This window comes from Ruegeria sp. K5 (genome assembly GCF_056531805.1).
Genome location: NZ_JBQFML010000001.1, coordinates 1,119,440 through 1,348,419, shown reverse-complemented (window position 1 = coordinate 1,348,419; position 228,980 = coordinate 1,119,440). Strand labels below are relative to the sequence as shown.

General features: G+C 60.0%; 203 protein-coding genes and 1 tRNA gene (2 of these 204 running past the window's edge). 129 read left to right on the top strand and 75 right to left on the bottom strand.

What is annotated here, in order from left to right; all coding sequences use genetic code 11:
* The 4 genes from ACR0MO_RS06680 to ACR0MO_RS06665 form a co-directional block, all read left to right on the top strand.
* Positions 1 to 22: the 3' end of an NAD(P)(+) transhydrogenase (Re/Si-specific) subunit beta gene (locus ACR0MO_RS06680; protein ID WP_170452005.1), read on the top strand. It extends 1,433 nt beyond the left edge of the window; the window shows 22 of its 1,455 coding nt (coding positions 1,434-1,455); its start codon lies off the left edge, out of view; its stop codon occupies positions 20 to 22.
* A 159-nt stretch (positions 23 to 181) separates the two neighbouring features.
* Entirely contained in the window at positions 182 to 538 is a 357-nt protein-coding gene (locus ACR0MO_RS06675) for a VOC family protein (RefSeq protein ID WP_170452003.1), read from the top strand.
* 107 nt (positions 539 to 645) lie between these two features.
* Complete coding sequence (locus ACR0MO_RS06670; protein WP_480890269.1) at positions 646 to 1,923, top strand: DUF3422 family protein; 1,278 nt, start codon at positions 646 to 648, stop codon at positions 1,921 to 1,923.
* Between the two features lie 67 nt (positions 1,924 to 1,990).
* The gene (locus ACR0MO_RS06665; RefSeq protein WP_170451999.1) at positions 1,991 to 3,127 is read left to right on the top strand and encodes an MFS transporter; all 1,137 of its coding nucleotides are present in this window, start codon (positions 1,991 to 1,993) and stop codon (positions 3,125 to 3,127) included.
* Between the two features lie 6 nt (positions 3,128 to 3,133).
* Here the strand turns inward: ACR0MO_RS06665 and ACR0MO_RS06660 are convergent, their stop codons facing one another.
* The 3 genes from ACR0MO_RS06660 to ACR0MO_RS06650 all read right to left on the bottom strand — a co-directional run bounded on the left by ACR0MO_RS06660 (position 3,134) and on the right by ACR0MO_RS06650 (position 6,915).
* Entirely contained in the window at positions 3,134 to 4,114 is a 981-nt protein-coding gene (locus tag ACR0MO_RS06660) for an ABC transporter permease (RefSeq protein ID WP_170451997.1), read from the bottom strand.
* Entirely contained in the window at positions 4,107 to 5,114 is a 1,008-nt protein-coding gene (locus ACR0MO_RS06655) for an ABC transporter permease (RefSeq protein ID WP_170451995.1), read from the bottom strand. Before ACR0MO_RS06655 ends, ACR0MO_RS06660 begins: the two co-directional genes overlap by 8 nt.
* Before the next feature lie 94 nt (positions 5,115 to 5,208).
* Positions 5,209 to 6,915, bottom strand: a complete 1,707-nt coding sequence (locus ACR0MO_RS06650; protein ID WP_480890265.1) for a peptide ABC transporter substrate-binding protein — start codon at positions 6,913 to 6,915, stop codon at positions 5,209 to 5,211.
* A 285-nt stretch (positions 6,916 to 7,200) separates the two neighbouring features.
* Here ACR0MO_RS06650 and ACR0MO_RS06645 point away from each other — a divergent pair, with 285 nt between their 5' ends.
* Genes ACR0MO_RS06645 through ACR0MO_RS06625 form a run of 5 tightly spaced genes read left to right on the top strand, consistent with a single transcriptional unit; the run spans position 7,201 to position 13,739 of the window.
* A complete protein-coding gene (locus ACR0MO_RS06645; protein ID WP_170451991.1) occupies positions 7,201 to 9,021 on the top strand; it encodes an ABC transporter ATP-binding protein in 1,821 nt (606 codons plus the stop codon).
* Between the two features lie 5 nt (positions 9,022 to 9,026).
* Positions 9,027 to 10,193 (top strand): acetylornithine deacetylase, encoded by a 1,167-nt coding sequence (gene argE / locus ACR0MO_RS06640; protein ID WP_480890262.1) that lies wholly within the window; start codon positions 9,027 to 9,029, stop codon positions 10,191 to 10,193.
* Between the two features lie 20 nt (positions 10,194 to 10,213).
* On the top strand, positions 10,214 to 11,380 hold the full coding sequence (locus tag ACR0MO_RS06635; RefSeq protein ID WP_170523496.1) for a M20 aminoacylase family protein: 1,167 nt from the start codon (positions 10,214 to 10,216) through the stop codon (positions 11,378 to 11,380).
* Positions 11,381 to 11,394: 14 nt separating this feature from the next.
* Positions 11,395 to 12,558 carry a M20 aminoacylase family protein gene (locus tag ACR0MO_RS06630; RefSeq protein ID WP_170523499.1) on the top strand — a complete coding sequence of 388 codons (1,164 nt, stop codon included), beginning with the start codon at positions 11,395 to 11,397 and terminating at the stop codon, positions 12,556 to 12,558.
* 17 nt (positions 12,559 to 12,575) lie between these two features.
* Positions 12,576 to 13,739, top strand: coding sequence for a M20 aminoacylase family protein (locus ACR0MO_RS06625; RefSeq protein WP_170523502.1), 1,164 nt, complete (start codon positions 12,576 to 12,578; stop codon positions 13,737 to 13,739).
* A 69-nt stretch (positions 13,740 to 13,808) separates the two neighbouring features.
* Here ACR0MO_RS06625 and ACR0MO_RS06620 read toward each other — a convergent pair whose 3' ends face one another.
* Together ACR0MO_RS06620 and moaA are read right to left on the bottom strand one after the other, a co-directional pair.
* Positions 13,809 to 15,101 (bottom strand): 3-deoxy-D-manno-octulosonic acid transferase, encoded by a 1,293-nt coding sequence (locus ACR0MO_RS06620; protein ID WP_170451981.1) that lies wholly within the window; start codon positions 15,099 to 15,101, stop codon positions 13,809 to 13,811.
* Between the two features lies 1 nt (position 15,102).
* Positions 15,103 to 16,110, bottom strand: a complete 1,008-nt coding sequence (gene moaA / locus ACR0MO_RS06615) for a GTP 3',8-cyclase MoaA (RefSeq protein ID WP_480890259.1) — start codon at positions 16,108 to 16,110, stop codon at positions 15,103 to 15,105.
* 90 nt (positions 16,111 to 16,200) lie between these two features.
* Here moaA and ACR0MO_RS06610 point away from each other — a divergent pair, with 90 nt between their 5' ends.
* The gene (locus ACR0MO_RS06610) at positions 16,201 to 16,614 is read left to right on the top strand and encodes a hypothetical protein (protein ID WP_480890256.1); all 414 of its coding nucleotides are present in this window, start codon (positions 16,201 to 16,203) and stop codon (positions 16,612 to 16,614) included.
* Here ACR0MO_RS06610 and ACR0MO_RS06605 read toward each other — a convergent pair.
* The 4 genes from ACR0MO_RS06605 to glmU are packed head-to-tail and all read right to left on the bottom strand — an operon-like array spanning position 16,602 to position 21,034.
* Positions 16,602 to 17,291: a DNA alkylation repair protein gene (locus tag ACR0MO_RS06605; protein ID WP_480890254.1), complete on the bottom strand. Its 690-nt coding sequence runs from the start codon at positions 17,289 to 17,291 to the stop codon at positions 16,602 to 16,604. The genes ACR0MO_RS06610 and ACR0MO_RS06605 overlap by 13 nt on opposite strands.
* Entirely contained in the window at positions 17,288 to 17,857 is a 570-nt protein-coding gene (locus ACR0MO_RS06600) for a GNAT family N-acetyltransferase (protein WP_480890252.1), read from the bottom strand. The genes ACR0MO_RS06605 and ACR0MO_RS06600 overlap by 4 nt, the downstream gene beginning before the upstream one ends.
* Positions 17,854 to 19,677, bottom strand: a complete 1,824-nt coding sequence (glmS, locus tag ACR0MO_RS06595; protein ID WP_170451970.1) for a glutamine--fructose-6-phosphate transaminase (isomerizing) — start codon at positions 19,675 to 19,677, stop codon at positions 17,854 to 17,856. The genes ACR0MO_RS06600 and glmS overlap by 4 nt, the downstream gene beginning before the upstream one ends.
* Positions 19,678 to 19,681: 4 nt before the next feature.
* Positions 19,682 to 21,034, bottom strand: coding sequence for a bifunctional UDP-N-acetylglucosamine diphosphorylase/glucosamine-1-phosphate N-acetyltransferase GlmU (glmU, locus tag ACR0MO_RS06590; protein WP_170451968.1), 1,353 nt, complete (start codon positions 21,032 to 21,034; stop codon positions 19,682 to 19,684).
* 134 nt (positions 21,035 to 21,168) lie between these two features.
* On the opposite strand from glmU, the gene ACR0MO_RS06585 reads away from it, so the two are divergent.
* From ACR0MO_RS06585 to ACR0MO_RS06575, 3 genes are all read left to right on the top strand, one after another.
* On the top strand, positions 21,169 to 21,840 hold the full coding sequence (locus ACR0MO_RS06585) for an HAD-IA family hydrolase (protein WP_480890249.1): 672 nt from the start codon (positions 21,169 to 21,171) through the stop codon (positions 21,838 to 21,840).
* Positions 21,841 to 21,879: 39 nt separating this feature from the next.
* Positions 21,880 to 23,070 (top strand): aminotransferase class I/II-fold pyridoxal phosphate-dependent enzyme, encoded by a 1,191-nt coding sequence (locus tag ACR0MO_RS06580; protein ID WP_170621361.1) that lies wholly within the window; start codon positions 21,880 to 21,882, stop codon positions 23,068 to 23,070.
* Between the two features lie 170 nt (positions 23,071 to 23,240).
* The gene (locus ACR0MO_RS06575) at positions 23,241 to 24,404 is read left to right on the top strand and encodes an isovaleryl-CoA dehydrogenase (RefSeq protein ID WP_170451963.1); all 1,164 of its coding nucleotides are present in this window, start codon (positions 23,241 to 23,243) and stop codon (positions 24,402 to 24,404) included.
* 44 nt (positions 24,405 to 24,448) lie between these two features.
* On the opposite strand, the gene ACR0MO_RS06570 is transcribed toward ACR0MO_RS06575, so the two are convergent.
* Positions 24,449 to 25,054, bottom strand: coding sequence for an OmpW family outer membrane protein (locus ACR0MO_RS06570; RefSeq protein ID WP_170451961.1), 606 nt, complete (start codon positions 25,052 to 25,054; stop codon positions 24,449 to 24,451).
* 136 nt (positions 25,055 to 25,190) lie between these two features.
* On the opposite strand from ACR0MO_RS06570, the gene ACR0MO_RS06565 reads away from it, so the two are divergent.
* From ACR0MO_RS06565 to ACR0MO_RS06405, 33 genes are all read left to right on the top strand, one after another.
* Positions 25,191 to 26,717, top strand: coding sequence for an AMP-binding protein (locus ACR0MO_RS06565; RefSeq protein ID WP_480890246.1), 1,527 nt, complete (start codon positions 25,191 to 25,193; stop codon positions 26,715 to 26,717).
* Positions 26,714 to 27,190 (top strand): hypothetical protein, encoded by a 477-nt coding sequence (locus tag ACR0MO_RS06560; protein WP_480890244.1) that lies wholly within the window; start codon positions 26,714 to 26,716, stop codon positions 27,188 to 27,190. Before ACR0MO_RS06565 ends, ACR0MO_RS06560 begins: the two co-directional genes overlap by 4 nt.
* A complete protein-coding gene (locus ACR0MO_RS06555; RefSeq protein ID WP_480890241.1) occupies positions 27,187 to 28,794 on the top strand; it encodes a carboxyl transferase domain-containing protein in 1,608 nt (535 codons plus the stop codon). The genes ACR0MO_RS06560 and ACR0MO_RS06555 overlap by 4 nt, the downstream gene beginning before the upstream one ends.
* A 5-nt stretch (positions 28,795 to 28,799) precedes the next feature.
* Positions 28,800 to 29,468, top strand: a complete 669-nt coding sequence (locus ACR0MO_RS06550) for a hypothetical protein (RefSeq protein ID WP_480890239.1) — start codon at positions 28,800 to 28,802, stop codon at positions 29,466 to 29,468.
* 10 nt (positions 29,469 to 29,478) lie between these two features.
* Positions 29,479 to 31,410 (top strand): acetyl/propionyl/methylcrotonyl-CoA carboxylase subunit alpha, encoded by a 1,932-nt coding sequence (locus ACR0MO_RS06545; protein ID WP_480890237.1) that lies wholly within the window; start codon positions 29,479 to 29,481, stop codon positions 31,408 to 31,410.
* A 78-nt stretch (positions 31,411 to 31,488) separates the two neighbouring features.
* Positions 31,489 to 32,340: a hydroxymethylglutaryl-CoA lyase gene (locus ACR0MO_RS06540; protein ID WP_170523546.1), complete on the top strand. Its 852-nt coding sequence runs from the start codon at positions 31,489 to 31,491 to the stop codon at positions 32,338 to 32,340.
* Position 32,341: 1 nt separating this feature from the next.
* On the top strand, positions 32,342 to 33,130 hold the full coding sequence (locus ACR0MO_RS06535) for a crotonase/enoyl-CoA hydratase family protein (protein ID WP_170451949.1): 789 nt from the start codon (positions 32,342 to 32,344) through the stop codon (positions 33,128 to 33,130).
* Positions 33,131 to 33,315: 185 nt separating this feature from the next.
* The gene (locus ACR0MO_RS06530; protein ID WP_170451948.1) at positions 33,316 to 33,681 is read left to right on the top strand and encodes an NADH-quinone oxidoreductase subunit A; all 366 of its coding nucleotides are present in this window, start codon (positions 33,316 to 33,318) and stop codon (positions 33,679 to 33,681) included.
* Positions 33,672 to 34,205, top strand: a complete 534-nt coding sequence (locus ACR0MO_RS06525; RefSeq protein WP_037307875.1) for a NuoB/complex I 20 kDa subunit family protein — start codon at positions 33,672 to 33,674, stop codon at positions 34,203 to 34,205. The genes ACR0MO_RS06530 and ACR0MO_RS06525 overlap by 10 nt, the downstream gene beginning before the upstream one ends.
* A 12-nt stretch (positions 34,206 to 34,217) precedes the next feature.
* Entirely contained in the window at positions 34,218 to 34,823 is a 606-nt protein-coding gene (locus ACR0MO_RS06520) for an NADH-quinone oxidoreductase subunit C (protein ID WP_170451946.1), read from the top strand.
* Entirely contained in the window at positions 34,823 to 34,996 is a 174-nt protein-coding gene (locus ACR0MO_RS06515; RefSeq protein ID WP_170451944.1) for a hypothetical protein, read from the top strand. The genes ACR0MO_RS06520 and ACR0MO_RS06515 overlap by 1 nt, the downstream gene beginning before the upstream one ends.
* A 1-nt stretch (position 34,997) precedes the next feature.
* Complete coding sequence (locus ACR0MO_RS06510) at positions 34,998 to 35,126, top strand: hypothetical protein (protein ID WP_480582129.1); 129 nt, start codon at positions 34,998 to 35,000, stop codon at positions 35,124 to 35,126.
* The gene (locus ACR0MO_RS06505; protein ID WP_170352614.1) at positions 35,126 to 36,349 is read left to right on the top strand and encodes an NADH-quinone oxidoreductase subunit D; all 1,224 of its coding nucleotides are present in this window, start codon (positions 35,126 to 35,128) and stop codon (positions 36,347 to 36,349) included. Before ACR0MO_RS06510 ends, ACR0MO_RS06505 begins: the two co-directional genes overlap by 1 nt.
* Positions 36,346 to 36,657 carry a hypothetical protein gene (locus tag ACR0MO_RS06500; protein WP_480890233.1) on the top strand — a complete coding sequence of 104 codons (312 nt, stop codon included), beginning with the start codon at positions 36,346 to 36,348 and terminating at the stop codon, positions 36,655 to 36,657. Before ACR0MO_RS06505 ends, ACR0MO_RS06500 begins: the two co-directional genes overlap by 4 nt.
* 10 nt (positions 36,658 to 36,667) lie before the next feature.
* Positions 36,668 to 37,801, top strand: a complete 1,134-nt coding sequence (gene nuoE, locus ACR0MO_RS06495) for an NADH-quinone oxidoreductase subunit NuoE (protein ID WP_480890231.1) — start codon at positions 36,668 to 36,670, stop codon at positions 37,799 to 37,801.
* A 33-nt stretch (positions 37,802 to 37,834) separates the two neighbouring features.
* Positions 37,835 to 38,062: a DUF5337 domain-containing protein gene (locus tag ACR0MO_RS06490; RefSeq protein WP_170451938.1), complete on the top strand. Its 228-nt coding sequence runs from the start codon at positions 37,835 to 37,837 to the stop codon at positions 38,060 to 38,062.
* 6 nt (positions 38,063 to 38,068) lie between these two features.
* Complete coding sequence (nuoF, locus tag ACR0MO_RS06485) at positions 38,069 to 39,367, top strand: NADH-quinone oxidoreductase subunit NuoF (protein WP_170451936.1); 1,299 nt, start codon at positions 38,069 to 38,071, stop codon at positions 39,365 to 39,367.
* Between the two features lie 5 nt (positions 39,368 to 39,372).
* The gene (locus ACR0MO_RS06480; RefSeq protein ID WP_480890229.1) at positions 39,373 to 39,789 is read left to right on the top strand and encodes an MAPEG family protein; all 417 of its coding nucleotides are present in this window, start codon (positions 39,373 to 39,375) and stop codon (positions 39,787 to 39,789) included.
* A gap of 5 nt (positions 39,790 to 39,794) precedes the next feature.
* Complete coding sequence (locus ACR0MO_RS06475) at positions 39,795 to 40,178, top strand: hypothetical protein (protein WP_480890226.1); 384 nt, start codon at positions 39,795 to 39,797, stop codon at positions 40,176 to 40,178.
* A 98-nt stretch (positions 40,179 to 40,276) separates the two neighbouring features.
* Complete coding sequence (locus ACR0MO_RS06470) at positions 40,277 to 40,681, top strand: DUF5333 domain-containing protein (protein ID WP_170451932.1); 405 nt, start codon at positions 40,277 to 40,279, stop codon at positions 40,679 to 40,681.
* A 3-nt stretch (positions 40,682 to 40,684) separates the two neighbouring features.
* A complete protein-coding gene (gene nuoG / locus ACR0MO_RS06465; protein ID WP_480890224.1) occupies positions 40,685 to 42,703 on the top strand; it encodes an NADH-quinone oxidoreductase subunit NuoG in 2,019 nt (672 codons plus the stop codon).
* Between the two features lie 195 nt (positions 42,704 to 42,898).
* A complete protein-coding gene (nuoH, locus tag ACR0MO_RS06460) occupies positions 42,899 to 43,936 on the top strand; it encodes an NADH-quinone oxidoreductase subunit NuoH (RefSeq protein WP_480890222.1) in 1,038 nt (345 codons plus the stop codon).
* 1 nt (position 43,937) lies between these two features.
* Entirely contained in the window at positions 43,938 to 44,432 is a 495-nt protein-coding gene (gene nuoI / locus ACR0MO_RS06455; protein ID WP_068347504.1) for an NADH-quinone oxidoreductase subunit NuoI, read from the top strand.
* Positions 44,429 to 44,839, top strand: coding sequence for a carboxymuconolactone decarboxylase family protein (locus tag ACR0MO_RS06450; RefSeq protein ID WP_480707942.1), 411 nt, complete (start codon positions 44,429 to 44,431; stop codon positions 44,837 to 44,839). Before nuoI ends, ACR0MO_RS06450 begins: the two co-directional genes overlap by 4 nt.
* Positions 44,836 to 45,438 carry an NADH-quinone oxidoreductase subunit J gene (locus ACR0MO_RS06445; protein WP_039534292.1) on the top strand — a complete coding sequence of 201 codons (603 nt, stop codon included), beginning with the start codon at positions 44,836 to 44,838 and terminating at the stop codon, positions 45,436 to 45,438. The genes ACR0MO_RS06450 and ACR0MO_RS06445 overlap by 4 nt, the downstream gene beginning before the upstream one ends.
* Complete coding sequence (locus ACR0MO_RS06440; RefSeq protein ID WP_170451921.1) at positions 45,438 to 45,977, top strand: hypothetical protein; 540 nt, start codon at positions 45,438 to 45,440, stop codon at positions 45,975 to 45,977. The genes ACR0MO_RS06445 and ACR0MO_RS06440 overlap by 1 nt, the downstream gene beginning before the upstream one ends.
* The gene (nuoK, locus tag ACR0MO_RS06435) at positions 45,974 to 46,279 is read left to right on the top strand and encodes an NADH-quinone oxidoreductase subunit NuoK (RefSeq protein WP_005984024.1); all 306 of its coding nucleotides are present in this window, start codon (positions 45,974 to 45,976) and stop codon (positions 46,277 to 46,279) included. The genes ACR0MO_RS06440 and nuoK overlap by 4 nt, the downstream gene beginning before the upstream one ends.
* 7 nt (positions 46,280 to 46,286) lie before the next feature.
* Positions 46,287 to 48,464, top strand: coding sequence for an NADH-quinone oxidoreductase subunit L (nuoL, locus tag ACR0MO_RS06430; protein WP_480890219.1), 2,178 nt, complete (start codon positions 46,287 to 46,289; stop codon positions 48,462 to 48,464).
* Positions 48,464 to 50,008, top strand: coding sequence for an NADH-quinone oxidoreductase subunit M (locus tag ACR0MO_RS06425; protein WP_170451917.1), 1,545 nt, complete (start codon positions 48,464 to 48,466; stop codon positions 50,006 to 50,008). Before nuoL ends, ACR0MO_RS06425 begins: the two co-directional genes overlap by 1 nt.
* A 15-nt stretch (positions 50,009 to 50,023) precedes the next feature.
* Entirely contained in the window at positions 50,024 to 51,466 is a 1,443-nt protein-coding gene (nuoN, locus tag ACR0MO_RS06420; protein ID WP_480780341.1) for an NADH-quinone oxidoreductase subunit NuoN, read from the top strand.
* Between the two features lie 54 nt (positions 51,467 to 51,520).
* On the top strand, positions 51,521 to 52,270 hold the full coding sequence (locus tag ACR0MO_RS06415; protein ID WP_170451912.1) for a biotin--[acetyl-CoA-carboxylase] ligase: 750 nt from the start codon (positions 51,521 to 51,523) through the stop codon (positions 52,268 to 52,270).
* Positions 52,271 to 52,281: 11 nt separating this feature from the next.
* Complete coding sequence (locus ACR0MO_RS06410) at positions 52,282 to 53,061, top strand: type III pantothenate kinase (protein ID WP_170451910.1); 780 nt, start codon at positions 52,282 to 52,284, stop codon at positions 53,059 to 53,061.
* Positions 53,058 to 54,725, top strand: a complete 1,668-nt coding sequence (locus ACR0MO_RS06405) for a ribonuclease J (protein WP_480890217.1) — start codon at positions 53,058 to 53,060, stop codon at positions 54,723 to 54,725. Before ACR0MO_RS06410 ends, ACR0MO_RS06405 begins: the two co-directional genes overlap by 4 nt.
* Positions 54,726 to 54,733: 8 nt before the next feature.
* Here ACR0MO_RS06405 and ACR0MO_RS06400 read toward each other — a convergent pair whose 3' ends face one another.
* Both ACR0MO_RS06400 and ACR0MO_RS06395 read right to left on the bottom strand, forming a co-directional pair.
* A complete protein-coding gene (locus tag ACR0MO_RS06400) occupies positions 54,734 to 55,435 on the bottom strand; it encodes an NUDIX hydrolase (RefSeq protein WP_170451906.1) in 702 nt (233 codons plus the stop codon).
* A 25-nt stretch (positions 55,436 to 55,460) separates the two neighbouring features.
* Entirely contained in the window at positions 55,461 to 55,868 is a 408-nt protein-coding gene (locus tag ACR0MO_RS06395; protein ID WP_480582104.1) for a DUF983 domain-containing protein, read from the bottom strand.
* Between the two features lie 199 nt (positions 55,869 to 56,067).
* On the opposite strand from ACR0MO_RS06395, the gene ACR0MO_RS06390 reads away from it, so the two are divergent.
* From ACR0MO_RS06390 to ACR0MO_RS06375, 4 genes are read left to right on the top strand one after another with little or no spacing between them, the layout of a single operon-like run.
* Complete coding sequence (locus ACR0MO_RS06390) at positions 56,068 to 56,535, top strand: EF-hand domain-containing protein (protein ID WP_170451904.1); 468 nt, start codon at positions 56,068 to 56,070, stop codon at positions 56,533 to 56,535.
* Between the two features lie 6 nt (positions 56,536 to 56,541).
* On the top strand, positions 56,542 to 57,156 hold the full coding sequence (locus ACR0MO_RS06385; RefSeq protein WP_480890215.1) for an RNA polymerase sigma factor: 615 nt from the start codon (positions 56,542 to 56,544) through the stop codon (positions 57,154 to 57,156).
* Positions 57,149 to 57,502: a hypothetical protein gene (locus ACR0MO_RS06380; protein ID WP_170621394.1), complete on the top strand. Its 354-nt coding sequence runs from the start codon at positions 57,149 to 57,151 to the stop codon at positions 57,500 to 57,502. The genes ACR0MO_RS06385 and ACR0MO_RS06380 overlap by 8 nt, the downstream gene beginning before the upstream one ends.
* Positions 57,499 to 57,972: a periplasmic heavy metal sensor gene (locus ACR0MO_RS06375; RefSeq protein WP_170621396.1), complete on the top strand. Its 474-nt coding sequence runs from the start codon at positions 57,499 to 57,501 to the stop codon at positions 57,970 to 57,972. The genes ACR0MO_RS06380 and ACR0MO_RS06375 overlap by 4 nt, the downstream gene beginning before the upstream one ends.
* Before the next feature lies 1 nt (position 57,973).
* On the opposite strand, the gene ACR0MO_RS06370 is transcribed toward ACR0MO_RS06375, so the two are convergent.
* Positions 57,974 to 59,374, bottom strand: a complete 1,401-nt coding sequence (locus ACR0MO_RS06370; protein WP_480890212.1) for a diguanylate cyclase — start codon at positions 59,372 to 59,374, stop codon at positions 57,974 to 57,976.
* An 88-nt stretch (positions 59,375 to 59,462) separates the two neighbouring features.
* Here ACR0MO_RS06370 and ACR0MO_RS06365 point away from each other — a divergent pair, with 88 nt between their 5' ends.
* The 5 genes from ACR0MO_RS06365 (at position 59,463) to ACR0MO_RS06345 (ending at position 63,821) form a co-directional block, all read left to right on the top strand.
* Complete coding sequence (locus tag ACR0MO_RS06365; protein WP_170451886.1) at positions 59,463 to 59,744, top strand: DUF3572 domain-containing protein; 282 nt, start codon at positions 59,463 to 59,465, stop codon at positions 59,742 to 59,744.
* Positions 59,745 to 59,767: 23 nt separating this feature from the next.
* Entirely contained in the window at positions 59,768 to 60,460 is a 693-nt protein-coding gene (locus tag ACR0MO_RS06360; protein ID WP_170451884.1) for an HAD family hydrolase, read from the top strand.
* Between the two features lie 118 nt (positions 60,461 to 60,578).
* Positions 60,579 to 62,138: a trimethylamine methyltransferase family protein gene (locus ACR0MO_RS06355; protein WP_170451882.1), complete on the top strand. Its 1,560-nt coding sequence runs from the start codon at positions 60,579 to 60,581 to the stop codon at positions 62,136 to 62,138.
* Between the two features lie 106 nt (positions 62,139 to 62,244).
* Complete coding sequence (locus ACR0MO_RS06350; RefSeq protein ID WP_170734391.1) at positions 62,245 to 62,832, top strand: heme NO-binding domain-containing protein; 588 nt, start codon at positions 62,245 to 62,247, stop codon at positions 62,830 to 62,832.
* Positions 62,829 to 63,821 (top strand): diguanylate cyclase domain-containing protein, encoded by a 993-nt coding sequence (locus ACR0MO_RS06345; RefSeq protein ID WP_170451877.1) that lies wholly within the window; start codon positions 62,829 to 62,831, stop codon positions 63,819 to 63,821. Before ACR0MO_RS06350 ends, ACR0MO_RS06345 begins: the two co-directional genes overlap by 4 nt.
* Positions 63,822 to 63,832: 11 nt before the next feature.
* On the opposite strand, the gene ACR0MO_RS06340 is transcribed toward ACR0MO_RS06345, so the two are convergent.
* From ACR0MO_RS06340 to ACR0MO_RS06305, 8 genes are read right to left on the bottom strand one after another with little or no spacing between them, the layout of a single operon-like run.
* Positions 63,833 to 64,531 (bottom strand): CbiX/SirB N-terminal domain-containing protein, encoded by a 699-nt coding sequence (locus tag ACR0MO_RS06340; RefSeq protein WP_170451868.1) that lies wholly within the window; start codon positions 64,529 to 64,531, stop codon positions 63,833 to 63,835.
* Between the two features lie 59 nt (positions 64,532 to 64,590).
* Entirely contained in the window at positions 64,591 to 65,523 is a 933-nt protein-coding gene (locus tag ACR0MO_RS06335; RefSeq protein WP_170451866.1) for an AEC family transporter, read from the bottom strand.
* A 45-nt stretch (positions 65,524 to 65,568) separates the two neighbouring features.
* The gene (locus ACR0MO_RS06330) at positions 65,569 to 66,366 is read right to left on the bottom strand and encodes an MBL fold metallo-hydrolase (protein WP_170451864.1); all 798 of its coding nucleotides are present in this window, start codon (positions 66,364 to 66,366) and stop codon (positions 65,569 to 65,571) included.
* Complete coding sequence (locus tag ACR0MO_RS06325) at positions 66,363 to 67,169, bottom strand: TatD family hydrolase (protein ID WP_480890208.1); 807 nt, start codon at positions 67,167 to 67,169, stop codon at positions 66,363 to 66,365. Before ACR0MO_RS06325 ends, ACR0MO_RS06330 begins: the two co-directional genes overlap by 4 nt.
* The gene (locus ACR0MO_RS06320; protein ID WP_480890205.1) at positions 67,166 to 68,287 is read right to left on the bottom strand and encodes a DNA polymerase III subunit delta'; all 1,122 of its coding nucleotides are present in this window, start codon (positions 68,285 to 68,287) and stop codon (positions 67,166 to 67,168) included. Before ACR0MO_RS06320 ends, ACR0MO_RS06325 begins: the two co-directional genes overlap by 4 nt.
* 3 nt (positions 68,288 to 68,290) lie before the next feature.
* Entirely contained in the window at positions 68,291 to 68,917 is a 627-nt protein-coding gene (gene tmk / locus ACR0MO_RS06315; RefSeq protein ID WP_170451857.1) for a dTMP kinase, read from the bottom strand.
* Positions 68,914 to 70,080 carry a D-alanyl-D-alanine carboxypeptidase family protein gene (locus tag ACR0MO_RS06310; RefSeq protein WP_480890202.1) on the bottom strand — a complete coding sequence of 389 codons (1,167 nt, stop codon included), beginning with the start codon at positions 70,078 to 70,080 and terminating at the stop codon, positions 68,914 to 68,916. Before ACR0MO_RS06310 ends, tmk begins: the two co-directional genes overlap by 4 nt.
* A 16-nt stretch (positions 70,081 to 70,096) precedes the next feature.
* On the bottom strand, positions 70,097 to 71,248 hold the full coding sequence (locus ACR0MO_RS06305; RefSeq protein WP_170523634.1) for an SPOR domain-containing protein: 1,152 nt from the start codon (positions 71,246 to 71,248) through the stop codon (positions 70,097 to 70,099).
* A gap of 200 nt (positions 71,249 to 71,448) precedes the next feature.
* On the opposite strand from ACR0MO_RS06305, the gene ACR0MO_RS06300 reads away from it, so the two are divergent.
* Positions 71,449 to 71,538: transfer RNA gene (locus ACR0MO_RS06300), tRNA-Ser, on the top strand.
* A gap of 241 nt (positions 71,539 to 71,779) precedes the next feature.
* Positions 71,780 to 73,246 (top strand): nucleobase:cation symporter-2 family protein, encoded by a 1,467-nt coding sequence (locus ACR0MO_RS06295; RefSeq protein WP_170621419.1) that lies wholly within the window; start codon positions 71,780 to 71,782, stop codon positions 73,244 to 73,246.
* A 95-nt stretch (positions 73,247 to 73,341) separates the two neighbouring features.
* On the opposite strand, the gene ACR0MO_RS06290 is transcribed toward ACR0MO_RS06295, so the two are convergent.
* From ACR0MO_RS06290 to ACR0MO_RS06280, 3 genes are all read right to left on the bottom strand, one after another.
* On the bottom strand, positions 73,342 to 74,406 hold the full coding sequence (locus ACR0MO_RS06290) for a hypothetical protein (RefSeq protein ID WP_480890199.1): 1,065 nt from the start codon (positions 74,404 to 74,406) through the stop codon (positions 73,342 to 73,344).
* 64 nt (positions 74,407 to 74,470) lie between these two features.
* Positions 74,471 to 74,779 carry a MocE family 2Fe-2S type ferredoxin gene (locus ACR0MO_RS06285; protein WP_170451846.1) on the bottom strand — a complete coding sequence of 103 codons (309 nt, stop codon included), beginning with the start codon at positions 74,777 to 74,779 and terminating at the stop codon, positions 74,471 to 74,473.
* A 17-nt stretch (positions 74,780 to 74,796) separates the two neighbouring features.
* On the bottom strand, positions 74,797 to 75,933 hold the full coding sequence (locus ACR0MO_RS06280) for a fatty acid desaturase family protein (protein WP_480890196.1): 1,137 nt from the start codon (positions 75,931 to 75,933) through the stop codon (positions 74,797 to 74,799).
* A gap of 289 nt (positions 75,934 to 76,222) precedes the next feature.
* Here ACR0MO_RS06280 and ACR0MO_RS06275 point away from each other — a divergent pair, with 289 nt between their 5' ends.
* Positions 76,223 to 77,260, top strand: a complete 1,038-nt coding sequence (locus tag ACR0MO_RS06275) for a LacI family DNA-binding transcriptional regulator (RefSeq protein WP_170517394.1) — start codon at positions 76,223 to 76,225, stop codon at positions 77,258 to 77,260.
* A complete protein-coding gene (locus ACR0MO_RS06270) occupies positions 77,257 to 78,036 on the top strand; it encodes an oxidoreductase (RefSeq protein WP_480890193.1) in 780 nt (259 codons plus the stop codon). The genes ACR0MO_RS06275 and ACR0MO_RS06270 overlap by 4 nt, the downstream gene beginning before the upstream one ends.
* 1 nt (position 78,037) lies before the next feature.
* Here the strand turns inward: ACR0MO_RS06270 and ACR0MO_RS06265 are convergent, their stop codons facing one another.
* Positions 78,038 to 79,072 (bottom strand): LacI family DNA-binding transcriptional regulator, encoded by a 1,035-nt coding sequence (locus tag ACR0MO_RS06265; RefSeq protein WP_170621428.1) that lies wholly within the window; start codon positions 79,070 to 79,072, stop codon positions 78,038 to 78,040.
* Between the two features lie 195 nt (positions 79,073 to 79,267).
* Between ACR0MO_RS06265 and ACR0MO_RS06260 the strand changes: the two genes are divergently transcribed.
* From ACR0MO_RS06260 to ACR0MO_RS06220, 9 genes are all read left to right on the top strand, one after another.
* On the top strand, positions 79,268 to 79,996 hold the full coding sequence (locus ACR0MO_RS06260; RefSeq protein ID WP_170621430.1) for an SDR family oxidoreductase: 729 nt from the start codon (positions 79,268 to 79,270) through the stop codon (positions 79,994 to 79,996).
* A gap of 11 nt (positions 79,997 to 80,007) precedes the next feature.
* Positions 80,008 to 81,162 carry a Gfo/Idh/MocA family protein gene (locus ACR0MO_RS06255; RefSeq protein WP_480890191.1) on the top strand — a complete coding sequence of 385 codons (1,155 nt, stop codon included), beginning with the start codon at positions 80,008 to 80,010 and terminating at the stop codon, positions 81,160 to 81,162.
* 10 nt (positions 81,163 to 81,172) lie between these two features.
* The gene (locus ACR0MO_RS06250) at positions 81,173 to 82,087 is read left to right on the top strand and encodes a sugar phosphate isomerase/epimerase family protein (RefSeq protein ID WP_480890188.1); all 915 of its coding nucleotides are present in this window, start codon (positions 81,173 to 81,175) and stop codon (positions 82,085 to 82,087) included.
* Between the two features lie 53 nt (positions 82,088 to 82,140).
* Positions 82,141 to 83,169 (top strand): ABC transporter substrate-binding protein, encoded by a 1,029-nt coding sequence (locus ACR0MO_RS06245; RefSeq protein ID WP_170630429.1) that lies wholly within the window; start codon positions 82,141 to 82,143, stop codon positions 83,167 to 83,169.
* Between the two features lie 75 nt (positions 83,170 to 83,244).
* The gene (locus ACR0MO_RS06240; RefSeq protein WP_170451828.1) at positions 83,245 to 84,729 is read left to right on the top strand and encodes a sugar ABC transporter ATP-binding protein; all 1,485 of its coding nucleotides are present in this window, start codon (positions 83,245 to 83,247) and stop codon (positions 84,727 to 84,729) included.
* Positions 84,726 to 85,664 carry an ABC transporter permease gene (locus tag ACR0MO_RS06235; RefSeq protein ID WP_170451826.1) on the top strand — a complete coding sequence of 313 codons (939 nt, stop codon included), beginning with the start codon at positions 84,726 to 84,728 and terminating at the stop codon, positions 85,662 to 85,664. Before ACR0MO_RS06240 ends, ACR0MO_RS06235 begins: the two co-directional genes overlap by 4 nt.
* Positions 85,661 to 86,668 carry an ABC transporter permease gene (locus tag ACR0MO_RS06230; protein ID WP_170451824.1) on the top strand — a complete coding sequence of 336 codons (1,008 nt, stop codon included), beginning with the start codon at positions 85,661 to 85,663 and terminating at the stop codon, positions 86,666 to 86,668. The genes ACR0MO_RS06235 and ACR0MO_RS06230 overlap by 4 nt, the downstream gene beginning before the upstream one ends.
* Positions 86,669 to 86,682: 14 nt before the next feature.
* Complete coding sequence (locus tag ACR0MO_RS06225) at positions 86,683 to 87,753, top strand: Gfo/Idh/MocA family protein (RefSeq protein ID WP_170517436.1); 1,071 nt, start codon at positions 86,683 to 86,685, stop codon at positions 87,751 to 87,753.
* The gene (locus tag ACR0MO_RS06220) at positions 87,750 to 88,853 is read left to right on the top strand and encodes a Gfo/Idh/MocA family protein (RefSeq protein WP_170517439.1); all 1,104 of its coding nucleotides are present in this window, start codon (positions 87,750 to 87,752) and stop codon (positions 88,851 to 88,853) included. The genes ACR0MO_RS06225 and ACR0MO_RS06220 overlap by 4 nt, the downstream gene beginning before the upstream one ends.
* 46 nt (positions 88,854 to 88,899) lie before the next feature.
* Here the strand turns inward: ACR0MO_RS06220 and ACR0MO_RS06215 are convergent, their stop codons facing one another.
* Positions 88,900 to 89,781 carry a LysR family transcriptional regulator gene (locus tag ACR0MO_RS06215; RefSeq protein ID WP_480890184.1) on the bottom strand — a complete coding sequence of 294 codons (882 nt, stop codon included), beginning with the start codon at positions 89,779 to 89,781 and terminating at the stop codon, positions 88,900 to 88,902.
* Between the two features lie 113 nt (positions 89,782 to 89,894).
* Between ACR0MO_RS06215 and acdA the strand changes: the two genes are divergently transcribed.
* Positions 89,895 to 91,115, top strand: a complete 1,221-nt coding sequence (gene acdA / locus ACR0MO_RS06210; protein ID WP_480890181.1) for a 3-sulfinopropanoyl-CoA desulfinase — start codon at positions 89,895 to 89,897, stop codon at positions 91,113 to 91,115.
* A 46-nt stretch (positions 91,116 to 91,161) separates the two neighbouring features.
* On the opposite strand, the gene ACR0MO_RS06205 is transcribed toward acdA, so the two are convergent.
* The 6 genes from ACR0MO_RS06205 to ACR0MO_RS06180 all read right to left on the bottom strand — a co-directional run bounded on the left by ACR0MO_RS06205 (position 91,162) and on the right by ACR0MO_RS06180 (position 98,347).
* Complete coding sequence (locus ACR0MO_RS06205; RefSeq protein ID WP_480890178.1) at positions 91,162 to 92,133, bottom strand: D-cysteine desulfhydrase family protein; 972 nt, start codon at positions 92,131 to 92,133, stop codon at positions 91,162 to 91,164.
* Positions 92,134 to 92,194: 61 nt separating this feature from the next.
* Positions 92,195 to 92,932, bottom strand: coding sequence for a TSUP family transporter (locus ACR0MO_RS06200; RefSeq protein WP_170451811.1), 738 nt, complete (start codon positions 92,930 to 92,932; stop codon positions 92,195 to 92,197).
* An 85-nt stretch (positions 92,933 to 93,017) separates the two neighbouring features.
* Positions 93,018 to 93,758: an aspartate/glutamate racemase family protein gene (locus tag ACR0MO_RS06195; RefSeq protein WP_170451809.1), complete on the bottom strand. Its 741-nt coding sequence runs from the start codon at positions 93,756 to 93,758 to the stop codon at positions 93,018 to 93,020.
* Between the two features lie 43 nt (positions 93,759 to 93,801).
* A complete protein-coding gene (locus tag ACR0MO_RS06190) occupies positions 93,802 to 95,040 on the bottom strand; it encodes an FAD-dependent oxidoreductase (protein WP_170451807.1) in 1,239 nt (412 codons plus the stop codon).
* A 4-nt stretch (positions 95,041 to 95,044) separates the two neighbouring features.
* Positions 95,045 to 97,258, bottom strand: a complete 2,214-nt coding sequence (locus ACR0MO_RS06185; RefSeq protein ID WP_480890175.1) for a TRAP transporter permease — start codon at positions 97,256 to 97,258, stop codon at positions 95,045 to 95,047.
* 81 nt (positions 97,259 to 97,339) lie between these two features.
* Positions 97,340 to 98,347 (bottom strand): TAXI family TRAP transporter solute-binding subunit, encoded by a 1,008-nt coding sequence (locus ACR0MO_RS06180; protein WP_170451802.1) that lies wholly within the window; start codon positions 98,345 to 98,347, stop codon positions 97,340 to 97,342.
* 128 nt (positions 98,348 to 98,475) lie between these two features.
* On the opposite strand from ACR0MO_RS06180, the gene ACR0MO_RS06175 reads away from it, so the two are divergent.
* On the top strand, positions 98,476 to 99,438 hold the full coding sequence (locus tag ACR0MO_RS06175; protein ID WP_170451800.1) for a LysR family transcriptional regulator: 963 nt from the start codon (positions 98,476 to 98,478) through the stop codon (positions 99,436 to 99,438).
* A gap of 19 nt (positions 99,439 to 99,457) precedes the next feature.
* On the opposite strand, the gene ACR0MO_RS06170 is transcribed toward ACR0MO_RS06175, so the two are convergent.
* The 6 genes from ACR0MO_RS06170 to cuyA all read right to left on the bottom strand — a co-directional run bounded on the left by ACR0MO_RS06170 (position 99,458) and on the right by cuyA (position 106,883).
* Positions 99,458 to 101,341, bottom strand: coding sequence for an SLC13 family permease (locus ACR0MO_RS06170; RefSeq protein WP_480625770.1), 1,884 nt, complete (start codon positions 101,339 to 101,341; stop codon positions 99,458 to 99,460).
* A gap of 138 nt (positions 101,342 to 101,479) precedes the next feature.
* A complete protein-coding gene (locus tag ACR0MO_RS06165; protein ID WP_170451798.1) occupies positions 101,480 to 102,205 on the bottom strand; it encodes an alpha/beta fold hydrolase in 726 nt (241 codons plus the stop codon).
* On the bottom strand, positions 102,202 to 103,743 hold the full coding sequence (locus ACR0MO_RS06160; RefSeq protein ID WP_170451796.1) for an ABC transporter permease subunit: 1,542 nt from the start codon (positions 103,741 to 103,743) through the stop codon (positions 102,202 to 102,204). The genes ACR0MO_RS06165 and ACR0MO_RS06160 overlap by 4 nt, the downstream gene beginning before the upstream one ends.
* Positions 103,740 to 104,795 carry a betaine/proline/choline family ABC transporter ATP-binding protein gene (locus ACR0MO_RS06155; protein ID WP_170451794.1) on the bottom strand — a complete coding sequence of 352 codons (1,056 nt, stop codon included), beginning with the start codon at positions 104,793 to 104,795 and terminating at the stop codon, positions 103,740 to 103,742. The genes ACR0MO_RS06160 and ACR0MO_RS06155 overlap by 4 nt, the downstream gene beginning before the upstream one ends.
* Before the next feature lie 71 nt (positions 104,796 to 104,866).
* Complete coding sequence (locus tag ACR0MO_RS06150; protein ID WP_170451792.1) at positions 104,867 to 105,826, bottom strand: ABC transporter substrate-binding protein; 960 nt, start codon at positions 105,824 to 105,826, stop codon at positions 104,867 to 104,869.
* A 43-nt stretch (positions 105,827 to 105,869) separates the two neighbouring features.
* Complete coding sequence (gene cuyA / locus ACR0MO_RS06145; protein ID WP_480626264.1) at positions 105,870 to 106,883, bottom strand: D-cysteate sulfo-lyase; 1,014 nt, start codon at positions 106,881 to 106,883, stop codon at positions 105,870 to 105,872.
* Positions 106,884 to 107,079: 196 nt separating this feature from the next.
* Here cuyA and ACR0MO_RS06140 point away from each other — a divergent pair, with 196 nt between their 5' ends.
* The 7 genes from ACR0MO_RS06140 (at position 107,080) to ACR0MO_RS06110 (ending at position 115,179) form a co-directional block, all read left to right on the top strand.
* Positions 107,080 to 107,988, top strand: coding sequence for a LysR family transcriptional regulator (locus ACR0MO_RS06140; RefSeq protein ID WP_480625773.1), 909 nt, complete (start codon positions 107,080 to 107,082; stop codon positions 107,986 to 107,988).
* 201 nt (positions 107,989 to 108,189) lie between these two features.
* The gene (locus ACR0MO_RS06135; RefSeq protein ID WP_480625774.1) at positions 108,190 to 109,929 is read left to right on the top strand and encodes a peroxidase family protein; all 1,740 of its coding nucleotides are present in this window, start codon (positions 108,190 to 108,192) and stop codon (positions 109,927 to 109,929) included.
* A 3-nt stretch (positions 109,930 to 109,932) separates the two neighbouring features.
* Positions 109,933 to 110,805 carry a hypothetical protein gene (locus ACR0MO_RS06130; RefSeq protein WP_480625775.1) on the top strand — a complete coding sequence of 291 codons (873 nt, stop codon included), beginning with the start codon at positions 109,933 to 109,935 and terminating at the stop codon, positions 110,803 to 110,805.
* Positions 110,802 to 112,154, top strand: a complete 1,353-nt coding sequence (locus ACR0MO_RS06125) for an NADH:flavin oxidoreductase (RefSeq protein WP_170734422.1) — start codon at positions 110,802 to 110,804, stop codon at positions 112,152 to 112,154. Before ACR0MO_RS06130 ends, ACR0MO_RS06125 begins: the two co-directional genes overlap by 4 nt.
* Positions 112,151 to 113,686 (top strand): c-type cytochrome, encoded by a 1,536-nt coding sequence (locus ACR0MO_RS06120; protein WP_480780360.1) that lies wholly within the window; start codon positions 112,151 to 112,153, stop codon positions 113,684 to 113,686. Before ACR0MO_RS06125 ends, ACR0MO_RS06120 begins: the two co-directional genes overlap by 4 nt.
* 17 nt (positions 113,687 to 113,703) lie before the next feature.
* Positions 113,704 to 114,126 (top strand): hypothetical protein, encoded by a 423-nt coding sequence (locus ACR0MO_RS06115; RefSeq protein ID WP_170451779.1) that lies wholly within the window; start codon positions 113,704 to 113,706, stop codon positions 114,124 to 114,126.
* A 39-nt stretch (positions 114,127 to 114,165) separates the two neighbouring features.
* Positions 114,166 to 115,179, top strand: coding sequence for a hypothetical protein (locus tag ACR0MO_RS06110; RefSeq protein ID WP_480890171.1), 1,014 nt, complete (start codon positions 114,166 to 114,168; stop codon positions 115,177 to 115,179).
* Positions 115,180 to 115,273: 94 nt separating this feature from the next.
* On the opposite strand, the gene ACR0MO_RS06105 is transcribed toward ACR0MO_RS06110, so the two are convergent.
* The 10 genes from ACR0MO_RS06105 to ACR0MO_RS06060 form a co-directional block, all read right to left on the bottom strand.
* Positions 115,274 to 118,735: a hypothetical protein gene (locus ACR0MO_RS06105; RefSeq protein WP_480890170.1), complete on the bottom strand. Its 3,462-nt coding sequence runs from the start codon at positions 118,733 to 118,735 to the stop codon at positions 115,274 to 115,276.
* Positions 118,735 to 122,577, bottom strand: coding sequence for a hypothetical protein (locus ACR0MO_RS06100; protein ID WP_480890168.1), 3,843 nt, complete (start codon positions 122,575 to 122,577; stop codon positions 118,735 to 118,737). Before ACR0MO_RS06100 ends, ACR0MO_RS06105 begins: the two co-directional genes overlap by 1 nt.
* A gap of 3 nt (positions 122,578 to 122,580) precedes the next feature.
* Positions 122,581 to 123,627 (bottom strand): hypothetical protein, encoded by a 1,047-nt coding sequence (locus ACR0MO_RS06095; RefSeq protein WP_170517500.1) that lies wholly within the window; start codon positions 123,625 to 123,627, stop codon positions 122,581 to 122,583.
* Positions 123,624 to 125,726 (bottom strand): hypothetical protein, encoded by a 2,103-nt coding sequence (locus ACR0MO_RS06090; RefSeq protein WP_480890167.1) that lies wholly within the window; start codon positions 125,724 to 125,726, stop codon positions 123,624 to 123,626. Before ACR0MO_RS06090 ends, ACR0MO_RS06095 begins: the two co-directional genes overlap by 4 nt.
* A 2-nt stretch (positions 125,727 to 125,728) precedes the next feature.
* Positions 125,729 to 135,499 carry a DUF6603 domain-containing protein gene (locus ACR0MO_RS06085; RefSeq protein WP_480890164.1) on the bottom strand — a complete coding sequence of 3,257 codons (9,771 nt, stop codon included), beginning with the start codon at positions 135,497 to 135,499 and terminating at the stop codon, positions 125,729 to 125,731.
* Positions 135,496 to 136,641, bottom strand: a complete 1,146-nt coding sequence (locus ACR0MO_RS06080; RefSeq protein WP_480890161.1) for a hypothetical protein — start codon at positions 136,639 to 136,641, stop codon at positions 135,496 to 135,498. Before ACR0MO_RS06080 ends, ACR0MO_RS06085 begins: the two co-directional genes overlap by 4 nt.
* Before the next feature lie 92 nt (positions 136,642 to 136,733).
* Entirely contained in the window at positions 136,734 to 136,928 is a 195-nt protein-coding gene (locus tag ACR0MO_RS06075; protein ID WP_170451767.1) for a hypothetical protein, read from the bottom strand.
* A 238-nt stretch (positions 136,929 to 137,166) separates the two neighbouring features.
* Positions 137,167 to 138,204 (bottom strand): TRAP transporter substrate-binding protein, encoded by a 1,038-nt coding sequence (locus tag ACR0MO_RS06070; protein ID WP_170517512.1) that lies wholly within the window; start codon positions 138,202 to 138,204, stop codon positions 137,167 to 137,169.
* Between the two features lie 67 nt (positions 138,205 to 138,271).
* Positions 138,272 to 139,600 carry a TRAP transporter large permease gene (locus ACR0MO_RS06065; RefSeq protein ID WP_480890159.1) on the bottom strand — a complete coding sequence of 443 codons (1,329 nt, stop codon included), beginning with the start codon at positions 139,598 to 139,600 and terminating at the stop codon, positions 138,272 to 138,274.
* Positions 139,597 to 140,169, bottom strand: coding sequence for a TRAP transporter small permease subunit (locus ACR0MO_RS06060; protein WP_480625786.1), 573 nt, complete (start codon positions 140,167 to 140,169; stop codon positions 139,597 to 139,599). The genes ACR0MO_RS06065 and ACR0MO_RS06060 overlap by 4 nt, the downstream gene beginning before the upstream one ends.
* A gap of 358 nt (positions 140,170 to 140,527) precedes the next feature.
* Between ACR0MO_RS06060 and ACR0MO_RS06055 the strand changes: the two genes are divergently transcribed.
* The 4 genes from ACR0MO_RS06055 to ACR0MO_RS06040 all read left to right on the top strand — a co-directional run bounded on the left by ACR0MO_RS06055 (position 140,528) and on the right by ACR0MO_RS06040 (position 146,082).
* The gene (locus ACR0MO_RS06055; protein WP_170451763.1) at positions 140,528 to 141,781 is read left to right on the top strand and encodes an MFS transporter; all 1,254 of its coding nucleotides are present in this window, start codon (positions 140,528 to 140,530) and stop codon (positions 141,779 to 141,781) included.
* Between the two features lie 30 nt (positions 141,782 to 141,811).
* Positions 141,812 to 142,450 (top strand): HD domain-containing protein, encoded by a 639-nt coding sequence (locus tag ACR0MO_RS06050; protein WP_480890156.1) that lies wholly within the window; start codon positions 141,812 to 141,814, stop codon positions 142,448 to 142,450.
* A gap of 10 nt (positions 142,451 to 142,460) precedes the next feature.
* Positions 142,461 to 143,528, top strand: coding sequence for an aromatic ring-hydroxylating oxygenase subunit alpha (locus ACR0MO_RS06045; protein WP_480890154.1), 1,068 nt, complete (start codon positions 142,461 to 142,463; stop codon positions 143,526 to 143,528).
* A 70-nt stretch (positions 143,529 to 143,598) separates the two neighbouring features.
* A complete protein-coding gene (locus ACR0MO_RS06040; protein ID WP_480890151.1) occupies positions 143,599 to 146,082 on the top strand; it encodes a CoA transferase in 2,484 nt (827 codons plus the stop codon).
* An 82-nt stretch (positions 146,083 to 146,164) separates the two neighbouring features.
* On the opposite strand, the gene ACR0MO_RS06035 is transcribed toward ACR0MO_RS06040, so the two are convergent.
* From ACR0MO_RS06035 to ACR0MO_RS06025, 3 genes are all read right to left on the bottom strand, one after another.
* A complete protein-coding gene (locus tag ACR0MO_RS06035) occupies positions 146,165 to 146,986 on the bottom strand; it encodes an enoyl-CoA hydratase/isomerase family protein (RefSeq protein ID WP_170621486.1) in 822 nt (273 codons plus the stop codon).
* A gap of 3 nt (positions 146,987 to 146,989) precedes the next feature.
* Positions 146,990 to 149,044, bottom strand: a complete 2,055-nt coding sequence (locus tag ACR0MO_RS06030) for an acetate--CoA ligase family protein (RefSeq protein ID WP_480890148.1) — start codon at positions 149,042 to 149,044, stop codon at positions 146,990 to 146,992.
* 94 nt (positions 149,045 to 149,138) lie between these two features.
* On the bottom strand, positions 149,139 to 150,314 hold the full coding sequence (locus tag ACR0MO_RS06025; protein ID WP_170451751.1) for a TauD/TfdA family dioxygenase: 1,176 nt from the start codon (positions 150,312 to 150,314) through the stop codon (positions 149,139 to 149,141).
* Positions 150,315 to 150,417: 103 nt separating this feature from the next.
* Between ACR0MO_RS06025 and ACR0MO_RS06020 the strand changes: the two genes are divergently transcribed.
* The 6 genes from ACR0MO_RS06020 (at position 150,418) to ACR0MO_RS05995 (ending at position 155,122) form a co-directional block, all read left to right on the top strand.
* Positions 150,418 to 151,371, top strand: a complete 954-nt coding sequence (locus ACR0MO_RS06020) for a GlxA family transcriptional regulator (protein ID WP_480890145.1) — start codon at positions 150,418 to 150,420, stop codon at positions 151,369 to 151,371.
* A gap of 196 nt (positions 151,372 to 151,567) precedes the next feature.
* On the top strand, positions 151,568 to 151,825 hold the full coding sequence (locus tag ACR0MO_RS06015) for a YjhX family toxin (RefSeq protein WP_480890143.1): 258 nt from the start codon (positions 151,568 to 151,570) through the stop codon (positions 151,823 to 151,825).
* 9 nt (positions 151,826 to 151,834) lie between these two features.
* Positions 151,835 to 152,356, top strand: a complete 522-nt coding sequence (locus ACR0MO_RS06010; RefSeq protein ID WP_480581842.1) for a GNAT family N-acetyltransferase — start codon at positions 151,835 to 151,837, stop codon at positions 152,354 to 152,356.
* A gap of 58 nt (positions 152,357 to 152,414) precedes the next feature.
* The gene (locus ACR0MO_RS06005) at positions 152,415 to 152,879 is read left to right on the top strand and encodes a GNAT family N-acetyltransferase (RefSeq protein ID WP_480581839.1); all 465 of its coding nucleotides are present in this window, start codon (positions 152,415 to 152,417) and stop codon (positions 152,877 to 152,879) included.
* Positions 152,880 to 153,041: 162 nt separating this feature from the next.
* Positions 153,042 to 153,974, top strand: coding sequence for a DMT family transporter (locus tag ACR0MO_RS06000; protein WP_480625791.1), 933 nt, complete (start codon positions 153,042 to 153,044; stop codon positions 153,972 to 153,974).
* Between the two features lie 11 nt (positions 153,975 to 153,985).
* Complete coding sequence (locus ACR0MO_RS05995) at positions 153,986 to 155,122, top strand: aromatic ring-hydroxylating oxygenase subunit alpha (protein WP_480890140.1); 1,137 nt, start codon at positions 153,986 to 153,988, stop codon at positions 155,120 to 155,122.
* Positions 155,123 to 155,152: 30 nt separating this feature from the next.
* Here the strand turns inward: ACR0MO_RS05995 and ACR0MO_RS05990 are convergent, their stop codons facing one another.
* Together ACR0MO_RS05990 and ACR0MO_RS05985 are read right to left on the bottom strand one after the other, a co-directional pair.
* Positions 155,153 to 156,427 carry a Tm-1-like ATP-binding domain-containing protein gene (locus ACR0MO_RS05990; protein WP_480890137.1) on the bottom strand — a complete coding sequence of 425 codons (1,275 nt, stop codon included), beginning with the start codon at positions 156,425 to 156,427 and terminating at the stop codon, positions 155,153 to 155,155.
* An 18-nt stretch (positions 156,428 to 156,445) separates the two neighbouring features.
* Entirely contained in the window at positions 156,446 to 157,930 is a 1,485-nt protein-coding gene (locus ACR0MO_RS05985; protein WP_480890135.1) for an aldehyde dehydrogenase family protein, read from the bottom strand.
* A gap of 161 nt (positions 157,931 to 158,091) precedes the next feature.
* Here ACR0MO_RS05985 and ACR0MO_RS05980 point away from each other — a divergent pair, with 161 nt between their 5' ends.
* Both ACR0MO_RS05980 and ACR0MO_RS05975 read left to right on the top strand, forming a co-directional pair.
* A complete protein-coding gene (locus ACR0MO_RS05980; protein WP_170621502.1) occupies positions 158,092 to 158,904 on the top strand; it encodes an IclR family transcriptional regulator in 813 nt (270 codons plus the stop codon).
* Positions 158,904 to 160,256 (top strand): aminotransferase class III-fold pyridoxal phosphate-dependent enzyme, encoded by a 1,353-nt coding sequence (locus tag ACR0MO_RS05975; RefSeq protein ID WP_480780374.1) that lies wholly within the window; start codon positions 158,904 to 158,906, stop codon positions 160,254 to 160,256. The genes ACR0MO_RS05980 and ACR0MO_RS05975 overlap by 1 nt, the downstream gene beginning before the upstream one ends.
* 12 nt (positions 160,257 to 160,268) lie before the next feature.
* Here the strand turns inward: ACR0MO_RS05975 and hpaR are convergent, their stop codons facing one another.
* Positions 160,269 to 160,745: a homoprotocatechuate degradation operon regulator HpaR gene (hpaR, locus tag ACR0MO_RS05970; protein WP_480780375.1), complete on the bottom strand. Its 477-nt coding sequence runs from the start codon at positions 160,743 to 160,745 to the stop codon at positions 160,269 to 160,271.
* Between the two features lie 109 nt (positions 160,746 to 160,854).
* Here hpaR and ACR0MO_RS05965 point away from each other — a divergent pair, with 109 nt between their 5' ends.
* From ACR0MO_RS05965 to ACR0MO_RS05935, 7 genes are read left to right on the top strand one after another with little or no spacing between them, the layout of a single operon-like run.
* Positions 160,855 to 161,244: a 5-carboxymethyl-2-hydroxymuconate isomerase gene (locus ACR0MO_RS05965; RefSeq protein WP_170621506.1), complete on the top strand. Its 390-nt coding sequence runs from the start codon at positions 160,855 to 160,857 to the stop codon at positions 161,242 to 161,244.
* The gene (hpaE, locus tag ACR0MO_RS05960) at positions 161,241 to 162,749 is read left to right on the top strand and encodes a 5-carboxymethyl-2-hydroxymuconate semialdehyde dehydrogenase (protein WP_480625797.1); all 1,509 of its coding nucleotides are present in this window, start codon (positions 161,241 to 161,243) and stop codon (positions 162,747 to 162,749) included. The genes ACR0MO_RS05965 and hpaE overlap by 4 nt, the downstream gene beginning before the upstream one ends.
* Before the next feature lie 41 nt (positions 162,750 to 162,790).
* Positions 162,791 to 163,774 carry a 3,4-dihydroxyphenylacetate 2,3-dioxygenase gene (hpaD, locus tag ACR0MO_RS05955; protein WP_480890130.1) on the top strand — a complete coding sequence of 328 codons (984 nt, stop codon included), beginning with the start codon at positions 162,791 to 162,793 and terminating at the stop codon, positions 163,772 to 163,774.
* A gap of 10 nt (positions 163,775 to 163,784) precedes the next feature.
* On the top strand, positions 163,785 to 165,182 hold the full coding sequence (locus ACR0MO_RS05950) for a pyridoxal phosphate-dependent decarboxylase family protein (protein ID WP_480780376.1): 1,398 nt from the start codon (positions 163,785 to 163,787) through the stop codon (positions 165,180 to 165,182).
* A complete protein-coding gene (locus ACR0MO_RS05945) occupies positions 165,179 to 166,033 on the top strand; it encodes a fumarylacetoacetate hydrolase family protein (RefSeq protein ID WP_480780377.1) in 855 nt (284 codons plus the stop codon). The genes ACR0MO_RS05950 and ACR0MO_RS05945 overlap by 4 nt, the downstream gene beginning before the upstream one ends.
* Complete coding sequence (gene hpaH, locus ACR0MO_RS05940; protein WP_480780378.1) at positions 166,030 to 166,830, top strand: 2-oxo-hept-4-ene-1,7-dioate hydratase; 801 nt, start codon at positions 166,030 to 166,032, stop codon at positions 166,828 to 166,830. Before ACR0MO_RS05945 ends, hpaH begins: the two co-directional genes overlap by 4 nt.
* A gap of 14 nt (positions 166,831 to 166,844) precedes the next feature.
* The gene (locus tag ACR0MO_RS05935; RefSeq protein WP_480625802.1) at positions 166,845 to 167,573 is read left to right on the top strand and encodes a metallophosphoesterase family protein; all 729 of its coding nucleotides are present in this window, start codon (positions 166,845 to 166,847) and stop codon (positions 167,571 to 167,573) included.
* Positions 167,574 to 167,609: 36 nt separating this feature from the next.
* On the opposite strand, the gene ACR0MO_RS05930 is transcribed toward ACR0MO_RS05935, so the two are convergent.
* From ACR0MO_RS05930 to ACR0MO_RS05920, 3 genes are read right to left on the bottom strand one after another with little or no spacing between them, the layout of a single operon-like run.
* Positions 167,610 to 167,792, bottom strand: a complete 183-nt coding sequence (locus ACR0MO_RS05930; RefSeq protein ID WP_480625803.1) for a DUF2783 domain-containing protein — start codon at positions 167,790 to 167,792, stop codon at positions 167,610 to 167,612.
* 3 nt (positions 167,793 to 167,795) lie between these two features.
* Complete coding sequence (locus tag ACR0MO_RS05925) at positions 167,796 to 169,409, bottom strand: FAD-dependent oxidoreductase (protein ID WP_480890126.1); 1,614 nt, start codon at positions 169,407 to 169,409, stop codon at positions 167,796 to 167,798.
* Between the two features lie 37 nt (positions 169,410 to 169,446).
* The gene (locus ACR0MO_RS05920) at positions 169,447 to 170,397 is read right to left on the bottom strand and encodes an MBL fold metallo-hydrolase (RefSeq protein WP_170517586.1); all 951 of its coding nucleotides are present in this window, start codon (positions 170,395 to 170,397) and stop codon (positions 169,447 to 169,449) included.
* A 166-nt stretch (positions 170,398 to 170,563) separates the two neighbouring features.
* Between ACR0MO_RS05920 and ACR0MO_RS05915 the strand changes: the two genes are divergently transcribed.
* Both ACR0MO_RS05915 and ACR0MO_RS05910 read left to right on the top strand, forming a co-directional pair.
* Positions 170,564 to 170,998, top strand: coding sequence for a MarR family transcriptional regulator (locus ACR0MO_RS05915; RefSeq protein ID WP_170517589.1), 435 nt, complete (start codon positions 170,564 to 170,566; stop codon positions 170,996 to 170,998).
* A 155-nt stretch (positions 170,999 to 171,153) separates the two neighbouring features.
* A complete protein-coding gene (locus ACR0MO_RS05910) occupies positions 171,154 to 172,494 on the top strand; it encodes a serine hydrolase domain-containing protein (protein WP_480890122.1) in 1,341 nt (446 codons plus the stop codon).
* On the opposite strand, the gene ACR0MO_RS05905 is transcribed toward ACR0MO_RS05910, so the two are convergent.
* The gene (locus tag ACR0MO_RS05905; RefSeq protein ID WP_480890120.1) at positions 172,491 to 173,171 is read right to left on the bottom strand and encodes a TetR/AcrR family transcriptional regulator; all 681 of its coding nucleotides are present in this window, start codon (positions 173,169 to 173,171) and stop codon (positions 172,491 to 172,493) included. The genes ACR0MO_RS05910 and ACR0MO_RS05905 overlap by 4 nt on opposite strands.
* 47 nt (positions 173,172 to 173,218) lie before the next feature.
* Between ACR0MO_RS05905 and ACR0MO_RS05900 the strand changes: the two genes are divergently transcribed.
* The 4 genes from ACR0MO_RS05900 to ACR0MO_RS05885 are packed head-to-tail and all read left to right on the top strand — an operon-like array spanning position 173,219 to position 177,196.
* Positions 173,219 to 174,595: a flavin-containing monooxygenase gene (locus ACR0MO_RS05900; RefSeq protein WP_480890117.1), complete on the top strand. Its 1,377-nt coding sequence runs from the start codon at positions 173,219 to 173,221 to the stop codon at positions 174,593 to 174,595.
* Entirely contained in the window at positions 174,592 to 175,494 is a 903-nt protein-coding gene (locus tag ACR0MO_RS05895) for a bile acid:sodium symporter family protein (protein WP_170451699.1), read from the top strand. Before ACR0MO_RS05900 ends, ACR0MO_RS05895 begins: the two co-directional genes overlap by 4 nt.
* Positions 175,491 to 176,429 carry an SDR family oxidoreductase gene (locus ACR0MO_RS05890; RefSeq protein WP_480890115.1) on the top strand — a complete coding sequence of 313 codons (939 nt, stop codon included), beginning with the start codon at positions 175,491 to 175,493 and terminating at the stop codon, positions 176,427 to 176,429. Before ACR0MO_RS05895 ends, ACR0MO_RS05890 begins: the two co-directional genes overlap by 4 nt.
* On the top strand, positions 176,426 to 177,196 hold the full coding sequence (locus ACR0MO_RS05885; protein WP_170621534.1) for an SDR family NAD(P)-dependent oxidoreductase: 771 nt from the start codon (positions 176,426 to 176,428) through the stop codon (positions 177,194 to 177,196). Before ACR0MO_RS05890 ends, ACR0MO_RS05885 begins: the two co-directional genes overlap by 4 nt.
* 23 nt (positions 177,197 to 177,219) lie before the next feature.
* On the opposite strand, the gene ACR0MO_RS05880 is transcribed toward ACR0MO_RS05885, so the two are convergent.
* On the bottom strand, positions 177,220 to 177,861 hold the full coding sequence (locus ACR0MO_RS05880) for a TetR/AcrR family transcriptional regulator (RefSeq protein ID WP_480871712.1): 642 nt from the start codon (positions 177,859 to 177,861) through the stop codon (positions 177,220 to 177,222).
* A gap of 87 nt (positions 177,862 to 177,948) precedes the next feature.
* Between ACR0MO_RS05880 and ACR0MO_RS05875 the strand changes: the two genes are divergently transcribed.
* Both ACR0MO_RS05875 and ACR0MO_RS05870 read left to right on the top strand, forming a co-directional pair.
* Positions 177,949 to 179,109 carry an efflux RND transporter periplasmic adaptor subunit gene (locus tag ACR0MO_RS05875; RefSeq protein WP_480890112.1) on the top strand — a complete coding sequence of 387 codons (1,161 nt, stop codon included), beginning with the start codon at positions 177,949 to 177,951 and terminating at the stop codon, positions 179,107 to 179,109.
* Positions 179,110 to 179,121: 12 nt separating this feature from the next.
* Positions 179,122 to 182,265, top strand: a complete 3,144-nt coding sequence (locus tag ACR0MO_RS05870; protein ID WP_480890109.1) for an efflux RND transporter permease subunit — start codon at positions 179,122 to 179,124, stop codon at positions 182,263 to 182,265.
* A gap of 101 nt (positions 182,266 to 182,366) precedes the next feature.
* Here the strand turns inward: ACR0MO_RS05870 and ACR0MO_RS05865 are convergent, their stop codons facing one another.
* Both ACR0MO_RS05865 and ACR0MO_RS05860 read right to left on the bottom strand, forming a co-directional pair.
* Entirely contained in the window at positions 182,367 to 183,443 is a 1,077-nt protein-coding gene (locus tag ACR0MO_RS05865) for a pyridoxal-phosphate dependent enzyme (protein WP_170621542.1), read from the bottom strand.
* An 81-nt stretch (positions 183,444 to 183,524) separates the two neighbouring features.
* Positions 183,525 to 184,544 carry a hypothetical protein gene (locus ACR0MO_RS05860; RefSeq protein WP_480780386.1) on the bottom strand — a complete coding sequence of 340 codons (1,020 nt, stop codon included), beginning with the start codon at positions 184,542 to 184,544 and terminating at the stop codon, positions 183,525 to 183,527.
* Positions 184,545 to 184,711: 167 nt separating this feature from the next.
* Between ACR0MO_RS05860 and ACR0MO_RS05855 the strand changes: the two genes are divergently transcribed.
* Together ACR0MO_RS05855 and ACR0MO_RS05850 are read left to right on the top strand one after the other, a co-directional pair.
* On the top strand, positions 184,712 to 185,836 hold the full coding sequence (locus ACR0MO_RS05855; RefSeq protein ID WP_170621546.1) for a radical SAM protein: 1,125 nt from the start codon (positions 184,712 to 184,714) through the stop codon (positions 185,834 to 185,836).
* 39 nt (positions 185,837 to 185,875) lie between these two features.
* Positions 185,876 to 186,682 carry a hypothetical protein gene (locus tag ACR0MO_RS05850; protein ID WP_480890106.1) on the top strand — a complete coding sequence of 269 codons (807 nt, stop codon included), beginning with the start codon at positions 185,876 to 185,878 and terminating at the stop codon, positions 186,680 to 186,682.
* On the opposite strand, the gene ACR0MO_RS05845 is transcribed toward ACR0MO_RS05850, so the two are convergent.
* The gene (locus ACR0MO_RS05845; RefSeq protein WP_480890103.1) at positions 186,675 to 191,960 is read right to left on the bottom strand and encodes a beta-ketoacyl synthase N-terminal-like domain-containing protein; all 5,286 of its coding nucleotides are present in this window, start codon (positions 191,958 to 191,960) and stop codon (positions 186,675 to 186,677) included. The two genes, ACR0MO_RS05850 and ACR0MO_RS05845, sit on opposite strands and share 8 nt — an antisense overlap.
* The gene (locus tag ACR0MO_RS05840) at positions 191,926 to 192,708 is read right to left on the bottom strand and encodes a thioesterase II family protein (protein WP_480890100.1); all 783 of its coding nucleotides are present in this window, start codon (positions 192,706 to 192,708) and stop codon (positions 191,926 to 191,928) included. The genes ACR0MO_RS05845 and ACR0MO_RS05840 overlap by 35 nt, the downstream gene beginning before the upstream one ends.
* Before the next feature lie 230 nt (positions 192,709 to 192,938).
* On the opposite strand from ACR0MO_RS05840, the gene ACR0MO_RS05835 reads away from it, so the two are divergent.
* From ACR0MO_RS05835 to ACR0MO_RS05805, 7 genes are all read left to right on the top strand, one after another.
* A complete protein-coding gene (locus tag ACR0MO_RS05835) occupies positions 192,939 to 193,499 on the top strand; it encodes a hypothetical protein (RefSeq protein WP_170451674.1) in 561 nt (186 codons plus the stop codon).
* A 9-nt stretch (positions 193,500 to 193,508) separates the two neighbouring features.
* Positions 193,509 to 194,291 carry a hypothetical protein gene (locus ACR0MO_RS05830; protein ID WP_170621550.1) on the top strand — a complete coding sequence of 261 codons (783 nt, stop codon included), beginning with the start codon at positions 193,509 to 193,511 and terminating at the stop codon, positions 194,289 to 194,291.
* Positions 194,292 to 194,321: 30 nt separating this feature from the next.
* Positions 194,322 to 195,035 (top strand): hypothetical protein, encoded by a 714-nt coding sequence (locus ACR0MO_RS05825; protein WP_170451671.1) that lies wholly within the window; start codon positions 194,322 to 194,324, stop codon positions 195,033 to 195,035.
* A 372-nt stretch (positions 195,036 to 195,407) separates the two neighbouring features.
* Complete coding sequence (locus tag ACR0MO_RS05820) at positions 195,408 to 196,358, top strand: ABC transporter substrate-binding protein (protein ID WP_170451667.1); 951 nt, start codon at positions 195,408 to 195,410, stop codon at positions 196,356 to 196,358.
* Positions 196,359 to 196,442: 84 nt separating this feature from the next.
* A complete protein-coding gene (locus ACR0MO_RS05815) occupies positions 196,443 to 197,480 on the top strand; it encodes a glycine betaine/L-proline ABC transporter ATP-binding protein (RefSeq protein ID WP_170517636.1) in 1,038 nt (345 codons plus the stop codon).
* Positions 197,473 to 199,062, top strand: a complete 1,590-nt coding sequence (locus ACR0MO_RS05810; protein ID WP_170517639.1) for an ABC transporter permease subunit — start codon at positions 197,473 to 197,475, stop codon at positions 199,060 to 199,062. Before ACR0MO_RS05815 ends, ACR0MO_RS05810 begins: the two co-directional genes overlap by 8 nt.
* 53 nt (positions 199,063 to 199,115) lie before the next feature.
* On the top strand, positions 199,116 to 200,090 hold the full coding sequence (locus ACR0MO_RS05805) for an arginase family protein (RefSeq protein ID WP_480890096.1): 975 nt from the start codon (positions 199,116 to 199,118) through the stop codon (positions 200,088 to 200,090).
* Here the strand turns inward: ACR0MO_RS05805 and speB are convergent.
* Positions 200,087 to 201,055 carry an agmatinase gene (speB, locus tag ACR0MO_RS05800; RefSeq protein WP_480871702.1) on the bottom strand — a complete coding sequence of 323 codons (969 nt, stop codon included), beginning with the start codon at positions 201,053 to 201,055 and terminating at the stop codon, positions 200,087 to 200,089. The genes ACR0MO_RS05805 and speB overlap by 4 nt on opposite strands.
* A gap of 69 nt (positions 201,056 to 201,124) precedes the next feature.
* The gene (locus ACR0MO_RS05795) at positions 201,125 to 202,645 is read right to left on the bottom strand and encodes a trimethylamine methyltransferase family protein (protein WP_480890093.1); all 1,521 of its coding nucleotides are present in this window, start codon (positions 202,643 to 202,645) and stop codon (positions 201,125 to 201,127) included.
* Between the two features lie 185 nt (positions 202,646 to 202,830).
* Between ACR0MO_RS05795 and ACR0MO_RS05790 the strand changes: the two genes are divergently transcribed.
* The 3 genes from ACR0MO_RS05790 (at position 202,831) to ACR0MO_RS05780 (ending at position 207,430) form a co-directional block, all read left to right on the top strand.
* Positions 202,831 to 205,266 (top strand): GcvT family protein, encoded by a 2,436-nt coding sequence (locus ACR0MO_RS05790; protein WP_170621553.1) that lies wholly within the window; start codon positions 202,831 to 202,833, stop codon positions 205,264 to 205,266.
* A gap of 127 nt (positions 205,267 to 205,393) precedes the next feature.
* On the top strand, positions 205,394 to 206,368 hold the full coding sequence (locus ACR0MO_RS05785) for a LysR family transcriptional regulator (RefSeq protein ID WP_170451653.1): 975 nt from the start codon (positions 205,394 to 205,396) through the stop codon (positions 206,366 to 206,368).
* A gap of 81 nt (positions 206,369 to 206,449) precedes the next feature.
* Positions 206,450 to 207,430, top strand: a complete 981-nt coding sequence (locus ACR0MO_RS05780; protein ID WP_480625823.1) for a sterol desaturase family protein — start codon at positions 206,450 to 206,452, stop codon at positions 207,428 to 207,430.
* Here the strand turns inward: ACR0MO_RS05780 and ACR0MO_RS05775 are convergent.
* Positions 207,417 to 208,448, bottom strand: a complete 1,032-nt coding sequence (locus ACR0MO_RS05775) for a LacI family DNA-binding transcriptional regulator (protein ID WP_480625824.1) — start codon at positions 208,446 to 208,448, stop codon at positions 207,417 to 207,419. The two genes, ACR0MO_RS05780 and ACR0MO_RS05775, sit on opposite strands and share 14 nt — an antisense overlap.
* A gap of 135 nt (positions 208,449 to 208,583) precedes the next feature.
* Between ACR0MO_RS05775 and ACR0MO_RS05770 the strand changes: the two genes are divergently transcribed.
* The 11 genes from ACR0MO_RS05770 (at position 208,584) to ACR0MO_RS05720 (ending at position 217,592) form a co-directional block, all read left to right on the top strand.
* A complete protein-coding gene (locus ACR0MO_RS05770; RefSeq protein WP_170451648.1) occupies positions 208,584 to 208,769 on the top strand; it encodes a hypothetical protein in 186 nt (61 codons plus the stop codon).
* 24 nt (positions 208,770 to 208,793) lie between these two features.
* Positions 208,794 to 209,939 carry a TRAP transporter substrate-binding protein gene (locus tag ACR0MO_RS05765; protein ID WP_170451646.1) on the top strand — a complete coding sequence of 382 codons (1,146 nt, stop codon included), beginning with the start codon at positions 208,794 to 208,796 and terminating at the stop codon, positions 209,937 to 209,939.
* A gap of 111 nt (positions 209,940 to 210,050) precedes the next feature.
* Entirely contained in the window at positions 210,051 to 210,563 is a 513-nt protein-coding gene (locus ACR0MO_RS05760; RefSeq protein ID WP_480882671.1) for a TRAP transporter small permease, read from the top strand.
* 11 nt (positions 210,564 to 210,574) lie between these two features.
* Positions 210,575 to 211,903: a TRAP transporter large permease gene (locus tag ACR0MO_RS05755; protein WP_170451642.1), complete on the top strand. Its 1,329-nt coding sequence runs from the start codon at positions 210,575 to 210,577 to the stop codon at positions 211,901 to 211,903.
* A gap of 12 nt (positions 211,904 to 211,915) precedes the next feature.
* Positions 211,916 to 213,223, top strand: a complete 1,308-nt coding sequence (gene hisD / locus ACR0MO_RS05750; RefSeq protein ID WP_480780395.1) for a histidinol dehydrogenase — start codon at positions 211,916 to 211,918, stop codon at positions 213,221 to 213,223.
* The gene (locus tag ACR0MO_RS05745; protein ID WP_480882669.1) at positions 213,216 to 213,977 is read left to right on the top strand and encodes an SDR family NAD(P)-dependent oxidoreductase; all 762 of its coding nucleotides are present in this window, start codon (positions 213,216 to 213,218) and stop codon (positions 213,975 to 213,977) included. The genes hisD and ACR0MO_RS05745 overlap by 8 nt, the downstream gene beginning before the upstream one ends.
* Positions 213,974 to 214,951, top strand: a complete 978-nt coding sequence (locus ACR0MO_RS05740; RefSeq protein WP_480882668.1) for an alcohol dehydrogenase catalytic domain-containing protein — start codon at positions 213,974 to 213,976, stop codon at positions 214,949 to 214,951. The genes ACR0MO_RS05745 and ACR0MO_RS05740 overlap by 4 nt, the downstream gene beginning before the upstream one ends.
* A gap of 23 nt (positions 214,952 to 214,974) precedes the next feature.
* Positions 214,975 to 215,385 (top strand): universal stress protein, encoded by a 411-nt coding sequence (locus ACR0MO_RS05735; protein ID WP_170517663.1) that lies wholly within the window; start codon positions 214,975 to 214,977, stop codon positions 215,383 to 215,385.
* Positions 215,386 to 215,434: 49 nt separating this feature from the next.
* The gene (gene comD, locus ACR0MO_RS05730) at positions 215,435 to 215,941 is read left to right on the top strand and encodes a sulfopyruvate decarboxylase subunit alpha (protein WP_170451631.1); all 507 of its coding nucleotides are present in this window, start codon (positions 215,435 to 215,437) and stop codon (positions 215,939 to 215,941) included.
* On the top strand, positions 215,938 to 216,492 hold the full coding sequence (gene comE, locus ACR0MO_RS05725; protein WP_170630348.1) for a sulfopyruvate decarboxylase subunit beta: 555 nt from the start codon (positions 215,938 to 215,940) through the stop codon (positions 216,490 to 216,492). The genes comD and comE overlap by 4 nt, the downstream gene beginning before the upstream one ends.
* The gene (locus tag ACR0MO_RS05720; RefSeq protein ID WP_480890087.1) at positions 216,492 to 217,592 is read left to right on the top strand and encodes an alpha-hydroxy acid oxidase; all 1,101 of its coding nucleotides are present in this window, start codon (positions 216,492 to 216,494) and stop codon (positions 217,590 to 217,592) included. Before comE ends, ACR0MO_RS05720 begins: the two co-directional genes overlap by 1 nt.
* A gap of 11 nt (positions 217,593 to 217,603) precedes the next feature.
* On the opposite strand, the gene ACR0MO_RS05715 is transcribed toward ACR0MO_RS05720, so the two are convergent.
* Positions 217,604 to 218,704, bottom strand: a complete 1,101-nt coding sequence (locus ACR0MO_RS05715; protein WP_480890084.1) for a Hint domain-containing protein — start codon at positions 218,702 to 218,704, stop codon at positions 217,604 to 217,606.
* A gap of 317 nt (positions 218,705 to 219,021) precedes the next feature.
* Between ACR0MO_RS05715 and ACR0MO_RS05710 the strand changes: the two genes are divergently transcribed.
* The gene (locus tag ACR0MO_RS05710; protein ID WP_480890082.1) at positions 219,022 to 220,425 is read left to right on the top strand and encodes an MATE family efflux transporter; all 1,404 of its coding nucleotides are present in this window, start codon (positions 219,022 to 219,024) and stop codon (positions 220,423 to 220,425) included.
* A 5-nt stretch (positions 220,426 to 220,430) separates the two neighbouring features.
* Here the strand turns inward: ACR0MO_RS05710 and ACR0MO_RS05705 are convergent, their stop codons facing one another.
* The 8 genes from ACR0MO_RS05705 to ACR0MO_RS05670 form a co-directional block, all read right to left on the bottom strand.
* Positions 220,431 to 221,528 (bottom strand): M56 family metallopeptidase, encoded by a 1,098-nt coding sequence (locus tag ACR0MO_RS05705; RefSeq protein WP_480625832.1) that lies wholly within the window; start codon positions 221,526 to 221,528, stop codon positions 220,431 to 220,433.
* Positions 221,515 to 221,910, bottom strand: coding sequence for a BlaI/MecI/CopY family transcriptional regulator (locus ACR0MO_RS05700; protein ID WP_170451622.1), 396 nt, complete (start codon positions 221,908 to 221,910; stop codon positions 221,515 to 221,517). Before ACR0MO_RS05700 ends, ACR0MO_RS05705 begins: the two co-directional genes overlap by 14 nt.
* 65 nt (positions 221,911 to 221,975) lie before the next feature.
* Positions 221,976 to 222,245, bottom strand: a complete 270-nt coding sequence (locus tag ACR0MO_RS05695; RefSeq protein WP_480626265.1) for a DUF2160 domain-containing protein — start codon at positions 222,243 to 222,245, stop codon at positions 221,976 to 221,978.
* A gap of 140 nt (positions 222,246 to 222,385) precedes the next feature.
* The gene (locus ACR0MO_RS05690; protein WP_058280831.1) at positions 222,386 to 223,183 is read right to left on the bottom strand and encodes a carbohydrate ABC transporter permease; all 798 of its coding nucleotides are present in this window, start codon (positions 223,181 to 223,183) and stop codon (positions 222,386 to 222,388) included.
* Positions 223,180 to 224,043: a carbohydrate ABC transporter permease gene (locus tag ACR0MO_RS05685; protein WP_058280832.1), complete on the bottom strand. Its 864-nt coding sequence runs from the start codon at positions 224,041 to 224,043 to the stop codon at positions 223,180 to 223,182. The genes ACR0MO_RS05690 and ACR0MO_RS05685 overlap by 4 nt, the downstream gene beginning before the upstream one ends.
* Positions 224,040 to 225,116 carry an ABC transporter ATP-binding protein gene (locus ACR0MO_RS05680; protein WP_170451619.1) on the bottom strand — a complete coding sequence of 359 codons (1,077 nt, stop codon included), beginning with the start codon at positions 225,114 to 225,116 and terminating at the stop codon, positions 224,040 to 224,042. The genes ACR0MO_RS05685 and ACR0MO_RS05680 overlap by 4 nt, the downstream gene beginning before the upstream one ends.
* A 1-nt stretch (position 225,117) precedes the next feature.
* On the bottom strand, positions 225,118 to 226,167 hold the full coding sequence (locus tag ACR0MO_RS05675; protein ID WP_170451617.1) for an ABC transporter ATP-binding protein: 1,050 nt from the start codon (positions 226,165 to 226,167) through the stop codon (positions 225,118 to 225,120).
* A 61-nt stretch (positions 226,168 to 226,228) separates the two neighbouring features.
* Positions 226,229 to 227,968 (bottom strand): ABC transporter substrate-binding protein, encoded by a 1,740-nt coding sequence (locus ACR0MO_RS05670; protein ID WP_170451615.1) that lies wholly within the window; start codon positions 227,966 to 227,968, stop codon positions 226,229 to 226,231.
* Positions 227,969 to 228,509: 541 nt separating this feature from the next.
* Here ACR0MO_RS05670 and ACR0MO_RS05665 point away from each other — a divergent pair.
* On the top strand, positions 228,510 to 228,980 hold the 5' portion of the coding sequence (locus tag ACR0MO_RS05665; RefSeq protein ID WP_480890079.1) for a DeoR/GlpR family DNA-binding transcription regulator. 309 nt of this gene lie beyond the right edge of the window; only the first 471 of its 780 coding nucleotides appear in the window; its start codon is at positions 228,510 to 228,512; its stop codon lies off the right edge, out of view.

Below are 228,980 nucleotides of genomic sequence, written 5' to 3'. Positions count from 1 at the left end.
GCTGCTGCCCATGATCGACTGATCAAACGGGTCGTAATCAAAACGCAAAGGGCGCCAATGGGCGCCCTTTTTTGCGTTTGAATGGGGGCTTTGCCCCCAAAACCCCAGGATATTTGTGGCCAGATGAAGCGGGCGGAATGTGGTAATCTGGGTCGGAACCAAACTATGCAGGAGGTCGGAGATGGAAAAGGTGAATGGTATCGGTGGCGTGTTCTTCCGCGCGCGCGACCCAAAAGCGCTGAGCGCCTGGTACGAGACACATCTGGGCGTCAACCACTATGACCCTGCCCCCTGGAAGCAGCGCGAAGGCTACACGGTATTTGCTCCGTTTGCTGAGGACACCGAGTATTTCGGCAGGGCCGTGCAGCAATGGATGATCAACTTTCGGGTCGATGATCTTGCAGCCCTGACTGAACAACTTCAGGCGGCGGGGATCGCTGTGGAAACCAACCCGGACTGGGACAGCGAGGTGGGCAAGTTCGCCCGAATTCACGACCCTGAAGGCAATCCGATTGAACTGTGGCAACCAAATCAATGAGATAGCGGATTTGTATGCCGTTGCATTCATGTAAGTATATGAAATAAAAAGAGAATTGATGTATTTGCTGGATCGCATATAGTCCGTGGCACGGTACGGAGCGATCTATGACACCCATTCAGGACCACCCATTGCGCTATGCGCTGGCCAATGAGCTGCATGCGCGGCCCTTTCCGGTTGCTCAGGTGCCCTGCACGGTTGCCTTCCTTGCGATCAAAATGCCGGTTGATGCAGCCGGTCGGGACAAGAGCGACGATATCGCTCATTTAACGGATCTTCTGGATCGTCACGGGGCACCGCATCCGCAGCCCGCAGCAACGCATTACGCGGGCCAGATCGGTCGCCATTGGTTGAAATGGGAACAGCACACCGAGTTTGTCACCTACACGGCCATTACGCCAAACGTGAGCGACCGGGCGTTCAATCCCGCCGATTTTGAGGTCTTTCCGCCTGATTGGCTGATGTCCAGCCCGGGCCAAAGGGTGACCTCAATTCTGATGCGCGTTGTATCGCGCCCGGACGACGCGCAGATCAGGGCCCATCTGCTGGATTGGTTCGAACCCGAGAGTCTGGCCGTTGCCGGTGTTCTGGATGGCGCGGCCATCTGCGCCAGTGATTTTCGCATCGATCCGGCCGGGCATATGCGCTTTGCCCTGTTTGTCTCGGACGGAACCGGCAACAGGCGCACCGGGCGGGTCATCCAGCGCCTGTGCGAAATCGAGACCTACAAGGCCATGTCGATGCTTGGCTTTGCGCGGGTTAAAACCCTGATGCCGCGCATTGGTGAGTTGGACAAACGGTTGTCCGAGCTGATGGTCGAGATGACCGACGGCGGCAAACATCCCGACGATCTGCTGCCCGATCTTCTGACAACTTCAACCGAGTTGGAGACATTGTCGGCCCGCTGTGCCTTTCGCTTTGGGGCCACCGGTGCCTATGAAGCCATCGTAAACCAGCGGATCGAGGTGCTGCGGGAAGAACGGTTTCAGGGTGGGCAGAGCTTTGCGGACTTCATGATGCGCCGATACGATCCGGCCATTCGAACCGTAAAATCCACCGAAAAGCGGCTGCAGACCTTGTCGGACAGGGCAATCCGGGCGGGCGATCTGCTGCGAACACGGGTGGATGTAGAGCGCAGCGCGCAGAATCAGGCATTGCTGGAAAGCATGGATCGCCGCGCTGATCTGGCCTTGCGTTTGCAGCACACGGTCGAGGGGCTGTCGGTTGTTGCGATCAGCTATTATGCGGTCTCGCTGGTCAGTTACCTGTTGTACCCGCTGACGTCCGCGGGGTTGAGCAAGGGCACAATGACCGCGCTGATAACCTTGCCTGTCATTCTGGCAGTGTGGTTCGCGGTGCGCCGGATTCGCAAGCGGTTGGAGTGAACGACGCTTGCGCGAGCCCTTAGGCTTTGTAGTAGTGGCCGGGCAGAAAGCCAATCGGAGCGTTCAAATGATCAGTGTTGTGTCGGCATGGCGGGCTGTGACCGCGATGTTCATTCTGAACGGTGCCCTGTTTGGCATTTGGGCGTCCCGTATTCCTGCCGTCCGTGACCATCTGCAACTCAGCCACGAAGACTTGGGCTATGGTCTGCTGTTCATGGCGGCGGGGGCGGTGTGTTCCTTTCCCATCACCGGGCGGCTGACCGACCGGTTCGGGGCGGTCGCGATCACTCGGATCATAGCCGTCCTTTATACCGGGTCCCTGATCCTGTTGGCGATGGCGGACAGTTTCACCATGTTGGCCGCCTTTCTGTTTCTGTTTGGGGCCTTCCACGGGTCGATGGACGTGGCCATGAATGCCTGGGCGGCTGAGGTCGAGCAGGCCTATGACAAACCGCTCATGTCCTCATTCCACGCGATGTGGAGCCTTGGGGCAGGGCTGGGGGCCATAAGCGGATATGCCGCAGTTCAGTTGCAGATGAGTGTGTTGCAGCACTTTCTTGTCGCTGGGGCTGTTGTCGTGGCTTTGGCCCTGGCGCTGTCCTGGGTACAGTGGACGTCTCGCCGGGCGGAGCAATCGCATGGCGCGGTTTTTGCCTTCCCGTCCGGCGTGTTGATCCTTGTTGGCTTCACGGCGCTTTGCGGCGCATTGGGCGAAGGCGCAGTCGCCGATTGGAGCGCCTTGTTCCTGCGCGATGTCACCGGAGCGGCTGAGAGCGTTGCGGCGTTGGGCTATGCGGTCTTCTCGGTCGCGATGGTGGTGTGCAGGCTGGCCGGAGGCTTCCTAATTGCGCGGGTCGGGCCGGTTGCGGCGGCGCGCGGCGGTGGCGTCTTTGCGGCGGTGGGTGTGTTCTGCGTGGTCTCGGCAGGGGCAGCGCCTTTGGCGCTGGTGGGCTTTACTTTGATGGGTGTGGGCTATGCGGTGATCATGCCATTGGCGTTCAGCCGGGCGGCCAATGATCCGCAGATACCGCCGGGGCAGGCCATCGCCAGTGTTGCTACGCTTGGTTATGGGGGGCTGTTGATCGGGCCGCCGCTGATCGGGTTTCTGGCCGAGTTGCTGACGCTGCGGATGGCGTTTGCCGTATTGCTGCCGCTTGCCGTTCTGATCGTGGTGTGTGCCGGCGCGCTAAGGCGCGCCGACTGAGTTCGCTTAACGCCCGCGAATACGCGGATCCAGCGCGTCGCGCAGGCCGTCGCCCAGGTAGTTGACGCTGAGCACGGTGAGCGAGATCGCAAGGCCGGGCCAGAACACACGTTCGGGGTATTGCTGCAGGTAATCGACACCATCAAACAGCAGGCGGCCCCAGGTCGGGAAGTCGGGCGGGAAGCCCAGCCCAAGGAAGGACAACGCGCTTTCGGTGATGATCGCGGTTGCAATGCCCAAAGTGGCCGACACCATGATCGGGGACAGCACATTGGGCAGGATATGCCGCGTGATGATCTGCGTGTTGCTGGTGCCTATAGAACGCGCGGCCAGAACGAATTCACGTTCCTTGATCGCCAACACGTCGCCCCGCACGATCCGTGCGGTGGGCATCCATGAGGTGATGCCGATGGCGCAGACGATCAGGATGAAGATCCCACGCTCCAGCCCGAAGGCCGCCGACAAGGGCTCGCGGAACAGCAGCATCATGACCAGCAGCAGGGGCAGCAGGGGCAGGGCCAGGAACAGATCGGTCAGGCGCATCAGCGGTCCGTCGAGCCGTTTGAAGAACCCGGCGACCACGCCGATGAACGAGCCCAGGAACAGCGCCAGCAACATCGCGGTGATACCCACCGAGACCGAGGTTTGCCCGCCGGACATCATCCGCGCCAGAATATCTCGGCCCAGTTGGTCAGTGCCAAACGGGTGCGCCCAGCTTGGCCCTTGATTGCGCGCCCGGATGTCGATCTGCGTCGGATCGATGGTCCAGACATAGGGGCCAAGGTAGACGGCAGCGACGATGAAAATGAACAGCATCGCCCCGATCATCGCGCCCTTGTGGGTCTTGAACTGATCCCACACGTCGCGCCACTGACTGCGCGGCGGGGTGGTCAGGTCGTCCATCACGCCTGCAGTTGGCAGGGCGGTAGACGCGGGTGCAATGCCTTCATCCGGGACCAGCGTATCGGTACGATCATGATCAGTCATAGCGAATCCTCGGGTCCAGAATGCCGTACAGCACGTCGGCGATCAGGTTGAACAGCACGATCAGCACGGCAAAGATGAAGGTCAGGGTTTGCACCATCGGCAGGTCGTTGGCCTGAATGGCTCCGATCAGCAACTGGCCGATGCCGTTCACCTTGAACACCTGCTCGGTGATGATGGCGCCGCCGAAGATGGCCGGGATACCCAGCGCGATCACGGTGACCACGGGGATCATCGAGTTGCGCAGGACATGCACCATGACGACCGTGTATTCGCTTAGGCCTTTGGCGCGGGCGGTGCGGACGTAGTCCTGATTGAGGTTGTCCAGCATCGAGGCGCGCATGAAGCGTGATAGCTGTGCCGTGATCTGCAGCGCCAGAACCATGACGGGCATGATCATCTGTTTCAGCTGAACGACAAAGCTGTCCCAACTGTTGACCGCGTGGGTGGTGTCATAGATCGACGGGAACCAGCCCAGTTGGACCGAGAAGATCACAATCACCAGCACACCCGAGAAGAAGGGTGGGACCGAGAAGCCGACCATCGACACGAAGGTGCCCATCTGGTCGAACCAGGAATACTGGCGATAAGCGGAATAGATGCCGATGGGCAGGGCGATCAGGATGGCGACGACATAGGCGGTGCCAACAACCCACAGGGTCTGCGGGATGCGCTGAACGACGATGTCCATGACGGGCGAGCGGGTCTGCCACGAAATCACACGCAGGTCACCTTCGGAAAAGGTGGTGCCGAACATGTGGTCGATCAGAACCTGTGGTTCGATCCAGAAGAACTGCACGATCCATTTCCAGAACCGGATATGCATCGGCTGGCCCAGGCCAAGCGCCTCGCGCATCTTCTCTTTGACTTCGGGGGGAACGGTGAGCGGAACCTGTGCCATCGGGTCGCCGGGTGCGAGTTCGAGGAGCAGGAAGATGACGAGGCTGATGAACAGCAGCGTGGGAACGGCCAGAACCAGTCGTCTGATGGTAAAGTTGAGCATTAAGAGGCGCCTTTATATGCGTCTTCTTGTTGGGATGGTGTGCAAATGACCGCGCCCCGATACGGGTCGGGGCGCGGCTTTGCAAGATTAACGCTTAGGAACCGGTCTTGCGGTACCAGTCCGCAATGTTCCACAGCTCGCTGTCCCAAACGTTCAGGACAACACCACCCAGCGTGTTTGCGTGCGCCGACAGACGACCACGGTGCACCAGCGGGATCATGCCGCCGTTCTGAACCATGATATCGTTCAGCTGCTTCGCGATCTCGGCACGAGCCTCCAGACCGGCGGTTTCGGCCAGCTGACCATGCAGCTTGTCGAACTCTTCGTTGCAGAAGCGGCTGATGTTCTCACCCTGCCACTGCGTGTCCGGACGCGGAGCTTTGTCGCACAGGCCGTTGCCCAGATAGGACTGCGGGTCGGTGCCGTTGAAGGTGTTGGCGTACATTTCAACGTCGGCGTAGAACTTCTGGAACGTGTCGGGCGAACCCGGATCACCACCGAAGAAGACCGATGCGTTGATGTTGCGCAGTTCGGTTTCAACACCGATCTGGCTCCACCATTCCTTGATCAGCGCCTGGAAGTCCTGACGGACGGCGTTGGTCGAGGTCTGATAGACGATTTTCAGCGGAACGCCGTCTTTTTCACGAACGCCATCGCCGTCGCTGTCCACGATACCGGCATCATCCAGCAGCTTCTTCGCGCCTTCAATGTCCTGCGTGTCGCAGCTCATCGAGGTCGAATTGAACGCAGCGGGGGCCGGAACCCAGTTACAGGTCACTTTACCCGCCTGACCGTAGCCGATCTCAACCAGCAGCGGCCGGTCGATTGCCATGGACAGCGCCTTGTAGACGGCCGGGTCCTGCAGGAACGGGTGCGGATGCGCAGCCGTCGAACGCTCACCTTCGGGCAGGTCGGGTGACGGGTTGGTCTGGTTCAGCATGATACGCTCGACCAGCGGGCCAAAGCCTGCGACCGGGGTGCCCTTGCCGCCTTCTTGCATCTGCGCGATCACTTCGGGCGCAAGCTGCAGGTTCCAGGCGTAATCGAACTCGCCGGTTTCCATGACCGCACGACCGGCAGCCGTTGCATCGCCGCCGCCCTTGAAGGTCACGGTCGCGAAGGCCGGTTTCGCCGGGTCACGATAGTTGTCATTGGCTGCGAATGTGATCACGTCGTTCGGCTTGAACTCGGTGACGACAAACGGGCCGGTTCCGATCGGGTTAAAGTTCTGGTCGGTGCATTCCGGGGCCTTCGCACCCAGGCAGTCTGCGAACTGAGCGGCCTGAATGATCGGGCTTTCACCGCCCACGAACGGGCCGTAAGGGAAGGGGGTCGGTTTGTCGAAAGTGACTTTGACGGTCAGATCATCCACCGCTTCGACCGAGGTGACGCCCTCGAACTTGGTGACCTGAGCACAACCGCCTTCCGGGTGCATGCAGTAGTCAGCAGTGAATTTCACGTCTGCCGAAGTGAACGGAGTGCCGTCCGACCAGGTGATTCCCGCTGCGATCTTCCATGTGATCGAGGTCAGATCCTCGCTGACACCACCATTTTCGACGGTCGGAATTTCCGATGCCAGGAAGGGCACCATGTTGCCGTCCTGGTCGTAGCGCGCCAGCGGTTCGATCACCAGCGAAGCTGATTCCACATCCTTGGTACCGCCCGACAGGAACGGGTTCAGGATCGAGGGTGCTTGCCAATAGATGATGCTTACATTGCCGTCCGAGCCGCGCTCGGCAAAGGCCATTGGGGCCATCGCCGTGCTTGCGATCGCACCAAGCAAAAGGGCTTTGATTTTCATCATACACTCCATGTTGGACACTTGCGTGTCTCGATTTTCTCCGCAAGGCCTGCGGATTAGGCGTTGCCGCAATGGGGGTAAGACGCTGATTTCATATCGCAAAATCAGTTCGCATTTTTGTGATGCCGTATTCTCCCCAACACGGTTACGCGAGGTATCGAAACAGAACTTTGGAAAAAAGCAAGGGTTGCCGTCGGGAAAAATTGCGACGGGTTTGACTTTTCCCGCCTCAGCGCCTTAGCGTCGGGCATTCGAACAAATCAGCCTGCCAAGGGGAGTGCGCACGTGCTGGACCAACCTATTGCCCAGATAAAAAAACTTCGGGTCGAGTTCCAAACCAAGGATGGCCCCGTGGTGGGCGTCGAGGATGTCTCGTTCGAGGTGAAGCCCGGCGAAACCGTTTGTATCGTTGGCGAATCCGGGTCCGGCAAGTCCGTTTCCTCGCTGTCTTTGATGCGGCTGGTCGAGTTTGGCGGCGGCGAAATCGCGGGCGGAGAATTGCTGTTTGATCGCCGCGACGGGGACGAAATGGACCTGTCCAAAGCCGATCAGGATCTGATGAAACAGATTCGCGGCAACGAGATCGGAATGATCTTTCAGGAGCCGATGACAGCCCTGAATCCGGTTTTCACCGTGGGCCGACAACTGACCGAAGGTCTGCGCATCCACAAGAATATGTCCAAGACTCAGGCCGAAGAACGCGCCCTTGAACTGCTGCGTCAGGTGAGGATTCCCGAGCCGGAACGCCGTTTGAAGCAATATCCGCATGAACTGTCCGGCGGAATGCGGCAGCGCGTTGTGATTGCGATGGCAATGGCGTGCGAGCCCCGGCTTTTGATCGCGGACGAGCCGACCACGGCGCTGGATGTGACCATTCAGGCCGAGATTCTGGCCCTGATGGACCGGTTGAAGCGGGAAACCGGCACGGCGGTGATGTTTATCACCCATGACATGGCTGTGGTGGCACAGATGGCCGACCGCGTGGTGGTTATGTTCCGTGGCAACAAGGTCGAGGAAGGCACCGTCAAGGAAATCTTCGAAAACCCGCAGCATGATTACACCAAGGCGCTGTTGGCTGCGGTGCCCAAGCTCGGGGAAATGCAGGGGAAATCCGCGCCCGAGCCGATGAAATTGCTGGGGGTAGAAGGCCAGACCATCGCCCCGATTCCCGGCACCGAAGAGGTTTTGCTGACGGTCAAAAACCTGACTACACGCTTCCCCGTCAAAGGCGGGTTGCTGCGCCGCACGATTTCGAACGTTCACGCGGTCGAGGATGTGTCCTTTACGTTGAATCGCGGTCAAACGCTAAGCCTTGTGGGCGAATCAGGCTGTGGTAAGTCCTCGGCCGGGCGGTCGATCCTGCGTCTGGTCGAGCCAATGGCGGGCGAGATCGATCTGGATGGCGTCGATATCATGAAGCTGGATCCCGGCGGCCTGCGCAAGGCGCGGCTGGACATGCAGATGATCTTTCAGGACCCGTTCGCCTCGCTGAACCCGCAGATGCAACTGGTTGATCAGGTGGCCGAACCGATGCGCAACTATGGCGTCGCGACCGGGTCGGAACTACAGGACCGCGTGGCGCAATTGTTCGACAAGGTACAACTGCCGCGCAGCTTCATGCGCCGCTTCCCGCACGAGATGTCGGGCGGTCAGCGTCAGCGGATCGCGATTGCCCGCGCACTGGCCCTGAACCCCAAGCTGATCATCGCGGATGAGGCGGTCTCGGCGCTGGACGTGTCGGTGCAGGCGCAGGTTCTGAACCTGATGATGGAACTGCAATCCGAACTCAGCCTGTCATACCTGTTCATCAGCCACGACATGGCCGTGGTCGAGCGGGTCAGCCACCATGTCGGCGTTATGTATCTGGGCCGGATCGTCGAGCTTGGGCCGCGCGCGCGGGTGTTCGAGAACCCTCAGCACCCCTATACACAGGCGCTGATGAAGGCGGTTCCGATTGCCGATCCGAACCAGCGGAAATCGGAAAAAGACCTGAATTTCAAACCGATCCCGTCGCCAATTCATCCAATCGACTACACGCCTGAACCCTCGGTCTATCATGAGGTCGAACCGGGCCATTTCATCCTGACGACGGATAGCGGGTACTAAATTCCATGGCACAGCGCCTGACGCCGCTTGAGATCATGACCAAGCTGATCTGGTTCCCGACCGTAAGCCGTGACACCAACCTGCCGCTGGTTGATTGGGTCGAAAGCTATCTGCGGGAACATGGGATTGAACCGCATCGCTGGCCCGACCCGGACCAGCCGCACAAGGCGGCGGTATTTGCCCATGTCGGCCCGTGGGAAGAAGGCGCGGTAGTCCTGTCCGGCCACACGGATGTGGTGCCGGTGGACGGGCAACCGTGGGACACTGATCCCTTCACCGTTGTCGAAAAAGACGGCAAATATTTCGGGCGTGGCACCTGCGATATGAAGGGGTTTGATGCGCTGGCCATCTGGGCCTTGGTCGAAGGCCATTACGCAAACCTCCAACGCCCGCTGCAACTGGCGCTGAGTTTCGACGAAGAGATCGGCTGCACCGGCGCGCCGCCCATGATCAAGGCGATGCAGGGTGTTCTGCCCAAAGGCTCTGCCGTGATTGTGGGTGAGCCTTCGACAATGCAGGCGGTCACAGGGCACAAGGGCAGCTTTGGCTATGACACGCATATGGTGGGGTTCGAGGTCCACAGCTCGATCATGCACACCGGTGTCAATGCGATCATGCAGGCGGCGCCGCTGATCGATTGGGCAAATGATCAGAATGCACGTAATCAGGCGGCAAGGCCCAGCGATACCGCTGCGGTGTTCAACCCACCATGGTCGACCCTGCATGTGGGCATGATCGAAGGCGGTACGGCGCATAACATTACCGCCAAGGATTGCCGGTTCATGATGGACTTCCGCATTGTCCCGGACGAACGAAAAGCCGATTGGCGCGACGCGTATTTTCAGCAGGTGCGCGAGGTCGAGGCGCGGATGCAGGCGGTGCACCCCGAGGCACGGATCGACCTGTCCGAGAACTTCTCGATTCCCGGTCTGGCGCCGGAAGAGGATGGGGAGGCCGAGGCCCTGGTCCGCGCCCTGACCGGCGATAATGCCAGCCACGTGGTCAGCTATGGCACCGAGGCGGGCCAGTTTCAGGAGGCAGGCTATTCCGCCGTCATCTGCGGCCCCGGCGACATCGCGCAGGCGCATCAGCCGAACGAGTTTATCTCGGTCGCGCAGTTCGAAGCGGGCCGCGCATTCATGAAACGGTTGCTGGAAAAGCTGACGGGCTAACCCGCCAAAGGAGGCACGACATGCCGGTAAAAAACAGACTTGCCGAGATGCATGGTGAAATCACCAAATGGCGTCGTCACCTGCATGCGCATCCCGAACTCATGTATGACGTCCACGAAACCGCGGCTTTTGTTGTTGAACGGTTGAAGGAATTCGGCGTCGATGAAATCACGCCCGGTATAGGCAAAACCGGCGTCGTGGCAGTGATCAAGGGCCGTACAGATACCAAGGGTCGCGTGATCGGGCTGCGCGCCGATATGGACGCCCTGCCGATCGAAGAGGCGACGGGGCTGGACTATGCCTCGACCGTTTCCGGCAAGATGCACGCCTGCGGCCATGACGGGCATACCTCGATGCTGCTGGGGGCTGCGCAATATCTGGCCGAGACGCGGAATTTCGATGGCACCGTGGTGCTGATCTTTCAACCGGCCGAGGAAGGCGGGGCCGGGGGCTTGGCCATGTGTCAGGACGGGCTGATGGACCGCTGGGGCATTCACGAGGTCTACGGGATGCACAACATGCCCGGCCTTCCGGTGGGCGAGTTTGCCATCCGGCCCGGCGCTTTGCTGGCGTCATCGGATGAGTTCGAGATCGTTGTGACCGGCAAGGGCGGCCATGCAGCGGCCCCTCATGACGCGGTGGATACGACGCTGGTTGCGTCACATATTGTTGTGTCTTTGCAATCGGTTGTTTCGCGCACGGTGGACCCGATCAAATCGGTTGTTCTGACCGTCGGCACTTTTGAAACAGACAGTTCCGCGTCGAACGTGATTGCGCATACCGTCCGGCTGAAAGGCACCGTCAGAACGCTGGATCCGGAATACCGTACCATTGCCGAAGACCGCGTGCGCCGGATTGCCGAGGATACGGCCTCGGCCTTTGACGCATCCGCGCAGGTGACGTGGAACCCCGGCTATCCGGTGACTGTGAATTCCGAGGCGGAAACCACCTATGCCGCCGAAGCCGCCGCAGCCGTTGCGGGTAAGGTGAATGACAGCACCGATCCCATCATGCCATCGGAAGATTTCGCCTACATGCTTGAAGAACGGCCCGGAGCCTACATCTTTGTTGGAAACGGGGACACGGCCATGTGCCACCACCCGGAATACAATTTCGATGACGACGCGATTCCCGCCGGCTGCAGCTGGTTTGCCGAGATTGTGGAACGACGATTGCCCATCGCCTGATAAGGGAGAATGACATGCCGATCAGAAACCGCCTTGCAGAACTGCACGATGAGATTACCGGCTGGCGGCGCGACATTCACGAACACCCCGAGATCCTGTACGACACCCACCGCACCAGCGCCCTGGTGGCCGAAAAGCTGAAAGAGTTCGGCTGTGATGAGGTTGTCACAGGCATCGGCCGTACCGGCGTGGTCGGGATCATCCGGGGCAAGACAGATACACAGGGCCGTGCGATTGGGTTGCGGGCGGATATGGATGCGCTGCCCATGCAAGAACAGACCGGGCTGGATTATGCCTCGAAAACCGCCGACGCGATGCATGCCTGCGGCCATGATGGTCATACGGCGATGGTTCTGGGCGCTGCAAAATACCTGGCCGAGACGCGCAACTTCGATGGTACGGCAGTTGTGATCTTTCAGCCCGCGGAAGAGGGCGGCAACGGGGCCGAGGCCATGTGTCAGGACGGTTTGATGGACCGGTTTGGCATTCAGGAAGTCTATGCCATGCATAACGTGCCGGGTCTGGCTACGGGCCAATTCGCCATCCGCTCGGGGCCATTGCTGGCGGCGGCGGACGAGTTCGACATCCATTTGGAAGGTCATGGCGGGCATGCGGCCAAACCGCAGGAAACGGTGGACACCACGGTGATGCTGTCTCAGCTAATCGTGGCCCTGCAAACGGTTGTGTCGCGCAATGCCGATCCGATCCAGCAGGGAGTGCTGTCTGTGACCTCGGTCGAGACGTCATCGAAAGCGTTCAACGTGATCCCGCAATCGGCTCGCGTTCGGGGCACGGTACGCACGCATTCCAACGAAATGCGCGAGATGATCGAAAAGCGGCTGAGCGAAGTTGCGACCGGCGTCGCCGCCACGATGGGCGGCACAGCGACCGTGACCTACAACAAAGGCGTTCCGGTCACGATCAACGCCGAAGAACAAACCGTCTATGCCGAAGAGGCTGCGATTGCTGTTGGTGGAAGCTGCGGTGAGGCACCTATGGTGATGGGGGGCGAGGATTTTTCCTTCATGCTGGAAGAACGCCCCGGCGCCTTCATCATTCTGGGCAACGGCGACAGCGCTGGGCTGCACCACCCCGAATATAATTTCAACGACGAGATCATCCCAATCGGATGCTCGTGGTTTGCCGAAATGGTCGAGCGCCGAATGCCGGCGGCTTGAAGTAGGAGAGAGAAAGAATGCCAGTTAAGAACCGCTTTGCCGAATTGCAGAACGAAATCACCGAATGGCGACGCGATCTGCATGAGAACCCCGAGATTTTGTTCGAAACGCATCGCACCAGCGCAGTAGTGGCCGAGAAACTCAAGGAGTTCGGTTGCGACGAGGTCGTCACCGGTATCGGCCGCACTGGCGTTGTCGGCGTGATCAAGGGCAAGTCCGACAGCAACGGCAAGGTCATCGGTCTACGCGCCGACATGGACGCGCTGCCGATCCATGAGGCGACGGGGCTGGACTATGCCTCGAAAACGCCGGGGGCGATGCATGCCTGCGGGCATGACGGCCATACGGCGATGTTGCTGGGGGCTGCGAAGTACCTTTCGGAAACGCGGAGCTTCGACGGCACCGTTGTCGTAATCTTCCAGCCTGCCGAAGAAGGCGGCGGCGGTGGGCGCGAGATGTGCGAAGACGGTATGATGGATCGCTGGAACATTCAGGAGGTCTACGGGATGCACAACTGGCCCGGTAAGCCGGTTGGCAGTTTCTCGATTCGACCGGGCTCGTTCTTTGCGGCGACCGATCAGTTCGACATCACCTTTGAAGGGCGCGGCGGCCATGCGGCGAAACCGCAGGAGACGGTGGATACGACTGTCATGACGGCGCAGGCGGTGCTGGCATTGCAGACCATTGCATCGCGCAATGCGGACCCGATTGATCAGGTGGTGGTGTCGGTGACCTCGTTCGAGACGTCATCCAAGGCGTTTAACGTGATCCCGCAAACGGTACAGATCAAAGGCACTGTGCGCACGATGAGCAAGGAGATGCGCGATCTGGCCGAAAAGCGGATCAATGAGATTTGCAATGGCGTGGCGGCGACGTTCGGCGGCACCGCGGACGTGACCTATATCCGCGGCTACCCGGTCATGGTAAACAGCGATGAGCAGACCGCGTTTGCCGCAGACGTGGCCCGGTCTGTGTCCGGCGATTGCGAGGATGCGCCTTTGGTGATGGGCGGCGAGGATTTCGCGTTCATGCTCGAAGAACGTCCGGGGGCGTATATTCTGGTTGGCAATGGCGACACGGCCATGGTGCACCACCCGGAATATAATTTTAACGACGAGGCCATTCCCGCCGGGTGCAGCTGGTGGGCTGAGATTGTCGAGCAGCGGATGCCGGCGGCCTGATTGAAAGGGTGGGGGCTCTGCCCCCACACCCCCGAGATATTTTTAGCCAGATGAAGAGGGATCCTGCGCCTATTGGGCGAGGGTCAGATGGGTGCAGAGCGTTTCAACGACTGCATCCAGCGCGTCCTTTTGGGTAAAGACGCAGGTTTGGGCTGCCGCGCGCGCGCGGGTCAGGGCGGTGTCATCTGCCAGCCAGGTTTCGACGGCATCGGACAGGTCTTTGGCGGTCTGGACCTCGATTGCGCCTTTGGCCTCGACCAGTGGGGCGAAAGTTTCGGCGAAGTTGAAGTAGCGCGGTCCGGTGATGACTGCGGCCCCGGCCTGGGCGGGTTCGAAGGGGTTGTGGCCCCCGATCTCTTTGAGTGATCCGCCAAGAAAGACTATAGGGCCAATAGCGTACCAAGTTCCGGTTTCGCCGAGCGTGTCGGCGACGTAGACTTGGGTTTGGGCGGTGATCGGCTCGCCAGCGGCGCGGAAGGCGGCGGGTAGGTTGGATTGACGCAGAAGGGTGGCAACGTCGCCTCGGCGCTCGGGGTGACGGGGGATCAGCAGCAGCAGAAGGTTCGGCCAGCGTTCCAGCAAAGCCTTGTGCGCCGCAAGTACCGTTTCCTCTTCGCCGTCATGAGTGGAACTGGCGATCCAGACGGGGCGATCTGCAATTTGCGCGCGTATCTCGTTCAAGGTTGCGCTGTCCACGGGCAGCGGGTCGGACATGGCCTTGAGGTTGGTGCCGGGTTTCACCCGGTCGGCTTGCGCGCCCATGGCAATCAGGTTGTTGGCCGTCTTTTCGTTCTGGGTCAGAAACAGCCGGAATTTATCCAGAAGGAAGCCCGCCGTTTTGGGGCGCTTTTTCCAGCCTTTGACGGACTTCTCGGACAGGCGCGCGTTGAGCAGGGCCAGCGGCACGCCCCGCCGTGCGCTTTCGACGATCAGGCGCGGCCATATTTCGCTTTCGACAAAGATCCCGGCGTCGGGTGTCCAATGGTCCAGGAAGCGTTTAACCGGGCCGGCTGTGTCCAGCGGCGGGTATTGGTGGCGCGCGCGGGCCGGCAGGCGCTTTTCGATCAGAGCGGCAGAGGTCGGGGTGCCCGAGGTTATCAGGAACTCGGCATCGGGCAGACGTTCGCCCAGCTTCTTGATCAGGCTCAGAACCGACAGGCTTTCACCGACGCTGGCCGCGTGAAACCAGATCAGGCGGCCTTGTGGGCGGGTCAGGCTGGCGTGGCCGAGCCGTTCCTGTTGACGCTGTGGGGGGACGTCAGCAGCCTGCAGTTTTCGGCGCACCGCGCGCCAGACCAGAGGTGCCGCAATCGTCGTCAGGCCGCAATACAGCCGGTACAGCAGCGTTGGGTGGCCGGGCATGTCAGCCGCCCGTGTGGCTCATGTGGCGGCTCATCTGGCCATCGACGGCCTGACGGGAATAGTCGAAATCATGCCCCTTGGGCTTTAGGGTGATGGCGGCGCGGATCGCGTCTTCAAGCTGTGCTTCGCTGCCGGGGTGGTCGCGCAGCGGGGCGCGCAGATCGGCCATATCCTCTTGTCCGAGGCACATATACAGCTCACCCGTGCAGGTCAGGCGCACGCGGTTGCAGCTTTCGCAGAAATTATGTGACAGGGGCGTGATGAAGCCGATCTTTTGGCCTGTTTCCTCTAGCCGCACATAGCGCGCCGGGCCGCCGGTGCGCTCGGCCAGATCGGTGACGGCATAGTGGTTTTCGTATTCCTTGCGCACGTCTTTCAGCGACCAGTACTGATCCAGCCGATCCTCGTTGCCGATGTCGCCCATTGGCATGACCTCGATCCAGGTCAGGTCCATGTCACGCTCTGCGCACCATTCGGTGATGCGGGGCAGTTCCGGCTCGTTGAAGCCTTTCAGGGCCACCGCGTTGATCTTGACCCGCAACCCGGCCTTTTGCGCCGCGTCGATGCCGTTCAGCACCTGTTTCAGACGCCCCCATCGGGTGACTTTGGCGAATTTGTCATCATCCAGCGTATCAAGCGAGACATTCACCCGCCGTACACCCGCCGCATAGAGATCGTCGGCAAAGCGGTGAAGCTGTGAGCCGTTTGTGGTCAGCGTCAGCTCTTTCAACGCACCGCTGTCCAGATGCCGGGTCATGGCATTGAAAAACGTCATGATATTGCGGCGCACAAGGGGTTCGCCGCCGGTGATACGCAGCTTTTCGACGCCCATCTTCACAAAGGTGGAACACATCCGGTCCAGCTCTTCCAGCGTCAGAAGGTCTTTCTTGGGCAGAAAGGTCATGTTTTCGGACATGCAGTACACGCAGCGAAAATCGCATCGGTCGGTTACCGAGACGCGCAGATAGGTGATGGCACGGGCGAAGGGATCAATCAGCGGAGCAGTCATGCGCTATAGGTAGATGTGGAACCGGTCCACGACAAGAGCGAACTGCGCTTTGGGCTGGAACAGATGGGTGTTGGGCTGTAGGTAAGACGGATGAGGTATTTTCTTGTTTTCCTGTGCGTTCTGGTCACCGGTTGCGATGCGGTTCGATCAACAACGGATCGCGTTTTTGGCCGGAACGAAGCAGCGCCAGAGGTGGAAGCCGAAACTACGGAAGCCACACCCGAGCCTGAGCCGGTTGCCGCCCGCGCCGATTGGGTGGGCCCCAGAACGACCATTGCAGGATTGGGCGATCCGACGACGCCAGGCCGCTGGATGCAGACGCCGCTTGTGGACACCGAGGTAACCGCACGTGTGGTGGTGCCTAGAACCGGTGCGCAGGCTTACATCACCTTGGTGCCGTTGCGCGGGCCGGAAGGCGGCGGCAGCCAGCTTTCATTGGATGCGATGCGCGCATTGCTGGTTCCACTGGACGCGCTGGTCGAGGTCGAAGTCTACGCCAACTGATCTTTCAGGTATTTCCCGGCTTCACGCCGGGCAAAGGGTTTCATGGCATCCCCATGTTGATCCAGAAAGGCCAGAACGCGCGGGGCGTCGTGTTTGGACAGCTCGCGCAGCCACCAAGCAATGGCTTTCTGGATGAACCAGTCCCGATCCGGGACATAGGTGGCGGCCCAGCCAAGGATACGATCCCGGCGGGCCAGATCATCCGGTTTCGGGTGGTTCTGCTTGGTCCAGGGCAGGGTGGCAACCAGCGCCGCGCGGCGTGTCCACATAAGGTCCGAGGTCGTCCAGCCCTCGACTTGATCCAGACGCGTCGGGTCGGCGGATAGCCGTTTTTGCATCGCCATACAGGCGTGATCGGCAACGGCCCAGGCATCGAAATCCGGCAGCCAGCTTTCCAGCAACGCCCACGCCGCGCCGTCCGGTCGGATGCGCGCCTGTGTCAGCAGCTTGGCAGCGGCCAGACGGGCTTCGTGCACATTGGTCTGCCACAGCGCATCCGCCAAATGGACGCGCGTGGGCACGTCCAGTTCTTGTCGCCACGCTTTGGTAAGGTCGTTCAGAACCGGGTTGGCGACGCCCAGATAGGGGCGGTCCGCCTTGTGGTACGCCGCCATCTGCACGGCCTTTTCTGCGTCGGCATGGGCCTTTATCGCGGCAAGGGCGTCGTCCAGTGTCATCGGTCCAGCTTATGCAGAAGATGTGCGCGCACCGTAGGCCATTCCGGTGCGGTGATTGAATAGACGGCCGTGTCGCGCAGGGTTCCGTTGGCCATCACCATATTGGCCCGAAGGATGCCATCCAACTGCGCCCCCAGCCGCTCGATAGCCTGCCGGGATTGAGTGTTCAGCCGATGGGTGCGGAATTCGACCGCATGGCAGGACAGATCCTCGAAAGCGTTGCGCAGCAACAGGAATTTGGCTTCGGTGTTCAGCGGCGTGCGCTGAACCGCGCGCCCGATCCAGGTCGAGCCGATTTCAACCCGCCGGTTGACCTCATCAGTGTTCATGTAGGTGGTCATCCCAATAGGGGTGCCGTCTTGTGTCATGACCGTAAAGGGCTGCATATCGTGCAACCCCATGCGGCGGTCGATCTCGGCGTCCATCCCCTCGACCGTGGGGATGGAGGTATACCAAAGCTGCCCCAGATCCGCCGCCGCCGTTTTCAGAGCCTCTGAATGCGCGGGGTCAAGCGGTTCCAATCGGACGTGAGTGCCAACAAGCGTAGCAGGGGCAGGCCAGGTCATTCCACCGTCACCGATTTCGCCAGATTGCGCGGTTGGTCCACATCCGTGCCTTTGGCGACCGCCGTATGATAGGCCAGCAATTGGGCCGGGACCGAATACAGAATCGGGGCGAGGCTGGGGTGGATATGCGGCATGCGGATCGTGCTCCAGACGCCGTCCTCGGCCTCGGCAATGCCGTCGTCATCGGACACAAGGATGACCTTGCCTTTGCGGGCCATCACCTCTTGCATGTTCGAGACCGTCTTGTCGAAAACCGTATCCTTCGGGGCCATCACCACAACCGGCATATGCTTGTCGATCAGCGCGATGGGGCCGTGTTTCAATTCGCCCGAGGCATAGCCTTCGGCGTGGATATAGCTGATTTCCTTCAGCTTCAGCGCACCTTCCATTGCCAGCGGGTACATCAGACCGCGTCCCAGGAACAGCACGTCGCGCGCCTCGGACAGGCGCTGGGCGGATTTGCGAATGGCGCGGTTCTGATCCAGCGCTGCGTTCAGGACCGAGGGCAACCCGCGCAGGGCGGCGGCGTGATCGGCCAGATCCTCATCCGACATCGTGCCCCGGTCGGCTGCGGCTTTGAGGGCCAGCATCAGCAGCACGCTCAGCTGACAGGTGAACGCCTTGGTCGAGGCAACGCCGATCTCGACCCCTGCATGGATGGGCAGCGCCACATCGCTTTCCCGCGCAATCGAGCTTTCGGGGACATTGATGACCGACACAATCTTGTCCGCCTTGCCCTCGCAATAGCGCAGCGCGGCCAGTGTATCGGCGGTCTCGCCCGACTGGCTGACGAACAGCGCCATGGTACGGTCGGTGATGGGTGGTTCGCGATAGCGGAACTCGCTGGCGATATCGACCTCGACCGGCAGTTTCGCCAATTGCTCGAACCAGTATTTCGCGGTCAGGCAGGCATAAAAGGCCGTGCCGCACGCGACCATTGTCAGGCGGTCCAGCTTGGTGAAATCCAGATCGGTATTTGGCAACACGACCCGGTCGCCGCCGGTGGGCAGGTAGGATCGGATCGCCTCGGCCACGACAACGGGCTGTTCGGCGATTTCCTTGGCCATGAAATGCTTGTGCTCGCCCTTATCGGCGCGTGCATGATCCAGCTTGATCTTGCGCATCTCACGATTGGCCAGTTCACCGGCCTCGTTGCGGATTTCCAGCGAGGTGCGGGTCAGGACCGCCCGGTCGCCTTCTTCAAGATAGGTGATCTTGTTGGTCAGCGGCGCCAGCGCAATCGCGTCCGAGCCAACATACATCTCACCATCTCCGTGACCAATCGCCAGCGGCGAGCCCTTGCGCGCAGCCACGATTAGGTCATCCTGACCGTCGAACAGAAAGGCCAGCGCAAACGCGCCCTGCAACTGGTCGATGGTTTTGAACGCGGCCTCAACGGGCGACAGGCCCGAATTCAGCAGATGTTCAGCCATCAGTGCGACGGTTTCGGTGTCGGTTTCGGTCTCGAACCCGATCCCGTGCTCGGCCAGTTCGGCGCGCAGTTCACGGTAGTTTTCGACGATCCCGTTGTGGACCACGGCAACCGGCCCGGCCTTGTGCGGGTGGGCATTGTTGACCGAAGGCGCGCCATGGGTGGCCCAGCGGGTGTGCCCGATGCCGGATTTTCCGGGCAAAGGGTCATGCACCAGCAGATCGCTTAGGTTGACCAGCTTGCCCACCGCCCGCCTGCGTCCCAAAGCTCCGTCATTCACGGTTGCAATACCGGCGCTGTCATAGCCGCGATATTCCAGCCGTTTCAGGGCCTCAACCAGAATGGGGGCGGCTTCATGCTGTCCCAGAACACCAACAATTCCACACATAAAATCAGGCCTCTTTATCGCGGCGAGCCTTTTTCGCCTTTAACATATCAAACAATTTGCGCGCGTAGCCGGGTTTGTTTTCCTGCTTGGCACGGGCCACGGCCAGTGCGTCGGCTTCGACATCCTTGGTCACGACCGTACCTGTTGCCGTCATTGCGCCATCACCAAGGGTCACAGGGGCCACCAGCATCGTGTTCGAACCGATGAACACGTTTTCACCAATCGTGGTCTTGTGCTTCATCACGCCGTCATAGTTGCAGGTGATCGTACCCGCCCCGATATTTGTTGCCGCCCCGACCGAGGCGTCACCGATATAACTGAGGTGATTGACCTTCGCGCCCTCGGCAATCTCGGCATTCTTGATCTCGACAAAATTGCCGATCCGCGCGTTTTCGGCCAGTTCCGCCCCGGGGCGCAAGCGGGCATAGGGGCCGACAATTGCACCCTGGCTGACATGGCAGCCTTCCAGATGCGAAAACGCCCGGATCGTTGCGCCGCTTTCCACGGTAACGCCAGGGCCAAAAACCACGTTGGGTTCGATCACCGTATCCCGCCCGATCACCGTATCGGCCGCCAGGTAGACGGTGTCCGGGGCCATCAGCGTGACGCCCAACTCCAGCAGTTCAGCACGCGCTTGCGCCTGAAACACAGCGTCCGCAGCGGCCAGATCAGTGCGGGAATTCACACCCAGCGTCTGTGCCTCATCACAGGCAACCGCCGTCACGGTCAGGTCGCGATTGCGGGCGATTTCCACCACGTCCGTCAGATAATACTCGCCCGAGGCATTGTCGTTGCCCACCGCATCGATCAACGACATCAGCGTCTGCGCGTTGCACGCCAAAAGGCCCGAGTTGCAGAAGCTTATTGCGCGTTCTTCATCCGATGCGTCCTTGAATTCGACAATCCGCTCCAGCGTGTCACCGTTCATGACCAAACGGCCATAACGCGCCGGATCGGCCGCTTCGAACCCAAGGATCACCAAATCGTTCTTGGCCCGCGCTTCGATCATCCGCTCCAGCGTGTCGGGTTGCAAAAACGGTGTGTCCCCATACAGGACCACGACGTTACCCTCGAACCCCTGCAGCGCCTTACGCGCTTGCGCAACCGCATGGGCGGTGCCCAGTTGTTCCTCCTGCACCGCGATCTGGGCGGTCTCGTCCTCGGCCTGCGCCACCTTGGCGACGGCCTCGGCCCCGTGGCCTGTGACGATCACGGTGCGCTCGGGCGACAAGACCGATCCGGCGCGCATGGCGTGGATCAGCATCGGAACCTGAGCGATTGGGTGCAGGACTTTGGGGATGTCCGAATTCATCCTGGTGCCTTTCCCGGCGGCAAGGATGACAAGGGCAGTGGTCATGAAATCGTTTTCTCTTTGTGTTTTGTTGCCGTCCGTTTTATCCGCTGAGGGCAAAGGCGCAAGCCGTTCGGCCATCAAACTAGATTGCCGTTTGCAACACGACATGGCGGAAACCTGCCGAGCAAGGAGGCGCAATGCGCACGGTCATCTTCGATCTGGACGGGACTTTGGCGGATACGTCGGGCGATTTGCTGGCCGCGGCGAACCACTGTTTTCGCAAGATGGGGCATGGGGATGTGTTGGTTCACGGGCAGGATGCGGGTATCGCCGTGCGTGGCGGTCGGATGATGTTGACCCACGGTCTGAAACGGGTCGGGGCCTTTGATGAGGGCACAGTAGACGCCTACTATCCCGTGCTGCTTGAGGCCTATGCCAAAGACATCGACACCCATACACATTTCTATCCCGGCGCGTTGGACACGGTCGAGGCGTTGAAAACCGCAGGTTATGGCGTTGGGATCTGCACCAACAAACCGGAACGGCTGGCGGATCAATTACTGAGCCAGATGGGCGTGCGGGATCAGTTTGCCTCATTAGTTGGTGCGGATACCTTGTCGGTGCGCAAACCAGACCCTGAACCCTTACGCGAAGCCGCGCGGCGCGCTGGCGGGCATCCCGATCTGTGCGTTCTGATCGGAGATTCGGATACCGACCGCAATACCGCACGGGCCGCCGGAGTCCCCTCGGTGCTGGTAACATTCGGCCCCTCAGGAGACGACATGGCAGCGTTGCAGCCCGAAGCGCTGCTGCATCATTTCGATGACCTGCCAGAAATGGTGGCTGATCTGATCGGTGCGGCTGCATGATCTCTTGACCCGAACCGGATGCGACCCCAGAACTGAGCCATGACAGAGACATTCACCGGTAGTTTCACCCAGCAAGAGCCAATCCCCGATGAGGCAATCGACGCGGCGATGGCCGTCCTGCGCCATGGGCGCTTGCATCGTTACAATGTCGCGCCCGGTGAATTGGGCGAGACCGCGTTGCTGGAACAGGAATTTGCCGCTCAGATGGGGGCTAAATACTGCCTCGCCGTGTCGTCCGGTGGCTATGCGCTGGCCACCGCGTTGCGTGCCGTAGGAGTGCAGCCCGGCGATCCGGTGCTGACAAACGCGTTCACGCTGGCTCCGGTGCCGGGATCGATTGCCTCGGTTGGGGCCAAACCCGTTTTCGTTGGGGTTACGGAAGACCTGACCATCGATCTGGACGATCTTGAGGCCAAGCTGGATCAGGCACGCGTTTTGATGCTGAGCCATATGCGCGGTCATCTGTGCGACATGGACCGGCTGATGCGGATGTGCGACGCGGCCGGTGTAACCGTGATCGAGGATTGCGCCCATACGATGGGGGCAGCCTGGCGCGGTCAATTGTCGGGTCGTCAGGGCGCGGTTGGGTGTTATTCGTGCCAGACCTACAAGCACGTCAATTCAGGTGAGGGCGGTTTGCTGATCACCGATGATGAAGAACTGGCGGCCAAGGCCACCATGCTGTCGGGGTCCTATATGCTGTATGAACGCCATCTGGCCGCACCGGGGCCTGAGGTGTTCGAGCGGATCAAGTACACCACCCCCAATGTCTCGGGTCGCATGGACAATCTGCGCGCGGCCATCCTGCGCCCGCAGTTGCGGGATCTGGACCGGCAGGTTGAGCGTTGGAACGAACGATACCGCGCCGTCGAGGCCGGTCTGCGTGGCACGCCGGGGCTGACCGTGGTCGAGCGCCCGAAGGCCGAGACCTATGTGGGCTCGTCGATTCAGTTTCTTCTGTTGGACTGGTTGCCCGAACGTATCGCAGAGGTGATCAGCCGCTGCGCCGCGCGCGGGGTCGAGTTGAAGTGGTTTGGCGGGGCCGAGCCAACCGGTTTTACCTCGCGCTATGACAGTTGGCGCTATGTGGACAGCGAGCGGATGCCAAAATCGGACCGCGTGCTGGCGGGTGTGATGGACATGCGGGTTCCACTGACCTTTTCGTTGGAGGATTGTCAGTTGATCGCGCGCATCATTCGGGCCGAGGTCGGGGCCGTCTACCAATCGTGATCCAGCGGAGTGCGCCTGCGGCGCACGCTTGATGTTTGCAAAACGCCGCCCCGCATGGGCGGCGTTTGTGCGTTTTGGGGCCGATATCCTTACGGTGATTGACCGGTTGCAGATTCGCTGCTATCCAGTTATTGAACACTTGTTCATTAATTCTCGGGAGGAGCCCGCCAATGTTCATGGCGACTATGAAATTCGATCTTGGCGAAGACGTGAACGCGCTGCGTGAAATGGTGCATCGCTGGGCGCAGGAACGGGTCAAGCCGATGGCCGCTGATATTGACGCGTCCAACGAATTTCCCAACGAGCTATGGGCTGAAATGGGTGAGCTTGGCCTGCTGGGCGTCACTGTGCCCGAGGAATATGGCGGTGCCGGAATGTCCTATCTGGCCCATACGATTGCTGTGGAAGAAGTGGCGCGGGCATCAGCCTCGGTTTCGCTGTCCTATGGCGCGCATTCAAACCTGTGCGTCAATCAGATCAAGCTGAACGGCAATGAAGAACAAAAGCGGAAATACCTGCCGCGCCTGATCTCGGGCCAGCATGTGGGGGCGTTGGCGATGTCCGAACCCTCGGCCGGGTCGGATGTGGTTTCGATGAAGCTACGGGCGGAAAAGCGCAACGACCATTACCGTCTGAACGGCAACAAATACTGGATCACCAACGGGCCGGATGCGGACACTCTGGTCGTTTATGCCAAGACCGACCCGGATGCCGGATCCAAGGGCATCACCGCGTTTCTGATCGAAAAAGAGATGAAGGGTTTCTCGACCTCGCCCCATTTCGACAAGCTGGGGATGCGCGGGTCGAACACGGCGGAACTGATCTTTGAAGATGTCGAGGTGCCGTTCGAAAACGTTCTGGGCGAAGAAGGCAACGGCGTTGCGGTTCTGATGTCGGGTCTCGACTATGAACGTGTCGTGTTGGCCGGGATCGGAACCGGCATCATGGCGGCCTGTCTGGATGAAATCATGCCCTATTTGTCCGAGCGCAAGCAGTTCGGCAAACCGATTGGCAGCTTCCAACTGATGCAGGGCAAGATCGCCGATATGTATACGGCGATGAACTCGGCCCGTGCCTATGTCTACGAGGTGGCCAAGGCCTGTGATCGTGGGGATGTGACCCGTCAGGATGCGGCTGCGTGCTGCTTGTATGCGTCCGAAGCGGCGATGACCCAGGCGCATCAGGCGGTTCAGGCGATGGGCGGGGCGGGGTTCCTGTCGGACGCGCCGGTCAGCCGGATTTTCCGCGACGCCAAGCTGATGGAGATCGGCGCCGGCACCAGCGAGATTCGCCGGATGCTGATTGGCCGCGAGTTGATGAGCGAGATGCAGTGAACAGAATGCCTCGCCGGTTCCGGACCGGCGAGGCGTTTGCGGGATCAGAACTGATGGACGTAGGACACACCGACCAGCCATGGATCGATTTCGGCGGTACCAATGTCGGCACCGTCCAGTGTCACGTCCGAGTCGATGTCGAACCAGCGCACGTTCAGCCGGACGGCACCTTTTTCGGTGACCATATAGTCCAACCCGGCCTGCAGCGAGACACCGAACGAGTTATCGACCTTGAGCTCGCCCAGATCGGACTGCTCGTCAAAGAAGATGGTATAGTTCAGACCAGCACCGACATAGGGTTTCCAGGCGCTGTTGGTCGGGAAGTGATAGTTCAGCGACAGGGTGGGGGGCAGGTGCTTGACGCTGCCCGCGTCGACACTGCCGCCAAGGGTGATGTCGTGGCTGAACGGCGTTGCGGCCAGCAGCTCGATCCCCAGATTGTCGCGAATGAAATACTCGGCGGTGAAGATCGGTCGGGTGTCGGCATCGATCTCGGCGTCAGAGTTTGCGATCGTTCCGTTGTCGGATTTCGGGTCCAGGTATCCGACACCGACACCAAGGGTCCAGTCGCCTTGCGATTGCGCAAACGCGGGCACGGCCAGTCCGGCCAATGCGGTAGAAAGGGTCAAAGCGACGAGCGTTTTGGTCATAATCTTGCCTTTGGTTTTGTTGACGCCTCGGATGTGGCAGGCTGGGCCGGGTCACACTCTGATCTGCATCAAGTTTCAGTGTGGGGGTGGAACGGAGCGGAAGCCGAAAACGACAATGAAACAAGGGGTTATCACTATGATTGACCCTGCGCGCATACCGGGTTTGCGCCCTGGGGATAGCTGGGACCTGCCGGACCGGTTGAACATGGCGAAACAATGCCTCGACCATCCTGCTGAGAAGGTGGCCCTGATCGACCTGACCGGGGCATCTGAACAGCGCGTCACCTACGGGCAATTGCGACAGATGACGGACGGGCTGGCCCGGACACTGCTGCCCAAAGTGCAGGCCGGGGATCGGGTGGGCGTCTTGCTGAGCCAGTCGCCCTGGTGTGCCGCTGCGCATCTGGCGATCTGGAAGATCGGGGCGATCTCGGTGCCTTTGTTCAACCTGTTCAAACAGGATGCGCTGCGGTCTCGGGTTGGGGATGCAGGCGCGCGGCTCGTCCTGACGGATGCCGAGGGCGCGGAACTCTTGGGCGACCTTGCTGAGCCTTTGATCGCGTCCGAGATCGGTCAGCCGGGCGGGCCGGTGCCGTTTGCGGAAACCGCGCCAAATGATCCGGCGGTACTGATCTACACATCCGGCACAACCGGCAGCCCCAAGGGCGCGCTGCATGGGCATCGGGTTCTGACTGGCCATATGCCGGGCGTGTCGATCAGCCATAACCATCTGCGCGACGGTGACTGCCTGTGGACCCCTGCCGACTGGGCCTGGATCGGCGGTTTGTTCGATGTGCTGATGCCCGGGCTTGCCTTGGGAATTCCGGTGGTCGCAGCGCGGCTTGAGAAATTCACGCCCGAAGCCTGCGCCGATATCATCGCGCGTGGGGGCGTGAAGAACGTGTTTTTCCCGCCCACGGCGCTGCGGATGCTCAAGGCGGCGGATCAATCGATCCCCGTCCTGCGCTCGGTCGCCTCGGGGGGTGAGCCTCTGGGGGCCGAGATGCTGGCCTGGGGGCAGCAGGCGTTTGGCCTGACGATCAACGAATTCTACGGCCAGACCGAATGCAACATGGTCGTGTCCTCCTGCGCCGAGGACTTCCCGGTGCAGCCCGGCTGCATCGGCAAGCCTGTGCCGGGGCATGACGTGGCGGTGATCGACGATGATGGCAAGCCGACCACCGAAGAAGGCGACGTCGCCATCCGGCGTGGCTCAGCCTCGATGCTGCTGGAATACTGGAACCGACCCGACGCGACGGCTGAGAAGTTCCGGGGCGATTGGCTGATCACCGGAGATCGCGGCGTGTGGGAGGGTGATTACCTGCGCTTTGTCGGTCGTGATGACGATGTGATTACCTCCGCCGGGTATCGCATCGGCCCGGCTGAGATCGAGGACTGCCTGCTGACCCACCCGGCGGTGGCGACAGTCGGTGTGGTCGGTAAACCCGACAAGCTGCGGACCGAGATCGTGAAGGCCTATGTGGTGTTGAAACCGGGGGCTGAGGCGGCGGAGCGTGAGTTGCAGGATTGGGTCAGGGACCGTCTGGCGCATTATTCGTACCCGCGCGAGGTGACGTTTCTGGAGGAATTGCCGATGACGGTGACGGGCAAGGTGGTCCGGAAGGAGTTGAAGGCGCGGGCGGCGGGGGAGGTTCATGAATGAAGCAACTTCTGACACTGTGTGTATTGACCTTTGGTGCTGCCGCTCCGCTAGCTGCTGAGGAAACGATAGAAACTTTGGATGTTCCTGCTTGGTTTGACAGTTGCACAGCGCTTTCCACCACCATCATAGCGGACGAAATGGATGCTCGATGTATGTCTTCAGCATACGATTATTGCGAACTTGGACATCCAACCGAGGAACGGCGCGTTTGTATGGAGAAGTTAAACGCTCATCTTGTGGCAAAGATCCTAGAAATCGGGGAAGGCTTGCCAGATCAAGTAGCGGGTTTGAGCGGCTTTAAGAAATGGTCTTACCCGCGTCGTTTGGAGAAATTCAGAAATGACGAATTCGATCCAGACTGTTCTCAAATGACAGAATTTATGTGTGAAACTTTCAATATCATAGTGCGATGGAGCGCCGCCAGAGATCTTGAACGATTGTCAAATGCGCCTAGAGGATCAGAAGCAGAATGAAACTCACATCCAAAGCCATCCCAACCTCTGAGGGCTTCAAAGCAAACCGCACGGCTCATCTCGACGCGCTGGCGCAAATCTCTGCCGCTGCCGAAGCGGCCCGTATGGGCGGGGGCGAGAAATCCCGCGCGCGGCATGAATCTCGGGGCAAGATGCTGCCGCGTCGGCGGGTGGCGAACCTGCTGGACCCGGGGTCTCCGTTCCTCGAAATCGGCGCGACGGCGGCGCATGGAATGTATGGCGATGCGGCCCCGGCGGCAGGGGTGATCGCGGGCATTGGCCGGGTGCAGGGGCGCGAGGTCATGGTGGTCTGCAACGACGCCACCGTGAAGGGCGGCACTTATTACCCGCTGTCGGTCAAGAAACACCTGCGGGCGCAGGAGATTGCCGAGGAAAACCATCTGCCCTGTATCTATCTGGTCGATAGCGGCGGTGCGAACCTGCCCAATCAGGATGAGGTCTTTCCCGACCGCGACCATTTCGGCCGCATCTTCTATAATCAGGCGCGGATGAGCGCGAAGGGTATCCCTCAGATCGCCGTGGTGATGGGGTCGTGCACGGCGGGCGGGGCCTATGTGCCTGCTATGTCGGATGTGACGATCATCGTGCGCGATCAGGGCACGATCTTTCTGGCCGGGCCGCCTCTGGTCAAGGCCGCGACCGGAGAGGTTGTCAGCGCCGAGGATCTGGGCGGCGGCGACGTGCATACCCGCCTGTCCGGCGTCGCGGATTATTTGGCCGAGGATGATGCCCACGCGCTGGCCTTGGCGCGACGGGCCGTTGGATCGTTGGGCGGTGCCGGGCTGAAGCCCGGCCTACAGCTTGAGGCACCCGAAGATCCGGCCTACGACCCCGAGGAAATTCTGGGCGTCGTGCCTGCCGATCTGCGCACGCCTTATGACATCCGCGAGGTGATTGCGCGTCTGGTCGATGGATCCCGGTTCGATGAATTCAAGCCGCGTTTTGGTGAGACGCTGGTGACGGGGTTTGCGCATGTCAAAGGCTGCCCGGTCGGGATCATCGCCAATAACGGCGTGCTGTTTTCCGAGGCCGCGCAGAAGGGTGCGCATTTCGTGGAACTGTGTTCGCAGCGCAAAACGCCTTTGGTGTTCTTGCAGAACATCACCGGGTTCATGGTCGGTCGGAAATACGAAAACGAGGGCATCGCGCGGCACGGGGCCAAGATGGTGACAGCCGTGGCGACGACCAATGTGCCCAAGATCACCATGCTGGTGGGCGGCTCGTTCGGGGCCGGGAATTACGGCATGTCGGGGCGGGCTTATCAGCCGCGATTCCTGTGGACCTGGCCGAACTCGCGCATTTCCGTGATGGGCGGTGAGCAGGCGGCGGGCGTGTTGGCCACCGTCAAACGCGACGGGATCGAGCGGCAGGGCGGCACATGGTCGGCTGAGGAAGAGGCCGAGTTCAAACGCCCGACGCTGGAGATGTTCGAGGAGCAATCGCACCCGCTTTATGCCTCGGCCCGGCTGTGGGACGACGGCATCATCGACCCGCGCAAAAGCCGCGACGTGCTGGCCTTGTCGCTGAGCGCGGCGCTGAACGCGCCGATTGAGGAGACACGTTTTGGCGTGTTCAGAATGTAAACCCAATGGATCTGAAAAAGAAAATCTTCGAAAGCCTGCCAGAGTTCAGAGCTCCAGATCTGGCTAGAAAAGCAGAGATCTCTGTCTTTATGATCCACAATTCCCGAGACCCGGAAGATTATTTCTTTCTGTTCGACTTTGAGGAATTCGTCGATCGTTCGAATGGCGGGTATTTTGTTCGGCCAGTTTTGCGTGTTTTTGCTGGGCGTGATGATTTCAGTCGTACCAGCTTCGCGCGGGAGTTCCGTGAAGTCTTTGCCCGCGAATTCGACCGGATGCGGGCAGAATTGGCCGAAAAGAAGGGAAAACGCGGCTGGTTGACGTGGAGTTTTGGATTGAACTCGGCGCTGGACGTGATCGGTGGGCTGGTTGGTAATCTTGTGTTGGCCATCGCGTTGTCCGTGGGAAGGAAGGTGATCGGAGACATCTCTCTTCCGCGCCTTCTGGCTGGCAAAAGCGACGAAGCAAAGCTTGCTGACGAGATCGACCGAACCAAAGGCAAGGTTGAAAATGCACTGACCGAGATCGAAATCACAATTCACCCCGAGCTTTATTACCATGCCTATCGTGACGGGCATCTGGGCAAAATCAGCGGGATGGATAGGGATGCCTGGCCTTTGCCGAGCTATGTCCGAGCCCATTTGCAAGACGAAAAAAGCGGATCCTGGTGGTAGGAGATTGCCAATGTTCAATAAAATCTTGATTGCCAACCGGGGCGAAATTGCCTGTCGGGTGATGGAAACCGCTCAGAAGATGGGTGTGTCCTGCGTTGCGGTGTATTCCGATGCGGATGCGTCGGCCAAGCATGTGCAGATGGCGGATGAGGCTGTGCATATCGGCGGTGCCGCCCCGGCTGAGAGTTATCTGAAGGGCGACGTGATCATTCAGGCTGCGCTCGATACCGGTGCGCAGGCGATCCATCCGGGCTATGGGTTTCTGTCCGAGAATCCCGATTTCGTGGATGCGGTTCAGGCTGCGGGTCTGACCTTTATCGGCCCCTCGGCGGATGCGATCCGCAAGATGGGCCTCAAGGACGCGGCCAAGGTGCTGATGGAGCAGGCGGGTGTGCCCGTGGTGCCCGGTTATCACGGCGACAATCAGGACCCCGAACATCTGGCGGGGGCTGCTGACACCATCGGCTATCCGGTTCTGATCAAGGCCGTTGCGGGCGGTGGCGGGAAGGGGATGCGCCTTGTTGAACGGCCTCAGGATTTCGCAACCGCGCTCGACAGCGCGCGTGGTGAGGCAAAGACCGCCTTTGGCAATGATGCCGTGCTGGTCGAGAAATTCGTCGCCAAGCCGCGCCATATCGAGGTGCAGGTCTTCGGCGATGGCACCCATGCGGTGCATCTGTTCGAACGCGATTGTTCGTTGCAGCGGCGGCATCAGAAGGTGATCGAAGAAGCTCCGGCCCCCGGCATGACCGCTGAAATGCGCGAGGCGATGGGGCAGGCCGGTGTACGCGCGGCCGAGGCGATTGGCTACAAGGGCGCGGGGACGGTTGAGTTCATCGTCGATGCCTCGGACGGGCTGCGACCGGATCGGTTCTGGTTCATGGAGATGAACACGCGCCTGCAGGTGGAACATCCCGTTACCGAAGCCATCACTGGTGTTGATCTGGTGGAATGGCAGCTGCGCGTCGCGGCGGGTGAGAACCTGCCGAAACGGCAGTCGGACCTGTCGATCACCGGTCATGCGTTCGAGGCCCGACTTTATGCCGAGGATGTGCCAAAGGGCTTTCTGCCCGCGACCGGCACGCTGACCCATCTGCATTTCCCGCAGGATTGCAGGGCCGACAGTGGCGTGCGTACAGGGGATACGATCAGCCCTTGGTATGATCCGATGATCGCGAAGGTGATCGTGCACGGCCCGACCCGCGCTGTTGCGCTGGAAACGCTGCATCGGGCCTTACGCGGGACCGAGGTTGGGGGCACGGTCACAAACCTGTCCTTTCTGGGCGCATTGACCCGCCATGCGGGCTTTGCCTCGGGCGATGTGGATACAGGGCTTATCGGGCGCGACATTGATACGCTGGTGCAGGAGGGTGAGCCAAAGCCGGAAACGCTGGTTGCAGCAGCGATGCATGCGTTTGGGTTGCTGGAGGCATCAGATTTTACGGGGTTCACTTTGTGGGCTCCGCTGCATCGTGCGACGCAGTTGAAACGCAATGGCGAAATCGTCGACCTTGATGTGCAGGTCGAGGGACCGGACACGCAAATCTGGCAGGTCGGGGATCGCACAGTCACGGCGACCCGGCGCAATGGGCGCTGGCTGATTGACGGGGCGAGGATGCCCAATGTCTCGGTCGCAGGGTCTCGGATCACCGTATTCGAGGACTACGGCCAGGTGTTTGATATCGTTGACCCTCTGGACCGCGACACCAGCGCGGCGGGCGATACCAATGTCATCGAAGCGCCCATGCCGGGTCTGGTCAAAGCGGTGTTCGCGACGGCAGGCCAATCGGTCAAGGAAGGCGACCGCCTTGCCATTCTCGAAGCCATGAAAATGGAGCATTCTCTGCTGGCCGCGCGTGACGGAGTGGTGGCCGAGGTGCTGGCCGAAGATGGCGCGCAGGTCGAGGCCGGGGCGGCTCTGGTCCGGTTGGAGGACGCGTAGGCTGTTCGTCGGGCGCGCGGCGTGGCACAGTCGGGCCATCCGTATTTGAAACGAGAAGAAGCCAGAGAGGGCGAAGGAATGGGTGAGCGCGTCGAAATCTTTGAAGTGGGGCCACGGGACGGGCTGCAGAACGAAAAGCGCGACATCCCAGTCGCCGAGAAAATCGCCTTGGTCGATTGCCTGTCCGATGCCGGGTTCAACAGGATCGAGGTAGCCAGTTTTGTGTCGCCCAAATGGGTGCCGCAAATGGCAGGCAGCGCCGAGGTTCTGGCCGGTATCCGCCGGGCCGACGGCCTGCGTTATGCCGCACTGACGCCGAACATGCGGGGATACGAGGATGCTCTGGCCGCCGGTGCGGATGAGATTGCGGTTTTTGCCTCGGCGTCTGAGGGATTTTCGAAGGCCAATATCAACGCCACGATTGCCGAGTCGATTGAGCGGTTCGCGCCGATTCTGGACGCCGCACGCCATATTGACCTGCCAGTGCGTGGCTATGTCTCATGCGTGACCGATTGCCCGTATGACGGACCGACCCCGCCGGAAAAAGTGGCCGAGGTTGCGGATCTTCTGTTCTCGCATGGCTGTTACGAGGTGTCATTGGGGGACACAATCGGGCAGGGAACCCCGGACAAGATCGCGCGGATGCTGATGGCCGTGCGCGAGCGCGTGCCGGTGACCCGTCTAGCCGGGCATTTTCACGACACGAACGGGCGGGCGATTGACAATATCGACGCCTCGCTTTCGTTGGGGGTGCGGGTGTTTGACGCGGCCGTTGGCGGCCTTGGCGGGTGCCCCTACGCGCCCGGCGCCGCAGGCAATGTCGCGACCGAGGCCGTGGCAGCGCATCTGGAGCGATTGGGCTACGAAACCGGGTTGGATGCCGGAATTTTGGAAAAAGCGGCGCAGATGGCGCGCGCAATGAGGGGCTGAAATGTTCGACACCATAACCGTCACAACGGATGCGCGCGGCGTCGCGACATTGAAATTGGATCGTGCCGAAAAACACAACGCCATGTCGGCGCAGATGATTGCGGAACTGACTCAGGCGGCTTCTGATTTGGAGCAGGACGCGTCCGTTCGGGTGGTGGTTCTGACCGGTGAGGGCAAATCGTTCTGCGCTGGCGGGGATTTGGGGTGGATGCAGGATCAGATGGCTGCGGATCCTGAAACGCGATTTGCCGAGGCGCGCAAGCTGGCTGAGATGTTGCAGGCGCTCAACACGTTGCCGAAACCTCTGATCGGTGCGTTGCAGGGTAACGCGTTTGGGGGCGGGGTCGGTTTGGCTGCTGTCTGTGACGTGGCGCTTGGCGTTGAGACGCTGAAAATGGGGCTGACGGAAACCAAGCTGGGCCTGATCCCGGCCACTATCGGCCCTTACGTGATCGCCCGCATGGGCGAGGCAAGGGCTCGGCGAGTCTTCATGTCTGCGCGCCTGTTTGACGCGACCGAGGCGGTGACGCTTGGCCTGTTGGCCAAGGTTGTACCTGCGGACGAGCTGGCGGACGCTGTTGAGGCTGAAGTACGCCCCTATCTGGCCTGCGCACCGGGGGCTGTCGCCTCGGCCAAGGCGCTTGTCAGGGATCTGGGGCCGAAAATCGACGAGCAGGTCATTGACCACACCATCAACGCGCTTGTCGCTCGCTGGGAAACCGATGAAGCGCTTGAAGGCATCGGCGCGTTTTTCGACAAACGCAAGCCTGCGTGGATCAACGAAGTTTGACTCTGAAACTCGAAACGCACCAACAGGGGGGTGGCGAGGGTTTTCTTAGACCTGTCAAGCCCCTGAATGCCCCCCTGCGCGCTTGTGGTCGGTTGACCCTCTGATCCCGCAGGGATACAGAATATCCAGTCAACACGCCAATTGACGGCGCGCCTTGTCGGGGCCGCGCAAGAAAGGAGCCACTCGTGGAAGAGTTGTTGCGGGAATATCTCCCGATCCTGGTGTTTCTGGCCGTGGCCGTGGGCCTTGGAATCGTGCTGATTCTGGCGGCCGTCGTCCTTGCTGTCCGCAATCCCGATCCGGAAAAAGTCAGCGCATATGAATGTGGTTTCAACGCGTTCGACGACGCCCGGATGAAATTTGACGTTCGCTTCTATCTGGTCTCGATTCTCTTCATCATCTTCGACCTGGAAATCGCCTTTCTGTTTCCGTGGGCCGTTGGCTTCAAGGACATCAGTGATGTGGGGTTCTGGTCCATGATGGTGTTCCTGGCGGTGCTGACCATCGGCTTTGCCTATGAATGGAAGAAAGGGGCCCTGGAATGGGAGTGATGACGGGTGCAAACACCGCCGGCGTCGACAAAGAAGTCGCCACCCAGGCCCTGAATGCCGAGCTGCAGGACAAAGGGTTCCTGCTGACCTCGACCGAAGACATTATCAACTGGGCACGCACCGGTTCCTTGCACTGGATGACCTTTGGTCTGGCCTGCTGCGCGGTCGAGATGATGCACACCTCGATGCCGCGCTATGACGCCGAACGGTTTGGCATCGCCCCGCGCGCGTCGCCGCGTCAGTCGGACGTGATGATCGTCGCAGGCACCCTGACCAACAAAATGGCCCCGGCGCTGCGCAAGGTTTACGACCAGATGCCCGAGCCGCGCTATGTGATCTCGATGGGGTCCTGCGCGAATGGCGGCGGGTATTACCACTATTCCTATTCGGTGGTACGCGGCTGTGACCGTATCGTCCCGGTAGACATTTACGTCCCCGGCTGCCCGCCAACTGCCGAGGCGCTGCTATACGGTCTGATGCAGTTGCAACGCAAAATCCGCCGCACCGGCACGATTGTACGCTGAGGGAGAGGGCAGATGAGCGAAGCACTCAAGGAACTTGGCGCGCAGCTTGAACTGAAGCGGTCCGACTGCGTGCTGTCGTGGGACGTCACCCATGGTGAGTTGAACGTCGATGTCGCTCCGTCGAGCCTTGTTGAGTTCATCGAGTTTCTGCGCAGTGACCGCAACTGTCAGTTCTCGACCCTTGTGGACATTACCGGCGTTGATTACCCCGAACGGGCCAAGCGATTTGATGTGGTCTATCACTTCCTGTCGATGTACCAGAACCAGCGCATTCGCCTGCGGGTTTCGATCCGCGAGGAGGACATGGTACCCTCGATTGTTGACGTGCACCCCTCGGCCAACTGGTTCGAGCGTGAGGTGTTCGACATGTTCGGGATCCTGTTCTCGGGCCACCCCGACCTGCGGCGTATCCTGACCGACTATGGGTTCCGAGGCTATCCACTGCGAAAGGATTTCCCGACCACTGGCTACACCGAGGTGCGCTATGACGAGGCGCAAAAGCGCGTGGTCTACGAACCCGTCTCGCTGGTGCAGGAATACCGTCAGTTTGATTTCATGTCCCCGTGGGAAGGTGCGAATTACATCTTGCCGGGGGATGAGAAACAGGAGGCCGAGTGATGGGTGGTATCTGGTGGTTGATCCTTTCCGCGCTGACCATCATCCCGATGGTCAAGATACTGCCGTTCTTCGGGATCAACAAAGTCTGGTGCCTGCTCTGTCTCGTCCCATTTGGCACGATTGCCCTACTCTGGTGGGTCGGGATCAAGCTACAGGAATTGGAGCGCCGCTGAGATGATGCTGGGGGAACTGATCGCACTGGGGGCGCTGGGCGTTCTTCTGGCCGGGGCCGCTGCCAAGGCCGCCGAAGCGGAAAAGGTCCGGGTCCGGGCTGAGGCGAAAAAGAAGAAACGGGGGCGGTGATGGACGGCTCAAGATACGATGACGGCAGCACGGACGCGCTGAGCGGAGAACAAAAGATCCGCAACTTCAACATTAACTTCGGCCCGCAACACCCTGCGGCGCACGGAGTTCTGCGTTTGGTGCTTGAGCTGGACGGTGAGATCGTCGAACGCTGTGATCCGCATATCGGCCTGCTGCACCGTGGTACCGAAAAGCTGATGGAAAGCCGGACCTATCTGCAGAACCTGCCGTATTTCGACCGTCTGGATTATGTCGCTCCGATGAACCAGGAACATGCCTGGTGTCTGGCCATCGAAAAGCTGACCGGGGTCGAGGTGCCGCGCCGTGGGTCCCTGATCCGGGTTCTGTATTCAGAGATCGGACGCATCCTGAACCACCTGTTGAACGTGACCACGCAAGCGATGGACGTCGGCGCGCTGACCCCGCCGCTGTGGGGGTTCGAGGAACGCGAAAAGCTGATGGTGTTTTATGAGCGTGCCTGCGGTGCCCGCCTGCACGCCGCCTATTTCCGCCCCGGCGGTGTACATCAGGACCTGCCACCTGAACTGCTGGATGATATCGAGGCGTGGAGCCATGAATTCCCCGCCGTTCTCGATGACATCGACGGTCTGCTGACGGAAAACCGCATCTTCAAGCAGCGCAACGCTGATATTGGTGTGGTGACCGAGGATGACATCCAGAAATACGGCTTCTCGGGCGTGATGGTTCGTGGGTCGGGTCTGGCTTGGGACCTGCGCCGCGCGCAGCCCTATGAATGCTATGACGAGTTCGAGTTCCAAATCCCCGTCGGCAAGAATGGCGACTGCTATGATCGTTACCTCGTCCGCATGGAAGAGATGCGCCAGTCGCTGCTGATCATCCGCCAGGCCATCGCCAAAATCCGTGAGTGCCCCGGTGACGTTCTGGCACGCGGAAAGATCACGCCGCCGAAACGCTCGGACATGAAGACCTCGATGGAGAGCCTGATCCATCACTTCAAGCTGTATACCGAAGGTTTCCACGTCCCCGCAGGCGAGGTCTATGCCGCCGTCGAGGCCCCCAAGGGTGAGTTCGGCGTCTATCTGGTCGCCGATGGCACCAACAAACCCTACCGCGCCAAACTGCGCGCGCCGGGCTTCCTGCACTTGCAAGCCATGGACCACGTTGCCGGAGGGCACCAACTGGCCGACGTCGCCGCGATTATCGGGACGATGGATGTGGTGTTTGGGGAGATTGATCGGTGAAGTCGCTTATCTTCGCTCTTTCAGCTTTTGCGCTTCCCGGGCCGGTGTTGGCCCAAGCGTTGGTTGGCGAAAGCGACTATGTTCACTTGTCCGATCTCGCCAATACGGGTTTTGAGCCCTTCGCGACAAGTGGTCAGAACGGGGCCAGCTTCGGGATGAAGAAAGGCTCGGACATGTATTTTTGTTTCAGCGCGGATCGAGAGGAGTTTGCTGCGGTCCGGCGTGAGAAACTGAGCGCAGAAGTGCGCGATGAATCGCCTGATCGAAAGGTGCCCAACATATTTGTTGCGTGCGTCGCGATGCAGTAGGACCGGACCAATGCTTAGACGTCTTCACCCCGAACAACCCGAAAGCTTCGCCTTTACTGCTGCCAACCAGCAATGGGCCGAAGCGCAGATCACCAAATACCCCGAGGGGCGTCAGGCCAGCGCGGTGATCCCTCTGCTGTGGCGCGCGCAAGAGCAGGAAGGGTGGCTGAGCCGTCCGGCGATTGAATCCGTCTCTGAGATGCTGGGGATGGCCTATATCCGCGTGCTCGAGGTCGCCTCGTTCTACTTCATGTTCCAACTGCAACCGGTTGGGTCAGTGGCGCATATTCAGGTGTGTGGCACGACGTCGTGCATGATCTGCGGGGCTGAGGATCTGATCGCGGTCTGCAAGGAAAAGATTGCCGCCAAGCCGCATGAACTATCCGCCGATGGCAAGCTGAGCTGGGAAGAGGTCGAATGCCTCGGGTCCTGCGCGAACGCACCGATGGCGCAGATCGGTAAGGACTATTACGAAGACCTGACGACTGAAAGCTTTGGCAAGATCATCGACCGTCTGGCCGCTGGCAAAGTGCCGACGCCGGGCCCCCAGAACGGGCGCTATGCGGCGGAACCGCAGAGCGGGCTGACCAGCCTGACCGAACATGACGCCGGGAAACCTGCGCAGAATGCCTCGGTCGCTTTGGCGACCGGTCTGGGCGATACCGTCAAGCGCATCGACGGGACGGAGGTTCCGATCCTGACGCCGTGGCTGGACAAGGATGGCAAACAGGCCGGAGCCTCGGCTGCGGCGAAACCGCCCAAAGCGCCTGAACCGGCGAAACCTGCGGCGAAACAGGCGGAAGAAGCCAAGGCCAAGCCGACGCCCAAAGAGGCAAAGGAAGATCAGCCCAGAACACTGCCCGAGGCGCGCGGGGGCTTGCCTGACGACCTCAAACTGCTGAAGGGCGTAGGGCCGAAACTGGAAGAGAAACTGAACGATCTGGGCTTTTTCCACTATGATCAGATCGCCTCGTGGACGCCCGAGCATGTGGCCTGGGTCGATGCCCGGCTGAAGTTCAAGGGCCGGATCGAGCGAGACGGCTGGATCGAACAGGCCGCTAAGCTTGCAGTGGGTGATGAAACCGAATTCGCCAAACGTGCCAAAGAAGAAGGCACGTATGATGAGCAGACAGACGAAGACTAAATGACGGGTGCCCATTCGGGGCATCGAGGTGAGATGGACAAAGACAAGGAACTGGCCATAGCCCGCAAGGGCCGTCACATCGGCATCGTCATCGCGGTGACGATGGCGTTCTGGCTTGCCATGAACCTGTTCATCGGCCCTGCCATGGAACTGACCGCGCGCCATGCGCTGCTGTTCGACCTCGCCGCGCTGGCCGGGTTTATCTATGCGGGCGTCAACATTTTTCAACTCTGGCGCATGCGTCAGGATAGCCAAGGGTAACACGCGATGCTGAAGGATCAGGACCGGATCTTTACCAACATCTACGGGATGCACGAGCGTACGCTGCGCGGCGCGCAGGCGCGTGGGCATTGGGACGGCACCGCTGGCCTGATCGAGAAAGGCCGCGACTGGATTATTCAGACGATGAAGGATTCAGGGTTGCGCGGTCGCGGTGGCGCGGGCTTTCCAACCGGCCTAAAATGGTCTTTCATGCCCAAGGAAAGCGATGGCCGCCCGTCCTATCTGGTGGTGAACGCAGATGAATCCGAACCCGGCACCTGCAAGGATCGCGAGATCATGCGCCATGACCCGCACACGCTGATCGAAGGCTGCCTGATCGCCTCATTCGCGATGAACGCGCATACCTGCTATATCTATTTGCGCGGCGAATACATTCGCGAGCGTGAGGCGTTGCAGGCCGCGATTGACGAAGCCTATGACGCCGGTCTGCTGGGCAAGAACGCGGCAGGCTCGGGTTGGGATTTCGATTTGTTCCTGCATCACGGGGCAGGGGCCTATATCTGCGGTGAAGAGACCGCCCTAATCGAAAGCCTTGAGGGCAAGAAGGGCATGCCTCGTATGAAACCTCCGTTCCCGGCGGGGGCGGGGCTTTATGGCTGCCCGACGACGGTGAACAACGTGGAATCGATTGCCGTTGTGCCGACCATTCTGCGCCGGGGTGCCGACTGGTTCGCGGGTTTTGGCCGCCAGAACAATGCGGGCACCAAGCTGTTTGCAATCTCGGGGCATGTGAACAACCCCTGCGTCGTCGAAGAGGCGATGTCGATTTCCTTCGAAGAACTGATCGAGACCCATTGCGGTGGTATCCGCGGCGGTTGGGACAATCTGCTGGCGGTGATCCCCGGCGGCTCGTCCGTGCCATGCGTGCGCGGTGAGAACATGCGCGATGCGATCATGGATTTCGACTATTTGCGGGGTGAGTTGGGTTCGGGTCTGGGTACTGCTGCGGTGATCGTGATGGACAAGTCCACCGACATCGTAAAGGCGATCTGGCGGCTGTCGAAATTCTACAAGCACGAAAGCTGTGGTCAGTGTACGCCCTGCCGTGAAGGCACCGGCTGGATGATGCGGGTGATGGACCGTCTGGTGCGGGGCGAGGCCGAATTGGAAGAGATCGACATGCTGTTTGACGTGACCAAACAGGTCGAAGGGCACACGATCTGCGCCCTTGGCGACGCGGCGGCCTGGCCGATCCAGGGCCTGATCCGCAACTTCCGGGATGAGATCGAAGACCGCATCAAGGCCCAGAAATCGGGTCGCGCCAGTGCGATAGCTGCGGAGTAAGTCGAATGGAAGGTTTTGCCGAATACGCTCATGCCCTGGCCTCGCTGGTGATCTTCACGCTGGTTGTGTTGTTGCTTGCACCGTTCAGCGCCATGGCCAAGCAGAACAAGGGTCTGGCACCGGGCGCCACGCCCGAACAAGACTATGCGGACCGGGCCTATCGTCTGAACCGGGCCTATTTGAACGGCACGGAAACACTGCCCGCTTTTGCCATTGTTGTCGTGACGGCAATTTTGCTGGGGGTCAGCCCGTTTTGGGTCAACCTGTTGGCCTCGATTGCGCTGGTCGCCCGGCTTGTGATGCTGGGGGTTCACATTCGGGGCGTTGGTAAACCGCATTCGGGTATGCGCTCGGTTCTGTATGTGCTGGCCTGGGCCTGCATGTTTGTTATTGGGGTTATGGCTTTGGTGGCTGCACTGTGATGGGAATGAGTTATAGAAATCAAAGGTTTGCGAAGGCAAGCCGGGCCACGACATGCCTGACCATCGCGACTTTGACGTTGCTGTCGGCTTGCGGCACGATCACGACGTCCCGAAGTGACCGGGTTTTGTTCGAAGGCAATTACTTCAGAACCAAGGCCAAAGCCGTCGATAAGAAAAGGGCACCGACCGAGTTCACCATCGTCGTCAACGGTGTATCAGCTTCCCTGAACGGCGCGCGTGAGGCCGGGCGGTATGAAGGGATCAAATACTGCGTGCAGAATTTCGGCTCATCCCGCATCGCGTGGAAGGTGGGGCCGGATACGGACCCGCAGCAGCTGCGGATCGACAACGACAAGCTGGCCTTTGCGGGAACCTGCCAAAGACCATGACGCGCGTTCTTGCATATCACGGCATGTCGCCGCGTCTGCTATCGCATAGCAGATCGGCGGGTTTTTGTTTTGGTGCACCCAAAACAAAAGGATCAATCATGTCTGTTGCAAAAACTCTGGCAGTTGCCGCGCTGATGACCGTGCCGGGCGCGGTTCAGGCCAAACCTCCGCTAAGCGACGTCGCTGAGATCGACAACGAGCTTTATTATATCGCCATCGCAAACGAGATCTCCGAATACTGCCCCTCGATCAGCGGGCGGCGTCTGAAAGCGATTGGCGTGATGTGGGGGTTGCGGTCCAAAGCCAATGAACTGGGGTATTCGGACACGGAGATCCGGGCTTACGTCGAATCGGATGCCGAAAAGGACCGGATGCGCGCCAAGGGCGAGGCGTATCTGGCGCAGAACGGTGTCTCGTACGACAAACCAAATTCATTCTGCACGCTGGGGCGGGCGGAAATCGAAAGAAACAGCGCCATTGGCGTGTATTTGAGGGCGAACTAGACCATGTCTGACCTTCGGAAAGTGAATATCGACGGACAGGAGATTGAAGTCGATGGTTCGATGACCTTGATCCAGGCCTGTGAAGAGGCCGGGATCGAGATTCCACGGTTTTGCTATCACGAACGCCTCTCGATCGCCGGGAACTGCCGCATGTGTCTGGTCGAGGTCGTGGGCGGCCCGCCGAAGCCTGCCGCATCCTGTGCCATGCAGGTGCGTGACCTGCGCCCGGGGCCGGAAGGGCAGGCACCGCAAGTCAAGACGAACTCTCCCATGGTCAAGAAGGCCCGCGAAGGGGTGATGGAGTTCCTGCTGATCAACCACCCGCTGGATTGCCCGATTTGCGATCAGGGCGGCGAATGTGACCTGCAGGATCAGGCCATGGCCTATGGCGTATCCGGTTCGCGCTTTAAAGAGGCCAAGCGGGCAGTGGACGATCTGGATTTGGGTCCGCTGGTCGGTACCGCGATGACCCGCTGTATCAGTTGTACCCGCTGCGTGCGCTTCACGACCGAGGTCGCCGGGATCACCCAGATGGGCCAGACCGGGCGGGGCGAGGATGCCGAGATCACCTCGTATCTGAACCAGACGCTCGACTCGAACATGCAGGGCAATATCATCGACCTGTGCCCGGTGGGCGCGCTGACGTCGAAACCCTATGCTTTTACCGCCCGCCCGTGGGAACTGACGAAGACCGAAAGCATCGATGTGATGGATGCTCTGGGTTCGAACATCCGGGTGGACACCAAAGGGCGCGAAGTGATGCGCTTCCTGCCGCGCAACCATGATGGCGTGAATGAGGAGTGGATCAGCGACAAGACCCGTTTCGTCTGGGACGGTCTGCGGCGTCAGCGGCTGGACAAGCCCTATGTGCGTGAAAACGGCAAGCTGCGCCCGGCTTCATGGCCTGAGGCGCTGACCAAAGCGGCCGGGGCGATGAAGGGCAAGAAGGTTGCGGCGCTGGTCGGTGATCTTGTTCCGGTCGAGGCGGCTTTCGCGTTGAAGCAACTGGTCGAAGGTCTGGACGGCAATATTGAATGCCGTGTGGACAATGCGCGCCTGCCTGCTGGCAACCGGTCGGGTTATGTCGGCACGGCGTCGATCGAAGATGTTGATGATGCGAAATATATCCTGCTGATCGGGGCCAACCCGCGTGACGAAGCACCGGTTTTGAATGCACGCATCCGAAAGGCGTGGCTGAACGGGGCCAAGATTGCCAATATCGGACCGCAGGCTGATCTGACCTATGACGTTTTCCAGATGGGCGAGGGGCGGGATGCGCTGGCCGATCTGCAAAAGCACGAATTCGACGACATTCTGGAAAAGCCCTCGGTGATCATCGTCGGCATGGGTGCGCTGCGTGAAGCGGACGGCGCTGCGGTGCTTGGGCACGCTATGCAGGCAGCCGCGCGGACCAATGGTAAGCTGATGATCCTGCACACCGCTGCCGCCCGTGTTGGTGCAATGGATGTTAATGCCGTGACGGAAGGCGGGCTAGAGGCTGCATTCGACGGGGCCGAGGTGATCTATAACCTGGGCGCGGATGAGGTCGAGATCGATGATGGGGCCTTTGTGATCTACCAAGGTAGCCATGGCGACCGGGGCGCGCATCGTGCCGACGTGATCCTGCCGGGCGCGGCCTATACCGAGGAAAACGGGCTGTTCGTGAATACCGAAGGCCGCCCGCAACTGGCGATGCGCGCCGGGTTCGCGCCGGGGGACGCCAAAGAGAACTGGGCCATCCTGCGCGCCTTGTCGGCCGAATTGGGGGCGACACTGCCTTATGACTCGCTGGCGCAACTGCGCACCGCACTGATCGAGGCGGTTCCGCATCTGGCCCGCATCGACGAGGTGATCGAGAACGAATTTCAACCGCTCGAGGCAGGCCTTCTGGGCCAAGCCAGCTTCCGCCACGCGATCCAGGATTTCTACCTGACCAACCCAATCGCCCGCGCCTCGCAACTGATGGCCGAGCTGTCGGCGCAAGCGCAGGCGCGCAAGGCCGAAAAGATCGCTTCGGAATGAACCAGAGCTGTTTCATATCGCCAACCAGCGCGGCTGCCTTTCGGCAGGTCACCGCGCGGGGCGTGAATGTGGAACCAAAGAAAAAGGGTAGCGCGAGGGCGGCGGATGCTGTTTACACCTACGCGCCGACCCAGCCGCTGCCTCGCGACTATCGTGACGCAGGCGGAAAACGGAATACCCACGGTGTGAGGACCAATGGCTGAATTCTTTAACACCCCAGGCGGAATAGCCATCATCATACTGGCGCAAGTGCTTGCCGTTGTTGCCTTTGTGATGATTTCGCTGTTGTTCCTTGTTTATGGTGACCGCAAGATCTGGGCTGCTGTCCAGATGCGTCGCGGCCCGAACGTTGTCGGTGCATACGGCCTGCTGCAATCGGTAGCGGACGCGTTGAAATATGTGGTGAAAGAAGTCGTCATCCCGGCGGGGGCCGACCGAACGGTGTTCATCCTCGCACCGCTGACATCCTTCGTGCTGGCGATGATCGCCTGGGCGGTGATCCCGTTCAACGACGGCTGGGTTCTGTCGGATATCAACGTCGCCATTCTGTACGTCTTCGCCGTCTCCTCACTTGAGGTTTATGGCGTGATTATGGGCGGTTGGGCGTCGAACTCAAAGTACCCGTTCCTGGGCTCGCTGCGCTCTGCCGCGCAGATGATTTCCTATGAAGTGTCTATCGGCCTGATCATCATCGGCATCATCATCTCGACCGGTTCGATGAAATTCGGCGACATCGTACGCGCGCAGGACGGCTCGTTCGGATTCTTCAGCTGGTACTGGCTGCCGCATTTCCCGATGGTGTTCCTGTTCTTCATCTCGGCACTGGCCGAAACCAACCGCCCACCGTTTGACCTGCCCGAGGCGGAATCGGAACTGGTCGCGGGTTATCAGGTCGAATACTCGGCCACGCCCTTCCTGCTGTTCATGGCCGGTGAATACATCGCCATCTTCCTGATGTGCGCCCTGACATCGCTGCTGTTCTTCGGCGGCTGGCTGTCGCCCATCCCGGGCCTGCCCGATGGCGTGCTGTGGATGGTGGCCAAGATGGCGTTCTTCTTCTTCATCTTCGCAATGGTCAAGGCGATCACGCCCCGCTACCGCTATGACCAACTGATGCGGTTGGGCTGGAAAGTCTTCCTGCCGTTCTCACTGGTCTGGGTGGTCTTCGTGGCCTTTGCGGCAAAATTCGACTGGTTCTGGGGCGCGTTCGCCCGTTGGAGCGTAGGAGGCTGATATGGCAAACATCGACTACACCCGCGCTGCCAAGTATTTCCTGCTGCAGGACTTCTGGGTCGGCATGAAGCTTGGGCTAAAGTATTTTTTCGCCCCCAAGGCCACCGTGAACTATCCGCACGAAAAGGGCCCTCTGTCCCCGCGCTTCCGGGGCGAACACGCGCTGCGCCGCTATCCGAACGGCGAAGAACGCTGCATTGCTTGCAAACTGTGCGAAGCGATCTGCCCGGCGCAGGCCATCACCATCGACGCCGAACCGCGCGAGGACGGCTCCCGCCGCACCACGCGCTATGACATCGACATGACCAAGTGCATCTATTGCGGCTTCTGTCAGGAGGCCTGCCCGGTCGATGCAATCGTCGAAGGCCCGAACTTCGAATTCGCCACGGAAACCCGCGAAGAGCTGTTCTACGACAAGGAAAAACTCCTGTCGAACGGCGAACGCTGGGAGGCCGAGATCGCCCGCAATCTGGAACTGGACGCGCCGTACCGATGACTGACAGCCCGACAAATCCGTTCGAGCTGATGATGAAGCAGGCTCAGGACATGGCCAAGGCGATGAACCCGGCGATGGAGAAATTCTCGCCCAAAGGGTTCGAGGCGCTGTGGCCGACCATGCCCAAAGAGGTCATGGAGATGATGTTCGGCAATACCGTTAACAAGGACGGGCTGGATGCCAAGACCCGCTTGCTGCTGACGCTGGCCGGGCTAACCTGTCAGGGCGCACAGGCGGATTCAGCGGTGCGTCAGACCGTGCGCCATGCACTGGAGGCGGGTGCTAAGAAACAAGAGATCGTGGAAACGATCGGTCAGATGTCGGTCTTTGCCGGCATCCCGGCCATGACCCGCGCGCTGGATCTGGCGCAAGAAGTCATGGGCGACAACGAGGATGAGGATCAATGACCGTCTTTGCCTTCTACCTGTTTGCCATCAGCGCCATCACCGGCGGACTGTTCACTGTGATCAGCCGTCAGCCGGTGCATTCGGTGCTGTGGCTGATTCTGTCCTTCCTGTCGGCGGCGGGGCTGTTCGTGCTGCTGGGGGCCGAGTTCGTGGCGATGCTGCTGATCATCGTCTACGTGGGCGCGGTCGCGGTGCTGTTCCTGTTCGTGGTGATGATGCTGGACGTGGACTTTGCTGAACTGAAGGCAGAGATGGCGCGCTATATGCCGTTGGCCCTGCTGATTGGTCTGGTCATCCTGATGCAGTTCGTTATGGCCTTCGGGGCCTGGGACAGCGCGCAGGGAGCGGCGGCCAATCTGGCGCAGCCGGTTCCGGCGGACCGCCACAACACCGAGGCGCTGGGTGTCATCCTTTATGATCAATACTTCCTTCTGTTCCAACTGGCGGGCCTGATCCTGCTGGTGGCCATGATCGGTGCCATCGTGCTGACCCTGCGCCACCGTCAGGACATCAAACGTCAGGACATCATCGGCCAGATGATGCGCGACCCGGCCAAGGCGATGGAGTTGAAGGACGTGAAACCGGGGCAGGGGTTGTGATGCGTGAAGTATTCATAGCATTTGCTTTTGTTGCGTCTGCTGGAAGCGCCTTTGCTTGTAGTCTCGAGGAAGACCCTACGTGGAGAGATCAACCAATTTCGGTGGCTCCAAACGGAAGCTTTCAACATGCTGAAGACTCTGAACATCTTAAGTTATCCGGTGGAATGATCGTTGATTTGGGCGGCAAACGAGTTGCACAACGAATTACCCTTACGACCGCATGCGGTGGCGTTTTCGAGAGGCTATTGTTTGCGGATTGTCATCAAGCAGAAGTGGTGTCGATCTTGGGAGCAGAAAACCTTGACCAGCCCTATGGATGGCGTGACGAACTCGTGGATCTGATACAAATACCCATTGGAGCCATAGATGTGCGAGAAATTACTTCTGCGGCTGAACTTGTATCGATTGCTTACGAAAACGACTACAAAGTTTCTCTTAGTGTTGAGCAACAAATCGCAAACATGAAGCGCCGCAACCGTTATGACCCATTCAACGGCTGCAAAATCTACTACCCAGAGTCCCGAGGAGCAGGTCTATGATCGGACTTGAACACTATCTTACGGTCGCGGCGACGCTGTTCGTCATCGGCATCTTCGGTCTCTTCCTGAACCGCAAGAACGTCATCATCCTGCTGATGAGCATCGAGCTGATGCTGCTGGCGGTGAATATCAACCTCGTGGCGTTTTCAAGCTTCCTGGGCGATCTGGTCGGGCAGGTGTTTACGCTGTTCGTGCTGACTGTTGCGGCGGCTGAGGCGGCGATTGGTTTGGCCATTCTGGTCTGTTTCTTCCGCAACCGCGGCACCATCGCGGTTGAAGACGTCAATATGATGAAGGGCTAAGAGAACTATGGAAACCACCATCCTCTTCGCCCCTCTCGTGGGCGCGCTGCTTTGCGGGTTCGGCTGGAAGTTCATCGGCGAGAAAGCTGCCATGTGGACCGCGACGGGCCTGCTGTTCCTCGCCTGCCTGCTGTCATGGATCGTATTCCTGACCTTCGATGGCCAGACCCAGCAGATCGAAATCCTGCGCTGGATCGAGAGCGGCTCGCTGTCGACAAGCTGGGCGATCCGTCTGGACCGGCTGACCGCGATCATGCTGATTGTGGTGACGACGGTCTCGGCCCTCGTGCACCTTTACTCCTTCGGCTACATGGACCACGACCCGCAATGGCGTGAGGGTGAAAGCTACAAGCCGCGTTTCTTTGCCTATCTGTCCTTCTTCACCTTCGCGATGCTGATGCTGGTGACGGCGGACAATCTGGTGCAGATGTTCTTTGGTTGGGAGGGCGTGGGCGTCGCGTCCTACCTGCTGATCGGATTTTATTACCGCAAATCCAGCGCCAATGCGGCGGCGATGAAGGCGTTTATCGTCAACCGTGTCGGGGATTTCGGCTTTGCACTGGGGATCTTCGCGATCTTCTTCCTGACCGACAGCATCAATTTCTCGGACGTTTTCGCCTCGGCTCCGACGCTGGCCGAAACGCAACTGACCTTCCTGTGGGGGGAGTGGACGGCGATTGAGGTGATCTGCGTCCTGCTGTTCATCGGCGCGATGGGGAAATCTGCGCAGTTGATCCTGCACACCTGGTTGCCGGACGCGATGGAGGGCCCGACGCCGGTGTCGGCGCTGATCCACGCTGCGACCATGGTGACGGCGGGTGTGTTCCTGGTCTGCCGCATGTCGCCGTTGATGGAGTTCGCGCCGGGCGCCACCGCGTTCATCACCTTCCTTGGGGCCTCGACCGCCTTCTTTGCGGCGACCGTGGGTCTGGTGCAAACCGATATCAAACGCGTCATCGCCTATTCGACCTGTTCGCAACTGGGCTATATGTTCGTGGCGGCGGGCGTCGGCATGTACTCGGCGGCGATGTTCCACCTGCTGACGCACGCCTTCTTCAAGGCGCTGTTGTTTCTTGGTGCGGGTTCGGTGATCCATGCCATGCATCACGAGCAGGAGATGACCGAATACGGCGGGCTGCGGAAGAAGATCCCCTATACCTTCTGGGCGATGATGATCGGCACGCTGGCCATCACCGGTGTGGGGATCCCGCTGACCACGTTCGGCTTTGCCGGGTTCCTGTCCAAGGACGCCATCATCGAAAGCGCCTTTGCCGGTGGAACGGGCTATGCCTTCTGGATGCTGGTGATTGCCGCTGTCTTTACCTCGTTCTACAGCTGGCGTCTGATCTTTCTGACCTTCTATGGTGAGCCGCGCGGCGACAAGCACACGCATGACCACGCCCATGAAAGTCCGATGACCATGCTGATCCCGCTTGGCGCGCTGTCTATAGGGGCCGTCTTTGCCGGAATGATCTGGTATAGCAACTTCTTTGGCCATACCGATAAGGTTGGCAAGTTCTATGGCATCCCCGTAGCCGAAGCATCCGAACACGCCGAAGGGCATGATGATGCGACTCATGCCGAGCACGTCGCCGACGGCACCGCTGATGCGCATCATGGGGACGAAGGCCACGCGGATGACGCACATGCAGATGAGAGTCATGCGGATGGCAGCCATGGAGAGAAAGACGCCCACGGCGGCGACCATCACTACGTGTTTGCGGGTGAGCCGGGCGAGGGCGCGTTGTATATAGCACCCGACAATACCGTGCTGGACGATGCCCATGCGGTTCCGAAATGGGTCAAGGTCTCGCCCTTCGTGGCGATGCTGCTGGGCTTTGTCGTGGCCTATTGGTTCTACATCGTGAACACCACGCTGCCCGCGCGGCTGGCTGCAAACCAGCGCCCGTTGTACCTGTTCCTGCTGAACAAATGGTATTTTGACGAGATCTATGATGCGGTCTTTGTCAAACCTACCGTAGCCCTTGGCCGGTTCCTTTGGAAGCGCGGTGACGGCAATACAATCGACGGTTTCCTGAACGGAGTAGCCATGGGCGTTGTTCCCTTCTTCACCCGCCTCGCAGGCAAGGCGCAGACCGGGTACATCTTCACCTATGCCTTCTGGATGGTGCTGGGCATCGCCGCCCTTGTGACCTGGATGTCGATCGGCGGAGGGGCGCTGTAATGGACAATATCCTTTCCATCGTCACCTTCATCCCGGCCATCGCAGCGGGCATTCTGGCTCTGTTCCTGCACGGCAACGACGCGGCGGCGCAACGCAATGCCAAATGGGTCGCGCTGCTGGCGACCACGGTGACCTTCCTTGTCTCGATCGGCATCTACACCGGCTTTGACCCCAACGACACCGGCTTTCAGATGGTGGAAGAGGGTGAATGGCTGCTGGGCCTGAAATACAAGATGGGCGTTGATGGGATCAGCGTTCTGTTCGTGCTGCTGACCACATTCATCATGCCGCTGACCATTCTGGCCAGCTGGCAGGTGACGGATCGCGTCAAGGAATACATGGTCGCCTTCCTGCTGCTGGAAACGCTGATGCTGGGCGTGTTCATGGCGCTGGATCTGGTGCTGTTCTACCTGTTCTTCGAGGCAGGCCTGATCCCGATGTTCCTGATCATCGGCATCTGGGGCGGCAAGGACCGTATCTATGCCAGCTTCAAATTCTTCCTCTATACCTTCCTCGGCTCGGTGCTGATGCTGGTGGCGATGGTGGCGATGTATGCCGATGCGGGCACCACGGATATCGAGGCGCTGATGACCCATCAGTTCTCCTCCGAAGGGTTCAGCGTGTTGGGCGTCTATATCGTCGGCGGCATGCAGACGCTGATGTTCCTTGCTTTCTTTGCCTCGTTCGCGGTGAAGATGCCGATGTGGCCGGTCCACACCTGGCTGCCGGATGCGCACGTGCAGGCCCCGACGGCGGGTTCCGTGGTGCTGGCGGCGATCCTGTTGAAGATGGGCGGCTATGGCTTTCTGCGGTTCAGCCTGCCGATGTTTCCGGTTGGCTCGGCCGTGATGACCGATCTGGTGCTGTGGATGTCGGCGATTGCAGTGGTCTACACCTCGCTGGTCGCGCTGGTGCAGGAGGATATGAAGAAGCTGATTGCCTATTCCTCGGTCGCGCATATGGGCTTTGTCACCATGGGGATTTTTGCGGCGAACCAGCAGGGTATTGACGGCGCGATCTTCCAGATGCTGAGCCACGGGTTCATCTCCGCCGCGCTCTTCCTGTGCGTCGGCGTGATCTATGATCGGATGCACACCCGTGACATCGAGGCCTATGGCGGTCTCGTGATCCGGATGCCCGCCTATGCATTGGTCTTCATGCTGTTCACCATGGCCAATGTCGGCCTGCCGGGAACGTCGGGCTTCATCGGAGAGTTCCTGACCCTGATGGGCGCCTTCCAGGTCAACACGTGGGTGACGGCCGTGGCCGCGACCGGTGTGATCTTCTCGGCTGGCTATGCGCTGTGGCTGTACCGCCGGGTGGTGTTTGGCGATCTGATCAAGGAAAGCCTCAAGGCGATGACGGACATGAGCTCGCGCGAGCGGCTGATCTTTGCGCCGCTGATCGTGATGACCATCTTGCTGGGCGTCTACCCATCGCTGGTCACGGATGTGATCGGCAACTCGACCGCCGCGCTGATTTCGAACTATGACACGGCTCTGGCCGCGGCTGAGGCTGCGACCCAGACGGCCGCCTCGCATTAAGGAGGCTTTGGAGACATGATCCAGGCTGATCTGACAATAATCCTGCCGGAAATCGTTCTGGCCGTATATGCGATGGTGGCCCTGATCGGGGCCGTCTATACGACGAAAGACGGGCTGGCCCCGGTTCTGGTCTGGACCACCGCTGGCCTGATGGCGCTGCTGGCGATCTGGATTGCCACCAATGGTGACGGCACCAACGTGGCCTTCAACGGCATGTTTGTCGATGACGGCTTTGCCCGCTTTGCCAAGGTCGCGATCCTGCTATCCGCCGCCGCCGTTCTGGTCATGAGCCAGGAATACATGGCCCGCCGGGGCCTGCTGCGCTTTGAATATCCGTTGCTGGTGGCTTTGGCCGCCGTGGGCATGATGATGATGGTCAGCGCAGGCGATCTGATGTCGCTGTATATGGGGCTGGAGCTGCAGTCTCTGGCCCTTTACGTCGTGGCCGCGCTGCGCCGCGACAGTGCGAAATCGACCGAGGCCGGTTTGAAGTATTTCGTGCTGGGCGCGCTCAGCTCGGGCCTTCTGCTATATGGCGCATCGCTGGTTTATGGCTTCACCGGAACCACCCTTTTCTCGGGCATCATCGCGACTGTACAGGCCGGAGATGTCTCGGTTGGCCTGCTGTTTGGTCTGATCTTCCTGATCTCGGGTCTGGCCTTCAAAGTGTCGGCCGTGCCGTTCCATATGTGGACGCCGGACGTGTACGAGGGCTCACCGACCCCGATTACCGCGTTCTTTGCAACCGCGCCGAAAGTGGCGGCGATGGCCCTGTTCGCGCGGCTGCTGCATGACGCATTCGGCGGCATCGTGAAAGACTGGCAACAAGTGATCGTGCTGCTGTCTGTGCTGTCGATGCTGCTGGGTGCGGTCGCCGCCATTGGGCAGCGGGACATCAAGCGCCTGATGGCGTTCTCGTCGATTGCGCATATGGGCTATGCGCTGATCGGTCTGGCCGCAGGGACCGAGTTGGGCATCAAGGCGATGCTGATGTATCTGGCCATTTACGTGACCATGAATATCGGCACCTTCGCCTTCATCCTGATGATGGAGCGTGATGGCAAACCCGTTACCGATATCGACGCCTTGCGCCAGTATTCCAGGCATGATCCGGGCAAGGCGCTGGCGGTTCTGATCCTGATGTTCAGCCTTGCGGGCGTGCCGCCGATGCTTGGGTTCTTTGCCAAATTCGGGGTCTGGCAAGCGGGCGTCAGCGCGGGTCTGACGGGTCTGGTCATCGTCTCGGCCATCGCCTCGGTCATCGGTGCGTTCTATTACCTTCGGATCGTGTTCTACATGTATTTCGGGGCCGAGAACGAGGAACCGATTGAAACGCGGTCATCGCCCGTTTTGTGGGTCGCCCTGATGGGATCGGCAGCCCTGATGCTGGTCGGCGTGTTTTATCAGTTCGGTGTCGAGGGCGCAGCGGCAGCTGCGGCAGCCACGCTTGTCAACTGATCGTTTTGAACACTGTGAAGGAGGGGCTCGGTCGCGCGACCGGGCCTTTTTGATATGACCAAATGGCCCCAAGGCTACGGCCTGCACGAGGTGCAGGAAGTTGATAGCACCCTGAACGAGGCGGCGCGCATCGCCCCAAACGCCAGTGGTCCAGTGTGGATCATGGCGCATCACCAAACCGCAGCGCGCGGACGGCGCGGGCGGGCGTGGGCGAACCCCATGGGCAATCTGGCCGCGACCTTGCTGATGCGTCCGCAAGGTGCGCCGGAACAATCGGCTTTGCGCAGTTTCGTGGCCGCGCTGGCCCTGTTTGACGCCTGTGTGGCTGTCACCGGGCGGGCGGACGGTCTGTCGCTGAAATGGCCCAACGATGTGCTGCTGAATGGCGGCAAGCTGGCGGGAATCCTGCTGGAAAGCACCGGGCAGGGGCGCGGCGTGGCCCATCTGGCCATCGGCATTGGCGTAAATCTGGCCTCGGCCCCAGACCCCGAGGCGGTGGAGCCCGGTGCAATGCGCCCCGTCTCATTGCTGTCCGAAACCGGGGCCCATGTCACGCCCGAGGATTTCCTGACCGAACTCGCCGCCGCCTATGCCCGTTACGAGACCCAGTTTGTCACCTATGGGTTCGAGCCGATCCGCACCGCCTGGCTGGCCCGCGCGGCGCGTCTGGGTGAGGTAATCACCGCCCGTACCGGAACGTCAGAGACGGTAGGCACCTTCGAAACGGTGGACGCGGGGGGCAACCTTGTCCTAAACACCGCGAAAGGCCGCGTGAGCATTCCCGCGGCGGATGTATATTTCTGAAAGGGGCGCAGATGCTTCTGGCCATCGATTGCGGCAACACGAACACCGTATTCTCGATCTGGGATGGCGAAACCTTCCTGTGCACCCTGCGCACGTCGACCCATCATTCGCGCACGGCGGACGCCTATTTCACATGGTATTCGACGCTGGTGAAACATTACGGCATCGAGGCCGAGATCACGGATGTGATTATCGCCTCGACCGTGCCGCGCGTGGTGTTCAACCTTCGTATATTTGCGGATCGGTTCTTTGGCTGCCGGCCATGGGTGGTGGGTAAACCCGATTGCCTGTTGCCTGTGACGCCCCGCGTGGATGAAGGCACCGTGCCTGGCCCGGATCGTCTGGCCAACGCGGTCGGGGCGTTTGACCGGCATGGCGGCAATGTGGTGGTGGTGGATTTCGGCACCGCAACCAATTTCGACGTCGTGGCCGCCGACGGCGCTTATGTCGGCGGCATCATTGCGCCGGGGGTGAACCTCAGCCTGGAGGCTTTGCATCAGGGCGCTGCGGCGTTGCCGCATATCGACATTACGCGGCCGGACAAAGTGATTGGCACGAATACGGTTGGCTGTATCCAGTCGGGCGTGTATTGGGGCTATTCCGGTCTGATCGAGGGGCTGATTGCCCGCATCAAGACCGAATACGGAATGCCGATGAAAGTCGTTGGAACCGGAGGGCTCGCACCCTTGTTCGATCAGGCCGACGTGGGGTTCGACGCAATCGAAGATGATCTGACGATGCACGGCCTGACCGTGATCCATCGCTATAACAAGGAAAATGGCTCGACATGAGCAGCGAAAGACTGATCTACCTGCCGCTGGGCGGGGCCGGTGAAATCGGCATGAATGCCTATGTGTATGGCTATGGTGAACCGGGCAAGGAACGCCTGATCCTCGTCGATCTGGGCGTGACGTTTCCCGATATGGATACCACGCCAGGGGTTGATCTGATCCACGCCGATATTTCATGGCTGCAGGACCGCGCCGACCGGCTTGAGGCGATCTTTGTCACCCACGCGCACGAAGATCACGTGGGCGCCGTGGCCCATTGTTACGAAGCACTTGGCGCGCCGGTCTATGCACGTGCTTTCACCGCCAATATCGCCCGCCGCAAGATGGACGAACATGGCCATCCCGAAGACGCCGTGCGCACCGCCTCGGCCTGGCCCGAGCAGGTCTCGGCTGGCCCGTTCACCGTGGGTTTCCTGCCGGTCTCGCATTCGATCCCCGAAAGCGCGGCCTTGGTGATCGACACGCCTGCGGGCCGGATCGTGCATTCGGGCGATTTCAAACTGGACGCAAACCCGGTTGTGGGGGAAGCGTTTGACCCGGACCTGTGGACCGAGGTTGCCAAATCGGGTGTCAAGGCGCTGGTCTGTGACAGCACCAATGTGTTTTCAGCCCATCCCGGACGATCGGAATCCGAAGTTGGGCCCGAGATCACAAAGCTGGTCGAAAGCGCCGAAGGTATGGTTGTGGCCACCACTTTTGCCTCGAACGTTGCGCGGGTGAAGACATTGGCAGAGGCCGGGCAGCGGGCCGGGCGTTCGGTTGTTTTGCTGGGCCGCGCCATGCGCCGGATGATCGAGGCAGCGACGGAAACCGGTATCCTGTCGGACTTCCCCAAGGTGATCAGCGCCGAAGAGGCGGTGGACCTGCCGCGCCAGAACCTGATGCTGATCGTGACCGGCAGTCAGGGCGAACGCCGCGCCGCCAGCGCGCAACTGGCACGCGGCAAGTATCGCGGGATCGAACTGAAAGAGGGCGATCTGTTCCTGTTCTCGTCGAAGACCATTCCCGGAAACGAGCGCGGCGTGATCTTCATCATGAACCAGCTTAGCGAAAAGGGCGTGGATGTGGTCGATGACAGCTCGGGGCTGTATCACGTCTCGGGCCACGCCAACCGGCCTGATCTTGAGAAGGTGCATGCGCTGACTGACCCTCAGATGGTCATCCCGATGCACGGCGAACACCGCCACCTGCGCGAACATGCGAAACTGGCCGAGGCTGGCGGGCGGACCGGTATCCTTGCGGTCAACGGCACCATGTTGGACCTGACCGGCAATGCGCCCAAGGTTGTGGATTATGTCGAGACCGGACGCACCTATCTGGACGGCACCATCAAGATCGGCGCGCTGGACGGCATTGTCCGCGACCGTATTCGCATGGCGCTGAACGGGCATGTCACGGTCACAGTCATTCTGGATGAAGAGGACGAGCCGCTGGGCGAACCCTGGTGCGATATGATGGGCCTACCGGAAACCGGAACCTCGCGGGCCGCTTTGGTCGAGGTGCTGGAGGAAGACCTGAACCAGTTCCTGATGCGGGCCGAGGCCAAGACCCTGCGCGACGATGACAAGCTGGAAGAGGCGATGCGCCGGATCGTGCGTCAAACCGCCAAGACCGAGATCGGCAAGAAGCCCGAAGTTACCGTTGTGATCAGCCGGATGAAGTAAGCCCGGCGTCAGTCGGCATCCGGCATCGGGTATCCGCGCAGGCGCAGAAACAGGCTGGCCTCATCCTGGTTCTGGTAGAAGGGAACCGATGCCGGTGGCGTCGGATCGGTCACGCGCGCTGCGATTTCGGCCAGAACAACTTCGGTGATGAAGGGCAGGTCCAGATCACGGGCGCGGTCCAGCTGGACCCATTGCAGATGCGACAGCTCGTCCGAGGCGCGGCTGAAATCGTCCAGATCGCCCTGAATCTCATCCGCATCGACCAGAAAGAACCGCGCATCAAACCGGCGTGGGCGGCCGGGCGGCGTGACCGCGCGAAAAACGAACTGTAAGCCTTTGGCGGATGGCAGAAATCCCATGTCGGCAAATTCCGCCCAATCCTCGGGCACGGTCGCGGACCAAGTGCCGGGCTGCCCCAGAACCAGTCCGGTTTCTTCCCACAATTCGCGTATCGCAGCGGCGGCCAGCGCGGTTTGCAGATCGGGCGCGGATTGTTCGGCAAGCCGGTCTTGACACAAACCGGGCAGCGGCGTGGCCAAAGGAACACTCCCGTCCGACGGGTCAACCGCGCCGCCGGGGAAAACAAACTTGTTGGGCATGAACACGGCATTGGTGCCGCGTTGCCCCATCAGAATCGACGGATCCGTCAGGCGATTGCGCAAGACAATGACTGTCGCCGCGTCCCGTATTGCTGTTTTGTCGATGCTCATGCGTGGCCGGTTCCGATGGATGACCTCATGAGGCTTTCTCGAACCCGTTCATCCGGCGTGCCCATTGATAGGCCACCATGGCCCCCTTCAGGCGGGGCAGCAGGTACAGCGACAGCGCCACACAGGCAATGGAAAAGCCGATTGCCATGGTCCACGGATCCGGCCGCCAATGCACGTACGAGACGTGCAGCGCGGGGGCCAGCAGGTGCCCGACCACCAGAATCGTCAGGTATGCCGGGCCATCATCGGCGCGGTGATGAAACAGCTCCTGCCCGCAGTTCGGGCAGTGGTCGTTCACCTTCAGATAGCTGTGCAGCAGCTTGCCCTCACCACATTTGGGGCACCGGCCACGAAAGCCTTTGACCAAAGCAGGCCATGTCGGGCGCTCATCTTCGGTCGGGGTCTCGATCGTCTGGTCCATAATATAACTCATGCGCTCATCTTTGCCGGATATTGCGCCTTGTGTCCGCGAGTTTAAAGGGGGGTGCGTCGCTTTGTGCCGATGCGGGCAATGACGCGCCCAAGCCAAATATCAAAAAAAGTTTGACCTTTGCGACGGAAACCCCGGCGCGCCCCGTTTGAATGGATATGAGCAGCGGTGATGAGGCCGCGTCAAACAAGGGAAACCAACCATGAAAAACTCAACTTTCATCGCGGGTATCGTACTTGCAGCAGTCGCCATCACAGGCACATCGGTTCTGGCGGCGGGTCCCAAAGATCGTGAGCCCGTTTCGTTTCAGGAACTGGACGCAAACGGAGATGGGCAGATCACCAGGGACGAGATGACCGCCCATCGCAATGCGCGGTTCACGACGGCAGATACCGATGGCGACGGCCAATTGAGCGTTGAAGAAATGCAGGCGGCGGCCCAGAAACGGTCGGACGAGCGTATCACCAAGATGTTCGAAGAGCATGACGCCAACGCCGATGGCTTTCTGAGCCAGGATGAGTTGCCGAAACCACGCCGGGCTGACAAGATGTTTGACCGGATCGATGCAGATGACAGCGGCAGCATCTCGGAACAGGAATTTGCCGATGCAAAAGACAAAATGGGCCGGCATCACAAAAAGCGTCACAAGGCGGGCGCCGACAATAACTGATGCGGGATGGAGGATCTGACCTCCCATCCAGATACAGGTTGCGGCGGCGATGCCGCTGCAGCCGACCTTGGCGACGATGTGTTGCTGAGGCAGTTTGCTGATGGCGATGCCGGGGCCGCGCGGCTTTTGACCGACCGTCTGGGGCCGCGCAGCTATTCGGTGGCTTTGCGTATGCTGGGAAACCGGGCCGAGGCCGAAGACATCACGCAAGAGGCCATGATGCGGCTGTGGCAGATGGCACCGGACTGGGTGCCAGGGCAGGCCAAGGTCTCAACCTGGCTATACCGGGTGACGCTGAACCTGTGTGTGGATATGCGGCGCAAGAAACGGCCCGAGGCCTTGTCGGATGTACCCGAACCCGAGGACGATGGTGTCAGCGTGGTTGAACGCATGCAGCAAGAGGCGCGCAAGGATGCATTGCAGGCGGCCCTGTCACAATTGCCGGATCGGCAAAGACAGGCGGTTATCCTGCGCCATATCGAGGAATTGCCCAACCCCGAGATTGCCGGGATCATGGGGCTATCGGTAGAAGCGGTCGAAAGTCTGACCGCGCGGGGAAAACGCAGCCTGGCTGCCAATCTGGCCAGACGACGGGATGAACTGGGGTATGAAAATGGCTGATGATGACATGGAACTGGATGATCTGTTTGCCCAGGCAAGGGCGCAGCGCGACGACCTGCCGGATGGTCTGGCCGTACGCATTCAGACCGATGCCGAGGCGGTTCGCCTGCAACGTCTGAAAGCCCGGTCGCCGGTCGGCCCCCGACCATGGGTCCGTTTTCTAGAACAGATCGGCGGCTGGCAGGGGTTTGGTGGCCTGATCGCGGCCAGTGCCGCTGGTGTCTGGATCGGGTTTTCCGCACCTGCTTTTCTGCCCGACCCGGCCAGTTTGGTGACGTCGCAGGACACGTCTTATCTGATAGCGGATCTGGGCTTTGACACGAGTTTTCTGGAGGCCACGGAATGAGCGCGGAAACCAAACCAAAACGGCGTTGGATGCCGATTGTTCTGGCCCTCTCACTGGCCCTGAACCTGTTGATTGTCGGGATTGCTGCGGGGACGGTTCTTCGGTTGAAAGGCGGTGACCACGCCAAGGGCCCACCGGGTTTTGGCCCCGCCTTGTATCGCGCTTTGCCCAAAGACGACCGCAAATCCCTGCGCGGGGAATTGTCGGGGTTGCACCGGGAACGTTCAGGTAACCGGGCGCGGGATTTTGCAGCGATCAGCCAGGCATTGCGCGCGGTGCCGTTCGATCCGGCGGCTGTTGAGGTTCTGTTGCAGCAACAGGCACAGGAAACGGCCCAATTGCAAGCTGCGTTACAAACTCAATGGTTGGCGCGTGTCTCGGCGATGTCGGATGCAGAACGTCAGGGTTATGCCGACCGGCTGGAAGAGGTTGTTCAGCGTGGCCACCGCAAGCACCAGAAGCACGATTGATTCATGCCGCGCTTTGGCGGATCCGAACCTGATTGCGGCCTGCTCTTTTCGCGGCGTACAGCGCCTCGTCCGCTGATTTCATCAGCCTATCCACAGGCTCGGGCCGTGTATCTTGCGACGCATATCCGGGCGAGGCGTGTTTGAGGCCGATGCTGATCGTAACCGGGATCGGGTCCTGTGTGTCGGACAGGTGAAAGGGTTGTTGGCAAATACTGTCACACAGCGTCTCTGCCAGTTTGACGGCCCGTGCACGGGTCATGTTTGAGGCCCCGATCATGAACTCTTCACCGCCGATGCGGGCGACAAACCCGGTGTCCCCCAGAACCCGCTGCATCCGGGTCGCGGCCTGCGTCAGCACCATGTCGCCGCTGGCATGCCCAAAGCGGTCATTGATCGTTTTGAAATGGTCCAGATCGGCCAGCATGATCGCAAAGCCGCGCCCGGACCTCAGCGATTGGCGGGCGATCTGTTCCATCGCGTGCATACCGTAGCGCCGGTTGTGCAACCCGGTCAGCGGGTCGATCCACGAGTCGGCGATCCCGCGTTTCAGCGAGGCGCGCATCTGATCGATACGTGTTTTTCGGGCAAGCTGGTTTGCCAGTCGCAACTGGATTTCCTGCGGGCAGAAGCCGCCAAGGCAAACGGCATCCGCGCCGCGATCCAAAGCCTCGGACGCCATAGCGGCATTGGTGTCGTCCAGTACCCCGATCAGAACTGTGTGGCGCGTCGCGCTGCGAGATCTGAGGTCGGCGAGAATATTCAATCCGCTCGGGCTGGCATCCAATTCGATCACGACGGCGTCCGGGGTCGGGCCCGACAACAGCGCCTGCAGATTGGATTGCGTGTGCCAGCCGACAATGTGCCGTGTCTGATGGGACAGGGCCTTGTTCCATATCGCGCCGGTTCGGGGTGTCAGCGACAGAATATCGACGCGCGCTGGCTTGTGTGGGGTGAGAAATGCCGTGGCTTGTTCTGCGAATCCAATGGTCTGAGGCGTGTCGTTGACGTGAAGGTCCTGCGTGTCGGCCCGCGCCCGCAACAGGCTGCGAATGCGGGCCAGAAGCAGCGTATCCTTGAATGGATGGGTCATCACATCGTCCAGCCCATCCTCCAACGCGCGCAGGCGGGCGGCCTTGTCATTCTGAGGCGCAAGCGCCACCACGGGCACATCGCCCAGCTCGGGCTCGTTCAGGATAAGCTTTTTGACATCTGCGGCCGTCCCGTCCGGCAGGGTCTGCGCGGTCAGAACAAGATCGGGCCGTACCCGCCGCAGCAAGGCTCGCAGCCCCTTTAGCTTTTCCCCCTGCACCACGTGATACCATGCCGCCGTCAGCTGAACCTTCAGCATAATGCGGTTGGTTGATACCCCGTCGAGGACAAGGATGGTTCCCTGCACGGACATAGTCGCTCACCGTTGATTGCATGCGTCAACAAAGTGTTTATGAGTCTGGTTAACAAACCCTTTCCAAGACCGAATCCAGGGCCGGTTTATGTCACTTTCTGCCGATTCTGCCGAAACGCTTGCGCTGACCGCCCTTGGCTGGCTGGTCGGAAATGATGAGCTTTTGCCTGTATTTCTTGGCTCAACCGGCGCTGCGTCTCAGGATTTGCGGACCAATGCGGGCGACCCTGCCTTTTTGGCATCCGTTCTGGATTTCCTTCTGATGGATGATTCGTGGATCATCGCGTTTTGCGACGCGCATTCGGTCCCATATGCCCAACCCGCACAGGCCCGCGCGGTGCTGGCGGGCGGTGAAATGCACTGGACCTAACCCTATCTCAGCAGGAGCCTGCGATGCCCATTGATGCAATCGTCTTCGACAAGGACGGCACTCTGTTCGATTTCGCCAATACGTGGGGGGCATTCGGGCGGTCGCTGCTGACGCGTCTCGCCGGTTCCGATCAGACACGGGCGGCAGAGCTGGGCGCCGTCATCGGCTATGATCTTGAGCAGGATCGATATGCCGAAGACAGTATCGTCATCGCAGCCACGGTTGAAGAAATTGCCGAGCTTATGCTGCCTCATCTGGATGGGTACACGCTGGCCGAACTTATCGACCTGATCAATACCGAGGCTGCGGCGGCCACTCAGGCCCCCGCAGTGCCGTTGGAATCGTTTCTGGATGGTCTGCGGAAATCCGGCCTCAAACTTGGCGTTGCGACAAATGACAGCGAACACCCCGCGCTTCAGCACCTGGAGTCGGTGGGTATTCGTGACCATTTCGACTTTATCGCGGGGTATGACAGCGGCCATGGATATAAGCCCGGGCCGGGGCAGTTGCTGGCCTTTGCCGCGCATGTCGGCGTCGATCCGTCGCGTATTGCCATGGTGGGTGACAGCCTGCATGACCTGCAGGCCGGGCGCGCTGCCGGTATGGTGACTATTGGCGTTCTGACAGGCCTGGCCAAGGCCGAGGTACTGGCCCCTATGGCCGATGTGGTTCTGCCGGATATCGGGCATATTCCGGTCTGGCTGGCGCAGAACTGACCTCACCGACCCGAAATTCGGCATATCGGGATAAGAAACCGACATTTTCTGTCGCAGACAGAGCGGCTGTTGGACGGTCTTCAAGGCTTGCTTGGTATAAGCAAAGCAGGAGGGGACGATGGCCGACACCAGTACTCGCAAACGGCGCGGCGGCGGCCGCGCCGGGGCCGCCGCCCGACGCGGAAGCGCCGTCATCGATCAGATGCCATGGAACCCGCCGGTCAACACCGACCGACCGACCGAACCGCTGGGCCCCGAAGGGATCGAGGCGATCCATGATGGCGCGATGCGTATTCTGGAAGAGATCGGTATCGAGTTCTACAATGACGAAGCCGTTGAGATCCTGCGCGAGGCCGGGTGCACGATAGAAGGCGACAACGTTCGGATGGGCCGCGACTTCGTGATGGAGATGGTGGCCAAGGCCCCCAGCAGTTTCACGATCACCCCCCGAAATCCTGAACGCACGATTGAAATCGGCGGCAAGAATATGGTGTTCGGGAACGTCTCGTCTCCACCGAATTACTGGGACATGGAGATCGGCAAGAAGGTTCCCGGCAACCGCCAGATGTGTCGCAACCTTCTGAAACTGACGCAATATTTCAACTGCATCCACTTTGCCGGGGGCTATCCGGTCGAACCCGTGGATCTGCATGCCAGCGTCCGGCATCTGGATGTGCTGTATGACAAGCTGACACTGACGGATAAGGCCATGCACGCCTATTCGCTGGGCAAAGAGCGGGTCGAAGACGTGATGGAGATGGTGCGGATCGCAAGTGGCCTGAGCCACGACGAATTTGACGCCAGCCCAAGGATGTATACCAACATAAACTCGACCTCGCCTCTGAAACACGACTATCCGATGATCGACGGTTGCCTGCGTCTGGCCCGGCGGGGGCAGGCGATTGTGGTGACGCCGTTCACGCTTGCGGGTGCGATGGCACCGGTGACGATGGCGGGCGCGGTGGCGCAGTCGCTGGCCGAGGCGCTTTGTGCAATCGCGCTGTTCCAATATGTCCGCCCCGGCACGCCCTGCGCAATCGGGACGTTTACGTCAAATGTCGACATGAAAACCGGCGCTCCGGCCTTTGGAACGCCGGAATACATGCGCTCGACCCAGATGACCGGGCAGATGGCGCGGTTCTATAATCTGCCGATGCGATCCTCGGGCGTTTGCGCAGCGAATGTACCGGACGGGCAATCGGTTTGGGAGACGTCAAACTCGCTTTGGGCGGCGGTCCAGTCGGGCACGAACATGGTGTATCATGCGGCTGGCTGGCTGGAAGGTGGCCTGATCGCAAGCCCTGAGAAATTCATCATGGATTGCGAGGTTCTTCAGCAAATTCAACGCTATATGGACCCTGAAATTGTCGCGACCGGCCCGGATGAGATCGCCGTGGACGCCATCCGTTCGGTCGGGAATGACGGCCATTTCTTTGGCATTCAGCACACACAGGATCGGTACACCACGGCGTTTTATCAACCCTTCCTAAGCGACTGGAAAAACTATGAAGGTTGGGAGGTCGCAGGCGGCATCTGGACAGCCGAACGGGCGCATCACATGTTCAAAGAGATCATCACCAGCTTTGAGCCTCCGGCGATGGACGACGGAATTCGCGAGGAACTGGCCGAATTTGTTGATCGTCGCAAAGCGGAAGGCGGGGCACCCACGGATTTTTGACCTTAGACCGTCTTGCTTGGCCGGATTCTCGGCAAATCGGGCAGATTTTGGCTATTTGTTAAGGATTGTCAGACCACAGTAGGGTGAAACCAATCTGGGGCACCCTATGCATGGTCTGATCAATCGGGCGATCCAATCCTTTGTCTGTGCGACTTATGGTCAATCGTGCTGGCTGCGCGTGACCGAGGCGACGGGGCTGGGGTTTCACGAGTTCGAGCCCATGTTGATCTATGGCGAAGACGTGCTGGCGCAGGTTCTTGACGCGTTGAGCCACGATCTGGGGCGTCCGCAGCCCGAAATACTCGAAGACGTCGGCACCTATCTGGTCTCGCATCCCAATATGGAGGGTTTGCGACGGCTGCTGAGGTTTGGCGGCGTCAGCTATGTCGAGTTCCTGCATTCGCTGGACGATCTTGCGGATCGCGTCCGCCTGGCCGTGTCGGACCTGACCTTGCCAGCCTTGGAGTTGCGGGAACGTTCTGCGACCGAATATCAGTTGCTGTGTTATTCGGGGTTGCCGGGTTATTCCAGCGTAATGGTCGGGGTCCTGCGGGCCATGGCCGACGATTATGGTGCGCTGGTGATGCTGTCGCATGAGGGGCAACAGGACACGGCCGAGGTTATCTCAATCATGTTGGTGGAAAGCGCCTTCGCGGAAGGGCGGCATTTCGATTTGGGGGCGCGAAACGGATGACAGAACCCGAGGATCTGGCACATCTGCTGGAAACCCTGTGCCCGATGTTTCTGCTGCTGGATGAAGGCGGGAGAATCGAACGGGCCGGGCCTACCCTGCAAAAGCTGCGCCCGGACATGCCTCTGATCGGAAAAAGTTTTTTGGACGTGTTCCAACTGATCCGCCCGCGCACCGTCACCACCATTCCGGCGCTGATGTCCATGGCCGGGGCGAAGCTGCATCTGAAGTTTCTTGATGAACCCCGAACCGCCCTGAAAGGGCTTGTTGCGCCGTTACCGAATGGGCGCGGGGCGGTGATCAACCTGTCATTTGGCATCTCGATCCTGGACGCGGTGCGGGATTACGCCCTGACCAGTGCCGATTTTTCGGGCACCGATCTGGCCATCGAACTTCTGTATCTGGTCGAGGCGAAATCCGCCGCGATGGAGGCATCGCGGTCCCTGAACCTGCGGTTGCAGGGCGCGATGCTGGCCGCCGAGGAGCAAGCCTATACCGACACCTTGACCGGCCTGAAAAACCGCCGCGCGATGGATCATATGCTGGGGCATCTGGTATCGGCCAACGCGTCGTTTGCGCTGATGCATCTGGATCTGGACTATTTCAAAGCCGTGAATGACCGATTGGGTCACGCCGCCGGGGACTATGTATTGCAGCAAGCCGCCCAGATCATGGTCGAGGAAACGCGGGGCGACGACACCGTTGCGCGTGTCGGCGGCGATGAGTTTGTGATTATTTTCAAGGGCCTGACCCGAGAGGATGTGTTGGCCTCCATCGCCGCGCGCCTGATCGCGCGATTGAATGAGCCGATGATGTTTCAACAACAGCCCTGCCGTATTTCCGCAAGCATCGGAACGGCGATCTCCACCCAGTTCGATGCGCCCAAAGCGGCAGAGATTCTTCATGCCGCCGATCTGGCGCTGTATCAGGCCAAGCGGGAAGGGCGATCCTGCCATCGACTGTACTCAACGCTGTTGCAAGCGCAGTCGTGAGTTGACCCTTGTCAGGCGGCCTCGAAGGCGGCGCTCAGTTTCCGGGCGATCTGGAGTTGTATGGGCGGAAGCTCTCCGACCACGGGCAACAGCTGCCCTTGGAACCCGGCGCGGTCCAGTTCTTGCGGGACGTCTTCCAACACGTGCCCGCCTGTGCAGGCAAAGAAGGGCAGGCATATGGATTTCTGACCCACGCTGCTCGCTGCATCGGCAATTGAAGGGGGTTCCTCAACAAAGCCCACGTGAATTGATTTGAAGGCAAGAATCTCACCCAGTGTCTTTGCAAAATCCTGCGTCACGATCGCAGGATTGCGGCTGCGCCCCGATCCGTGGGCGGCGATCACCAGATCTGTTTTTGACGCCAGCCATTGGTTCGCGACCAACGCATCCTGCAGGGCCGAGGCCGCCAGATTGGCCAATTCCGGGTCAACGCCCAACGGGTCCAGAATCTGCAGGCCACGATTTCCGACACGTTTCGGCAGGGCGCTGGTGACGAACCAGCCCTTGGCCATGAACAAAGGGTAAATCACTGCGTTACCGGGCAGGCTATCCATCATGGCCTCAAGCGATCCGGGGGCCGCGAGGGTGGCAGAGTGCACCGATACACCGGTCGCCACGGCGTCTACCTGCGCGGCAAACCGCGACAAAGAGGCCTCGGCCGGATCGGGATCCGAGGGTTGACCATGGGCGACAATAATGGCGTGCGGCATATACGGCTCCTGTTCTTGGGCGATAGCTGTGTCGCCGGGCCTGCAAGTCAAGACAGGTGTTAGCCCAAAACGGCCAGCCAAAGCCAGACGGTCAGAATCGAAACGCCTGTTCCGATCAGAACGGATGAGGCGGCGACCCGTTTGGCGCGGCCATACATATTGGCAAAGATATAGGCATTGAAACCCGGTGCCATGGCCGCGTTCAAAACGCCCGAGCGGAACAGGTCCTGCGGCAGTCCGGTGGATTTGCCGAAGATCCAGACAAGGCTTGGGTGCAGCATCAGTGAGATGCAGCACACATAGGCAATCGTGCGCAGATCACCCTCGGGCTTGTATTTGACCAGCACGCCGCCCAGTGCGAACAGGGCTCCGGGCAAGGCCGCGCGGGTCACAAGGCCAAGCGCTTCATCGACCACGCGGGGAATGACAAGGCCCGAGAGGTTGACGACAAACCCAAGCGCAATGCCCAGGATCAAAGCGTTCTTGAACATCGCAGACAGGACCGAGCGTGCCATCCGCGCGCCGCCATGGCCGCGATTTCGGACGATCTCCATCACCGTGATGCCGACGCCATAGCAGAAGGGCGAATGGAACGCGATGATCGCGTAGTTTCCGGTCAGGTTTTCAGGCCCATAGGCACGCTCGGTTATCGGCAGGCCCAGCAGGACTGAGTTCGAAAACAGGCAGCAAAAGCCGATGGCGACGCAGTCTTCCCACTCGCGCCCAAAGATCAGCCGCGCGCCGAACAGTCCGGCGGTGAAACACAGCGCAGCGGCAGAATAGAAGCTGGCCAACAGGCGCGGATCGAAACTGGCGCTGAGGTCCAGATGCGCGATGGCCAGAAACAGCAGGCAGGGGATGGCGAAGCCCTGCGTGAATTTCATCAGACCATCGACATGCACTTCTTTGAAATAGCCCGACCGCGTCGCGGCATAGCCCGCACCGATGACCAGAAAGACCGGCAGGATGACGTCAATCAGGCTTTGAAGCATATCGCCCCCCGGCCTGGCGGTATCCGGATTGCGCGGGGCAGGGCCTTACAGCGCCTGATGGATCACCATCCCGTCATAGGCGGGGGTGATGTGGTCGGCGGTCTCGGCCTCGACGGTCGCATAGTCAAGATCGATATGCATATTGGTCAGTACCGCCTGTTTCGGTTGCAGCTTTTCAATCCAGCCCAGCGTCTTTTCCAGATGCGCATGGGTCGGGTGCGGCGTGCGGCGCAGGGCGTCGATGACAAGGCAATCCAGCCCCTCCATCGCAGGCCACGCGTCGTCGTAGACCTCGGCCACGTCGGGAAGGTAGGCAAGGTTGCCCATGCGAAATCCCAGCGCGTCGATCGAGCCGTGATTGACCTTGAACGGTTGAAAGGGGATCGGGCCACCGGGTCCGTCAACTTCGAAAGCGCCGTCAATGGATTTCAGATCCAGAATCGGAGGGTAGGGTGAGCCTTCGGGTTGGATAAACGCATATCCAAACCGCCCAAGCAGTGCGTTCTGCGTATCGCCATCAGCCCAGACCGGCACGCGGGATTTCATGTTGAAGACAATCATCCTCAGATCGTCGATGCCATGCACGTGGTCAGCGTGAGAGTGGGTATAGACCACCCCGTCCAACCGACCGGTGCCGGTATCCAGCAACTGGCTGCGCATGTCCGGCGTTGTGTCGATCAGGACCGATGTGGTGCCATCTGGCCCGTCCCGCTCCACCAGCATCGAGCAGCGGCGGCGGATATTGCGCGGGTTCGTTGGGTCGCAGTCACCCCATTGCCCGCCAAGGCGCGGCACGCCGCCAGAGGACCCGCAGCCCAGAATGGTGCACCGCAGCTGGTTCATGCAGCGGCCTTGTACAAAGCGGCCTTCGAGAACAGGCGGTCGAAATTGGCCTGCGTTTGCGCGGCGAATACGGCGTAATCCATGCCGAACACCTCGGCCCCTTTGCGGGCGGTGTGCGCAGTATAGGCAGGCTCATTGCGTTTGCCGCGATAGGGCGGCGGGGCCAGATAGGGCGCGTCGGTTTCGACCAGAATGCGGTCCACGGGCGCGGCGGCGAAGATGTCGCGCAACCCCTGACTTTTGGGGAAGGCAGCTATGCCGGACATGGACAGGTAGAACCCCAAATCCAGAGCAGCCTTGGCCAGCTCGGCGGAGGACGAGAAGCAATGCATGACGCAGGAATAGGGCGCGTTGCGGTATTCCTCGGCCAGAATGCGGGCCATGTCGTCATCGGCGGCGCGGGCGTGGATGATCAGGGGCAGGCCGGTGCGCTGGGCGGCTTCGATATGGATGCGCAGCGATTGTTTCTGCACCTCGGCGCTGTCGGCGGTGTAATGGTAATCCAGTCCGGATTCACCGATGCCCACGAATTTCGGGTGTTGCGCCAAAGCGACCAGCTCATCGACCGTTGCCATTGGCTCGTCTGCGGCACTCATCGGGTGGGTGCCCGCGGCGTAGAAAACCGGAGCGTGGGCCTCGGCGATGGCGCGGACGGAAGGCTCGTTGCGCAAACGGGTGCAGATCGTGACCATGCGGGTCACGCCTGCCTCGGCGGCGTTGGCGATGATCTGGTCCAGTTGCCCCTCGAAATCGGGGAAGTCCAGATGGCAATGGCTGTCGGTGATTTGGGGGGTGTCGCTCATCTGCTCTGACCGGCGGTTTCCTGTATCTTGAACACCGTATCTAGAACCAAAGCGGCAGGGTCAAGGTTCACCGCCTGACCATGGCGTGCACGGGCTGTGATTGTAGCGGCAACCTCGGCCCAGCGCCGCGCCTGATCGGGCGAGGCCGACAGGCGCGCGAGCGTTGCGGCCTCGTTCGGGGCGGCTTCGGGCGCGGGTGGGGTGCCGGTGGCGCCGGTCAAGGCAAGGCGGGACAGGGCGACGTCAATCAAAGTCAGCAGCAATTCGAACCGCTCTGCTGCGCCGCGCTGGGCGGCGGCTTCGGCAAGTGCCAGCGCGCGTTGGCGATCCATGCGGGGCAGGGTGCCAAGAATGGCGATCAATTCGGCGTAAATCTCCAACCCGCCCAGATTGATCAGGCGCACCGCATCACCGACCGACCCGGCAGCCAGCGCGGCCAGATGATCCGGCTGCGCAGGCAGTTCTGCCCCGGTCTGCGCCAATGCGGCCTGCATGTCCTCGGGCCCCAGCGGCGACAAGCGCAGGGTCCGACAGCGCGACCGTATCGTCGGCAACAGGCGCGAGGGTTGGTGCGAGATCAGAAGCAGCGTGGTTCGCGCGGGCGGTTCCTCAAGCATTTTCAACAGCGCATTTGCGGCGCTGACATTCATCTCATCTGCTGAATCCACGATGACCACACGCCGACCGCCATCCGCCGAGGACAGGCCGAAGAACTTGCCCAGCTTACGAATGTCATCCACCACAATCTCACCGCGCAACCGCCCCTGATCGTTTAGCGAGCGTGTGATGGCCGCCAAACCGGGCTCTGCCCCCGCCATGATACGGTGCGAGACCGGGTGATCCAGATCAATATCCAGTGTTTCAGGGGGCGGAGGCGCGCCAAAAAGCCCACCGTCATCAGCAGGGGGCGTTGCCAGCAGGAACCGCGCGATCCGCCAGGCCAACGTCGCCTTCCCAACCCCGCGGGGGCCGGTCAGAAGCCAGCCGTGATGCAGCCGGTCCGAGGTGTAGGCGGTCAGAAACGCCTGTTCCGCCGCGTCCTGCCCGAACAGGCGGGCGGTTTCACGCGGATGCGGCGCGCCGGGCGCCTGATCTGGGGTTGGGGTGTCGTCGCTCATCGTCTATCGCAGGGCTGCCTCGACGATATCTCTCACATCCTGTGCGACGCTGTCCATGTCGCGATTGCCATCGACGACGCGGAACCGGTCAGAGAATTCATCCGCCAAAGCCAGAAACCCGGCGCGCATCTGTTTTTGCAGGGCCGGGCCGAAATCTTCGAACCGTTCCTCGGTGCCTTGACGGCCTTTGGCACGCGACAGGCCGGTGTCCGGGTCCATGTCGATTAACAGGGTCATGTCCGGTTCGCGCCCGATCATCAGATCATGCAACTGATCCACCAGCCCGCGCAGATTGCCGCGCGACAGGCCCTGATACATGCGTGTGCTGTCGGCAAAACGGTCGCAGATCACCACCATGCCATCGGCCAGAGCCGGTTCGATGGTCCGCTCCAGATGGTCGCGGCGGGCGGCGGTGAACAGCAACAACTCGGTTTCCGCCGACCAGCGATCGGGGTCGCCTTCCAGCACCAGCCGACGGATTTCCTCGGCCCCCGGCGAGCCGCCGGGTTCACGCGTCAACACCACCTGATGGCCATCGTCGCGCAGATACTCGGCCAGCATCCGGGCCTGAGTTGATTTGCCTGATCCGTCTATGCCTTCAAAGGTCAGGAATAACCCGCGTTGCGTCACATCGACTCCAGCGGGTTATTGATCACGTCTTTCAGGACAATGCCGCCCACTGTCATCATGCGCACCACGAACCCGCCCAGCGGTACATCTTCGGCCGCGACCAGAGGGCGGCGGATTTCGGGCAGACCTTCGGGTTTGATCACCAGTTCGGCCAGTTGCTGGCCCTTGGTGACGGGCGCATTGATCGGGCCCTCATAGACCACCTCGGCCTCGACATCTTGCGCACCCAGAACGGGGAACAACACGTTCAGATCACCCACGGGCACCAGACCCACGGTCTTTTTTTCGCCCATCCACAGCTTGGCTTCGGCTATCGGCGCTTCTTCGGTGGCAACTGTCCTCTCGACAAAATTTCGAAACGACCAGTTAACCACGGCCTCAGCCTCCTCTGCCCGCTGCGCGGTACTGTCGAGACCCGATAGCACGAAAATCACCCGGCGGTCGCCCTGTTTGGCCGAGCCGACAAGGCCATAGCCCGCCTCTTGCGTGTGGCCGGTTTTCAGCCCGTCGGCCCCGATGTCCAGCCGCAGCAGGGGGTTCCGGTTGCGTTTGTTGGACGGTGCGCGCCCGTCAAATTCAAACTCTTCTTCGGCGAACAGGGGGTAGTATTCCGGGAAATCCGTGATCAGCCTGTCGGCCAGAACCGCCAGATCATGCACCGACATCATATGCCCGGCAGCGGGCCAGCCGTTCGAGTTGGCAAAGTTCGAATTGTCCATACCGATTTGCTTGGCGCGCTGGGTCATGTAGCGGGCAAACCCCGCCTCGGTGCCATCGGGGCTGAGCGCTTCGGCGATCACCACACAGGCGTCATTGCCCGAAAGCACGATGATCCCGCGCAGCAGGTCCTCGACCGTTACGCGATCCTGCGTGTTCAGGAACATGGTCGAGCCGCCATAGCTCATTGCATGTTGGGAAACCGGCAGGGTTTCCTGCAGGGTCAACCGCCCGTCGCGCAGCGCTTCGAACGCGACATACAGCGTCATCAATTTTGACATCGACGCCGGAGGCAAGGGTTGATCGGCGTCTTTCGACAGCAGAACCGTCCCGGTCGTCTGGTCCATCACATAAGCCGCGCGCGCCGAGGTATCGAACGCGTGCGCGGGCAGGGCCAGAACGGCCAGCCCAAGGGTGAATACGGATGTTCGCAATGCGGATAGCACGGGGCGCCTCCTGTTATCAGTTGGACACGGTGAACGCGTCGGTAAAGCCCAAGGCCTTCACGTCGCTCTGGATAGCCTTGCGTTCCGCGCGGGTCGCGGCGGGGCCGACCAGAACCCGCCAGACCGTTTTGTCTTCGGTTTTCAGTTCGCGCACGTCGGCGGTCATGCCGTTCTTGCGAACCTTGTCCGCTGCGGACTTGGCATTGGCCTCGACGCTGAACGTGCCGACCTGAACGAAGGGTTTCGACAGGTTCGAGGGGGCCGCCGCCGTGGCCGCCGCAGCGGCTGCCGGTGTAGGTTCGGCTGCTTCAATCGCGGCGGCTGCGCCTTCGATCGGGTCCAGCGGCGTCTGGGTGATTTCGTCTGGCTGCTTCTTTTGCCACCACTTGCGCTTGGCTGGCTTTTCGGGCGGCGGCGCGACCGGAGCATCGGACAGGCCCGGCGCGGCGGCTGCACTGGCTTCCGGTGCAGCGGCATCGACCGCCGTCTCTGCCGCGTCCTCAGCTGCGGACCCTGCTGCTGCGGCGGCGGCACCGGCTGCGCCTGCCGCGGCTGCGGGTTCCTTACGTTGCCACCATTTCCGCTTGGCGGGCTTTTCCTCGGCCGCGGTATCCGGCGCGGTTTCGGCTGCCGCGACCTCGGCCTCGTCACTGGTTGTTTCCGCTTCGGGGGCGGGTTCCTCGGCAGGTGGCTTCTGTTCGACCTCTTCGCGGCGCAGGGCAACGACACTGACGCGGGTTGGGGCACCGGCCAGCATTCCCAATTCCTCTGCTGCCGCCGAGGATACCTGCAGCGCCGGACCCGGCAAATTGCGTTCCCGCCGGAACAGCGCGCCGGTGATGGTTTTGTTGTTGGCGGTGTTCTTGATCAGCACGCGTTCGGGCTGCTTGACGTCAGGATGTGCGACCCAGATACCGCCCAGCGATGGACGCCCGTCCCACAAACCTGCCTCGGTGACGGAAAACACATCCGGCGCCTCGACATCACGTTGCGAGGCGCTGGTGACCTGAGGCAGCAACTCGATCTTCGAGTCGTCCCCGGATTTTGCGCCATCTTCAGACGCGTTCTGTGATTGTAAAACTTCCTCACACCCGGACAAAACGGTCAAAGTCACAGCCAAAACAGCCAGTCCTCGCGATCTTGCGCGTGTCTGTGTTGCTCGCTTCATCTTTTCATCCCTTGCCTGAAAGGGCCTCGTTTTTCCGAGCCCCGCCGCAGGGCCGGTTCTGCGCGCCAGCCTGCTACGGTCTTACCGCCAGAGCATAACGCGGGCGAGGTGTCATGGAAAGACTGCTGCGCAGGCTTCGGCAAGATTTCCCGATTTCGACTTGCCTCTGATTTCAGTTGGCCTTAGACCCTGCCTTCGACGGGGAGGTGGCAGAGTGGTCGAATGCGGCGGTCTTGAAAACCGTTGAACGTGAGAGCGTTCCCAGGGTTCGAATCCCTGTCTCCCCGCCACTCCAAAATCCGTATCGTACTGTTTGGGCATTCCGCCCTACGGCCCCCCACGTCAGCACAGCACCTTTCGGGTATTTTTGATAATCCCTCGCGCTTTTCTGCACTAACCTAACTCCACTTTGTGGAGGTCAAGGCACAGAGAAGGCCAATAGGTCCAAAGCCGCTGAGTCGAACGCAGGTCACAGCGTGCGCGCCAACACCCCGGCAAAGTCTGCAACAGGGGCGCAACGCGAGGGACTCCATGACTGCTTCATCTATCGGAACGCCAGAGCAACTTCGTGATCCGAACTATTTTCCTGCCATATATCGTGCCGTGCCGTTGGGCATTCAGCATGTGCTGGCCATGTTTGTCTCGAACGTCACGCCAGCGATTATCGTTGCCGGGGCCGCCGGTTTTGGCTTTGGCTCGAACAGTCCGGATTTCCCGGAACTGCTGTACCTGATCCAGATGTCGATGCTGTTTGCAGGCGTTGCTACGCTGTTGCAGACGGTCACCATCGGCCCGGTCGGGGCGGCCTTGCCCATCGTGCAGGGGACGTCCTTTGCCTTTATCCCGATCATGATACCGCTGGTCGCCGGAAAGGGCGTCGACGGTCTGGCCGCCTTGTTCGGAGGCGTCATAATCGGCGGCCTTTTCCATGCCTTGCTGGGTACTGTGATCGGCAGAATCCGCTTTGCCCTGCCGCCTTTGGTCACAGGTCTTGTCGTGACAATGATCGGGCTTGCATTGGTGAAAGTCGGCATCGAATACGCCGCCGGTGGTGTTCCGGCCAAGGCTTCGGGGTCTGAAACCTACGGCTCATTGTCCAGCTGGGCCCCGGCGCTGATCGTTGTGTTTGTCACATTGGGGCTGAAGTTCTTTGCCCGCGGGATGCTGTCTGTCTCGGCTGTGCTGATCGGCATTCTTGTCGGATATGTCTATTGCATCCTCGTCGGGAAGCTGCCGCTCGAGGCGATTTCGGGTTCGTGGGAACGGTCTGCGGCTTTCGCGCTGCCACAGCCATTCAAGTATGGGTTCGAGTTCTCTCTGGCCGCTGTGATCGGCTTTTGCCTTATGGCCTTTGTTTCAGCGGTTGAAACCGTTGGTGACGTCTCCGGGATCACGAAAGGTGGGGCGGGCCGCGAAGCGACGGATAAGGAGATTCAGGGCGCGACCTTTGCCGATGGTTTCGGCACCGCCATTGCCGGTATCTTCGGCGGGTTTCCCAACACCTCGTTCAGCCAGAACGTGGGCCTGATTGCGATGACCGGGTTGATGAGCCGACATGTCGTGACCATCGGAGCCATATTCCTGATCATCTGCGGATTGGTCCCGAAAGTCGGTGGCATCATTCGCACCGTCCCGATCGAAGTGCTGGGCGGCGGGGTCATCGTCATGTTCGGGATGGTTGTCGCCGCCGGTGTTTCGATGCTGTCCGATGTGGTCTGGAACCGTCGGAACATGGTGATCTTCGCGGTCTCGCTGTCGATTGGCCTTGGGCTTCAGCTAGAGGTCATGAATGTCGCGCCGGGTTCGGCCAACGCGCTGCAGCACCTGCCGGATACGCTGCGAGTTCTGGGTGCGTCGGGGATCTTACCTGCGGCCCTGATCGCCATTGTCCTGAACCTGATCCTGCCAGAGACATTGGCGGATGAAGCGACCGAGGAGGTTTCTGGCGGTATGTCAGGACATGGTCGCGGCGAGTTGGTGAAAGACGATCACGCCTGACATTTGACCGGCGGGCGATGGCTTTGTTCCTGTCAGGGAACCGGCTGTCGCCCAATCCTGCTCAGACAAGGCGCGGGGACTGCGACGTTTGGGTGTTAGGAACCCTGCAAGAATTCGGTGTCGAAGCTGATGCGTTTGCGTGTTCCGCAATCCGCCAAAACCTCCAGCCCGTCATCATGCAAGCTTATGGAGTGAACCGGAGAACCCGCAGGCCAGGCAATTGCGCCGATCACGTGTTTAACAACGGCAGAGCGGGCCGGAGATAGCTGCAAAGCACCGGGCCCGGACAGTGCCTTTTCGCGATCAGGTCCCAAAACATGCCCGGCCGCGCCTTCTTCGATGCCCAGGCAGCCAAAATGACGGCCCGACCACGGCGGATAATCCCGCCCTCCGTTCGAGTGCCACAGCATCGTCATGGGCAGGTATTCAGAACGCTTGAGCGAAAGGAACAGATCACCCTCGATCGGTCTGGTGACGGCTGTCCAGCCCAACCCGCCACCGGGTGCATCGAGACCGGCAACAAAATCCTCATGTCTTTGGAACCAGGGATAGCGCGTCAAATCTGTGGTGCCGTCCTGCGACGGGAAACGCGTTGGATCGTCACTGGACGCAGGGTAGACCAAGCCCGACCTGCCGCGTTTCGGGTCGGTTTCCTGTGGTGTCGCAGGCGTCATCCAGCGGGATTTGGCAGAGGTCCGGATAAAGCCACCATTTGGCAGAGAGATATTCGCATGATTGGCCACCGGGACCGACCCGGACCCGCCCACAAGCGTATGTTTTTGATAAACAAAGGGGTGATCCGGGCGCAGTGAAAGCTCTTTGATGACTTCCGCATCGTTGACGCGGTGATCCAACCGGGCTGACAATTGGTCCGGCGACAGATCAATGATCGACCAGCATGCGTTTGCAGGCCAACCATGCAGGGGTGCCCCGTCTTTTTCTTGCCCAAACGGTGCGCAGAAAAAATCTCCTCCCAGCTTGTATAGATGGGGCGCTAGCCCATCGGGAAGGGCCTCGTCCATTCCGACCCAAGGCGCGCGGTGCAACGGGGATATCCCAGCGTCGCCGTCCATCACCGTGAAGCTTTTGATCATGCCGATGCTGGTGTCGAACGACAGTCGGATGCCATCTGCATTCAGGTTGATCGTGTCTTCGGACATGGGACCGCCTTGTGGTTTTGGGCGCTGTTCGTCTTGAGGGCTGCGCGTCCGGTGAGATTATTCTTCAAACCAAAACGAAAACTCTGCCACCTTCAATCTTCGTCTCATAAGTTCCAAGTTTTGCACAGGCAGGGGCGCGCAAGGCTTGGCCCGAACGGTAATCGAAAATCCCGTTATGTTTGGGGCACTCGATCTCGTAATCCATCACCAGGCCATCGGCCAGATGAACCTGTTCATGAGTGCATAAACCGTCTGTGCAAAAGAAATCTCCGTCCGGGCCACGGACAATTGCAAAAGTTCGACCGACGTGGTCCCAGCGAATGACATCCTCTTCTTCAACGTCATCAATGGCGATTGCTTCGACCCAGGGCATGTTGGGCTCCTACCTTTTTAATCGTCACTGCTCCGGTCTGGCACATGGGAATGCAGATGTTCCTTGTAGGGCTGCGCCGTTTGCGGCAGCGTTTTCCTTAACGCATAGCCGGGGTCAGAGCGTTGACGCATCACGGCCCCCATCATCTCTTTGTAGGCGTCCCGGATTGAGGTGTTGGGCGCGGGAAGGTCATCTTTGATTTCCTCGTGCAGGGCAGGAAGCGCGTAATAGGGCACCATCGGGAACATGTGGTGTTCTACATGATAGTTCATGTTCCAATACAGCCAGCGGCTGATCGGGTTCATGTAGACCGTGCGGGAATTCAGCCGGTGGTCAATGACGTCCTCGGGCAAGCCGCCATGTTGCAACAGGCCGGTCATGACGAAATGCCAGCACCCGTAAACGCGCGGCCCTCCGATCAGCAGGATGGGGATTGTCGATTTCCAGCCCATGCCGTTTGCCAGCATGAACGCGGATACCAGCAACACGACCGCGTAGATGAGCATATGGATCCGCGCCCAGAACACGGCCTTTGGCCATTCGGATTGCGGGATGTAGTCCTTCTCGTCCGGCGACAAATACCCCAGCGCATTGCGGAACAGGACCTTGAGTGACAGCCAGGTGTCGTATATGCCGACAAACGCCAGTGCCTTCAGCATCAGGTTGATCGGATGCATCCAGGCGATTTCCGGATCGCGGCCCACGATCAGCGTATCGGTGTGATGACGCGCGTGGCTCCACCGCCAGTTCACAGGGTTCCTCATGATCTGAAAGGATGCGATGTGATACACAACATCGTTCATCCAGCGCGTTCGAAAGGCCGTCCCATGACCGCACTCGTGCCAACGGCTGTCGCAGGCCGAGCCATAGACCACGCCATAGGCCAGCCAGAACGGGACCGAAAGCCAGCTTCCCCAGAAGAAGATGCCCCCGGCGGCGAGCAAAATGTGAAGCCCAACCCACAATGCGGTGTCGCGCAAGGCAGGGCCGTCGCGGCGTTTCATGAGGGATTTCATCGTCTTGCGGGGGACGGTGCTGTGATACCACTCTGCTGCCGCAAGCCCGATCTCCTGCGCTTTTTTGCCGGTCTCGCCAGTCAGGGAATAATCCCGAACTGTTTCGGGCAAGGGCCCATGTTGAAGCGTGTCGGTCATCGGTTTACGCCGTCGTTATGGTTCTACCAATCGCAGGCCGTGTTGAGTGATCAGACGGCCTGTCCGGTCCACTGACAGCTTTGGCACATCACCCTGTCGCATCAAGTGCCATGGCCATCAGATTACATCAGCTATTTTCGGGTCATATCGCGTTTGGGCTCAGCAGAGGCGTAATTTAGAAAAACAAGACCGCTAAAATGATGTAATTTGATGCCTCAAAACAAGACGAGCGGCTTTTATCGTGCCAGTATGGTCCGCGACAAAGCAATCGATTGAGGTCTGCAAGCGCATGACGCGCGCCACAATTGCTGACATATCCAAACGGGCCGGGGTCTCGACGGCGACCGTCGACCGGGCGCTGAACGGGCGCAAGGGCGTCAGCGCCGCCAACCGGCAGCGTGTGATGCGGGCGGCCCGGCTTTTAGGGTATCTCCCGTCCGAGGGTATTCTGGCGCTGCCCTCGCGACCTGCGCGGCTCAGCTTTCTCATCCCGACTGGCGGCAATACGTTCCTACAGGATATGGCCGGGGCCATCACGCGGTTCTCGGACGCTCAGCCCTTGGTCGAAAGTTGCAGAATACAGGTGCTGGACGGCATAGGCCCGGACCCGCTGATCGAGGCTTTGGACAACCTGCCGCCAGATACCGACGGGATCGGTGTCGTGGCAACAGACGACCCGCGCAGCCGGGATGCCCTGCGGCGGATGTGTGAATCCGGTATTCGTGTGGTCACTTTAGCGTCGGATGTGCTGGCAACGCCGCGCTCAGGGTATGTCGGCGTTAACAACATGGTCGCCGGGCGCACGGCGGCTCAGATACTGGGTATGTCTGCCAGCGACCGCGCCGGAGATGTTGCGGTCTTCTTTGGAACGCATGCGTATCACGGACACAGCGAGCGGGAATTGGGGTTTCGGTCCTGCCTGTCCGCATATTACCCGACGCTTACCGCTTTGCCATCAGTCGAGACCGGTGAGAATGGAGAGCGTTTGTATCGCGAATTGACACGGCTTTATCGTTCCGGCGCGCGTGTGGTTGGGGTCTATTGCGTGGGGGCGGGGCGGAAGGGTCTGGTGCAGGCGCTTGAAACCATCCCGCAAGCCGAACGGCCCCTTGTCGTCATGCACGACCTGACAGAGGACACGCGGCGCTGGTTGGCCGAAGGGTTGATTCATGCGGTGATCGACCAGAACGCTCATCTTATCGGGGAACAAGCTGTCATTCGTCTGCTTGGGGCAATTGCGTCGGGGCCTGTCCAATTGCCGATGGAGCATATCGAGCCGAGGATCATTCTGAGGGAAAATATTCCAGCCGGTCGGGTGCCGGCATGAGTATCCCGCTGCAAGATATGGCGCTTGTCGTCACCGGAGCCGCTAAAGGCATCGGGCGGGCAATCGCGTGCCGGGCCGCTGCGCAGGGCGTTCGCCAGATTTTGGCGACGGACAGAGATCAGGCCGGTTTGCTAAGCCTTGCAGCGGAATTGTCGGGCGTCGCCCGGACCCAGACCTTTGTCGCGGATCTTGCCGAAGCTGGCGCTTGTGCGGATGTCGCGGCGGCAGCGCGGGCCGCTTTTGGTCGGATTGATGGCCTTGTGAACGCTGCGGGACTAACGAACCGCGCCAGTTTTCTTGACGGAACAGCGCAGGATTTCGACAAGATTTTTTCGGTCAACGCCCGCGCGCCTTTTCTGCTGATGGGGGAAGCGATCCGGGACATGCAAGCGCGTGGGTCTGGCGGAGGGATCATGAACATTCAATCCATGAATGCCCATTGCGGCGCGGCGGATCTGGCAATCTATGCGGCGTCGAAAGGGGCGTTGCAGACATTGACCAAGAATGCGGCCAACGCGCATCTGCACGATGGTATTCGCGTAAACGGGATCAATCTGGGTTGGGCGCTGACTGAGTCCGAGCATGAAACGCAAACCGGTGCTTTGGGCCAAGCGCAGGATTGGGCAGAGCAGGCAGGGCAGGGGCTTCCGCTGGGCCGGTTGCTGATGCCCGACGAAGCGGCTCGGTTGGCCGTATTCCTACTAAGCCCTGAATCATTTCCGATGACCGGCGTATGTGTCGATCTTGAACAGTCGGTTCTGGGCGCGCCGCGCTAGGTTACCTACCGCCTGTTTTGGGCGGCGCGGTGCTGGCCCGTTCGATCAGTTCAACAGGAACCGGGGCTTCCGGTTCATTTGCGCCAAGCCCCGACGAGAGCCGATCAAGCAGAAGTTTTGCGGCCCGTTGACCCAAAAAGTGCCGGTTCTGACGGATCGTGGTCAGTGCGGGCACATAATATTCCGACATCTCGATGTCGTCGAAACCCACAACAGACATATCCTCGGGCACCCGAACACCACCAGCCTGAAGCCCGGCGATCAGCCCAAATGCCACCATATCGGCCGAGCAGAATACAGCTGTGGGCCTGTCGTCCATCGCCAGAATGCGCGCGGCGGCCTCGTGTCCGGATTCGAGCGAGAAATCACCGCGAATGATCCACTCGGTCGGGGCAGGCAGGCCAAGACGTGCGCGCTCAGACACCATACCCTCTCGACGTGCGCTTGTCAGAACATTGCCCTGCGGCCCGGTGACATGAGCGATTTTTTCGTGGCCGAGGTTGTGCAGATGGCGGATTGCCAGCCGGGCCCCCTCGACATTGTCGCTTTTGACCACCGGAAAAGACTGGTCTTCGACCCATTCGCACAAGAACACAATTTTGTCTCGGGCTCCGGCCTGAATGCACCTGTTCAGCACTGTGTCCGACAACTGACCATCCAGCGAAATCGCGCCGTCGATACGCCCGTCCAGGAAATACTCGGCCAGAGTAGAATCGTGGATCGGATTGCTTTCCGTATCCGTAATCAGAACTGCATAACCGGTGCCGGAAAACGCCTCGCTGATGCCCGCCAGAATGCCGGAATAGAAGGGTTTGCCCAAATTCGGGACAAGGACCAGAACCGCATTCGCGCGCTGCATCCTGAGGTTTCTGGCCGCCTGGTTTGCCCTGTAGCCCGTGCTCTGGATCGCCTGCATGACCGCATCTTTGGTGGATTTCTTGACGACATCAGGGTTGGACAGAACCCGGCTGACGGTGGCCGTGGACACCCTGGCGGCGCGGGCGACATCTTGGATGGTTGCGGGTTTCTGGATCATGGGTCCTGGTTGCAAAGTGAGATTTCGGTTGACTCGAATCCCTGACACTGTCGATTATGTAATCGATTTCAAGGATTGAAAAGGGCGAATTTCTGCAAATGTAATCGTTTGCAGGTGTTTAATTCGCAATCGGGGGAATGCAATGATCCGTGCCGCCAAAGCTGGCAAAGACGACCTGTGGACCGGGGTGGCGGTTTGACTGCCGCTGCCCGGTTCGACTTCTCCGGCGCGCAGGTCGCCGTGATCGGTGCCAGCCGGGGTGGCATTGGGGCAGCCATTGCCCGCGCGTTCAAAGACGCCGGTGCCGAGGTCGAAATCACAGGGGCCGAGCCAGAGTGCCTGCCCGAAGACGCCGCCCGGTTCCCCTATACCCAGCTCGACGTCGTGGACACTGACGCGGTCGAAGCATTTGGTCGCGACCGCCTTGAATTGGATGTGCTGGTGAATTGCGCAGCGATCACGCGGCGAGGCGAGGAAATGGAGCCCGGATTCTTCAGCCATGTGCTGGATGTGAATCTGGTCGGAACCATGCGATGCGCGCGGGCGTTGCATACCGCGCTTCTGGCCCGAAAGGGTCGGGTGATCAATATCGCGTCGATGTATGCCCGCTTTGGATCACCGCAAAACCCGGCCTATGGCTCGTCCAAAGCGGGGGTCGAGCAATTGACCAAATCCCTGGCGGTCGCATGGGCGGCAGACGGAATTCGCGTGAACGCCATCGCGCCGGGGTTCATCGTGACCGAACAATCCGCAAGGGCCAGACAGGATCCGAAATTCGTCGACGCAGTCGAGGCGCGAACGCCGATGTCCCGATGGGGAATGCCCGCCGATATCGTCGGCGCGGCGTTGTTCCTGGCCTCGGACGCAGCCGCATTTGTAACCGGCATCTGCATGCCCGTGGACGGAGGATACTCGGTTGTCTGAAGGAGGTGATAATGTCTGATGTCTCGGCCATCCGCGCGGCAGTGATTGGAACCGGCTTTATCGGAACGGTTCACGTGCAGGCCCTGCGCCGTCTTGGAGTGCAGGTTGTTGGCGTGCTCGGGTCGTCAGCGGAACGGGGATCGGCGCGGGCTGCTGAGATTGGGGTCCATCAAGCGTATCCTTCGTTGGAGGCCTTGCTGGCAGATAACAGTGTCGATGTGGTCCACGTCACGTCCCCGAACCACGCCCATTTCCCGCAGGTCATGGCGATCCTGAAAGCCGGAAAGCACGTGATCTGTGAAAAGCCACTGGCAATGACCAGTCATCAATCGGCTGAGATGGTGGAGATGGCCGCCGCGTCGGGGAAGGTTTGCGCGGTATGCTACAACATCCGCTTTTACCCCCTGAACCAGCAAGCCCATGGAATGGTCGCTCAGGGGGAACTGGGGCGCATCCGCTTTGTGACCGGCCACTATCATCAGGACTGGCTGGCAAAGCCAACGGACTGGAACTGGCGGTTGCAGGCCGACAAAGGGGGCGCGTTGCGCTCGGTCGGGGATATCGGCACCCACTGGGTTGATCTGACGAGTTTTGTCACAGGGCTGAAAGCCAAATCCGTTTTTGCCGACCTGACGACCTTTCTGCCCGAACGGCAGCGACCGACCGGCCCGGTTGAGACATTTTCCAGCGCCGAAGGGACAACCGAAACTGTGGCCGTCGATACCGACGATGCCTCGGCGATCATGATCCGGTACGAGGGCGGCGCGAAGGGTGTGATGACCACCTCTCAGATCAATATCGGGCGCAAGAACTTATTGGTTTGGGATGTTGCAGGCAGCGCGGCCAGTGCGGCGTGGAACAGCGAAACGCCGGATCACCTGTTCATCGGGCATCGCGACGACGCCAATCAGATATTGATGCGGGATTTCACGCTGATGAATGCCACGGGTACCCGTGCCGCAACCTTGCCGCCCGGTCATGTCGAAGGATTTGCGGACAGTTTCTTCAACTTCTTCCGTGCCGTTTACACTGACGTCTGCGCGGGCAAGCGCGGGCCGGACAGCACCTGGGCGACGTTTGAGGATGGCCATTATGAAATGCGGTTCTGCGATGCCGTGGTGAAATCGGCCCGTGAAGATCGCTGGGTCGATCTGGACGAGGTTTAAGGGGGGCAACATGAAACTTGGACTGCTGACCGCGCCATTCGAAGATACGGACCTAATGGACGTCGCCACATGGGCATCTGGCAATGGGTTTTCGGCGCTCGAGATCGCATGTTGGCCGTCCTCCGGCGGTGAAAAGCGGCGCTATGCGGGCACGAGCCACATCAATGTCGATGGGCTGACAACCGCGCAGGGCAAGGAGATCGTGGATGCGCTGACCGGAATGGGTATCGAAATCTCGGGCCTTGGATATTACCCCAACCCACTGCACGCCGATGCGTCGCACCGGGATGAGGTTATCGAGCACCTGAAAAAGGTAATAACAGCCGCAGGCACGATGGGCCTGTCGGTGGTCAACACCTTTGTCGGCGGCGACAGAACCCTGAATGTGGACCAGAACTGGGCGCGGGCGCAGCAGATTATCTCACCCATCGTCGATCATGCCCGTGGGCAGGGTGTTCGCCTGTGCTTTGAAAACTGCCCGATGATCTTCAGCTACGATGAATGGCCCGGCGGTCATAACATCGCCTATTCGCCGAAGATCTGGCGCAGGATTTTCGAGGAATGGGGCGAGGATGTCGGGATGAATTTCGACCCGTCCCACCTGATCTGGCAGTTCATCGATCAGACCCGGTTCATCAAGGAATTCGGCCCCAATATCGCGCATGTCCACGCCAAGGACCTGATGGTGGATCACGACGGGCTTTATGAACACGGGATCATGTCGGCGGGCATGGGGTGGCAGGTGCCGCGCCTTTGCGGTCTGGGCGATGTCGACTGGTCCGACTTTTTCTCGGGCCTTTACCGGGTTGGATACGATGGCCCTGTCATCATCGAGCATGAGGACAGGCTGTTTGAAGGGACCGACGAAAAGGTAAAGCGCGGGTTCTTGCTGGCACGCGACGTGCTGCAACCGTTCATCAAATAGAAGGGCGAAAAGCCCCGGACATATCACTGAGTGTTCAAATGGGAGGTACTACAATGAAAAAGCTACTCACAGGTGCGGCGGCCATAGCTGTTGCTGCGGCGTTCACACCGGCGGCGTTTGCTGCCGATTACACGATCGGTGTGTCCAACACCGTGCAGGGCAACGGCTGGCGCGAACAGATGATCTGCGCCATGCGGGCTCAGGCCCTGGTCGAAGAGGATGTGTCGAACCTGATCGTGGCGCATCGCAACACGGATTCAGCCGGGCAGTTGGAAGACATCAACAACCTGATCGAAGCGGGTGTGGATGCGATTGTTCTGAACCCGTCAAACCCGGACGCTTTGAATTCGGCGCTGGATGCGGCGATGGAGAAAGGCATTGTCGTGGTCGCCGTGGATGCGGGCGTGACGGCGGATGGCGCGTATATCCTGTCGAACAATCAGGAAGAATACGCCTATCTGGGCGCGAAATGGCTGTTCGAGCAATTGGGCGGCTCGGGTGACGTCGTCTATATGCGCGGCATCGCGGGGGTGTCTGCCGATACCGACCGCGACAACGGGTTCAAGCGCGCCTTGTCCGAATATGACGGCATCAATGTGGTGCACGAGGTGTTCACCGGCTGGCAGCAGGACCAGGGCAAGCAGCAGATGTTTGACTTTCTGGCCACGGGCATTCCGTTCAACGGTGTGTGGACCAGCGGAATTGACAACGTGATCGTGGATGCCTTTGTGGAATCCGGCGCGCCGTTGGTGCCCATCGTCGGCGCGGACAATGCCGGGTTCGTGCAGTACCTGACCGAAGTTGACGGCCTGCAAGGGGCCGCGGTGACCAATCCCGGATCTGTTGGCGGGGCAGGGATCGCTCTGGCCGTCGACATTCTGAACGGCAACGCGCCTGACGACAAAACCGTTCTGGTGGACCCGGTGCTCTGGGAAAACGCTACGGATGACGGCGTTGCAACCATCACTGCGGCGCAAAACCCCAACCTTGATCCCGAATGGCCCGTCTCGGTCACGGTTCCCGGTTGGACGGACTACTCGATGGAACAGATCATCGAATGCAAAGGGCCGGGCGACAGCTAAAAGCGGTCTGGCCTTGTGTGAATTCCCCCTGCCCGGATCGGGCGGGGGGCAACCAAGTTGGAATAGTGGGCACCGATGACCGAAACACACCTTCTCGACGCGTCCGGGATTGCCAAGAACTTTGGTGCTGTCCGTGCTTTGACCGATGCCAATCTGAGCGTCTCCAAGGGCGAGGTGATCGCCCTGATGGGTGCAAACGGCGCCGGGAAATCCACCTTCGTGAAAATCATCACCGGCGCCTTGAAGCCGGATAGCGGCAAGGTGCTGATCCGGGGACAGGTGGCCCGCGTTGGCAGCCCAGCCGAGGCGCGCAAATCGGGCCTTGTTCCGGTTTATCAGGAACCCTCACTAATCCCTGATCTGGATGTGGCCGATAACCTTCGGCTGACCGATACACCGCTTGCGCCGTTCAGGCATTGGGTCAGTGAGCTTGGGATTGAAAAGCTGAACCTCTCGGACCTGATCGCAGACCTGCCGCTTGCCACGTTGCGCATTCTGGACCTCGCGCGCGCTTTAGCGTCCGAGCCGGATGTGGTTTTGCTGGATGAGATGACAGCCGCGCTGCCAACCGATCTGGTTGAGCGGGTACTGACGGTTGTGCGCGAGCAGGCAAATCAGGGCATGGGTGTCATTTACGTGTCGCACCGGTTCAGCGAAATCTCTGAGCTGTGCGACCGGGCCTCGGTTCTGCGTGACGGTATGACCGTTGGTGATCTGAGGATTGAGCCGGGCGTCGAAGAACGGGCCGTTGAACTGATGCTGGGTCAGAAACTGGACCTTGGGGATCGCGAAAACAACGGCGCGAGTTCTGTCGCGCAAGGCAATCCGCGCCTGTCTGTTCGAAATCTGGCGATTGCGCCGAAGGTGTCGAATATCTCGTTCGACCTTCATCCGGGCGAGGTGCTTGGCGTTGTCGCGCTTGAAGGGCAGGGGCAGGATGAGATGTTCGACTGTTTGGCTGGCTTTCTGCCTCCGACCGCCGGGGTGATCGAGGTGAACGCATCGCAGGTTGCGTTCAGGCACCCTGCCGATGCGATCTCGGCCGGGTTGACCTTTGTGCCGGGTGACCGGGCCGACGCGCTGTTGGCGCAACGATCGGTCAAAGAGAACATCGCCCTGCCGTTCTCGGCGCGCCTGCGGGATTGGGGCCAACTGAACCTGCGGCAAGAGCGTGAGCGGGTCGATTACGCCATCGAGAAGCTACAGATCGATACACGCGCGCAGGGTGAGGTGCAGCGCCTGTCGGGCGGGAACCAGCAGAAAGTGACCATTGGCAGATGGCTTGCCACGGGGGTCGAGACGCTGTTGCTGTTTGATCCGACGCGGGGGATCGATGTGCGGACCAAACGCCAGATTTACCCTCTGGTGCGGGAACTTGCACAAAACGGGGCCTCGGTCCTGTTCTATACGTCGGAACTGGAGGAGGTGCCGCTGGCCTGCGACCGCGCGCTGGTCATTTTCAATGGCCGTGTTGTGGACGTGATCGACGCCAAAAACGCGGACGAGCAAACCCTGCTGCGCGCGGCTTATGGGCTAACTGAAAACGAGAGTGCAGCGTGACCAAGACCCTGCGCAAACACTCCTGGCTTCTGGGTCTTGTCGCGTTGCTGCTGGTTTTGCTGGCTGTCACAAAACTCATACAGCCCTCTTTCGGTGCGTCTGGGTTGGAAAGCGTTGCCCGCGCCGCATTGCCCTTTGCTTTCGCAACGGCGGGCATGGCGGTGGTGGTGATCGTCGGCGGGATCGATCTGTCGGTTGCATCGATGATGGCTGTATGTGCCGTCTCTGCCGCTGTGCTGATGGAGCGGATGTCCGGACTACCGGCCATCGTGATCGTGCTTGGCATCGGATTGGCGATGGGACTAATCAACGGCGCCCTCATCGTTCTGACCCGAGTGCCTGATATCGTGGTCACGCTGGCGATGCTTTTTGTCTGGGAAGGCGTAGCGCTTTTGATCCTGGAAACGCCGGGCGGGTCAACCACCGATTGGGTCCAGCAGAGCATTCGCGGCAGTGTCATTCCTGGGGTACCTAGCGCCTTGGCCATCATGGTCGGATGTATTGCGGTGGTATGGCTGCCCCTTCGGCGATCCAAGCTTGGTATCTCGATCTATGCAACCGGATCAGACGAACGCGCGGCCTTTCGATCGGGGGTGTCCGTCGGGCGCGTCAAAATCGCAGCCTACGGAATTTGTGGGCTTTTCTGTGCCTTCGGCGGGCTCAGCCTTGCGGCACTGACCGGCATTGGTGAGCCGGTGCCCGGACCCTATCTGTTGGCCTCGGTCGCCGCCGTTGTTCTGGGCGGCGTGGTTCTGGGGGGCGGGCGCGGCGGGCTGCTTGGGCCGATTGTCGCTGTGTTCATCCTGCGCATCGTGCGCACGATCCTGACATTTCTGGCCGTGGACCCCAATGTCACGACAATCATCGAAGGGACGATCATGGTGGCCGTCGTATTGCTTGGCACCGCAGCCACCGCGCGAGGAGCAAGACGATGAGCATGGCCGTGAATGACCCACCCGTCGTCCGCTTTGGACGGTATCTGCGGGATAATCCTGTGATACCGCTTTTGATCTTTCTGGTCTTGCTGATCGCTGTGCTGGAGTTCATGCGGCCCGGTATTGTCACGCCGTTCAGGGCGGGGCGCGATGGGCTGGTCTCGACCTTCTGGGTTGGCAACTTGATCAAGTTTGCAATACCGCTTGCGATGCTGGCCGCTTGTCAGGTGCTGACGATGCTGACCGCCGGGATCGACCTGTCGGCGGGCATTGTCGCAACCGTCGCGGCCTTTGTCTGCGCCACCCTGACCTCGATCTGGGGCGTGACGCCTGCGGTGCTGGTCGCCTTGACCTCCGGTCTGGTTGTCGGGGTCGTCAACGGCCTTGGGGTTGGGTTGGTGCGGGTGCATCCGTTGATCATGACCCTTGGCACCGGCCTGATCGCCACGGGCTGTCTGCAGGTCTATCAGCGGATGGTGATCAATGCCGGGTCCGAGATCCCGGCCTTTTTGGCGTGGCTTGGAACCGGGCGCACCTTGTCCATGCCCAACGGGTTGTTTCTGTTTGTGCCCTTCGCCTTGTTCATCTTCTGGCTGATGCGATTCACCGGCTTTGGCAGGTTGCTGTTCGCGCTGGGCTCGAACGAAAACGCGGCCAAGCTTTCGGGCGTCAAATCCTGGCAGGTCTATCTGGCGCTCTACGCGCTGTCGGGGGTGATCGCGGCGGTCGCGGGGTTGCTATATCTTGGTATGATCCGGCAAACCTCGCTGAGCCTTGCCAATCCGCTGCTGCTGCCCTCGGTCGCGGCTGCGGTGATCGGCGGAACCTCGATCTTTGGCGGGCGTGGCAGTTTTGCGGGTGCCATTGTGGGCGCCTTGATCATCAGGGTTCTGGATACAATGCTGACCCTGATGCAGATGCCCGAAGGCGCAAGAACGGCGCTGTTTGGTCTGATCATCCTGGCGGTGACGGCCATCTATGTCAGGATCACGGGAAACCGTTAGAACGGAGGACGCCCATGTTTCGGATTGTTGGAATAAGCTTTGACCACATGCATATGGGCGATCTGCTCCGCATGGTGCATGAACACCCTGAAGCGGAAATTGCCGGTATCTATGATCCCGACAGGCAGAAAATGGCTTCGGCGGTCCAGAATTTCGATATTCCGCCAGACCGGGTTTTTACCGATTTCGATGCCTGCATGGCCGCGGGAACCTATGACATGGCCGTTTTATGCGTCGCCACGGCAGACCACGCCGATTACACTGAAAAACTGGCAGCGCATGGCGTGCATGTCTTCGTCGAAAAACCATTCGCTGCGTCCTCGGATGACGCGCGCCGCATGATCGCGGCCATGGACGGGACCGGGAAACAACTGATCATCAACTGGCCTTTGCGGTGGGTGGAAAGCCACGTTACCGCCAAGCGCCTGATCGATGAAGGACTGATCGGCGAGTTGCGAGAGGTGCATTTCTACGACGGCAATCGCGGCCCGCTTTTTCACCTTGCCGACAAGGTCGAGGTCAGCCCGGAAGAGGTTGAACAGGAAAAGCCAACCTCTTGGTGGTACAAGAAATCCTCGGGCGGCGGGTCGTTGCTGGACTACCTCGGATACGGCGCGACACTGGGGACGTGGTACATGGACGGGGAAGCCCCGATTGAGGTGACATGCACCGTCGACGAAACACCCGGTATCGAAGTCGATCAACATGCCATTGCTGTCTGCCGCTATGCGTGCGGTTTGTCCAAGATGGAAACCCGTTGGGGAACGTTTACTGATCCGTGGACCACTCAGCCGCAGCCTACCTGTGGGTTTGTCTTTGTCGGCACGGATGGAACGATCTCTTCGCCCGACTATGCCGACCACGTGACCGTCCAAACCCGCGCCCGGCCAGAGCGGCATGAAATCCCTGCTGATCCGCTGCCCAAAGGCCAGACAAACGCAATCGAGTACGTTCTGGGCTGCATCAGCCGCGGCGAAGCGGTGGCCGGTCCGCTGAATCCGCAATTGTGCCTGACGGCGCAGAGGATCGTGGACACAGCCGTTCAATCCGCCGCCGAAAAACGCACATTGGAACTGCTGCCATGAGCGACGATGCCGCCGACACAGACACCTACGCGCTGAAATCCAAGGACTTGCCGCAGATCAACGCGCCCGAGGTCGATTACCTTCCACCAAACCCCCGAACCTATCGCCCTCGGATCGGCATGATCGGAACGGGAGGTATTTCGAACAGCCATCTGGATGCATACCGCACTGCGGGTTGGGATGTCGTGGCGCTATGGAACCGAAGCCGTGCAAAAGCGGAAGGCAAAGCGGCAGAGTTCTTTCCTGATGCCCGCATTGTTGAACGCTATCAAGACCTTTTGGAAGACCGCGAAATAGACATCATCGACATAACTCTGCCCACCGACATACGTGCGCCAGTAATCGAGGCTGCTCTGAAAGCGGGAAAGCATGTTCTAAGCCAGAAACCCTTTGTATCCGATCTGACAACCGGAAAAACGCTGGTAGAACTGGCCGACAAACAAGGCGTGAAGCTTGCGGTTAACCAGAATGGACGATGGTCGCCGCACATGGCCTGGATGCGCGAAGCGTGTCGCGCTGGGCATATCGGAGATGTCCAGTCCGTCCACACCTCCATTCACTGGAACCATGGTTGGACCGCAGGCACGCCGTTCGACGAAATCGAGGATTTGATCCTGTATGACTTCGGGATTCACTGGTTCGATTTCGTGTCTTCTATTGTTGGCAACCGGGCGAAATCGGTGTTCGCCAGCGCCTCTCACGCGCGGGGGCAGGATAACAAGGTGCCGTTATTGGCGCAGGCCGTGGTCAGTCTGGAACAGGGGCAGGCCAGTCTGGTTTTCGACGGCAGCACGCAACACGGGCCACTGGACACGACCTATATCTCCGGCACCAAGGGAAGCATATCCTCAACCGGAGCAGACCTAGGGCAGCAAACGATCACCCTGACGACTGCAGATGGGTATAGCCGGCCCGCGTTGCAGGGCGCCTGGTTCAATGACGGGTTTCAAGGCGCAATGGGCGAGTTGCTTTGCGCCATCGAAGAAGATCGCTCACCGGACAATTCCGCCCGGAGCAATCTGAAATCTCTGGCGCTGACATTTGCTGCAATCCAATCGCAGCGCAGCGGCCAACCTGTCGAGATTGAACCGCCGATGTAACCATCAGGGCGCACCTATCCCTCGATTTGAGGGGAAATCGACGGGACTATGTGACACCATCGTTCGAAGTGCGGCCCAGCGAGGATGCCAGTTCGCTCCGGTACCGGTCCAGAACGCTGTCGCGCAACGTGACAAGAACCAGTTTGCGCTGCATCGTGGCTTTGGCATCCAGCACAACCAGGTCCGGCGCGCGGTAGCGTTCGACGTCAGGGACAGGCAGCAGCGTAAAGCCTAACCCGGCCGAGACGCATTCCATGATGGCCTCAAGATTATCCAGTACGACAGTCTTGGACTGGGCAGGGCGTTCATGGCTGACCATCACCCGCGCGATCAGCTTCCCGATCCCGGTATCCGGCATGAAGTGGAAGAACACGCCTTCGGACAACAAACTGGGCAAACCTTGATCGAGAAGGTCTTTGCGGGCTGCAAATACAAATGGCTCCTGCCGCAAAACTTCGGATGCCAGTTGGCTGGGCAGACCATCTGCGTCGGTGATGATCGCCGCATCCAGCAGCCCCGAGACGACTTTTTGCTGCAAGCTGGCAGACAAACCGGTTTCGAATTCGAACGAGGCCTGCGGCAATTCCCGACTGGCGGTCTGAAGAAATCCGGGCAGCAGGCGCACCGCCGCTGTGGTGACAAACCCCAAACGAAACTTGCCTGCCAGCCCTCCGCCTTGTCGGCATATCTCGATCAGATTGTCTTCGTGCCGCAGCAAAGGAACCGCCTCTTCGACGATTGCGCGCGCAATTGGCGTAAGGCGCGGTGGTCTGACCGAGCGGTCGAACAGTTCGGTGCCCAAGGCTTCTTCCAATGATTTCATCTGCATAGACAGCGCAGGTAACGTCATTCCAAGCTGTTCAGCCGCGTCGCTGAAAGACTTAACGTGAGAGATCTTAACAAGACTTTTTAGTGAACGGGTCTGCATAAATTCAGTGTACCTGAATTAGATGTCAAATTTAAGTTCGTTTTGCTGAATTACTGCATCTGTTACCCTTGCATTACCACGCTTTCGTGAAGTGCCGCGCAGGAGTCCCCGCAATGACTCATCGATTTGTCGAAACAGTCAAAGACCTATCGCCTGCGTTTGAAGCGCGGGCCGCCCATTGGGACAAAACCCGCAGCTATTGCTGGAGCAACGTCGCAGCCCTGACAGAAGCCCGGATCATGGGAATGACGATCCCAACAGAGTTCGGCGGTCAGGGCGCAAGTTTCCTCGACGTTGTGGAAGTGGTCGAAGAGATCGCAAAAGTGTGCACGTTGACCGCCCGCGTTGTGGTCGAGGCGAATATGGGTGGCATCAGCGCGGTCATGGCCTATGGCACCGAACAGCAAAAGGCGTTCTGTGCCTATCATGTTCTGGCGGGGGACAAACCGGCGATTTGCATTACCGAGCCGGACGCAGGCAGTGCGGCGACCGATATGCAGACGACGGCCCGGAAGGTAGGCGACACCTACGTCATAAATGGCCGGAAGCACTGGATCACCGGCGGCGGTGTTTCAAAGCTGCACCTGATTTTCGCCCGTGTGATCGATGAGGCGGGCGATGAGATGGGCATTGGGGGCTTTATTGTATTTGCCGATCCGATGAACGCGGACCTGCCCGAGGGGTTTGAGATCACCGGCCGGGAAAACACCCTGGGTCTATGTGGTATGCCCGAGGCGGAGTTGAAGTTCACCAATCTCAAGGTGCATGAGGATTGGCTTTTGAAGCCCCCCTCAGGGTTAAGGCGCGGGTTTGCCGATTTGATGCAGGCGTATAACTCGCAAAGGGTTGGTGCAGGCACGATTGCGATGGGCGTGGCAGCCGGAGCGTTGGAACGGGCGAAACGCTATCTGCTGGACCGCCAGCAATTCGGACGACCGCTGGCGGAATTTCAGGGACTGCAATGGATGGTGGCTGACATGGACACGCAGGTCCACGCGGCGCGTCTGATGTTGCAAGACGCTGCAAAATCACGAACCGGTGCCCAAGGCCAGTTTCCAGATATGGTCAAAGCGGCGCGGGCGAAGCTCTTCGCGTCGGAAATGGCGATCAAGGTCGTGAACGACGCGTTACAGATGTTTGGAGCGCGCGGCTATAGCGACCGCGAGCCGCTGGAGCGCATGTACCGGGATGTCCGGATGTTCACGATCGGCGGCGGAACCGCGCAGATTTTGCGCAATCAGATCGCCAGTTCCGCTTTGGGCATAAAATGCCCGCAAACGCGGGATGGGTATCTGGAACAGGACCTTTCGTTCCAAAACCTGGCCGCCGAATAAGGCTTGTGATGGATTAAACCACGCGCTGCGGAACCAAATAGCCGTGTCAGTCGTGTGCGGGGCCGAGTTCGTTCTGGTAACCGAACAGGGCAGGCAGCCCTCCGGTATGGATCATCACCACCTTTTGCCCGGGCTTGATCTGTTTTTGCTCGACCAGATCAATCAGTCCGGCAAAGGTCTTGGCCGTGTAGACGGGGTCGAGGAACACCCCCTCGGTCCGTGCCATCAGTGCCAGTGCGGCACGGGATTTTGGCCCCAGCTTGCCATAGCCGGGGGCCAGCGCTGTGTCCGATGTTCGGACGTCGGCCGCCACACTTGCCGGATCAACGCCCAGAAGGTCCGACAGCAGTTCAAGGACCGTCACCATCCGGTCCTGTTGCAGCGCGCTGTTTCGGCGAACGCAGATGCCATAAACCGGCGCGGACACGCCGCTGGTTCTGATGCCCGTCAGCAACCCGCCATGGGTCGCACCGCTGCCCGAAGGGACAATAACGGCGTCAAAATCCTGCATCTGCTGGCACAATTCCTGCCCGGCGGCAACATAGCCTAGCGCGCCCAATGGCGGATGATGCAGACCCAGATGGATGACATAGGGTTTGCGCCCCTGCGCCCGCAGTTCCTCGGCCCGGGCGTGCAGGGCAGCATCCGCCCCGGCTTCGTCTTCACCAACAGGATAATGCATGTGTTCGGCCCCAAGGATCCGGGCCAGCAACACGTTGCCGGATTGATAATAGTCCGGGCCCATATCCGGAACACGCTCTTCCAATTGCAGGACGGATGTCATGCCAAGCCGCGCCGCCGCAGCCGCGGCCGAGCGGACATAGTTGGACTGAACCGCCCCGGTAATCAGAACAGTATCCGCGCCCTGTGCCTGAGCGTCGCCAAAGTAGAACTCAAGCTGCCGGGTTTTGTTGCCGCCAAAACCTAGCCCGGTCAGGTCATCGCGTTTCAGCCAGAGGTCGATCCCCAGCTTTTCCGACATCCGGCCCAGACGCTCAACCGGTGTTGCACCGGTCATGAAGCGGGCCCTTGGGAATTTTGAGAGAAGATCCTGTGTCATCGGGTTCGACCTGTAAAGTTCATGCGACAAGATACGCGCGTTGGAAAAGAACATAGCAGGCCACTAGCGAGATGGCCCGGATCGCGGTTCTGACAAGGGGTTGGGGCAGGCGCGATCTGACCGCGCGTCCGACCAGACTACCGAAAATTGCGATGGCCACGAAAGTCCACAGTCGGGGGCCGAGTGGAATCGATTGCCAATCGGAAAGGCCATGCAGCAGAAACGCCGCGCCATAGGCGACCAGCGCGATGGGTTGAACCAGCAGGGCCACCGCCCGGGCCTCAAAACCCCGCGCGATCAGCCCGAACACCATCAATGGGCCGGGTGTCGCGGCCCAGACGGTTGCCAACCCGGACAGCCCGGACACGGCGGCAAAGCCGGTCGCGCCAATCGCGTTCCGCATCGGAAGCAGGGTCGTGACAACGCCGATCAGCAACAGCAATCCGGTCAGGGCCAGCACGAAGGCTTCGCTGAGCCATGGATAGACCATCAGCCCCGCAACCACGCCAATCAGGCAGCCCAAAATCGCCGTTGTGATTGTGCGTCGTTCGACCGTGACGATGCGCCAGTCCGTGGCGACCACCGAAACGATTGTGTTCAGCAGCAAAAGCGCCGGAACCGCTGTCGCCGTCCCCAGCAGGATCATCATGGGCGGACCGGCCAGAATGCTGAACCCGATGCCGATGCCAACCTGAAGCAAGGCGCCCAGAAAAACGGCGATCATCAACAAGGACAGTTCCAGAGAAACTTCAAACACCTTTTGCCACGCTCATCGCCTCATCGATCCACGTTAACGTCTAGTTTGGAGGCGGCCCAAAAGCGAGCGTCGAGGCAACGAATGATCAAGCCCAAGGCATAATGCCAGAATACGCAGACCGCACCGAAACCGCGTGCGCCATCTGCGCCAGCGTCGTCAGGTCAAAGACCGGCAGCTTCAGCGCGTCCTGTATTTGCGCGGCGTAGGGCGGCAAGTCGGTGCACTCCAGCACCACAGACCGGATGTCCGGCGTTTCGCGTTGCAGATCACGGGCGGCTTGCAGAACTTCGGCCTCGATCAGGTCGGTGTCCATGCGTGTCCGCGTGTTCCGCAGGATCACCTCGGCAAATTCTTCGGTGTCTTGCAGCCCTCTTACGGCGACGGGGATGTTTGCGGCTCCGACGCCTTCGAAATGCCGGGGCGTCAGGGCCCGGGCATCTGCGGTCAACACGCCAACAGGCGCTTTGGCCCCGGTCATGTGGAACGCCAGCGGCACTTGTATCAGGCTTGAGGCAAACACCGGGACCGAGACGCAGGCGGCCAGTTCCTTTTGAAACAAGGCAAGGAAACCGCAACTGCCGGTGATTGCGCGCACGCCTTCGGCCTCGAGCCGTTGTGCGCCTTTGATGAACGGGTCCAGCAATTCGGGCTTGGGGTCGTTCAACAGGTCCGGCACGGTGATGCCGTCGATCATTTCATAAAGCACAGGAAAGGGCAGGCTGGACGGGTTCTTGATATGGCCGGGCGGCTTGGGGAAATAGCTTTCCAGACACAGCACGCCAATGGACGCGCCGCAGATATTTTGTCCGCCATTGAAAACCGGCATGGGTGTTCCTTTCTTTAGCCAAGCTGAGGCGCGGGCAGGGTGCCTAGAACCGCCCCAGTGAAAACGGATCGAGATCGATGTTGAGCCGCCGACCGGACAGAAGATCGGCCACCAGCTCTCCGGTCTTTGGGGCCATCATCAATCCGTAATGCGAATGCCCGAAGGCGGCGTAGAGGCCCGATTTTCCGTTCACCTGACCAATGGCCGGTAGGCTGTCGGGAAAGGACGGACGCCGCCCCATCCAAAAGCGCGCGCCCTGCAGGTTCAGATCGGGCATCATCGCCTGCGCCTGTTGGGTTAGCAGCGCCTTTTTGCGCGGGTCCGGGGGGGCGTCGATCTCGGCAAACTCGGCCGTTCCCGCAACCCTCAGGCCGTCCTGCATGGAACTGGCGACAATCTTTGCGTCCACGTCCATCACCGAATGGCTGAGCGTGCTGTGGGCGTCCGGAAACTCGATATGATACCCGCGCTCGGCCACCAGCGGTAGCTTGATGCCCAACGGTTTCAGCAGGTCTGCCGACCACACCCCGGCGGCCATGACGACGTGGCAGGCCTGTATCGTCTTGTCCGAGGTCGTCAGGTCCCAGCGCCCATCAGGGGCTTGCGAGATTGCCTTGATTTCGGTTCTTACAAACTCGGCACCCTGAGTGCGGGCTTTCTCGGCCAGCACTGCGCCAATGCGGCCCGGAGACAGCGCCCGCGCCTGTCCCTTGATCAACACGGCGGCTTTGAAATCCCGGGACAAAGCCGGTTCAATACGCCGAAGCTCGGCCCCGTCGACCCGTTCGATCTGCCCGCCTTTTTCCTTGCGGATTTGATAATCCAGACCGTTCAGGTTGGCATCTTCCGCGCGGCGAAACGCGTGCACATAATAGCTGTCGGTGATCAGGCCTTCGTGCCCCGTTCCATTCAGGTGCTTGCGGTAGAGGTCGATCGAAGGGCGGCACAGCAGTTCCATCGCCTCTGACGTGCTGCGCACTTTGCTCTCGCTCGAATTGCCAAGAAACCGCAGGCCCCATGGGATCATCTTTGGCCAGAAACTCGGGCGCACTGACAAGGCGCTTTGGGGGTTCAGCAGCATCCGGGGCAGTTGCTTCCACACCCCGGGCATGGCCTGCGGGATGATCGACCAGGGCGAGATCACGCCCGCATTCCCGAACGAGGTCTCCTGTCCCGGTTCCCCCCGGTCGATCAGGCGCACCTGAATGCCGCGTTCCTGAAGCGAAAGGGCGCAACAAATGCCGACGATCCCTGCGCCGATGATGGTCACCTGTTCTGTCATAGCATCAGGCCGGGGAATGACTGCGGTTGCGCGCGATCAGTTGGGTGACGATGACCGGAGCGGCCACGGCCAGCGCGATCAGATCGGCGGTCAGGCTTGGCGCGACAAAGATCACCCCGGCGATGGCCATCAGGATGCGTGACACCATGTTCAACGGCTTCAGCCAATAGCCCACCACCGCCGCCGACAGGGCCACGACCCCGGCGATACAACTGGTGGCAGCATAGGTGAACTCCCACAGATTGAACCCGGTGGAGGACACGAACAGCAGGACCGGCGCATAGACGAATGCCATGGGTGCGATGACCTTGCCCAGCCCAAGGGTGAAAGCCGACAGCCCGGTTCGGAACGGGTTCGAGTTGGCAATCGCCGCCGCCGCATAGGCGGATGTGCAGACAGGTGGCGTGATCTCGGACACCACGCCGTAATACAGCACGAACAGGTGGCTAGCGATGGGCGGGACGCCAAGCTGTGCCAATGCGGGCTGCGCGACCGAGACCAGCATGATGTAAAGCGCGGTGGTCGGGATGCCTGCGCCCATCAGGATGCAGACGATGGCGATAAAGACCAGCGAGATGAACAATTGCAGGTCTTCCATCGCAAACAGCTGGAAACTGCCGAACGAGATCATGTTGTAGAGATCCGCTGCCAGATTGCCCGCGCCCTGCGTCACCATGAAACCAATGCGGAAACCGATGCCGGTGGTGTTGATCACACCCACCACGATGCCGACAGCGGCAGCGGCGGCCCCCACGGCCAGCGAGTATTTCACACCCAGTTCAACCGCGGCCAGCATCTCGGGCACTTCGATCCGTTTCTGGGGGTTAAGGGTCGCGATCAGCGACAGGCCACACAGAATGGCCGTCATGGTCAGGTCGAACCCGCCATCCGAGAATTTCCATAGCACAAAGGCCAGAAACGCCGCCGCGTAGATCAGTGTCGGAGGGTGTCTTAGACGCGACATGCCCGCAATCACCGCCAATGATATGCCGCAGAAGGCGGACATGAACGGGGTGTAGCCTGTAAACAGCACGACCAGCAGGCCGATCAACGGCACGATATTGGCCCAGCCCTCAGCCCAGACGGCCTTGAGCTGGGGCAGTTGCTCTTTCGCCAAGCCTTTCAGGTTCAGCTTGCGCGCCATCAGGTGCACCACGGCAAAGACGCCGACATAGTGCAGGATCGCCGGGAAGATCGCGGCGATGACGATGGTGGTGTAGGGTACCTCAAGGAACTCGGCCATGATGAAGGCAGCGGCCCCCATGATCGGCGGGGTGATCTGACCCCCGGCCGAGGACGCGGCCTCGACCCCGCCTGCAAAATGGCCGGGGTATCCAAGGCGCTTCATGTTGGGAATGGTCAGCGCGCCGGTTGATACGGTGTTGGCCACCGAGGACCCCGAGATCGTGCCGAAAAACGCCGAGGATACCACCGACACTTTGGCCGGACCGCCGGTATAACGGCCCGCCAAAATCGTTGCGTTGTCGATGAAAAGCTGCCCCAACCCGGTGCGTTGTGCGATGACGCCGAACAGGACAAAGTGGAAGACGATGGTCGACACCACCCACAGCGTGACGCCATAGATGCCTTCCTGCGGGAAATACATCGACGACACGAAGGTTTTGAAATTCACGCCGGGATGTTGCAGCAAGCCGGGGAAATACGGTCCTAGCAGCGCGTATGAGATGAAGACACAGATGATCAGCGGCAGCACCCAGCCCAGCGTCCGGCGAGCGATGTCCAGCACCAGCAGGATGATGACGACGCCAAGGAACACGTCATAGCCGTTCGGGTTGCCCATGCGAAAGGTCTGTTCCTCGATCCCCAGAAAGGGGATGCCGCGCCAGGCAACGCCCACATAAAGCGCGGCGACGATGCCGAACCCCATGAAAACCAGATCATAAAGGGGGATGTTTCCGATCCGAAAGCGGCTGATCTTGAGGGCATAGAGGCTTTTGGCCCCCACAATCGGAATGGTGGCGTAGACCAGAATGAACAGCAGGGCCAGATAGATGCCCATATGCCAGTGGTCGGCAGGCAGGCCGAAGCCTGCGGTGAAAAATTCGTAAAACGCAAAGATCAGGGCAACGACGCGCAGTACCTTGCCCATGGCGGGCGTGACCTGACGGACGGCTGCACCTTCGTCGAACTGTTCCTCGATGGCCGCCAGTTCCTCGGCCGTCAGTTCGTGGTCATCAAATTTCTGGGTCTCGGACATGATGGCCCCCTGATTTCGCATAGTTCCAGAATGCGGTGCCCCGTATAAGGGGCACCGGCGACAGGTTTCAGTCGGTTGCGATTACTGAAGCAGACCGGCTTCTTTATAGAATTTCTCGGCCCCCGGATGCAGCGGAACACCCAAAGCCTCGACACCGTCCAGCGCGGTTTCAGCCGTGATCTGCTTGCCCTTGGCGTGGCCATTGTCCAGCAGCTTGCGGGTGTTGTCGTTCCACAGCGCCTTGGTCAGGCCATAGACCAGTTCGTCGGACAATTCCGAGGACACAACCAGCATCGCGCTGACCGCAGGGGTTTTGGTCTCACCGTCGATACCTTCATAAACCCCACCGGGAATGGTCGAGGGGATATAGGCCGGGATGATCTCATTGATCTTCGCCATATCTTCGTCGGTGAAGGAATGCAGGTTCATCCCCTTGGTCGAGGACAGCTGCACCATCGCGGCAACGGGCCAGCCTGCGGCATAGAAATAGGCGTCAAGCTGACCATCGGCCAGACGCTCGGCGCTTTGGCTGTTGTTCAGCTCGGCCTCGTCCATGTTGTCGCGATTGACGCCCCAGGCGTCCAGCATCTGCAACACGGCGACCTGCGTGCCGGAACCGGCCTGCGCGATACCCACGCGCTTGCCCTCCAGATCGCTCAGATCATTGATCGTCTGACCGGCTGGCAGCACCAGATGCAGGTCTTCGGGGAATAGGTTTGCGACGATGCGCAGATTGGGGTGGGGCTTGCCTTCGAACTTACCCTCGCCCAGATACATCGAGCGGGTTACGTCGGCTGCGGCCAGACCGGCCTCAAGCTCGCCATTTTGCACAGCGGCGTTGTTGAACACCGACGCGGTGGTGGATTGCGCAATGGCGATCAGGCCCGGAACACCGCATTGGCCGCCTTCCTCGCAGGGGCGCGAGCCCGGAGGGGCAGAGATACCGTTTGCAATGGTGCCGCCAATGGGGAAATAGGTTCCACCGGCCCCGCCGGTGCCGATGCGGAAAAAGGTCGGATCCTGCGCCAGCGCCGGGGCGGCCAGCGCGCCAGCCAAAGCCAGACCTGTCAGGCATTTCACGAGTTTCATCGTCGTCTCCGTTGTTGGTTCGTGGGATTCGGTTTGACCGAACCTCGATCCCAAAAGCGTAAAGACAAATGGCATAAATACAAATTTGTTATATTTCACAAAACTAAAGTTTGGCTTATACGACAGGAATGAACCTGACGCAGCTCACAGTCTTTCGCGAGGTGATGGAAACCGGCTCCATCTCTCAGACCGCCAGAAAACTGAACCGCACCCAACCCGCGATCAGCCTGGCCCTGAAGAACCTGGAACAAACCCTTGGCCTGACCTTGTTCGAGCGTAAGGGCAGGCGGCTGGTTCCGGTTCCCGAGGCGCATTACCTGCTGGCCGAAACGACGGGTATTCTGGACCGTCTCGCGGCGATTTCCAGCACGATGGAGGGGTTGATCAAGGGCCATTCCGGTAGCCTGAACATCGCCACGATGCCGGGGCCGTCGGCCTTTCTGTTCCCGCGTTTCATCAGCCAATCGGTCGGAGAGAACCCGGACATCCGCATCACGCTGTCCACCCGCAGTTCTCCCCAGATCATGGAGCTTGCCGGGACGCAGAATATCGACTTTGGCTTTGCCGATTTCGAACACGCGACCGGGAAAGAGCCGCAATATTCTGCCGAGCTGATCCGGGCCGATTGTTTCTGTGCGATTGACCGGGACAACCCGCTGGCCGCGCGTGACAGTATCTCGATCTCGGACCTCGACGGGGTTCCGATGGGCGGGCTGCACGCAACGCACCCGTTCCAGCACAAAATCCGCAGCAAGTTTCAGGAGGTATCGGCCCGCTACAATTCGACAGTGACCTGCCAGTATTTTCTGCCCCTTATCCCGTTTGTAAGCTCGGGCCAATGCTGCACAATCGTGGACCCTTTGACCGTCGCGACGGAACAGGAGCTGGGCCTGTCTGCCGGAAAGGTCGTGTTCCTGCCGTTCGCAAACCCGCTTCGGTATGAATACGCAATTCTGGAACCGGAACACCGCCCGCCGTCGCAACTGGCGCTGAAGATCAAGGCAGGTTGGAAAGCCGAAGTTATCAGAATGCTTGACGACGTGGGGGCCAAGCCAACTGCCAAAATGATTTCTGAGCAGAGTGGCGAATGAAGTCGCCAGCTTTTCAAGCTTAGTAAATCAAGTTCAGCATCAACATCGAAACCACCAAAAACAGTATCGTCATCACGCCGCCGGATCGCACAAAGTCCATGACCTTGTAGCCGGCAGGCCCCATGATCAGGGCGTTCACTTGGTGCGTCGGAATGATGAAGCTGTTTGAGGTGGAAATGGCCACCGTAAGGGCGAAAACAGCCGGGTTTCCTCCGGCGGCAACTGCAATGGACACGGCCAGCGGCACAAGCAATACGGTGGCCCCGACATTTGACATCACAAGCGAAAACGCTGTGGCCAGTATCGCGACACCGGCCTGCAGCGCCCAGATCGGCCAGCCATTCAAAAGAACCATGATCTGTTGGGCGATCCACGCCGCCGTGCCGGTATTTTGCACCGCCTGACCCAAGGGGATCAGACAGGCCAGCAGGAAAACGGTGTTCCATCCCACGGCGCGATACGCCTCATCCACGCTCAGCACGCGGGTCAGCATCATTCCGGCGGCACCGGTCAGCAGGCACAGCGACAGCCGCACGTCGGTGAACAAAATCAACGACAGGGAAATCGCAAAGAAGGCCAGCGCCCAGCCAACCTTTTGCGGGCGCAACTCTTCCTGAGGGAAATCGGATGTGACCACGACAAAGTCAGGATCCTGCGTGATCCGCATCAGGTTGTCCCATCTGGTATGTGCCACCAGCATGTCACCTGCTTTGAAGGTTTCGAGACCGATCTGCGTGGACTCGTGCGTGTCCGTTTCGACATGGCTGAGTGTCTCTTCGCCCCGGTGGATGGCCAGCAGGGACATTCCGTAGGTCTTGCGGAACAACAACTCGCGGGGGCATTTCCCGATCAGTTTGCTGTCGGGTGTCACGACCACTTCGGCAATACCGGCATTTGTGGGTGCGAATTCTTCGACGAAAATGTCCAACTCGGGCAGGACCTTCAGTCCAAACTTCTGGGCAAATTCCTCTACCACCCAGCGGCGCCCGATGATGGCCAACCGACATGGCGCGGCAATTTCGGCCGTCAGAACCTGCACCATCGATGTTTTGCCGCGATAGAAGGTCGAGATGATATACAGGTGGTTTTCGTGGTTGATGTCAGCCAACACCTGACCGACTAAGGGGCTGTCTGCGGGGACCACAACCTCGAAAACATCTGCTTTCAGGCCGTAGACCCGTTGCAGATATTCCTGCGTGCCTTGGCTGGTGCCGGTATTGTCGGATCCGGTGTCGCCGGGCAGTACCCATCGGCCAAGCAGTAGAAAATACGCGATCCCGGTCAGGATCAGCGCCGCGCCAATCGGAGTGACCGAGAACAGGCCAAACGGCTGAATTTTCTGATCGTCCGGCAGCCCCTCATTCGCGGTCACAACCAGATCGTTCAGCAAAATCAGCGGCGATGACCCGACCATTGTCATCGTGCCGCCAAGGATGGCGCAAAAGCCCATCGGCATCAGCAGACGCGAAAGCGGAATACCGGACCGTGAGGATATGCGGCTGACAACCGGCAGGAACAGCGCCGCCGCGCCCACATTTTGCATGAAAGATGAGATAACGCCAACCGTTCCCGAAACGATAGGCAATACCCGGTTTTCAGCCGTACCGCCGTATTTCAGAATGACAGCCGCGACCTTGTTCATGATGCCGGTCTTGTCCAACCCGGCACCCACGATCATGACCGCGATGATCGAGATTACGGCGTTTGACGCAAACCCATCGAAAAGGTGAGAGACATCCGCCAGGTTCTCAAGACCCGGCGCATAGCTCAGCAGGCCGACCAGAACGAGCACCAATATGGCCGAAAGATCAATCCTGACGATTTCTGAAACAAACAGGAACACGGTAAACGCCAACAGCGCGCAAACGACTCCCATCTCGAACGTAAAAACAACCTGTTCCACAGAGTTCTCGGTAACTTTGTCTTCTTTTCGTTTTAAGTGAACACCTAAACGATCATGATGGCCTTGTCATGTTGTTTCGATTTCACGGGCGATAACGTAATTTAATTTCAAGCCGGGTTGGGTCGCTGGTTCTGCAAGTTAACCGGTCATGAGATAGTCCAACAAAACGCCGTTAAAAAGCGCGGGCTTCTCCATATGCACCGCATGCGCGCATCCGGGGATCACGGACAGGCTGGCGTTGGGAATACTGGACCAAAGCAGATGCGTCTGGTCCCACGAATAGGTTCGGTCCCGGTCGCCACAGACTACCAGCGTCTCCTGTTGCAGGTCTTGCAGGTGTTCTGCTCCGGACCAATTTTGCATTGCATCCAGACCGGCGAGAATGGCGTCTTTCGTGGCCATTCGGGCCAGGGTTTCGCAATCCTTGAAATGGGGCGCGGCCTTGGTTTCCCAAAACCACGTTGCCGCGATCCGGCTTGCGGTGGCTGCGACGCCGTCCTGTTCAACGCGGGCTTTGCTTTCGTCGATGGTTTCAAACCGTCCGGGCAGGACGCCAATTGCACCGGTCGCGTACAGGATCAGCTTCTGCACGCCGCTTTGATCAGCGCGAGCGATCTCTTGCACCACCATACCGCCCATCGAGTGGCCCAGAAGGTGGTACCTGTCTGTACCAAGCGCACGCAGATGCGCGATCACCCAGTCGGCCAGACCATCAATGCGGTCTATCGCGGAAAGATGTGCGTTCTTGCCAAAGCCGGGCAGGTCAAGGGCGACGACCTCGAAATGGTCTGAAAATGCCTTGTATTGCAAGTTCCACTGCGGGCTGCCGCCCATCAGGCCGTGCACCAGAACAAGGGGCGTCACTTGCGCTGGCCCTGAACAATGCGATCCAGGATCATTGCGCAGAACAGGATGGCGAACCCTGCAAGGATACCTTGTCCGACATTGGCATATTGCAGGGCCTCAAGAACATCCTCACCCAACCCCTTGGCACCGATCAGCGAGGCGACAACCACCATCGCCAGCGACAGCATGATGGTCTGGTTGATTCCCGCCCGGATCGACGGGCTGGCCAATGGCAGATCGACCTTGGTCAGCAGATACCATTTGTTGGCCCCAAAGCTGATCGCCGCCTCGCGCACGCTTTCGGGGACGCCGCGCAGACCAAGAACGGTCAGGCGTACCACCGGGGTGCCGCCGAAAATCATCGTTGTGACGACGGCGGCGGGTTTGCCTGTTCCGAAGAACGCAATTACCGGGATCATGAATACGAAGGCGGGCATGGTTTGCATGAAATCCATGATCGGTTGAATGAACGCATAGAACCGGGGACGGCGTGCCGCGAACATGCCCAGTGGGATTCCGATGACGATGGACAGACATGCCGCCGTTCCAAGCAAAGCAAGCGTTGTCATGGCTTTTTCCCAAAACCCAAGCAGGCCCATATAGGCCAGAAACGCGCCGGAATAGATCGCCATTCGCACACCGGCCGTCAGCCAGGTCAACAAGATGATCAGCGACGCAATCACGATCCAAGGGGTGCTGACAAACACCAGTTCCAGCGCGTCCAGCACCAGACGGATGGCATAGGTGATCCCGTCGAACAGCGCCTCGCCATTCAGAACGGCCCAATTGAAGAACGCCTCGACCCCGTCGATGCTGAGCAGTCGGAATTCCGGGTCCGTCGGAAAATCGCTGAGGATCGCGAAACGCCCCGGAAAGCTGTAGTTGATCATGGCGACCGTCACGATCAGAACCATGAACACCGCGCTGAACACGATCTGGGATACAGGCATCCCGGACCGGATCGACCGGTCCGACAGCCATTCAGAAAACCGAGCTTCCAGCGCCCAGTTGGCCATCACTGACTGAGCCACCTTGGCGATGATCAGGATGACAAGGCCGGTCAGGGCGATGGTTGGGCCTTGCTCTGCCAGCGCCTCGGCCTCGGCGCGAATGCCGCCGATATTCGCCTCTAGCCCGTCCACCGCACGCTGGAACGCGTCCACCCGGTCCGAGCCCGCCTCGATTGCCGCCGCAAGCTGTTGCTTGCGTAACTCTAAGGTGCCCTCGATAGACGCGATCCGGGCCATCGCGTCCGAGGCGAGATCTCCGAACAGGCCACGGGCGATCTGGACAAAGCCAATCGCCTCGATGATCAGAAAGCACAGCGCCCAAGACCACAAGCCGCGCGCACCAAACCAGATCGGCCCGAATAGCCCAGCGAAAAAGTTGAAGGTCGGCGTAAACCGCGCCGAGGCACCGACCTTGTCGAAATTGGCGATGTAGTAGTCGGGATGCGTGCGAACAAAGGTGCGAATATTCTCTTTGCGCTCTTCCGCATAGGCCAGCGCGGCCTCGCTTTCGGTGTCTTCCAGCGGATTGATGTTTTCGTCCCTCATGACACCTCGGTCCCTTCGATAACGGTACGCAGCAGGTCGGCGCGGGTGATGACGCCAACATCGGCACCCGCGTCGGCCACGACGATGGGATTGTCATCATCAATGGCCAGATTGATCAGATTGCTAAGCGTCTCATCGCTGCTGACGCGGTGCAGATCGGCGGGCAGGGGGCCGTTCCGGGACGTCCAGTCTTCAATCGGGCGCATGACGACCTTGGCATGCACCACTTTCAGACGCGATATCCCGGCGACAAAGTCGGCGACATAGTCATCCTGGGGATGCATGACGATATCTTCGGCCGTGCCCATCTGCACAACCTTGCCGTCGCGCATGATGGCGATGCGATCCCCGATCCGAACGGCTTCATCCAGATCGTGGGTGATGAACACCGTTGTCTTTTTGAGGATTTTCGACAGTCGGATGAATTCATCCTGCAATTGCCGCCGGATCAGCGGGTCAAGGGCCGAAAACGGTTCGTCCATCAGCAAAACATCCGGATTGGCCGCCAGCGCCCGTGCAAGGCCGACACGCTGCTGCATCCCGCCGGACAGTTCATGGGCGAACTTGGACCCCCAGGCCCCCAGCTCGACGATGTCCAGAATGGCCGCCGCCTGACGCATCCGTTCATTCTTGGCAACCTGCCTGATCTCCAGCGGCATCGCCACGTTGTCCAGAACGGAGCGGTGCGGCATCAGCGCGAAGTTCTGGAACACCATACCGATCTTCTGGTTGCGAAAGTGCTGCAGGTCTTTCGTGCCCAACGCCATCACATCGGTGCCTTCGATCTCGATCTTGCCCGCGGTGGGTTCCAGCAAACGGTTGAAATGGCGCACAAGGGTCGACTTGCCGCTGCCCGACAGGCCCATGATGCAAAAGATTTCACCCCGGTTCACCGACAGGCTGACATCCGCAACACCGACAACGCAGTTATACTCGGCCAGTACCTCGGCCTTGCTCAGGTTGCGCTCGCGAACAGCTTGCAGTGCGGCCTGTGGTTTAGCCCCGAAAATCTTCCAGACATTCGAAATCTCGATGACGGTTTCTGCGTTCATTTTTGCGCCACTGTTTGAAGAGATCAGGTCCGGGACCGGCCGAAACCGGTACCGGCAGTTCAGTTGGGCGCTTACAGCCCCAGCATCGAGTCGACGCGGTCCGAGTTCTCATTGACCCAGTCCTTCGCAACATCAGCCGGTTCGCGACCATTGGCGCTGATTTCAAAGGCCAGACCGCTGACATCATCGGCGGTCAGGGCAAAGTTGGCAAAAAACTCGGCAATGGCGGGCGAGCGGTCGGCCAGCGAGTTCGACCAAGCAATCTGAACCTGCTTCAGGGCGTCCTTCGTTGCCACATTGGATTTTTCGTACCAATCGGCATCGTCGGACGGTTGGATCATCACGTATTTTGCAGGGTCATAGGTGGGTTCCGTCAGCATCTCGACATCAAACATGAACCACACCGCATGCGGCTTGTAGCAATAGAACGCATATCCTTCGCCCTTGGCGATCGAGTCCTTGATGCGCGCGGTCTTGACACTTTCTTCGGCTCGGATCGGTTCGATGAAGTCCAATAGGCCATAGTCGCGCACCTTGACCTCGTTGACATTTGCCGAGGCCCAGCCGGGCGCGCCAATCCACATCTCGCCCTTGCCATTGCCATCACTGTCCATCAGCGCGGCCACATCCGGGCGACCCAGATCTGCGATGTCGGTAATGTTGTTGGCCTGACCGAAATCCTTGGACACGCAGAACCCCTGGTTCCCTTCGTATGGATTGGAGGACAGCGTCACTGTGCCCGCCTCATCCACATATTTCTTGGTAAAGCTCTCCTGGTTCGGCAGCCAGACGTCCGGATGAACATCGATGTCACCCTTGCCCTGATCCATCGCCTGAAAGATCGTGGCGTTATTGCCGGGAACATATTCGACCGTCCCGCCAATGCGGGTGGCGACGATCTCGCCCAGCACATAGGCGATGGCCTGAGCACCAGTCCAGGACGGCACGCCGATCTTGACGTCTTCGGCATAAGCGGTCGCCCCAAACGTGGTCAGCAGCGCCGCGCCGATGAGGGTTTTTTTCAGTGACATAGTGATCTCTCCTTGTTGGTCGCTTTTTGTTTTGTTCTTGTTTTTATGGTGTGTAACCGGGCAGTCCGAAGGCATCGGAATACCCAAACAGGGCCGCGCTTCCACCAGTGTGCAGAAACACGACATTGCTCATGCCGTCGAAATAACCCTTGCGGATCTGATCGATCAGCCCGTCGAGGCCCTTGCCTGAATATACCGGATCGAACAGCAGCCCTTCGGTGTGGGCCAACAGCTTGACCGCCCGGATCATCCCGTCGGTCGGCAGCCCATAGCCGGGCCCCACATAATCGCAATTCGCTCGCACTTCTGAGCGGGCGATCTGCGCGTCCAGTTCCAGATGCGCTGCGGTTTTGGTCGCCAGTTCAAACACCATCTGTTCCTGCTTGTCTTGCGGAGCCCGAACGCCAATACCCAGAAGATGCGTGGTGCTTTTGATCGCCGCCAGCCCGGCCACAAGCCCGGCCTGAGTCCCGGAACTGCCGGTCGCATGAACCAGCGCTTCAATCGACAATCCCATTCTGGCTGCCTGTTCGGTCAATTCGCGGGCGCAGTTGACATAACCTAGCGCACCAATGGCGTTCGAGCCCCCTCCGGGAATGATGTAAGGCTTCTTGCCCTCGCTCCGCAGGTGATCGGCCAACCTGTCCATTTCGGAATTCATGTCCGCACCGCCGTCGCGCTTGGACACCGAGGCCCCGTGCAGGCGGTCCAACAGAACGTTTCCGTTCATGATGTAGTTGGGGTCATCCGATCCGGTGCGATCTTCCAACAGTATGTGACACTCCAACCCCAGTTTGGCCGCCGCAGCAGCAGTCTGGCGGGCGTGATTGGATTGCGTAGCGCCCTGGGTAATGATCGTGTCCGCGCCCTTTTCAACGGCGTCCGCCATCAAAAATTCAAGCTTCCGGGTCTTGTTCCCACCGGTCGACAGGCCGGTACAATCGTCCCGCTTGACCCAAAGGCGCGGGCCGCCCAGCACCTCGCTGAGTCTGTCCATCGGTTCCAGAGGTGTCGGAAGATGCCCGAAGGAAATCCGCGGGAACCGGGCCAGACTGATCGACAGTTCCTTGCACAGGCTAAAGGTTAGGTCTGCGGTTTCGCCCGCAGTATTCTCCGAGATTTCTGCCGACTCTGCCATGCTCTGAGGTCCTTACCGTTGGGATCTCTCAAAGCGTTTCCTATCAAATCAAAGAAAAACAGTGCTTTTTTGTACGGCTACTCATACTTTTGCTTTGGCTGGGGGTGCGCTTTTCATGGATACACAATGGTTAGAGGACATTCTTGTTCTGCTGGAAGAGGGCAATCTAAGCCGGGCCGCCGCGCGCCGACATATCACCCAGCCCGCGTTTTCCAGGCGTATCCGGTCCTTCGAAGACTGGCTGGGCGTCACCATACTGGACCGCAAAACCAACCGGGTCGAGATCAGCGCCGCGCTGATCTCAAACGAACCCGAGATACGTGCGCTTCTGGTCCAGCTTCGCGAGCTACGCACAAAAATTGCCCATCATGACCCCAAGGCGACCACCGTCAGGATCGCGGCACAACATGCGCAGGTGTTTTCCCGGTTCCCGGACATGGCGCTGAAGGCCCGGTCGCACCTGCCGGGCGTCAGGTTCCGTCTGCATGCCGCTAACCTAAGCGACTGCGTCAGCATGTTCCTGCGCAAAGATGCCAGCATGCTGCTGTGCTACGAATCCGATCTGGCCGAACCGTTGGAGTTCGGGTCGGGCGTATTGCGCGGAACCTGGGGGCGGGATTATCTGATCCCTGTGGTGGGCGGGGCCCTTCGGTTTGCGGTGAAAGACGTGGGCGACATTTCCGACACTGCGCCGGCAGTCGTCTATCCGGATAACAGCTATTTCGGGCAGGTTCTGCGCCGAAAGGAGCGCCGGTTCGGGACGGCTGGGTACAGCACCAACCCGATTTGCGAGACGGCGTTTTCGACCGGTATTCTCGAGATGGTCCGCAAGGGCCTTGGGGTCGGTTGGCTGCCCTTCAGCATGGTGCACAGCGAATTGCAAAGCGGCGAGGTGATCTCGCTGGCGAATGCGTTGGGGCGTGAGCCCATGGACATCGCGATCTACGCGGACCGCACGGAATCAGCTGCTGCCGAATTGTTCGGGATCTGGAGCAACCAGGGGTCGAAGGCGCGACACCGCTGACCGCCAATCCAGGTGCGGAATCCCCCAACTGTCAAAGTCACGGATTTTGTGATATGCACAAACAATAGTTTGATTATTGTTATCCCACTGTCTTTAAGGACATTTTCGATGTTCGAAAGAATTCTGGACTCTCTGCTCGGCAGATTTGCCTCTATTTCTCAAAGATTTAGAGTTTGGCACGCTTGGCCGTTTTTGCCTGCGTTGGCGATTATTCTGGGCCACCGTGTCAACCTGCGGCACAACAACCTGATCGATACCGAAACCGCGCCGTTGGATGGCGAACGGCCCGAGGATTTTGACATTATCGGATGGCGCACCGCGGACGGGCAATTCAACGACCTTTCGCAGCCCCGCATGGGCGCGACAGGCACCCGGTTCGGACGCAATGTCGCGCTGAGGGACACCTATCCGCCCAGCGACGCGGATCTGATGGATCCAAGCCCCAGACTGGTTAGCGAAAAGCTTCTCAAGCGGCATGAATTTGTACCCGTTCCACATCTGAACGTGCTGGCGGCTGCCTGGATTCAGTTCATGGTGCATGACTGGCTCAGCCACGGTCCCAACGATCCGGATGCCGAGCCGTTGGACGTGCCGCTACCCGAAGGTGACGACTGGCCGGGCGGCAAGATGACCGTACGGCGCACGATGCCCGACAAACAGGTGACGGATGCTGATGCCAACCGTCCACCTACCTTCCGCAATGTCGAAACCAGTTGGTGGGATGGATCGCAAATCTATGGCTCGACCGAGGAACGTCTGCGTTACGTCCGCACCGCCAAACTGAAGGGCCGGCCCAAATCGGCCGAAATTGCTTTGGACGATGGTCTTTTACCCGTCGACAAAAAGGCCAAGCGCGAAGGTCAGGAACTGGCAGGTGTCAACGGCAACTGGTGGACCGGGCTGTCGGTGCTGCACACTCTGTTCGCGCGCGAGCATAATTCCATCGTGGCGCGGTTGCGCATTGATCATCCGGATGAAAGCGAAGACTGGCTGTTTCACAAGGCGCGGTTGGTGAACTCGGCGCTGATGGCCAAGATCCACACCGTAGAATGGACGCCCGCGCTGATGGACAGCCCCGAAGGCCGCATGGCGATGCGTGGCAACTATTGGGGCCTGATGGGCGAAACCGTGTTCAACGCGGTGGGTCGGGTCTCGGACAGCGAGGTGATGTCGGGCATTCCCGGCTCTCCGCGGGATCATCATGGCAGCCCCTATGCGATGACCGAGGAGTTCGGCTCGGTCTACCGGCTGCACTCGCTGATGCCGGACGCATATGAATTCCGCAGCCATTCCGACAACGCGCATCTGCACAGCGCCGGGCTGACCGAAGTGTCAGGTCCGGGCGCACGCAAGCTGTATGACAATCTGAGTTTCGACGACGTGCTGTATTCTCTGGCGACCGAAAATCCGGGTGCCTTGGTGCTGAACAACTTCCCCGAAACCCTGCGCCGTCTGGACAAGAAGGTTGAGGCGAATGTGTTCCTCGACCTCGCCGCCGTTGATGTCCTGCGTGACCGCGAGCGGGGCGTGCCGCGCTATGCCGATTTCCGGGCCGCCATCGGCGCGACGCGGCCTGAAACCTTTGAAGACATCACCGATGATCCCAACTGGCAGTCCACACTGCAAGAGGTCTATGGCACCGTCGAAAAGGTCGACCTGCTGGTCGGGACACTGGCCGAAGCGAAGTCGAAAAACCAGCCGCCGCGCTTTGGGTTCTCGGACACGGCGTTTCGTATCTTCATCCTCATGGCCTCACGCAGGCTGAAAAGCGATCGCTTCTATACCGATGATTTCCGACCGGAAATCTACACAGAGGCCGGGTTCCGATGGGTTGCCGAAAACGGATTTTCCGACGTTGTGCGTCGCCATTGCCCGGACCTTGCCGAAGCTCTGGTCGATGCCCGCAACCCATTCTTCCCCTGGCGGATCGCGGGGGGCTGAGGCATGGCCCGTCACATTCGCATCCCGCTGCTTGCCGATCTGATCCTGACCGATGACGCGGATGAGATCGGACAGCTTGCCGACCACGCCGCGCTGGATCGCGGGTTTCGCCCGCGGGGGCCGCTGATCAACCGGATACTGGCGCACCGCGTCAGATCGGCGTTGTCGCTTGGTGGCAATCCGCTGCCCAGCGCGATGATGCGGGACGACCCCGAAAGGCGTCGGATGTCTCAGGACATTGCCGATAAGTTCGCGCCGGGCAATTGGGATACCGACACGCTTAATCAGATGGTGGGCTATGTGAGGGGCGATCTGAGCAGGCCCGTGGGTGAGCTTGCGCAGCAGATCACGGGCCGCGTGTTTGATCCGACCTATGCGGCAAGCGCCGAAACCTGGGATGCAGCCAAAGCGATCGAGACACATCTGCAATCGTTTAACCCCCTTCGGCGCCTCATCGCCTTTCTGTCCGGCGCATTGCGGGACGCTCAAGGCGTGTTGGGTCAGGCCGCTAAGGGCGACAAGGGCGCTGTCCACGGCACCGGGATCGCGGTGCATAATCTGGCGCTCAGCCTGGAACGGTTGCAAGCGGCATGGGCCGATCAGCGGCTGCGCGCCCATCTTACCCCGGAACAGGCGGCTTTGCGCGTGATTGCCGCGCCGCGCACCGTGATGCGTGCCGGAAAGCGCCATAGCGACACAATCGGCGGGCGCGTGCGGCCAGTCACTTTGGTCGCCATGAACACGCGCAGGGCGGCGGGCGCAGGCATGGATGCCGATCTGGCCTTTCTGGGATCAAGCTGGAGCCGCTGCCCGGCCCAGCACTGGGTCATGGCGTTGCTGGCAGAGATCTGGAAACAGGCGGGAGAAACCGGATGAGCGACGATATCATCTTCACTCCGCTCAAGTTCCGCAACCTTGAGGTCAAGAACCGGGTCTTCCGGTCGAATATCTCGGGTCGCTTCGACGCCGAAAATGGGGCGCTGACGCAGACGCGGATCAACTGGGAATGCAAGTTTGCGCGGGGCGGGGTGGGGGCCGTGATCTCATCTTATGTGCCCGTGCGCATGGATGGCCGCATCATCGCCGGCTACGCCACCATTCATACGGATGAGTTCATTCCCCTGTGGCAAAAGCTGGGTGAGGCGGTCCGCGCCAACGGATCGAAATACATCCTTCAACTGTCACATTCCGGTCGCCAGATGGATTTGCCCGGCATCCACAATCAGCACCGCCCGACCCCAAGCCCCACCAACGCATACGAAACCCTGCACGGCTTCCCAACCCGCGCCATGAGCACGCATGAAGTGGGCGAAATGGTCGAAGATTTCGCCCAGGCCGCATGGCGCGCGCGTGAGGCCGGGTTGGATGGGATCGAATTGCACGCCGCCAATGGCTATCTGTTCACCCAGTTCCTGAGTTCCGCGATCAACGACCGGACCGACCATTACGGCGGCTCCCTACGCAACCGCGCGCGGTTCCTGCTTGAGGTGATCGACGCCATTCGCGCCAAGGTCGGGCGCGAATTCCATCTGCAAGTCAAACTCTCTGCCGTGGACCACAACAACGTCCTGCCGTGGGAAGGTAAGGGCAACACCCTGTCCGACACGGTGCAGGTCGCGCAATGGTGCGAGGCCGCGGGCGTGGATGCCCTGCACGTCTCGACCGGCTCGCTGTTTCCGCATCCAATGAACCCGCCGGGGGACCTGCCGCTTGAGGTTCTGGCCGTTACTTACGACGCGATGATTGCATCGGGCGTCAACGGGTTCAGAAACTACCTGTTCTTCCGCTTCCCCTTGCTGCGCCCGCTATTCCTGCGGCTTTGGTTCCGGCTGAAAAAAGGCCGCGAGGATGAAGGCATCAGCCTGGAAGAATGCCGTGCGATCAAACAGGCGGTGACCATTCCTGTGATCAACACCGGCGGCTATCAGAACGCGCGGGTTGTGCGTGATGCCATCACCTCGGGCGGCTGCGATGGGGTGTCCATCGCGCGGGCTCTGGTAGCCAATAATGATCTGGTCAAGCATTGGGCCGCAGGTGAAGATGAGCCGCCAAAACCTTGCACACGCTGCAATAAATGCCTGTGCAATGCGCCGAAACATCCGATGGGTTGTTATGAGGAGGACAGGTTCGAAAGCCGTGATGCGATGATCGAAGAACTGATGTCGATCTATGAAACCAAGCCGATCCTTCAAATCCCGACCCCTGACAGGGAGGCGGCAGAATGAGGAACCAGCCTGTCACCTTTGTTGAAGAGGCTCTGGTAAAACGCCGCCGCCGACGGTTGCCGCTGACCATTCTTGTGGGCCTGATGGCTTTGGTCGGGTTGCTTGCTTTGGTCGTCGCGCTTTGGTTGCTGTTGGCCTTGCTGCGCGGCGGGCCCGAGCATTTCAAGACTGATGAGCAGCATTTCCTGCACGGCTCTATCGGTTCGGAAACCTCCAGCGGATTGCCGTATGAGGTCTGGCAGGCGCTGCCCTATCTCTTCCCCGACGCGTTTGAGGGCAAGACGACCTACGAGGCGTTTGGGTTCCTGTATCAGGAGGATGAGAAAGGTCGCACTGACTTGCCAATTGGCATTTCCCGCCGCGATCAGTTGGGCATCACCTTGGTCTGGTTCAACTGCGCCGTCTGCCATGCCGGGACCTATCGCGAAACGGCTGAGGCCGAGGCGGTGATCGTGCCCGGAATGCCGTCGAACAACCTGCAATTTCATGCGTTTATCGAGTTTCTGCTGGACGCCTCGACCAGTCCGAAACTGGCCGCCGAACCGCTGTTCGACGCCATCGAACAAAGCGGCAATGGCCTTGGACCCGTCAAGCGGCTGTTCTGGCGCATTGCAGTTGTCCCCCGCATTCGCGAGGAATTGCTGGCGACCCGCGCCGCTTTGCAGCCCCTATTGGCGCGCCAGCCGGATTGGGGCACCGGTCGCGTGGACACGTTCAACCCCTACAAGGTGCTGGAATTCGACATGAACGGGGATGCACTGACCCCGCAAGAGGTCATCGGCGCATCTGATTTTCCCTCCATCTTCCTGCAAGGCCCGCGCGAAGGCATGCGGTTGCACTGGGATGGCAACAACCCTTCGCTGGCCGAACGCAACCTGTCGGCGGCGCTTGGGGCCGGGGTGACAGCGGAAACTGCGGATCATGGCGGGATTGAGCGCGTTGCAGCATGGCTCAGCGATCTGCCGCCGCCTGCGAACCCGGTACAGGTGGATGCCGAGGCCGCCGAACGGGGGGCCAACCTGTACGCGACCTTCTGTCTGGAGTGCCACGGGCGTTGGACCGGGACAGAGTACGAGTTCTCGGGCGACAAGTTGGGAACCGTTCAGCCAATCGCGTCCATTGGGACGGATCGCGCGCGGCTGGATAGCTACACAAACGAGTTCCAGCAGCGGCAGGTGACTGAACTGTTTGCGGACACGCCTTACGCGTTCCGGCAGTTCCGCAAAACCGACGGCTACGCAAATATGCCGCTGGATGGGCTTTGGGTGCGCGGCCCGTATCTGCATAACGGATCGGTGCCGACGCTGGCGGATTTACTTAACGCCCCGGAAGATCGCCCCAAAAAATTCCAGCGCAATTCGGATGTGATCGACCCGGTGAATGGCGGGTTCCTGTCACCCCCGTGCGAGGATGAAGGTGTCTATTGCTTCGATACATCCCAGCCGGGCAATTCCAACGCAGGCCACGTTTACGGCACGCATCTAAGCCCGACCCAAAAAGCCGATTTACTTGAATACCTTAAAACCTTCTGAACAAGGAGATGAGTAACATGACCGATACGTTATCCATCGGCTGGACCCGCGCCCAGGCCGACAACCGGATCAAATCTCATCGCCGTCTGTTCGGATTTGTGCTGGCGCTTCAAATCGTCATCGGCGGGCTTTTCCTGTTTTGCCCGGCGTTTTCGCTGGGTGTTGTGGGCCTGCCCGCTGGGGCCGAGAACCCCTGGCCCTCGGTCTGGGGGGCGACGCTGATCTTTGTGACCGTCATGCAAATCCCCGGCGCGCTTGATCCGGTGCGTCAGCGTTATCCCAATGTCATTGCCGTGCTGGGGCGGGCGCTGATGGTGGCAACCTTCGTTGCGCATGGGGGGCCGTTCCTATGGTTCGCTGCCTTCGACGCCGTGTTTGGCGTGCTTATTTTCCTTAGTTTTCGCCGACTGGTGATTGCCGAACTGATGACCAGACCGTGACCGTTTTCTGTCTCTGAGGTGGGCGATTGGGTAAATCTTATGTTTGCTTGGTTTCATACCCTGACACCGGCTGGGCAGGCGACGGTCGTGTCTGCTCTGGTCAGCGCGCTGGTCGCTGTTTTAGTCGCCTTTCTAAGCCCATTCAGCGCGCGCCGGTTGGAAAAGCTAAAGGCCATGCTGGCCAAGGACGCGGCGCTTAATGACGCGCGAACCTCATATGAATTCGAAGCACGCAAGAGACTGTATGCTGAGATCGAGCCGCTGTTTTTCCAACTGTTCGAGGCCGCAGAAGGCGGGTATTACCGCGTCGCCAGCTTGGTACGCACGCAGCGGCAGGGCCATCTGGGCGAAGCAGACGGACGTTGGCTGGCAACCGAGGGTTATTACCTTCGTTCAACCATCTACCAACTCTTCCTGCCGCTTGCGATATTCAGACTGATTCAAAGGTCCGCGACCTTCGTCGATATCGAACTGGATCAGAATATCCGCGCCCGATATTTCCTGTTGAAGCTGTCCTACTATGCGTTCACCGACGATTTTGAGCTTGCCGGGCTTGAACCTTCTTTGGCTTATTCTCCGAACGTTCCGGACTGGAGGGAAAAAACCCTTGAAAACCCAGCGCAATACCGGCGGCAAGGGTTGGTTATCGGGCATCTGGATCGCCTTATAGACGCCATGATCGTTGGTGATGATCAGTCGCAACGAACCGTTGATTATGGTGAGTTTGAAGAGCTTTGTCGTAACGATCAGGAGCTCAAGAAAGTGATGGCCGAGCCTGCACGACTATTCCTTGGATTTGGATTCACCAACCGACCTGTTCTGGCCCGGGCCTTGCTGGCGCATGCCTATACCATGCGGTTGTTGCTCTACACCTATTCTCGCGCGTCAGATTGCGGTGATCTTGCCGCTGTGTTGCAGACCTTTTGTACTTCGGATGAAGCGTCCGAAGACCTGGACTGGGGCGAAGGCTTTGGACAGGTTTCCTATTCTGTGGCGGGTTATGTGAAAGAGCGTTTGTCCTGGAGCGGGGCGGACGAGTACGATATTTCTTAATAAATTGCAAAAAGTTACTTGCAAGTGCCGAAGGTTCACGGTCGGGTTATTGTACGCGGAAACAGTCACTTGTTTCTGCGGCATGGTGTTGGGTTCACGGACCCGGATCAAACCGATCCAGCGCTCGCGCCGCCAGATAGGCGGAACGGCGCAGTACCTGATCCAACGTCACGGTAGTTTCCCCGTTGCGGGGCGATATCTCGGCAACATCGAACGGTCGGTTCACGGGATCAAGCACGACGATAATGGCGATCCTGTCCGCGATAACCTGGCCCGAGGTATCATTAAGATCAACTGAATCGAAGCGCACGATGCCGGTTTTCCGGCTGAAAAGCGGGGATTGCGGGTTTTCACGACCGAGGAAACGTAAATGCAGGCCGGGGTCGCTAATTAGTAAATCGCGCTGTGAATTCGATCCATTTACGCCAGAAACGATCGCGCTTCGTAAACTGTCGCTGATCTCAATATTATCAAGACCGAGACCTCGCGCAAAACTCAGGAAGAACAAGTTCACCTGGATGTCCGAGGCAGGTAACGGTGTCACGTGCCGATGATGAACTTGAACAAATGCCCTGAAGCTGTCGTTCACATTTGCAAAACCGATGCTGGTTGCTGCTGCAAAATTCACTTCGTTCGGGTTAAGAAGCAAGTTCGCCGGAGTGGATTTTAAGAACAGGATATCCGGGCTGTTATGCGTGACCAGCGGGCGGTTGCTGGGATTGGACGGGTCCGTTCGCGGGGCCCAGGCCGGGTCTGGCAGATCGCCGCGCCCGGTGTCGAATTCAAAGGTCCGGATATAGCTGCGCCCGACCGAGTGTGGGGTGCCTGACACGTCACGTTCCCAAACGCCCAAAGACACAAGCGCGGCGCGCAGATACCGCCGGTCGTCGGACCGGAACAGAGACAGGTCTTCGACCAGCGTCTGGGGTAACCCATCCATGATGGGTCGCCAGGTCCAGCTCGGATGCGCCCCGGACTGGTCGATCTGTCCTTCGAAAACACCAACCCGCGTGCCGACCCACACCACATCCTGATTATCGGGGTCCACAAGCACCGCATGGGCCGAGGCCGGGGTGCCGCTGGTCCCGGTTGCCACGTTCGGCTCGGTTGAATGCAGCCCGGTTGGATACCATCGCCCGTCGCCGTTATACCACCACAGCGTATCGAAGTTCGGATCAGTGATCAGGTCACCATCCCCGTCGCGGCGCGTCCGGCCCGAGGTTGTGACATACAGCGTCGTATCCGTGTGTCTTGCGATGGCAGTCCATGAGGTTCCGGAAAAATAGGGAAGGTAGTCCAGAAACGGATCAGGCTCATCGCCTTCGGCCTTTTTGTTGCTGGGCCGGTTGCCGCTGATGATGGCGGCCCTGCGTCCGGTCCAGCTGGGGTTGTTTCCCTCGAACGTGAATATCCGAACCGTGCGTTCGCACAGCACCGCAATGCTGGTGCCTTCAAAATCGGGCGGTTCGCCCTCGACCAGTGCATCTAGTGCGACGACCTTATCGCTTAGGGTTTCAAAACGGAGCTGGTCGCGAAAGACGCGGTTCCGCGAATCCCGGCCTGGCTCGGTGCTGCTGCGGGTTGAGTGAGGGTCAGTGGCGGATGGGAGTGTCACCCAACTCATCCAATTCGTTCTGGTGCGATCTCCGAACCAGTCGCTGCTCATCCAGATCCGGTCGGTCCCAATGAACACCCGCGCCGTATCGTCTGTTTCCCCCGGTAAAACCAGCGGATTGGAGTAAAAACTTGCCCGACCGTTTTCTTGCTTTTCCGAATCCCACATATCTGAACTTGCACGCCGAATTGCTGGACCACGCGGCTGTCGGGGAGGGAAAAAATCCCACTTGGCGTTATAAACCTGTTTGAAGACCATATGTCGTCGAGTTGGATGGTAGGCGCATCCTCCACCATCACCTCCGTCCACCTGGTCCCAGAAACTGCCGCCAATGCGTTCGATAAACCCATTGTCTTGCAAACCCGCAATCAGGTGGCCGTCAAGCGTTGGGTGGGATTGTATGTAGCCCGGTTCCAACGTCGGCAGGCCGACATTGCGCGACGTCCCCGAGCCTCCCGCCGTGAGTGGCCGGGTAAAGACACCGCCATCGCACGAAACCCAAAGCGTGTTATTCGCCGGACGCATGGCGTGAACATCTGCGTGGATGCCACGGCCGGCAAAGGTCGGGTCGGTATCGGCTGTCGTCTGGTTGGCGGCGGTGAACCCGGCGGACAGATCGTTTGCCGCAGCGGTGCCCGTGATTGGCAGACGGAATATCAGCGCGTTGCTGTTCATTCCCTGACCGCCGATAAAGACGACATCGTCGCCCGAACCATTGTCCACAACCGTGATGCACTGGTCATAATGCGATTGGTCACTTTCGATCACATAATCAGTCCCGTCCTGAGTGACCGAGGACGTATAGACACCCACGGGCCAGTCATCGATCGACACCGCTGCGACGGGCGTTCCGGACACTCCGGCAGGGGTGTGTGACAGATCGATCAGCCACCCCTGGCCAAGGCCTCTCTTGTCCGCCACGTTGGATTCTTTCAGCCCGGCAACGTAAATTCGCCTTGCTTCATTAGGGGAGGCCGCAAGGCTAAGGCGTGTGCCGGTATCATGGTCCGGCAGCGCGATGCGTTGGAACGTGCCGGTCGGCCCTCCGGTCGAAAGCCAGATGCCATCCAGATCCTCGTCCGCCCCCATCAGCGCGACAAACAGGCCCTGATCGGTCCAAAGCAGATCGGTACAGGCCCCATCGTCATCTTCGGTGAACTCACCATCCGTGAAGTCGACAAATGTCCAGCTTTGGTCTTCGACAAAACGGCCTTGGCGCATGAACAGACCACGGGACGTTGCGGCCAGAAGGGTCGCCTCATTTGCCGGGTCAGGGGCGAGAGGGGTTCCGGGGTCACGGGCCAGACGGTAGATTCCTGCGCCGATTAGTTCTTCACCACCTTCGCGCTGCCACGGGTTGACCCCGACCAGCGAAATCGCCTGCTCGACCGTTCCATTCAGGCGAAGTACCCCGATCCCTGCATGTTTGCCCCCGGGACCGAGTGAGAAATATGGTTTAAGCTCGCCGGTTCCCACATAGACCGCGTCCAAGGCGGGGTCGTCGGCACCTCCGCCGTCTTCTCCCCACTCGACCAGCAATGCGCCGACAGTCAGTACAAGATCGTCCCGGCTTGTGGCCGCGGCCAGGGCCCAACTGCCCAGCGGTGCCCAGCTTTCCCCGGCATCGTCGGTGTACCAGACACCGCCGTTGGCCGCCCCGGCATAGGCACGCTGGCCGTTTGGATGCACCTGAATATCGCGAATGCGCCCTGCAACCACTGGGTCGCCGTCCGCCTGACCGTTGCGCAGAATGAAGGGGCCCAGCGGCATCCATTGGCGTTCTTCGTCAAAGGCCCCCTCGATCACTTCGCCCAAGGCCGCAAGATTACCCAGATTCCCTCCGATAGCCGTTCCATTGGCGCGCGCTGCGTTGGCCTCGGCCCGACCAGCAAGGGATTCGGGCGGTTTCCTCAGATCGCGTGGCCAGTCATAGCGTGCCATCAGGTGCCTCCTTCCTCGCTGTTGTCGCTGGCCCCGATCCGTATCCAGCCTTCTTCAACCGAAACCGGGCCGTCCGGCAGGATGGCAGCCTGCGTTGCCGCCAGAATAGGATCGTCGCGCCAGGTGATTGGGCTGTTGCGGCGGGTCCACCGCTGGTCTTTGCCAAAGGCCGCGATCTTCGGCAGGCGCACCTTGTCGGGATCGATCAGAACCGGACCGATCCGCGCTGACGGGGCAATCTTTTCCAACCCCGGAGCCACCCAATCGCGCAGCAATTCCAAAGACTTTCTCGGCAAAATCCCGGATGTCGCATGCACCCGCGCGGCGGGGTTCATCAACAACGTCAACTGCACCTTCTGCCCCGAATGGGTGAAGATACGCCCGCCGGGTTCGATGTAGGGTGAGGTCAGCGGCGACGGTTCCGCCAACGTGGCCGAGCCCAGAATGGCGCGGAACCCAAACCCCAACCCGGCAGCGGGCGCAGCCTTGCTGACGGACTTTTCGATCAGGCGGAAGCGGCGGAAATCGTCGCCGACGAAATAGCCGTAAAGCCCGTCATAGCCCTTGGCGACCTCACCCAGCGCAACCTCGAAGGCGCGCGCTTTGATCGCTTCGAATACGCCTTCGTTGTCAAGCAGTTGGGACAATCCTTCGGCTGTTTCGCCAAAGGCATCAATCTGCGAAAGGTCGGTTGGGATATCCAGCCACAGCGTCGCCCGCACCACGGCGACCGGGCGTCCGACCAGCCCGGCAATCGTGGCTCCGGCCTGTACCTGCGCCTCGTCCACACCCCACATCGTTGTATCAACCGCGCGCAGGAAGGCCGACAGCGCGCTTTCGTCTTCTGCGGTCTCAGGATCCTGCGTGCGCAGCGCGTCCGCGTCGATCATCCCGCGCGCGATCCGGCCCAGCACCTGCGCCGCCGGGGGCAGGCCTACTTCGGGGTCGTTAACAGCCGGTCCGGGACGGCCAACCGCGCCTTCCCAGACCAGACCACCGGCGACCGGGTCCTGCAGAACCTCGCCCAGCGGGTTGCCTTGCGCATCGAACATCTCAAGCGACTCGTCGATGAAATCCGGCAGGATATATCCCGCGATGGGGCTGATGCCCTGCGACGGGTTCGCCTGGTTCAGACGGGCTTCGGCGGGTTCCTCCGATGTGTCTGCCGGATCGACAAAGCGGAACATCAGCCTACCGGGCAGCGATAGGCGTGGCGGCAATTCAAGGGCCGGGCGATCTTCGGAATCCGTGCTGGACAGTGCATGCGGGCGCACCAACCGCTGTGTGTTGAGGTCGCGGAACCGCCCGAAACAATCGACGATCCGCGCCCGGACAAGGCTCAGGCGGCCACTTGCGATCAGACGGGGAAGCCCGACCGCCCGAATGTTATCGGCGACTGCTTCGGGCACGTCACGCTCTTGCCCGTCGGGCTGGGGTTCGAGGCCCAGCCACAGGTCACCGACCTGATCCAGCGTGACCGACCCCAGATCCGCAAGGTCCAGATAGGTCTTGAGTTGCGCAAGGCGCGCCTCATGCGCCTCGGAGATCTCGCCAACCTCATCCTCGTCGCGCTGGTTTTCGGCGTCCAGATAGTCGGCAATCAGGCTCGTCCACGCATCGTGCAGACCATCGGTAATGGGCGAACGGCCGAGGATGTTAAGGGATTGCCCGCCAACGTCCGATGCCCCTTCGAATTCAATCCGGCCCAGTTTCCAGCCGTCAAAATCCTGGCCGGTTTCCAGACGCGCCTCCCATTCCAGCCAGACCGGCACCCAGGGTTGGGACCACATGGTTATTCCGACCGGGCTGGGCTCGCGCCCCTCGGCAAGCGAGAACCTGAGCAACTCGTCGCTCAGCGTCGCTCGTGCCATCGGTGTGGTACTCGCGGCCAGTGGCGGCGTGCCGTCATAGCTGCCGTCGGGTGAGAACCGCAGCGCCATTTCCGCGCGCACGCGGGTTTGCACCGCCGGGGCCTCTGCCGGTTCCGAGGTTTGCTCGATGGCTTGCAGCATCCAGGCCAGCATGTAGATGTCGAACAGGAAGCTGTGTTCCAATATCCGGCGGGTCTGGCCCGGCAAGTTGGACAGGTTGGGCAGCGCGGGTACATAATCGCGCGCTTCAAAGCGGCGACCGAAGGCGATTGGCAACTCACGCGCCCAATGGCAGCGCAAACGTCTGTCTTCGGTGAAACGCCAGTCGTCAAACCGGTTCGAGCGTCCAAAGTCGCGCAACCCAACGACCGGAGGCACCGCGCGATGATAGCGGGGCGCTGGGCGGCGAATGCGCCGGACGGTCGGGCCTTCGTCGTCGGGCTGGGTGCGGAACCGTTTGTCGGTTTCCAGCTTTGCCGTGCGGCGCAATTCGTTCAGATCGGCCTTTTTGGACCCGGATTTGGTGCCAAGCCACATTACGTCGGCCTTTGGCGGCGGCTTTGAGGCAAGCGTGGCGATCTTTGTGCGAACGGGCCGCCCGGCCTTGATGTCGGTCTGCCGCCGCTCGACAATCACGTCCTCATAGACTTCGCGGCCACGGAAGGATTCGAACCCGTCGCCATGTTCGGCTTCGTCCAGCGCGATGATGCCGTCTTGTTCGCCCAAGCGGCGAATGGCCCCATTTGCGACGGCGGTCAGCAGGCTTTCGGTGTATTCCCGTTCCTCGCCGTCGGTCAGGCCGAAGCTGTCGGCCACTTGCGCGGCGATCAATCGTTCAAGAGTAGGCCCAAGCGCAATTCCAATGGCAGGCGGGCGGGGGGCCAAATCGCGCCCGACCGGCCCGGTGATCCGAACCCCCATGACCCGTCCATGCAGAACGGTATCGTAGTGCATGGTCACCAGCGACATTGCCACCGCGTCGAAGACAAGCGGTTCGTACCCGCTGGCCAATGCGGCCTGCGCGCTGGACAGCGACAATGCAGTGCGCGTATCGGTGACCCGCAGGCCACGGGCCGAGACGGCCTCGACCGGTGTGTCGAAGCTGTCCGTCACCGTAGATGAGAATGCGCGGAACTGGGTCTGCGCAAAGCCCGCCAAACCGGATTGAACCGGTTGTGAGATTGCACCTTCATACGGGGCTGGGGACGCGGTCCACCCAAGCTCGTCCAGCGTGCGCGAGACGGCAAAGGGCCAGAAGCTTTTCGCCAGCGGGTCCGAGGCCCGTTCGGACCACCAGCCAATGATCACATATGAGGCAAGGCGAGTGGTGATCTGGTTTGGGTTCAGGTCCGTCAGCGGGTCGTGGAACCCGAACCGATTGCGGGTCGAGTCATACCCCGCCGTCCAGCTTGGTGAGCCGCCCACGACGCCGTCCAACTCGCCGGGTTCCAACTGATCGCCGTCGCCTGTGTTGTCGCCATCGGGGTAATCTTCCAGATCATAGACCCGGCTCGTCTCTGACGCGACGACCCAGGCGCGCAGATCAACGGTGCGTGTGTTTTCGGGGCCGGTCATCCGCACCACCAGCCAACGGTTCGGCAGTGGACGCAGGGAAAGCGGGCTATCCTCGTCGTCCTCAAGATCACCGCGCAACAACCCATCGGGCAGCGCCCAGTGAATGTGTATGCCGGGGTCTCGGGGTTGCGGATCCGAGAAGGGCGGGGCGGGTTCATCCGTATCGCTGGCCGGTCCGCCAAGCTCCATCGGAAGCCTTACATAGTCTTCGTCATGATTGACCGGCACGTAAAGCGCGCGGACATCCACCGGAACGATCAGCGCGGGTGGCGGCGGTGGCGGCGTTGCGAACCGGTCGAGGCGGGAAACCGCCGTGTCGCCCAGTTCAACGGCCATCGACCAGCCCGGACGGGCGAGGATGGCTTGCATCAGTTGCGGATCAATCGGGTTGGCCATGGCTCAGCTCTCGTCCAGGCGGTGGCGAAGGATTTCGGCGTAATCGGGCGTGACGGCCAGGTTCGGCGTAAAGGCCGCATCCTGAATGACAACGGTCGTGGTGGTCTGTGCAAAGACCTGACGGTAGGGGAAGCGGATCATCTGCATCGCAAACTCGGCCCCGTCGATTTCCGTGCCGGGATTGGGGTCTGTCATACCGGTGCCCTCGGCATCGGCAAAAGCGCGGGCGGTGTTCGACAGATCAAGCACCCCGGCGGACCCGGGGCGAAAGCGGACCGGGATTTGGGCTGCCAGTGCCGACAGGGCGGTGGGGTCGTCGTCATCCGGTTCAACTGCAACGCCATCATCATCCACATATCCGGCGGTCCGTACGTCCCGTGCGGGCACAAAGGCCCGCCAGCGCCCGCCGGATTGTTCATCCAGCCGGACGCCAAACTGAAGACCCTGCCGGGGTTCTTCGATATGGATGACATTGGGAATGCCGTCGAACAGCGCCAACAGCACCGACGGGGCCAGCCGTTCGAGCCTCAGCAGCTTGATCCGGTCTGGATGGGATTCAGGGACGATGTCTTCATCATTGTCCACCGGTTCCGCGTCATAGGCGCGGATGTGCATCCCTGGCCAGCCTGCCACGGCGGCCGAGCGCATCAGGAACCCGGTCACGATCCCGGCGGAGCCGGTCAGGTTCGGCTCGGACCCGGGTGAGCGGACACGGCGTTCCGCCTCGTCTATTTCTTCCTCGATCTGCGGATACAGCCGTTCCAATTGCGCACGTTCCAGCGAATTCGCGGTACCGACGCTCAGCGCTCCCTGCACCAGCGCGTCCGTCCAGGCCCTGTCGAGATAGAAGAACCGTATCGACTCGACCGGCAGAAGATCGGAATCCGGCACCAGAGTGTTAAAGGGCACGCCTTCCAACATGCGAAGCCGCGCCAGAAAGGTCAGCACACTGTCCGTCGCCACGGTTTCCCCATCAGGGGCCGCAAGGAACAGATCGAGGTTCAGGGCCGCGTGCAGTTGTTCATACCCAAGCTTGTCTGAAAGCTTCATCTGCGGGTCCTTTCGATACGGTCGGCGAGAAAATCGCCAAGATTGTCAAAGTCCTGCACCTGATCCAGATCGCCTGCCTCAAGCGCGTCGGGACCAACGGCAAACTGTGCAAGCTGCCGCACGCCGGAATCCAGCGTATCGACAAGCCGCGCCGCGATCTCTGCATCCGGCTGAACGGTGGCCCCTGCAACCGTTGGCGATTGCTCCATAAGTTGGGCCAGCGCGCCCTCGTCATCGGGTTGCCGTAGCAAGGCGCCGACGACGGCCCGGTCCAGTTGCAGACCTTCGGCCAGAATGCGGGTGGGGTCGTCGTCCAACTCGGGGACAGGGTTGCCGATATCCACGCGCGGGCGCAGGGCGGCGACGCTGGTTTCGGGGTTGATGCTGACGGTTTGGATCAGGCTGGCCTCAAGCTCTCGGGCAAAGCGGGCTTTCAGCAGCGTGTCAAACACGTTTGGATTTGGCACAGCAACCGCGGCAAGCCCAAGCTGGTCATTGATCGCGAAATCGATCCCGGCTTTGGCCCGTGCCGCGCCAAACCGTTCCGCCCGCCACCGTTTGAGCGCGGCGACGAACGACGGCTGCGACAGGGCCAGAAGACGCCCGGTTTCAAAGGCCACGGCAAGCGAGACATCCTCTTCACCCCCGGGCGTCATCGTTCGCAGATGGTCGCTGACATGTGCCAGCGTCCGACCCGACGTGCCGGGCAAATCGCGTTGCAGACGAACGGGTGAGAACGGCCCCCGGTACCACGCGCTTTCACCATCGCCGACGCGGGTTCTGTAGGGCAGGGACAGATGCCCGCTTTCCGCCACCTCCAGCGGCAAACGGGACGCCGGGGCGGGGCCAGAGCTGTCGCCGCCTGTGTCCGGCGTACAATCGGCCAGCGGGCGGGCGAACCCGCTGCCGGTCCGACGGCCCAGCAAGCCCACATCGAGGTTTTTCATCAACTGTTCGAAACTGCCCGCACCGCTGCAGGTGAACCGCCACGAGGTCAAAACCGGAAAGCGCAGGATCTGGTCCTGAAACACCTTGTCGACCGGGATTGAAAACCCGTCAAACACGCCTTGCAGTTTGAAGGTTGTGCTTTGGTTGGAGGACAGGGTCGCGAAGTCTCCGTCCAGTAAAGCCGCGCCAGAGATCGGCCCAAGATTGGCCAGACCACCATTGGTTGTCCCCGCCCGGTCGATCATGGCTCCGTCATGAAACACCACCTCACCCCGACGAATGGCTTCGGCCATCGCGTTGCCGTCCGTGGTGTCGAGATCCCTGATCTCACCATCGATCTGAGGTGTAATCGCCGCCCCGGTCTCGATGGCGTTGTTGACCACGGCAAGTTCGTCGCTGAACACCAGATCGGAGATATCAAAAAACGGTCTGGGCGGCAGCGGGGCGGGCAGGGCACCCAGTTGCCCCTCAAGGTTCACCAGACAGGCGGTATAGGCCTTGGGTCGGCAATTCACCCGATCGAACTGCGGAATCCTGTTGGCAATGACCACCGCAAGGAAGCCGTCATCATCGCCCATCGCGGCCTCGGTGTCGTCTATATTCACCTCTCGCACATGGGTCAGCAGCGGCAGATCTTCGACGGTTGGGAACACGCGCCTGACCACGGATGCGGCAACCGAAAGCCGGGTCGCGGTGGGGACATCCTTGTCGCCGGGCAGATCGACCCCTTCGGTCACGCAGTCCTGCCATGGAATGTCATGCTCGATCTGGCCTTCGCCCTCGGCGATGATAACAAGGGCCAGCCATGGCGTGCGCTCAGTCACCTCCTGATCGCCGAACATGGTGCCATCCTGTGCCGCCTTTCGATCCCACGGCAGGGTTTTCTTTTTCAGAACGATCTGCGGCAGGCGGGATTCATAGGCTCCTTCGGAATTCGCAGGCGGAAACGTCATAAGCGCCTGATCCGGCGGCAGTTTCAGCCGTGGCGCGGTGACGTTGATATGGGTCTCCAACGGGCGCACCCCGAGGTTCGAGGCCGCATCGCCGTCTTCCGTCGCCGCAATATCCAGATCGCCGCGCAGCCTGTACCGTCCCGCTTCAAGGGCGGGAACGATGCTGTCGTAGAGGAAGAAACGACCACGTGCGACCATCGCTAGAACTCCTGGTATTCGTCCTGCCGCGGCGTGACATCTGCCGGGGGACTCCATTTGAACGTGAGCCGCGCACCCTTGCCGCGCAGCAGACCGACCGAAAGCGATACGCTTTCGTTCAGCAGTCGGGTAACAAGACGATCCGGCTGCAACTGCGCCGCGATGACCCCATCCAGACGACCGGGGACCAGCCCGGCGACCCGAACCGCAAAGCCTGAATCGTCCTGCGGTTTCAGCGAGTACACGACCAGGGTTTTGCCATCGAACGGGGCGAGGATGGGCTTGTCGTCCAGCGCCTCGGCCCCGCGCACGGAAATTGCGAGGGATTCCAGATCTTCTGCGACAATCTCACCTTCCAGCAACAGGGCGACGGATGTGGCGGGCCGGTCAAAGCGGGTTTCGACAAGGGCAGACTGATCCGTCAGGTGCGATGCCCGGAACCAGCCGGTGCCACCAGCCCGTCCGCCGCGCACGCGGCTTGCGCCTTCGGCATAGAGGAAGCCGCCCCGGCACAGGGCCAGCGACCGCCCGAAATAGGCAACCGACTCGGATTCGGTCCACCCGGCGAATTCCGGGGTGGCGGCCCCGTCATCACCTGCCACGACGGCATAGGCGGCTGTTCCCTTGGGCAGCTTGACCCGCCGCGCGTCACCGGCGCTGTCCGACAGGACGCGTCCGTCCAGACCGATGGCGACAATACGGGCAGGACCGTTCAGCGCGACCACACCGCTTGTTTCAAACCGGGGCGAGCGGGCCGCACCCGGCAGATCAAAGACAGCGATTTCCCCGGGGGCCAGCCCTGTGGGCTTTATTTTGTCCGTACGCGCGCCCCGAGGCGGTTTGGCCCCGGCCATCAGGGCGGTGGCCGCCAACCGGTCCCGGGTCGGGCCGGATGCGCGTGTCGCGCTGGAGGACGCCTGAACGCCAGCCGCCAGCGTCAGGGGAACGCGTTGCTCGGCAACAACCGTGCGTCCGACCCGCGCATCGGCTGAGGCGGCCCGCAACAAGAGGGCCGGAGCCCGATCGACCCGTGCGGCCAGAACCTCATCCAGCACAGGCGGGCGGACACGTTTCGCACGGCGCGCCCGGTCGGCCGGAACGCGGGTGACACGTGCTGCCAGTGCGCCACCAGCCTCGCCCAGTGACACGTTGGGCAGCGCCAACTGCCCGCGCAGCCGGGGCGTGCCAAAGCGGATGGGGCGGCGTTCGGGCGGCGTCCGCAGCACTTCGCGTTTGGCACCGGGTGCCGCGTCACTGACGATGCGTTCAGTCAGCAGACCAACCCGCATCGGTGTCCGGCGGCTGCGGTCAAAGGCACGGGCACCGGTTGCGCCGACGCGAAGGCGTTGATCCTGCTGGAACTCCGCTGACAACTGCGCCATCTGAAGGTCGTTGATTGAACTCAGCAAAGTGCGATGTTCGGTGGCCAGTATCGCCACCGCGACGAAGAACTGCCCCACATCGCGCAATGGCAGAGGTTTGCGCAGATCGGATTCGACCTGATTGAACGCCACACCGCCGGTTGAGGCATCCGGGCGGCGGTTGAAGAACTCGGGCACAAAACGCAGGTCCACGCCTTCGGTCGCGCCGATCACCTTGCCTTTTGGCACTTTCTTGTCATCCAACCCCTGTGGCGGCCCCCAGACGCCGACCGGGAATGCACCGGTGTTGCGGGTGGTCATCTTGATCTTGTCCAGATCATCCAGCCGCTCGTCATTCGGGCGGTCAAGGCGGCGCAGTTGCAGCGACAAAGTGATCTCGGAAACGATCAGGTTGACCGGGGCCACCCCCAGCGTGGACGTGGGATCACGCTCGATCGGAGCGCGCCCCGGCCGGATGATCCGGGTCAGCGGAATGGTACTGGTCAGCGACAACTCAAACTCGCTCATGACGTCGAACGGATTGGCCTCGGACCCGTCGGCGGTACCGGGCGGCTCGCCGTCATTGCTGGCGGGCGGCAGCGCACCGCGCCCGGCGATGCCGGACAGCGCCTCGGCCAAATTGCCGCTTGCCAGCTCCAGATACTTGGCCGAGAAATCCACCCACGAGATGTACTGGATCGGCGGATCGCCCTGTTTGCCGAATTTGACCGTGACGTCGATGGGCCCGATCTTGATCCGTGCCTTGCCGTGGAACTCTGGCCCGGCGACCTGAATTTCAGCGCTGAGCGTGAAGGACAGTTTGATCGTTCCGAACCACGTCTTGATCCGGATACCCGCCGAAATCCGTGCGTAAGCGTCGGCCTCGTAGCGGAAGGGATCGAAATATACGATGGCGTTGCCGCCCCAGCCCAGAGACGCGAACACCGGCCCGAATTTGGCGGACGCTTCGAACAATCCGCCGCCCATGATCGCCTCGGAGGTCAGAGCAAAGTAGTTCTCGGCCTTGATGACGATGTTCGAGGAAACCGACCAGTTATATCCAAGCCGGGGAACAACCGGATAGCCTTCGGCGTCGAAATTCGGGTGATACCCGCCCAGCGTCAGGACAAACTGCCCCCGGTTCGGCCCCTTGAACCAACTGACATAGGCAAAGCCGCCGGTCAGGCGCGCGCTGGGGTGCAGCAGCCAGGAATTGTCGGTCAGCTGCGCCTGAATCCAGATAACACCCTCTTCGGTCGAGAACCGCGCCAGCAGGCCGAGCTCGATAGAAACAAGCGCGAATTGCGGTCTGGGAAGGGCCATCCGGGCCAGGCCAAAGATCGACAACTCGAACCCGTTACCGAATTCGACGGCCACAACGGCGATCCCGTCGACCAGCGCAAATGAGGTAAAGCTGATCCCCGCAGCGAACCAGAACTTGCCGCGAATGGCGGGGAAGGTGTTGCGCACTTCCTCAAGGTAGGCAATGACGTCCGTGGGCAGGTCTGCCGCAGGGTCAAGTGCCTGAATCAGAACGAAATCACCAAAATCGCCCAGATCCGTGGGTGGCACCAGATCGCGGTTGATGCCAAAGCCGCCGCCAATCCCGGTCAGGAAGAAGGCCGGCGCCCCGCCGATTGGACCAAGGAAAGACCCAACCGCGAAGAAGGCGGTATAGCGCCCTTGATCGTCCGAGGTGGAGGCGTAGCCGCCATAGATCGACAGGCCGTAAACCGCGAACCGCGCGGCGATCATGCCGACATATTCGATATCCGGCGTTTCACCGAATTTGCGCAATCCACCGGCAAGGCTGATCCCGGACAGATCGGCTGAGATACCCAGCCCGGCCAGATCGACGCCCCAGGATGCGCTGTCCAGCAGGCCACCCCGATCCGTTCTGTAAATCAGTTCCAGATCATCAACACTGGCTGCCAGCCCGGCAATCGTGACCGAACCATCGAAGAGCAGCGAAATGGATTGCAGCCCGTCGGTTTCATCCGATTGCGCACCCAGACCGATCTGATCGACATAAAGCGGGCCAAAGCCCTTGCGAATCGGCAGCCACCACGGCCCCGATCCTTCGCCTGCGCGGAACCCGAACCTGAAACCGCCGCCGGACAAGGTTTGGACCGACAGGGCCGGGCTGAACGCAGGGGCAAGAGCAGCGTCGCCGTCATTGGTTTCGCTCAGCAGGCCAGAGGCCACCGCATTGTCGCCGGACCCGCCGCCGACGGCTGCGCCCACTTCGGCAAGTTCGACCTGAGCACCGCCCAGAACCTCGCCAGTCTCAACGCGTGCAAAGGCGTGTATCGCAATTGATCCCAGCGCGATGGGGGATTTCACAAGCGGAGCGTTGCTGCGCCCGATCCTGATCCCGATGCCGTTGACGGCCAGCGTCGGGGCGAAATCCAGCCCGCCGCTTGTGCTCAGCAATCCGATCTGAAGGCCGGGATCCACATCCCCGTTGATCCAGCGGCTGTCATTCTCCAGCCAGATCGCTATGTCCCCGCCGACAATCTCGAACTTGTTGGCGATGCCAAGTGACAGGCCGATGGAGTTTCCGACGCGGGCAATGCCGATATCCACCTCGCCACCGACGCGCACGCTGGGCCCGGCATCGGCGATGTTTTCGATGAGGGTCAGCAGCCGGTCCAGCTTGGTCAGCAGCAGCGCTTCGATGTCTTCGCCGTCACCCGGCAGAACGCGGAAGAAGTCCGAGTCCAACGCACCGCCGGGCGTCAGGACAACACCGCCCAAAATGCCGCGCACATCGCTTGATCCGACTGGCAGATCGAGCAGTGCGTCAACCTCTTCAAGGCCAAGGACAAACCCACCGACAAGTTCCACCGCCAGATGCATCAGTGCGGCGGCGATTTCGGCCGGGGTGTCCGCGCCGACGCCCAGTCGGAATTGCTGTGTCTGGAAGTCGTAGGTCAGACGCAGCACCTGATTTGCTGCCGGATCGAAGGACAGGCCTGTGCTGATCTCGGGGGTCGCAACGCTGCTGCCGACGTCCATTTCAACAATCGGGCGCAGGACAAATCCATCGGCGACCGGAATAGCAGCGGGGCCTATGGTGGTATTCAGACGGGCCAGACCGCCAGCATCGACGCGGACAAGCACGTCGATGTCTTCTACAAAAGGAATGGCCGTCAGATCGGCGGCAAACTCGACCGCCAAAGGTGCCGTGAACAGTTCCACCGATACCGATGAACCGGGTGTGCCTGCATTGGCGACGGTCACGCGCAGCCCGCTTGCCGTGCCAGCAACCGAAACCCCGGCTGGCAGAACCGGACCCAGTTGGGCCAACCCGCTGGACAAAAGCGTCGGCCATCGGGCGGCCAGACTGCCTTGCGGATCAGCGGCCCAGTCAGCCAGCTCACCCGCGTCAAAGCTGCCCGCGACGCGCAGCGCGAGGGCGTCGCCAATATCGGCCACCACATCCCCGACATCGGTGCCGGTATCCACAATGGCGTCCAAAGCCTGCGGCAACGCCGCCACAAGGGCCGTTGTCAACAGGCTGGTCAGGTCGGGTGGGCCGGGATAAATTTCGATGTCGGCACCGGTATCGGGACGCAGCAACAAGCGCACGATGTCGCCGGATACCGACAGGTGGACCGCGCGTGTACCGGGGGTTCCGCCCGGCAAACCGGCAAAGAACGAAACCTCTGGCCGCGTCTGCCCGCCTGAGGTTGGAAAGCGCAGACCGAAGGCTCCGCCAAAGGCAATGTCGCCGTCGGGAAGGAATGCGCTGGGGTCGATCTGGAATTCCAGCACCAGGCCGCCGGCGTCTCGTGCAACCAGATCGACGCCCTGCGACAGCGTCCAGACACCGGATCCGCCGCCCACGCCAATCAATGGCCGCAGCGCATCCATGACGGCAATCACCCGCGCCGCGCGTACTCCACCGCCCGGGCCGCCCAGCACATCCGCCTGGCTAAACCAAACGCCGGGATTGGTGAACAGGATCGGAGGCACCCGAACCGGCTCGGCGTTCAGGCCAAAGGCTGCAAGCCCTGCATCGACAATAGGCGTCACGGCGGGATCGAAACTGCGCAAGCCTTCCAGCAGTCGGGAAAGCGCAAGTGCGGACAGGATCGGAGGCACGGCCCGCAGATGGGACACGAAATTCGGATCGGGCCACAGCGGCATTGATGCGGGAATGTCAGGTAGCCCGCCGGGCAGGGTGATCTGCGCCGAGAAGGGCGCGAAGCCCACCTGTAGACCAAGGCCATCGGGAACCCCGAACTCCAGCGCGCCTGACAGAAGGCCGGACGCGCCAAGGCTGGCCTCAAGCGACCACTGACCAAAGATCAGGTCATCGGCGCTGCCGCTGAGCGAGACGTTTAGTCGGTTCTGAGCGCTGTCGAATGAAATTCCGCTGCCGTTGCCCGCCACGAAGGACTGCACCAGCGCCAACAGGTCCGTGCCGAGGCCGGGATCACCCAACGCGACCTGAAGCTGTGCGGTTGGGTCGTCGATCCAATGCGACAGGGACAGCGGGTCAAAGGCATCGTCTGCGCCTAGAATGCCGGTCGCTCGTAGCAGGTCGAGCAATTCGGACATGCCTGCCGCAGGTGCGATTGAGGCTTCGGCAACGATTTCAGCCAGCAACTCGCGTATGCCGGGGGCTGTCGGGGCCGCGCTGGCGAGGCCCGGATCGCTGAGACTGTCGGGGGTGATCGCCAGCCGGGCATGGCTTTCGCCCAGTATCCGAACACCGTGGAAGATAAGTTCTATGCCATCCGTTTCCGGCTCGGATGTGCCGCCCGTACCGACGCAGGCCGATACTTCGATGGACCGAAGCGCGAGGGGGGCAGCGGCATCGTCGCTGTCCGGACCGCCGATCAACCAGCCATCTCCTCGGGTGATCCGGCCCGAAACCACAACCTTGCTGGCAAGGCGGGCGGTGATTTGAGGTACCGAGAGGCCATCGCGGTCAAGACCGGTCGATAACAGCTCGGCCATGGCCCGGCCTTCGAAGCCAATGGTGCCGTTTGCCGGGGCTTCACCGACGGGCAGATAGACGCCAAGCCCTGCCGCCTCGATACGTTTGGCGCTGGATCGTGCGGCACGGCCCACGGCGTAGGCGCTGAGCCCGGCCGCCGTAACGGCCGTCATCGCGCGCTGGATCACATCGCGCTGGATCACGCCATGCAAAAGATGGATTTCAAGGCCCGCACGCACCGCGCCGGTCCAACCGGCGGGCGGCGCAAGTTCGGACAGGGGGCGGCCATTGCGCCGTTGACCGATCAACTGCCTGCCCAGTGCCAGATCAGGATCGTCAGGCTCTGCCGGATCGATGGGGGGCAACAGCTCGTCCAAACGGCTCAGCGCCTCGGATGCTTCGGACGAAAGGGGATCGATACTCGCCCCCGCAAGACCGGCAATCAGCAACCGGTCTGGCCCAGCCGCCATACCGTTCAGCGCAAGCCACGCCGCGTGACCCGCCGACCGGTCCGCCAAGACGGCGGCATCGGCAATATTCGATGCCGGTGCCAGAGCGTGAGCAAGGCGCGCGGCTTGCCCGGCTGCCCCGCCTTCCGGGGTGTCCGGGCGCGGAGCCAGCAATATCGTCCAGGTGCCGCTGGCATCTGCCGGAACCTGCGGAAAGGCCGTTGGTTCACGGTCGCTGATGCGCAGATCGATGCGCCGAGCAGCCGTTGTATCCGCAGGTGGCGGGGCATTCTCGGACAGCGTTCTGACGACGAAGAGAACGGGCGGTGCGGCACCCAGATAGGGCTCGGCATCGGCAAGCGAGATCAGGCTGTCCGCGTCCGCGTTTTCAATGATGTGCAGAACCGTCTCGGTGGGGGCGCTGGCCGGTGGCCGCACCATGCCATCACTTAGGGTCCATTCGGTCGTCAGGGCGTCCAGCCCGACTTGAAATTCTGCGGTGCCCAACCCGTTCAGCGCGGCGGGCAATTCACTTTGCAAGGCCAAAGCCAGCGCGCCTGCCTCAAGCCCTGTGTTACCCGGACGCCATCTGTGCAGAGGCAGGGAATCAAACCGGTCCGGCGCTGGTTCCGAGCGTTCGGGCATCCGCCATGCGGCCAGGCCGGGGCCGTTTTCAATACCGGGCAGCTCGATGCGCCATGGATCCCCAAGCGTACCGGCACCGGACACGCGGCCGCTGGGTGTTTCCAGTGTGGCGGCGAAAACCTCCAATCTGGGGGCGATGCGCGAAATCGGGTCGGACAGCAACTTGCCCAACCAGCCCCGCAGCGCGTCAGCGGGTTCCGAGACAAGGGCGGCAAGTTGCAGGCGGTTGGGATCGGGCTCGCCGAACACCCGCCGCTCGCGACGCCAGCCGAGGCAGTCGACAATAGCCAGCAGGAAGGCGTTTCCGCTGCGCTCTGCCAGCAGGCCAAGCAGCCGTTCGATGCCATCCCATTGCCCGGGCGTGATCAGATCGACGTGGATGTCGCTGGTCAGATCGGGCAGGTCCAGCGGGATCTCGATTCCCTCGACTGAAATCGTGGGGTTGGGTGCGTCAAACCTGAACGAAAGCCCCGGCTGAGCGGCCCATGACGCCACAAATCCAAGGTGATCGACCTGAGCCGACAGCCCGCCAGCCCCGGTTTGCATCCGGCCACCACCGCGCGGACGCCCGGTCGCGGCAATATCGACAGACGGCACAAAGGCCGTCGCGCCCGAGGACAGGTTGATCGACACCAAAGCCAGACGCCCGCGCATCTCGAGCACGGTGCAGCGGTCGCCCAGATCGTCCACTCGCGTCATCCAGCCCAGACCAAGCGCCAGCGCACCGGTATCGGTTCGCCAGATCGCCACATGGATGCCGGGCCGGATCGACAGCCGCCATGGATCGACCTCGGTGCCCGTGCCGGTGACGTCGGCCGCTCCGGTCAACAGCGTCCGCAGGCTTTGCAGCACCGCTGTGACGTCGCTTGTGTGGTCTTCCAGGATTGTCAGCCAATGGTCGCGCAGGCGGGCGATTGGATCGCCCAGGAAGGTGATCGGATCCAGCGTCGGGAACCCGGCCCCTGCACCGGTGGGGGCCCGCCAGCCCAATGCAACGCCGATGAGTTCCGCGCCGGGGCCGAGATTGGACAACAGCTCGGTCAGGATGTCGGTCACGGCCTGTGCTGCCGCCGCCGCCAAAGCATCCGGGTTGGTCAGATCCAAGCGGGGGTGCGTGGTTTGGGAAATCACGGCGTTTTCGACCGCAACCACAACATCGGGACGCCGGTCTTCGTTCAGCGTCAGGCCAAGGATCAGGCGTTCAATCGATACGTCGGGCATGGCCAGACCCGACAGATCGAAGCGCAGCGATGCTTCAAGCGCAGGTACAGCAATTGCATCTGCAGTGCCCAGATCCAATTGCAGGATATCGGCGGTAAAACGCGCCTCGGCGGTGCCGCTGGTCAAGCCGAAGGCCAGAGAAACAGTGACCTTGGGCCGCGCCGTAGCACCGGGCTCGGCCATGAAGCCGATGCGAACGGTTCCGCCGCCCAGCGGAAGGTCAATGCCGGTTTGGTCCGCTGCGGCCCCGGACCCCAGAATATCGGCCAAAGCCTGAAGCCAGCGGGCGCGCGATGGTGCATTGCCCAGGACGTCAGCGATCCAGTCCGCAACCGCGTCCAGACCCCGGTCCAGCAAATCCGAGGCGGGAAAGGCCGGGATCTCGGGCGCGCCGCCAAGGCCCAGTGCCGTTGCAAGGGCGCGAACCTCGTCCCCGCCGCCGCCTCGCAGTTGCGCTTCGAGAAGCGACAGGATCAACTCCGTGGCCGTATCCTGCAACGCGTTGGGATCGGTGAGCGACAGAACCAGATCCCGCGGGGCCTGTTCGCCGGGCAATTGCAGACCGCCCAGGGACAGGGCCACATCCGGCGCGCCATCACCCGCCGCTGTTGGCAGGGCGATCCGGACACCAACACGTGCCAGCCCGGCCTCGCCCGGTTGTGGTGGCGGCCCGACAGTAATCTCGGACGACAGCGCAATATGGCCGCCTTCCTGACCGGCCAGAAAGGCGTCGGCTGGTGCCGGGCCGTTGGTTTTGGCCGCGCGAAACAGCGGGAACATCAGCGATGACGTGCTGTCCGCCAGCGCGCCGCCGGTGATCATGCGGATGCCGAGGAACAGGTTGACCTGACCCGCTGGCTGGTCATCGACCACCACGAAAAACGCTACATCCAAACCAGCCTGAACCTGTTCCGAGAACAGTTCGATCCATTGCCGCCCGTCTGCGTCCGTCTCAATCTCGCCTTCGCGAACCGTTGCGACAAATTCCAGCAGGGCGGCGCGCTGGTCATCATCGGCAAGGATGCTGGCCAGATAATCCTCGGGCCCCGTGATCCAATCGGCGTTGAACTCACCTTCGGCGTTCGACAGACCCAGCGCCTGCAGCAGAGAGGACAGTTCGCCAAAATCACCGGGTGAGAACGCGTTCACGGCTTGTCCCTCCGATACCGGAATGCGGCTTGTGACTGCACGACCAAGGCACCATCCCGAACTGCCAAACCTTGCGCGATAAGCCGGTCATTAAAGACGTCTCGACCCGACGCGCCCGCGATGTTGTCAGCGACCTCCAGCAAGGCCTTGTAGGCAAAGGCGATCAGCGCCTCGCCCCAGATTTCGGCGATCAGGGGATCGCCCAACGGGCGGTCGGGTGCTGCCGCAATCAAACCCGTCACGCGCTTTTCGCTGCCCACGGCGAAGGGCACGACCATCTTGGCGCTGCCCGCATCGGTTTCGACAGGCACCGTGACCCGCACAATGCCATCGTCCAATTCGGTTTCGACCTTGTCGGGGTAGACCAACAACTCATTTGTGCCGTCATCCCAGATCACAGGCTCCGAAGCCGTATCCGGGTCGGGATCAGATGTCGGATCGGCAAAGTTCTGTGCCGCAGCCAGCCGAACCAGATTTCCCAGCGCAGGCGCGGCCAGTGGCAGCGTGGCTCCGGGGCGGCCGACCTTCAATGGCCGATTTGGCAGCAGGTTGGGCGAGGTGTCGCGGATATTGGCCAGCGCGCCGTCAATTACGGAACTTAGTCCCTGCCCACGGGTTTCCGGCCGGTAAAGCTCGGCCTCGACGAACTTGTCCAGAACGCCGACATCGATCTTCAGGTCTCCGGTGGGAATATCAACCTTTCCGCCGCCGGGTGGACGGATATCGTCGATGTCGAGGATGAAGTCGCCGATGGTGCGGCCATCCCCCAAATCGATCTGGGCGATCTGATCGGTCGCGTTCCTCAGGCGATCACGGTCCAGATCGGACAGCACGGTATCCCCCAAAGCGCGCCCGATGGCCCGCTGCAAACGCGCTGACTGAACGGCGCTTACATCGCTTTGCTTTTCTTCATCGGTGTCATTGTCCACGTCATCACGCGACAGGATCAGATCGCCCAGATTTCGACCGCCCAACTCCACGCGTTCCAGATCTTGCAGCGCGTTGGTGACACGTTTGCGGATTTGGTCGGGAACCGACCGTTCGGTGACAAGCCGTTCGATACGCCGGCGCAGCCCGCCCGAGCGGCCATTTTCATTGTCGTCGTCGAACGGGTCCCTGCCGGACCCCCTTGGCGGTCTCATGGGCGTACCTTCAAGGCGCACCGATCACGCGCGTAAGAGCGATGCACCACAATTGAGTTCGCAAAAATCCCGCAAAGCGGGGCGAACCGGATTTATCTTTTGAGTTTTCTCAGGAGGGGAACGACGATGAGGCCGAGCACGAACCAAAGTGCGAGAAAACCAAGAAGCTCCAGACCGAAGCTTCCCCATTTGAAGAACACCTGCGCGATAACCAGGGACACTGAGAACGGTATCAATTCCTGCTCGAGAACGGTGCGCAGGCCGTTGGCATTGAAAAGAGAAAACATGAAATGACTGCCCCAAATTTGAATTCAGGATGCCTTGATTTTTACATCGAAGTTGACGTTGGGTCAATGATTCCGGGTGGCGGGAAACAGCCGATGGCGGCGAAACAGGTCCGTCGTTTGCTTGGTTGACCGAGAGGTAATTAGCCCACCAGTTTCACGCCGTACGCCCTGCGGGCCGACGTCAAAACGCGATGAAAAAAGTCCAAGTGGCCCCGGTCCGAGGCCACTTGGAAACGTCTTATTCGAAGTTATACGGTGCACCCGCCTGATTGATCACACTGTTGTATTCGCGGAAGATTCCCACGATCTTCTCGTGAACTTCGCCTTCCTGCGCGATCTCATCCCAGAACTCTTTGGCGGCGTTTTCAACCTCGGCCCATTCAGAGGCTGGCACTGACCGCAGTTCAAGCTTGTCGCCGTTGGCCCGCAGCGCGGCCTCGCCACCCCAATACCATTGGTTGCGGTAAGTATGGCCCGCTTCGATGCCCGCCATCACGATGGACTTGAGGTGATCGGGAAGCTCGTTCCAGCGTTCCTGATTGGCGAACCACGATCCGATCCACGCGCCCGAGATGTTGTTGGTCAGGAAGTAATCGGTCACATCGGCCCAACCTACGGTGTAATCCTCGGTAATCCCGGACCAGGCCATGCCGTCCAACTCGCCGGTTTGAACCGCCACCTCGGCATCTTCGTAAGGAATGTTCACCGGCACGACGCCGAACTTGGCCAGGAAGCGGCCAGCGGTCGGGAAGGTGTAAAGCTTCAGCCCATCCAGATCAGCAACCGAGGTGATTTCCTTTTTGGTGTTAAAGTTGCACGGGTCCTGACCGGCGGCAGACAGCCACTGCACCCCAACCTTGGCGTATTCGTCGCGCCAGATATCCGCCAGACCGTATTGGTTGAACAATACCGGCACGTCGAGAATGTGCTTGGTGGCAAAGGGGAAGTACCCGCCGAACACGCGCAGCGGCGTGGGTGACGCCATCGAGTCATCGTCCGAATGCACCCCGTCAATCGTGCCGCGTTGCAGGGCCTGGAACAGCTCACCCGTGGGGACGATCTGATCTGCGAAGAACAGCTCGATCTCCAGCTCGCCATTGGCGTTGGCGTTGATGTAGTCGATTGCAGGCTTGGTCACATGCTCGCCCAACGCGCCCCCGGCATAGGTCTGAAACCGCCACTTGATCGGGGCCTGCGCCTTGACGATGGCCGGTGCGGCAAGTGTTGCGGGCGCGGCCAGGGCGGCGGTCTGTAAAAATCTGCGTCTTGTAGTCATGGTCGTCCTCTCCTGTGCTTTTCATTGAACTTGATCCGGTTGACCCGGTTTCTCGTTCTTTACGTGCTCAGTTTCCGTAGACGATGCCCGGAAGCCACAATGCGATCTCTGGGACGGCCATCACCAATCCCAAAGCCAAGGCCATCACCGCGACAAACGGTATGATGGACCTGTAAATATCTCCAATCGTTACCTCTGGCGGGGCCATGGCCCGCATGAGGAACAGGTTGTACCCGAAAGGCGGGGTCATATAGGCGATCTGACAGGTGATCGTATAAAGGACCCCGTACCAGATCAGATCGAACCCCAGCGCGCCGACCAATGGCACGTATAGCGGGGCGACGATGACCAGCATGGCTGTGTCATCCAGAAACGTGCCCATCACCAGAAAGCTAAGCTGCATCAGGATCAGGATGATCCAGGGGTTCAGACCCAGCTGCACGGTGAACAGGTTCTCAATCGCCTTAACCGCACCCAAGCCGTCAAACACAGCGCCAAATGCAAGGGCGGCCAGGATGATCCACATGAACATGCAGGTGATACCAAGCGTCTGCTTGATCGAGATTTCAAAGACCTGCCACGTCATGCGGCGTTTCAGAACCGCAGCCAAGAATGCAGCGATTGCCCCTAGGGCCGAGCTTTCGACCAGCGAGGTCCAACCGTTCACGAAAGGCACCATCATCACGGCAAAGATGCCTATGGGCAGCAGACCGGCCCCCAAAAGGCGCAGTTTCTCGCCCCATGTGACCTGCGCACGTTCTTCTGCGCTCATCACCGGACCCAGCGATGGGTTCAGACGGCAGCGGATCGCAATGTAGATGATGAAGAGGGTCGCCATCATCAAACCGGGAACAACGCCTGCCAGCCAAAGTTGCCCGACCGGTTGGCGCGCGATCATTGCGTAGAGGACCAGCACGACCGATGGTGGCACAAGAATACCCAGGGACGACCCGGCCTGTATGACCCCCGTTACCATGCGTTTGTCATAGTTTCGGCGCAGCAGCTCGGGCAGGGCGATGGTCGCCCCGATCGCCATACCTGCCACGGACAACCCGTTCATGGCCGAGATCAGAACCATCAGGCCAATTGTGCCGATGGCCAGCCCGCCGGACAGGCCGCCCATCCAGACATGGAACATGCGGTAGAGGTCATCGGCGATCCGGGATTCGGACAGGATGTAGCCCATGAAGATGAACATTGGCAGCGTCAGCAGAGGATACCAGCGCATCACCTTGATCGCAGCCGCAAAGCCCAGATCATATCCGCCCCGGTCGCCCCACAGGAAAAACGCGGCGATCACCGCGACGAACCCGATGGCCCCAAAGACCCGCTGCCCGGTCAGCAGCATCAGCATCATGGTCGAGAACATGAGCGCGGCGATCAGTTCGTAACTCACCCGCGGTGTCCTCCGTCAAGGTCCTCGGGGGCCATATGCACGGGCTCATCATCCTTTGGGCCCATGTCATGGCCTTGCAGCCGCAAGATGTCTTTGAACAGTTCCGAGATCGCCTGAAGCAGCATCAGAAAGATGCCAATCACCATGATGGTCTTGATGGGCCAGATATAAGGGCGCCACGCGGACGAAGACCGCTCGCCCCCGTATTGGAACGAATACATCAGACTGTCCCAGCCGCCCCACAGCAGAAAGGCCAGATAGACGATCAGAAACAGCACCGTCATCACATCGATCTGGCTTTTGCGTCGGTCCGACCACTCTCCGTACAGCAGGTCCATGCGGACATTCGCGCCCATCTGCATCGCGTATGGGCCGCCAAGGATGTAATAGGCCACCATCGCGAACTGCGCCATTTCAAGCGTCCACAGCGACGGGACAAAGAAGGTTTTGGACACGGACGAATACAGCAGGATCGCCATCATGACGAAGATGCCATACATGATGATCCGCCCAAGCATCCGGTTAGCGCGGTCCACTTGCCGGACATAAGCCTTCATCACACCCGTCACGAAGCCGCCTTTGCAAGTTCTGAGTTGTCAGGCAGAAGGGGCACGCGTTCCTCGGGGCAGGTTCGACCTAACAGCCCGCATGCGCATGAAAAAACGCCGTTAGTGTCGCGCATGATCAGCTTTGCCCCCAATTCTCTCCGTCTTTATCAGAGCGGCATGTTGGTAAGCTGTCAAGTTGACACTAGCGCATCAACAGATGCGGCACCTTTTCGGGACCGAGTTTGAGGACAGAAGGCGTATGCCCCTTGACGTACTTCTGAAAAAAACGCCGTACCGCGCCGGACTTTTTCTATCCCGCGACATCGCAATGTCGCGGGTTTGGTATACTTGGGGCACCAAGCCGATTTAGCCGTAGCCTATGCTACGTGCTTTGAACGAAAACTGGGCCCTGTTCCTTGGCATGCTGATGCTGATGGTCGCCAATGGTCTTCTGGCGACATTGCTGACCATCCGGGGGGCCAGCCTGGGGTTCAGCGATTTCACGATCTCGATCATGCAGGCCAGCTATCCGCTTGGCGCGCTTGCGGGCACGGCACTGGCCCCTAGGCTGGTCGAAAACGTCGGACATATCCGGGCGTTTTCCGCGCTTGCGTCGCTGGTCTCAATCGCTGCGATTGTTCACCTTCTGACCAGCGATGCGGTCAGTTGGAGTGTGATGCGCTTTCTCGGCGGGTTCTGCTATCCCGGCCTTTATGTGATCACCGAAAGCTGGCTGAACGCAAAGTCCGACAACAGCATTCGTGCGCAAGTCCTATCGCTGTATTTCATCATTCAGCTTGCCGGACCCGCGTTGGGAACGGCGCTTGTCGGGTTTCCCGACCCGACCGGGAACCTTCTGTTCGGAGTCGTCTCGATCCTGATCTCACTGTCAATCGTGCCGCTTTTGTTGTCCGGCAACAAAGCGCCGGATTACACCGCGCCCGAGCGTATGCCTGTGACCCGGCTTTACAAGGTCTCACCCGTTGCAGTGATCGGAATTGTTATCGTCAGTATCGGGGTCTCTGCCTCGTATATCACGCTGCCCCTTTACGCATTGCAGCAAGGGTTCACGGCTGCGCAGGCGTCGGGCGCGTTGGTTGCGGCGTTAATTGCCGGGGCCGTCGTGCAATACCCGGTTGGCTGGATTTCTGATCATACCGACAGACGCTATGTGATCATCGGCCTGGGCGTTGTCGCGGCGTTGGCCAGTCTGTGGATGGCCATCGATACGTCACCGTCGAATATTGTCATCGGCTTTGTTCTGGTCGCAATCGGGCTCTATCCGGCATATTCGATCCTGACAGCGCATGCGAATGACCAGTTGAAACTGTCTCAGATCGTGCCCGCCAGCGGTACTATGGTGCTGTTGCTGAACATCGGCTTGTTGGTCGGAACGATACTGGGGCCAAACTCGATCACCTTGCTGGGGGGCAGGGGGCTGCAGTTCCTGCTTGCAGCTATCGGCATTTCCGTGGCCGTGGTCGCGCTGATCCGGCGCTATCAGGTCGAGGCCCCGGCAGAAACCGGCGAAGTGCAGGTTGTCGGCGTGATCGGCACCGGCCAGCCCGGCGTTCTGCAGGCCGAAAGCTGGGTTCAGGAGGAGGATGCAAATCAACAAGAAAACGCGTCCTAAACCGCAATTCACTTAACAGGGAAGGCGAGGATGAAGAAAGTCAGTTTCACCCAGATGAAAGACGGCAGCAAAGAGGAATATGAGTTCCTGACCGCGCAGGCCGTGGATGATGCCCGTCACACCGCCGGACGGCTGGTCAGGGCGCTGGTCGAACTTGATGATGAGATGGCCGGTTATCAGATCACGCGATTGGGGCATTCGGTACAATCTGCAACACGGGCCTGGCGCGACGGGGCCGATATCGATTGGGTCGTCTCGGCGCTGTTGCATGATATCGGGGACATTTTCGCGCCCTACAATCATGACGAATACGCCGCCACGATCCTGCGTCCGTTCGTGCGGGAACAATGCGCCTGGGTGGTTCAGACCCATGGCGATTTCCAGATGCTCTACTACGGTCACCATCTGGACGGGTTCGATCAACACAAGCGCGAGCGCCATCGCGGGCATCCCTGCTTTGATGACAATGCCGAATTCTGCGAACGATGGGATCAGGCCAGCTTTGATCCCGACTATGACACCCTGCCGTTAGAGTTCTTTGCCCCCATGGTTGAAGAGGTTTTCGCCCGCACCCCCTATGCCGAGGACGTCGTGCGCGCAGGCGAACGTGAACCCCTTGTCGTGCCAAAGATCGCCAAAGCACGCGCCGCGCCTGAGTGCAGATCCTGAGGAGGATAAGATGACCCCAACAGATGAAAACCTGCGCGCCCTGGCCGCCGACTACTACATCAGCCCCGAGGTTTTTGCCGAAGAGCGTGAGAAGCTGTTTTTCAAGTGCTGGCAATATGCCTGCCACATCAGCGAGCTGGCCGAGCCCGGCGATTACGTCGCCACCAGTATTCAAGGCCAGAACGTGTTTGTCGTGCGCGATCAGGACCACGAAATCCGCGCCTTCAACAATATCTGCCCCCATCGCGGCCACAAGCTGGTGGAAGGGTCCGGGCAGACCCGCGCCATCGTTTGCCCTTATCACCATTGGAGCTTTTCTCTGGACGGGTCGCTGCGGCACATGCGCAAACGGGACACCAGTTCGGTGCCCGAGCAGAAAGAGGTTTGCCTGAACACGGTGCGGGTGGATCGCCTGCTGGATTTCATCTTTGTCAATCTCGACCCCGACGCCCTGCCGATTGCCGAGTTCTGGCCCGGTATCGAGGCGCAGGTGCGCGAGAAATGTCCCAAGGTGGACAGCTACGTCTTAGGCGAAACCGCCGCCGCCATTCACGAGGTCGACGTGGCCGCCAATTGGAAGATTCAGATCGACAACTATCTGGAATGCCAGCATTGCCGCCACGGGCACATCTCGTTCTCGGACATGCTGGACATCAACAATCAGACCTATGAACTGACCAGAAACGCGGCCTATAACTTCATTCCCGGCAGCAAGAAGGCGGACAATCTGGCCTATCCGCTGGATCTGGACCATGACGAAACCGATCTGCATTTCTGGTTTCTGTACCCCAATATCGGCATCTCGCAATTTGCCGGTCCGGGCAATCTGACCCTGTTCCAATGGAACCCGATCGGCACCGATCGCGGACTGAGGTGGAGCATCAATCTGGAACCGCCCGAACCCACTGATCCGGGTATGCGCGAACGTCAGGAAAAGCGGGCAATCTGGGGCCGGGACGTGTTGCAGCCCGAAGATATCTCGTTCCTGCTGTCGGTGCAGGAAGGCATGAGCCAGCGGTGCTTTGATCAGGGTTGGTACATCGTTGATTGGAAAACATCGAGTTTTCCGAGGCCATGATGCGCCATTTCCACAATACCTATCTGGAACATATGGGGCGCACATCCCCAGCCACCGCGCAGGCCGCGGAATGAGCGGGGCAAGACCGCTGACCGGGGTGCGGGCTCTGGACTTCGGGCAATATCTGGCCGGGCCGCTGGTCGGCATGATGCTGGCCGATATGGGCGCGGATGTGCTGCGCATCGATCCGCCCGGCGGGCCGCGTTGGACCGATCCGGCCTTTGATATGCTGTCGCGTGGCAAGCATGTTCTGGAACTCGACCTGAAATCAGATGTCGGACGGGCGCAGGCGATTGAATTGGCCAAACGCTCGGATATCGTGATCGAGAATTTTCGGCCCGGCGTCATGGATCGACTGGGCGTTGGCGCGAAGGTTCTGCGAAAAGGTAATCCGGGGCTGATCTATCTGGCTATGCCCGGCTTTGCCTCGACCGATCCGGAACTGGCCGATCTGGCCGCGTGGGAGGCGATTGTTGCAGCTCGCACCGGGCAATTCACCGATATGGGGCTGAACCGGCGTCTGATGGGGATCAAGGCGTCGTTTTCGCCGCTCAACCTCGCATCGGCCTATGCGGCCAGTTACGGGGCAATGTCGGTTCTGTTTGCCCTGCAGTCGCGGGCCAAAACCGGTGGAGACTATATCGAAGTGCCGCTGGCCTCATCCCTGTTCGAAGGTCTGGCTTATAACCACGAACAGATCGAAGGCTATCCCGACCGCTACAAATCCCCGCGCGAACTGGAACTGGATCGCCGGGCAAGAACGGGTGAGCCCTGCGATCTGGACTTTGCTGAGTTGTCCGAATTTCTTGATCCGTTCTACCGCACCTATACCTGTCAGGATGGGCGCGGGTTTTATGTGGTGGCAGGCAGTGTTGCCACCCATCCGGCCCGCGTTCTGAGGACGCTTGGTCTGGGCGATCTGCTGGATGATCTTCCGTTGTTCGACCCTTATCTGGACACACAGGATTGGCCGGATGAATGGACGCTCAGCAACTACCCGGTCGGTGCGCGGGATCGCGCGCGGGTGTCCTCGGCCATGAAGGCCGCGTTTCTGACCAAGCCCGCACATGAATGGGACGCCCTGTTTGGTGCGGCCAAGGCCCCGGCAACGGCGCAGCGTACAACCCGAGAGTGGCTGCACGATCCGCACGCCACCACGTCAGGCCTGATCCTGAGCGTGGATGACCCGAAACATGGCGCGATGCAGCAGATGGGCAACGTGGCGTGGCTGGCCGGGGATCATGCGGTGGTCGAGAAAAAACCGGCTGTAACCGGGGAAGCGGCCAGAAAACACGTGGCGCAAATACTGGCTGAACCCACCCGTCCGCATGTTGAACCCTCGCAGCAGTCAGGCTGGCTGGACGGGGTCAGGGTGCTGGACCTGACCAATGTGATCGCCGGACCGACCATCGCCTCGACTTTGGCACGGTTTGGGGCCGAAGTGACCCATGTCCAACCCGTTACACCTTCGGTCGATCCGTGGAATACGGTGGTGTTCGGCTTGCAGGCCAATCGCGGCAAGGAAAGCGTTCTGCTGAACCTGCGTGACGAGGCCGGGCGTGATGCGCTGAACCGATTGATCCGGCAAGCGGATGTGATCACCCTAAACGCCACAAACGAACAGCGTGACGGGCTGGGCCTGTCGTCAGACGAAATCTCTCACATCAACCCCGATGCCATTCTGGTGCAACTGGATGCCTTTGGCGGGCCGATGCGTGGGCCGAAATCGGATCATCTTGGCTATGATGATCTGGCGCAGGCGGCCACGGGGATCATGATCCGCTTTGGCGGCGGTATGGACACACCTGAAGAACACGCCCATGCAGGTACGATTGACGTTCTGGCCGGGCTGACGGCCTGCGTTTCGCTGGGCGGTGCGCTGCTCTGGAAACAGGCCACCGGCAAGGCTGACATCGCGCGGTCGTCTCTGGCCGCGGCGGGGGGCATGATACAGGCGCAATTCATGTATGACTTTGCCGGACGCGCACCTTTTGATGAGCCTTCGGGTCGCGATGCGCTGGGGCAAGGGCCGTTTTATCACTGCTACGAAGCGTCGGACGGGTGGTTCTTTTGGGCTGCACCGACCGATGGACGCGACGTGCTTGGCAAGGTGGCAGAGCTTTCCGATTTGGTTTCGCTACCCGACAACACAGTGCAGGAAGAGTTAATCGCGCGTTTCAAATCCCGCCCCCTTTCTCATTGGTCTCAATGCCTGACTCAGGGCGCGAGCGCTGTTGTTCCTTTGGCATCCATGCTGGAAACGCGGGATCAGGCGCTGCAGGTTGAAAGCGACGGTCCGGTGGACATTGACATAGCCACCTATCGCGCGGTGCGTCACGATACGCACCCAATGGGCCGTTGGTGCGATCTGGCCGCCCCAAATGCGGTGCGCGCCTTGAATGCAAGCATCACCATCCCCGGTCCTGCGCCCAAATTTGGCGACAGCACACTGCAAATCCTTGGAAGGCTTGGGTACTCGGATGACGAGGTGCAAGAGATGCTGGCGCGGCAATCTGCTGCAACCAGCTGGGCGGCGCGCTACCTGCCCGAGTAGGACAGGCGGATGCAGGCGGGGCCTTCAAAGGCCTCGCCAAAGTGTCTAAGAAGGCAAGTGTCCCGTTTGCCTGAAAAAGGGATTAATCCAGCCCCTCATATCGGGCATTGGCATCGGCCAGCGTTGCCTTCAGGCCCTTTTCAAGGGTCGATTTTGAAAACGCCTCATATTCCGGAACCGGTTGCGCGCCCATGATCGCGACCTGTTCCAGATAATAATCCGTTGCGGTACGCAGGCCCTGCATCTCGTAGACCCGGTTCAGGTACATCTTGTGCATCCGCTGCATTTCACGCGGCATGCGTGCCATCAGCAGTGCCTTTTTGTGGGTTGCCTCTTTCAGCCTTTCCAGCGGCACAACCTCGGTAATCAGGCCCATTTCCTTTGCCTCTGTCGCCGTCAACTCACGCCCGGTCAGCAGCAGATCCTTGGCGGTTTTCATATTGACCAGCCAGGGCAGGAACATGCAGTGGCCCGAAATGCCATAGCGCACCTCGTTATACCCGATGCGGGTATCATCGCTGGCGATGGTGATGTCGCAGAAAAGGGACAGTTCGAACCCCTTGCCGATGGCGATGGAGTTGACCGATGCGATCACCGGCTTGGTGATCCGCCAGGGGGTCGTGAACTCATCGAACTGTTTGAAATAATGCGCGCGGTATTCGTAGATCGAGGTCCGATCCTCCTCGGCATCCTCATCCAGATCGTGCCCGGCGCAAAACCCGCGACCCGCACCCTGAATGACGATCACGTTCACATCATCATCCGCGTCTGCGCGTTCCAGCCCCGCCTGTAGCTCGGCGATCAGTTTCAGGTTCATCGCATTCAGCTTTTCGGGTCGATTCAGTGTCAGCCAGCAGATGTGGTCGGCGTCCACGTCGTAGATCAGATGAGTGTATTCGGTCATGTCTCAGCCTTTCAGGGTCAGAACCGCATCGGCAACCACCGCGCGGGTTTGGGTCAGCCGCAGAGGGTTCACTTCCATCTCTGCGATGCCGGGGGTGGCGGTGGCAAAGACGCACAGCGCCTCGATAGCGTTCAGCGTGACGGTCATGTCTGCCGCCGGACAACCGCGATAGCCAAGGATCAGGGGGGCCAGTTTCAACCCCATTAGCGCGGCCTCTATGTCGCGGCGCAGTGCGGGCAGGATCACGGTTGCGGTGTCTTGCATCAGTTCCACCGCAACACCGCCGATGGCCAGCGTCAGAACCAAGCCGATCTCTGGCACGCGGCGGATGCCGACCAGTAACTCGCCAATCGGGTTTTGGATCATCTCTTCGATCAGGTACGCGTCAGCCTTCAGGCCGTGTTCCGCAAGGCGATCTGACATGGCGCGGATCGCAGTCGAAAGATCCGGCGGCGCGAGATTTAGCGTCACAGCGCCCATTTCCGTCTTGTGCAGCAATCCCGGAACAATGGCCTTTAGCGCGCAGGTGCAGTGGACGTTCGGCAGGTCATGCGCGCCCGAAACGACCCATTGGCGGGGAATGTCCAAACCGTGCCCTTGCAGTTGCAGTTTTGCTTCGGCTTCGCTGAGGGTTCGGTCCGCTGTCACCAGCTTACCACTGTCGGCGTTCAAAGCCATGGCGTCGGCGTCCAGGCTGTTTCGGCTCGCGCCGTATCGCGCCGCAAGGGCGACCGCGCGCAGGCCGTCTTCGAGCCCTTGCAACGGGGCCATTCCATTGGAGATCATCCGTTCCCGCGCCTCTTTCGGCAGGGACTCGGCCAGAGTGTTGACGAAGGCCGCCGGACGATCCCCCTTGGCCTGTGCCAGCGCCCCGGTGGTTGCGTCCCATGTCGTCATGTCCCAACCGCCATCGGGCGGGTAGCACATGACTTGCGCGAAAAGATCATAGTCGTCGCGCGCGAAGGCTTGGTAAATTGGCAGTTGATTCGCCTGCGGCCAACCATGCGCGTCCGAGATGTCCAACGGATTGGCAGGGCCGACATAAGGCGGCAGCGCGGCATCAATGGCAGGCGCGGAGTCGGTTGAGGGTGGCTCCATCCGAAGGCCTGCTTTTTCGGCAATATCGCCTCCCAACACGGCATAAGACCCAGAGGATGTGATGAAGCCGGTTTTCAAGCCTTTTGGGACAGGCGTGAAGCTTAACATCTTGACGGTTTCAATAGCCTCGGACGGTGTTGTCACTTCGATCCAGCCGAAGCGTCGGAACAGGGCCGAGGCGACGGCCGCATCCCCCGACAACGACGCCGTGTGTGACTGTGCGGCTCGGGTGCCTGCCTGACTGCGACCGCCTTTGATGGCCACAACGGGAATGCCCTTGCGGGCGGCCTTGGCGGCGGCTCGGCTTAGCTTTGCCGCATCGGTAATGCCTTCGAAATAGATATTCGCCGCCGTCACACGCGGGTCGTCCAATACTACATCCAGCATGTCGGCAACCGTAACCATCGCCTGATTGCCCAACCCGATCAAATAGGCGATGGGTTGCGAGCGGTCGGCACAGCCAAGGTCGCTGAGGTATGCGCCACCGTTTGAGATCACGGCTACGCCCTTACCGGGTGCATGAGTGCCGAAGTGATCCATCATAAAGGCACTGCCATCCAGGAAATTGGCGATACCGGGACAGTTGGGGCCGATCACCGGCATGTCACCGGCGGCGTCGATCAGATCCGCCTGCCGGGCTGCGCCATCGGCGCTTTCGGAAAAGCCCGAAGTAATGCAGACAACACCACCACATCCTTGCGCCGACAGCGCGCGCACGGTTTCGATAACCGCGTCCTTGGGGATCACCAGAATTGCGACATCCGGCACCCATGGCAGTTCAGAAACCGACGCCACACAGGGAACGCCCGCGATCGTGGCCCGTTTCGGGTTCACGGCTACGGCGTCACCGGAAAACCCGCCCGCCTGCATGTACTCAATCGCGGGCGCAATACACCCGCCGCCGATCCACGCGACGCGCGCAGGCGACAGCATTCGTTTCAGACGATCCGCCTTTGTCACAGGTTGCACTCCGTGACCTGATTGCCAAATCTTGAGGTGCTGATGACTTTCCGGGTCCGCTCGGTCAGTTGTATCGCGGCCATTCGTTTGAAGATCATGACTGCGCCTCAGCTCGGAACTGGCGTTGCAGCGTGCGGATGCGGGAATGCAGTTCGTCGCGGTCGGAATAGATACCTTCGATGAACCGTGTGCTGCCTTTGGCCTCGTACCCGGCGCGGCCATGCAGGGCGCGACGGTTGTCAAAGGCCAGCAGATCGCCCGGCTCGTACCGGAAAACCATCATATAGCGCGGGTCCTGGGCCCGTTCGCAGAACGCCCGGTATGCCTGATAGGCGCGGCGCTGGATATGGACCGGAGCCCGCAGCGGCGCGCGCAGGAAGGTGTTGTACCGAACGCCGGTGATGCCTCCGGTCTCATCGGTCTCAACCACAGGCCCCCAACCGCGATAATCCGAGCCGCGCGCCCGGTTGCTGTATTCCCAGATATCCGTGGTCAGCGAGTGGAAATGCGCGGGCTCGTCGACCCGCAGGTCTTCGGCAATGCGGTATGCATCGACGTAAATCCCTTCGCCACCCGTCGTCGTGTTGTCGCGGGTATAGAGAAACTGAAGGCCAAACGGCGTTTCCCGCGTTGGCAGGTCGATATGCTGCAACAGCATGTCCGAGGTGAAGGCCTGACTGTCAGGATCATCCTTGATCTCTAACGTATACTGCCGCCCGAAATTGCTTTCGCGGATTGGACCGATGCGGGTGACGATCTGTTCCAGCAGGCCGTCCTGCTGGGGCAATCCGCGCAGGCGGGCCACGCCGTAGTCGCGCAAGGCCTCAAGCCATTGCAGAAACACCCGCGGATTGTTCAGCGCCTCGGGGCCGTCAAAGCTGGGCGGTTCTGGCTGATCCTCGCCTCGCCAAAGGATGGGTTGCGGCGTGTCATCCGCGCCGAACCACGCGATCCCGCGCAGCCAGCCGGGATGGAACCGGCTGGTTTTGCTGTCTGTAAAATCGACGGAGACCGCGCCGCCTGCTTCGACCCGTGCACTTCGTATACCCAGATCGCCATCTATCGCGCTGGGCGACACGCACATTTCGCGCGCCTTGGGATGGATTGTCTCGGGGTCGGGGCTGTTTTCCCGCAAAAGCAGCGCGTGGTACTGGCTGGTGGCCCCGTCCGACCAGGTGATGCTGAGAACATCCTTGGTATGCGTCACAGCGATCACGGTATGGAGAATGGGCCAGGTGTCGAAATCCGGTGTCCAGGGCAATTCGGTCATGGGGTGTCCTCCGTTACTTAAACGGTACTGCCTGTCCCGCAATTTCTCTTGATCTGAATTGGCAATTTCTTGATGATTTCTTGCAAATTGAGAAGGCCCAACCTTGCCCAGTGTCGACATCGTACTGACCGAGAACTTTCCGATCCTGTCGCTGACACTGGTGACGGAACCCCTGCGCGTGGCAAACCGGGAAAGCACCGAGCCTTTGTGGCGTTGGCGCTTCTTGTCCATCGAAGGGGGCGTGATGCTCAGCTCCAGCGGGATGCAGGTGAACACCGAGCCGTTGGACGACAAGGCTGCCGACGTTGTTCTGCTGCTGTCCTCTTATCACCCCGAGGCGTCGCTGGTGCCGAGGCTGTTGACTTGGTTGAAACGCCGCGCCCGTGCCGGGGCGGTGATGGGCTGCGTCGATACAGGTGCCCTGATCTTTGCCGAAGCCGGGCTGTTGTCACTTGCACCGGCAGCGGTGCATTTCGAAGCCCTGCGCGGGTATCGCGAACAGTTTGCCGATGAGATGTTCGTGGACCGGCTGTTCACCATCACCGGCAATCGCTGTTCCAGCGCAGGCGGGGTGGCGACGTTCGACATGACGCTGGGACTGATCGAGCGGTTCAACGGACAGGGTCTGGCGAAACGAGTGGCGGAGATTCTGACCTATCGCCCGACAGTGCATGAGGGGCCGCAGCAGAAACTGCTGACGGATACTTCGCTTGCCCGACTTGACCGAACCCTTGCGCTGGCGGTGGATCTGATGCTGGCGACCTTGGATCAACCCTTGCCAATCTCGGATATTGCCGACCGGGTTGGGGTGCCGATCTGGACCCTTGGACGGTTGTTCAAGCACTATTTGAAATGCTCGCCCGCCGCCTACTATCGTGGCTTGCGCCTTGTTGAGGCCCGCAATCTTATTCGCAATTCCAGTTTGCGTGTCAGTGACATCTCGGCCTTATGCGGCTTTGAAAACCCAGAAAGCTTTGCCCGAGCCTACAGGCGGCAATTCGGTCTGACCGCATCCGAAGACAGGGCAGGGCTAGTACATAATGCCGATGCGACTTGACACATCGAGGATTGATGAATACTTCCGATCACGCCTGAGGCAGTCAGCCTCGTGCAACGGAGATTTTATGAAAGAGACCCGGGCCTAACGCCCGTTCCTGGCGACCCAAATACAGGAACACCAACATTGATAGGCACACTCACGCGCGATGCTGAGTGAACCTGTTTCTGTGCTTTCGTAAAATCGAGACATCCCAATGAATATCTCAAAGCACGAACAACGTGTTTTGCACGAACTCGCCCTTGGCGGGTCGATCCATCATCAACGTCTGGAGAACGGTAAAATCCATGACGTCACCTGTTACACGCGCGACGGGTTCATTCTGACCGACTGCACCATGGGCATCTTCAAACGCCTGCTGAAACGTCGTTTCATACGGTCAAAGAATGGCAGCCCCTACCGCGCCTCTGCGTTGGGCATCAAATCCGTGCGCGCGCAAATGAACCAAAGATAGGAAAGAACAATGAACCATAAAGATATCGAAGCCATAACACGCGTTCACCTTGACGCGTTCGGCAAAGACGAAGGCCCTGAGGTTGCACAGCTTGCCAGAGGCTTTCTGGCGCTTGCGGACACAATTTCGATCAGCGTGACGCGCGATGGAAAGATCGCGGGGAATGTGCTGTTCACTCCGTTCCTGTTTCAGGATCACCCGCAGGCCAAGTGTTTTCTCCTGGCCCCTTGCGGGGTGGTGCCCGACTATCAGGGGCAGGGTGTCGGCAAGGAATTGATGGAGACGAGCATCGCGCATCTTACCTCGGTCAGTGCTGATGCTGTGTATGTCTTGGGCGTGCCCAGCTTCTATCCGAAATACGGATTTGTTCCGACGGATAAGCAAACGCCCTATCCGGACCTTTTGACTATGCCGGAATCCTGGATGGAGCTTGAGCTGAAACCCGGGTCCGCCAAGGCGCTGGGCGGCAAAACCACTGCCGTCGCGCCGATCATGCGGCCCGAGTATTGGGACACGTCTGCATATGGCTGAAATCACACGCGCCCCGCAAGAACCTGTCCTGAAACGCGACACTGAATGAGAATACCCGATGAAAACACCAATAGTTAAGCAAACCACCAAGGGTGATATTCCAGCGTTGCAAACCGTGCTGGATCAAACGCAGTTGTTTCCCAGTGAAATGCTGCCCGAGATGCTGCAGCCCGCGCTTGATCATAAGGCCGAGGCGATGTGGCTGACCTGCCATCTGGACGGCGTGGCCGTCGGGCTGTGTTATTCCATTCCCGAGGAACTGGCGCAGGGAACGTGGAATATGCTTGCGCTTGCCGTGCGACCTGATCTTCAGGGGCAGAAACTGGGAACCGCTCTGGTCGAAGCTGCGGAGCAACGTCTGAAAGCCGAAGGTCAGCGGTTGCTGATCGTTGACACATCCGGGACCGAGGACTTTGCACTGACGCGCAGATTTTACGCGCGCAACGGCTATGAGGAAGAAGCGCGTATTCGCGATTTCTGGGCGGCTGGGGATGACAAGGTGATCTTCCGGAAGGCTCTCTAACCGACCTTTGCCCTTCGCCAGTGACTTGGCGAGGGGCGCACTTGTTGATGGGAAAAGCCGGACCTGTGCGCGGACCAAATCCGCGCGTTGTGCCTTGAAACGTCAGCCTTGTCGCAAACGGGCCTGCGGGCCTGATGTCGCGCACCTACACTGTCCCGAGATTTGAAGGACAGCGCCATCACGACGACAGCCAACATACCCAGTTCACAAGACGCCCACAGATACGGCGTTTTCTTTGTATTTGCGGCTGGCGTTCTGTGGTCAACGGTCGGGCTTGGCATCCGGCTGATAGAAGAGGCGGGCGTTTGGCAAATACTGCTGTACCGGTCGGTTGCGATGTCGCTTTTTCTATACGCGGTCATACGAATTCGGTCGCGGGAAAACCCGTTTGTACAACTTCGCCGGTCCGGTTTTCCCGCCGTTGTCGCCGCGCTGTCGCTGCTGGCGGCGTATTCCGGTGCGATCTACGCGATCCAGAACACCTCGGTCGCGAATGCGATGCTGCTGTTTGCGACGGCTCCTTTTTTGACCGCTGTTCTGGGTTGGGTCGTCCTGCGCGAGCCTGTGCGCCGGGCCACCTGGGTTGCCATCGGGATCGCCCTGATCGGCATTGCTGTCATGGTTGCGGACAAGTCCGGGGGCGTGGCGCTGAAGGGCAGTCTGGCCGCGCTTGGATCGGCATTGGGCTTTGCGGTCTTTACCGTTGCACTGCGCTGGGGGCGCACGTCCGAGATGTTGCCCTCGGTCTTTCTGTCCGGGCTGTTTGGCGTCGCAATCACCTTTACGATCTGCCAGCTACAGGGCCTATCCCTCGTCCTGAGCCTGAATGACGGTGGTGTGGCGATGGGCATGGGTGTCTTTCAGGTGGGGGCCGGGTTGATCCTTTATACAATCGGATCAAGAAGCCTGCCCGCCGCCGAATTGACGTTGCTTTCACTGGCCGAGGTTCTGCTTGGCCCGGTCTGGGTATGGCTGTTTCTGGGTGAAACAGCGACCGTCAATACTCTGATCGGCGGGGCGATTCTGCTTGCCGCAATTGCCGGAAATGCCCTGACCGGGCAGCGTCGAAAGCCACCGCCGATTACCGCCCCGTAAGGAGTACAGCGATGAACTCAGCCTATGACCCCGCTCTGGCCGATTGCGCCCGTCCAGTCGAGGCGGCCTTTTCCATTCCGCCGGTCTGTTACACCTCGGACGATCACGCCCTGGCCGAAATGGACCTGGTGTTCCGCCAAGGTTGGATCGGTGTTGGTCGGGCCGATGTCGTTGCCAATCCGGGTGATTTCATCACGATGGATGTGGCCGGGCAGAACATCATTCTGCTGCGCGATAAGGCGGGTCAGTTGCGCGCATACGCAAACACCTGCCGTCATCGCGGCGCCCGCTTGGTAGACGGGCAGGGCAGGTGCAAGGGACTGCGCTGTCCGTTTCATTCGTGGTTCTACGGACTGGACGGCAAGCTTGTCGCCGCACCGCATATGGAGCGGGCGCAGGGCTTCGACAAGGCGGACTATGGCCTTGTGTCCTATCAGGTGGCCGAGCGGTTGGGCTTTGCCTTTCTCTGTCTGTCTCCTGATGCGCCCGATATTGATGCCTATCTGGGGGATCTTGCCGAACTCCATAGCCCTTGGCCCATGGACCGCCTTGTGTCGGTCCGCAGGCAAGAGGTCGAAGTGAATTGTAACTGGAAGATCTTCCTCGAAGTGTTCAACGAATACTACCATCTGCCGTTTGTGCATGCGGATTCGATCGACAGTGTCTATGACAGACCGGATGCAGCCGACGCCGTAAAGGGCGCCTTTGCCAGCCAATTCGGCGCGACCGAGGGGACCGGAGGGCTGCTGGAAGGCGATCAGGACAAATCTCTTCCCGAAATCCCCGGCCTGACCGGCAAGGCCCGCGAGGGTACGCGTTATACCTGGATCTTCCCGAATATGACCTTCGCCGCGAACCGCGACGCGCTTTGGTGTTACGAGGCTTATCCGCTTGGTGCATCCAGATGTCGGGTGGTTCAAACCTCGGGCTTTCCGTCAGAGACTATCGCCTTGCCGGATTTCGCCGAAAAATCGCAGGCGTATCTCCGCCGCATGGATGCGGCACTGGATGAGGATATCGAGGCGCTGGAAAATCAACAACGCGGGCTGGCTTGTCCGGATGCACGGCCCGGCCGGTTTCAACCGGATCTGGAACCCAACGTGGCCGCCTTTGCGCGATGGTACAGCAGCAAGTGGACGGAATTGTAAGGCTGGCCTAGTGGCTGGGCCAGTTGTGCCTTAGTTCCGGTCAGTGTGGCGGATGTCCTCATTTATGGTGTGTGAGGCAGATACCGTTCCATCCTGAACCCAGGCATCAAACTGTGCCAAAACCGCGTCGCAAAAAGCGGCGTCGTTTATATGGGCGTCCAACTCGGTCATCGGGATGCGACCGGACATGGTGGTGCGCGCTTCGTCCACCATTTCGGCCAACGCTTCGGGGTCGTATGCTTCTTCGCCTTCCTTGTCCCAGGCCTCGACCCCCTGAACAGGAAGGAAAAAGTGAACCGGTCCGGTTGCAGCTTCCAGCCGGTTGGCAAGCTCTCGCACCCAGGCGCGGCGTTCTTCACCCGTGAAGACCGAACTTTTGATGAGGCGGTTGTGTTCATGAAACGGGCGGTCCGCGTATTGGTCTGGAATGTCCTGCCAGCCTGCAAAGTCCAGCAGGTCCAACGCGCCGGGGGCCACCATCTGCGGGGTGCCCGCGCGGCCTGCATTGGTCACGCGATCCTCCCCGCTGGAGACCACTGAGCCCGCCATCAGGTTCCCGAACTCCTGCATGCAGAAATCCATCACGCATACAAATGCGCCTTCGCCTGCCAGCTTCTCGAACGCCATGCCGCCCATACCGGTCGAGTGGAACACGGCCACTTCGAAGCCACGGCTTTCCAGCGCAGGTTTCAGCGTCTTCATATAGCGCAGACAGGATGAGCCGAGGCTGGTCATCCCGATCAAGGGCTTGCTGCGATCAACCTCGATGGCCGCGTTGGTTGCCCCAACCACCGCCCCCGCAGCCTGGCTAAGCGAGGACCGACAGATCGAGTTCATGCCATACAGACCGCCCGCCCACAGGATCATCTGAATATCCGGGGCCAGCCGGTGCGGCGGGATCAGGGGTGAAAAGCTGACGGTTGAAACGATGTATTTCGGAACGCCCATCGGCAACGCCTGTGCGCAGTCCAGCGCAAGATCAGTGCCCATCGTGCCGCCAATTGCGAGCATCCCGTGAAAGCGCCCCCTGGCATGTGCTTCGGCGACGACGTTTGCGGCCCCCGCAGACATCACGCGGAAGGCCTTGTTTTCGTCGCCTTGCGCGATGACCTGATCAACGGTCATGCCCCCGGCGGCTGCAATCTCGTGCTTGCTGATATCGGTCGCGTTTCCCGGATCATCCAGTACCGAGACATCCATGGTCAGCACGTCGGCCCCCTGCGCCCGGACCACGCCTTCGATAAAGCGCATCTCGGGCTCTTTTGTGTCGTATGTGCCAATCAACAGGATCGTTTTTCGGGTCATTGGCATCCTCCTGTCGGTTCAGAGCTTGATCCACGCGGTCTTCAGGTCAAGGTATTTGTCGAACGCATGCAGTGACTTGTCATGCCCGTTTCCGGATTGTTTTACGCCACCCAAGGGCACAGTGATGTCCGCCCCGCCATACGTGTTGACATGCACGACTCCGGCCTGAATTTTCGCGATCATCCGATGCGCGCGCGACAGGTCTGCAGTCCACACGCCAGCGGCCAATCCGAACTCGGTGGAGTTGGCAAGGGCGATGGCTTCCTCTTCGGTGTCAAAGGCCTGAACGGTCAGAACCGGGCCAAACACCTCTTCACAGACAACACGGTCGTTGGGTTGCACGCCGGTAATGATGGTCGGTGCCATGTATGTGCCGCCTGTGTCCTGCAGTATCCGGGTGCCCCCGGTGGCAACGGTGCGCCCGGCGGCGCGGGCCTCGTCCACAAAGGCAAGGTTCTGCGCCAGTTGTCGTTCCGAATTCACCGCACCGGCATCGGTATCAGGGTCCAGCGGGTCGCCGACACGCATGGCTTCGGCGTTTTTCACCAGCATTGCGACGAAGTCGTCATGGATTTCGCGTTGCACCAGCAGTCGCGATCCGGCAACGCAAACCTGACCCGAGTTTCGGAAAATCCCCGCAGCCGAGACTTTGGCGGCCTCTGCCAGATCGGGGGCGTCTGCAAACACGATATTTGGGGATTTGCCACCAAGTTCCAGATAAACACGTTTGAGGTTGGACCGCGCCGATGCCTCCATCAGCCGACGCCCCGTTGCCCCAGATCCGGTGAATACCAGTACGTCCACGTCGTGAGACTCGGCAATCTCAGTCCCGACAACCGCGCCTTCGCCGGTCACGACGTTGAAAACGCCGGGGGGAAGACCAGCGTCCAGCGCCAGTTCGGCAAGGCGGATCAGGGTTAACGAGGCGGTCTCGGCCGGTTTCAAAACCGCGGTGCAACCGGCGGCAAGGGCCGGGCCCAGCTTCCAACTGCCGATCATCAGGGGGAAGTTCCACGGCACGATTGCACCCACAACACCTGCGGGCTGTTTATGCACCAGCCCCAGCGCGCTGGGGGCGGTTGGGGCGATCTCGCCATATATCTTGTCGATGGCTTCGGCAAAATACCGGATCGTCCCGGCAGCGCTGAGTGGTTCGGCTTTGTAGGCCATTCCGATCTCGGTTCCGTTGTTTTGCACGCCCAATACGGCAAGTTCTGCCGCCTGCGCTTCGATAAGATCCGCCCATTTCAGCATGATTTTCTTGCGTGCAGCAGGCGCGAGGCCAGACCATCGTCCGTCGTCAAAAGCTGCGCGCGCCGAACGGATTGCCAATCGGGCATCATCCCGCGTGCCTTTTGGCATGGTCGTCAGGGTCGATCCGTCGATGGGTGACACAACATCAAGCGTGCCGCCGTCCGAGGCATCACACCGCGCGCCGTCGATCACATGGCGGGCGGGCGGTACGCTTTGGGACCGGAGTTGGTCAATTATCGCTCTGTCCAAATCACGCCTCATCGGTTTAAATAGTGAACCATGGGTATCAAAAAAGTGTCTGATCAAATGCCGACATTTGTCAATATTGATTTTCGATTGACTGAGGAGGAAACCAGATCAAAATATCTGATACCAGTGGTTCAAATATTAAACCTATCAAAAGGTATCAGATGGGAACGATCACAAAAGCTTTGGACTTGCTGTCCCTGTACGCGCGCGACCGCGCAGAAATCGGGCTGGGTGAGTTTGTGCGCCTTACCGGGCGCGACAAGGCGACGGTTCATCGCCACCTGACCGAGCTTGCGGAAAACGGCTACCTGGAGCAACACCCTGACACGCGCGCCTATCGGCTTGGTCCGGCGCTGTTGCGCCTGTCGGCCTTGCGTGAGGCGGCGTTCCCCGTGCGAAAGCTGTTGCAGCCCATCGTGTCCGAATTGTCCGAAGCTGTTGGCGAACTGGCCCATGCCAGTCTGCTGCAGGGCGAGGCGCTGTCGCCGGTCGCCCACGCGGATCCTGCCCTGCACGGCATTCAGGTGAACTTTGACATTGCCGAGATGTTGCCCCTGCACGCGACATCGTCCGGCATCGCTGCCCTGGCTTTTTGCCCCGAGGATTGGCAAGCCCGCGTCATGGCACGGCCCTTGTCGAAATATACCGACCAAACGATCTCGGACCCGGCGGACCTGAAAGGCATGATCGACCGCGTCCGGCGGTTCGGCGTGGCGTCAGTCACCGGTGGGTTTGATGAAGGGGTCACGTCGGTCGGATGCCCCGTCTTCGGCGAAGGTGGGCGCGTTCTGGGCGCTTTGGCCGTTGCCGTCCCAAGCGTGCGGGCCAGGCCGGAGAAACTGCGCGACATTGCCCAAATGCTTTTGAATGAGGCCGACCGCGCCTCGACTGCGCTGGGCGGTGCGTTTCCACAAGGGTTCGAAGCCCTGCCGCCGGACTGGGGCGATGAAACCAAGACACAACAGGTGATGTGATGAAGGACAGCAATTTCCTGAAAGAAAACAACGCGCGCCACCTGTGGCACCCGATGGCGCATCCGGCGGACAGCCTTGCAAACCCGCCTGACATTATCGTCGGCGGTGACGGTGTGCGCATCACAGATGTGGATGGGAATACGGTTGTCGATGGGGTCGGGGGGCTATGGAACGTAAACCTTGGGTATTCGTGCCAGCCGGTGAAGGATGCAATTTCCCAACAGCTGGACAGGCTGCCCTATTATTCGATTTTCCGGGGCACTACCAATGATCTGGTCATAGAACTCAGCTGGATGCTGCGCGAATTCTTTGCCCCGGACGGGCTGTCGCGCGCCTTCTTTACATCCGGCGGGTCGGATGGCGTTGAAATCGCGCTGCGCCTTGCACGGCAATATCATAAGGTGCGTGGCGAGGCCGGGCGCGTCAAATTCCTGAGCCTCAAGAAAGGCTATCATGGCACCCATACGTTGGGCGCATCGGTGAACGGTAACCCGAATTTCCGAACGCAGTACGAACCGCTGATGCCCGGCTGCCATCACATTCCATCGCCCTATACCTATCGCAATCCGTTTGGCGAAACCGATCCGGAAAACCTGGCGCAACTGTGCCTTGCGGCGCTTGAGGATGAGATCAGGTTTCAGGACCCTTCGACCATAGCCGCAATGATCATTGAGCCGGTTCTTGGGGCGGGCGGTGTGATCCCGCCGCATGAAACCTTTATGCCCGGCGTGCGCGAGATTTGCTCGAAACATGGCATTCTGCTGATCGCGGATGAAGTGATCACAGCCTATGGCCGGACGGGGGCGTGGAGCGGATCGCGCCGCTTTGGCGTCAAGCCTGACATGGCGGTCACGGCGAAGGCCATCACAAACGGGTATTTTCCGTTCGGTGCCGTGATGATCAGCGATGCGGTGGCTGATGTGTTCGAAGGTGACCGCTCGGGCAAGGCGGCAATCGGGTCGGGGTATACCTATTCCGGCCATCCCGTGGGCGCCGCTGCCGCGATTGCGTGCCTGAAGGAAACCGAACGCCTGAACGTCAAGGACAACGCCGCGCAGCGTGGGGCGCAATTGCATGCGGGCCTTCAGGCGCTGGGCGAGACATACGACCTGATCGGCGATGTGCGTGGGGGGTATGGCCTGATGTGCGCGTTAGAGCTGGTTGCGGACAGAACCACAAAAACGCCCATCGACAAGGCCACTATCGGCAAGGTGCAAAAAACGGCCTATGAGGCCGGGGCCATGGTGCGCGTGTCGGGAAACAACATCATTCTGTCCCCGCCGCTGGTGCTGGGCGAAGAGGACGTGAACACTTTGATTTCGGCGCTGGACAAAGGGCTAGCGTCGGTGTGATTTCGTGACCTTTCAAGGGGTTGAATCCTGATCTTCAATCGCCAGGGCAAGCTTTCGCAGCAGCGCCAACAGGGTGTCGTGATCGTTATCCCCAAGGATGCTTCGGTAATGGGCGGCGATGTCCGAGGCCTCGGCCATGTGATCATCAATGATCGCTTGCCCTGCAGCCGTGATCGCAATGTGCTGGCGACGGCGGTCTGTCGCGTCGGCCTCGCGGGACACGAGCCCGGCTTTCTCCATCGAATGTACAATCCGGCTGAGGCTTGGCGACATCAGCGCCGCGCGATTGGCCAACATGCCGGCGTCCATCTTTCCGCCCTCGCTGAGCACGCGCAGAACGCGCCATTGCTGTTCGGTGATGCCCGCCTTGGCCAACATCTTGCGGATCGGGGCCATTACGGCCTCACGCGCGCGGATCAGCGACACAGGAAGTGACTGCGCCGTTGGGGGCAGGGCGTTGGGTTTTTTGGTTCGCGATGTTTCTGGCAATGGTCCGATCCCAAAATTACATCACATGTTAAATAAATTGTTTGACTCGAGGCCGCAACGTTCGATAGGTATAATATTACTTAACATAGCAAATAAAATGGATTGAGACGTGCCGCATATCCACATCGAATATTCCGCAAACCTGGAACAGGTCGTGGATATGGCCGGGCTGTGTGATGCGTTAAGGCAATCTGCGGCCCGGATCGACGCCTTGCCCATGCCCGGGCTGCGTGTGCGGGCGATCCGCGTCGATCATTATTCCATCGCGGATGGCGATCCCAAACACGGGTTTGTCGACATATCGGTCCGCCTGCGCGAAGGACGGGCGGATGCCGTCAAGCAGGACGTCATCAAGCAGATTTTCGACACCGCGCGGGCCTTTCTGAAACCCGCAATGGACACGCATTCGATCGCTTTGTCGTCTGAATTGCGGGAAATCGACGCCCGTCTTTCCCCAAAATGCGGCACGATCCGCGACCATCTGGAGGACCCGAAATGAGCAGTTTGGAGCAGAACCTGGAAAAGCTGAACGGGTTGCTGGCGCGGTTCCGGAAGGATGGGATCAAAAACCGGATTGCGGGTAAGGACCGGGACGGGTCCGCAGGCAGGTTCCAAACCACGTCTCCGGTCGACAAAAGCGTGATTTGTGAGGTTGCCCAGGGCAATGCGGACGATATCGACGCTGCGGCCAATGCTGCGGCAGGTGCATTTCCCGAATGGCGTGACATGCCCGCAACCGAGCGGCGCAAGATCTTGATCCGTGTGGCTGAAGGCATCGAAGCGCGCGCTGAGGAGATCGCCTTGTGCGAATGCTGGGACACTGGGCAGGCGTTGAAATTCATGTCGAAGGCCGCACTGCGCGGGGCCGAGAACTTTCGCTATTTCGCCGATCAGGTTGTGCAGGCGCGGGATGGTCAGCATCTGAAATCGCCGACCCTGATGAACATCACCACGCGCGTCCCGATTGGCCCGGTCGGTGTGATCACGCCCTGGAACACGCCCTTCATGCTGTCCACGTGGAAAATTGCACCTGCGCTGGCGGCCGGGTGCACAGTGGTCCACAAACCGGCCGAGGCCAGCCCGCTGACGGCAAAGCTGTTGGTCGAAATCGCGGAAGAGGCCGGTCTGCCAAAAGGCGTTTTGAACACGGTGAACGGTTTTGGCGAAGAGGCGGGAAAGGCGCTGTGCGAACATCCTAAAATCCGCGCCATTGCCTTTGTGGGCGAAAGCCGCACAGGCAGCCTGATCACCAAGCAGGGGGCAGATACGCTCAAACGCAACCATCTTGAGTTGGGCGGCAAAAACCCCGTTATCGTGTTCGACGATGCCGATCTGGACCGCGCTCTGGATGCGGTGATCTTCATGATCTATTCGATCAATGGCGAGCGCTGCACATCTTCGTCGCGTTTGCTGGTGCAGGACACGATTAAGGACGCGTTCGAGGCCAAGCTTGTCGAGCGCGTGAACACGATCAAGGTCGGCCATCCGCTGGACCCGGCGACCGAGATCGGACCGCTGGTGAGCGAGGAACATTACAACAAGGTCACCAGCTACTTTGAGGTCGCGAAAGAGGACGGGGCCACCATCGCCGCGGGCGGGACGACGGTCGGGGAGACCGGCTATTTTGTACGACCGACCCTTTTCACCAACGCAAACAACCAGATGCGCATCGCGCGCGAGGAAATCTTTGGCCCCGTTCTGACCGCCATTCCATTCTCGACCGAGGATGAGGCGCTGCAAATCGCCAACGACACACCCTACGGTCTGACCGGCTACGTCTGGACCAACGACCTGACCCGCGCCTTGCGTTTCACCGACAAGCTTGAGGCCGGGATGATCTGGGTGAACTCGGAAAACGTCCGCCATCTGCCGACGCCGTTCGGTGGTGTCAAAGCCTCGGGCATCGGTCGGGACGGCGGCGATTGGAGCTTTGAGTTCTACATGGAACAAAAGCACATCGGCTTTGCCACCGGTCAGCACAAGATCACTCGCCTCGGAACCTGACGCGCGTCGCCCTGACAATCCAATGTACTTAGGAGTTTGAAATGCCTGTACCCGCTCCGAACCTCTACCCGGATTTCAACACGATCCGCCTGAGCCATGTTTGCCTGAACGTAAGGGATCTGGCGGTGTCCAGGGCGTTTTACGTTGACATGTTCGGCCTGCAGGTGACGCATGAGACCGACACCCACATCTACCTGCGCGCGTTGGAGGAGCGTGGGCATCATAGCGTGGTTTTGCAGAAATCCGATGCGCCCGGCACGGTCGATGTCATGGGGTTCAAAGTCTTTGATGAGGCTGATCTTGATCGCGCCGAAGCCTGGTTTCAGGCCAAAGGCCGCCCGACCCAGTGGATCCAACGCCCGTTTCAGGGGCGCACGTTGCTGACCTCGGACAATTTCGGTATCCCGTTGGAATTCTATAACAAGATGGACAGGCTGCCGACGATCCATCAGGACTATGCCCGATACCATGGCGTGCGTCCCTTGCGGATAGACCATTTCAACTGTTTCAGTCCAAACGTCGATCACAGCGTCGCCTTCTACAGCGACATGGGATTTCGGGTTACGGAATATACCGAAGACGAAGACAGCAAGCGGTTGTGGGCGGCGTGGCTGCATCGCAAAGGCGGTGTGCATGACATGGCCTTTACCAACGGCACCGGGCCTCGTATGCACCATGTGGCGTTCTGGGTCGCCAACCCGATGCACATCATCGATCTTCTGGATGTCTTGTCGACCACGGGTTACGTCGAAAACATCGAACGCGGGCCGGGGCGGCACGGTATTTCCAACGCGTTCTTTCTGTATATCCTTGACCCGGATGGTCACCGGATCGAAATCTACAGCTCGGATTATCAGACACTGGATCCTGATCATGAACCGCTGAAATGGGATCTGAAAGATCCCCAGCGGCAAACCCTATGGGGTGCGCCCGCACCGCGCAGCTGGTTTGAACATGGGTCACGGTTCACAGGCGTTGACGTGGCCGAGGCGGATCTGAACGCCACCCCGATCATCGCACCCTGAGGAGGCGGGAATGGACTGGGACGAGTTTGGCCACTGGGGCAAACGCATATCCGACTGGGCCGCGGATTATCACAAGGCTCTGCCCGACCTGCCGGTGCGCGCGCAAACCGCCCCGGGTGAGATTGCCGCGCAGCTTCCCCAGCAGCCGCCCGAGCATGCTCAGGCCATGGACACCATCATGGCCGATTTCGAACGGATCGTGATGCCGGGGATGACCCATTGGCAGCACCCGCGTTTCTTTGCCTATTTCCCGGCCAATGCCGCGCCGCCGTCGATGCTGGCCGAGATGCTGGTCACTACAATCGCGGCGCAGTGCATGTTGTGGCAGACCTCTCCGGCCGCGACCGAGGTCGAAGGGGTTATGGTTGACTGGCTCCGGCAGGCGCTGGGCTTGCCCGAAGGCATGACCGGGGTCATTCAGGACAGCGCGTCCTCGGCCACCTTGTCGGCGGTGCTGACCATGCGCGAACGGGCCACGGGCTTTACCGGCAATCGTGAAGGGTTGAACACCAAAGGGGCGCTGCGGATTTATTGCTCGGATCAGGTTCATTCGTCGATTGACCGGGCCTGCTGGGTCGCGGGCATCGGTCAGGACAATCTGGTCAAACTGCCCGCCTATGGCCCGACCTTTGCGATTGACCCGGATGCGCTGGAGGCCGCAATCCAGCGCGACATCGCCGCCGGTCATGTGCCCGCCGGGATCATCGCCATCACCGGGGGCACCGGGGTGGGGGCATGCGATGATCTCAATGCGGTTGCCGATGTGGCGCAGAAACACGACCTATATACGCATCTTGATGCGGCATGGGCCGGGTCGGCCATGATCTGCCCGGAATTCCGCGCGGGGCTTTGGGCCGGGGCCGACCGCTATGACAGTATCGTCTTCAACCCGCACAAGTGGCTGGGCGCGCAGTTCGATTGCGCCATTCAATTCCTCAGGGACGCCACACCGCAGTTGAACACGCTGAAGATCGAGCCCGAATACCTCAAGACAACCGGGGCAGAGGTCACGAATTACTCGGAATGGACGATCCCCTTGGGGCGCAGGTTCCGGGCGCTGAAAATCTGGTTCCTGTTGCGCTCATACGGGTTGGAGGGGTTGCGGACCCGCATCCGCAACCACGTTACTTGGGCCGCTGAGCTTGCTGAGACAATTGGCGCGATGGAGGGGTTTGAGGTGACGACGGGCCCGATTCTCAGCCTGTTTTCCTTCCGTTGTCCTGGTGATGATGAGATGCAGCAGCGATTGGTGGATGCGCTGAACGATGATGGCCGGATTTACCTGACCCAAGGCCTGTTCGACGGTCGCAAGATCATCCGCTTTCAGGTCGGCCAATTCGATACAACGCGCGAAGACGTGCTGATGGCGGCAGAGGTCATCCGTGACGTCTGGGGAAAGATTACATGAAGTTTGCCACCTACACAACAGATAACAGGACGTTTTTCGGAGCCATCACCGATAACGGCGCTATCGCTCTGAATGATGCGTTCCCGGACTGCGCCAGCCTGTATGAGGTGATCGCCTCGGGTGCATTCGGGCAGTTGGCCAAAGCTGCCGAAGGCAGGCCCGTCACCCATACCGAGTTCACCTATGAGATGGTGATGCCGGATGCGCGCCGTATCCTATGTGTTGGGGTGAACTTTCCGGACCGAAATGCGGAATACAAGGACGGCAGCGCGCAGCCCAAATACATGTCGCTGTTTCCACGTTTTCCCAGCGGCTTTACCGGCCATGACCGCCCATTGATCCGACCGCCCGAAAACCACACGCTGGATTACGAAGGCGAGGTTGCCATTGTGATCGGCAAGGGAGGCCGCAGGATCGCTCAGCAAGACGCGTATGACCATATCGCGGCCTTGACCTTATGCAATGAAGGCACGATCCGGGATTGGGTGCGGCACGCCAAGTTTAACGTCACGCAAGGAAAGAACTGGGACAAATCGGGGTCAATCGGCCCGTGGCTGGTGCCGTTCACCGATGCGGCGCAACTGGATGACGCCCGCATCCAGACCCGCGTGAATGGCGAGCTACGGCAGGATGACACGCTGAACCGCATGATGTTCCCGATTCGGCGCGAGATCGAGTATATCTCGACCTTCATGACCTTGCAGCCCGGCGATATCATCGTCACCGGCACCCCCACCGGCGCGGGCGCGCGGTTCGATCCGCCAAGATACCTGGTGCCCGGCGACGTTGTAGAGGTGTCGGTCGACGGCATCGGCACCCTGCGCAACACGGTCGAGGATGAACAGGTATGACCCCCGAAGATCACGACCGCGCCGCTGCTGATCTGTTGCGGGCCGAACGGACGCGCGAACAGATCGGGTTGCTGAGCCTGCGCCACCCCGAAATGGGCATGGACGACGCTTATGCGGTGCAAAAGGCCATCTACCGTCAGAAACTGGCCGAAGGACGCAAGGTGATTGGCTGGAAGATCGGGCTGACCTCGAAAGCGATGCAATATGCGTTGAATATCGACATCCCCGACAGCGGGATTTTGTTCGATGATATGGTGTTCGCGAATGGCAGCACTGTCCCGGCAGGGCGTTTCATCCAACCCCGGATCGAGGCCGAGATTGCCTTTGTCATGCACTCCGCCGTGGGGGGCGAGGACGTCCGTCGTGAGGATGTCATCGCCGCAACGGATTACGTCGTACCGTCCATCGAAATCCTCGACACCCGTATTCAGCGCATGGACCCCGAGACCGGCAAGGCGCGCACTGTGTTTGACACGATCAGCGACAATGCGGCAAATGCGGGCGTCGTGTTGGGCGATGAACGCCATGCAATTGATGCGTTTGATCTGCGTTGGGTGGGCGCACTGACCTTCCGTAATGGCGAGATTGAGGAAACAGGGCTGGGGGCCGGTGTATTGAACGATCCTATCGAAAGCGTTGTCTGGCTGGCCCGCCGCATGGTGCAGTACGGCCAAAGCATCGAACCGGGTCAGGTCATCTTGTCCGGCAGCTTCATCCGACCTGTCGAATGCCCGTCAGGCGCTGACATCCACGCCGATTTCGGCGCGTTTGGCTCGGTCGATATTTCTTTCGCCTGAACGGAGCGTAACAGATGCCCGATCCGATCTACGCAATAGGCGACATTCACGGTCAATTTGGGATGCTGGAGGACGCCCTGGCGCGGATCGAACGCGACGGCGGCCCCGATGCCAAAGTGGTGTTCATTGGTGACTACACCGACCGGGGGCCACAAAGCCGCGAGGTTCTGGATTTACTGATCAAAGGGCAGGCCGAGGGCAGGAACTGGACGTTCCTGCGCGGCAATCACGACCAGATGTACGCGATGTTCCTTGAGGCGTATCCGCGCAATGATGCCCGACTTCTGATCGGTTATCACTGGCTGCATCCCCGGATTGGCGGCGTCGAGACGTTGCAGTCTTACGGGGTAGGGGTAGAGGACGGAGATCGCATCTATCAGGTTCACGCCAAGGCGAAACAGGCGGTGCCACAGGCGCATATCGACTTTATGACCCGGTTGCAGCCTTATCACCTGACCACCGATGTGCTGTTTGTCCACGCAGGCATTCGACCCGGTGTGCCATTAGAGCAGCAAGACCCCGACGACCTGATCTGGATCCGCGATGAGTTTCTGAACCACGAAGGCCAGCATCCGTGGCTGGTGGTACACGGCCACAGCCACGTATCTGCGCCGGATCACCGGGGCAATCGGATCAATATCGACACCGGTGCAGGCTATTGCCACCCGCTGACTGCGGTGGTGTTCGAAGGCACGGACTGTTGGGTGCTGGAGGCTCAGGGCCGCAATCGACTGGTGCCCTAAGCTGTATTTCGGATCTGTCGCCGGGTCTGAAGCTTTTCAAGCAGCGGCTTGCAGGGCCTGCCTGAGCGTTTCTTGATCCCCAATATGATTGGCCAGCACAAGGATCAGTCGGGCGTTCAGCGCTTCGCTATCCTCATCCGACAGCCCGTCATGGGCGGCGATCAGATCGGCGTAGAAATCATCCGGTGATGGCAGGTTTGGCTCGGTAATCAACGGCATGTGCTATTCCTTTCCGCAGGCTTTGCGAACCGCCGCGCGCGTCGCCGCCTCATCAAACGCCACCCAGCGGGCCGCTACATGCTGATCCGGGCGGATCAGATAAACGGCCTGTTTGTTCGCCCCAAGATAGCGGGCAGCTAAGGCATCGGTCGTCTGGACAGAGACGGTGCGCAGGGTGATCCCATCCACGTCCAGATGTGCCGGTGCATCCGTGTTGATCGCCAGAAGAACAAACTCATCCCCAAGCCGGTCGAGCAGGAAGCCATCGCCCAAAGGCGCATCTGCACATGTCGCACCGACGCGCGTTCCGCTTGGGCCGTCGGGCAGGGCATCCTCGCCGTTCAGGGATGAATGATCATAGGTGCAGGGCACGGACAACCGCCCCGAATTGACCAGAGGCCGGGCAAAGCTGTGCGTTTCGGCCAGCTTCAAGACTGCATCGCGAAACCTCTTGCTGGTTTTGGACTTCGGGGTGATGAAATCGGTCGAACGGGTCGAGTTGAGGATATTCTCATCCGCCGCAAACACCCGTTCCTGATCATAGCTGTCCAGCAGGCTGTCCGGTGCCTTTCCCGCAATCACAAGGCCAAGCTTCCAGCCCAGATTGTCCACATCCTGCATCCCCGAATTGGCCCCGCGCGCGCCAAACGGGGACACCTGATGCGCTGAATCTCCTGCAAAGATCACCCGGCCATGGCGGAAGTTCTGCATGCGGCGGCACTGGAAGGTGTAGATTGAGGACCAGACAAGTTCATATTCGACGTCGTCGCCCAGCATCGCATCCAGCCGTCTGCGGATGTTTTCCTCTCTCAGTTCTTCCTTGCGGTCCACATCCCAGCCGATCTGAAAATCCACGCGCCAGACGTTATCAGGCTGTTTGTGCAGCAAAGTCGAGGCCCCGGATTTGAAGTAAGGCTCGAACCAGAACCAGCGTTCTGTCGGGAATTCGCTGGTTTTCATCCTGATATCAGCGATCAGGAAGCTGTCCTGAAACACGCGCCCCTCGAACCCCAGATCAAGCATGTCCCGCGTCGGGGACCCCGCGCCGTCGCAGGCGATCAGCCAGTCCGCCTCGACCTGATAGGGACCATCCGGAGTTTCTATGGAAAGGGTCACGTGGTCGTCTTTGGCATCAATCGCTTCAACCCGGTTCTTGCCGCGGATTTCGATGGGCGCTCCGCGCTCCTGTTCGGCACAGATGGCCTCGAAGATGAACTTCTCGAAATAGGGCTGTTGCAGGTTGATGAACGCCGGGTTGCGATGGCCGGTTTCGGGCAGAAGGTTGAATTCATAAACCTGTCGGTCGTCCTGAAACACCTTGCCGACATTCCAGACCACGCCCTTATCCAGCATCGGTGCGCCGCACCCGTAGCGGTCTGCGATCTCCAGCGTTCGCTTGGCAAAGCAGATCGCGCGGCTGCCCATGCCGATCCCTTCGTGATCGTCCAGAACCAGCGCGGGAATGCCTTGCCGTCCCAGATCCAGCGCCATGGCCAGCCCGATCGGGCCGCCGCCGACGATAACAACCGGATGGCGCCTGGCCTGCGGTGCGTCCTGATCAGCGGATTTCTGATAGGGATATAGCCGAAACGCGAGTGAATATCTGTCCTGAAGCATCTGAATACCTGACGTGCCGAATTGGGGTGTAATCGGATCAGCCTTGCAACTGCTCCCACATCTCCAGATCGCGTTTGTCGGTCCATATGCGGGGGTGGGTGATCCCGCGTGCTTCGTCATAGGCGCGGCTGACGTTGAAGGGCAGGCAGTGTTCGTAGATGGCGTAGTCCTTGAACTTGGGGTCGCAGGCGTCGCGAACGGCGTCCCACGCGTCCTTGAGCGTTCCGCCCTTCATCGCTACACGCTGGGCAGGGGTGTAGGTCGAGTTCACGAAGTCCCGCGTGCTTTCGATGGCGCGCTCCACCGCCTTCTTGCCCACCAGCGCCGCACCACGACCCGGTGCAATGGCGTCCACGTCATAGGCCTTGATCGCGTCGAGCGTTCCGCCCCAATCCGCGAAATGCCCGTCGCCGCAATAACAGGCCGAATGATCCTCGACGATATCGCCGGTGAACATCACATTCTGGTCGGGCACATGGATCACTGCGTCACCTGCCGTATGGGCCCGGCCGATCTGTTTGATGTCCACCCGGCGATTGCCCAGATAGACGGTCATGCTGTCGCTGAAGGTCGTTGTGGGCCATGTCAGGCCGGGGATGCTTTCGTGTCCTTCGAACAGGCGCGGGAAGCGCTGGAATTCGCTATCCCAATCCTCTTGCCCGCGTTCGACAACCATCGAGCGGGCGACATCGGACATGATGATTTGCTGCGCATTAAAGGCCGACGCGCCCAGCACCCGAACGGCATGATAGTGAGTCAGCACAACGTGGGTGATTGGTTTGTCGGTCACGGTCCGGACGCATTCGATCACTTTGTTGGCCAGTCGTGGGGTGGCCTGCGCCTCGACAATCATGACGCTGTCATCACCGATGATGACGCCAGAATTCGGGTCGCCCTCGGCGGTAAACGCGTAAAGCCCTTCGCCAATCTCATCAAAAGTGATTGTCTTTTCGGTAAGATCGCCTTGCGATGCAAATGCCTTGGCCACGAGGATCGGTCCTTTTGCTGTTTTGACGAAGAAGGCCCCGGGGCGCTTCTGGTCCGAGTGTATAGGAAATTGCCTCAGATAATCGTTGCATTTGCAACGGTGTCAATATTTTTGTTGCATTTGCAATGAATATTTGGCCTCCATACGGAAAAAGGGACGTTGCCGGATGACGCCAAACACTTTGCCCGAGTTCGATCTGGAGAAATACCTGCCGTACCGCCTGACAGTTCTGGCTGCGCGTCTGAGTATGGACATGGCGCAGCAGTACAAAAGTGAGTTTGGCATTTCGATTCCCGAGTGGCGGGTTCTTGTAAACATTGGATACGCAAAGAACTTATCGGTGCGGGACATCGAAAAACGGGTCAGTTTGGAAAAATCGATGGTCAGCCGGGCAGCGGCGCGGCTAGAGGCGCGCGGACTTGTTTCCAAGACGGTCGACCCCAAGGACCGGCGTCTGGTGAAGCTTGAACTGACCGAAGAGGGGGCCTTGGTCCTTGGTCAACTGATCCCGATCGCCTCGGCCTTTCAGGCAGATCTGGAGCGCAAGCTTGGGGCGGAAAAAGACGCGCTCTATTCCGCGCTGGATAGGTTGGCGGATTGAGGACCGTTGGCCTTTTTGGCGCAACGCGGCAGGAAGGGCGTGGTCGCGCCCCGGGAAAAACGCAACGGAACTGTGGCCAGTTGCGTGCGCTTATACTCTAGTCAAACCAGGTATCGGGTTGAGAGGAGGGCCGGGCACACCGGCTGATAGGGGCGATGTTGGTAAAGGCGGCAAAGATCTTCGCGGGCGCGGCAGTTGCCGGCGCACTCGGTCTGACAGGGTATCTGTTGATTGCGCCGCCCGATTTGCTGAAGGTCGGCACGAATTACTCGGCCAAGATCGTCTGTTCCAACGTGTTCATCGCGGGGCGCGACCCGGATGAGGTTCTGTCGGTTGACGTGCAAGCCCCCGGGCATCCATTGCTTCGGCAAATCTCGATCAATGTGGACCGCGAAGCGCAAAGCGTCGAGGCACGGATTTTCCGGTTCTTTGCGCCTGCAACTTCTCAATACCGCGAGGGGTTAGGGTGTGCGAACCTGCACACGTCCGAACTCAGCGACAAGACCCTTGCTGCGTCGCCGTCATTGCCGGACGGCATCTGGCCGAAGGGAAACCGCGTAAACCCGTCTCAAGATGCTGAAATAGAACGCATTCTGTCCGACGAGACCTTGCTTGGCGAAGGGTATCGCGCTGTCGTTGTCGTGCAAGATGGTCGCATCGTTGGGGAAAGCTATGCGCCGGGTTTCGACGAAAACACCCCGCTGTTGGGATGGTCCATGACCAAGACCGTGACGGCGGGCCTAATTGGTACGTTGATACAGTCCGGCCAGATGGCGTTGGACGATAAACTGGTCGACAGCTTCCCCGAATGGGCCGATAACAGCCGCAGGGACATCACTGTCGCCGATATGTTGTCGATGGCAAGCGGGCTGGAGTGGAACGAAGAGTACGGGGATGTTTCTGACGTCACCAGAATGCTCTATCTGCGTGATGACATGGCCGGATTTGCGGCAGGTCGTCCAGCAGAGAGCGAAATTGGCACCGACTTCAACTATTCGTCCGGAACATCCACTGCACTGTCCCGCGTGTGGCAAGACGCGGTTGGCGACGGGGGGCTAAGCTATCCGAAGGAGGCATTGTTCGAGCCGTTGGGCATGACCTCGGTCGTGCTGGAAACAGATGCTGCGGATACGTTTGTCGGGTCCAGCTATATGTACGCTACGGCGCGGGACTGGGCGCGGTTTGGGCAGTTTTTGCTGCAAAAGGGCGTCTGGGATGGGCAGCAGATACTGCCCGAAGGATTTACGGATTGGATGTTTGAGCCGGTGGCCGCGTCGAATGGTGCCTATGCCAAAGGGCACCTTTGGATCGAGGCCCCGGGTGGCGTGCCGTCCTTCGAAGATTCGGTCTGGTTACAGGGCCACGACGGACAGACCATCGGCATTTTCCCGTCCCATGACATGGTCGTCGTCCGGCTGGGTCTGACGCCTTCGAAACTGGGGTATTCCTCGCTGCCGTTGGCGCAGGAACTGATCGCGGCCTTTGCTGAAAACTAACTTTGTAGCGGGAGGTTCTGATCCACGCTGCTAAGAATGCCAGCCTCGCAGAAACACAGCAGGTTTTGGATCATGTCGTCAGACTGCGGTTCGTCACCCGTTCCGCCGAGCGCGGCAATCCGCCAGTCAGAGGTACAGAGCGCCAGCATGGACGACACCGCAAACACCAGCGCGCCAGCGACGCGCGCCGGGTCCGCGCCGGGGAAACGCGCGCACAGCATCTGTACAACACGCGTGGCCACCGGATCGAAATGCGTATTGGCCAGCGCGCGCCATCGCGTGTCAGCTGAAACGATTGCCACAATGCGCGCATAGGCCAGCCACTGAGGATCGCCACCAAAGGCGCGGGTCACAAGCGGCAGCATGAAGGCTGACATCAGGTCGCCAACACTCCAGTCCTGCTGAGCCTCAAGCGCTCTGATGGACGCAAGGCGTTCTTCCGACAACTCGGCGGCCCGACGCGCTACGATACGCTCGAACAACTCGTCTTTCGGGCCACCGTGAAAGTTCACGCTGGCCTTTTGAACCTGCGCCCGTTCGGCAATGTCCCTGATCGATGCCCCTTCGAATCCCCGTTCTGCAAAAACCAGCTCGGCGGCGTCCAGGATTCGGTCCCTCGCGGCAAGCGATCGCTGCGAAGGTGCTCTTTTTCGTTCTTTTACAGCATGTTGGGCCATCTCAAAAACCAGTTTGCCTTATTTCGAACGTTCGTTCAAGATAAGAGATGTCGCAGGAGGAGGCGCGGATGGAACAGGGGCAGGTAAGAGCGGGCCAACCGGTTGAGGTAAAGGCCCGCCCCCAAGAGTGTTTTGCATTGATCGGCGCGGGGCCCATGGGTCTTGCAATGGCCAAGACACTGATCGAGCAGGGAGTGCCATTTCAGGGATTTGAACTGGCAGATGATGTGGGTGGTCTTTGGAATATCGATGCACCCAGGTCCACGATGTACGAGACCGCCCACCTCATATCCTCCAAGCGGATGACGGAATTCACTGACTTCCCCATGCCGGAGGACACGGCAGAATACCCGTCGCATCGCGAGATGAAGCGTTATTTTCAGGAATTCGCGAACGCCTTCGACCTGTATCGGCACTTTCACTTCGGTGCAGAAGTTCTAAGCGCCAAGCCTTTGCAGGATGGCGGATGGGATGTGACCTGGCGCGATAGGGCCGGGGTCGAACAGACCCAGACCTTTGCGGGTGTTCTGATCGCAAATGGCACCTTGTCGGAACCCAACATGCCCAAGTTCAAGGGCGAGTTCACAGGTGAACTGATCCACGCATCCGAATATCGGTATCCGACCCAATTCGCCGGTAAGCGTGTTCTGGTCATCGGCGCGGGGAATTCCGGGTGCGACATTGCGGTGGATGCCATCCACCACGGGCTGTCCTGCGATCTGTCGATGCGCCGCGGGTATTACTTTGTGCCGAAATACGTATTTGGCGTTCCGGCAGACACGATGGGCGGCAAGATCCGCCTGCCCATGTGGCTGAAGCGCAAGGTTGACGGGGCAATCCTGAAATGGTTCGTCGGTGATCCGCAGAAATACGGGTTTCCGAAACCGGACTATGCGCTGTACGAGTCTCACCCTGTAGTCAACTCGCTGATCCTGTTCCATGCCGGGCACGGGGACCTGAAGGTGCGCCCGGATGTGGAACGGTTCGAGGGTAAGACGGTTCATTTCCGCGATGGCAGTTCAGCCGAATATGACATGATCCTGACAGCGACCGGGTATTCGCTGCACTATCCTTTCATCGAAAAGGACTTGCTGAACTGGAAGGGCGACGCCCCGGACCTGTACCTCAATTGCATGCACCCGGACCGGGATGACTTGTTCGTTCTCGGCATGGTCGAGGCGTCGGGGTTGGGCTGGCAAGGCCGTCATGAGCAGGCCGAGATGGTTGCGCGGTATATCGCTGGTCTGCGCTCGGGCAACGCGGCAGCCAAGGCGATCCGTGCCAGCAAGTCCGAAGGGTATGAGCGGGCGACGGGGGGCATGAACTATATCGACCTGCCGCGCATGGCGTATTACGTCGACAAGGCAACCTATCGCAAAGAAGTCACCGGTCAGATCGCGGCGCTGCGGGCGGCTGAGCGATGAACGGGATCGATCAGGTTGCGCTGAACTTTGATGCCGGAAACCTCAGGGTTCTGAATGCGGTTCTGGCGATCATTATGTTCTCGATTGCGCTGGATTTGCGGATTGACGATTTTCGCCGCGTTGTGCGCGGACCCAAGCCACTGATTGTCGGGCTGGCGTCGCAGTTTCTGATCCTGCCTGCGCTGACATTTCTGATGATCCTTGTGCTTCGGCCCATGCCATCTGTTGCGATGGGCCTTATTCTGGTTGCGGCCTGTCCCGGCGGGAATATCTCGAACTTCATGACCCATCGGGCGCAGGGCAATGTCGCGCTGTCCGTTTCCATGACGGCCTTTGCGACGGTCGGGGCGATTGTCATCACACCGATAAACATTGCGTTCTGGGGCAATCTTTATGGCCCGACGCGCGAGATTTTGCAGCGTACGGAAATCGATCCGGTCTCGGTCGCGATAACGGTTGGGTTCATGCTGATCCTGCCGCTGATCCTGGGAATGGTCGTGAACGCGAGGTTCACTGCATTTGCCGACCGTATTCGCCGACCAATGCAGTGGGTGTCGATGGGCATTTTCGTGGCCTTCATCGCATTGGCGCTTGCCGCGAACTGGGCCCATTTCCTAAGCTTTGCCGGGGCGATCATCGGCCTTGTGGTAATCCATAACGCGCTGGCCTTTTTGGGCGGGTATGTCACCGCGACCGTGGCAGGGCTGTCCGAACGGGATCGCCGGTCCGTGACCATCGAGACCGGCATTCAGAACTCGGGCCTTGGGCTGATCCTGATTTTTGCTTTCTTCGGTGGGCTGGGCGGGATGGCCGTTGCAGCGGCCCTTTGGGGCATATGGCACGCGATCTCGGGGATCGCACTGGCGCGCTATTTCGCACGGCGAGCGGTTCCGGCATGACCCGGATATTGATCACTGGCGCAGCCGGGGCGGTGGGGGCCGCGCTTTTGCGGCGCCTTGGTGAACGCCCGGAACTGGATGTGGTTGCGACCGACATTCGCAAGCCTGAGGACTTGCCGCCCAACGCGCGTTTTCTGACGATGGACGTGACAGGCGACGACCCGCAGAGCATCATCCCTGCAGAACGCCCCGATACCGTTGTGCATCTGGCATCGATTGTAACTCCGGGCCCCGAGTCAACGCGTGAGATCGAATATCAGGTCGATGTCGAAGGCACCCGGAATGTGCTGAACGCGGCCATTGGAGCTGGGGTGCGGCGTTTGGTGGTCACGTCCTCGGGCGCGGCTTATGGTTACCACGCCGACAACCCTGTACCGCTGCGTGAAACGGACGCGATCCGGGGCAATCGGGAGTTTGCCTATTCCTGGCACAAGCGCTTGGTCGAAGAGATGTTGGCCGAAGCCAGAGAAAATGCCCCCGACCTGCAACAGGTCGTTCTGCGCGTGGGTACGGTGCTGGGCGAAGGTGTCGAGAACCAGATCACGTCCCTGTTCCATAAACCGCGATTGCTCGGGTTAAGGGGGTCGGACAGCCCCTTTGTTTTCATCTGGGATCAGGACCTTGCCGAGATTTTGCTGCGGGCTGCAACCGACGGGCCAGCGGGTGTTTTTAACGTTTCGGGTGATGGCGCTTTGACACTGTCCGAAATCGCCAATGCAATGGGTAAAACCGTGCGATGGCTGCCGCCGGGGCTGATCAAACTGGCCTTGACCGTGGCCCGGCCCTTGGGTCTGAGCCGTTATGGACCCGAGCAGGTCAGGTTCTTGCAGTATCGGCCCGTACTGGACAACGCATCCCTGAAATCCGACTTCGGCTATCACCCCAGCCTTTCCAGCGCCGAGGCGTTCCAGCGCTGGTGGGAGAGCAGGACATGACAAAGACCGCCGTCATAACCGGAGGGGCAGGCGGGTTAGGGCAGGCCCTTGCCATGGCGCTGCGGGATCAGGGTTGGCATACGGCCTTGATCGACCTTCCCGGCCCTGAACTTGATGCACTGGCGGCTTTGGAAAATGTCAGCGTCTACGCCTGCGATCTGACCAAGCCAGATCATTGTGCGGCGACCTGCGCCGAGATCATTAGTGACAGACCCTCGGTCGATCTGGTCATCTACAACGCGGGCGTTTCGCAAATAGCGGCCTTTGCCGACAGCGACATGCAGGCACACAGGAAACTGTTCGAAATCAACTATTTTGCAGCCGTCGAGTGTGCAAAACACTTTCTAGAACCCGTCCGCTTGGCCAAAGGAACCCATCTGGCAATATCCTCGGTCGCCGGGTTCGCGCCGTTGCTGCACCGCACCGCCTACGCCGCCAGCAAGCACGCGATGGAGGGGTTTTTTAAATCGCTACGGGCCGAGGAATTGCCTCATGGGGTAAACGTGGTCATCGCGGCCCCGTCTTTTGTCGCGACCAATATCGGGCGACCGCATGCCAACCAATCGGATTTTGTGCGTCCGGGCTCTGCGGCTGATGGTATCGAGTACATTGCGCCTCAGGACGCAGCACGGATCATTCTTCGCGGTGTGCAAAAGCAGCAGGATTTTGTTCCCGTTGGGCGTGTGGCCACGCTTTCGAACATTTTGAACCGCGTGTCCCCAACGCTTTACCTGCGCCAGATGATGCGAAGGATTGGGAAGGGTTGAAGCGCCCATAGGCTGGTGCAGGGTCAACTCAGCATTCTTTGCGAGACGTCTTCCAGAAGATCGTGCAAATCGAAATCCTGGCCTTTCTCTGCAAGCGCATGGTCTTTCAGGATGAAGGACAACCCGTGAACGAAACTCCACAACAGAAAGCCTCGGCGGCGGACCTCCTCTGTGATTTCCGATTCACCCAGACATTTCGCCACTTCGGCCAAGAGAATCCCAAAGCTCTGCTGCCCGCCTTCTTCAAGGCGCTGGTCGGCGATGCGGTCTGTGAACCCGCCGAATTTCAGCCGGAAAATCCCCGGCTCGTTCAGCGCGAAGGCAATGTACTCCATGCCGATTGCGGTGATGCGTTCGGGCGAGCCTTCGGGGATGCCCTTTAGCGCCGCCAGCATGTTTTCGCGATGCCGAACCATCCCTTCGAGAACGGTGGCGACAAGCATTTCCGTCTTGTCCTTGAAGTGTTTGTAAGGCGCAGCGGTGGATACTCCGGCCAGCCTGCAGGCCTCGGACACGGAAAAACTGTCGGGGCCTTTTTCTTCCACCAATTGCCGGGTCGCTTCGATCAGAGCGGCCCGTAAATCACCGTGATGATAGGCTTTCTTGCCCACGGCCTGGCGGTCAGCGCCCCTGGTTGGCGCGAGGATTTTTTCTGTGCTCGTCATGATCCAACATCTGCCAGATCGCGTACCCCTTGTCAAAGTAAGAAGTTCTAACATATGTTAGAGAGGCTAACTTGATGAGGTCCCCAAATGCCGAATCCTGCGACATCCCCCTCTGAACCTGCCAAGCAAGGTCTGTTTTCGCGCGTGTTGCGTGGCACGGTGCGGCTTGGATTGACCGTCAGCGTGATCGCCGTTGCAGCCGCCGCTGTTTACGTCGGAACCTCGGAACTGACGCGCAGGGCGGATGCTGTACCTGCACCAGACGCCGCCGCAGTGACCCCGGTATCCGTCACTCCGATCATCTCTGAAAACGCCTATACGGTGGATCGGGTCTTCATCGGGCAGGTCGAACCTCAACGCTCGGCTGATGTTTCGTTCGAACTGAATGGCAGGCTGGATCAGATTCTTGTGGATGAGGGCGATGCAGTGGCCAAGGGGCAGCTTCTTGCGACCTTGGACATTGCGCTGCTGGAGGTGGAACGCGATCGCCTGACCGCGTCACGAGATGCCATTGCCGCGCAGCTTGCCTTTGCAAAGAAAACAGTCGAGCGAAACGCAAAACTCATCGGGCAGGGCTTTACCAGCCAGGCCCGTCTGGACGAGGCCGTCGCGCAGCAGGATGAACTGTTGTCCCGGATTGGTGAGCTTGACGCTGGTTTGCGGGATGTGACGGTGCGAATCGAGAAATCCAGCATCGAGGCCCCGTTTGCGGGTCAAATCACCTCGCGGCACGTGGATGGCGGGGAAACGCTCCGGTCCGGTGAGTTGGTGTTGGGCATGGTCGAGCTTGTCTCGCCTCAGGTTCGGATCGGAATCCCGCTGGATGTCGATCCGGCGCTGCTGGCGGATGTTGAGATCGAAATCGCGGGTCAGAGCTACCTGGCAGAACTTGCAACCCTGCGCCCCGATATTGATCCGGTGACCCGTACGCGGACGGCACTGTTCGATCTGAAAAACGGGCCGGATGTTGCGTTCGGGCAGACTGCACGCGTGCATGTCCTTGATCCGGTGGAAAGTGCCGGGACATGGGTGCCCACGACATCCCTAAAGGAAGGGACGCGGGGGCAGTGGACGCTGCTGGTTGCCGATGCGCAAAAGACCGTTCGGCTTGCGACTGTCGAGGTGCTGCATGCTGAGGATGACCGGGTCTTTGTGCGCGGGCAGTTTCCGGACGGGACCGTCCTGATCGATCAAGGGCCACAACGTGTCACCGTTGGGCAGCGTGTCGCCTTCGGCCCTGACGAGTAACGGAGCGATCCCATGGAAACCCTGACCTTTCGCCACCCCCGCCTTGTCGCCCTGATCATACTGGTTCTGGTATCTGCGGGCCTGTCATCCTTCCTGTCGCTGGGACGTCAGGAAGACCCCACGATCACCAACCTTTTTGCAACAGTGACCACACAGTTTCCGGGGGCCGATCCGGAACGGGTCGAAGCGCTGGTTACGGCAGAGATCGAGGAAGAACTGCGAAAAATCGCCGAGGTGGATGAGATCAGTTCCGTGTCCCGCTCGGGCGTTTCGGTGGTCTCGGTCGAGTTGCTGGAAACACTGGACGAAGCTACCATCGAACAAGTCTGGGCCGAGGCACGCGATGCCGTCGAAGATGCCCGCCAGACCTTCCCGGCGGGCGTGCTGCCGCCGGACTTCGATGCCGAGGGCATTTCGGCCTATTCGGCGGTTATCGCAGTCGCTGCGGATAGCCCGGATTTCCCGGTCACATTGCTGTCGCGCCACGCCGAGGCGTTGGGGGATCGACTACGCGCGATTCCCGCAACGCGCGCCGTTGAGTATTTTGGTCAGCCAGACGAGGAAGTGCTGGTCAGTGTGGACATGGACAGGGCAGCGGCCTTGGGGCTAAGCGCTGCCGAGATCTCTCAGCGCATTGCCGATGCGGATGGCAAGGTCCAGTCGGGTCGTTTGCAATCCGACGTGGATTTGACCATCAACATCAGCGGTGAAATCGAAACGCTGGACCGCATTCGCAGCATCGTCCTGCGGGAAAGTGAAGAAGGGGCGGTGGTGCAACTGGGCGATATCGCCAGCGTGGATCGCGGTGCGCGCAATCCGCAATCCTCAATCGCCTTTGCCAATGGCAAGCCCGCCGTGCTGGTGGGCGTGCTTGCACAAGACGGCGTGCAGATCGACCGTTGGACCGGTTTCCTTCGGGAAGAACTTGCGGCAGGTGCGCCGTCGGTGCCGTTGGGCGTTCAGGAAGTGCTGCTGTTCGATCAAAGCCAGTATACAACGGACCGTCTGACCGAGGTCGGGATCAATATGGCCATTGGCGTCGCGCTGGTTGTGGCCGTTTTGTTCATCACACTTGGCGTTCGCGCTGCGGCCATTGTGGCCTTGGTGCTGCCTGTCGTCTCACTGGCGACCTTGGCCACGATGAACATGATCGGCCTGCCGATCCATCAGATGTCTGTCACCGGCCTGATTGTGGCCTTGGGTCTGCTGGTGGACGCGGCCATTGTCATGACAGACGAAATCCGACGACGCTTGCAAGACGGGATGGCCCGCATTGCCGCCGTGCAGGACGCCGTTCGCCGGTTGGCCGCGCCGTTGCTGGCATCGACGGTCACCACGGCGCTGGCCTTCACACCTATGATACTGCTGCCCGGACCCGCCGGGGATTTTGTGGGCGCAATCGCCATCGCGGTGGTTTTGATGCTGGTGTGGTCTCTGGTCGTTGCCCTGACCGTGACGCCGGCGATTGCGGGCTGGGTTCTGTCCGACCGCCCGGATGCCGGAATGCTGAGCCGGGGGATCAGCATCCCGCCGCTTGCCCGCCTGTTCGAAGCCTCCATTCGCCTGTCGGTGGCCAACCCGGTCCGATCCATCGCGCTGGCGCTGGTTCTGCCCGTGCTGGGGTTTGCCGCCTTCCCGACACTGACCGCGCAGTTTTTTCCGGGCGTCGACCGCAACCAGTTCTATATCGAGGTCGACATGCCGGGCGGCACATCCATTGCCACCACCGAAGCAACAGCGCGGCAGATCGACGCCATGCTGCTGGCCGACGAAGGCGTCAAAAGCGTCTACTGGACCGTGGGTGAGTCCGGCCCGGCCTTTTACTACAACATTGTCGGCAACCGCTCACGCGAGCCGGGGTTTGCGCAGGCCATGATCACGACCGACACCGCCGATGATGCAGCCCGCCTTGTCGGCGCGTTGCAAAGCCGTCTGGATACCGATTTCCCCGATGCCCAGATCATCGTGCGCAACCTGGTGCAAGGCCCGCCGGTTGACGCCCCGGTCGAGGTCAAAATTCAGGGGCAGGACATCACTGTTCTGCGCAATCTGGGCGACGAAGTTCGCTCGATCATGGCGAACTTGGATTTGGTGACGCAGGCACGGGCCAGCGTCAATGGCGGCAACCCTCAGATCCGGTTCGAGATTGATGAGGTTAAGGCCCGCCTGCTGGGGCTGGACGTGGCCGATATTGCCGGTCAGTTGGATACTGCACTTGTAGGAATTACCGGCGGGTCGCTGATCGAGGGCACCGAGCAATTGCCTGTGCGCGTGCGGCTGGGCGACGAAGTCCGCTCGGACCTGAGCGCGATTGTCAGTATGCCGATCCTGCTGCCGAATGCCCCTGCGGTTTCGGCCACCGGGGTTTTCCCTGCGGTACCGTTGTCAGAACTGGCGCGGCCCGTTCTGGAACCTGCCGAAAGCACCATCACCCGGACAGATGGCGTGCGCGAAAACACCATTCAGGCGTTCATCGTGCCGGGCGTGTTGCCGGAAGAGGCGTTGCAGGACGTGCTGGAAGCGCTGGACGCATCCGGATTTGTCCTGTCGCAAGGCTATTCGATGTCTTTGGGCGGGGACAGCGACGCGCGGTCAAACACCGTGGGCAATCTGCTGGCGTCTGTCGGCCTGATTGTCACCTTGTCGATTGCCACCATTGTGCTGACCTTCAATTCCTTCCGCCTGACCGTTGTAACGCTGGTCGTGTGCATTCTGTCAGCCGGGCTTTCGATGCTGTCACTGGCCGTCATGCAATTCCCATTCGGGATCACCGCGATCATTGGTGTGATTGGGTCAATCGGTGTGTCGATCAACGCGGCGATCATCATTCTAACGGGGTTGCAAAAGGACCCGGAGGCCAGCCGGGGCGACCTGAGTGCCATGGCGCGGGTTGTGTCGGGATCAAGCCGCCACATCATCTCGACAACCATCACCACGTTCGGCGGGTTCCTTCCGCTGATCCTTGGCGGGGGCGCGTTTTGGCCGCCCTTTGCCGTGGCAATCGCCGGGGGTGTTTTGCTGTCGACCGTGGTGTCCTTTTACTTCACGCCGCCCGTCTTTGCGATGCTGTATCGAAGACGGGCCAGCGCGGTATGCCTGCCTGCCAGCCGGAAATCCGAGCCTGGCAATGCCGTAGTCCCGCTTGCCGCCGAATAAGAGTTCTGACGCCTGAGGGCAGGGTTCTTTTCGGTTTCGCCAACCTATTTTGAGACGATCAGGAACAGATCGTCTCAATACGCGCCAATAAAAGCAGAGACCTACTCGGCCACCATTTGTGCAGACGGCGTGGACATCGAAATTGCCTGTTCCTCGTCCGTCATCTCGTCTTCGATCCCTTCGAACAAAGGTGTCGAGAGATAGCGTTCGCCCGTATCCGGCAGCATGACCAAAATCACCGAACCTTCGGGGGCATCTTCGGCCACCTTCATCGCCACCGCAAAAGTCGAACCACCAGAGATCCCGGTAAAGATACCTTCCTCGGCGGCAAGACGGCGCGACCATGCGATGCCTTCGCTGCCCGGAACGGGGATCAACTGGTCATAGTAGGATTGATCGATTGCTTCCTGCAGAACCCACGGGATGAAATCGGGCGTCCAGCCCTGAATCGGATGCGGCTCAAACTCGGGGTGGCTTTCGGTTGGCTGATGATCCGCATTGCGAGTGTTCACATAGCCCGACCCGACAAGGGCCGCATTCGCAGGCTCGGTCAGGATGATCTTGGTGTCAGGGCGTTCCTTGCGCAGCACGCGTGCAACGCCGGACACCGTTCCGCCCGTTCCATACCCCGTGATCCAGTAATCCAGCCGTCCGCTACCGAAATCGCCAAGGATTTCCTGCGCGGTTGTGTTTTCGTGGATATCCGCGTTGGCGGCGGTCTCGAACTGGCTGGCCAGGAACCACCCGTTTTGCTCGGCCAGTTCCTTGGCCTTGGTATACATCCCAAAACCTTTCTGCGCCCGTGGCGTCAGAACAACCTTTGCACCCAGAAACCGCATCAGCTTGCGCCGTTCGACCGAGAAGCTGTCTGCCATGGTCACGACAAGCGGGTATCCTTTGGCCGCACAAACCATCGCCAGACCGATCCCGGTATTGCCCGAGGTCGCCTCGACAACCGTTTGACCCGGCTTCAGGCGACCGTCGCGCTCGGCTGCTTCGATGATGTTGAGGGCCAGACGATCCTTGACAGATCCGGCAGGATTGAACGCTTCGAACTTGACATAGACGGACACATGCGCCGGTGCGATCCTGCCGATGCGGATGCAGGGCGTGTCACCTACCGTGTCCAAAACACTGTCGAACAGGCGTCCACGCCCCTTAGTCTTGCGAATAGCCATGAGGTCCTCCCAGTTTCCTTTGTTTGCGAACCGTGCCACAGGTCGGCTCAGATTGATACGTCGCTTGGTTGTTCTGCGGGGTCAGACGCTGATCGGAGAGATGCCGCCCGCAAAAGCCGCCAAAATGGGGGCGGCCAGCGCAAAACCCGCGCGCATGAAATCGCCGGGCCCATCTGACAGCCCGTGTTCCTTGCGCCAGTCCTGAACGTCAAAATCGTCCTCACCGCCTTCGTTCTGGCGCGCGGCGATTGCCAGATTTGTGACGCGGCCGTCCAGAATTACAGCCACAGGCAGGAAAAAGCTGAGCATCAGCAGGCAGAAATAGGTGCCGGTCAGCAAGGCCGATGCGGTGACCAAGGATGTGAATGCGGACTTTTCCGACTCGGCGATCACGGGCAAGGGCCAGTACATCCAGCTTGAGGCGAAGAACATGCCGAAAGTCAGGATCAGACTGGACAGGTAAAGCTGTTGCTTCATCTGGCGTATGTTGCGGGCCAATCGGACAGCGGTGTCTTCGATATCGCCGTTTTCGCCGGTTGCCAGGCACAGGATCATTCCCGCAATCAAAGCCCCGACTGCAAGACCCGCCAGCCCTGTGATAATGTCCATCACACGCCGGAACAGCGAAAACACCGGAATTTCCCCGCATGTGCCCATCAGCCAGCGATCGCCGACGCTCTGGCAGCCGGGCAGGGTTCCTTTGGACAGGGTCATCTCGAACACTTCTTTTCCCACCTGCCGGTAAATTTGCGGCGGCGTTCCCGTCAGGTGCTGTTGGATCACCGGGATCATGGCCAGCAAAAATACGACCACAACGGTCAGAACCGCCGCAACCCTTGTGTTCCGTTCGGTCGGGCGCATCAGGTTGCGGGCCAGCACTGCGACGGGCAGAATGGCCAGCGCGGCAAAGAACCAGGCGGCGGCAAGAAACCTGTATCTGCCGACCGTCTCCAACCAGTCCTTGTCCTGCACCAGAATGTCAGGGGAAAGGTCCAGATCCTTGGACAGCATATGGGTCTGGATCAGTTCATGGACCGCAAAGACGCAAATGGGCAGCGCGACAATGGAAAAGTAAACCAGTTCAACTCGACGTTTGCGCACGCCAGACCCCCTGCGTGAAAAATCATGACAAAACAAAGCATATCACGGATTTGAAGCAGCTTCATCGTTTCTGAGGTTCTGCCCACGGGCCACGCATGTCGGCAGTTTTCGGCCATGGCTTGGCCACGGTGTGTTATGATCAAGCCCGAGCAAGTTTTGGTGGGGCCATGATCAACCCGATTCAGAACTATCACTACAATCAACAGCGCCGCGCCGGACCCCGGCCCATCCTGTGTTACAGCCCGTCGACCAGCCTGTATTTCGGCACGGACGGCAATGTCTCAAGCTGTTGCTACAATCGCGAGCCGCTGGGCCGGTACCCGGATCAGTCCATCCACGAAATCTGGCAGGGGCGTCCGCGTCAGACATTGTGCCAGCGCGTGGCAAAAGGCGAACTTGGCGGAGGGTGCAACGGATGCGGATCGCAGATTGAATTCGGGAACTACGGCGCGGTCGTCGCGCAGCATTTTGATCGTTGGAGCGTTGATCCGGATCACCCAACCTCGTTTTCCTTCGAGTTGCACAATGCCTGCAATCTTGAATGCATCATGTGCAATGGCGAGCTGTCCTCGCGCATTCGCCGCTACAGGGAACTGCGTGCGCCCATGCAGCAAGCTTATGGCGATGGTTTTGTCGAGGAGTTGGAGGATTTTATCCCGTACCTCGAAGGCACGACCTTCTATGGTGGTGAGCCGTTCCTGATGCGGCTTTACTACCGGATTTGGGAGAAGATGATCACTCTGAACCCGGATTGCGAGATTACCATTCAGACCAACGCAACCCTGCTGCCGGATCAGGCCTTGTCCGTGCTGGAGCGGGGTAACGTACATATCGGTATCTCCCTCGATACGGTCCGGCGTGACACCTATGGCTCGATCCGGCGCAACGCGGATTTTGATGAGGTGATCCAAAACACCCGCTGGCTGGCTGACTATTCGCACCATCACAACCGGCCCATCGGCATCTCGGCCTGTATCATGACGGTGAACTGGCAGGAGCTTTCCGAACTGATGGATTTCACCGACGATCTGGGCGCGGTTTTGTATTTCAACACGGTGTGGGAGCCCGAGCATCTGTCGCTGGCCTATGCCGAACCCACCATGATCCTGCGCGTCATCGAGTATTACAGCCAACTGGCAGTCGAACGGGGGCTGCGCGGGCCGCATGATACCGCCGGAACCGTGACATCGACCAATCTGACGGGATATATCGCCCTGCTTGGAACCTGGTATCAGGCCGCTATCCGCCGGGCGGGTGAGGCGAAATTGGCGAATTTCAACAGTTTGGTGTAAGCTGGCCGCATTGGCGAGTGCAGCAGACAGAGGGCTGAGATGGCTAAAGCAACCGGCAAGCAACCCGCAAAACGCCCGCGTCCCAAAGCAAAGCAAACGGCGCCCAAGCCCAACCCCAAGCCGGAACCGGTTGAGGTTAAGCCGGAGGTCGAGGTTGCGCCTGCCGCTGTACCGCCCACGCATCACGGATTAGGCAAACAGGCGGAATTGCAGGCAGCGATGGAGGAAAGCTATCGCCAGCTTCAATCGATCTATACCGCCTTCACGCAGCAATACACCGATGCTGGTACGCAATATCAGCGATTGTCGGAACAGGGCTATGACCCTGACATGGCCGATCTCTACAAGGAATTCACCGAAACACGCGGGGCCGAGATTGCGCAGGAGGGGTTGCAGCTTGCGATCCGCTATGCGGCCTCGGCTCAGGTCCTGTCCAAGCGCTATACGGACGAACTGTTCCAGTTTCTGAACAGCCGGGGCATGAATGGCCTCGCGGCAGAACATTCCGCGCAACCCCAGACGGCCACGATCTCGTTAAGCGGTGTGGCTGGCAGCACCTTGTCGGCCAGTTTCGAGGTAGAGAACAGCACCGCCACAAGTGTCAGCCCCCGGATTTCGACCACGCCTGTTCTGGACGAGGACGGCGTTGCAGTTGAGGGCGCGATGATCGACGTGATCCCCGATCTGATCAATCTGGCACCCGGTCAAAAGCAACTGGTCAAGGTCATGGTTCCTGTCGATGCCGAACTGTATCGCGCGGGCCATACCTATTCCACCGCGCTGGTCATCGTAGGGTTAGGGCAGGCGCGCAATCAGTTGATTTCCATGGAAATCAACGTCAGCTAGTGGGTTTCCTGAGCCGCCAGATGCGATAGCTCCATTCCCCTGATTTCATTGACTCGTAAACCGCCGATCCGGGCGCGGCGAGGAAGTTGCTCATCTCCTGATCACCGCCGAAGGCACCAAGGCGCGACGCGGCAATCTCATCGCAGGACAGCAGAACATTCGGCGTGATGTCGCGTTCATCTTCGATGTCAAAGCCAAGGTCTTTCAAGCGTTCGAGACATTGGTTCAGTTTCCCGACGGGCAGCAGGTCAGTGTAAAGAAACGCGCCGCCGGGTTTCAGGACACGCAGGACCGAGGCATAGAATTTCTGGATCGCCGGATAGGTGTGTGAGCTTTCGATATTTGTAATCGCGTCGAATTGGCCATCCTCGAAAGGCAGGTTCTCGGCGTCGCCTTGCACAAAGGTCAGGCGGGGATCGGTATGCGTTTTCCGGCAAAACGCGATGGCGGCCCCGGATAAATCCAGCCCGGTGACAGAGGCGGGCTCAAAGAACTCCACCAAAGTCCGCGCGGTACCGCCGCGACCGCATCCCACGTCCAGAACGGAAGTGCCGTCAATTGGATGCGCTCCAATCACCTCCAACGCAAGTTTGACCGAGTTTCGGTTCATCATCGTGTCGCTTAGCCGAACATCCGACGCCTCGGGCGCACCGTTGGGCGCATAGCCGTAGTTCAGGAAATGCGCAAAAGTCCCGAAGGCCGAGCTATCAAGCTGGTTGGTCACGCCGTCATACATGTCCTGAAAGCTTTTCTTGGCCCCTTCCAGGTCCAGATCAGGCTCGGGCTGTGGGGCCGCAATGTCCGGCTGGATTGGTTTGTCGGTGGTCTTGCCGATATTGGCTTCGATGATCGGGGCCAGACCCGCGATTGTGGGCGTATCAAAGATCTGGCCGACCTCGGGGTTAAAGCCAAAGCGCTCCTCGATCCGCATGGTCATTTCGATGGCCAGCAGCGAATGCCCGCCCAACTCAAAAAACTTGTCATGGATGCCGACGGGGCTGAGACCCAGCAGATCTTCCCAAATGCCGGCAAGGATGGTCTCCATATCCGTTTTTGGTGCTTCGAACGGGTTGCTGAGGTTGGGGCGGCTATGACCTGTGGCAGTGGTTTCGGTGGCTTTGGGCGTGGCCGTGAACTCGACCCATTCCGCCAGACGTGCCTGCAGTGGGGTGGCTGAGATCACAATCTGATTGGTATTCAATGCAGACAAACGGTGCAGCGCCTCGACCCCATCTGCGGGCGAGATCGCGTCCTCTCCATGCGTCTGATCGGCAAAGGCCCATTGATCCCAGTTGACCGAAATCCAGCGGGTATCAGAGGGGCGCGAGGCGGCGAACGCGTCCAGCATCTGGTTCGCGACGGCGTAATATCCAAGGTTCAATCCGCCAAGAACAGCGGACAGGGACGAGCCCAGCATGACGAAATCCGGGCTGTGATCCTGCAAAACCTTTGCAACTGCGCGGGCCCCGCCGATCTTTGGGTCAGTCTGGCTGTGCAGATCGTCTGCTGTCAGATCGCTGAGTTTGCCAAACCCGCTGCCAACATTTCCGGCCATGTGGAAGACGCCATTGATAGGGCCAAGCTTTCGGGCGGCTTCGGACAAGGCGCTGCGCATCGTCTTTTCGTCCGACACATCTGCTTTCAAAACCATAACTTCGGTTTTGCGCGACAAGTCCAGCAGCCTGCGCGCCAGCATCGCGGTTTTGTCGAACTCGTTGGGGCCGTTGGCTAGCGCCTCCCATTCGGATTCCGCAGGTCCGCCGGAACGGGACAAAAGGACCAACTTGGCCTTGTAGCGTTCGGCCAGCATCTCGGCCATTGCCAGCCCGATATTGCCCAAGCCGCCGGTGATGACATAGACACCTTTGCGTTTGAACAGCGGTGACGCTTCGACGGGTTCCAACTGCTGCGCCTGATAGCTGAGGCGGCACCGTTTTCCGTCGATATAGGCAACCGAAGGGGCGAACTCTGGCGCTTGCAATTCGTTCAAAAGCCAGCCTGCGAGGCGATCTGCGGCAGGTTTGCTCCGGTCGTTTTCCGCAATGTCGACCGAGGTAACGCGCAGCGAGGGGACCTCCTGTCCCAGCACCTTCGCCAATGCGAGTGTTGCCGAGGTCTCGACCCCCGTCGTCTTGTCCGCTCGGGCAGGCTGCGCCTGCGCTGTGACCGAGATCATCCGAACCTTGGCCAGTCCGTTGGCTTTGGCGATGGCCAGAGCCGCGCTCTGCATCGCCATGACATTGGCCGAGGCGTCCAATAGCGCGAGAGGCCAGAGGTAAACGATATGTGTGATCGGCTTGTCGTTGTCCCGCAGTTCGCTTGCAAGCCGGGTGAAGTGTGTTGGATTGCTCGGATCAACCGAGAACGCCCTGTCCTTGCGGTGCATGAACCGCAAAGATGCGGTGACAATGGTAGCGTCGACCCCCTTGGATCGTAACGTTTTTTGCAAAACTCTGGCTGCTTGACCCTTGTCGCTGAAGATCAGGACACGCGCATCATCGGGCAAAGCTTCGGTGTCCGTGATCGGAGCGTCCATCCACTGGGGCACATACCCCCAATCGACCATCGCCTTGCGCGTTGCCGCCGCGTCCACGCTGGGATCTTCCGCACCGCCGACCCAATAGCTGTCCCGTTCGAACGGATACATCGGAACGGGTACTTTGCATCGCGCCTCGTCCGCATAATAGCGATGCCAGTCGATTTCAGCCCCATGCGCCCAAAGCTGCCCGAGCGTGTCGGTGGCCATGTCAGCCTCGAACTGCGGACCGGATTTGCTGTCCATCGAGGGCAGGGCAACCGAGCCGGTCCCGCTCAGTTGCAGCCCGGCGAGGTTGGTCAGGGATCGGCCGGGGCCGACCTCAAGGAAAATGGCATCGGGCAGGTCCAGCCCGGCTTTGACGCAGTCAGCAAACCGCACCGCGCTGCGCAGGTGCATGGCCCAGTAGGCCGGGTCGGTTGCGGCGGTTTTGGTCAGGACGGTGCCGGTGAGGTTCGAATAAATGTCGATCTGAGGCGCACGCAGGCGAATGCCCTGAAATGCGTCGATGAAGTCGTCCAGAATCGGGTCCATCATCGCTGAATGGAACGCGTGTGAGGTTCGCAGAATAGTGGCTTTGATCTTCTGGTTCTCAAGCCGCTTCGCCAGTCGCTTGATTGCCGGGCTCGGTCCGGCCACAACGGTCATTCCGGGAGCGTTCACAGCGGCAACCGCGATGTCGTCGGGAAGCAACGGGCGCAGATAGGCTTCCTCTTTCGGAACTGCCAGCATCGAGCCGGGCTTGCATGACGCCATCAGAGCTCCACGTCGGGCCACCAGTTTTGCCGCGTCCTTTAATGTCATTACCCCGGCCAATGTTGCCGCAACATATTCGCCGATGCTGTGCCCGATCATCGCGCGCGGTCGAACGCCCCACGACATCCAAAGCTGCGCCAGCGCATATTCTACGGCAAACAGCGCAGGCTGCGTGAATTGCGTCTGCTTCAATTGCTCAGCCGCGCGTTCACGGTCCGCTTTTTTGGCGAAAACGATGGGCTTCAGGTCCAGACCGCTGCTGTCCCGAAAGGCGCGGCAACAACGGTCGAAGGCTTTGCGAAACACCGCTTCCGACCGATAGAGGCCCTTGCCCATGTCAGGGTATTGCGCGCCTTGGCCCGAGAACATGAAAACGACAGGGCGATCCTCGCCGCTGGATTCAATCGTGCGGACCTTGTCGCTGTTATTCGCCAACAGGGCCAAAGCGCTGCCCGCAGGGTTTTTGGCATCAACGCGCACATAGCGCCGAAGGGCAAACCGCGCGCGGCTTGTTTGGGTTGTGTAGGCAATATCCGCCAGGTCCGAGGGCGCGGCGCTCATGATGCGGCGTGCATGTGACGGCGCCAACCGATCCAGCGCGGCTTTGTTGCGTGCGGACATGACGATCAATTGCTGCGGGCGCCCCGGCCCGGATGGGGCCTGTTTCGGAGGCTCCTCGAGCAGGATATGCGCGTTGGTTCCGCCAACCCCAAACGAACTGACACCGGCCCGGCGCGGACCGTCGCTTGCCGCCACCTTGGTCGCGTCGCGGTTGACGTAGAACGGGCTGGTCGGAAAATCGATGCCCGGGGCAGGGATGTTGAAATGGGGGTTGGGGGGGACCGTGCCGGTCTCGGCCACCAAAGCGGCCTTGATCAGCCCGGTTACTCCGGCAGCGCAGCTTAGATGGCCGACATTGGCTTTGACCGATCCGATCGCGCAGAACTGCTTGTCCTCGGTCGATTTGCGGAACACGCGCGACAGGGCCGCGACCTCGATAGGGTCGCCGAGCATGGTCGCGGTTCCGTGCGCCTCGATATAGCCGACCGAGCGGGGCGGGATGCCCGCCATCTGAAACGCGGTTTCAATTGCACGGGCCTGACCTTCAGCGCTGGGCGCAGCATAGCTAACCTTGTTCGATCCGTCGTTGTTATGCCCAAACCCCCGGATCACGGCGCGTATGCGATCACCGTCGCGCAGGGCCTTGTCTAGCCGTTTGAGCACCACAAGACCCACGCCGCTGCCCACGATTGTCCCTTGCGCCGCCGCATCGAAAGGGCGGCACTGGCCGTCCGGCGACAGGATGCCCCCGGCAGCAAACAGGTAGCCGCGTCGCTGGGGGACCTTGACCGTAACGCCCCCGGCCAGCGCAATGTCGCAGCTTTCTTCCAGCAGGCTCTGACAGGCGAGACAAGTCGCGACGAGGGAGGTTGAGCATGAGGTCTGAACCGTGATCGCAGGCCCGGTCAGGTTCAGCTTATAGGCCACCTGTGTGGCCATGTAGTCCTTGTCGTTGGTGATCATCAACTGCATGCCGTCCAGAAAGCCCAGACGGTCAAGATTGCGGTTGATCAGGTACAGGTAGCCCGACAATTCACAGCCGCCAAAGACACCAATGTCTCCTTTGTAGCGGTCGGGTACATAGCCCGCATCTTCAAGCGCGTGCCACGCGCATTCCAGAAACAGGCGGTGTTGCGGGTCGGTCAGTTCCGCATCACGCGGGCTGAAGCCGAAGAATTCGGCGTCGAACTTATCGACGTCATCCAGCAGGGTGGCTTTGTTGACGTAGTTCGGCAGCTCGTGCAGCTCTTTCGGGACCTGCGCGCCTTCCATTTGTTCGGGGCTCAGCGTCGTGACGGCCTCGCGCCCGGCCAGCAGGTTTTGCCACAGCTCATCCACACTGGCCGCGCCGGGAAAGCGGCCCTGCATGCCGATAATGGCAATCGACGCCTCATCCGGCGCGATGGAGGTCCTTTGAGTGTTCATTCAGGGCATCATCAACATAGTCGAAAAGAGTGTCGGCGAAATCCGGGTTGGAAAAGGGAAAGAAGTGATCGCCTGCAAACAGGCGGCATTCAAAACGGCTGCGCGTGCGGTGCCGCCAGCCGAGAATGCTGTGGAACGGAACCTGCGGGTCATTGTCCGAGCCGACCGCAAGGATTGGGCAGCTTAACGGGGGGTGCTTGCTGGCGCGGTCCGCGTCATACGCTTCGAGCAGGGCAAAATCCGCGCGCAAGGCAGGCAGAAACCGATCCATCAAGTCTGCGTTGGACAGAACATCGGGCGGCGTGCCGTTGATGGCCTCAATCTCGGACAGAAACCTCGACCTTGGCAGCCCGGAAATAGCACGATCACGCCGGGCCATCTGCGGTGCAGACCCGGCCACGACCAACAGGTCGGACGGCTTGCCCTGATGATCAAGCGCGCGGGTGATTTCATAGGCCAGCAAGGCCCCGAAACTGTGACCGAAAACGGCAAAAGGTCGATCTGTCAGTGGTTGAATCCCGGCCAAAACCGACTCGATCAGATCCGGCCAGTGATCCATCGGCGGTTGGTCCAAAAGCCGTCCGCGTCCGGGCAGGGTGACGGCCCTGACATCCAGAACCGGCGCAAATCCGCTCATCCAGTCGTGAAAGCGCTCTGCCGCGCCGCCTGCATGCGGGAAACAGACCAACCGACCCGACAGCCCGGCATGGGTAGGGTTCTGCGGAGTCAATGCGATTTCTACACTCACAGCGTCTGTCACCTTTGGTGATACCCTCGTTCGCGTCGCGCAGACGTCGTTTTGGTCAGCGCCTATCATATCACGAATTCAGGGGTTTGACGCCGTCCAAGCCGCCGGATCACAGGTTCACCCGTGAATCAGAGGCCAAAATATGCTACCTTGGCGATACTTTTTGCACAGTTTTCGTGCCAAGCGCTTACTCAGGTGCGGCTTGCACCGGAATGGATTTGGAGGTGACTATGCCAGGGGGCGGAGGCAAAGGTGGCGGTGGCCGCAGCACCGTAAACGTCAATAACGGACCCATCACAATCGACTCGGACACCGATGCCGATGTGACCATCAACGGCCTCGACGATATCGGTGTCACGCTGAACGGGGGGCAGACCCCGATCAAGACCGAGACCAAGCTGGAAGGCGGCGATCCGATCAAGACCGAGAGCGTTCAGGACCTGAAAATCTCGGAACCCATCGTCAGCGAAAACACCACCGACCTGACGCTTGAGATCAAGCCGCTGTCGATTGATCTGAAACCTGTGGCGCTGGATCTGTGCACGACCGTCAATTACGGCAAGCTTCCGACCGGTATCATCCGCCAGCCCTATCACCACCATATCGGCGTGACTTATATGGGCGTCGAATATTACGGCGTAACCTATAGCGGCGAAAGCAAGCAGGTCTACGAAGAGTTGCCCTTCCGCCCCTCGGTCCAATTGCCTGCGCAAAGCTCGGCCCCGTCCGGTGGGTCGAAAACGGCTAAGCCCAGCCCATCCTCGGGCGGCGTCAAAATTCACATCAAATAGGGGTGCGATATGGCCAGGGCTGCAAAGACCAAGACGCCGGATGTCACACTTCTTGAGCCACTTGTTCTGGTGGGCGCACCTGGCGCGGTGCACGGCACCTTGAACCTGGGCAACGCAAGTGCGGAACGCAAAGCCCTGCGTGATTTGAAACTGACAGAGGTCAAACCCACATCGGGCCGGGGGTCGCGGGCTGCGGCAGCGAAACCCACACTATCCGTGGACCTGCCGCGGGTGAAACTGCGGGCCGGGGCCAGCAAGTCCGTGCCGGTTACAGTATCGCTCAGCCCGACGACCCCGCCGGGTATCTACGCGATGACGCTGCCCGTTGATGGCACCGACCACCCGGCCGAGGTTATCGTGACCGAGGTGGTGGATTTCGAGATCAACCCAGATGAGGTGTTTCTGGTCGGCGCCGCCGGAACCAAGGTCAAAAAGCTGATGGCGTTTCGAAACCACGGCAATGTGCCGGTCGATGTTCCCGCCATTGGGGCCGTGCAACTGGATCTGGACCTGTTGCATTGCCGGGCGCAGCGCGAGACCCTGAAGAAACTGCGCGATACGGATCGGACGCTGGACGACGTCATGAAGGCCATGTCGCTGAGCTATGATGCCGAGTTGGAAAGCTTCACACCACTCAAGGTCAAGAACGATCCGGTAACGGTGGCTGCGGGGCAGACGGTCTCGCAAATGTGGGAATTCACGATACCGGGCACGATCCCCAAAGGGGTCGAGGCCAACGCGGCCATCCGGATTTTGTCTGAAACAGTGACAGTGCACATTCTGGCGGTTTGAACGCTCTGTCTGTGATGAGGAGGCAAGAAAATGCAAAGAACCATGACACGGCGCGGTAGTGGGAAGGGCAGAAACCCCGAGGTGTTTTATGGCTACTGCTACCGGACGCAGGGCATGCGGATGATGACCGTCGACGACTATCTCTGTAACCTGCGCGAGGGGTATACGCAGATACAAGCCTATACCCAAAGCCTGTACGGCGTCCCAGATGCGCGGCGGTCCTATTACGACGATTGTGGCTGCGACTGTGACCCGTGCGGGCACGACAGTTGCTGCGACTGCTGTATCTGCGATGGCGATGTGCTGATCGAAGCGCGCTGTTCTGAACGACGCGTTATCTCGCTGACCTTCTCAAATGACTCGCGCCGCACCCGCGACGTCACCGTTTCGCTGAGCAGCTTTTCAACCGCCAGCGGGCGCGATCTTGGCTGGGCGGCGGCCCTGTCGGACACAAAGTTCACGCTTGGTCCTTGCGAGGAAAAGGTGGTTCAACTTGTCGTAAATATCGATTGTTCGGTTTTCCACAAAGACGATCCCGCAAGCACGGCAGGTACGGCAAGTTCAGCTGCCAAGGCCCGCAAGGATGACAATAATCAACGCCTTGTGGACGTGGACAGGTGCGAGGTCGCCTATGCCCGCGTCAGTGCCGATGGCTGCATTTCGCGCCCCGTTCTGGTTGCGGTCGCCGTATTGCCGAACCATTGCGACAGCTACGTCGCGACGTGCAAATGCGATTGCTGCTGATCAGGTCGCGCTGCAATCAGACAACTGCATAATGTAAGCTGTGCCTTGCGTGCATGGCGCGTTGCGCTTCTCCCGCAGCAATTGTGGAAAGCGTTGCCTTTGCCCTATGGTTTTCGCCGAAGACATACGCAATTCGGCAAGTAATTCCGAAAATCTCGAATATTGGTTTTCGTAATTTCGAACAAACTTCGTTTCTGCTGTGTCGCGCTTGATGCGCAATACATTCGCATGTTTCACTTTTCCAACACGTGTATCGCCAATGGGTGCAGACTAACAAGCTGCAAACACACGTGTTGTCAAAAAAGAACAGGCGCGGGTGGGTGGGACCTGCTGAAACACCGTGCCCCATAAAGTTCAACATGGAGAGATCTTATGAAAAAACTATCGTTGCTACTGGGTGGTGCTTCTGCAGTCGTCGCCCTGCCGGCTTTTGCGGCCGACATCGTGATTGGCGTACCAAACTGGGCCTCGGTCAACGCAACGGCGCATATCCTTGAGGTTGTCATCGAAGAGAATCTGGGCCTGGATGTCGAACTGCAAAACGGCACCAACCCCATCGTGTTCGAGGCGATGGACAGCGGTTCAATGCATGTCCACCCCGAAGTGTGGATGCCGAACCAGCAGAACCTGCATGACACCTATGTCAAGGATAACGGCACCGTCGTGATGAACGAAAACCCGGTTCAGGCCGAACAGGGCATGTGTATCCCGACCTACATCGCGGAACAGCACGGCATCACATCGATTGATGACCTGAGCGATCCGGACAAGATGGCCATTTTCGACACAGACGGTAACGGCACGCCTGAGGTATGGATCGGCGCGCCCGGATGGGCCTCGACCGTGGTCGAGAAGATACGCGCGAAATCATATGGTTATGATCAGATCTTCGACCTGACCGAATACGAAGAGACCATCGCCTACGCCAATCTGGCCAACGCGACCAAGGCAGGCGATCCGTGGATCGGATTCTGCTATAGCCCGCACTACATCTTCGTGACGCAGGACCTGACTGTGCTGGAAGAACCCGCCCATGATCCGGCGACCTGGACGATTGTCCAGCCGACCGATGATCCGGACTGGCTGGCCAAGTCCGAAGCATCAACAGCCTGGAACGGTGCGACCTTGCACCTGCACTATGCGAAAGAACTGGAAGAGGCCTATCCCGAAGTGGCCGCATTGTTCCGCAACTATCAGATGCAGGGCGACGACCTGAGCGCGATGGGCAAGGCGCTGGCCGTGGATAATATTGAAGCATCGGATTTCGCTCAGCAATGGGTGGCCGACAACGAAGACACGGTAATTGGCTGGTTGACCAACTAAGCCGATGAAACCCGGGCCGTTGCGACAGATCGCGACGGCCCTTTTCCTATCTGCCTGGCGAAACCGCGCCTTATTGGGGGGCAAATGGACGAATCTGTCGTTAAACTTGAACATGTCTGGAAAATCTTCGGTAACCGCGCGCCCGAAGCAATGGAAGCCGTCCTGAAAGAGGGTCTGACCAAAGCGCAGGTGCTGGAGCGTTTTGGCTGTGTGGTCGGCGTACAGGACGCCAGTTTCGAGGTCTCGCGCGGCGAGATTTTCTGCATCATGGGGCTGTCGGGATCGGGCAAATCCACTCTGGTCCGGCACGTGAACCGCCTGATCGAACCAACGGCGGGCAAGATCGAGATACTGGGCAAGGATGTTTCAGCCATTTCCGAGACAGAACTGCGCCGCATTCGCGCGCAACAGATCGGAATGGTGTTTCAGCATATGGCGCTGATGCCGCATCGCTCTGTCCGCGATAACGTGGCCTATCCGTTGGAAATTCGCAAGGTGTCGAAATCCAAACGCTGGGCGGTGTCAGATCACGCGTTGGGCCTTGTGGACCTGACCGGCTACGAAGACCGTCTGCCCAAAGAGCTGTCCGGCGGGATGCAGCAGCGTGTGGGCATTGCGCGGGCGCTGGCTTCGGACCCTGAGATTTTGTTGATGGATGAACCGTTCTCGGCGCTGGATCCGCTGATCCGCCTGCAATTGCAGGATCAGTTCAAGGCGCTTGTGGCGCAGCTGAAGAAAACGACCTTGTTCATCACCCATGATCTGGATGAGGCCATTCGCATCGGCCACCGCATCGCCATCATGAAGGACGGCGTGATCGTTCAGATCGGCACGCCCGAAGATATCGTCATGAACCCCGCGGACGACTATGTGCGCGAGTTCGTACAGGGCATCTCGAAACTGAAGCTGGTCAAGGCGCATTCGATCATGGAGCCGGTCGCCAGCTATTCCGGTCCGCTGGATGGCGCGCCGCGCGCGGATGAAGGGGCCGATCTGGATCAGTTGATCGATCTGGCTGTGAACACGGAAATGCCGGTGGTTATCACCGACGCGGGCGCGGATGTAGGCGTCGTGACCAAGCCGCGCTTGCTGCGCGGAATTCAGGGGGGCAAAAATGACTGATGCAGCCATGGAAATGAAGGTCACCGCCGCCTCGGATATCGAAGTCGACCGCGAGACTCTGGATCGCTCGATCCACGAATTCGCTGGGCCAAACGGCGACTATTACGTCAACGCGTTTCACAAGATCCACGACGCGACCAGTGCGATCCCGAACACGTTCAACCTGTGGGCCGCCGTGCTGGGGCCGTTCTGGTCGGCGTCGCGCGCCATCTGGGGCATGTTCTGGACCTTCCTGATCCTTGAAATCATCGCCTGGGTCCAGATCGGGCGCGGAGCCTGGGGCAATCCGGGTGCGGAATTTGCCGACCGGGCAGCGCGTCAGCAGGAACGCGCGGACGAGTTGCTGGGTCGGGCTTCCGAGGCGACCGAGCAGGCAGATATCGACCGCTTCACCAAACTGGCCGAGAATATCCAGAAAGCGGCGGACACAAGCCTCGAACGCGCGCTGGCCGCGCAATCCGAGGCGACGGGCATCCTGATCACCGGGCTCTTGATGCTGCTGGTTTTCAAGGTGGTTCAGGGCTTCTACGCCGACCGCGTGTACGAAAAGCAGTATTCGAACTGGCGGATCAATCCAGACAAGACGGAAAGCGGGCGGTCCACGCGGAATATCGTTATGGGCGCGATCCTGATCGCTGCCATCGGGCCTCTGATCGTCTACAAGTTCACCGTGAACGCATCGCTGCCCTTGTTGGACGCCTTCCCGGAACAGGAGGTCTCGGCTGTCTTTTTGGGCGAGGATGGTGGGACGCTGTTCTCAGCGCTTGCCAGTTGGATGGAGGCGCAGATTGATGCCGCCGCGGCTGCCGGGGGTGATGTCTTTGACGGGATCGTGGCGGGTGTCCGATCCGTTCTGGATGCGCTGACCATTGCCCTGATCGGGTCGCCCTGGCCGGTGGTCATGCTCGTCATTTGCGTCACCGCATGGCGGGCGGCTGGCCCTCGGGTCGCGATCTTCACGGCGGCGTCCTTGGCGTATATCGCGCTGTTGGGATACTGGGACGTGGCGATGGAGACGGTTGCGCTGGTGGGCGCAGCGGTGATCTTGTGCGTGGTGTTCGGCATTCCGCTGGGCATCTGGTTCGGTAAATCTCAGCGCGCCTACCGTGCGGCGGAACCGGTGCTAGACCTGATGCAGACCCTCCCCGCGTTCGTCTACCTGATCCCGATCATCGCCTTCTTTGGCACCGGTAACCCACCGGGCATTCTGGCCACGATCATCTTTGGCATGCCCCCCGTGATCCGCCTGACGGCGCTGGGGATGCGCGGGGTGCCTGACAGCATCAAAGAGGCTGCGGTCGCCTTTGGTGCCTCGAAATGGCAATTGCTGAAGGATGTGGAGATTCCGCTGGCCTTGCCCTCGATCATGACCGGGGTAAACCAGACCATCCTGATGTGCCTGTCGATGGTGGTGATCATCTCACTGATCGGCGGCGGGGGCCTGGGCAAGGAAATCCTTGAAGCGCTGCAATACGCGGCCAAGGGGCCGGGCCTGCTGGGCGGCTTTGCCATCCTGTTCTGCGCCATGGTCATCGACCGCATCGTGCAGGGTGCCTTCCGGCGAGAAGACGAGAAAATCTGAATGCAAACGCCCTCGGTTCCCGCCGGGGGCGTTTTTCTTTTAGGGAGAGTGGAATGGTAGATCGCTACGAACAATCCATGATGGATAATCTGTACTGGTGGGGTGTGCCGACGCTGTTTCGCTGCCCCAACACAGGCCCCGAGGGGCAGGACATCGCCTTGGTCGGCGTCCCGCATTCCACGGGTAACGGCACGACCGAGCGGGACCAGCATCTGGGGCCGCGCGCTTTGCGCCACGTCTCGGCCGTGCAGCGCAGGGTTCATTCCCTGTTTCAGATCGACCCGTGGACCAGTGCGAAAATCGCGGATGTGGGCGACGTGCCCTTTCCCCGCGCCAATGACAACGAAGCCTGTATCGAGCAGATCACCAAGTTCTACAAAGACATTGACGCCGCCGGTGCGCGCCCGGTTTCCATTGGCGGCGATCACTCGATCACCGGTGGTATTGTTCAGGCGCTGGGCTGTGGCAAGCTGGCGGGGGGCGAGCCCGTAAGTTTCCTGCATCTCGACGCCCACACGGATGTGTTTACCAAGGTGGATCACTTTCTGGGTGCCAAGAAATCGGCGGCGCATTGGGGGGCGTATCTGGCCGATCAGGGGCAGGTTGATCCAAGCCGGTCCATGCAGATCGGTCTGCGGGGGCATCCGCGCAGTCTGGACTGGCTCCAGCCATCTTATGACTACGGCTATAACATCGTCACAATGCGCGAGTTTCGGCAGCGCGGTCTTGCCGACGTGGTGGCGCAATCGCGCGAAGTGCTGGGCGACCGTCCTGTCTATATCACCTTCGATCTGGATTGCCTTGACCCGACTGTTGCGCCCGCAGTGTCCAATCTGGAGCCCGGCGAGAAGGGTTTCGATATTGATGAGGCTGTGGGCCTTCTTCACGCGGCGCGGGGGCTGAACATCATCGGAGGCGACGTGGTCTGCATGATGCCTACGAAAGACAGCCCGAACAACATCACCGCGCTGACGGCGGCGGCGGTGATGTTCGAGATGATCTCGATGATTGCCGAAAACGTCAGCTAGCGCCGCGCGTCGACGGCCTGCGCCAGCACACAGAGCAGTTCGAACATCAGTGAAATACCAAGCCATGCCGTGCCCCCGCTTGGATCGAACGGGGGGGCGACCTCGACCAGATCGGCGCCGACAAGGTTCACGCCGGACATCTGGCGAATGACCTGCTGCGCCTGAAAGCTGTTGGGTCCGCCGATTTCAGGCGTACCTGTGCCGGGGGCATAAGTCGGATCGACAAAGTCTATGTCATAGGTGCAATAGGTCGGGGCTGTGCCGACAATCTGTCGGACCTCGGCCATGACATCGTCGATGCCGCGGTCGAACAGTTCCTCGATGCGGATGATGCGAGTGCCTTGCGCCTCGCCCCACTCGATATCCTCGGTATTGTAGGCGGTGCCGCGAATGCCGACCTGCACAAAGCGTTTGGGATCGACCAGACCCTCTTCGACGGCGCGGCGGAACGGGGTGCCGTGAGTGAATTTGTGGCCGCCGAAATAGGTGTCGAACAAGTCGGTATGGCTGTCGAATTGGATCAGACCCAGCGGACCGGATTCTGCCAAAGCGCGCAGGACGGGTAGGGTGGTCAGGTGATCCCCGCCAGCGGTAAGCGGCGTAATGCCATCCGACACAAGACGACTGTAGAAGCTGGTCACGCGATCCAGAGTATCGTCAATATCGACCGGGTTGGGCGCAACATCGCCCAGATCGGCGCAGTTCACCAAGGAAAATGGGCTGACGCCGGTCACCGGGTTCATGGCGCGGATCATGGTGGAATAGTCGCGCAATTGCCGGGGACCATGCCGCGCGCCGGGTCGGTTTGTGGTGCCACCGTCCCATGGGATGCCGACGAGTGCCAGATCGACGTCTTTGTATCGCTCATGCTCGGGTGTCAGGTTCGGCAGGCGCATGAAGGTTGGAACACCCGCAAAGCGGGCAAGGCCCATCGCCGATACCGGTTGAAAAAATGCGTCTGCCATGGTGCCCCCTGATCCGTGTCGGTGTGACCCTAACCGGCTGGCGGTGTGTCGCCAATCCATAGTTTGCGGTCAGTAGAGAATACGAAACCGCTTGCGAATCTCTGCATCCTGCTCGGGCGTCAGATAGGTGGGGTGATGTGTTTGCAAGGTCTCGATGGCTTGTTCGCGGGCGTTGGTCCAGGCGTCCTTTGCACCGTCCTCTTGCCACGTGCGCGGCTCGGTTCGATCTGCAAGGGCAGGGTAGAAATAGTCCCGCTCCATCGCTTCATAGGTGTGAGAGCTGCCGAGAAAGTGACCATCACCCAGAACCGACTGGCAGATCGCCTCGAAGCCCAGATTTTCCTCGGTCACTTCGATCCCCCTTAGCGCGCGATATGTGTGAGAGTGCATTTCGTTGTCCAGCACAAAGGCTTCAAAACTCGCACCCAATAGCGACGCGGTCATGCCCGAGCTTTCATAGATCAGGTTGCCGCCCGCCAAAGCCGCCGCCAGCGAGGTCATGCCCTTCTCAACCCCATATTGCGCGTCAATGGCCTTGGCGTCCGTCATCGAGGCCGCAACGCCCGAGGGCAGGCCCAGCCAGTTGATGATCTGGGCCGAGGCCGCGTTCAGGATGGCGGTCTCGCCACTGCCGCCCGCAAATGCCCCGGTCCGCAGATCCACGATGAAGGGCCAGTTGGAAAACACCATGGGAAAGCCGGGCTGGATCGTATTGACCATCACCAGACTGGCCAGTGTCTCGGCCAGCGATTGCGCCAGAAACCCGGCCAGCGTCGCAGGAGCCGTCGCCCCGGCCTGCGCGGCGGTGATGCAGGACATCGGGATGTTGTGCCGGATGCATTCATAAACCACGTCCACCGCATCTTCACCGTATCGCAGCGGAGAGATCACGGGGCTGATATGCGCCTTCAGGAACGGCCGTTCGGAAAATGCGCCGGGGCCACCTGCGGCAATGTCCAAAAGCGAGACAATAGGTGCGACATGCTCGGCCAGAGTGAACGATGTCGCGACGGGTTTCGTGGTGTTTTTGACCAGCGCGTAAGCGGTGTTCACGTCCAGATCCAAAACATCGGGTACATCTGTCGCGACGCAGCAACGGGTGAACCAACTTACATTGGCCAGCGTGTCCTGCAGCCGGGTGAAATCATGCAAATCTGCAAGGGTTGAAGGGCGATAAACACCGCTTTCAAGGTCCAGCGTCTGAACCGCTGCCCCCCCGGTTCCGAAAAACACCCGATCGCCACCGACTTGGATCGAGCGGGCCTCGTCCCGCCCATGCAGGGTGAAAGTTTTTGCCGCCGTGTTGATTGCACGTTCGACCATCGCGCGCGGGAACAAAACGCGGTCATGTTCAGCCTCCAACGCGCCTGCTGCCAGCAGGTCCTTGCGCAAACGATCCGGGACTTCGCCCATGCCAAGCGTTTCCAGCAGACGAAGCGCGGTGTCGAAGATCCGGGAAATCTCACCCTCGGTCAGCGGCTTGTAGAAACCACCAACCTGACCGGGCGCGCAGGGATCAACCTCGGGCTTGGCCGCGCGTTGGGCATGACGGGCCTTGCGACCGCTTCTTCTGTTTCCGTCCGATGCCATGCGCGGGGCGCTCCTCCGTCGTGTCTGGTCCCACCGTAAAACTCACATATCGCGGCCCGCAAAACCAGAAATCAGCCTTTCGAAATCTAAAACCACAGTTTCGATTTTTTCAAAGCAACAAAAGGCGCGTTGCTGAGAAGTCCTGTTTGTCCCCACCATCTGACCGACGCAGGAAGGAGCGCGCGATGAAGTCACGCACAAAGGTCGTTGTGATCGGAGGGGGGATCGCCGGGTGTTCCACCCTGTACCATCTGACGCAAGAGGGGTGGAGTGATGTGGTTCTGGTTGAACGGAACGAACTGACATCGGGCACCACATGGCACTCGGCCGCGCAAGTGACGAATTTCGGCATGAACCAGACGATGGTCGGGCTGAAATCCCACTCGATCCGGCTGTATAAAGAGCTGGCAGAAGACCCCGATTACCCGATCAACTACCACCACGGTGATGGCGGCATTCGGCTGGCCAATACCGAGGCGCAGATGCAGGGCTATCGCCATTTTGCCTCGATGGCGCGGGGGATGGATGTGCAGTTTGAGGTGATCGATGCCGAGGAATGCGCCCGCAGGCACCCTTTGATTTCCACGGATAACCTGATCGGCGGGCTATGGGACCCTTTGGATGGTGATATTGACCCGGCGCAACTGTGTCAGGCTTTGGCGCGACGCGCCCGGAAAGCAGGGGCCGAGGTTTATCGCAACACGCCCGTGATCGGATTGATCCAGCACAGCGACGACACCTGGACCGTTAAGACAGAACATGGTGATATCGACTGCGATATCGTCGTGAATGCCTGTGGCTATCGTGTGAACGAGGTTGGCGCGATGATAGGGGTGCATCATCCGGTTTCCTCGATGGAGCATCAGTATTTCCTGACCGAAGAGATCGCGGCCATTCGCGATGCCGGGCACCGAATGCCGCTGCTCAGATGTCCGATCAGCGACTATTATTGCCGTCAGGAAAAGAACGGATTGCTGGTGGGGTTTTACGAACAGGATTGCAAAACCTGGGGCATGGACGGGATCGACCCCAATTTCGTCAATGCTCTGTGCCCAAATGATCTGGACCGGGTGACGGACGTTCTGGAAGGGGCCTTTGCGCGGATGCCCGCCTTGATGGAGGTCGGTATTCATACGGTCGTCAATGGCCCGATCACCTACACCATAGACGGCGCGCCCTTAGTCGGGCCGATACCCGGCAAGCGCAACGCGTTCTGCATCATCGGGCTACGCGCCGGGTTGGGCGAGGGTGGTGGGCACGGTTGGCTGCTGGCCCAGCAGATCGTGCATGGTGAGGCGTGTTATGACACATGGTGCCTCGATCCGCGCCGGTTTACCGGGCACGCGAATGTCGAACTCACGGCGCTGAAGGCGATTGAGGACTATCAAAACGAATTCAGGTTTCATTTTCCGCATGAACACCGTCCTGCCGGTCGTCCAGCTAAGACCACGCCTCTGACCCCGGTTCTGGCTGCGGCTGGTGCCGAATTCACGGTGGTGAATGGGTGGGAACGTGTCGATTACATAAAACCCAGTTCTGAGTTTGAGCCGACGCTTGGCTTCGATTTTGACGAAACGTTCGACGTTGTCGCCGCAGAAGTGCAGAACATCCAGACAAATGTCGGACTGGCCGAGGTAAACGGGTTCAACCGGATCGAGATCACCGGCGCGGATCGCCATGCCTTTCTGGATCGCATGTTCTGCGGCACGGTGACGAAACGCGAGGGGCGGGTCGGGCTGGGTTATCTGCTGAACCATCACGGAATGATCAAAGGCGAAGCGACGGTTGCGAACCTGCCCGCCAGCGATCGCGGCCCTGCGCGGGTCTGGTACGGCTCGGCGGCGGCTAGCGAGTTTCATGATATGGACTGGCTGATCCGACATCTGCGCACGGACGAGGATGTGCATCTGAAAAGCCTGACCAATGACCAGACGATCCTTGTGCTGGCGGGCCCGAACGCGCGCGCGGTTCTGTCTGCCTGCGCGCGGGGCGATTGGTCGGCGGACGCCTTCCCCTGGCTTAGCGTGCGAGAGTGTTTCGTGGGCATCGCACCCGCGATGGTGATGAATATCAGTTTCTCGGGTGAACTGGCCTATGAGATTCACGTGCCCAACGCTTCGCTTTATGCCGCATACCTTGCCTTGCAACAGGCAGGTGCCGCGTTTGACATGCGCCTGTTCGGGGCGCGCGCGGTTGACTCGATGCGGATGGAGAAGGGATTTCTGCACTGGAAAGCCGACCTGATCACCGAATTTGATCCCTATGAGACGGGATTGGCCCGTTTTGTGAAACCGCACAAGGGTGAATTCATCGGGCGGGAGGCATTGGCCCAGCGACACGCCAAGGGGCCGTCGCGATGCCTTGTGCCCCTCGCGGTCAACGCCACCCACGCCCCGGCGCATGGAGGCGCGTCGGTAATGCAAGGGGACCGTGTGGTCGGGACGGTGACGTCGGGCGATTGGGGGCATCGGACGGGATTGAACCTGGCCTATGCCTTCGTCGATGCGCCCTTGGCCAGCGTCGATACCACGTTTGACATCGACATGTGCGGAACGCGGGCCGAGGCAAAGATCATCGCCCCGTCCCCCTATGATCCACAGTTCGAGCGGATGCGCAGCTAGGCGAAAACGGCCCGGTTTTTGGCCAACCGTGCTGCATTCGGTGGCCGAACTCCGAATTGAACATTGCCGATCCGACGATTCTCTGTTTCGATTTTACCGAAAGAAAGGGGCGGGAGGAGGCGCGCCTATGTCGAAATCGCTGAGCCTGCGCTGGCTGGAGGTGTTCCAGCTGATTGCCAAATCCGGGTCCATCCAACAGACGGCTTCGGAAACCGGGTTATCGATCAGCACTGTCTCGAACCATTTGCGTAGTCTGGAAACCGCGTTGGGGATTGATCTGGTCGACCACACCCGACGCCCCATGAGCCTGACCCCCGCCGGAGAGGTGTTCGCTCGATACGTACGCGAAGGTCTGACCGTGTTGAAACGGGGAGAGGCGGAAATCCGATCCGGCAACTGGCTGCATGCCACATCCCTGCGGTTGGCGCTGATCGACGATTTCGACAATCAGGTCGCGCCCGAGCTGTTTCGCTATCTCGCCCAAACCCTGCCGCGATGCAATTTCCGCCATTTCACCCGCCCCAGCCACGAAATCATCGCGAAACTGCAGGAACATAAGCTGGATGCAGGCGTCGCGACCCGGCCACCGGGCAAGACCGATGGGCTGGTCGAATACCCGCTGCTGCGGGATCCGTTCATTGTCATTCTGCCTAAATCCTTCGGTGGGTCGATTGAGGATGTGCTGAAACCCGACTCGGACCTGCCTTTCCTGCGCTATTCCCGCGATTATACCATCGGGAAACAGATCGAGATTCAGTTGACGCGCAGCAAGTACAACCTGCCCAACCGGTTTGAGCTGGAATGCAATCAATCCATCGTCGGGCTTGTGGCCGAAGGTAGCGGGTGGGCGGTGACCACGGCGGCCAGTTTTCGGCGCGCGCGGCGGTTTCATGACAGCATTAATGCACAGCCCTTCCCGGGCCGGAACTTTGTGCGCACCGTGTCCCTGTTCACCACGGATGTGTATCCAAGATCGACCTCTCTGCTGATCCACCGTGTTCTCGGTAAACTGATCCAAACCAATTATTGCGACCCCATCGGCGCAAAACACCGCTGGATGGAGAACGAGTTCAGAACCTTGCCCAGCGGGGCCGACGGTTAGCGCGGGCGTATCAAGCTAGTTCTTGGTGCAGGGCGTCGCTTCGTGCCACACTGATCGGGTCATCGCACCGGGATCGCGCTTATGTCTGACGCAAAGCTTAAAGGCTGGAACCACATGCCCGAGGTTCCGATACAGGTCTCGCCCTTTTTCACCTGGCCGCTCAGGCCGGTTCGGATGCTGCGCTGGGTCTGGGACTCTTGGCTGCTGATCTCGGAAAAGCTGATTATCCTGCTGATTTCCTGCGCCTGTTACCTGTGGCTCAGCCCATCCTTGGCAGAGACGACGCAGTTGCAGTTCGGTTGGATCGCGCAAATCTACGTTCGCAATCTGGTGCTGATCTTTTGCATCGCCGGGCTGCTGCACCTGTGGTTTTATAGGTATTCGGCCCAAGGCGATCGGCTGAAATACGACCCCCGGCCCCTGATGCTGAAGGGTAAACAGTTCACTCTGGGCGGTCAGGTGCGGGATAATGTGTTCTGGACGCTCGGTTCCGGTGTATTCTTCTGGACCGCTTACGAAGTGCTGATGTTCTGGTCGATGGCAAACGGCTTTGTCCCGTATGTCAGTTGGGCTGCAAACCCGATCTGGTTTGTTGCTATCTTCCTGCTGATCCCACTATGGGAGAGCTTTTTTTTCTACTGGATCCACCGGCTGATCCACATTCCGTTTCTGTATAAACACATCCATTCTGTCCATCACAGGAACGTCAATGTGGGGCCGTGGTCCGGCCTGTCGATGCACCCGGCAGAGCATGCGATTTATCTGGGGTCCGTCCTGATCCATTTCGTCATCGGCGCGCATCCGCTGCATATTATCTTCCACCTGCAATATTACACGCTGACAGCGGTCACGACGCATACCGGGTTTCAGGGGCTGGTGATCAAAGACAAAAACCGGCTGGCGCTGGGCACGTTCCACCATCAAATGCATCACCGGTATTTCGAATGTAACTACGGCTCGCTCGAGATGCCGTGGGACAAATGGTTCGGCTCGTTCCACGATGGCACCGTCGAGGCGAACGAGCGGATGCAGGACAGGCGCAAGTCGATTACGGGGAAGTAGCTTGCGCTGGCCCCAGCGATTGGCGGGTGATTACGGTGGTGTCCAGACGCAGCGAAGTCCCGGCCGAGCGTGTCTCGATCATATCAATAAGCTCGGCGGCGGCCTTGCGGCCCATCTCTCGGTGGGGGACGTGCACGGTTGTCAGCGATGGGGTAATGATTCGCGCAAGCTCGATATCGTCAAACCCTGTAATGGAAACTTCATCCGGGATTGAGATACCCATTTTCTGCGCTTGCCGCACCGCACCAACGGCCAGCACGTCATTGCCGCACAACACGGCGGTCGGGCGCTGGGGCAGGGACATCAGCCGCCCGAAGGCGTCGGCGCCGTTTTCGATTTCATAGGTCGTCTCGACCACCGACAGAGAGGTTTCGGGCAGGCCATTTGCCCGCATCGCATCCCGTATCCCTTCGATTCTGAACCGCGCCCGGTCATTGCCTTTGGTAAGAGCGGATATGGCGGCAAGGCGCGTGTGACCCAGTTTTATCACCTGTTCCGCCAGGGCCTGCATCGCCTGACGGTTGTCAAACCCGACCGACGGGGCGCTTTGGTTCGGGGCAAATGACCAGGCTACGACCACCGGAACTTTCTGCGTTTCCAGATAGTCGAAAATGCGCGGATCGCGGTCATGTCCGATCAGCAACAGCCCGTCCGCGCCGCGCGCGACAAGGGTGCGGATCTGTTCTTCCTCGGCTTCTGGCTGATAGGCGGAACTAGAGACCAGCAGGGTGTAGCCCTGGCTGTGAATTTCCTCCTGAAAGGCCTGTAACCCTCTGGCAAAGATCGCGTTTTCCATGGTTGGGATGATCGCGCCTATTGTGAATGAACGCTTGGCTGCCATGACACGCGCTGCGAAGTTCGGCGTATATCCAAGGTCTGAAACCGCCGTCATCACCCGGGCGCGGGTCGCTTCGACCACACGCTGCGGATTGTTCAGGCATCGCGACACCGTTGCCGTGGACACACCCGCCTTTTTGGCGACGTCATCCAGGGTCGGCGCGGAATGGGGTTTTGGCATCTTCAAACTCAGGTTTCGATTTCTCTTAACTCTACCCCGTTCCGCGGGCAGGGAAAAGCATCAATGTAAGCGCTTGCATTTGTGATGTAAGCGCTTACAAATGGAATTGGACCGATTCTATAGGGAGTCCCGGAAATGTTTCTTGCAGCCTCGATTGTCGTATTCGTCATCTACTTTGCGAATGTTGCGTTGGGTGCTTTCTCGAACGCAGCGTTTCTTGGGGATGTCGGAGAGATGTTGGTCCTGTTCGCGGCGTCGATCCTGTTCGTTGTCGCAATTCTGAAAAAGGAGGCCGACCGGGACACCGAAAACGGCGGCTGAATTTTTTGCTTGGGAGGGCAATTTATGAACAACGACAAGAACGAGCTGGCGTCCGCAGAACGTCGCAATTTTCTGAAACTCAGCGCCAGTGGGGCGTTCACGGCGGCGCTGGTCGCAGGGGCAGGCGGGGTGCTTTGGTCGTCCGAGGCCGCAGCGCAGACCGCCAAGGAAGAAAGCGAGCGGGAAAAGGCAGCCGATCATGTGATGACCATCGCAACGGCCTATGTGCTGGGCGCGTCGCGCAGCTATCCGATCATGCAGCTGGACCTGAAAGAAAACATCCAGAACGCCACCAATGGTAAGGTTTACGTGAAACTGGCGCCGGGTGGTCAGTTGGGTGCAGGTGGCTCGCTTGTGCAGAAGGTGCAGGGCGGAACCATTCAGGCCGCGCAGCACTCGCTGTCGAACTTTGCGCCGTTTGCTTCGACCGTCGACCTGATCAACATGCCGTATCTGTGTGGCTCGAACCAGCGGTTCACCAACCTAGTGCATTCCGACACCTGGAAAAACGAAGTGCATCCCAAGGTCGAGGCCGCGGGCTTCAAGGCGCTGTTCTATGTTGTCATCGATCCGCGCGTGGTTGCGGTCCGTCAGGGCGGCGATGCCGTTCTCACCCCGGGCGATATGAGTGGTATCAAGTTCCGCGTGCCGGGCTCGAAAATGCTGCAACAGTATTACCGCATGGTCGGTGCCAACCCGACGCCGGTGGCATGGGGTGAGACCCCCTCGGCCATCAAGCAGGGCGTAGCGGATGCGCTTGACCCGTCCGTGGGCGCGCTGTTTGTCTTTGGCTTCAAGGACATCCTCAGCCATGTGACCTTTACCCAGGCGGTGCCGGACAGTCAGGTCTATTCCTGTAACCTGGAATGGTTCAACTCGATGCCCGCCGATGTGCAGGAAGGCATCATGTGGGGCTCAGAGATGACGAGCCACCAGAACCTGTCCAAGGTGCCTTCGGCCCGCGCCTATGCCATGGCCGAGTTGAACAAGGCGGGCGTGCAGTTCCACTCGCTCAGCGACGATCAACTGGCCGAATGGCAGGACGCAGGCGGCTATCAGAACGCCGACTGGGATCCGTTCAAGACCGAGCTGGCCGGGTCGATGGACAACTTCGAGAAGCTTGTCGAAGCGGCCGGTACGCAGGGCAAATACTACGTCCACGACGCCTAAAGCGATCTAGGCGGGTGCGCTGCGGCGCGCCCGTTTGCTCCACAATAAGCAGCATATTGAAGCGGTTAGCGTGACTGCCTTCTGAAGTGCTGCCAAGAATTGGGACCGGACATGACTGTACTTCAGAAAATAGACCGGGATGCCGAGCGCTGGCTGCTGCTGGTGTTCTACGTGATGCTGGTCATCACCATGGCAATCGAGGTTCTGCGGCGCGAGATTTTCGCCTATTCCTCGATCTGGGGCGAAGAGATCGTCCGGTATTCCTTTATCTACCTCGCCTGGATCGGGGCCGCGGCCGCGGTCAAAGAACGCGCGCATATCCGCATCGATGTGATCATGCATTACCTGCCGCAGCGGCCCAAGGCACTGCTGTATATCTTCGGTGATCTGGTGATGTTCGTTGTGGCGGTTATCGCGCTCTACTGGTCCTACGAGGCGGTGCATGTCTCGGCCAAATTCGGATCGGTAACGGATGGTTTGCGGGTCTCGAAGGTCTGGTTCCTGATGGCCGTTCCGACCGGTTTTGCGCTGATGATCTGGCGCTTGATGCAATCCCTGATGCGCGATCTGAAATCCCTTCGCGACGGTACCCCCGTCTTCGAAGGCGACAAGCTGTTTGACTGAGGAGACCCGCAATGCTCTGGAATTCCCTCAATCAAACCGTTGAACTTGGCTGGGATTTTTACCTGCCTGTCATTCTGTTCGTTGGCCTGATCGCCATGGCCGTGCCCGTCTGGGCCGCCATTGGCACTGCCGCGATCGTCATGCTGGTCATGTCCGGCGACCTGCCGCTGAGCCTTGTGGGCGAAAGCCTGTTCACCGGCATCGATGCCTTTGCCCTGACCGCCGTGCCGCTGTTCATCCTGACCGGAGACGTGCTGGTTCGCACCGGTCTGTCGCGAAAATTCCTGGACGTGGCCGAAGCACTAACTTGCTTCGCAAAGGGCGGTTTCGGATCAGCCACCGTTCTGGTCTGCGGCATGTTCGCGGCGATTTCAGGCTCGGACGCGGCGGGGGCCGCCGCCGTAGGCCGGATGACCATCAACCGTCTGGTCGAAAGCGGCTACCCGCGCCCTTACGCCTGCGCGCTGGTGGCAGCAGGGGCCTGTACCGGCATCCTGATCCCACCATCGATTGCCTATATCATCATTGGCCTAGTGCTGGGGATTTCGGCCTCGACGCTGTTCCTTGCGGCACTGATCCCTGGCTTGGCCATTCTGGTCTCCATCCTGATCACCAACATCATCATGAACCGCCTGTATGCCTACGAAGGCGGCGGCATGATGACGATGGGTGAGTGGCTGGCCAATCTGGGCAAGGCCCTGAAATCCGGCTGGTATGCTTTCATCGTGCCGGGCATCATCTTCTACGGAATCTTCTCGGGCCGTTTGACGCCGACCGAGGCAGGGGCGACCGCAGTTGTCGTCACCATTATCATGGGCTTCATCCTACGCACGCTGACGCTGGCTGATTTCCCATCGATGCTGGTCAGCTCAGCCAAGGTGAACGGGGTGATCCTGCCGATCATCGCCTTCTCGGCCCCACTGGCCGAGGCGCTGGCGATCATGGGTGTGCCGCAGGGCTTTGTGACATCCGTGACCAACCTGACCGACGATCCCTACCTGCTGATCCTGCTGATGATCGGCATCCTGATCGCCGCAGGCTGTGTGATGGAGACGACACCGAACATCGTGATCCTTGCGCCGATCCTGAAGCCGCTGGCAGACAATATCGGCATGAACGAGATTCAGTTCTGCATCATGATGATTACTGCGCTTGGCGTGGGTTTCATCACCCCGCCGCTGGGTCTGAACCTGTTCGTCGTTTCGGGCATTACCGGAGAGTCGATCCTGAAAATCGCCGCTCGTGCTGTGCCCTTTGTACTGACCATGCTGATCGTGGTGATCCTGATCGCCTATGTACCAGCCGTTTCAACCACTTTGCTTCCTGCAATCTACCAATAGGATCTGCTGAATATGCCGCGTGACTATTTGAAAAAGGCAACCCTGACGGCGCAATCGCATGCGTCCGAGGTTCACGATACGGTCAAGACCATTCTGTCCGATATCGAGGTGGGTGGCGATGCCAAGGCGCTGGAATACGCCGCGAAGTTCGACAAGTTCGAGGGTAACGTTCTGATGACTCAGGACGAGATCGACGCCGCCATCGCGCTGGTGCCGGAGAAGCTGAAGGCCGATATCCGCTTTGCCCATGACAACGTGCGCCGCTTTGCCGAAACGCAAAAGGCCACTGTGTCGGATGTGCAGACCGAGATCGTGCCGGGCGTTGTCGCGGGGCAAAAAGCCATCCCCGTGGATGCGGCAGGGTGCTATGTGCCCGGCGGGCGCTACAGCCACATCGCCAGCGCGATCATGACGGTGACGACCGCCAAGGTAGCCGGGTGCCGCCACATCACGGCCTGTTCGCCTCCGCGTCCGGGTGAGGGTGTGGCCCCTGCGATTGTCTATGCCGCGCATATCTGCGGGGCCGACAGTATTCTTGCAATGGGCGGTGTGCAGGGCGTGGCCGCGATGACCTATGGTCTGTTCGGCTTGCCACGCGCGAATATCCTTGTGGGGCCGGGCAATCAGTTCGTGGCCGAGGCAAAGCGTATTCTCTATGGCAAGGTCGGCATCGACATGATCGCGGGACCGACGGACAGCCTGATCCTTGCCGATAGCAGCGCAGATGCGCATGTGGTCGCGACCGATTTGGTCAGTCAGGCCGAGCATGGCTATAACTCGCCCGTCTGGCTGGTGACCGATGATCGTGCGTTGGCGCAAAAGGTGATGGAGCTTGTGCCCGCGCTGATCGAAGACCTGCCGGAACTGAACCGCGAAAACGCATCCGCCGCGTGGCGCGACTATGCTGAGGTGATCGTCTGTGCAGATCGCGAGGAAATGGCCGCATGTTCCGACGACTATGCGCCTGAACACCTGACCGTCCAGGCCGAGGATCTGGATTGGTGGCTGAACCGTTTGACCTGCTATGGTTCGCTGTTTCTGGGTGAGGAAACCACCGTGTCCTATGGCGACAAGGCCACCGGCACCAACCACGTTCTGCCCACCTCGGGCGCGGCCAGCTATACCGGGGGCCTCAGCGTCCATAAGTATATGAAGATCGTGACATGGCAGCGGGCAACGCGCGAAGGGTCCAAGCCTATCGCAGTCGCAACTGCGCGCATCTCACGTCTGGAAGGGATGGAAGGCCACGCCCGTGCCGCTGATGTGCGGCTGGCCAAGTATTTCCCGGATGAGCAATTCGACCTGACCGCAGATGGATGACCCACGTTCGCTCTTTGACCTGACAGGGCGCGTGGCCTGCGTCACCGGCGCAAGCTCGGGGCTGGGGCGACGGGTGGCTTTGGTACTGGCGCAGGCCGGGGCCAAGGTGGTCGGCGTCGCGCGGCGGGCCGATGCGTTGTCTCAACTATGCGATGAGATCGGGGCAAATGCTGCCGCAGTAACTGGCGATGTTGCGGATCGAGGGAATATGGGGGCTTTGGTCGCCGAAATCTCTTCCCCCTTCGGCCCGCCTGACATCATCGTCCACGCCGCCGGGGTGAACACGCGCGAGGCGGCGGATGATGTGACGGGGCAGGGATGGGATGCGACTCTGGCCCTGAACCTGAGCGCACCGTTTTTCCTCAGCCAGGCCATGGTGCCCGCGATGAAGGAAAAAGGCTGGGGCCGGATCGTGAACTTTGCCTCGCTGCAAACAACACGGGCCTTTCCGGGTGGCATCGCCTATGGCGCGACCAAGGCCGGGATCGGGCAGTTGACCCGCGCCATGGCCGAGGCATGGTCGCCGCACGGCATCACCGCCAACGCCATCGGGCCGGGGTTCTTCCCGACCGAACTGACGCAGGCCGTGTTCGACGACCCGGAGCGCGCCGCGCGAAACGCCGCACAGACTTGCATCCAACGCAATGGGCGGATGGAGGATATGGACGGGCCGATCCTGTTTCTGTGCTCGAAGGCCTCGGATTATGTCACCGGGCAAATCCTCATGGTGGACGGGGGGTTCACAGCGAAATGAAAGCGCTTGTCTATGAAGGTGTCGAACAGGTTGTGCATCGTGAGGTGCCGGATGCCGTGCCGGAATTTGGCGAGCATCTGATCCGGGTTGAGGCGGTTGGCATCTGTGGCTCGGACATGCATGCCTATCTGGGGCATGACGCTCGACGCCCCGCGCCGTTGATCCTGGGCCACGAAGCCGCAGGCGTGATTGTCGGCGGTCAGCGCGATGGCGCGCGCGTGACGGTCAACCCTCTGGTCACCTGCGGGGGCTGTCCCGCCTGCAGGTCGGGTCGGGAAAACCTGTGCCCAAACCGCCAGATCATTTCGATGCCCCCGCGCGAAGGGGCTTTTGCGCAATATGTCACCATGCCAGACCGCAATCTGGTCGAGGTGCCCGAGGATGTGCCGCTAGGCAAGGCCGCTTTGGCCGAACCTCTGGCGGTTAGCTGGCATGCGGTTCGGCTGGCCATCGCAGCGCTGCATCCGGCAAGCGAAAAGCGCGCCCTGGTGCTGGGCGGCGGCGCAATTGGGCTGGCCGCTGCGCTGGCGTTAACCGCGATGGGCGTCGAAGAGGTCACTCTGGCCGAACCGAATCCGGGGCGGCGGGACTTTCTGCTGAGGCTTGGCCTGCGCGTTGTCGACGGCGTCATAGGAACCTATCCGATCGTGATCGACGCGGTCGGCTTTGCAGCGACCCGTGCGACCGCCTCGGCCTGCGCCGAACCCGGTGGCGTTATAGCTCATGTCGGTTTGGGTGAGGATACGGGTGGCTTGGACATTCGCCGCATGACCCTGCAAGAGGTCACGTTCATCGGAACCTACACCTACACCGCCGAAGATTTCCGCCAAACGGCGCAGGCCATTTTCGACGGCCGTCTTGGCCAGCTGGACTGGACCGAAGCGCGACCCTTGTCCCAAGGCGCTCAGGCGTTTCGCGATCTGCGCTCTGGCGCGGTTGCCGCGCCAAAGATTATCCTGGACCCGTGGCAATAGACCGGGCTGAAAAGGAGTTTGATATGTATAAGAAAGTTCTTGTCCCGATGGCGCTGGATCACGGCATTTCGCAGCACACGCTCGAGGTTGCCCGCGCGCTGTCCGAAGAGGGGGCCGAGATCGTCGCCCTGCATGTCTACGAGATGCCGCAGGGCTCGGTCAGCGCATATCTCGACAAGGCGGCGGTCGCCGAAGGATTTCAGCGCGCCCGTCTGGAGTTGCTGAAAAAGGTCGAAGGGCTGGACGGTGTGACCGCTGAGATCGTGAAGGGCCACACCGCGCGGACAATCATCGACTATGCCGGCAGCAACGATGTGGATTGCATTGTCATCGGTTCTCACAAGCCCGACCTCAGCGACTATTTCCTGGGATCGACCGCGTCGCGCGTCGTTCGCCATGCCCCCTGCGCCGTGCATGTGCATCGCGGGGGCTGAATTCCTCAAACGCGCCTATCGCGCCCCAATCAGGACCAAAAGCCGGACCATGAACATAGACAAGAAGATCACTGACGATCTGGTGGCGAACGATATCTCGTTCGTGACCACCGTCCCCTGCAAGCAACTGGCCGGGGTGATAGAAGAGATCGACCAACGCGACGGCATCTTCCACATCCCGTCAAACAAGGAAGACGAGGGGATGGGCCTGTGCGCCGGTGCCTGGATGGGCGGCAAACGCCCGGCCATCATCATGCAGAACACCGCCATCGGCGTGACGATCAACACGCTGGCGACGCTGATCCAGTATTACCGGATGCCGCTGCCCATGCTGATCTCGTATCGCGGAGAGCTGCGCGAGCCTGTGGCCTGCCAGGTCGAGATGGCTGTGCACACCAAAGCGCTGTTGGCGCAGATGAACATCCCGACCTACCATTTCCACAAACAATCGGATGTCGAAGAGCTCGACATGATCCTGAAATACACCTTCATGTGCAACAAGCCGGTCGCCATCCTGACCGATGCCAATTTCTGGGGAGGCTATGGCGACCAATGATCCGTTCCGAGATTCTGAAAGAAATCGCCCCAATCCTGCGTGACCAACTGGTGGTCTGCAATATCGGCATCCCCAGTCAGGAACTGCACGCCATCGACGATCAGCCGACCAACTTTTATATGCTGGGCACGATGGGGCTGGCTTCGTCCATCGGTTTGGGGCTTGCGCTGTCGCAACCGAAACCGGTGATTGTGATCGATGGGGATGGCTCGATCCTGACCAATCTGGGCACGTTGCCGACCATCGCCAACAACGTGGCGGATAACTATATCCTGCTGATTGTCGACAATGGCTCGTACGGGTCGACCGGGGATCAGCCGACCTATGCAGGCCAGAAGACCTCGTTGACGAAAATGGCACAGGCCGCGGGCTGTGAACGCGTGATTGAATGCGCCGCCGAAGACACGGGCCGTGTGCTGCAAGAGGCGCTGGATGCCAAGCAGATGACCATCATCGTCGCCAAATGCGAAAGCGGCAACGCCAAGATGCCGGTTATCACCATGGATCCGGTGGTGATCCGCGACCGTTTCATGAAGGCCGTACAGGCCTGATGGGCGCAAGCGCCATTCACTGCGCCGAAGACGCCCGCCGCCTTGCGCGGCGGCGTTTGCCTTGGATGGTGTTCGACTATATCGACGGTGCTGCGGGGTCCGAAGTCGGGGCTGCGCGCAACCGCGCCGCAATGGATGCGATGACCCTGCGCCCGCGCATCCTGCGGGATGTGAGTGACCGTTCGCTCGGAAGCTCGGTTTTCGGCAAACCCGCGCAACGTCCCTTTGGCATTGCGCCCATGGGCATGTGTAACCTGTCCGGTCCGGGAGCCGACCTGATGCTGGCGCGGCTGTCTGCGCGTTATTCGGTGCCTTTGGGGGTCTCGACTGTGGCCTCAACGCCCATGGAAGAGATGCTGGACGTGTCCGAAGGCAACGCCTGGTTTCAGCTGTATTTCAGTGGCGATGGATCGGGGACAGCCAAGCTAGTGGATCGGGCCAAGGCGGCAGGTTACGAGACACTGGTCCTGACCGTTGACGTGCCCGAGGTCGGGCGCAGACCGCGCGAATTGCGGCATGGGTTCCGTATGCCGTTCCGGCTGGGCCCGCGTCAGTTTCTGGACTTTGCCCTGCATCCGCGCTGGTCCCTGTCGACCCTCGCGCATGGCAAGCCTCAGATGGCGAATTTCCTGATGGAGGGCTACACGTTCGACCGAACCGAAAGCCGCGCCAAAGCCGATTGGGACACTCTGGCAAGGCTCAGGGATCAATGGCCGGGGCATCTGGTCGTCAAAGGCGTTCTGGATGCCGAGGATGCAGTTGCTTTGAAAACAGCTGGTGTGGACGCAATTCAGGTCTCAAGCCATGGGGCCAGGCAATTGGAAAGCGCACCGGCCCCGTTCTCGGTTCTGCCCGACATCCGCGCGGCGGTCGGTGAAGACTATCCGTTGTTCTACGACAGCGGGCTGCGATCCGGCGAAGATGCGCTGAAGGCAATCCGGAACGGCGCTGATTTCACCTTTTTCGGGCGCATTCTGCAATTCGCCATAGCCGCCGGAGGCGAGGCGGGGCTGAACCAGCTTTGGCAGGTGCTGAGCGATGAGATGAGCATCGCCATGGCTCAGATCGGGGCGACACGGGTCGCGCGATCAGCCGAATAGGGCACCATGTATCAGACCAAGGACCGGTCGTTTTTGAGGTGCCGTTGCACCATGTTGCGGACCTGTCGGCCTTTCGACGGGATGCGCCGCGCAGAGTGTGCCACGTAGCCCGGCAGCCGTAGGAACGGGAACAATTCTAAGATTTCGGCGCGGGCGGCGGACGGCAGGCTGCGCATGGCTTGCGGACCGGTGAACAGGCTTTCTGACGGTGCACCTTCGGCAAAGACGACCTCATGCCGGTCAAACAGCATGTGGTAATAGGTGACCTTCCTTGCGGTGTCTTCGCAATCAATGCCCGGCAGTTCGGTCAGCATATGCGCAGGCACCAACACCTCGGCCGCGTCGAACATCCGCGTGGCGATGGGTGAGCGGACAAGCATCCGGTGCTGCGGCGATACAAGCAGATCGCGACGGGGCAAACGGCTGCCTAAAGCGCCAGCTTCAATCCGTATCGGCCTTAGCTTGGGTTTGGCGGCCAAAGCCGCCTGATCCAACTGGCACGCGCCAATCCAGCGGATGGGCTGATCACCGTGATCGGCAGTGCAGACCAGATCACCGGCGGACAGAGATTCAATCGGTTTTGGCCCCGCAGGAGTCGTGATCAGGGTGCCAGCGACAAAACAGGGCACGTCGATGATCGCGGTTGGGTCTGACGTGTCAGGCGCGTTGGTCGGCGTGACATTGACCACCTGGATGTCATAAGTGACCCCCGGATCCAACGGTTCGGACGTGATGTAGCCAACCAGCGTGCCTTCGATTTCAACGGCATAAACCGTGATGTTGCCGCCACCGGGTACCGTCAGGATATAGGATTCCTCAAGATAGATGTCACCGCTGCCAAAAGTGGTCGAACCGTCCAGACTGGTCACAACACCGGTCTGTGTTGCGTCATCTCCGTTTTCGTTATTGAAGCGGTCCCCGTTGAAGATGGTGCCGTCATCCGGCAAAGGATTCGCGCCGTTCAGAATGGTGCCGCCTGCGTCGTCCTGAACATCAAAGACCCTGCGATCCGTGCCGGGGCTGTAGCTGGCCGCCAGTGTGATCGTATCCTGCCCGACAAAGTTCACTGAAATAACGTCCGGCGCGTAGCCGATATACGAGTAGTTCGCCATGACCTAACCCAAACCTCATCCCCTAACAAACCGCCCTGTTTCAATTCATTGATTAAGCCAGGGAGGTTGGCGTTCCCTTAACGGCACCAACCTGCGGCTGAGCTAGTGCGCCTTTGAGGCAATTTGTGGGCGCAGGCGATCAAAACTGGGTGAGGTGGCCAGAGTTTTGAAAGGAACTGAAACAGGTGCGCCAGTCCCCATGTGATCAGACCTTTTTGGCGCAAAAACCTCACACAGCGGTTTCAGTTTGGATAAGGTATTTCACATTGGGACCGTTTCGGAACACGATTGCAAAACCACAATAATGGGACAGAACCTTGGCCGATACTTCCCCGCGTGAGGCGGTGTTTCTGAACGGAAGCCTGATGCGGCATGTGACACGGATGTCACTGACAACCAGCATTGGTTTGATGGCGATTTTTGCCGTCGATTTCGTCGATATGGTTTTTATCTCGATGCTGGGCAATGACGCATTGGCCGCAGCCGTCGGATATGCCGGGACGCTGCTGTTTTTCACCAACGCGATCAATATCGGCTTGTCTATCGCGGCCGGGGCGCTTGTCGCGCGCGAGCTTGGGGCAGGCAGGCCCGAACAAGCACGGCACTACGCGTCCAGCGTTGCGACACTGGGCCTGATTGTCGGTTCAATTACCTCAGGTTTGGTATTGTTAAATATCAGCTTTTTGCTGTCATTGCTTGGCGCGGAAGGCGAGGTTTTGCGGCTGGCGACCCGCTATGTCTCGATCATTCTGCCTACCATGTGGGTTATGTCGATTGCCATGGCGGCGATGGCCGTTCTGCGCGCGCACGGGGACGCCAGACGGTCGATGATGGCCACGATCTATGGCGGGCTTGTCAACGCGGTGCTCGATCCGATCCTGATCTTTGGGGTTGGGCTGGGGCTGGACGGCGCGGCCATTGCCTCGGTCGTGGCGCGGGTGTGCATGTTGGCGGCGGCGTTGTGGCCCGCATTGCGCGTGCATCAGGGCTTTGCGCGCCCCTCGTTGAAACAGGTCGGGCGCGACCTTCGGCCTGTGCGTGCCATCGCGATCCCCGCTGTTCTGACCAATGTGGCAACGCCGATTGGCAACGCGATTGTCGTGCATGAGATTGCTCAGTACGGGACAGATGCGGTCGCGGGTATGGCGGTGATCGGGCGGTTGTTGCCGGTGGCGTTTTCGGTGATCTTCGCGCTTTCTGGCGCGATCGGGCCCATTATCGGCCAGAATTTCGGGGCCGAGAAGTTCGACCGGGTTCGCGCGGCCTATCTGGCAGGGATCAAATTCACGGCGATTTATGTCCTGGGCATGGCCGCAATCCTGTTTTTGCTGCGTGCCCCCATTGCGGATCTGTTTGTGGCGCAGGGCGAGACCCGCGTGCTGATCTACCTGTTCTGCGGGCCGCTGGCCCTGGCGTCGTTCTTCAACGGGGTGATCTTTGTTGCAAATGCCAGCTTCAACAATCTGGGCCATCCGGTCTATTCCACATGGATCAACTGGGGCCGCCACACGGTTGGAACCTGGGTATTTGCGACCTTGGGCTCGTACCTGGCAGGCGCGCCCGGAGTTCTGCTGGGTCAGGCGTTTGGCGGCGTCATTTTCGCCGTCATCAGTTGGGTTATGGTGATGCGCGTTGTCTCGGGCCTGCAAAGTTCGCAAGCGATTGAGCCTTTTGCGGATCAAAACCGCCTCCACTCTCTATTCGGGCGGCGAGGGTGGTAACGGTGTCAGTTGCCCTGATTGCGGGCTTCCAGCCGCTCCAAATTCACGACCGTTGACAGCATGATGCGATCATGGCTCCAGTCTCCGGTCTGTTGGATCGAAGCGGATCCCAAGGCCAGCAAGGCCGCGAAGATCAGCGTCAGTCCCAGAAAGGCCACCGGCAAGGGCGCGGAAACGGTCGGAGTGTCGGTCAACGCGATGACCCGCTGTCGCAGCACGCGCTTGGCGTTTCCGCTTGTGACCATTGCGACATGCAACACACGGGGGCTGCCTTTGGCGACCGAACGTGCGCAGTAATCCAGCAAACACGTCGTGTAGTCCCTTGTATCAATCCGCTTGCGCGCGACAACCGACTGGTCGCAGGCCAGTTCGCGCAGGCGGTCGAACTGGTATTTCAGGATCAGATAAGCCGGGTTCCAGAACAGCAGGGGGCGCAGAAGTTCGAACCCCAACTCCCACTCGACGTCGCCTGCGCGGATGTGCTGAAACTCATGCGCAAGTGCAAATCGCAGCTCGCGCGGGGTATCCAGAAGGTGACTGGGCAAGACCACGTGGCGGCGGCGCAGGCCGCGGACGGCGAAAGGAACGGTGATACGGTCGGACAGGCGGATATCGACCTTGTTGGATCGCCGCCAGAGAAAGCTGGACGTGACCGTGTCGCGGATCGCAAGCGCGTCGCGTGTGACACGCAAAGCCAGCAGTGCAGCGACACATGCCAGCAGGGCCAATAGAACGGTAACGGCAGAGGATTGACCGGACAGCACCAGATCGACCCAACGCTCGCGCGTATTCAGCAACGCTTCGAACTGGGTCGCAGGCATCGCAATGTCGCCACGCAGATAGGCGGCCACCGCGATATCGCCAAGGGCAAACCCCCGATCAGGCCAGGCCAGACTGGACAGTGCCGAAACGCCAAGCGCAAGGATCGGGCTGACCAGAACGCAAATACACAGCGCCTTGAACGCGTGCAGCTGCGAGATAAACCCGGTGCGCAGTGACGTGCGGGCCAGAGCCGCGCGGGCGATCAGCCAGATAAGGGCCGACAGGCCCAGCACGATGTTCATTTCCAGAAATGCGTCGAGTACCGGTTTAACCGCGGTCATTTTGCAGTCTCCTCTCTACCAGTGCTCGAATTTCCTCCAGATCGGTTTCGCTCAGACCTTCATCATCGACCAGCCGGGCGACCAGTGAGGCGGGCGTGTTGTCAAACAACGTCCGCGACAGGTTCTGAAGTGAGCGTGCCTGATACCTGTCCTTGTCCAGAAGCGGTCTGTAGATCAGGGTCTTGCCGTCCTTGCGGCTTTCGACAAATCCCTTTTCATCGAGAATACGCAGGATCGTGGCCCCTGATGTATAGGCCAGATTCCGTTCCGGGGGCAGGCGGTCCAATACATCCCGCACCGAGCCGTGACCAAGCGCCCAAAGCTCGTTCATGAACTCCAGTTCAACTTCGGTCAGCAGATTTGTTGTCTTTTTCTTACGCATCGATCTCGGTGTCGTCATGATTGGTCTGCCTGTCAGACAAGCATCCTTTCGCCGTTTCGCAAAGTCTAAACTTTCCAGAAGACGAAGATGCCCCAGCCGATGGACAGGAAAAGCGGGGTCCAGACCGGTTGGCCGACCAGCCCAAGCCAGGCGAGGAAGATATAGGCCGAGCCGAGAAGCGTGATGAACAGCCGGTCGCCCAGTGTGGTCGTCAGGCCCAAAACCCCGCGCCGCTCGACCCCGTCGCGGTATTTGAAGCCTTCCAGAATACCGATCAGGGCGATGGCCGAGAAGATGCCGACAAACAGGGCCAAGGTCGCCGGGGTCCAGGCCATCCAGAAATCGGGCCACAGGGGATCGGTCCACGAGAAGCCTTTTTCCTCTTGCTGGCCGACGCTGCCCCATCCGGATTGCTGGGCGAATGCCATGGTGGGCAAAAAGGGCAGGGTGAGAAGAAGTTTACGCATATCGAACCTCACACACGTCCCATCGCGAAACCGCGCGCGATGTAGTTGCGGACAAACCAGATGACGATGGCGCCGGGGATGATGGTCAGGGTTCCGGCGGCGGCCAGCAGACCTAACTCATACCCCGCGCTGGAGGCGGTGCGGGTCATCACGGCAGCGATGGGTTTGGCCTCGACCGCCGTCAGGGTTTTGGCCAGCAGCATCTCGACCCATGAGAACATGAAGCAGAAGAAGGCAGCGACGCCGACGCCCGCTTTGATATTGGGCAGGAAGATCGTCACGAAGAAGCGCGGGAAGGAATAGCCGTCGACATAAGCCGTTTCATCCAGTTCCTTGGGGATGCCGCGCATGAAGCCTTCCAAAATCCACACCGCCAGCGGCACGTTGAACAGCGTATGTGCCAGCGCCACAGCCAGATAGGTGTCGAACAGGTGGATCGACGAATAAAGCTGGAAGAAGGGCAGCGCGAAAACCGCCGCCGGGGCCATCCGGTTGGTCAGCAGCCAGAAGAACAACTGCTTGTCGCCCAGGAACCGATAGCGCGAGAACGCATAGGCCGCAGGCAGGGCCACACAGACCGACAACACCGTATTGATCGTCACGTAGATGATCGAGTTGATGTAGCCCCAGTACCATGTCGGATCGGTGAAGATGGTGATATAGTTCTCCAGCGTAAAGGTCTGGGGAAACAGGGAAAAGCCCGACAGGATCTCGTTTGTCGTTTTGAAGGACATCGCCACCAGCCAATAGATCGGCAGCATCAGGAACGCGATATAGAGGATCGGGATAAGGGACCGCTTCTTCATTGCGCGTCATCCTTTGTCATCAGAGTGTAGAAGACCCAACTCACCAGCAGCGTGATGGCGAAATAGATCAGGCTCATCGCCGCCGCAGGGCCAAGGTCGAACTGTCCCAGCGCGATTTTCACAAGGTCGATCGACAGCAAGGTGGTCGAGTTTCCGGGGCCGCCGCCGGTCAGAACGAAGGGCTCGGTATAGATGTTGAAACTGTCCATGAACCGCAGCAGGACGGCGATGGTCAGGACGGTTTTCATCTTGGGCAACTGAATATAGCGGAACACCGACCATGGGCTGGCCCCGTCGATCTTGGCGGCTTGATAATAGGCATCCGGGATCGAGACCAATCCCGCATAGCACAGCAGCACGACCAGCGACGTCCAGTGCCAGACATCCATGACGATGACGGTAATCCAGGCCGAGATCGGCTGTTGCGTCATGTCATAGTTGATGCCCAGAACGTCATTCAGGAAATACCCCAACAACCCGATCTTGGGCAGCGTGAAGATGTTCCACATCGAGCCCACGACGTTCCACGGGATCAGCATCGGCAGGGCCATCAGCACCAGACAGACCGGCACCCAGAAGCCTTTGCGGGGCATCGAAAGGGCGACGATGATGCCCAGCGGCACCTCGATCAGCAGGATCAGGAAGGTGAACAGGAACTGTCGCCCCAGCGCGGCCTGAAACCGGTCGGACCGCAGGATCTGTTCGAACCAGCCAAGCCCTTCCCAGAAGAACTGGTTGTTGCCGAAGGTTTCCTGCACCGAGTAGTTGACCACTGTCATCATCGGCACCAGCGCGTTGAAAGCAACCAGCGCCAGAACCGGCAGGACAAAGAACCATGCCTTTTGGTTTTCCGTTCTCATTGTGCCCGCTCCTGAGTTGCGATCCAGCCGTCGCGGTAGACGCGGGATTGTTCGGGTTTGAATTGCAGAAAAACCTGTGATCCCGGTTCGGGAACCTCATGTTCCGTGACAGCTTTGAGGGCGGTGTTGCCGACCATCGCGCTGACGACGTAGTGGCGGCCAATGTCGGAAACTTTGGTCACATGCGCCGGGATACCGGTATCGCCAAAGCCCACATATTCAGGGCGGATGCCCAGATCGGTGCGGCCTCCGTCGCCATGGGTCGGGCCTTCCAGCATGACCTCGTGGCCCTCGAACACGGCCCGATCGCCCTTGGCCTCGCAGGGCAGCACGTTCATGCCGGGTGAGCCGATGAAGTGGCCGACGAAGGTGTGCTGAGGGCGCTCGAACAGTTCAACCGGTGTGCCGATCTGCACCACCTCGCCGTCTTGCATCACCACGACTTCATCAGCGAAGGTCAGCGCCTCGGTCTGGTCGTGGGTCACGTAGATCATCGTGGCCTGCACGCGCTGGTGCAGTTCTTTCAGTTTGGACCGCAGCTTCCATTTCAGATGCGGGTCGATCACGGTCAACGGTTCATCGAACATCACTGCGTTCACGTCGTCGCGGACCAGCCCGCGACCCATCGAGATCTTCTGTTTGTTGTCAGGGCTGAGGCCCGAGGCGCGGGTGTTTAGCATATCCGTGACGTCCAGCATCTCGGCGATCTCATCGACGCGGCGTTTGATGGTCGCCGGGTCAACACCCCGGTTTTTCAACGGGAAAGCAAGGTTTTCGCCCACTGTCATCGTGTCGTAGATCACCGGGAACTGGAACACCTGTGCGATGTTACGCTGATCGGGGGGCAGGGCGGTGACGTCCTGACCATCGAACAGAATCTGCCCCTCAGACGGTGTCAGCAGGCCCGAGATGATGTTCAGCAACGTGGACTTGCCGCAGCCCGACGGGCCAAGCAGCGCATATGCGCCGCCGTCGCGCCAGGTTACGTCGATTTCCTTCAGCGCATAGTCCTCAGGGCCTTTGGGTGAGGGCATATAGCTGTGCCGCAGGTTTGAAAGCTTGATCTGAGCCATGTCACGCGACCCTTTGGCCGTCTTGGCCGAAATACCGGCAATGGGCCGGGTTCATGTAGAAACTGTGGTCCTCACCCACCCGGTAGGGATGTACCCCTGCGGCCAGAGAGACCCATGCATCCTCGCCATGCTGGAAATGTGCGCTGGAATCTGAGCCCGACAGTTCAGTCACGATCACCCGGCCCGTCAGTTCAACATCCGCTTCCGACGTTCGGAACGGAGTTACGCGATGCGGGCGTACGGCGACGGAGTAGTCGCCATCTGCCATGCCCGAGACATTCCAGCGTCCGCCGCCTTCCAATTGCGCCATCGCGCCTGTCACTTTGACCCGACCCACATTGATTGGCGGATCCGAAAAGACGCGCGCAGCGGCGATGTTTTCTGGGTTGCGGTAAATGTCGGCGGTGGGGCCGAACTGTGTCACGCAGCCATCTTCCATCAGGGCGGTGTGACCACCCAACAGCAGGGCCTCTTCGGGTTCCGATGTGGCATAGACCACCACTGCGCCGCGTCCTGCAAACAGGTCGGGCAGTTGCTCACGCAGTTCTTCGCGCAGCTTGTAGTCGAGATTGGCCAGCGGCTCGTCCAGAAAAACAGCGCGGCTTTCCTTGGCAATCGCCCGCGCCAGCGCAGTACGTTGCTGTTGCCCGCCCGACAGCTCATGCGGGCGGCGGTGCAGCATGGGACGCAGTTGCAGCAGGTCGGCAGCCTCTTCGACGCGGCCCTCGATCTCGGACTTTGCCATGCCCGCCACGCGCAGGGGCGAGGCGATGTTGTCGAACACGCTCATATGCGGGTAGTTGACGAAAAACTGGTGCACCAGACTGATCTGCCGCTTCTGCGTGTTCAGCCGGGTCACATCCTGCCCATCCATCAAAACCTTGCCCGAGGCGATCGGGTCCAGCCCGGCCATCATCTTGATAAGCGAGGTCTTTCCCGAGCCGGTCGCGCCCAGCAGCACATTGAAATGGCCGGTTTGCAGCGTCAGGTTTGTAGGCTTGATATGGATGACGTTGCCGACCCGTTTGGTCGCGTCCTGTAGTTCGATCATCGGGGAAACTCGTGGGGTATTTGGGGTAGGCCGGGCTGAAGCCCGGCCTACGATGTTGCGTTTACTGGGACTGCCAGCGCTGAACCAGTTCGTCATAGTTGACGGTCTGACCCTGCGGCTTTTCGTTCTCCAGCTTCGCCTTGGGCGAACCGGCCTTTTCCAGCCAGAAGGACGGATCCTGCGGCTCGTTCAGGCGGGGGCCACAGCCGCCGTAGACATTGGCTGCTTCGTCCGCCGCCTGCATCCGGGACATGGTGATGTCCATCTCTTCGGCCAGACGATCCATCGCCTCTTGCGGAGTGAACGCGCCCGAGTTCACGTCACCGATCTGCTGCCACCAGATCTGGGCCAGCTTCGGATAATCCGGCACGTTGATGCCGGTCGGCGACCAGGCCACACGGTCAGGCGAGCGGTAGAACTCGACCAGACCACCCAGCTTGGGCGCGCGTTCGGTGAACGACTCGTGATTGACCGAGCTGTCGCGTGCGAAGGTCAGACCCACGTGGGATTTCTTCACATCGACAGTTTTCGACGTCACGAACTGAGCGTACAGCCAGGCCGCCTGAGCACGATCCGAAGGGGTCGATTTCAGGAAGGTCCACGACCCCACGTCCTGATAGCCAACCTTCTGGCCTTCTTCCCAATAGGGGCCATGCGGGCTGGGCGCCATCCGCCATAGCGGCGTGCCTTCGTCGTCGACAGTATTGTTGCCTTCGGACTTCGGCTTGACCATGTCGGCGGTAAAGGCGGTGTACCAGAAGATCTGCTGGGCCACGTTGCCTTGGCTAAGCGCGGGCAGCGACTGGTAGAAGTCATAGGACGCCGCACCCGGAGGGGCGTAAGCCCGCAGCCATTCATCCCATTTGCGGATCGCATAGACCGCAGCCGGACCGTTTGCAGCACCACCGCGCGACACCGAAGCGCCAACCGGATTGCAGGTGCCCGCTTCCATGCGGATGCCCCATTCATCGACCGGAACACCGTTCGGCTCGCCCACGTCACCGGCACCGGCCATCGACAGCCATGCGTCGGTCATACGCCAGCCCAAGTCAGGCGCGCGTTTGCCGTAGTCCATATGGCCATAGATCGCCACACCGTCGACTTCCTTGACGTCGTTGGTGAAGAATTCGGCGATGTCCTCATAGGCCGACCAGTTGACCGGAACGCCCAGATCATAGCCGTATTTCTCTTTGAACGCGGCTTTGTTGGCTTCGTCATCGAACCAGTCCTTGCGGAACCAGTAGAGGTTCGCAAACTGCTGATCCGGCAGCTGATACAGGTTGCCATCCGGGCCAGTGGTGAACTGAATGCCCATGAAGTCATCCAGATCCAGCGTCGGTGAGGTTGTCGCCGCCCAGTCGCCGCCCATCTGTTCGGTGAGGTTATAAGCCAGTTGCAGGCGCGAGTGGGTGCCGATCAGGTCGCTGTCATTGACATAGCCGTCATACAGGTTTCGGCCGGTCTGCATCTGGGTTTGAACGGCCTGAACCACTTCGCCCTCACCAAGTATCTGATGATTGACCTTGATACCGGTGATTTCCTCGAACGCTTTGGCCAGAACCTCGGATTCATAGGAATGCGTGGGGATGCTTTCCGACAGAACGTTCAGTTCCATTCCGGCATAGGGTTCGGCAGCTTTGATGAACCACTGCATTTCCGCCATCTGTTCGTCTTTCGACAAGCTGGACGGCTGGAACTCATCATCGATCCAACGCTGTGCTGCGGCTTCGTCGGCCCAAACGGGACCGTGCCCCGCAATGACGGCAGCCGCCGCCACTGCGGAAAGTAGATGTCTCCGCATCTGTCTCCTCCCAAAGATTATGGTTGTCCGGCGCTAACCGGATGGCGCTCAGCATCAGCGATTTTTTGCATATGTGTCAAACTAAATTTTTAGTAAATGAGGATCGGAGAAGAATTTGGATGCGAACCCCTCGCCGTTTCTTTGTTTGCGCCTGTTGTTTAAGTGCTTGAAAAATATTATTTAAATTTCGAGACTAACCTAGGAATATATGACGCGTTCGAGTGAGAATAATCGATGCCCTGAACCCGTATGCTCTGAAATTCTGTTCCGAAGACTGACAGCGATGCACCTTATATGCGGCTGTTTTTGGCTCATTTGGCGGACACTGTTTTTGGGGGCCAATTACACGCTCGCAGCCCTACGGCGCAGCCAGAATCGCGATTCGCCTTCGACGGCAGGGCATGGCCCCCTCATAGTACCGATCCGCGCTGTTGCCCGAATAACCAACCCTGCCAGAGATCGCAGGGCGAATTGTAAATCTGCTGGATTTGCCGGCTCGGCTTCGTAGTTTGTACACCAGTTTGATTTTTCGGAGCCGACCTTGAAAAAGCCCGTCCTCAATACCCATCGCGAGCTTGAACTGCTGGACGCCCTCAAGCGTCTCGGTGGGACGGCCCGGAACTCGGAACTGGCCACGATGCTGAATGTCTCCGAAGAGACAGTGCGCCGTACGATCAAAGCCCTGTCCAGCGCTGGCACGGTCGAACGTGTTCACGGCGGTGTTTACCTTGCGGGGGCACAGGGCGATCCCGGATTTTTCCGCCGTATTTCGCAACATGCTGACGAAAAACGCCTCATAGCGCAGCATGTCGCGCGGATGGTTAGGGACCGGATGACCATCTTTCTGGACGTCGGATCGACGACCGCTTTTGTGGCAGAGGAACTGCGCCATGCCGAGAACCTGACCGTCGTGACAAACTCAATCGTGGTGGGGCTGACACTGGTGGGCGTCAATGGCAACCGGGTGCATTTGTTGGGGGGCGAGATGCAAAGCGACGAGCGCGGTACCTTC

What these genes read in the sequence shown, in the direction of transcription:
- ACR0MO_RS06410 (WP_170451910.1), top strand. Translation starts at nt 52,282, where the DNA reads ATGCTTCTGGCCATCGATTGCGGCAACACGAACACCGTATTCTCGATC.
- ACR0MO_RS06675 (WP_170452003.1), top strand. Translation starts at nt 182, where the DNA reads ATGGAAAAGGTGAATGGTATCGGTGGCGTGTTCTTCCGCGCGCGCGAC.
- ACR0MO_RS06555 (WP_480890241.1), top strand. Translation starts at nt 27,187, where the DNA reads ATGAAACTCACATCCAAAGCCATCCCAACCTCTGAGGGCTTCAAAGCA.
- ACR0MO_RS06190 (WP_170451807.1), bottom strand. Translation starts at nt 95,040, where the DNA reads ATGACAGAACAGGTGACCATCATCGGCGCAGGGATCGTCGGCATTTGT.
- ACR0MO_RS05680 (WP_170451619.1), bottom strand. Translation starts at nt 225,116, where the DNA reads ATGGCTCAGATCAAGCTTTCAAACCTGCGGCACAGCTATATGCCCTCA.
- ACR0MO_RS06520 (WP_170451946.1), top strand. Translation starts at nt 34,218, where the DNA reads ATGAGCGAAGCACTCAAGGAACTTGGCGCGCAGCTTGAACTGAAGCGG.
- ACR0MO_RS06605 (WP_480890254.1), bottom strand. Translation starts at nt 17,291, where the DNA reads ATGACACTGGACGACGCCCTTGCCGCGATAAAGGCCCATGCCGACGCA.
- ACR0MO_RS06560 (WP_480890244.1), top strand. Translation starts at nt 26,714, where the DNA reads ATGAAGCAACTTCTGACACTGTGTGTATTGACCTTTGGTGCTGCCGCT.
- ACR0MO_RS06610 (WP_480890256.1), top strand. Translation starts at nt 16,201, where the DNA reads ATGAGGTATTTTCTTGTTTTCCTGTGCGTTCTGGTCACCGGTTGCGAT.
- ACR0MO_RS06095 (WP_170517500.1), bottom strand. Translation starts at nt 123,627, where the DNA reads ATGAAGCTTTCAGACAAGCTTGGGTATGAACAACTGCACGCGGCCCTG.
- ACR0MO_RS06490 (WP_170451938.1), top strand. Translation starts at nt 37,835, where the DNA reads ATGGACAAAGACAAGGAACTGGCCATAGCCCGCAAGGGCCGTCACATC.
- ACR0MO_RS06470 (WP_170451932.1), top strand. Translation starts at nt 40,277, where the DNA reads ATGTCTGTTGCAAAAACTCTGGCAGTTGCCGCGCTGATGACCGTGCCG.
- ACR0MO_RS06105 (WP_480890170.1), bottom strand. Translation starts at nt 118,735, where the DNA reads ATGGCACGCTATGACTGGCCACGCGATCTGAGGAAACCGCCCGAATCC.
- ACR0MO_RS05945 (WP_480780377.1), top strand. Translation starts at nt 165,179, where the DNA reads ATGAAGTTTGCCACCTACACAACAGATAACAGGACGTTTTTCGGAGCC.
- ACR0MO_RS06600 (WP_480890252.1), bottom strand. Translation starts at nt 17,857, where the DNA reads ATGACCTGGCCTGCCCCTGCTACGCTTGTTGGCACTCACGTCCGATTG.
- ACR0MO_RS05865 (WP_170621542.1), bottom strand. Translation starts at nt 183,443, where the DNA reads ATGGCTATTCGCAAGACTAAGGGGCGTGGACGCCTGTTCGACAGTGTT.
- ACR0MO_RS06080 (WP_480890161.1), bottom strand. Translation starts at nt 136,641, where the DNA reads ATGAGACCGCCAAGGGGGTCCGGCAGGGACCCGTTCGACGACGACAAT.
- ACR0MO_RS06480 (WP_480890229.1), top strand. Translation starts at nt 39,373, where the DNA reads ATGGAAGGTTTTGCCGAATACGCTCATGCCCTGGCCTCGCTGGTGATC.
- ACR0MO_RS06090 (WP_480890167.1), bottom strand. Translation starts at nt 125,726, where the DNA reads ATGGTCGCACGTGGTCGTTTCTTCCTCTACGACAGCATCGTTCCCGCC.
- ACR0MO_RS06580 (WP_170621361.1), top strand. Translation starts at nt 21,880, where the DNA reads ATGACAGAGACATTCACCGGTAGTTTCACCCAGCAAGAGCCAATCCCC.
- ACR0MO_RS05695 (WP_480626265.1), bottom strand. Translation starts at nt 222,245, where the DNA reads ATGGCCTGGACCCCGGCGACCTTGGCCCTGTTTGTCGGCATCTTCTCG.
- hpaE (WP_480625797.1), top strand. Translation starts at nt 161,241, where the DNA reads ATGAGCAGTTTGGAGCAGAACCTGGAAAAGCTGAACGGGTTGCTGGCG.
- ACR0MO_RS05735 (WP_170517663.1), top strand. Translation starts at nt 214,975, where the DNA reads ATGTATAAGAAAGTTCTTGTCCCGATGGCGCTGGATCACGGCATTTCG.
- ACR0MO_RS05780 (WP_480625823.1), top strand. Translation starts at nt 206,450, where the DNA reads ATGTCTGACGCAAAGCTTAAAGGCTGGAACCACATGCCCGAGGTTCCG.
- ACR0MO_RS06655 (WP_170451995.1), bottom strand. Translation starts at nt 5,114, where the DNA reads ATGCTCAACTTTACCATCAGACGACTGGTTCTGGCCGTTCCCACGCTG.
- ACR0MO_RS05715 (WP_480890084.1), bottom strand. Translation starts at nt 218,704, where the DNA reads ATGGCGAACTACTCGTATATCGGCTACGCGCCGGACGTTATTTCAGTG.
- ACR0MO_RS06525 (WP_037307875.1), top strand. Translation starts at nt 33,672, where the DNA reads ATGGGAGTGATGACGGGTGCAAACACCGCCGGCGTCGACAAAGAAGTC.
- ACR0MO_RS05670 (WP_170451615.1), bottom strand. Translation starts at nt 227,968, where the DNA reads ATGCGGAGACATCTACTTTCCGCAGTGGCGGCGGCTGCCGTCATTGCG.
- comD (WP_170451631.1), top strand. Translation starts at nt 215,435, where the DNA reads ATGAACATAGACAAGAAGATCACTGACGATCTGGTGGCGAACGATATC.
- ACR0MO_RS06225 (WP_170517436.1), top strand. Translation starts at nt 86,683, where the DNA reads ATGTTTCGGATTGTTGGAATAAGCTTTGACCACATGCATATGGGCGAT.
- ACR0MO_RS06240 (WP_170451828.1), top strand. Translation starts at nt 83,245, where the DNA reads ATGACCGAAACACACCTTCTCGACGCGTCCGGGATTGCCAAGAACTTT.
- ACR0MO_RS06505 (WP_170352614.1), top strand. Translation starts at nt 35,126, where the DNA reads ATGGACGGCTCAAGATACGATGACGGCAGCACGGACGCGCTGAGCGGA.
- ACR0MO_RS05745 (WP_480882669.1), top strand. Translation starts at nt 213,216, where the DNA reads ATGGATGACCCACGTTCGCTCTTTGACCTGACAGGGCGCGTGGCCTGC.
- ACR0MO_RS06035 (WP_170621486.1), bottom strand. Translation starts at nt 146,986, where the DNA reads ATGACCGAATACACTCATCTGATCTACGACGTGGACGCCGACCACATC.
- nuoK (WP_005984024.1), top strand. Translation starts at nt 45,974, where the DNA reads ATGATCGGACTTGAACACTATCTTACGGTCGCGGCGACGCTGTTCGTC.
- speB (WP_480871702.1), bottom strand. Translation starts at nt 201,055, where the DNA reads ATGGCAGACGCATTTTTTCAACCGGTATCGGCGATGGGCCTTGCCCGC.
- hpaH (WP_480780378.1), top strand. Translation starts at nt 166,030, where the DNA reads ATGACCCCCGAAGATCACGACCGCGCCGCTGCTGATCTGTTGCGGGCC.
- ACR0MO_RS05995 (WP_480890140.1), top strand. Translation starts at nt 153,986, where the DNA reads ATGAACTCAGCCTATGACCCCGCTCTGGCCGATTGCGCCCGTCCAGTC.
- ACR0MO_RS06125 (WP_170734422.1), top strand. Translation starts at nt 110,802, where the DNA reads ATGAGCGACGATATCATCTTCACTCCGCTCAAGTTCCGCAACCTTGAG.
- ACR0MO_RS06215 (WP_480890184.1), bottom strand. Translation starts at nt 89,781, where the DNA reads ATGCAGACCCGTTCACTAAAAAGTCTTGTTAAGATCTCTCACGTTAAG.
- glmU (WP_170451968.1), bottom strand. Translation starts at nt 21,034, where the DNA reads ATGACCACTGCCCTTGTCATCCTTGCCGCCGGGAAAGGCACCAGGATG.
- ACR0MO_RS05910 (WP_480890122.1), top strand. Translation starts at nt 171,154, where the DNA reads ATGTTGGTAAAGGCGGCAAAGATCTTCGCGGGCGCGGCAGTTGCCGGC.
- ACR0MO_RS05885 (WP_170621534.1), top strand. Translation starts at nt 176,426, where the DNA reads ATGACAAAGACCGCCGTCATAACCGGAGGGGCAGGCGGGTTAGGGCAG.
- ACR0MO_RS06565 (WP_480890246.1), top strand. Translation starts at nt 25,191, where the DNA reads ATGATTGACCCTGCGCGCATACCGGGTTTGCGCCCTGGGGATAGCTGG.
- nuoN (WP_480780341.1), top strand. Translation starts at nt 50,024, where the DNA reads ATGATCCAGGCTGATCTGACAATAATCCTGCCGGAAATCGTTCTGGCC.
- ACR0MO_RS05815 (WP_170517636.1), top strand. Translation starts at nt 196,443, where the DNA reads ATGGACGAATCTGTCGTTAAACTTGAACATGTCTGGAAAATCTTCGGT.
- ACR0MO_RS06365 (WP_170451886.1), top strand. Translation starts at nt 59,463, where the DNA reads ATGTCACTTTCTGCCGATTCTGCCGAAACGCTTGCGCTGACCGCCCTT.
- ACR0MO_RS06440 (WP_170451921.1), top strand. Translation starts at nt 45,438, where the DNA reads ATGCGTGAAGTATTCATAGCATTTGCTTTTGTTGCGTCTGCTGGAAGC.
- ACR0MO_RS06550 (WP_480890239.1), top strand. Translation starts at nt 28,800, where the DNA reads ATGGATCTGAAAAAGAAAATCTTCGAAAGCCTGCCAGAGTTCAGAGCT.
- ACR0MO_RS06575 (WP_170451963.1), top strand. Translation starts at nt 23,241, where the DNA reads ATGTTCATGGCGACTATGAAATTCGATCTTGGCGAAGACGTGAACGCG.
- hisD (WP_480780395.1), top strand. Translation starts at nt 211,916, where the DNA reads ATGCCGCGTGACTATTTGAAAAAGGCAACCCTGACGGCGCAATCGCAT.
- ACR0MO_RS05915 (WP_170517589.1), top strand. Translation starts at nt 170,564, where the DNA reads ATGACGCCAAACACTTTGCCCGAGTTCGATCTGGAGAAATACCTGCCG.
- ACR0MO_RS05705 (WP_480625832.1), bottom strand. Translation starts at nt 221,528, where the DNA reads ATGACCGCGGTTAAACCGGTACTCGACGCATTTCTGGAAATGAACATC.
- ACR0MO_RS05845 (WP_480890103.1), bottom strand. Translation starts at nt 191,960, where the DNA reads ATGAACACTCAAAGGACCTCCATCGCGCCGGATGAGGCGTCGATTGCC.
- ACR0MO_RS06245 (WP_170630429.1), top strand. Translation starts at nt 82,141, where the DNA reads ATGAAAAAGCTACTCACAGGTGCGGCGGCCATAGCTGTTGCTGCGGCG.
- ACR0MO_RS06275 (WP_170517394.1), top strand. Translation starts at nt 76,223, where the DNA reads ATGACGCGCGCCACAATTGCTGACATATCCAAACGGGCCGGGGTCTCG.
- ACR0MO_RS05895 (WP_170451699.1), top strand. Translation starts at nt 174,592, where the DNA reads ATGAACGGGATCGATCAGGTTGCGCTGAACTTTGATGCCGGAAACCTC.
- ACR0MO_RS05785 (WP_170451653.1), top strand. Translation starts at nt 205,394, where the DNA reads ATGTCGAAATCGCTGAGCCTGCGCTGGCTGGAGGTGTTCCAGCTGATT.
- ACR0MO_RS06150 (WP_170451792.1), bottom strand. Translation starts at nt 105,826, where the DNA reads ATGTCACTGAAAAAAACCCTCATCGGCGCGGCGCTGCTGACCACGTTT.
- ACR0MO_RS06625 (WP_170523502.1), top strand. Translation starts at nt 12,576, where the DNA reads ATGCCAGTTAAGAACCGCTTTGCCGAATTGCAGAACGAAATCACCGAA.
- ACR0MO_RS06535 (WP_170451949.1), top strand. Translation starts at nt 32,342, where the DNA reads ATGTTCGACACCATAACCGTCACAACGGATGCGCGCGGCGTCGCGACA.
- ACR0MO_RS06180 (WP_170451802.1), bottom strand. Translation starts at nt 98,347, where the DNA reads ATGAAACTCGTGAAATGCCTGACAGGTCTGGCTTTGGCTGGCGCGCTG.
- ACR0MO_RS05740 (WP_480882668.1), top strand. Translation starts at nt 213,974, where the DNA reads ATGAAAGCGCTTGTCTATGAAGGTGTCGAACAGGTTGTGCATCGTGAG.
- ACR0MO_RS06445 (WP_039534292.1), top strand. Translation starts at nt 44,836, where the DNA reads ATGACCGTCTTTGCCTTCTACCTGTTTGCCATCAGCGCCATCACCGGC.
- ACR0MO_RS05795 (WP_480890093.1), bottom strand. Translation starts at nt 202,645, where the DNA reads ATGGCATCGGACGGAAACAGAAGAAGCGGTCGCAAGGCCCGTCATGCC.
- ACR0MO_RS06330 (WP_170451864.1), bottom strand. Translation starts at nt 66,366, where the DNA reads ATGAACCAGCTGCGGTGCACCATTCTGGGCTGCGGGTCCTCTGGCGGC.
- ACR0MO_RS05930 (WP_480625803.1), bottom strand. Translation starts at nt 167,792, where the DNA reads ATGCCGTTGATTACCGAGCCAAACCTGCCATCACCGGATGATTTCTAC.
- ACR0MO_RS05690 (WP_058280831.1), bottom strand. Translation starts at nt 223,183, where the DNA reads ATGAAGAAGCGGTCCCTTATCCCGATCCTCTATATCGCGTTCCTGATG.
- ACR0MO_RS05870 (WP_480890109.1), top strand. Translation starts at nt 179,122, where the DNA reads ATGGAAACCCTGACCTTTCGCCACCCCCGCCTTGTCGCCCTGATCATA.
- ACR0MO_RS06255 (WP_480890191.1), top strand. Translation starts at nt 80,008, where the DNA reads ATGTCTGATGTCTCGGCCATCCGCGCGGCAGTGATTGGAACCGGCTTT.
- ACR0MO_RS06005 (WP_480581839.1), top strand. Translation starts at nt 152,415, where the DNA reads ATGAAAACACCAATAGTTAAGCAAACCACCAAGGGTGATATTCCAGCG.
- nuoG (WP_480890224.1), top strand. Translation starts at nt 40,685, where the DNA reads ATGTCTGACCTTCGGAAAGTGAATATCGACGGACAGGAGATTGAAGTC.
- ACR0MO_RS06230 (WP_170451824.1), top strand. Translation starts at nt 85,661, where the DNA reads ATGAGCATGGCCGTGAATGACCCACCCGTCGTCCGCTTTGGACGGTAT.
- ACR0MO_RS06140 (WP_480625773.1), top strand. Translation starts at nt 107,080, where the DNA reads ATGGATACACAATGGTTAGAGGACATTCTTGTTCTGCTGGAAGAGGGC.
- nuoF (WP_170451936.1), top strand. Translation starts at nt 38,069, where the DNA reads ATGCTGAAGGATCAGGACCGGATCTTTACCAACATCTACGGGATGCAC.
- ACR0MO_RS06290 (WP_480890199.1), bottom strand. Translation starts at nt 74,406, where the DNA reads ATGTCCGAAGACACGATCAACCTGAATGCAGATGGCATCCGACTGTCG.
- ACR0MO_RS05820 (WP_170451667.1), top strand. Translation starts at nt 195,408, where the DNA reads ATGAAAAAACTATCGTTGCTACTGGGTGGTGCTTCTGCAGTCGTCGCC.
- ACR0MO_RS06285 (WP_170451846.1), bottom strand. Translation starts at nt 74,779, where the DNA reads ATGCCCTGGGTCGAAGCAATCGCCATTGATGACGTTGAAGAAGAGGAT.
- ACR0MO_RS06650 (WP_480890265.1), bottom strand. Translation starts at nt 6,915, where the DNA reads ATGAAAATCAAAGCCCTTTTGCTTGGTGCGATCGCAAGCACGGCGATG.
- ACR0MO_RS05935 (WP_480625802.1), top strand. Translation starts at nt 166,845, where the DNA reads ATGCCCGATCCGATCTACGCAATAGGCGACATTCACGGTCAATTTGGG.
- ACR0MO_RS06070 (WP_170517512.1), bottom strand. Translation starts at nt 138,204, where the DNA reads ATGACTACAAGACGCAGATTTTTACAGACCGCCGCCCTGGCCGCGCCC.
- ACR0MO_RS05765 (WP_170451646.1), top strand. Translation starts at nt 208,794, where the DNA reads ATGAACAACGACAAGAACGAGCTGGCGTCCGCAGAACGTCGCAATTTT.
- ACR0MO_RS06620 (WP_170451981.1), bottom strand. Translation starts at nt 15,101, where the DNA reads ATGCCCGGCCACCCAACGCTGCTGTACCGGCTGTATTGCGGCCTGACG.
- ACR0MO_RS06195 (WP_170451809.1), bottom strand. Translation starts at nt 93,758, where the DNA reads ATGCCGGTTTTCAATGGCGGACAAAATATCTGCGGCGCGTCCATTGGC.
- ACR0MO_RS05850 (WP_480890106.1), top strand. Translation starts at nt 185,876, where the DNA reads ATGGCTAAAGCAACCGGCAAGCAACCCGCAAAACGCCCGCGTCCCAAA.
- ACR0MO_RS06025 (WP_170451751.1), bottom strand. Translation starts at nt 150,314, where the DNA reads ATGACCGAATTGCCCTGGACACCGGATTTCGACACCTGGCCCATTCTC.
- ACR0MO_RS05755 (WP_170451642.1), top strand. Translation starts at nt 210,575, where the DNA reads ATGCTCTGGAATTCCCTCAATCAAACCGTTGAACTTGGCTGGGATTTT.
- ACR0MO_RS05925 (WP_480890126.1), bottom strand. Translation starts at nt 169,409, where the DNA reads ATGCTTCAGGACAGATATTCACTCGCGTTTCGGCTATATCCCTATCAG.
- ACR0MO_RS05880 (WP_480871712.1), bottom strand. Translation starts at nt 177,861, where the DNA reads ATGACGAGCACAGAAAAAATCCTCGCGCCAACCAGGGGCGCTGACCGC.
- ACR0MO_RS05810 (WP_170517639.1), top strand. Translation starts at nt 197,473, where the DNA reads ATGACTGATGCAGCCATGGAAATGAAGGTCACCGCCGCCTCGGATATC.
- ACR0MO_RS05700 (WP_170451622.1), bottom strand. Translation starts at nt 221,910, where the DNA reads ATGCGTAAGAAAAAGACAACAAATCTGCTGACCGAAGTTGAACTGGAG.
- ACR0MO_RS05950 (WP_480780376.1), top strand. Translation starts at nt 163,785, where the DNA reads ATGGACTGGGACGAGTTTGGCCACTGGGGCAAACGCATATCCGACTGG.
- ACR0MO_RS06115 (WP_170451779.1), top strand. Translation starts at nt 113,704, where the DNA reads ATGACCGATACGTTATCCATCGGCTGGACCCGCGCCCAGGCCGACAAC.
- ACR0MO_RS06425 (WP_170451917.1), top strand. Translation starts at nt 48,464, where the DNA reads ATGGACAATATCCTTTCCATCGTCACCTTCATCCCGGCCATCGCAGCG.
- ACR0MO_RS05790 (WP_170621553.1), top strand. Translation starts at nt 202,831, where the DNA reads ATGAAGTCACGCACAAAGGTCGTTGTGATCGGAGGGGGGATCGCCGGG.
- ACR0MO_RS06405 (WP_480890217.1), top strand. Translation starts at nt 53,058, where the DNA reads ATGAGCAGCGAAAGACTGATCTACCTGCCGCTGGGCGGGGCCGGTGAA.
- ACR0MO_RS06280 (WP_480890196.1), bottom strand. Translation starts at nt 75,933, where the DNA reads ATGACCGACACGCTTCAACATGGGCCCTTGCCCGAAACAGTTCGGGAT.
- ACR0MO_RS05980 (WP_170621502.1), top strand. Translation starts at nt 158,092, where the DNA reads ATGGGAACGATCACAAAAGCTTTGGACTTGCTGTCCCTGTACGCGCGC.
- ACR0MO_RS05975 (WP_480780374.1), top strand. Translation starts at nt 158,904, where the DNA reads ATGAAGGACAGCAATTTCCTGAAAGAAAACAACGCGCGCCACCTGTGG.
- ACR0MO_RS06055 (WP_170451763.1), top strand. Translation starts at nt 140,528, where the DNA reads ATGCTACGTGCTTTGAACGAAAACTGGGCCCTGTTCCTTGGCATGCTG.
- ACR0MO_RS06340 (WP_170451868.1), bottom strand. Translation starts at nt 64,531, where the DNA reads ATGCCGCACGCCATTATTGTCGCCCATGGTCAACCCTCGGATCCCGAT.
- ACR0MO_RS05770 (WP_170451648.1), top strand. Translation starts at nt 208,584, where the DNA reads ATGTTTCTTGCAGCCTCGATTGTCGTATTCGTCATCTACTTTGCGAAT.
- ACR0MO_RS06375 (WP_170621396.1), top strand. Translation starts at nt 57,499, where the DNA reads ATGAGCGCGGAAACCAAACCAAAACGGCGTTGGATGCCGATTGTTCTG.
- ACR0MO_RS06415 (WP_170451912.1), top strand. Translation starts at nt 51,521, where the DNA reads ATGACCAAATGGCCCCAAGGCTACGGCCTGCACGAGGTGCAGGAAGTT.
- ACR0MO_RS06175 (WP_170451800.1), top strand. Translation starts at nt 98,476, where the DNA reads ATGAACCTGACGCAGCTCACAGTCTTTCGCGAGGTGATGGAAACCGGC.
- ACR0MO_RS06390 (WP_170451904.1), top strand. Translation starts at nt 56,068, where the DNA reads ATGAAAAACTCAACTTTCATCGCGGGTATCGTACTTGCAGCAGTCGCC.
- ACR0MO_RS05990 (WP_480890137.1), bottom strand. Translation starts at nt 156,427, where the DNA reads ATGACCCGAAAAACGATCCTGTTGATTGGCACATACGACACAAAAGAG.
- ACR0MO_RS06050 (WP_480890156.1), top strand. Translation starts at nt 141,812, where the DNA reads ATGAAGAAAGTCAGTTTCACCCAGATGAAAGACGGCAGCAAAGAGGAA.
- argE (WP_480890262.1), top strand. Translation starts at nt 9,027, where the DNA reads ATGGCACAGCGCCTGACGCCGCTTGAGATCATGACCAAGCTGATCTGG.
- ACR0MO_RS05775 (WP_480625824.1), bottom strand. Translation starts at nt 208,448, where the DNA reads ATGCCAAAACCCCATTCCGCGCCGACCCTGGATGACGTCGCCAAAAAG.
- ACR0MO_RS06110 (WP_480890171.1), top strand. Translation starts at nt 114,166, where the DNA reads ATGTTTGCTTGGTTTCATACCCTGACACCGGCTGGGCAGGCGACGGTC.
- acdA (WP_480890181.1), top strand. Translation starts at nt 89,895, where the DNA reads ATGACTCATCGATTTGTCGAAACAGTCAAAGACCTATCGCCTGCGTTT.
- ACR0MO_RS06545 (WP_480890237.1), top strand. Translation starts at nt 29,479, where the DNA reads ATGTTCAATAAAATCTTGATTGCCAACCGGGGCGAAATTGCCTGTCGG.
- ACR0MO_RS06510 (WP_480582129.1), top strand. Translation starts at nt 34,998, where the DNA reads ATGATGCTGGGGGAACTGATCGCACTGGGGGCGCTGGGCGTTCTTCTG.
- ACR0MO_RS06515 (WP_170451944.1), top strand. Translation starts at nt 34,823, where the DNA reads ATGGGTGGTATCTGGTGGTTGATCCTTTCCGCGCTGACCATCATCCCG.
- ACR0MO_RS06325 (WP_480890208.1), bottom strand. Translation starts at nt 67,169, where the DNA reads ATGAGCGACACCCCCCAAATCACCGACAGCCATTGCCATCTGGACTTC.
- ACR0MO_RS06350 (WP_170734391.1), top strand. Translation starts at nt 62,245, where the DNA reads ATGCATGGTCTGATCAATCGGGCGATCCAATCCTTTGTCTGTGCGACT.
- ACR0MO_RS05685 (WP_058280832.1), bottom strand. Translation starts at nt 224,043, where the DNA reads ATGAGAACGGAAAACCAAAAGGCATGGTTCTTTGTCCTGCCGGTTCTG.
- ACR0MO_RS06220 (WP_170517439.1), top strand. Translation starts at nt 87,750, where the DNA reads ATGAGCGACGATGCCGCCGACACAGACACCTACGCGCTGAAATCCAAG.
- ACR0MO_RS05890 (WP_480890115.1), top strand. Translation starts at nt 175,491, where the DNA reads ATGACCCGGATATTGATCACTGGCGCAGCCGGGGCGGTGGGGGCCGCG.
- ACR0MO_RS06385 (WP_480890215.1), top strand. Translation starts at nt 56,542, where the DNA reads ATGGAGGATCTGACCTCCCATCCAGATACAGGTTGCGGCGGCGATGCC.
- ACR0MO_RS06355 (WP_170451882.1), top strand. Translation starts at nt 60,579, where the DNA reads ATGGCCGACACCAGTACTCGCAAACGGCGCGGCGGCGGCCGCGCCGGG.
- ACR0MO_RS06015 (WP_480890143.1), top strand. Translation starts at nt 151,568, where the DNA reads ATGAATATCTCAAAGCACGAACAACGTGTTTTGCACGAACTCGCCCTT.
- ACR0MO_RS06040 (WP_480890151.1), top strand. Translation starts at nt 143,599, where the DNA reads ATGAGCGGGGCAAGACCGCTGACCGGGGTGCGGGCTCTGGACTTCGGG.
- ACR0MO_RS05835 (WP_170451674.1), top strand. Translation starts at nt 192,939, where the DNA reads ATGCCAGGGGGCGGAGGCAAAGGTGGCGGTGGCCGCAGCACCGTAAAC.
- ACR0MO_RS06670 (WP_480890269.1), top strand. Translation starts at nt 646, where the DNA reads ATGACACCCATTCAGGACCACCCATTGCGCTATGCGCTGGCCAATGAG.
- ACR0MO_RS06320 (WP_480890205.1), bottom strand. Translation starts at nt 68,287, where the DNA reads ATGAGCGACGACACCCCAACCCCAGATCAGGCGCCCGGCGCGCCGCAT.
- ACR0MO_RS06395 (WP_480582104.1), bottom strand. Translation starts at nt 55,868, where the DNA reads ATGAGTTATATTATGGACCAGACGATCGAGACCCCGACCGAAGATGAG.
- ACR0MO_RS05760 (WP_480882671.1), top strand. Translation starts at nt 210,051, where the DNA reads ATGACTGTACTTCAGAAAATAGACCGGGATGCCGAGCGCTGGCTGCTG.
- ACR0MO_RS06250 (WP_480890188.1), top strand. Translation starts at nt 81,173, where the DNA reads ATGAAACTTGGACTGCTGACCGCGCCATTCGAAGATACGGACCTAATG.
- ACR0MO_RS06630 (WP_170523499.1), top strand. Translation starts at nt 11,395, where the DNA reads ATGCCGATCAGAAACCGCCTTGCAGAACTGCACGATGAGATTACCGGC.
- moaA (WP_480890259.1), bottom strand. Translation starts at nt 16,110, where the DNA reads ATGACTGCTCCGCTGATTGATCCCTTCGCCCGTGCCATCACCTATCTG.
- ACR0MO_RS06540 (WP_170523546.1), top strand. Translation starts at nt 31,489, where the DNA reads ATGGGTGAGCGCGTCGAAATCTTTGAAGTGGGGCCACGGGACGGGCTG.
- ACR0MO_RS06570 (WP_170451961.1), bottom strand. Translation starts at nt 25,054, where the DNA reads ATGACCAAAACGCTCGTCGCTTTGACCCTTTCTACCGCATTGGCCGGA.
- comE (WP_170630348.1), top strand. Translation starts at nt 215,938, where the DNA reads ATGATCCGTTCCGAGATTCTGAAAGAAATCGCCCCAATCCTGCGTGAC.
- ACR0MO_RS06635 (WP_170523496.1), top strand. Translation starts at nt 10,214, where the DNA reads ATGCCGGTAAAAAACAGACTTGCCGAGATGCATGGTGAAATCACCAAA.
- nuoE (WP_480890231.1), top strand. Translation starts at nt 36,668, where the DNA reads ATGCTTAGACGTCTTCACCCCGAACAACCCGAAAGCTTCGCCTTTACT.
- ACR0MO_RS06185 (WP_480890175.1), bottom strand. Translation starts at nt 97,258, where the DNA reads ATGTCCGAGACCCAGAAATTTGATGACCACGAACTGACGGCCGAGGAA.
- ACR0MO_RS06370 (WP_480890212.1), bottom strand. Translation starts at nt 59,374, where the DNA reads ATGTCCGTGCAGGGAACCATCCTTGTCCTCGACGGGGTATCAACCAAC.
- ACR0MO_RS06265 (WP_170621428.1), bottom strand. Translation starts at nt 79,072, where the DNA reads ATGATCCAGAAACCCGCAACCATCCAAGATGTCGCCCGCGCCGCCAGG.
- ACR0MO_RS06155 (WP_170451794.1), bottom strand. Translation starts at nt 104,795, where the DNA reads ATGAACGCAGAAACCGTCATCGAGATTTCGAATGTCTGGAAGATTTTC.
- nuoL (WP_480890219.1), top strand. Translation starts at nt 46,287, where the DNA reads ATGGAAACCACCATCCTCTTCGCCCCTCTCGTGGGCGCGCTGCTTTGC.
- ACR0MO_RS06305 (WP_170523634.1), bottom strand. Translation starts at nt 71,248, where the DNA reads ATGAAGCGAGCAACACAGACACGCGCAAGATCGCGAGGACTGGCTGTT.
- hpaD (WP_480890130.1), top strand. Translation starts at nt 162,791, where the DNA reads ATGCCTGTACCCGCTCCGAACCTCTACCCGGATTTCAACACGATCCGC.
- nuoH (WP_480890222.1), top strand. Translation starts at nt 42,899, where the DNA reads ATGGCTGAATTCTTTAACACCCCAGGCGGAATAGCCATCATCATACTG.
- ACR0MO_RS06360 (WP_170451884.1), top strand. Translation starts at nt 59,768, where the DNA reads ATGCCCATTGATGCAATCGTCTTCGACAAGGACGGCACTCTGTTCGAT.
- ACR0MO_RS06130 (WP_480625775.1), top strand. Translation starts at nt 109,933, where the DNA reads ATGGCCCGTCACATTCGCATCCCGCTGCTTGCCGATCTGATCCTGACC.
- ACR0MO_RS06475 (WP_480890226.1), top strand. Translation starts at nt 39,795, where the DNA reads ATGAGTTATAGAAATCAAAGGTTTGCGAAGGCAAGCCGGGCCACGACA.
- ACR0MO_RS05855 (WP_170621546.1), top strand. Translation starts at nt 184,712, where the DNA reads ATGATCAACCCGATTCAGAACTATCACTACAATCAACAGCGCCGCGCC.
- ACR0MO_RS05875 (WP_480890112.1), top strand. Translation starts at nt 177,949, where the DNA reads ATGCCGAATCCTGCGACATCCCCCTCTGAACCTGCCAAGCAAGGTCTG.
- glmS (WP_170451970.1), bottom strand. Translation starts at nt 19,677, where the DNA reads ATGTGTGGAATTGTTGGTGTTCTGGGACAGCATGAAGCCGCCCCCATT.
- ACR0MO_RS06400 (WP_170451906.1), bottom strand. Translation starts at nt 55,435, where the DNA reads ATGAGCATCGACAAAACAGCAATACGGGACGCGGCGACAGTCATTGTC.
- ACR0MO_RS05805 (WP_480890096.1), top strand. Translation starts at nt 199,116, where the DNA reads ATGGTAGATCGCTACGAACAATCCATGATGGATAATCTGTACTGGTGG.
- ACR0MO_RS06295 (WP_170621419.1), top strand. Translation starts at nt 71,780, where the DNA reads ATGACTGCTTCATCTATCGGAACGCCAGAGCAACTTCGTGATCCGAAC.
- ACR0MO_RS06205 (WP_480890178.1), bottom strand. Translation starts at nt 92,133, where the DNA reads ATGACCGGTGCAACACCGGTTGAGCGTCTGGGCCGGATGTCGGAAAAG.
- ACR0MO_RS06010 (WP_480581842.1), top strand. Translation starts at nt 151,835, where the DNA reads ATGAACCATAAAGATATCGAAGCCATAACACGCGTTCACCTTGACGCG.
- nuoI (WP_068347504.1), top strand. Translation starts at nt 43,938, where the DNA reads ATGGCAAACATCGACTACACCCGCGCTGCCAAGTATTTCCTGCTGCAG.
- ACR0MO_RS06450 (WP_480707942.1), top strand. Translation starts at nt 44,429, where the DNA reads ATGACTGACAGCCCGACAAATCCGTTCGAGCTGATGATGAAGCAGGCT.
- ACR0MO_RS06585 (WP_480890249.1), top strand. Translation starts at nt 21,169, where the DNA reads ATGCGCACGGTCATCTTCGATCTGGACGGGACTTTGGCGGATACGTCG.
- ACR0MO_RS05900 (WP_480890117.1), top strand. Translation starts at nt 173,219, where the DNA reads ATGTCGCAGGAGGAGGCGCGGATGGAACAGGGGCAGGTAAGAGCGGGC.
- ACR0MO_RS06380 (WP_170621394.1), top strand. Translation starts at nt 57,149, where the DNA reads ATGGCTGATGATGACATGGAACTGGATGATCTGTTTGCCCAGGCAAGG.
- ACR0MO_RS05830 (WP_170621550.1), top strand. Translation starts at nt 193,509, where the DNA reads ATGGCCAGGGCTGCAAAGACCAAGACGCCGGATGTCACACTTCTTGAG.
- ACR0MO_RS06100 (WP_480890168.1), bottom strand. Translation starts at nt 122,577, where the DNA reads ATGGCCAACCCGATTGATCCGCAACTGATGCAAGCCATCCTCGCCCGT.
- ACR0MO_RS06120 (WP_480780360.1), top strand. Translation starts at nt 112,151, where the DNA reads ATGAGGAACCAGCCTGTCACCTTTGTTGAAGAGGCTCTGGTAAAACGC.
- ACR0MO_RS06665 (WP_170451999.1), top strand. Translation starts at nt 1,991, where the DNA reads ATGATCAGTGTTGTGTCGGCATGGCGGGCTGTGACCGCGATGTTCATT.
- ACR0MO_RS05675 (WP_170451617.1), bottom strand. Translation starts at nt 226,167, where the DNA reads ATGATCGAACTACAGGACGCGACCAAACGGGTCGGCAACGTCATCCAT.
- ACR0MO_RS06660 (WP_170451997.1), bottom strand. Translation starts at nt 4,114, where the DNA reads ATGACTGATCATGATCGTACCGATACGCTGGTCCCGGATGAAGGCATT.
- ACR0MO_RS05905 (WP_480890120.1), bottom strand. Translation starts at nt 173,171, where the DNA reads ATGGCCCAACATGCTGTAAAAGAACGAAAAAGAGCACCTTCGCAGCGA.
- ACR0MO_RS06075 (WP_170451767.1), bottom strand. Translation starts at nt 136,928, where the DNA reads ATGTTTTCTCTTTTCAATGCCAACGGCCTGCGCACCGTTCTCGAGCAG.
- ACR0MO_RS06160 (WP_170451796.1), bottom strand. Translation starts at nt 103,743, where the DNA reads ATGAGGGACGAAAACATCAATCCGCTGGAAGACACCGAAAGCGAGGCC.
- ACR0MO_RS06335 (WP_170451866.1), bottom strand. Translation starts at nt 65,523, where the DNA reads ATGCTTCAAAGCCTGATTGACGTCATCCTGCCGGTCTTTCTGGTCATC.
- ACR0MO_RS05720 (WP_480890087.1), top strand. Translation starts at nt 216,492, where the DNA reads ATGGGCGCAAGCGCCATTCACTGCGCCGAAGACGCCCGCCGCCTTGCG.
- ACR0MO_RS06270 (WP_480890193.1), top strand. Translation starts at nt 77,257, where the DNA reads ATGAGTATCCCGCTGCAAGATATGGCGCTTGTCGTCACCGGAGCCGCT.
- ACR0MO_RS06045 (WP_480890154.1), top strand. Translation starts at nt 142,461, where the DNA reads ATGACCCCAACAGATGAAAACCTGCGCGCCCTGGCCGCCGACTACTAC.
- ACR0MO_RS06345 (WP_170451877.1), top strand. Translation starts at nt 62,829, where the DNA reads ATGACAGAACCCGAGGATCTGGCACATCTGCTGGAAACCCTGTGCCCG.
- ACR0MO_RS05825 (WP_170451671.1), top strand. Translation starts at nt 194,322, where the DNA reads ATGCAAAGAACCATGACACGGCGCGGTAGTGGGAAGGGCAGAAACCCC.